Consider the following 230686-nt stretch of genomic DNA (forward strand, 5'->3'; position numbering starts at 1 on the left):
GGAACGACGAGCTCGGCCCGCTGGAAAATTTCATTCTGCCGGGTGGCTCATCACTGATTGCCCAGGCGCACATCTGCCGCAGCCTGGCACGCAGCGCCGAACGCCGCTGCCAGCACCTGAATGCGGTCGAACCTCTGGAAGGTGCCGGGCTGGCGTACATCAACAGGCTGTCGGACCTGCTGTTCGTTGCCGCCCGCCTGATTGGCAGACGGCAGGGCATTGCGGAAATACTCTGGCAACCTGCGCCCAAGCCGGTTTGACATCAAGCCGAAATAGCTGCGCGGCGCAGATGTGTGACGCGGAGCGTTCTCACGTTGAAGCGTAGGGGCTTTTGTGGGAGCGAACTTGTTCGCGAAGGCAATAGTTCAAACGATGCATTTTCAGAGAATAGACCTGCCCATTCGCGGACAAGTCCGCTCCCACGGCCTTCGGCCAGAGTCAAAAGCGGACTTGTATAGCGATGAGTGCTCTGCGTCCTCTTGTGCTACTCAAACAATCTCGTCAGGCCAGAAAGCGCGTATCCCGGCAACGCCTTGCGCGCCGCTTTCCCACGCCTGCTGGCGTTGCGCAGGACCTACGCCGCCCAACAGAAAGACCGGTTTGTTGACGCATGCGATCAACTGTGTCGCCTGCTCCCAGCCCAGCGGCTGTGTATCCGGATGGGTCAGGGTGGGCTGAACCGGTGACAGGGTGACGAAATCCACGCCCATCTGTTCTGCGAGGGCCAGTTCTTCTGCGTTATGGCAAGACGCCGCCAGCCAGCGATGCTCAGGGAACGGACGGCCTCGGCTGGCGTACTTGCGCAGTTGTTCCGCCGTCAGGTGCCAGCCAGCGGACGGAAAGTCTCCCAGCCACTCCAGAGGGCCCTTGAGCATGAGTTGCGCCTTGCCTGCGCACAGGCCCGCCGCATCGACCGCCAGATCGCGATATTTCGGGTCGTAGCCACCCGGCGCACGCAACTGAACCAGCTTGATGCCCCCGGCGATTGCTTTCTGTACGCCACGCAGCAGCTCGATGGAGTCCAGCCCGTCCGGCGTGATCAAGTAGTCAGCAGGCAAGCGCGCTGCCGCGACAATCGGCTGGTTGGCCGCCGGAAACTCGTAACCGGCAAGCTCGCGCGGCGTCACCCAGGCCAGCGGCTGACCTTCTGCACCATGCGGTTCGCCAGTGAATGCAGAAACTTCCCACACATCCAGCAGCACCTGCTTGTCCGGGTAATCATGGCAAACCTTGATCAACGGACGGGCAGCAGCCACAACGATGCCCAGCTCTTCCTGCAGTTCACGTGCAAGTGCCGCCTCGACGGTTTCGCCCGCCTCGACCTTGCCACCGGGAAATTCCCAGAGACCGCCCTGATGCTGGCTGTCTGCACGTCGGGCGATCAGGACTTTATCGTCAGCACCACGAATGACCGCGGCGGCCACATGAACTCGTTTCACGATCAGGACTCCTTCAGACCAGCCTGCTGCCAGCGCTTGAAGGCAGGCCATTGGTAGATGGTTTCGATATAGGCCAGCGCTTCGGCAGGCAACTGGACACGATAGCCACGCAGACGGATCGCCACTGGCGCAAAGAACGCATCAGCAATGCTCGGCTTACCGAATAGAAACGGACCAGTCTCGGCCGCAGCAACGCGGCACTCGGCCCACAACGCGACGATACGGTCGATGTCATTCTGGGTGTCGACCGGAATCACTTCCAGCGCCTGATCCTGACGCAGGTCCATCGGCATGTTCGAACGCAGGCTGACGAAACCGCTGTGCATCTGCGCACAAGCCGAGCGCGCCTGGGCACGGGCAGCGATATCACGCGGCCATAACTCGACGTCCGGGAAACGCTCGACCAGGTACTCGCAAATCGCCAGCGAATCAATGATCGTGCCGTGCTCGCACTGCAACGCAGGCACTTTACCGGTGGGCGAATACTTGAGAATGTTCTCGCGGGTATCAGGCTGATTGAGACGAATCACCTGATCGGTGAACGGCGCGCCGGTCATTTCCAGGACCAGCCATGGACGCAGCGACCAGGAGGAATAGCGTTTGTCGCCGATAATCAGATGCAGGCTCATGGTTCAGCTCCGTTGAGGCCGGCGCGAGAACAGGATGCCCCCGCGCTGGACGTTGAATCAGGTGCGGTATTCGGCGTTGATCTTCACGTATTCGTGAGAAAGATCAGTGGTCCAGATGGTTTCGCTGCAATCACCGCGGCCCAGCTCGATACGGATGGTGATTTCCTCTTCCGCCATGACCGCGGAGCCCTGCTCTTCAGTGTAAGTAGTCGCGCGACAGCCCTGGCTGGCGATGCAGACGCCGCCGAGGAACACGTCGATCTTGCTGACGTCGAGATCCGGCACGCCTGCACGGCCAACAGCGGCCAGGATACGGCCCCAGTTCGGGTCGGACGCGAACAGCGCGGTCTTGATCAGCGGCGAGTGAGCGACCGCGTACCCGACGTCCAGGCATTCCTGATGATTGCCACCGCCGTTGACTTCGACGGTCACGAATTTGGTCGCGCCTTCGCCGTCACGCACGATGGCCTGAGCGACTTCCATGCTCACGTCGAACACGGCCTTCTTCAAGGCCTCGAACAGCGGCCCTTTGGCCTCGGTGATTTCAGGCAGACCGGCCTGACCGGTGGCGATCAGCATGCAGCAGTCGTTGGTCGAAGTGTCGCCATCGATGGTGATGCGGTTGAAGGACTTGTTGGCACCGTCGCGGATCAGGTCCTGCAAGACGCTTTGCGACACTTTGGCGTCGGTCGCGATGTAGCCGAGCATGGTCGCCATGTTCGGACGGATCATGCCCGCCCCCTTGCTGATGCCGGTCACGGTGATGGTAACGCCATCATGAGTGAACTGACGGCTTGCGCCTTTGGGCAGGGTATCGGTGGTCATGATCCCGGTTGCCGCGGCGGCCCAGTTATCCACAGACAGATCGTCGAGCGCAGCTTGCAGCGCGCCTTCGATCTTTTCCACAGGCAACGGCTCGCCGATCACACCGGTCGAATACGGCAGCACCGCCGACGCATCGACGCCCGTCAGTTGCGCCAGCGCTTCGCAGGTACGACGCGCCGCCGCCAGACCCGGCTCGCCGGTGCCCGCGTTGGCATTGCCGGTATTGGTCAGCAGATAACGCACAGTGCCCTGCACGCGTTGTTTGGCCAGAATGACCGGCGCGGCGCAGAACGCATTCAAGGTGAATACGCCGGCAACGCTGGAGCCTTCGGCACAGCGCATAACCACGACGTCCTTGCGCCCCGGGCGCTTGATGCCGGCAGACGAAATGCCGAGTTCAAAACCGGGAACCGGGTGCAACGCAGGCAACGGACCAAGACCAACAGCCATCGGGGTGCTCCTCAAGGAGTAGGGGCGCCGTCCACATCGGTACGGCTATCAATGAAAAAACGCCGCGACGGGCAAGCCGGTCGCGGCGCAGGTATCACACAGTCAAAAGGCTTAGCTGATCTGACCGTGACAGTGCTTGAATTTCTTGCCCGAGCCACACCAGCACAGCTCGTTGCGACCCAGTTTCTGGTCGTTACGCACGGGCTCGGAAGCAACGGTTACCGGCACTTCGCCACTTTCCTCATCCGCCAATGGCTGGTCGAGACCCGGCGCCGGTGCGTGCTCGAACTGCATGCGGCTCGCCAGTTCTTCGGCTTCCCGGCGCTGACGAGCCTCTTCTTCCTCGGGATCTTCGCGACGGACCTGAACATGCGACAAGACACGGATGGTGTCGCGCTTGATCGAATCCAGCAGTTCCTGGAACAGGGTGAACGACTCGCGCTTGTATTCCTGCTTCGGGTTCTTCTGAGCGTAACCGCGCAAGTGAATACCGTGACGCAGATGATCCATGGTCGACAGGTGATCTTTCCACAGGTCGTCCAGCACGCGCAGGAGGATCTGCTTCTCGAACGAGCGCAGAGCTTCGGCGCTGGCCTGATCTTCCTTCTCGTTGTAAGCCACCAGCAGTTGCGCCATGATTTTTTCGCGCAAGCTGTCTTCGTGAAGGTGATCGTCTTCGTCCAGCCACTGCTGAATCGGCAATTGCACCGCAAAGTCGGTATTCAGCGCCGCTTCCAGACCGGCGACATTCCACTGTTCTGGCAACGATTGCGGCGGGATGTGCTGGCTGATGAGGGTGTTGAGCACCTCTTCGCGGAAGTCGGCAATCGTCTCACCAATGTTTTCAGCGGCCAATAGCGTGTTACGCATGTGATAGATCACTTTGCGCTGCTCGTTGGCGACGTCATCGTATTCGAGCAGTTGCTTGCGGATGTCGAAGTTACGACCTTCCACCTTGCGCTGCGCTTTTTCGATGGCGTTGGTCACCATGCGGTGCTCGATGGCCTCACCGGACTGCATGCCCAGCGCCTTCATGAAGTTTTTCACCCGATCAGAGGCGAAGATGCGCATCAGGCTGTCTTCGAGCGACAGGTAGAAGCGGCTGGAGCCAGCATCACCCTGACGACCGGCACGGCCGCGCAACTGGTTGTCGATACGACGCGATTCGTGACGCTCGGAAGCAATCACGTGCAAACCACCGGCCTCGATCACTTGCTGATGGCGTTTCTGCCAATCGGCCTTGATCTGGGCGATCTGCTCCGGAGTCGGGTCTTCCAGGTTGGCAACTTCAACTTCCCAGTTGCCGCCCAACAGGATGTCAGTACCACGACCGGCCATGTTGGTGGCGATGGTCAGCGCCCCCGGACGACCGGCCTGTGCAATGATCTCTGCTTCTTTTTCGTGGAACTTGGCGTTCAGAACCTTGTGCTCGATGCCTTCCTGGTTGAGCAGGCGGGACATGTGCTCGGACGTTTCGATGGTCGCCGTACCAACCAGCACCGGCCGGTTTTGCGCCAGGCAGGCCTTGATATCGGTCACGATGGCCGCGTACTTCTCTTCCGCCGTCAGGTAGACAAGGTCGTTGAAGTCTTTACGCGCCAGTGGTTTGTTCGGCGGGATGACCATTACGGCCAGATTGTAGATCTGGTGGAATTCGAACGCTTCAGTGTCGGCTGTACCGGTCATGCCGGACAGCTTGTTGTACAGACGGAAGTAATTCTGGAACGTGGTCGATGCCAGGGTCTGGCTTTCGGCCTGAATGTTCAGACCTTCCTTGGCTTCGATGGCCTGGTGCAGACCCTCGGACAGGCGACGACCCGGCATGGTGCGACCGGTGTGTTCGTCGACCAGCAGCACCTGACCGTCCGACACGATGTATTCGACGTTGCGATTGAACAGTTTGTGCGCACGCAGACCGGCATAGACGTGGGTCAGCAGGCCAAGGTTGTGCGCCGAGTACAGGCTTTCGCCCTCGGCCAGCAGGCCGACTTCGGTGAGCATTTCTTCGATGAACTGGTGACCGGCTTCGTTCAGCTCGACCTGACGCGTCTTCTCGTCAACGGTGAAATGGCCCGGCTTGGTGACTTCGCCTTCCACTTCCTCGATGTGCTGCTCGAGCTTGGGGATCAGGCGGTTGATTTCGGTGTACAGCTTGGAGCTGTCCTCGGCCTGACCGGAAATGATCAGCGGCGTACGCGCTTCGTCGATCAGAATCGAGTCGACTTCGTCGATCACGGCGAAATTGAGTTCACGCTGGAACTTGTCGTCCATGCTGAACGCCATGTTGTCGCGCAGGTAATCGAAACCGTATTCGTTGTTGGTGCCGTACGTGATGTCGGCAGCGTAAGCGGCGCGCTTCTCTTCCGGCGGCTGGAATGGCGAGACGATGCCTACGGTCAGACCGAGGAATTCGTACAGCGGGCGCATCCAGTTGGCGTCGCGGCGCGCGAGGTAGTCGTTCACAGTGACCACGTGAACGCCCTTGCCGGACAACGCATTGAGGTACACAGCCAGGGTGCCGACGAGGGTTTTACCTTCACCGGTGCGCATTTCCGCGATCTGACCTTCGTGCAGGGTCATGCCGCCAATCAACTGAACGTCGAAGTGGCGCATGCCCATGACGCGTTTGCCCGCTTCACGAGCAACGGCAAAGGCTTCAGGCAGCAATTGATCGAGGGTCTCGCCTTTGGCTATGCGGGCCTTGAACTCTTCGGTCTTGGCGCGCAATTGCTCGTCCGAAAGGGCCACCATTTGCTCTTCGAAGGCATTGACGATCTGTACCGTCTTGAGCATGCGTTTGACTTCACGCTCGTTCTTGCTTCCAAAAAGTTTTTTCAACAAAGGCGCAAACATATCGACAGGATCTTCCACACATAGGAATGGAGGGCGGCCCCGTGAGTCGCCCGTGCAGCCCAGATGGCCACATGCGAACGAGCATTCTACCCGGAAACGGTGGTGAGGAAAGTGGCGTTATTCCACGATGCTGGCACAGCGCTGTGACGGGGCAGATTTACAATGGGGCCATTTTCAAGCACTTCAACCCGGAAAACGGGGAAGTTACTCATTGATTTGCATATGAAAGCACGGAAACGCCTCAGAAAGCAGCCGTCAGAATGCTTTCTGTTAACATGTTCATCTTGTTACCAGGCAATTACCCATGGCCTTTCGTCCCCTCAATGCACGCCCCCCTGCGGTTCTGCTGCGCGAAGCCAAGCCGCTGAAGGCCATCTTTCGCCACGCCGAACGCCTGAGCCATCTGCAACGCTTGCTCGAAAGCCAGTTGCAACCGGCAGCGCGCGAGCATTGTCATGTGGCTTCGTGGCGCGAGGGCACTTTATTGCTGATCGTGACAGACGGTCACTGGGCCACGCGCCTGCGCTATCAGCAAAAGCGCCTGCACCGACAACTGATCGCCTTCGACGAATTCATCAATCTGACCCGAATCGTCTTCAAGGTCCAACCGCCGGAAGCCCCTCGCGGAGCAGCTACGCACACCATTGATCTGTCAGCAGTGGCCGCCGAAAACATCCAGGCCACGGCCGACGGCATCACAGACCCCAAGCTGCGCGCCGCACTCGAAAGACTCGCCAGTCATGCCAGGGACAGGAAATAGCGCCTGAGTGGTCCTGAGCAGACGTGCGCAAACCTCATGCCCCCCAATAAATCCAATAAAAAAAGGCTACCCGAGGGCAGCCTTTAAAGAACAAAAGGAAAGAGAGTAAAGCTTGCTTACACGGCCGCGACAGGGCGCATGTAAGAAATAGGTGCCGTACTGGCATCCTCGAAGGTCACCACTTCCCAGGCGTCTTTCTGCTCGATCAACGTGCGCAAAAGACGATTGTTCAGTGCGTGTCCTGACTTGAAGCCCCGGAACTCCCCGATCAGGCTATTGCCGAGCAGGTAGAGGTCACCGATGGCGTCCAGGATTTTGTGTTTGACGAATTCGTCCTCATACCGCAGGCCGTCTTCGTTCAATACGCCGTCCTTGTCGACCACGATGGCATTTTCCACACTGCCGCCGAGTGCGAGGTTGTGCTTGCGCAGGTACTCGATGTCACTCATGAACCCGAAGGTCCGGGCACGGCTGACTTCCTTCACGAAGGAAGTGCTGGAAAAGTCCACGCTTGCACTCTGGGTGCGGTCACGGAAGACGGGGTGATCGAAATCGATCTCGAAACTGACCTTGAAGCCTTCGAAAGGCACGAACGTAGCGCGTTTACCGCCCTCCTCCACTGTGACTTCACGCAGGATCCGGATGAATTTCTTCGGTGCGTCCTGTTCTTCCAGGCCTGCCGATTGAATCAGGAATACGAATGGGCCTGCGCTGCCGTCCATGATCGGGACTTCGGAGGCAGAGAGCTCGACGTAGGCGTTATCGATGCCAAGGCCAGCCATGGCCGAGAGCAAGTGTTCTACCGTGTCAACTTTGACATCACCATTGACCAGTGTGGTCGAAAGAGTGGTGTCGCCGACGTTTTCCGCACGCGCAGGGATCTGCACGACGGGGTCAAGGTCAGCTCGGCAAAACACAATGCCGGTATTCACAGGTGCGGGCTTGAGGGTCAGGTAAACCTTCTCCCCGGAGTGCAGGCCTACACCTGTGGCACGGATAATATTTTTCAGGGTGCGTTGTTTAATCATGGCATGGGCCGCTTCAGCGCAAGTTGCGAACTGGTATCAACAAAGGCTGGCGATGATAGCAGACCATGCCTTTGCTGAACACCAATCACCCTAATACCCCTGATACATTTCATCAATCGGCCTGACGACGCAGGAAAGCCGGGATGTCCAGGTAGTCGAGGTCATCGTTAGGGTTCATCTTTGCCGCAGCGGTCGCGCTGGCGTGAGCCTGGTTGCGCATCACGGTCGGACGATCCAGATCGCGGTAGTTGACCGACGGCGCTTCCTGACGGGACGCCTGCTGTGCAGGAGCCTGCTGGGTGGTTTGCAGCGTGTTGTCGATCACCTTGACAGGCTTCTCGATTTTCGCGCCCAGGCCGGTAGCGACCACAGTCACGTGCAACTCGTCACGCATGTCTGGATCGATAACGGTACCGACCTTGACCATGGCGTGCTCGGAAGCGAACGCTTCGATGATGCTGCCCACGTCCGAGTACTCACCCAGCGACAGGTCAGGACCGGCAGTGATGTTGACCAGGATGCCGCGAGCGCCCTGCAGGTTGACGTCTTCGAGCAGCGGGTTGCGAATGGCTGCTTCGGTCGCTTCACGTGCACGGTTCGGACCGCTGGCGCAGCCAGTGCCCATCATCGCCATGCCCATTTCGCTCATGACAGTACGAACGTCGGCGAAGTCGACGTTGATCATGCCCGGACGCTTGATGATGTCGGAGATACCGCGAACGGCACCGGCCAGTACATCGTCAGCCTTGGCGAAAGCCGACAGCAGGCTGGCGTCCTTACCGAGGATGGTCAGCAGCTTCTCGTTGGGAATGGTGATCAACGAGTCGACGCTTTCGGACAGCATGCGGATGCCTTCATCGGCGATCTGCATACGCTTGCGACCTTCGAACGGGAACGGACGGGTCACGACTGCTACCGTGAGGATGCCCATTTCCTTGGCCACTTCAGCAATGATCGGAGCAGCACCGGTACCGGTACCGCCACCCATGCCGGTGGTAATGAACACCATGTTGGTGCCTTGCAGGACTTCTGCAATGCGCTCACGGTCTTCCATGGCGGCCTGACGACCGACTTCCGGGTTGGCGCCAGCGCCAAGGCCTTTGGTCACGCCTGTGCCCAGTTGCAGGATGGTCCGCGCGCCAATGTTTTTCAGCGCTTGAGCATCGGTGTTGGCGCAGATGAATTCCACGCCTTCGATGTTGCTCTTGACCATGTGATTGACAGCGTTTCCGCCACCACCGCCTACACCGATTACTTTAATGACCGGGCTTTGCGGGACGTTGTCTACGAGTTCGAACATTTTCTCTCTCCTTCCGCTTTCTAGTTAGTTTTGCCTACTGCCTGCCGATACTGCTTTTTGTTGCCCTGAAACGTTACAACCTGAAACTTAGAAATTGCCCTGCACCCAACGCTTGATCCGCTCAAGCACCGGGGCCTTGGTTTCGTCGCTGTAGCTGCTGTTGCCGACAATCCCGGACAGCGAAATACCGTCCGACTGTTTTTGCAGCCCGTACAGCAACAGGCCTACGCCCGTTGAATAGATCGGGTTACGCACGACATCGGCGAGCCCCTTGACGCTGTGCGGCACGCCCAGGCGCACCGGCATGTGGAAGATTTCCTCGGCCAGCTCGACCGCGCCTTCCATTTTCGCCGTACCACCGGTCAGCACGATGCCGGCCGGGATGAGGTCTTCGTAGCCGCTACGACGCAGTTCGGCCTGGATCAGGGTGAACAGCTCGTCGTAACGGGGCTCGACCACTTCAGCCAGCGCCTGACGCGACAGCTCGCGAGGTGGACGGTCGCCCACGCTCGGTACTTTGATGGTTTCGCCGGCACCGGCCAGTTTGGCCAGGGCGCAGGCGTAACGAATCTTGATTTCTTCGGCGTACTGGGTGGGTGTACGCAGCGCCATGGCGATGTCGTTGGTCACCTGATCGCCGGCAATCGGGATCACCGCAGTGTGACGAATGGCGCCTTCCGTAAAGATCGCGATGTCGGTGGTGCCGCCGCCGATATCCACCAGGCAGACACCCAGCTCTTTCTCGTCATCGGTCAGTACCGAATAGGCCGAAGCCAGTTGCTCGAGAATGATGTCGTCGACTTCCAGACCGCAGCGACGCACGCATTTTTCGATGTTCTGCGCGGCGTTCACTGCGCAGGTCACCACGTGCACCTTGGCTTCCAGACGCACGCCGGACATACCCAGTGGCTCACGCACGCCTTCCTGGTTGTCGATGACGTAATCCTGCGGCAGGGTGTGCAGCACGCGCTGGTCGGCAGGAATGGCCACCGCCTGAGCAGCATCGAGCACGCGCTCCAGATCGGCAGCGCTGACTTCACGATCACGAATCGCCACGATGCCGTGCGAGTTGAGGCTGCGAATATGGCTGCCCGCAACGCCGACGAACGCCGAGTGAATCCGGCAGCCAGCCATCAGTTGCGCTTCTTCGATCGCGCGCTGGATCGACTGCACGGTCGACTCGATATTCACCACCACGCCCTTTTTCAGGCCGCGGGAGGGGTGGGTGCCGATACCCACGATTTCCAGCGAGCCATCGGCCGCGACTTCGCCTACCAGTGCCACCACCTTGGAGGTACCGATATCCAGCCCGACGATCATTTTGCCGCTTTGCACGTTTGCCATGGTCCTGCCTCTTATCAATTCTTCGCGACGGCGGGTTTTTCCGTCGTCGGCGCTGCCTGTTCGCGCCAACCGACCGCAAGGCCGTTGGAGTAACGCAGGTCGACGCGCGCGATGTTCGTGATCTGTTCTTTAAGCGTCTTGTCGTAAATCGCGATGAAGCGGCGCATTTTTTCGACAAGGTGGTCGCGTCCCAGCAACAATTCGATACCCGGGCCAGCACTACCAGCGCCTGTTGTCAGGAACCAGCTGCCACGCTCGCGCAGCTCCAGGCGTACGATGGAGAAGCCCAGCGGGCGCAACATCTGACTCAATACCTGGTACTGCTGCATCACCTGCTGCTGGGCCCGCTGCGGGCCGAACAACTGGGGAAGATGTTCATAGTTGGACAGTTCACGCGGCGTGAAAGCCTGCCCCTGGTTATTCAACAACGCCTCGTCGCCCCACCGCGCAACCGGCAGTTGCTCTTCAAGGCGAATCACCACCTGATCCGGCCAGACCCGACGCACTTCGGCGTGCGCGATCCACGGCATCTGCTCAAGCTCGGTGCGCATGGCGGCCAGATCAATCTTGAAAAAACTCGACGCCACATATGGCGCGATGCGCTGCTGCACTGCCTGCTGACTGATGTAACTCAAATCGCCCTGCACGTTGATGCGGGTGATCGGGCGATCGGCATATGGCAGCAGACGCTGAGCGCCCTCATACGTGGCGAAGCCCAGAATCACCAGCAGCACCGGCCAGAACAGGCGCTTCAGGAAACTGAAGTTGGCCTTCGGCAGGCGCGCCGACAGCGGCTCCTTGGCCACCATCCGGCTGGCACCACGCGGCACCGGCTTGTTACGGCCGGGGGCTGGTGGCTGAGGACGTGCCGAAGGGCCGCACATGCCTTACCCTCTCACCGGAACGCTGTCGGCCAGAATCGCCAACACCAGTTGCTGAAAATCCAGACCCGCAGCACGTGCCGCCATCGGCACCAGGCTGTGATCGGTCATGCCCGGTACGGTGTTCACCTCCAGCAGCCAGAATTTGCCTTGCGCGTCCTGCATCACATCCGTGCGCGCCCAGCCCGCAATGCCGATGGCGTCGCAAGCACGTGCAGCGAGTTGTTTGAGTTCCTGTTCCTGTGCATCGCCCAGCCCGCATGGAATCCGGTACTGAGTATCGGAGGCCAGGTACTTGGCGTCGTAATCATAAAAACTGTGAGGAGTGCCCAGGCCGATGGGAGGCAATACCTGGCCACGCAGAGACGCAACAGTGAACTCCGGCCCCTGAATCCACTGTTCGACCAACACTTGCGAATCGTAGGTACTGACGGTTTTCCAGGCGGCGATCAATTCGTCGACGCTGTTCACCTTGGCCATACCGATACTTGAGCCTTCATGGGCCGGTTTGACGATCAAAGGGAAGCCCAGTTCCGTCGCGTCGCAAATACAATCGCTCTCGTTTTCGAGCACAGCGTGCAAGGGGGTCGGCAGGCCCAGACTCTGCCAGACCTGCTTGGTGCGCAGCTTGTCCATGGCCAGTGCCGAAGCCAGTACGCCGCTGCCGGTGTAAGGGATTTCCAGGCACTCCAGCAGGCCCTGCATGGTGCCGTCTTCGCCACCACGCCCATGCAGAACGATAAAGGCGCGGTCGATCTTTTCGCTGACCAGCCGCTGCAGGAAATCACCGCCCACATCGATGCCGAACGCGTCCACGCCAGCGTCAACCAGCGCCTTGAGCACCGCCTGCCCCGAGTTCAGGGACACTTCCCGCTCGGCACTTTTGCCGCCGAACAGCACGGCAACGCGGCCGAAGCTTTTCGGCTCGAGTGTCGAGCACAGGGAAGACAAGGCAAGGGCTGTCATTTCAGCTTCCCTTCGGTTGACGCCACGGTAGCACCGACGAACAGCGGGCTCTTGAGCAGCTGCGGAGCAAGACCGCCGATGTCACCGGCGCCCTGGCACAGCAGAATGTCACCGGCACGCAGCAACGGCTTGACCAGCGGCGCGAGTTCAACACCGCGCTCGATGTAGATCGGGTCCAGTTGGCCACGCTGGCGGATGCTGTGGCACAGGTTGCGGCTGTCCGCACCAGGAATCGGTTCTTCACCGGCCGGGTAGACTTCCATCAGCAACAGCACGTTGGCGTCGGCCAGCACCTGTACGAAATCATCGTACAGATCACGGGTGCGACTGAACCGGTGCGGCTGGTAAACCATCACTAGACGACGATCCGGCCAGCCACCGCGTACAGCGTTGATCACAGCAGCGACTTCACGCGGATGGTGGCCGTAGTCATCGACCAGCATGACGTTGCCGCCTTCGACCGGCAGCTCGCCGTAGACCTGGAAACGCCGACCCACGCCCTGGAAGCCGGACAGGCCCTTGACGATGGCTTCATCGCTGACGCCTTCATCGGTCGCAATGGCGATGGTGGCCAGCGAGTTGAGCACGTTGTGATTGCCGGGCATGTTCACCGACACGTCCAGCGGCTCGCGGTCACGGCGCAGTACGGTAAAGAACGTCAGCATGCCGTCCTGGCGCACATTGATCGCACGCACGTCGGCTTCTTCGCTGAAGCCGTAGGTCATGGTCGGACGTTTGACCAGTGGCAGAATTTCACGCACCACCGGATCGTCGACGCACATCACTGCCAGTCCGTAGAACGGCAGGTTGTGCAGGAACTCGACGAACGTCTTCTTCAGTTTGTTGAAGTCGCCCTCGTAGGTCGCCATGTGATCGGCGTCGATATTGGTGACCACGGCGACCAGCGGTTGCAGGTGCAGGAAGCTGGCATCGCTTTCGTCAGCCTCGGCGATCAGATAACGGCTGGTGCCCAGCTGCGCATTGGTGCCGGCTGCGTTCAGCCGACCGCCAATCACAAATGTCGGGTCCAGGCCGCCGGCCGCGAACACCGAAGCGATCAGGCTGGTAGTGGTGGTCTTGCCATGCGTACCGGCAACGGCGATGCCATGGCGATAGCGCATCAGTTCGGCAAGCATTTCGGCGCGTGGCACCACCGGGATACGACGTTCCAGCGCAGTGGCGACTTCCGGGTTGGACGTGTTGATGGCGCTGGACACCACCAGTACATCGGAACCGATGGTGTTCTCGGCACGATGGCCGAGGAAAATCTGTGCGCCGAACGACTCGAGGCGCTCAGTCACGGCGGAACTCTTGAGGTCGGAACCGGAGACTTCGTAACCCAGGTTCAACAGCACTTCGGCAATGCCGCACATGCCCACGCCGCCGATACCGACAAAGTGGATGCGGCGGATACGGCGCATTTCAGGCTGCGGCATGGCGCGTTGATTCTCAACCATGGGCCACCTCCACACAGACATCGACGACGGTGTTGGTTGCATCAGGCTTGGCCAGGCGACGTGCAGTGCGGGCCATGCTGTTCAATTGTTCGGGTTGCATCAAAACCTCTTTCAGGCGTGCGGCCATCTCGGCGGCGCCAGTTGTTGCTTGTGGCATGACGAAGGCTGCGCCTTCTCGGGCCAGATAGTCGGCGTTACGCGACTGATGGTCATCAATCGCGTGGGGCAGCGGTATCAGCAACGACGGCAGACCGGCGGCGGCCAGTTCGCTGATGGTCAATGCGCCTGCGCGGCAGACCACCAGATCGGCCCAGCTATAGGCTTGGGCCATGTTCTGGATGAACGGCGCAACTTGCGCCTCGACGCCCACGTCGCGATAGCGCTCGGCGGTAACGGCGTCATGATTCTTGCCCGACTGGTGAAACACTTCGGGCAGGATGTCCTGAGGTAACTGAGCCAGCGCCTCGGGCAGTAATTTGTTGAGCGGCTCCGCGCCCAGGCTGCCGCCCAGCACCAGCAGACGTGCCTTGCGACCGGCCAGCGCCTGACGCGGAGTTTCCAGAAACAGCTCGACGCGCACCGGGTTGCCGGTGGTACGACGCTTGGCCGAGGCCGGGAACGTATTCGGGAACGCTTCGCACACGCGGCTGGCGAACAATGCCAGGCTGCGGTTGGCAGTCCCGGCGACGGCATTCTGTTCGTGGATGATCAGCGGCACGCCAGCCAGCTTCGCAGCCAGACCGCCGGGGCCGGTGACATAGCCGCCAAAGCCGACCACACAGACCGGTTTCACCTGGCGAACCACCTTGCGCGCCTGCATCAGGCTTTTCAGCAACATCAGCGGTGCCTTGAGCAGCGACAATCGGCCCTTGCCACGCAACCCGGTCGCGTTGATCAGGTGCAGCGTCAGGCCAGCCTGCGGCACCAGCTCGTTTTCGATGCCGCGCGGTGTGCCCAGCCAATGGATCTTGTAGCCACGCGCCTGGAATTCGCGCGCGCAGGCCAGCGCCGGGAACACGTGCCCGCCCGTACCGCCTGCCATGATCAGCACGTTAGCGTCCATTGTGCGTCTCCTCGGCGAAGTCGCTTTCCTGGAACTCGGCTTCTTCACTGCCCATGTTGTTGCGCGATTCCCACTCGATACGCAGCAACAGGCCAAGGCTGGCACAGCAGATCACCAGCGAGCTGCCGCCATAGCTGAGGAACGGCAGCGTCAGACCCTTGGTCGGCAACAGGCCGACGTTCACGCCGATGTTGATCAGGAACTGACCGATCCACAGGAACGACAGGCCATACGCGACATAAGCACCAAAGAACTGTTTGGTCCGCTCTGCCCACATGCCGATGTACATGCCGCGAATACTGACGAACAGAAACAGCGCGACGGTCAGCAGCGAGCCGATGACGCCCAGTTCTTCTGCAAGTACCGAGAACACGAAGTCGGTGTGCGCTTCCGGCAGGTAGAACTGTTTCTGCACGCTGTTACCCAAACCGACGCCAAACCACTCGCCGCGACCGAAAGCGATCAGCGCCTGCGTCAACTGATAACCGGAGCCAAACTGGTCAGCCCATGGATCGGTAAAGTTGGTCAGGCGCGCCATCCGGTAGGGCTGGGCCTGTACCAGCACGACCACCGAGGCAACGGCCAGCACCACCATCAGCGAGAAACGGAACAGGCCGACACCGCCGAGAAACAACATGGCAGCTGCCGAACCCATCATGACCACGGTGGCACCGAAGTCAGGCTCCATCAGCAAAAGGCCCGCCATCGGCAACAGCACGATGAAGGGCTTGAAGAAGCCCATCCAGCTTTCGCGAACTTCCTGCTGACGACGAATCAGGTAACCGGCGAGGAAGATCACCACGAAAACCTTGGCGATTTCCGAAGGCTGTACGTTGAACGCGCCGAAGCCGATCCAGCGCATCGAGCCGTTGACCTCTCGCCCGATGCCAGGCACCAGCACCATCAGCAGCAGGCCGAACGCACCCAGCAGCATCAACCAGCCCAGACGCTGCCAGGTGGCGACCGGAATCATCATGGTCACACCGCACGCGCCCAGACCGATCAACAGATAGACCAGATGGCGAGTCATCATGTACAGCGTGTTGCCCGACTGCACGGCCGCGACTTCTGACGAGGCGGACGTGATCATCACCAGGCCGAGGCCCAACAATGCCAGACAACCGACCAGCATCGGAAAATCGAGGTCGATACCGCGGCCGCTAATCAATGGCGATGGATAAGGCTTGATCACACCGAAGATCATGACAAGCACTCCACTGCCTGCGCGAACACACGTCCGCGCTCTTCATAATTCTTGAACATGTCCAGGCTGGCGCATGCGGGAGACAACAACACGGCATCGCCGCTGCGGGCCAGCTCGGCACTGCGCTCGACCGCCGCTTGCAGTGTGTCGACACGAACCAGCGGAACGGCATCGCCCAGCACCTGAGCAATCAGCTCGGCGTCGCGACCGAGCAATACGGCGGCACGGCAATGTTTCGCCACTGGCGCACGCAAACCGCTGAAGTCAGCGCCCTTGCCATCGCCACCGGCAATCAGCACCAGCTTGCCGTCGATGTCCGCGCCGAGGCCTTCGATGGCCGCCAGTGCAGCCCCCACGTTGGTGGCCTTGGAATCGTTGTAGTAATGGACGCCTTCGCGCTCGCGCAGCCATTGGCAGCGGTGCTCAAGCCCGGTGAACTCGCGCAGGCTGGCGAGCATGGCGTCGAACGGCAGACCCACCGCATGGCCCAGCGCCAGTGCCGCCAGCGCGTTGGCCTGATTGTGTGCGCCGCGCACTTTCAGCTCGCGCACCGGCATCAGGTTCTCGAACTGGAAGGCCAGGTACTTTTCGCCATTCTCTTCCCGCAGACCGAAGCCGTGGAAGTCAGGCGTGTTCAGGCCGAAGGTCCAGCACGGCAGCCCTTCGCCAATCAGCGGACGGGACAACGCATCCTGCCGATTGACCACCACCTGCCGTGCACCGCGGAAAATCCGGTGCTTGGCCAGATGGTAGGCAGGCAGGCCGCTGTAGCGGTCCATGTGGTCTTCGCTGATGTTCAGCACGGTCGCCACTTCAGCGTTGAGCTGGTCGGTGGTTTCGAGCTGAAAACTGGACAGTTCCATGACATAAAGCTCGACGTCATCGCTGAGCAGATCCAGCGCCGGCGTGCCGAGATTGCCACCCACCGCGACACGCTTGCCTGCGGCAATGGCCATTTCGCCAACCAGCGTGGTCACGGTGCTTTTCGCGTTGGAACCGGTGATGGCAATCACCGGCGCCTTCGCGTGACGGGCGAACAGTTCGATATCGCCCGACAGCTTGACGCCGCGTGCGTGGGCCTGTTGCAAGGCCGGTGTTGCCAAGGCCAGACCGGGGCTGACATACAGCTCATCGGCACGGCAGAGGAAATCCACGTCCAGTTCGCCACAACGCACTTCCACCTGCGGGTAATCGCGACGCAAGGTCGCCAGCTCAGGAGGATTCTCCCGCGTGTCGGCCACAGCAAAGGACACGCCCTGGTTCGCCAGGGAGCGAACCAGGGACATGCCGCTTTTGCCTAGACCCACGACAATGCGGAAGCGGTCGGAAGCGATCAGGGACACTCGTTCTACCTCAGTTTCAACGTGGCAAGGCCGATCAGCACGAGAATCACGGTGATGATCCAGAAACGGACGATCACGCGTGGTTCGGGCCAGCCTTTGAGTTCAAAGTGGTGGTGTATCGGCGCCATGCGAAACACCCGGCGGCCGGTGAGTTTGAAAGACGCAACCTGAATGACCACTGAAAGGGTTTCCATCACGAACACGCCGCCCATGATGAACAGGACCATTTCCTGACGCACGATCACGGCCATGGTGCCCAGCGCAGCGCCCAGTGCCAGCGCACCGACGTCACCCATGAAGACTTGTGCCGGGTAGGTGTTGAACCACAGGAACCCCAGCCCCGCACCGATCAGTGCCCCCGAGAACACAATCAGTTCACCCGCCCCCGGCACATAAGGAATCAGCAGGTATTCAGCGAATTTCACGTTACCCGACAGGTAGCAGAAGATGCCCAGCGCGCCGCCGACCATCACCGTTGGCATGATCGCCAGGCCGTCCAGGCCATCCGTCAGGTTGACCGCGTTGCTCGAACCGACGATCACGAAATAGGTCAGCACGATGAAGCCGATGCCGAGCGGGATGCGCACATCCTTGAGCATCGGCACGATCAGCGTGGTCTCGGTCGCAGACGGCGCAGTCGTATAAAGGAAGATTGCCGCGCAAAGGCCAAATACCGACTGCCAGAAATACTTCCAGCGACTCGGCAGGCCCCGGGAATTTTTTTCGATCACCTTGCGGTAGTCATCGACCCAGCCGATGGCACCGAACAGGAAGGTCACCAGCAACACCACCCAGACGTAACGGTTGCTCAGGTCGGCCCACAGCAAGGTACTGATCCCGATGGACGACAGAATCAGCGCGCCACCCATGGTCGGCGTGCCGGACTTGGACAGGTGCGACTGTGGACCGTCGTTGCGCACCGACTGACCGATCTGGCGCATCTGCAAGGTGCGGATCATCCACGGCCCCAGGCACAACGACAGTGTCAGCGCAGTAAGCACGCCAAGGATCCCGCGCAAAGACAGGTATTGAAAGACCGCGAAGCCTTTGTAGAACTGTTGTAAAAACTCGGCCAACAGCAGCAGCATCAATGTTTCTCCAGGCTAGAACCGCACAAGGCAGCCACGACGTTTTCCATCGCAGCGCTACGCGAGCCCTTGATCAGTAAAGTGGTGTCAGGGTTTTGCTCGGCACCCAGTGCCGCAATCAGCTCTGCCTGGCTGGCAAAGTGATGCGCGTGCTCGCCAAAGGCGCTCACGGCATGAGTCATCAACGGGCCGACGGCATAAAGTGCGGAAACCTTGCCAGCCGCGTAAGCGCCGACCTCGCGGTGGCCCTGCTCGGCCCAGTCGCCCAGCTCGCCGATATCACCCAGCACCAGCACGGTACGCCCGCTGAAACCGGTGAGGATATCGACAGCCGCGTTGATCGACGCCGGATTGGCGTTGTAGGTGTCGTCGATGACACGCACGCCATTGCTGGCGATCTGCGCCACAGCGCGGCCCTTGACCGGCTGCACGTTGTTCAGGCCAGCGGCGATGCCTTCCAGGCTGACGCCCAGCGCGCAGGCAGCGGCCGCTGCGGCCAAGGCATTGGCCACATTGTGCGTGCCCAGCAAATTCAGTTGTACCGGTGCGGCACCGAGCGGGCTGTTGAGCATGAACGCCGGGCAACCGCGCGCGTCACGACGCAAGTCGGTGGCATGCAGGTCGGCTGCGGGGTTGTTCAAGGCGAACGTCATGACCTTGCGCTCGCCTGCGCGCAGCTGCCAGATCGGAAATGCCTTGTCATCCAGATTCAGGACGGCTGTACCGGTGGCGTCGAGACCTTCGAGAATCTCGCCCTTGGCTTCAACGATCCTGTCCGGACCACCGAACTCGCCAACGTGGGCGGTTCCAGCATTGGTGATAATCGCAACGTGCGGCTTGGTCAGGCTCACGGTGAAGGCAATTGCGCCCACCCGCGAGGCGCCCAGCTCGATGACAGCGGCATCATGCTCGGGCGCGAGTTCGAGCAGCGTCAAGGGCACGCCGAGTTCGTTGTTCAGGTTGCCACGGGTAGCCAGCACCGTCCCCCGCGTGCGCAGGATGCTGGCGAGCATTTCCTTGACCGTGGTCTTGCCGCTGGAACCGGTCATCGCCGCAACAGGCTTGTCGACGAACGCATTGCGGTTCATCGCGCCCAGTTGCGCGAGGGCCTTGCGGGTGTCGAGCACGACCAGTTGCGGCAGGCTTGCACCCTCCACTTCGTGCTCGACCAAAGCACCGACGGCACCTTTGCCAGCGACCTGTTCCAGGTACTCATGCCCGTCGAAACGCGGCCCGGTCAGGGCGACGAACAGTTGGCCTGGCGCAATGCCACGGCTGTCGGTGCTGACGCCATGAAAACTGCAGTCGCCGCCTACCAGCCGGGCGTCGAGATGGGTCACCAGTTCGCTGAAGGTCATTGGCTTAATCATGCGCAGGCTCCCATGCAGCAAGTGCCTTGGCAGCTTCTTGCAAATCAGAAAACGGATGACGCTGGCCGGCGATTTCCTGGTAGTCCTCGTGGCCTTTGCCTGCCAGTACCACTACATCATCGGCACTGGCCGAAGCGATCAGCTCGGCGATGGCCTGACCACGACCTTCGACAAAGCGCACCTTGTCAGCAGCAACGAAGCCTGGGCGGATGTCATCGAAAATCTGCGAAGGCGGCTCGTTACGCGGGTTGTCATCGGTCACCCAGACGCCGTCGGCCAGACGCTCGACCACTTCGGCCATCAACGGACGCTTGCCGCGATCACGATCACCGCCGCAGCCGAACAGGCACAACAGCCGGCCTTTGGCATGCGGACGCAGTGCTTCCAGCACCTTTTCCAGCGCATCCGGGGTGTGCGCATAATCGACGACGACCAGCGGTTTGCTGGCGCCACCCAGACGCTGCATGCGTCCGACCGGGCCTTCAAGTTTCGGCAGCACCTTGAGAATTTCATCCAGCGCGTAATCCAGCCCCAACAGCGCGCCCACCGCAGCCAGCACGTTGCTCAGGTTGAAGCGGCCCAGCAACGCGCTGCGCAGGAAGTGCTCGCCCTGCGGCGTGACCAGCGTGGCGCGCACGCCATCGTCGTCGAACCTGGCGTCGCGGCAATACAGATAAGCAGCGCTGTCCAGCTGGCTGTAAGTGATCAGCCGCGATTCGTGCTTGAGCGTGGCCAGCTTGCGACCGAACTCGTCATCGAGGTTGATCACCCGGCAATTGAGGTTAGGCCAGGCAAACAGCTTGGCCTTGGCCGCGCCGTAGGCTTCCATGGTGCCGTGGTAATCCAGATGATCACGGGACAGATTGGTCAGCACCGCGACATCGAATGCAATGGCCGTCGCACGTCCCTGATCCAGCCCGTGGGATGAAACTTCCATGGCCACGGCACGCGCGCCGGCTTTTTTCAGGTCGGTCAACGTCGCCTGAACGGCTATCGGGTCAGGCGTGGTGTGACGGCCGCTTTGCAGCGCACCGTGGAAACCGGTGCCGAGGGTGCCCACAATGCCGCAGTGTTGACCAAGCAGGTCCAGCGCCTGGGCAACCAACTGAGTCACGCTGGTTTTACCGTTGGTGCCGGTGACACCGACCATGTTCAGGCTGCGGCTTGGGTCACCATAAAAACGCCCGGCAACATCGGACAGCTGCGCTGCCAGGCCTTTGACCGGAATAAGCGGCACATCGGTGATCGGCAGAACGCTCGACCCTTCGACTTCGTAGGCCACGGCGGCTGCACCGCGCTTCAAGGCGTCGGCAATGTGCGCGCGACCGTCGGAATTGATCCCCGGCACTGCCAGAAACAGATCCCCCGGACGCACGTTACGGCTGTCGAGTGTCAACTCGCGGATCAACGGATCGCGGTCGGTATGAGCGAAAATCTTGCTCAGATTAAAGGCCATCAACCACGCCCTCCTTTGGCTGCCGGTGCGGCATTGACTTGTTCCGGTGGCGCAAGGTTGTCTGGCGTCACGTTCATCAGACGCAACGTGCCGGACATGACCTTACTGAAGACCGGCGCCGAAACCAGACCGCCGTAGTAGCCACCCTTGCTCGGCTCGTCGATCACCACGACGATCGCGTAACGCGGGTTGCTCATCGGTCCGAAACCGGCGAACAGGGAGCGGTAGGAGTTTTCCGCATATCCTTTGGTGCCGATTGAAGTCTTGCGCGCCGTACCACTCTTGCCGCCGACGTGATAGGACGGCACACGGGCGCGGTACACGCCGCGCGGGTCCTCAATCACCTGCTGCAACATGCCTTGCAGGGTCTTGGCGGTTTTCTCGGGAATGGCCTGAGTCGACTCCGGCTCTTTATCGGTTTTCAGAATGGTCAGCGGCACGAGGCGGCCGTTGTTGGCCAGCGCGCCATAGGCATGCACCAGCTGCAATGCGGTGACCGACAGGCCGTAGCCGTAGGACAGCGTGGCGGTTTCTGCCTTGCGCCATTCGCGGTAGTTGGGCAGGTTGCCGACGCGCTCGCCAGGGAAGCCAAGACCGGTGTACTGACCGAAGCCGACACGCTGCATGGCGCGGAATATCGCTTCGCCGCCCACGTCGAACGCGACTTTACTCATACCGACGTTACTGGAGTTGATCAGGATGCCGGTCAGATCGAGGATCGGGCCTTCGGTCTTGGTCACGTCACGAATCGTGTACTTGCCGATCTGCAACGTACCCGGATACACCTCGACCTTGTCGGTCGGCTTCCAGCGACCACTGTCCAGCGCGGCCGTCATGGAAATCGGCTTCATGGTCGAGCCCGGCTCGAACACGTCGATGATCGCCCGGTTACGCATGGCGGCAGGCACCATGGTCCGACGATTGTTGGGGTTGTAAGTCGGCTGATTGACCATCGCCAGGACTTCGCCGGTCTTGACGTCCATGATCACCATGCTGCCCGCCTTCGCCTCGTTCTCGACGATGGCGTTGCGCAGTTCACGGGTGGCCAGATATTGCAGACGCAGGTCAATAGACAAAGCCAAGGTCTTTCCGGCCTTGGCATTCTTGGTTACCTGAACGTCCTTGATCAGTCGCCCTCGCCGGTCCTTGATGACCTGACGTTTGCCGGGCACGCCGGCAAGCCAGTCGTCATACGCCAACTCGACACCTTCACGACCATGGTCATCAAGGTCAGTAAAGCCGACCATGTGCGCGGTTACATCGCCTGCCGGGTAGAAGCGGCGGAATTCTTCGATGCCATAGACACCGGGCACTTTCAGATCGATGACCGACTGACCCTGTTCAGGCGTAAGACCACGAACCAGGTAGATGAATTCTTTATTGGCCTGCGAATCCAGACGCTCGGTCAGGGCCTTGAGGTCCTGGCCCAGAGCGGCGGCGAGCATCGGCCATTTAGATTTGTCCTGCTGCATTTCACGCGGGTTGGCCCACAGCGTGGTCACCGGCGTACTGACGGCCAGCGGCTCGCCGTTACGGTCGGTTATCAGACCACGGTGAGCCGGAATCGGGATGTGCCGCAGGCTGCGCGCGTCGCCCTGCTCCTTGAGGAACGTGTGGTCGACGACCTGCAGATCGACGATGCGCCAGCAAATCGCAAGCACCAGCGAAACCAGCAGCCCCACGACCACGCGGAAGCGCCACGGGTAAAGTGCGCCTTCGAGCTTCATCATGGCGCCACCATCCGCACTTCAGCAGCACTGGGAATGTGCATCTTCAGTTGTTCGGTGGCCAGGGTTTCGATGCGGCTGTGGGCAGTCCAGGTGCTCTGCTCGAGAATCAGGCGCCCCCATTCGGCCTGTGCCTTGTCGCGCACGCTCATTTCCGAATACAGCGAGTTGAGCAACTGCCGGTTCCAGTGAGCACTGTAGGAAACACCAATCGCCGAAATCAGGACGGCGACGAACAGCAGCAGCATGATGAAGCTGCCGCCTGGCAAAGGCTTGAGGAAAACCCGGTTCACCTGAGTTTCTCCGCGACGCGCATGACAGCGCTGCGCGAGCGTGGATTGGCCTTGGTTTCTGCATCGGAGGCGAATTGCGCCTTGCCGTGAATCTTGATCTTCGGTTCGAAGAGCTTGAACTGGATCGGCAGGTCACGCGGCATGTTGTCGGCTTCGCCCTTGGCGAGCTTGCGCATGAACAGTTTGACGATGCGGTCTTCAAGCGAGTGAAAGCTGATCACCACCAGACGGCCGCCGATTTCCAGCGTGTCCAGTGCGGCTTCAAGCCCGGCTTCCAGGTCACCCAGTTCGTTGTTGACGTGAATTCGCAGACCCTGGAAGGCACGCGTTGCAGGGTTTTTGCCTTTTTCCCAGGCAGGATTGGCGACCTCGAGCACTTCGGCAAGGTCGGCGGTGCGCTCGAAGGGCTGGATTTCACGGCGCTGCACGACGGCGTTGGCCATGCGCTTGGCGAAACGCTCTTCACCGTATTCCTTGAAGACGCGGGCGATTTCTTCGGCCGGTGCGGATGCGATGAATTCGGCAGCGCTGACGCCACGTGTCGGGTCCATGCGCATGTCCAGCGGGCCGTCGTTCATGAAACTGAAGCCACGCTCAGGATCATCCAGCTGCGGGGACGACACACCCAGATCCAGCAGGATGCCGCTGACTTTGCCCGCCAGGCCACGCTCCTGAACTTCCGAACCGAGTTCTGCAAAGCTGCGCTGCACAATGACAAAGCGGCCGTCTTCGGCCGCTAGCGCTTGCCCGGTGGCAATCGCTTGAGGGTCCTTGTCGAATCCCAGCAGCCGGCCGTCCGGCCCGAGATGACTGAGAATCAGACGACTGTGCCCGCCACGTCCGAACGTACCGTCCAGATAGCAGCCATCCGCGCGTACCGCGAGAGCCTCCACGGCTTCTTCAAGCAGTACGGTGATGTGGGTAAAGGCGCTATTCATAGTCACAGGATCAGGTCACGTAATTCGTCGGGCATCGCGCCAGGTTGTTGAATGGCCGCCAGGTCTGCACCAGCAAGTGCATTCCAGGCGTCCTCGTCCCACAGTTGAAACTTGTTGAGCTGGCCCACCAACATCACGCGCTTGTCGAGCTTCGCGTACTCGCGAAGACGTGGCGGCACCAGAAAACGCCCGCTGCCATCCAGCTCCAGATCGACCGCATTGCCAATCAGAAGCCGTTGCAAGCGACGGTTTTCTTCACGAAATGTCGCCAGATCCCGAAGTTTGGCTTCTATCAGTTCCCACTCGGACAGCGGGTAGAGACACAAACAGGGGTCAACGGCGTCGATGGTCACGATCATTTGCCCGGCACTGCGCGAATCCAACTCGTCACGGTACCGGCTCGGCATAGCGAGACGGCCCTTGGCATCGAGATTGATCGCGTTGGCACCACGGAACACAGGCGCATTCTCCGAATATTAGCTTTTTGCGCTAAAAAAACCCACTTCGTGCCACTTTCTGCCACTTGCGCACACTATAGGAACGCGCCCACCACACCGTCAAGGCACGGTCTTAAGGAAAACCCTTACATTTCGGAGATTTAGGAGGGGTTTCGGAGTCAGAACGGATAATTTACGAGCAATCCGACAGATAAATCCCACACGACTCAAATCGTTGCGATTCAAAGTTAATGTGATTTATGAACTGTAAGATTTTTTTGGTATTACGAAGGGGGTTTGCTGCTTAAAACGAAGAGTAAAAAAAGGTGGAGAGTCGATCTGTAAGCCGGGTTCTGTCGAGGACAGTCATTCCTCTACGACGGCCATCACTGGACGCCTTTAGCAACCTACCCGGTTCCAGCGCGGGCCACGCCTTGGAACCCTATTTGGTCTTGCTCCGAGTGGGGTTTACCTTGCCACGTACTGTTGCCAGACGTGCGGTGCGCTCTTACCGCACCTTTTCACCCTTACCGGCACCGAAGCGCTTAGGCGGTTATTTTCTGTGGCACTTTCCGTAGGCTCGCGCCTCCCAGGCGTTACCTGGCACTCCGCCCTATGGAGCCCGGACTTTCCTCCCCCCCTTGTTGCGGAACAACAAGAGGCAGCGACTGTCCGATCGACTCTCCGCCGACAAGGTTAGCGGCACACGCCATCAAGAACAAGCTTTAAAAGCGCCTGCAACCCGCATGGCGTCTCGAAAGCCCGCCTTATTCGCCCTTCTGTTTGTCCAGCGCCACCTGATAAAGCAGATTCTTGCGCACCCCGGTTATCTCGGCCGCCAAAGCAGCTGCGCGCTTGAGCGGCATCTCTTCGAGCAGCAGATCGAGCACCCTGCGCGCTTCAGCCCCCACAACATCTTCGTCCGCAGGCGGCGTCCAGCCGGATACCAGCACCACACACTCGCCGCGCTGCTGATTGCTGTCGGCTTCGACAAAAGCCCGAAGCTCACCCAAAGGCAGACCCTTGAGCGTTTCGAAAGTTTTGGTTATTTCACGCGCCAGCAAGGCATGCCGCTCGGCACCGAAGACCAGCTCCATATCCTGCAGGCATTCCAGGATTCGATGAGGCGCCTCGTAGTAGATGAGCGTGCGCGGTTCTTCCTTTACCAGCTCGAGCTTTGCCCGACGGCCAATCGCCTTCGCCGGAAGAAAGCCTTCGAAGATGAAACGATCAGAAGGCAGCCCCGCCGCAGACAAAGCGGCAATCAGAGCGCAGGCGCCCGGCACCGGAACGACCGGCACACCGGCGGCACGCGCCTGGCGAACCAGGTGATAGCCGGGATCGGAGATCAGCGGTGTGCCCGCATCGGAAATCAGCGCAACATCGTCGCCCGCCAGCAGCCGCGTGATAAACCGACTACCTTCATCACGCTCGTTATGCTCGTGGCAGGCGGCCAGCGGCGTCGATATACCGAAGTGTTGCATCAGGCGTGCTGAATGACGCGTATCTTCTGCCGCGATCAACGCGACTTCGCGCAGCACTTTCAGCGCCCGCACGCTCATATCGTCCAGATTGCCGATAGGGGTCGCCACGACATAAAGCGAGCCCGGGGTGGAATTCGAAACAACCGGAACAGTCAAAACGCAGACCTCTTGTGGTAAAGCTGGATTTTCGTGAACACGCATTGTACAGGCTGCGACCGCGCCAACGGTTCGCGCATCAGGGAAGCGGGCAAAAAAGGAATAAAAACGTGATGACGCCTAACCGAAACACGCGTCGACAGCCCCGAATTGAACGATTTGGCCGACGGATGACCCTAACGCGACCAATATCATCGCTTTACGCACCTTCGACGTCGCACCCCGGCCAGCGCTTGGGTACAATTCTCCGTTAATTCGCTCGAGTATCAGGAACATACCAATGATCGCTTGTCTGCGGCTGCTCTCTGCCCTCTGCTTCGCTGCACTTCTCGCAGCCTGCGCCAGCTCGCCCTCGTCCAGCCTTGGCGAGCTGCCGCGCACCCCTGACGCCAGCATCGAGCAACTGCTCGATCAGGCCGCCAACGCCAAGTCGCCCGAGCAAGCCGCGACGCTGCGCTTGAGCGCTGCCGATCTGGCCAGCCGCCAGAACGACGCCGGACGCGCTGCGCAGATCCTTGGTCAGGTCCAGCTCGATCAACTCAAGCCAGGCCTGCAGGTCTACGCCAGCACCCTGTCCGCCGAACTGGCAATGGGCCGCAATCAACCCAAGGCCGCGCTGACCGCCCTCAATCATCCGAGCATGCAGCGCCTGGGTGAACTGTCGGTCGAACAGCAGGTTCGCACCCACCGGGTCAAGGCGCGCGCGCTGGAAGCCGATGGTCAGATGCTGGCAGCCGTCAACGAGCGGGTCTTTGCCGGGCCGCTGTTGCAGGGCGCAGACCTCAGCGCCAACAACGATGCGATCTGGACCTTGGTCTCCGCTTTGCCGGCCGAACAGCTGCAAAGCAGCGCTACTGATGACCTGGGTGGCTGGCTGAACCTGGCTCGCTCGATCAAAGGTGCCGGTACGCTCGAGCAGCAACAGGCAGCCATCGATAATTGGAAAGCGCAAAACCCGAAACACCCCGCAGCCCTGCAACTGCCAGACGCTCTTGCCAAACTGCGCGCCCTGACCAGCGAACCGATTACCAAAATCGCCCTGCTACTGCCGCAGGACGGCCAACTGGCATCGGTTGCCAAGGCACTGCGCGAAGGCTTCATGGCGGCGCACTTCCAGGCCCAGCAAGCAGGCGAAAACCCGCCTGCCATTCAGGTCTTCGATAGCTCGCGCATCACCTCGATGGACGAATTCTATCGTCAGGCACAGGCCGCTGGCGCTCAGCTGGTCGTCGGCCCACTGGAAAAGAACCTCGTCAAACAGCTGAACAGCCGTCAGCAATTGCCGATCACTACACTGGCGCTCAACTACAGCGACACCAGCACCGAAGGCCCTGCGCAGTTGTATCAGTTCGGCCTGGCTGCAGAAGACGAAGCCCGCGAAGTGGCCCGTCGTGCCTGGGCCGACGGCAAGCGCAGCGCAGTGGCCATGGTGCCGAAAGGCGAATGGGGCGACCGCGTTCTGGATGCGTTCCGCAAAGCCTGGCAAGCCAAGGGCGGCACTTTGATCGCCGCCGAGCATGTCGATCAACCCGTAGAGCTGGCCCAGCAGGTCGCCGATCTGTTCCAGTTGCGTAACAGCGAAGGCCGTGCCCAGCGCCTGCAAAGCACTGCCGGCACTCAAGTGGCTGCGCAGCCTAGCCGTCGCCAGGACATCGACTTCATGTTCCTCGCCGCAACCCCCCAACAAGCACAGCAAATCAAACCGACCATGGTCTTCCAGTATGCGGGCGACGTACCGGTGTACGCGACTTCGCACCTGTTCACCAACAGCAATGATCACGCCCAGTACATGGACCTCAATGGCGTGCGCTTCTGCGAAACACCGTGGCTGCTCAACGCCGACGACCCGCTGCGCCAGCAAGTGACCGCCCAATGGCCGCAGGCTGCGGGCAGCCTGGGTCGCCTGTATGCGATGGGTATCGACGCTTACCGTCTGGCCCCGCGCCTCGGTCAGCTCAAGGCGATGCCTGATACGCGCATCGACGGCTTGTCCGGCAGCCTGAGCATGAACCCTGGCCGTCGTATCGAGCGTCAATTGCCATGGGCAGAGTTTGTGGACGGCAAGATCCAGCGCCTGCCGGACACCACCCCTTGACGCAACGCAGCACCCGGCAGCAAGCAGGGCGCGAGGCAGAAGCCTACGCCCTGCAGTATCTGCAACAGCAGGGGCTGCAGCTCATCGAACAAAACTGGTTATGCAAACGCGGCGAGCTTGATCTAGTCATGCTCGACGGCGATACAGTAGTATTCGTCGAAGTTCGCTATCGCCGCCATGCTGGCTGGGGTGGCGCCGTAGAAAGCGTCGATTTTCGCAAGCAGGAGAAACTCGTCACTGCCGCACAGCTTTTTCTGCAACAGGTCCCGGACTGGGCCGATCATCCCTGTCGTTTCGACGTGATCGCGATTGAAGGCACCCCCGGCACCGCCGCACCACTGAACTGGATCAGAAGTGCTTTTGACAGCTGAAGCGTATCAGGGCGAGCAGCCCGACTGCCTTCATGACTATAACCAGCCTCTGTCATCATCGATTTCGCTATTTGTTTTGCCGGCTGCACACCCTGTGTGCCGGATAGCAGCCGGGAGACCCCGGCGCATCCGTCCCGCCGCCGTACGCTCTAATTAAGGTCACATTGATGGACATGCAATCCCGAATTCGCCGGCTGTTTCAGGCCAGCATCGAAACCAAGCAACAGGCGATGGAAGTCCTTGCACCCTATATCGAGCAAGCCAGTCAGGTCATGGTCAATGCCCTGCTCAACGAAGGCAAAATGCTTTCGTGCGGCAACGGCGGATCGGCGGGCGATGCACAGCACTTCTCCTCGGAACTGCTCAACCGCTTCGAACGCGAGCGGCCGAGCCTGCCAGCCATCGCACTGACCACCGACAGCTCGACGATCACCTCGATCGCCAACGATTACAGCTACAACGAAATTTTCTCCAAACAGATTCGCGCACTGGGCCAGCCGGGCGATGTGTTGCTGGCGATTTCCACCAGCGGCAACTCGGCGAATATTATTCAGGCCATCCAGGCCGCACATGATCGCGAAATGATTGTCGTAGCATTGACGGGACGCGACGGCGGCGGCATGGCTTCACTGCTATTGCCCGAGGACGTGGAAATCCGCGTACCGGCCACTGTCACGGCACGTATACAAGAAGTCCATCTGCTGGCGATCCATTGCCTTTGCGATCTGATCGACAGCCAACTGTTCGGGAGTGAAGAATGACCCCTAATCGTCTCAGCCTACTGGTTCTGACACTGTGCCTCAGCATCACCGGATGCAGCTCGGTGATCACGGCTACTCGCGACAAGCCGATCGAAGATGATCGCGGCACGCGCACGTTCGGCAGCAAGATCGATGACTCGCTGATCGAAACCAAGGCCGCAGTCAACATCTCCAAGGCGCACCCCGATTTGGCCGAAGGCTCGCACATCGTTGTGACCAGCTACAACGGCATCGTATTGCTCGCAGGCCAGACACCGCGTGCCGACCTCAAGGCCATGGCCGAACAGGCTGCCAGCACGGTCCAGCGCGTCAAGAAGGTCAACAACGAGATCCAGGTCATGGCGCCCTCGTCGCTGCTGGCCCGCAACAACGATGCCTGGCTGACCACCAAGATCAAAAGCCAGATGATCGCCGACGCGTCGATCCCGGGCTCGCGCATCAAGGTCGTGACCGAGAACGGCATTGTATTTCTGCTGGGCCTGGTCACTCAGGACGAAGCCAACCGCGCGACCAACCTGGTACAAAGCGTCTCGGGCGTGCAGAAGATCGTCAAACTGTTCGAGTACATCGACTGACCGCCAACGGGCAGACATGAAAAAGGCGATCCGAGCAGACTGTGTGAAAACCTAGCAATCTGCGCAGCGCTCAAAGAAAATGCTCCGTATCGAAAGATACAGAGCATTTTTCGTTATGGCCTACATCCAAGGTGAGTCCCGCAGCCAGACCAGCCTATTCCCGGTCTCGCTGGAAGAGTTGATCCCCGAGGATCACCTCGTTCGTGTCATTGACCTGTACGTTGCCAGGCTCGATCTGGTGCAACTGGGCTTCGATAAAGCGATTCCAAAAAGCACGGGGCGCCCTGCTTATGATCCCGCCGATCAGCTAAAACTCTACCTCTACGGCTATTTTCAGCGGATTCGCTCATCGCGACGTCTTGAAGCCGAGTGTCAGCGCAACATCGAAGTGATGTGGCTGATCAACCGGCTCAAGCCCGACTTCAAGACCATCGCCGATTTTCGCAAGAACAATAAACCCGCCTTCATCGCGACCTGCCGTGCTTTCGTTCGGTTTTGTCGCACGGCAGGCTTGATCGCCGGTGAGTTGGTGGCCATCGACGGCAGCAAGTTTCAGGCGGTCGCATCCTCACGGCGTCATGTGAATTTGAAGCAGCTCAAGCGCCAGGAAGAAAAACTGGATAAGCGCATCGCTCAGTATCTGGCCGAGCTGGATGAGGCCGACAAGGCTGAAACCACAGATTCAATTGATCGCAGCGCAATCAAGGTAGCCCTGGCACAGCTTGAGGCTCGACAACAGGATAATCAGAGTTGCCAGGCACTGATGCGTTCGATGGGCATCGAGCAGTTCAACACCCATGAAAGCGATGCCCGAATGATGCGCACGGCCAAAGGGCCACGTGTGGCCTACAACGTGCAAACCGTCGTGGACGCCGAGCATTGCCTGATTTTGCATCATGAGGTCACCCAAGATGGCGATGACCGAAAGCAACTGGAGCCGATGGCCAAGGCCGCCAAAGCAGAGTTACAGCAAGATGATCTGACGGTCACTGCCGATGCCGGCTACTCCAATGGCAAGCAGTTTCAGGCCTGCGAGGATGCTTCGATTACGGCCTATGTACCGCCCAATCGTTCGAAAAACCCTGGCAGTCAGGAAGAGCAGCTCTTTGAGCGAAAAGACTTTATCTATGAGACCGGACACGATCGTTTCCAGTGTCCGGCAGGCAAATGGTTAACGCTAAAACAGCACAACAAAGGTGATCGGATCTATCAGGCTGAGGTCGATGACTGCGCCAACTGCGCGCTGAAAACGCAATGCACTCGAGCCCGGCGCCGTTATGTCTCACGACATGCCCATGAAGAGGCTTTCGAGCGGATGGAGCAAAGAATGCAGGCGCATCCTGAGATGATGGCCAACCGAAGATCCATCGTTGAGCACCCCTTCGGCAACCTCAAGCAATGGCTATTTGGTAATGGCCGTTTCTTGCTGCGACAACTGGAGGGTACAAAAGCTGAAATGGCCTTGGCGGTGAATGCCTATAACCTGAAACGAGCGATTAAAGTGCTCGGTGTGCGCCATCTGATGGCTTTGATGGGCTGAGCGGACATTTTTTTCGTCTGCTGCCAATACAAAAAAAACGCCCCGAACAAGTCGGGGCGTTTGCTTGGGCCTTCATCAGTGTGTTTTCACACAGTCTGCGAGGATCGCCTTTTTCATTTCAGCTGTATGTCACTTGACCACTTTCAGACTCGGCCTGCCGCTTGGGCGCGGAGGCTCGCTGTCAGGTGGCGTGTCGTCTTCGACTTCAATCTCGATCTCGTCGCCATCTTCAAGGGAGGGCTCCAGATCGAAAACCATGCCCTGCCCGTTCTCACGGGCATAAATGCCCAGAATGGCGGCAACAGGCACGTACAGGGTGTGTGGCACACCCCCGAAGCGACCTTCAAAGCTGACGGCTTCGTTATCCATATGCAGATGACGCACTGCACTGGGCGAAACATTCAGGACAATCTGTCCATCGTTGGCGAACCCCTGAGGGACCTGAACGGATGGGTACTCCGCATTGACCAGCACATGCGGGGTGCAATCGTTATCGACGATCCACTCGTAAAGAGCGCGAACAAGATAAGGGCGACTGGAGTTCATTAACGGCTCCTTAAGCCTTAGCGCATTTCACGTTCGGCAGCAGACAGACTCGCCTGAAAAGCCTCACGCGCAAATTGGCGCTCCATATAATCAAGCAACGGCTTGGCAGGCCGCGGCAATTCGATACCCAAAATCGGCAAACGCCAGAGTATGGGCAATAGACAGCAATCAACGAGACTTAGCTCGTCGCTCATGAAAAAAGCTTTTTCTGCGAACAGCGGGGAAACCCCGGCCAGACTTTCACGCAGCTCCTTGCGCGCCTGAACGCGAGCAGGTTCTTTACTGCGAGTGTCCAGAATCAGGTCCACCAGGCCGCACCAGTCCCGCTGAATCCTGTGAATCAACAGACGGCTATTGGCACGCGCTACCGGATAAACGGGCAGCAGGGGCGGATGAGGATAACGCTCATCCAGGTATTCCATCACCACTGTCGACTCGTACAACGCCAGATCACGATCAACCAGCGTGGGTACACTGCCATACGGATTCACTTCAATAAGCTGCGGCGGATGACGACCTGCCACAACCTCAATGATTTCGGCGCTGACACCTTTCTCCGCGAGCACGATGCGCACACGGTGGGAATAGTGGTCGGCGGGGTCGGAGTAACAGGCCAACCGGTTGGTCACGCCCATGGCGGTCCTCCTCGCTTGTTAAATTTATCGGACAGACGAACGAACGCGCTTCAAGGCGCCTCCGACAATGATCGCAACAGGACAGGTGTTCGTCGCGGGCGACAAGATAGCTTATTTACGCGATCTAAATTCTGCAATCTTGCGCGGGTAAGCTATGAGCTTCGCGATATGCCCAGTGACGCCGCAAAAAGACGTCCATAAAAAAAACGCCCACCCCCGTGAGGAGATGGACGTTCTTTTGAACAAAGAGCTTCGAAAAAGGAGCTTTGGAAAAAGAGCCTTGAGCAAAGCGCTTCGAACGAAAGCGAATTAACGCTTCGAGTACTGCGGACGCTTACGCGCTTTACGCAGACCGACTTTCTTACGTTCAACTTCACGAGCATCGCGAGTCACGAAGCCTGCTTTACGCAGTGCGCCACGCAGCGTCTCGTCGTACTGCATCAGAGCGCGAGTGATACCGTGGCGGATTGCGCCAGCCTGACCACTTACGCCGCCACCGATAACAGTGACGTAGATGTCGAACTTTTCAACGGTCTCGGTCAGTTCCAGCGGCTGACGAACTACCATACGGGCAGTTTCGCGACCGAAGAAATTTTCCAGAGTGCGGTTGTTGATCGAGATGTTACCAGTACCCGGACGCAGGAAAACGCGTGCGGTTGCGGTCTTGCGACGGCCAGTGCCGTAATTTTGAGTCGCCGACATAATGAACTATTCCGTTAAAACTTCAGTTCTTGGGGCTGCTGAGCAGTATGAGGGTGTACAGCGCCCGCATAGACTTTCAGCTTACGATACATGTCGCGACCCAGCGGGTTCTTAGGCAGCATGCCTTTGACCGCGGTCTCGATCACGCGCTCAGGAGCTTTGGCGATCAGCTTTTCGAAGTTGATCGACTTGATCCCGCCCGGAAAACCGGAGTGTGAGTAGTAGATCTTGTCGGTGGTCTTGGCACCAGTAACGCGGATCTGCTCGGCATTGATCACGACGATGTAGTCGCCAGTGTCAACGTGCGGAGTGTATTCCGGTTTGTGCTTGCCACGCAGACGGCTCGCGATTTCGGTGGCCAGACGACCCAGGGTCTGACCAGCAGCGTCGACGACGAACCAGTCGCGCTTAACTGTTTCCGGTTTAGCAGTAAAAGTTTTCATTCTTTATAGCCTCAGGGGCCGCCCTGAAAATTAGACGGCGGATCTTACTGAATAGTGCGTACTTTGACAAGTCAAAGGCAGCCGGAAACAGACGCTATCGGGGGCTCGGGTCAGCGCGTCCGTTATACGGCAAGATTCTTCGGCAGACGGCGCATCACTTCCACTGCAAAGAGCTGGCGGATTATACAGACTGCAAAAATAACCTCAACCGGATTTTTTGTTCACGTTCTGTTTATTGCCTGCGATGGCCCGATTAGCGGATATTTGCCCTCGAAGCACAAAGCCATCATTCACAGCGCTCGGGAATCCTGCCAAGACAGACTGGACATAATCGTCAAAAAATAAGACGATCCAGCCGTTGCTTGACCATTTACCCATATAAGAATAAAGATTATGCCGATCCAGCAAACCGCCCTTCTACGGCGCGTCAGCATTCTGACCACCGACAAAATGTTCGCTTCGACTGTCATGCAGGCCAAGGACTTTTTCCACCTGGCCAGCCTGCGTTACAGCAAGCAATTGGGCCAAGGCCTGATACCTGCTTTCGAAACCCGCCTGATCAGCCCGGACGGCCTCTCCGTCAGCAGTTTCAGCGACGTCACGCTGCCGGTGGACGGCGCACTGTGCCAAAGCGATATCATCGTCATCCCGGCGTTCTGGGATGACTTTGACATCCTCTGCCAGCGCTACCCGCAGGTCTTGCCCTGGCTGCGCGAACAACACGCCAGCGGCGCGGTGATCTGCGGCGAGGCGACCGGCGTGTACTGGCTGGCCGAAGCCGGATTGCTCGACGGCAAGGAAGCAACCACCTATTGGCGGTTCTTCGGTGCCTTTGCAGAGCGTTACCCCAACGTGCTGCTCAACCAGGAAAAACACCTGACCGACGCCGACAACGTGTATTGCGCAGGCGGCACGACCTCGGCCTGCGACCTGTACATCTATCTGATCGAGCGATTCTGCGGCGCCAACGTCGCCCAGGCCGTGGCCCGCGACATTCTCTATGAAGTGCGCCGCACGTACGCACCGGGACGAATCGGCTTTGGCGGGCAGAAACTGCATCAGGATGTGGTGATTCTGCAGATTCAGCATTGGCTGGAAGAGCACTTTGCCGACAAATTCCGCTTTGAAGACGTGGCGCGCGAGCACGGCATGAGCATTCGCAATTTCATGCGCCGCTTCCAGACCGCGACCGGCGACAAACCGCTGCATTACCTTCAACGGCTGCGGATCGAAACAGCGAAGGGATTGCTGTCGGGCACGCGCAAGAGCATCAAGACCATCAGCTATGAAGTCGGCTACGACGACGCCAGCTTCTTCGCCCGCCTGTTCCGCCAGCACACCGAGCTTTCACCCAATCAATATCGGCATCAGTTCGAGAGTCAGAGGGAGAAGCTTTGAGCTGCAAGCTGCAGGCTTTTGACTTGCGCCTTGTAGCTTGAAACTTGCAGCTGCTCTGCTACCTAGGGCCTATGCGCCCGCGACAGGAACTCGTGGGACTGCATTTCCAGCAGACGGCTCAGAGTGCGCTGGAACTCGAACATCAAGCGGCCACCGGTGTAGAGGTCCTTCAGCTCGACTTCGGCCGAGATGATCAGTTTGACGTTGCGGTCGTAGAACTCGTCGACCATGTTGATGAAGCGTCGGGCGATGTCGTCGGTGGAGACGTCCATCTGCTCGACGCCGCTGAGCAGCACAGCATGGAAGATCTTGCCCAGCTCGATGTAGTCGTTCTGGCTGCGCGGGCCGTCACACAGCTCGCGGAAGTCGAACCAGGCCACGTCATCACAGGTCCGCAACGCACGGATTTCGCGATTTTCGATCATCAGCACATCGTTTTCGATGGTTTCCGCGCAGTCCGGGGTTAGCGCCTTGAAGCTCTTGCGCATGCTTTCCTGCGCAGCTTCGTTGAGCGGGAAGTGGAACAATTCGGCCTGCTCCAGGTGACGCAGGCGGTAATCGACGCCACTGTCGACGTTGACGATCTCGGTGTTCTGCTTGATCAGCGCAATCGCCGGCAGGAAGCGCGCGCGTTGCAGGCCGTCCTTGTACAGGCCGTCCGGGACGATGTTCGAGGTCGCAACCAGCGTCACACCGTTCTTGAACAGCTCTTCCATCAGCGTGCCCAGAATCATGGCGTCCGTGATGTCGGAGACAAAGAATTCATCGAAACAGATGACCCGCGCCTCGTCGGAAAAACGCTTGGCGATAATCGTCAGCGGGTTTTTCTCGCCCTTGATGGTCTTCATCTCCTCGTGCACGCGCTTCATGAAGCGGTGGAAGTGCGTCCGGACCTTGTCCTGGAACGGCAACGCCTCGAAGAACGTATCGACCAGATACGTTTTACCGCGCCCTACTCCGCCCCAGAAATACAGGCCCTTGACCAGAGTCGGTTCTTTCTTGCCGAACAGCTTGCCCAACAGGCCGGGCTTGCTGTCGTGAGCGGCGACCAGATCGTCGTACAGGCGCTGCAAATGACGCACAGCATTTTCCTGCGCGGCATCATGGAAGAAGTCCGGGCGTTTCAGATCAGCTTGATATCGTTCTAAGGGCGTCATAATTCGTTAGCAAGGCAACAAAAACGGGTCGTCACTGTAGCGACGACCCCGGGGATTGGCAATCAGTCCTGTTGGGGAGCGAGCGCCAGCTTGAGGGTCTGGATAGCGGCGTCGCGCGCTGTGGCGTCGGCAAACACAGGGCTGTCGGCGACACACTCACCGTTCAGCCACAGCGTGAAACGATCGTCCTCGCTGCGCAGGTCCAGCTCGCCACCTTGCTGCAATTGCTTGCTGACGATGCCGGCAGCCTTGCCGTCGGCAAAGTTGCGCGACAACAGCAATTGCTCGCCATCGGCCGCCAGCAGACGTAAGCGGAAGCTACCGTCGTCTTCGCGGAAACTGACGAAACGCGCGCCTTTGGTAGCCTTCTTCTTGCCGGTATCGGCATTCTGCACAACGGTTCGGAACGAGCGCAGGCCAACGGCCTCTCGCAACTCCTCAAGGAACGGGGTAGCGACGCGGCGGGCTTTCTGGGCACCGGCGAGCAGGATGTCTTCCAGATCGGCCGGGCGCTCGATCAGGCTCAGATAGTTCTCGCGAGCCTCACTCAACTGGCCGTCCAGCAAGGTAAACAGGCGAGTCTTCGCCTCGCCCCAGCCCAGGCCCTGCAACAGTTCGGAACGGAACTCTGCGCATTGCTCCGGCGTCGAGAACGCCTGATACAGCGTGAACAGGTGAGACGTGTCCGGATCTTTGGCTTCGCCGGGCGCACGCGAGTCGGTGACGATGCGCGAGATGGCGCTCTTCATCTCTTTGGCACTGCTGAACAGCGGAATGGTGTTGTCGTAGCTTTTGGACATTTTGCGACCGTCCAGCCCTGGCAAGGTGGCGACGCTCTCTTCGATCAGCGCTTCGGGCATGACAAAGAATTCCTTGCCTTTGCCGAACAGGTGGTTGAAACGCTGGCCGATGTCACGTGCCATTTCGACGTGCTGAATCTGATCGCGACCGACCGGAACCTGATGCGCGTTGAACATCAGAATGTCGGCGGCCATCAGCACCGGGTAGCTGTAGAGGCCCATTGTGATGCCCGCATCCGGGTCTTCGCCACCTTCCACATTTTTATCGACCGATGCCTTGTAGGCATGCGCGCGATTGAGCAGGCCCTTGGCCGCAACGCAGGTGAGCAGCCAGGTCAGTTCCGGAATCTCCGGGATGTCCGACTGGCGGTAGAAGGTCACGCGATCGACGTCCAGGCCAGCCGCCAGCCAGGTAGCGGCGATTTCCAGGCGCGAGCGCTGAATGCGCAGCGGGTCATCGCATTTGATCAGGGCATGGTAGTCCGCCAGGAAGTAGAACGAATCGAAATCACTCTGGCGACTGGCAACAATGGCGGGGCGGATCGCGCCCGCGTAGTTGCCCAGATGGGGAGTGCCGGTGGTCGTGATACCGGTCAGGATACGAGTGGTCATGGCAGGTCGCTTATCTAAAGGATGCAATACGGGCTGCAATCAGTTGGGAAGTCGCGGCAGCAGCAGATCTTTCAGATCGGTCAGCTTGCCGTGAAAAAAGTGTCCGCATTCTGCCACTTTCAGCAGCTCATGGGGACGTTGCAGCGCGGCCGACCATGCATACACCGTTTCAGGATCGATCACTTCGTCGTTCTCGGGCTGAATAATCGTCAACGGACAGTTTTGTGGCAGCACGCTGTGATCCTCGAGCCGTGAGGCCGCTGCAGCAATCAGAAACAGATGCGTCAGTTTTTCACCCTGCGCTTCGAGCCTTCCACCCAGGTTTGCGGCAACATAGCCACCGAAGGAAAAGCCGAACAGCGTCATCGGCAGTTCGGGGTGTTGCGCCCGCAGCCACTGCGCCGCAGCCTGGGCATCGTCGATCTCGCCCGGCCCGGCGACCGACGTGCCGGCACTGGCACCGACGCCGCGATAATTGAAGCGCAAGGTGATCAAACCCTGGTCGCGTGCGGTACGCTGCAGCGTCGAGACGACTTTATTGAGCATCGTTCCGCCCTGGATCGGGTTAGGATGACAGATCAGCGCAACGCCTCTGGCGTCGGGCACATCCTGATACAGCGCTTCGAGCTGGCCTTCTGGGCCATCGATAAATAATGGGGTTTCACGCATGAGCAAAACAGAACTCCGTGACCTCGAAATGGGTCGACTCGTCTAGCTGATTGTCTGCGGCTTGCATATCAACGACACGTCGCGGGTATACAGCGCAGGTTCGAGCCGTTAACGTAAAGCAAAGCCGTTTATAGAGGAAGGACTCGTGGAACACTCGCTCTTAGTCTGGTTGCTGCCGACGCTCGCCCTGGTGGCCGGTGTCGTCATTGGTTTCCTGGTCGCACGTCTGCTGCCCAACACCGTTCCGAACAGCACTCAGCGCCAGCTGGATGACATTCAGGAGCGTTTCGACACCTATCAGAACGAGGTGGTCACTCACTTCAACAGCACGGCCAATCTGGTACAAAAGCTTTCGCAGAGCTATCAGGACGTTCAGGAACACCTTGCCGAGGGCGCCAACCGTCTGGCCCTCGATGAGCTGACCCGCCAACGCCTGCTGGCCGCCCTGCACCCGGAGGCCAACCATGGGCATCGCGATCATCGCGACCGCCTGACGCCACCGCGTGACACCGAAACTCCCAAGGACTACGCCCCCAAGTCGCCTAACTCGCCAGGCATGCTGGATGAGCATTACGGTTTGAAAAAGTAAGGTTTGCCGCTACGAAAAAGCCCGCCGCAGAGAGCTTCTGCGGCGGGCTTTTTTGTGGAACAAGTAAAACGGTGAAGCTAAAGGTTATACACGAGTCCTGAAACACCTGAAGAATGGCTTCTGCCCGCAGGGCGTAGGAGCTTCAGGAGGTTACGACGGCTGCGATGGGCTGCGAAGCAGTCCCAAAACAGTCCGCCTCGGTTTTGTCTGGTACACCGAGGCGGCTGGTTTTGCTGCCGGTGCCCGGCAGTTCGCGGACAAGTCCGCTCCTACACTCCATAGATCGCGGACAAGCGAAGCGTCGCCCGGTCCGCTCCTGCGCAGCGGACGCTTTGTTAGCATTTGTGTATCAGATCGCGCCGCGGCTACGCAGCAGATCCAGCACCTGTTTGACGCTTTCTTCCACGCTGAGTGTCTGCGTGTCGATCACCAGATCGGCATTCAGTGGCACGTCATAAGGGAAGGACTCGCCCGGAATGTTGTCGCCATCGGCGGCATACAGGCCTTGCGGGTCGCGTTCGCGGCAGACTGCTGGAGACGCCTGGACGTAGACGGTCAGCAGACGATCCTTGCCGATCAGCGCCTTGGCGCGCTCACGGCCTTCAGCGTCCGGCGCAACGAACGCCGCCAGGGTCAGCAGGCACGCTTCGTTGAACTGACGCGCCACGTGCGCGGCACGGCTCCAGTTCTCGGTACGCCCGGCACGGTCCTGCGGCAAGCCCTTGTTCAGGTCATGACGCAGGTTCTGGCCGTCCAGCACATAGACCGCACGGCCCATGTCGAACAACTTGCGCTCGACCGCATACGCCAGCGTGCTTTTGCCCGCGCCGGACAGGCCGCTGAACAGCACGGTGGCAGGCTGCTGACCGAAACGCTGCGCACGCTCCTCGGTAGAAACGTGAGCCCGCTCGCCGTGATGCTGCGAGCCTCCGCCGGACACCGGCCTGGCGATGATCATGCCCGCTGCAACGGTGCCATTGGTCAGGCGATCAATTACGATAAACGCGCCAGTAGTACGGTTGCTGCTGTAGCCGCCCAGCGCGATAGGCGCATCTAGGCTGACTTTGACACGACCGATCTCGTTCAACTGCAACGAGCTGGCAGGGCCTTCTTCCAGTGTGTTCACATCCACGCGATGGGTGATGCTGGCGATCGAGCCCGGTACATAGCTGGTCGCGCGTTTGATGTCGTATTTCTTGCCCGGCAACATCGGCTCTTCAGCCATCCACACCAGCATGGCGTCGAACGCATCGCTGACCTGCGGGACACTGTCGGCATGCACCAGCAGATCGCCACGGGAAATGTCGATCTCGTCTTCCATGGTCAGCGTCACCGCTTGACCCGGCCCAGCCTGCTCCAGCTCGCCCTCGAAGGTGACGATGGATTTCACGCGACTGCTTTTGCCCGAAGGCAGCACGACGACTTCATCGCCCTTGTGCACGATGCCGCTGGCCAGCGTGCCGGCGAAACCACGGAAGTTGAGGTTCGGACGGTTGACGTACTGCACCGGGAATCGCAGGTCCGTGTAATTGCGGTCATTGGCGATTTCGACGGTTTCAAGAATCTCCATCAGCGACTGACCGGTGTACCAGGGCGAACGCTCGCTCTTGTTCACCACGTTGTCGCCTTTGAGCGCCGACATGGGCACGAACGCCATCGTGGTCGGCTTGAAGGCAATGCCTTCGGCAAACTTGAGATAATCGGCCTTGATCGACTCGAACACGCTTTCATCAAAACCGTTGAGGTCCATCTTGTTGATGGCGACAACGATGTGCTTGATACCCAGCAGCGAGGCGATGTAGCTGTGACGACGGGTCTGGGTCTGCACGCCGTAACGCGCATCCACCAGAATGATCGCCAGGTCACAGGTCGACGCGCCGGTGGCCATATTGCGGGTGTACTGCTCGTGGCCCGGTGTGTCCGCGATGATGAACTTGCGCTTGGCCGTGGAGAAATAGCGATAGGCGACATCGATCGTGATGCCCTGCTCGCGCTCGGCCTGCAGTCCGTCTACCAGCAACGCCAGATCGACGTCATCGCCGGTGGTGCCGGAATTCTTCGAGTCACGGGTAATGGCTTCGAGGTGATCTTCGTAGATCATCTTCGAATCATGCAGCAAACGCCCGATCAGCGTGCTCTTGCCGTCATCGACGTTGCCACAGGTGAGAAAGCGCAGCATTTCCTTGCGTTCGTGCTGGCCCAGATAGGCGAGGATGTCCTCGCTGATCAAATCAGATTGATGCGACATGTGACACCCCTTAGAAATAACCCTGACGTTTCTTTTCTTCCATCGAGCCGGCACCGTCGTGGTCGATGACCCGGCCCTGGCGTTCGGAAGTTCGCGTCAGCAGCATTTCCTGAATGATGTCGGTCAGGCTGGTCGCGTCAGACTCCACCGCGCCGGTCAGCGGGTAGCAGCCGAGGGTGCGGAAGCGGACCTTTTTCTTGACGATGCGCGATTTCTCTTCATCGGTGAGATGTTCGAGGATGCGGTCGTCGTCGATCATGATCAGCGTGCCGTTCCTCTCGATCACGTCGCGTTCTGCGGCGAAATACAACGGTACGATCGGGATGCCTTCCAGGTAGATGTATTGCCAGATATCCAGTTCGGTCCAGTTGGACAGCGGGAACACGCGGATCGACTCGCCCTTGTTGACGTTGCCGTTATACACATTCCACAGCTCGGGACGCTGGTTCTTCGGGTCCCAGCGGTGCTTGCTGTCGCGGAACGAATACACGCGCTCCTTGGCCCGGGACTTCTCTTCGTCGCGTCGGGCGCCGCCGAACGCAGCATCGAAACCATGCTTGTCCAAGGCCTGCTTCAGGCCCTCGGTCTTCATGATGTCGGTGTGTTTGGCGCTGCCGTGGGTGAACGGATTGATATTCTGCGCCACGCCATCGGGGTTGATGTGGGTGATCAGGTCCAGCCCCAGATCCTTGACCATCTGGTCGCGAAAGCGATACATCTCCTGGAATTTCCAGCGAGTATCGACATGCATGACCGGGAATGGCAGTTTTCCGGGAAAGAATGCCTTGCGCGCCAAATGCAGCATCACGGCCGAATCCTTGCCGATCGAGCACAGCATCACGGGGTTATCGAACTCGGCGGCGACCTCACGGATGATGTGGATGCTTTCCGCCTCCAGCTGTTTCAGATGCGTCAGTTTGTCAACCATGGCTACTCACGTTCGTTATGGACCGGGGAAAACCCGGGGCGGCCTGCGGGCCGTTTTCGAGCCGGTGACTTTAACATGCGTGATATCGCTAATCAGCGATGCATCTAGATCGAAACGATCTATGCATATACCACGCTGTTTGATCCGTCAGATCGGGTTCGGGCAATCGATGAAGATGTGATCCAGCGCAAAACGCCGCGCCAGATAATCACCCAGCGCCTGAACACCATAGCGCTCGGTGGCATGATGACCGGCGGCGATGAAGCTGATGTCGTTTTCCCGGGCACTGTGGAACGTCTGCTCTGACGCCTCGCCGCTGAGAAACAGATCGACGCCTTCCAGCACAGCCTGATCGATGTAACCCTGCCCGCCTCCGGTGCACCAGCCGACACGGCGAATCATCTGGCTGCCTTCGATCAATAGTGGTTCACGCCCCAGCGCGTCCTGAACGCGACGCGCAAAATCACGCGGGGTCATAGCTTCGGACAGCGACCCGATCAACCCGACGACGCGCGAATTCTCCGGGTCCAGCGGCCCTTCGACGGTGATGTCGAGCTGACGGGCCAGTTGCACGTTATTGCCGACCTCCGGATGCACATCCAGTGGCAAATGATAGGCCAGCAGGCTGATGTCGTGCTTGAGCAAGGTTTTCAGACGGCGCTGCTTCATGCCCGCCACGCAGGGGTTTTCGCCCTTCCAGAAGTAGCCATGATGGACCAGGATCAGATCGGCCTGAGCCTCGACGGCAGCGTCCAGCAGCGCCTGGCTGGCCGTCACGCCGCTGACAATGCGCATGACCTGCGGACGCCCTTCGACCTGCAAGCCATTGGGGCAGTAATCCTGAATCCGCGCACTGTTCAGGTAACGGTCGGCTTCTTCAACCAGGGTGCTCAGGGCAACAGCCATAAAAGACTCCTAAATATGCAGTTCAGAGCTGCGTTGTACTCGTATAATGCCCGCCATTATGGCGCACCCTCGGCCTATTTTTCTGCGCCCGCAACCATCAGGATCCGTTCAATGCTCAAAGCACTGCGTTTTTTCGGCTGGCCACTGCTGGCTGGCGTGCTGATCGCCCTGCTGATCATTCAGCGCTACCCGCAGTGGGTCGGTTTGCCGAGCCTGGATGTCAATCTGCAGCAGGCACCGCAAACGACAACGGTCATTCAAGGCCCGACTTCGTATGCCGACGCAGTCGTCGCCGCTGCGCCTGCGGTGGTCAACCTCTACACCACCAAGATGGTCAACAAGGGCAACAATCCGCTTTTCGAAGACCCTCAGTTTCGACGCTTCTTCGGCGATAACACGCCCAAGCAGAAACGTATGGAATCCAGCCTCGGCTCTGGCGTGATGATGAGCCCTGAAGGCTACATCCTGACCAATAACCACGTGACCACCGGTGCCGACCAGATCGTGGTGGCGCTCAAGGATGGCCGCGAAACCATCGCCAGAGTCATCGGCAACGACCCGGAAACCGACCTGGCCGTGTTGAAGATCGACCTGAAAAACCTGCCGGCCATCACCATTGCGCGCTCTGACAGCATTCGCATCGGCGACGTTGCGCTGGCCATCGGCAACCCGTTCGGGGTCGGCCAGACCGTGACGATGGGCATCATCAGTGCGACCGGGCGCAATCAACTGGGGCTCAACACCTACGAAGACTTCATCCAGACCGACGCGGCCATCAACCCCGGCAACTCCGGCGGTGCGCTGGTGGATGCCAGCGGCAACCTGATCGGCATCAATACTGCGATCTTCTCCAAGTCAGGCGGCTCTCAAGGGATCGGCTTTGCCATTCCGACCAAACTGGCGATGGACGTCATGAAGTCGATCATCGAGCACGGTCAGGTGATTCGTGGCTGGCTGGGCATTGAAGTGCAACCGTTGACCCCGGAACTGGCTCAGTCTTTCGGCCTGAAAGATCGTCCGGGCATCGTGGTGGCCGGTATTTTCCGCGATGGACCGGCGCAGAAAGCCGGGCTGCAACTGGGTGATGTGATCCTGAGCATCAATGGCGAACCCGCCGGTGACGGCCGCCGCTCGATGAATCAGGTCGCGCGCACCAAACCCAAGGACAAGATCGCCATCGATGTGATGCGTAACGGCAAGGAAATGCGCCTCAGCGCAGAAGTGGGCCTGCGTCCACCGCCTGCGTCGACACCGGTTGCTGCGCCGGAGTGATGGGCCAGTACCTTAAACCAGGTCTGTGACGCAGAGCGTCACGAAAGGTATTGCCACGCCGGAGCGTGCGAAACGATGGGGATCTTGAAACCCCATCATGCCCATGCTCCGCGTGGGCATGCCGCTCTGGACGCTCTGCGTCCGATCTTGAGTGGCAGCGCAGGGCCAGCCCGTTTTCGGGCTGACCGATCCGCTTTCAGATGTCGCTCAACCCTTCCAGCAACGCCTCATGCTGTTCCGGCGTGCCAATGCTGATGCGCAGGAACTGAGCGATGCGCTGTTGCGTGAAGTGGCGGACGATGACGCCCTGTTCGCGCAGCTTCGCAGCCAGGGCGGCGGCGTCATGTTGCGGATGGCGGGCGAAGATGAAGTTGGCGGCCGAGGGCAACACTTCAAAGCCTTTGCCCTGCAATTGCCCGATCAGCGTCTCGCGACTTTCGATGACCTTGTTGCGCGTCGACTCGAAGTGCTCGCGGTCTTCAAAAGCTGCGGCACCACCTACGTTGGCCATGCGATCCAGCGGATAGGAATTGAAGCTGTTCTTGACCCGCTCCAGCGCCTCGATCAGGTCCGGATGCCCGACCGCCAGCCCGACTCGCAATCCGGCCAGTGAGCGTGACTTGGACAGGGTCTGGGTGACCAGCAGGTTCGGATAACGGTCCACCAGCGTGATCGCAGTTTCGCCACCGAAGTCAATGTAGGCCTCGTCAACCACGACCACCGAATCCGGGCTAGCCTTGATGATCTGCTCCACCGCCTCAAGCCCCAGCAAGCAGCCAGTCGGCGCATTCGGGTTAGGGAAGATGATCCCGGCATTCGGCCTGGCGTAATCTTCGGCGCGAATCTGGAACTGCTCGTCCAGAGGGACTGTTTCGTAATCGATGCCATACAGGCCGCAATACACCGGGTAAAAGCTGTAGCTGATGTCCGGGAACAGCAGCGGCGCGTCGTGCTGAAACAAGGCGTGGAAGATGTGCGCCAGCACTTCATCGGAGCCGTTGCCGAGAAACACCTGATTGGGCTGCACGCTGTAATAACCGGCCACCGCGTGCTTGAGCAGGTCACTGTTGGGATCGGGATACAAACGCAGATCGTCGCTCAGCGCGGCACGCATGGCCTCGACAGCCTTGGGCGACGGACCGTAGGGATTCTCGTTGGTGTTGAGCTTGACCAGCTTGGTCAGCTTCGGCTGTTCGCCCGGCACGTACGGCACCAGACCACTGACGAAGGGGCTCCAGAATTTACTCATTATTTGCCGTCCTCAAGATTGCCAGCTTTCCAGTCGAGATCAGTGATGCGGTATTCGGCGCTGCGGGCGTGGCCGCTCAAGGATTCGCCACGGGCCAGCACCGAAGCGGTCTTGCCCAGCTCGGAAGCACCCTGCGGTGAGCAATAAATGATCGACGAACGCTTCTGAAAATCGTAAACGCCCAACGGCGAAGAAAAGCGCGCCGTACCGGAAGTCGGCAAAACATGGTTAGGGCCGGCACAGTAGTCGCCCAGCGCTTCCGACGTGTGACGCCCCATGAAGATCGCGCCCGCGTGACGTATCTGCGGCAGCCACGTTTCAGGATCGGCAACCGACAACTCGAGATGCTCGGGCGCAATGCGGTTGGCCACGTCGATCGCCTGGGCCATGTCCGCCACCTTGATCAGCGCGCCACGGCCGTTGATCGAGGTTTCGACAATCGCCGCTCGCTCCATGGTCGGCAGCAAGCGAGTGATGCTGGCTGCGACCTTGTCGAGAAATTCGGCATCCGGGCTGACCAGAATAGCTTGGGCATCTTCATCGTGTTCAGCCTGGGAAAACAGGTCCATTGCGATCCAGTCCGGATCGGTCTGACCGTCGCACACCACCAGAATCTCGGAAGGACCGGCAATCATGTCGATGCCCACCTGACCGAATACATGGCGCTTGGCCGTGGCGACATAGATGTTGCCGGGGCCTACGACCTTGTCGACTTTGGGCACGCTTTCCGTGCCGTAAGCCAGGGCCGCAACCGCTTGCGCGCCGCCGATGGTGAACACCCGGTCAACACCGGCAATGCACGCGGCAGCCAATACCAATTCGTTGATCTCGCCACGCGGCGTTGGCACGACCATGACCACTTCCGTCACACCGGCAACTTTCGCCGGGATGGCGTTCATCAAGACTGAAGACGGGTAAGAAGCTTTACCGCCAGGCACATACAGGCCTGCACGGTCCAGCGGCGTGACTTTCTGACCCAGCACCGTGCCGTCCGCTTCGGTGTAGCTCCAGGAGTCCTGCTTCTGCTTCTCGTGGTAGCTGCGCACCCGCTCGGCGGCTTTTTCCAATGTCTCGCGCTGGACCGGCGTGATACGCGTCAACGCCAGCTCCAGACGCTCGCGAGGCAGGATCAGGTCGGCCATCGAGGCAACCTGCAGGCCATCGAACTTCTGGGTGAACTCGACCAAGGCTGCATCGCCACGCTCACGTACGGCCTTGATAATGTCGAGCACAAGCTGATTGACCGAGTCGTCAGACACACTTTCCCAGCTCAGCAGATGATCCAGATGTCGTGCGAAATCCGGGTCAGTAGCGTCGAGTCGGCGAATTGCGGTGGGCGTGGTCATAGCGGGGCCTCAATAATTGGCGGATGCTCAGGAGCCTAAAGCTACCAAGCTATCCGCGCAGGCACCTGAGAAATTTGGCTATGACACGGATAGCTGGACGCAACTCAACGTTGCGTGAAGGGGTCAGCCGCGGTGTCGCGACTCCACTGCTTTGCGCAGGGTGTCGATCAGTGCCTGAATGCGTGCATGCTGCATCTTCATGGAAGCCTTGTTCACCACCAGGCGCGAGCTGATGTGTGCGATCAGCTCCTGAGGCTCGAGACCGTTGGCACGCAAGGTGTTGCCGGTGTCGACCACGTCGATGATCTTGTCCGCCAGTCCGATCAGCGGAGCCAGCTCCATGGAGCCGTAAAGCTTGATGATATCGACCTGACGGCCCTGCTCGGCGTAATAACGCTTGGCAACATTGACAAACTTGGTAGCGACGCGCAGACGCCCCTTGGGCTCGACGGCGCCGATTGCACCGGCAGTCATGAGCTTGCACCTGGCAATCTGCAGATCCAGCGGCTCGTACAGACCCTGGCCAGTGTATTCCATCAGCACATCCTTGCCGGCGACACCGAGGTCGGCCGCACCATGCTCGACGTAGGTCGGCACGTCGGTAGCGCGCACGATCAGCAGACGCACGTCAGGCTGGGTCGTGGGGATGATGAGCTTGCGGCTCTTGTCCGGATTCTCGGTCGGCACGATGCCTGCTTCGGCGAGAAGCGGCAGGGTGTCATCAAGAATACGGCCCTTGGACAGTGCGATGGTCAACATGGGAAACGTCAGTCCTTATCAGGAAACTTTTGTCATGACGCAAACGGCGCCCGACAACCCTCCGGCCTGGCAGGCCCGAGGTGGAACGAATCAGAAATCACACCCGCGACAGTACAGATAGCCCCGACGCCAGCGGCATCGGAGCCACGCGCTACTAGCCCGGAACACGGCGGATCTTGGCGCCCAGCATTTGCAGCTTCTCTTCTATGCACTCGTAGCCACGGTCTATGTGGTAGATACGATCGATCAACGTGTCGCCCTGTGCGACCAGCGCAGAGATCACCAGACTGGCCGACGCACGCAGGTCGGTCGCCATGACTGGTGCGCCCTTGAGCACTTCAGTCCCGGTCACGATTGCAGTGTTGCCTTCGACCTGAATCTGCGCGCCCATGCGGTGCATTTCGTACACGTGCATGAAACGGTTCTCGAAGATGGTCTCGATGACCGCACCGGTGCCTTCGGCAATGGCGTTGAGCGAGATGAACTGCGCCTGCATGTCGGTCGGGAACGCCGGGTATGGCGCGGTCCGCACGTTGACAGCCTTGGGACGCTTGCCGTGCATGTTCAGCTCGATCCAGTCTTCGCCGGTCGTGACTTCGGCACCGGCTTCCTGAAGCTTGAGCAGCACCGCTTCGAGAATGGTCGGATCGGTGTCCTTGACCCTGACGCGACCGCCAGTAACAGCTGCCGCCACCAGATAGGTGCCGGTCTCGATGCGGTCAGGCATGACCTTGTAAGTGGCCGGCCCCAGACGCTTGACGCCATCGATGGTGATGGTGTCGGTGCCTGCACCGTGGATTTTCGCACCCATGGCGATCAGGAAGTTGGCCAGGTCGACCACCTCAGGCTCGCGCGCGGCGTTTTGCAGCACGCTGCGACCGTTGGCCAGGCTGGCCGCCATCATGATGTTTTCAGTACCGGTCACACTGACGGTGTCGAAGAAGAAGTTCGCACCACGCAAACCGCCCTCAGGCGCCTTGGCTTTGATATAACCGCCTTCGACGTCTATGATCGCGCCCATGGCTTCGAGGCCACGAATGTGCAGGTCGACCGGACGCGAACCAATGGCGCAACCACCCGGCAGCGCCACTTCGGCCTCACCGAAGCGGGCGACCATGGGCCCCAGAACCAGAATCGACGCACGCATGGTTTTCACCAGTTCGTACGGCGCGACCAGTGTCTTGATGGTACGCGCATCGATTTCGACGCTGAGTTTCTCGTCGATCACCGGCTCGATACCCATGCGACCGAACAGCTCGATCATCGTGGTGATGTCGTGCAGGTGCGGCAGGTTCTGAACGGTAACCGGGCCGTCAGCCAGCAAGGTCGCGGCAAGGATCGGCAAGGCAGAGTTCTTTGCCCCGGAAATGCGAATTTCGCCATCAAGACGAACGCCGCCGGTAATAATCAATTTGTCCATTAGAGTCTCGACACCAATTGGCTCAGGTACGCTCGGCCCACGCAGCGCGGCTGAAAAATTTCATGGTCACCGCGTGGATGCTGCCATCGGCAATCCAGGGGTTCAGATGGGTGTAAATCTGTTGCTGACGCTTGACGGGGCTCAGGCTGGCCAGCTCGTCACTGATAATGTTCAGCTGGAAGTTGCAGCCTTCGCCTTCGACTTCCACCTTGATTTCCGGCAGCTTTCCTTCAAGGAAGCTCTTCACTTCTACAGCCTGCATGCTTAACCTCGATCGGCGCTGTACGCGCGCGGGTCGGCCATCATACAAAAAAGCCCATGTTATGCGAAGCCCAACGAGTGGGCCCGTACAAAAGGGCTTTCAGGATAACGCCTGTCAATGAATGTTCAATAGCTCGGTCAGACCGGAGACACGGGCTATTTCACGCATGTCGTGGGGCAGCGAGCGCACAGTGAGCGACTTGCCGGCATCCCGGGCATCGCGCATGAACGCCAGCACCAGCGCAAGGCCCACGCTGCTGGACTTGTCGACCTCCGAACAGTCCAGCGTCAACTCGGTCAGATCACCGGACTTAATCAGTGCCGCACCCTGCTTGCGCAGTTGCGGCCCGCTGCGAAAATCCAGCACGCCGATCAGTTTGAGCTCACCGGGCCCGGCGAGACGGACGGCAGACTCGGTCATTGCGCGGGCTTCTGCGCAGCGTCTACGGTCGACTTGGTCTTCGCGACCTCGCCAGCCCAGTTGTTGATCGTGGTATCCAGGTTATTGCCGTTGCGCTGCATGGCATCCGCGAATTGATCACGGAACAGCTTGCCGATGTTGATACCGTTGATGACAACGTTACGTACCTTCCACTCGCCATCCAGCTTTACCAGCGTGTAGGAAACCGGATAAACAGCGCCATTGGTGCCCTTGACCTGCATATCAACGCTGGTGCGATCGTCACCTTCGTCCTTGGCCGGTGCCACGGTGATGCCCTGGTTGTTGAATTCGAGCAAGGCATTGCCGTAGAACTGCATCAGGCTGCGCTTGAAGTTTTCTTCGAAACGCTTGACCTGCTCAGGTGTCGCCTTGCGGGAATACTTGACGGTCATGATGCTTTTGGAAATGCCATCCGCGTCCACAACCGGACCGACAATGCGGTTCAGCGCATCGTAGAACGCGCTCGGATTGGACTTGTATTGCTCACGGTTGGTCGCCAGATCACTCAGTAATTCCTTGGTGGTACGTTCCACCAGATCATGAGCCGAGGGGGTCGCCGCGGCATTCGCCAGCATGGGCAGAGTGGCCAGCAATACCAGCAGACCACGGCGCAGAATAGAGATCATTTGTAGCTCCTCACTTAGCGTCTTTACTTACAGTATTGAGCAGGAATTTGCCGATCAGGTCTTCAAGCACGAGCGACGACTGCGTGTCATGGATGGTGCCGCCATCCTTGAGCATCTTGTCATCGCCACCCACACTGAGACCGATGTATTTTTCGCCCAGCAAGCCGGCAGTCAGAATCGACGCCGTTGAGTCGGAAGGCAGGTTGTCGACCTTTTTCTGAATCTCCAGCGTGACACGACCTGTAAAGGTATCGCGATCCAGATCGATCGCGGTCACCTTGCCGATGGTCACGCCCGCCATGCTGACCTTGGCTCTGACAGTCAAACCGGCAAGATTGTCGAAGTAGGCATAAAGTTTATAGGTGTCGGTGCTCGCACTTGTGCTCAGACCACTGACTCGCAGGGCCAGCAGGAGCAGAGCCAGTATCCCGGCGAGCAGGAACAAGCCGACTCCGGTTTCGATGGCACGGTTTTGCATCAGAAATCTCCAAACATCAAGGCGGTCAGAATAAAGTCCAGTCCCAGCACGGCCAACGAGGCGTACACGACAGTCTTGGTTGTCGCGCGACTGATCCCCTCGGAAGTAGGATCGCAGTCATACCCCTGAAAAACGGCAATCCACGTCACAACGAAAGCAAATACGACGCTTTTGATCACCCCATTGAGCACATCGTTCGTGAAAGAAACGCTGTTCTGCATGTTCGACCAGAAAGAGCCGTCATAGACTCCCAGCCAATCGATCGCCACCCAGGACGCGCCCCAGATGCCGACCACGCTGAAAATCATCGCCAGAATCGGCAGCGAAATAAAGCCCGCCCACAAACGCGGCGCAACGATGTATTTGAGCGGATCGACGCCAATCATCTCGAGGCTCGACAACTGCTCGGTGGATTTCATATTGCCGATCTCGGCGGTCAGCGCAGAACCTGCGCGCCCGGCGAACAGCAAGGCAGTCACCACCGGGCCCAATTCACGCAGCAGGGTCAACGCCACCATCTGACCGACGGCCTGCTCGGACCCGTACTTGGCCAAAATGCTGAAACCCTGCAAGGCCAGCACCATGCCGATGAAGATGCCCGACACCACGATGATGACCAGCGACATGACGCCAACGGAATACAGCTGCTTGACCAGCAACTGAAAACTGCTGCCGGCGCCGCCGCGACCCAGCAGGGCGTGCACCAAGAACAGGCCTGAGCGCCCCAGAACAGCAACGATATCAATGGCCGAGCGCCCCAGCAGGGCAACGCGGTCCATCAGTGACTTCTTGCGCATCAGCGCTTCCCCAATAGATCTTCGCGAAAATCCGGCGCCGGATAGTGAAACGGCACAGGGCCGTCGGGCTCGCCGGTCATGAATTGACGAATGCGTGGATTGTCCGAAGACATCAGCTCCTGAGGCGTACCCTGCCCCAGCACCTGCCCGTCGCCCACAACGTATAGATAGTCGGCAATGCTCGCCGTCTCGCTGAGGTCGTGAGACACCACGATGCTGGTGATACCCAGCGCGTCGTTGAGCAGCCGGATCAGACGCACCAGCACCCCCATCGCAATCGGATCCTGGCCGACGAAGGGCTCGTCGTACATCAGAATCTGCGGGTCGAGCGCAATGGCACGCGCCAGCGCAACACGGCGCTTCATGCCACCCGACAGTTCATCCGGCATCAGTTCGACCGCACCACGCAGGCCGACGGCCTGGAGCTTGAGCAGAACGATGTCGCGGATCATCTCTTCCGGCAGCTCAGTGTGCACGCGCAACGGAAAGGCGACGTTTTCGAAGACGTCCAGGTCGGTAAACAGCGCGCCGCTCTGAAACAGAACGCCCATCTGCTTGCGCGCGTCAAACAGATCGCTGCGCGACAGCTCCGGCAGGTTCTGGCCATTGACCCACACCTGGCCTTCGCTCGGACGCAACTGGGCGCCCATCAAACGCAGCAAGGTCGTCTTGCCACAGCCCGATGGCCCCATGATTCCGGTGACCTTGCCCCGCGGAATACGAATATCGACATTATTGAAAATACTGCGCGCACCGCGTTTGAAAGACACACCTTTCAACTCGACCGCATAGGCGTCATCGGAACTCATCTAAACTCCTTGCGATACAGCCTCCGCCCACAGCCGCCGGTTCTTGGAGGCAAGACAGGCCATGCAGGCGGGCCGAACCAGCCGCGAACTATATCACCGCAGTCACCCGCCCCCAAGAAGAGAACCGCTCGGTTCAGGTATCCGCCGAATTATTCTGTACCACAATGTTATGACTACAAGCTTGATACAGACCCGCAAGCGCGTAGGAAATTCGTTTAAAAACCACACAATGACGATCAGACGTGAGGGAATCGTTCATTACCGCTATAATCGCCGCCTTTCAACCGGCTGACTCTTCCCAGACATGACTCGATCCAGTGACCTGATTCAAGCGGCGCGACGCACCATTCGTCTTGAGATAGAAGCCATACAAGGCTTGCTTGAACGCCTCGACGGCGATTTTGTGCGCGCCTGCGAGATGATTCTGGCCAGCCAGGGCCGGGTCGTCGTGGTCGGCATGGGCAAGTCCGGGCATGTCGGCAACAAGATTGCCGCCACACTGGCAAGCACCGGGACCACCTCGTTTTTCGTGCATCCGGCCGAAGCCAGCCATGGCGACATGGGCATGATCACGCGCGACGACATTATTCTCGCCCTGTCCAACTCCGGCACGACCAATGAAATCGTAACCCTGCTGCCGCTGATCAAACGTCTTGGCATCAAGATGATCAGCCTGACCGGCAACCCGGACTCGGTGTTGGCCAAGGCCGCAGACGTCAACCTCAACGTCCACGTCGCACACGAAGCCTGCCCGCTCAATCTGGCGCCGACTTCTTCGACGACAGCCGCCCTGGTCATGGGCGACGCACTGGCCGTGGCGCTGCTCGAAGCGCGTGGCTTTACGGCCGAAGACTTCGCATTTTCGCATCCGGGCGGGGCGCTGGGCCGACGCCTGCTGCTGAAAGTCGAGAATGTCATGCACTCCGGCGATGCGCTGCCTAGCGTACAGCGCGGCACCCTGCTGCGCGACGCACTGCTGGAAATGACCCGCAAGGGCCTGGGCATGACCGCCATTATCGAAGCCGACGGCAAGCTCGCCGGTATCTTCACCGACGGCGACTTGCGTCGGACTCTGGATCGCCCTTTCGACATCCGCCAGACCACCATCGATGAGGTCATGACCCATCACGGCAAAACCGCCCACGCAGAAATGCTCGCGGCCGAAGCGCTGAAAATCATGGAAGACAACAAAATAGGCGCGCTGGTTGTCGTGGATCAGGATGACCGGCCGGTGGGTGCGTTCAATCTGCAGGATCTCCTGCGTGCAGGCGTCATGTAATGGAAACCAGAACGATGAACCCGGAACTCATGCAACGCGGCAAGGCCATCAAACTGGCGGTTTTCGATGTCGATGGCGTCCTGACTGACGGCCGCCTGTTCTTTCTGGAAGACGGCAGCGAGATCAAGACATTCAACACGCTGGACGGGCAAGGCATAAAAATGCTGATAGCTTCCGGCGTGACGACCGCCATTATCAGCGGTCGCAAGACTGCAATCGTCGAGCGCCGGGCAAAGAGCCTGGGCATCGCACACCTTTTTCAAGGCCGCGAAGATAAACTGGTCGTACTGGACCAATTGCTGGCAGAGTTGAAACTTGATTACGAACAAGTCGCCTATCTGGGTGACGATCTGCCAGACTTGCCGGTCATCCGGCGTGTCGGCCTGGGCATGGCAGTGGCCAATGCGGCAGGCTTTGTCCGCGAGCATGCACACGGAATAACCAAGGCGCGAGGCGGCGAAGGCGCGGCGCGCGAATTCTGCGAACTGATCCTGAGTGCGCAAGGCAACCTTGAAGCGGCTCACTCCGCCTATTTATAGAAGCCATTATGTTCACTAAAAAAATTCGGAAGTTCCTGCTTCTCGGGGTACTGGCACTGCTGCTGGCAGCCGTCGGTTACTGGAATATCAGCCCGGAAAGTTTTATGGATCAGCCTGACGGAACGGTTGACGACACCGCCATCGACTACTATGCGATCAATACGCGCAGTGTGCAGTACCTGCCGGACGGCACGCTTCAATACGACATGACCGCCGACAAAGTCGAGCACGTAAAGGCCACGGACGTGAGCTTGCTGACCACCCCCAACCTGAACATGTACCGGGGCGGCGCGTTCCCGTGGCATGTACAGAGTAAAAGGGGCGAAGTTTCATCCGCGGGGGATCAGGTCGAGTTGATGGATTCCGTTCGCGTCGAACGCACCGATGAAAAACAACGCACGACCATTATCACCAGCAGTCGCATGACCGTATTCCCTCAGAAGGAATATGCGGAGACCGACCAAGACGTTAGAATCGACGGCGCGGGCGGTGTCACTACGGCCAAGGGAATGAAAGCGTATTTGAAAGACAGCAGGATGGACCTGCTATCCAACGTAAGAGGACAGTATGAGGCTCGTTAAAACTCTTCCTTTATTGCTCGGCTTGGGCGCAGCACTGGGAAGCGCGAGCGCCTGGTCCCTGCCAACCGACCGCGATCAGCCGATCCACATTCAGTCTGACGACGCTCAGCTCGATGACAAGAAAGGCGTTGCTACCTACCGGGGCAATGTCGTCATCACGCAAGGTTCGATGAAAGTCACCGGCAACACCGTGACGATCACGCGTAATGCCCAAGGCGAAGTGGATGTGTTCACGTCCGTTGGCAATCTGGCTTACTACGAGCAGAAGCCCGCCCCGGACAAACCGATCGTGCAAGCCTATGCCGTCACGATCCAGTATTACGCCGGGCAGGACCGTATCGTTCTGATCGACAAGGCCAAGGTCATTAACGACGGCAACACGTCGGAAGGCGAGAAAATCGTCTACGACACCGTCAGACAGGTGGTCACGGCCGGCCGGGCCAGCGGTGGCACCAAGCTGACGACCCCACGGCCGCGTATCGACATGGTCATCCAGCCGAAGAAGAAAACCGATCAACCGCAGAAGGCCCCGTAAATGGCAACGCTCAAAGCCCAGCATCTGGCTAAAAGCTACAAGAGCCGACAAGTCGTGCGCGATGTGAGTATCTCCATCGAAAGCGGGCAGATCGTAGGCTTGCTGGGCCCCAACGGCGCCGGCAAGACCACGTGCTTCTACATGATCGTGGGCCTGGTCCAGGCAGATCAGGGCCGCGTGCTGATTGACGATCTGGATGTCAGCCACCAGCCCATGCACGGGCGTGCACGCGCGGGTATCGGCTACCTGCCACAGGAAGCCTCGATCTTCCGCAAGCTGTCAGTGTCCGACAACATCATGGCGATCCTCGAGACCCGCAAGGAACTCGATGCCGGAGCCCGTCGCAAGGAGCTCGAAAGCTTGTTGCAGGAGTTCCACATCACGCATATTCGCGACAACCTGGGCATGAGCCTGTCAGGTGGCGAACGTCGCCGTGTGGAAATCGCCCGCGCCCTGGCCACCTCGCCAAAATTCATCCTGCTGGACGAACCGTTCGCAGGCGTGGACCCGATCTCGGTGGGCGATATCAAGCAGATCATCCACCACCTGAAAGCCAAGGGCATCGGCGTGCTGATCACCGATCATAACGTCCGTGAAACCCTCGATATCTGTGAAACCGCTTACATCGTCAACGATGGACAGCTGATCGCAGAAGGCGATTCGGAAACCATTCTGGCCAATCAGCTGGTGAAAGAAGTGTACCTCGGCCACGAGTTCCGGCTCTGATCAAGCGCTTTTGGCACGCCCCGGCTAATTGATGCCCCTGTAGCGTATTGACAAGATTTTATTTGTCATAACGCTCTAGGCAAAGCCGTAGGTTTCAGGCATATAATTTGCTTAATGATGGCGCCCCGGCGCCTGTAGTAGATGGCGCACGTGCGTCAGCGAATAAGGTGTTTAGCCCCTGCCATGAAACCATCGCTAGTCTTGAGAATGGGCCAGCAGCTGACGATGACGCCGCAGCTGCAACAGGCAATCCGTTTACTTCAGTTGTCCACTCTGGACCTCCAGCAGGAGATTCAGGAGGCGCTGGAGTCCAACCCTATGCTCGAACGGCAGGAAGAAGGCGACGATTTCGACAACTCCGATCCGCTTGCCGACAACATCGAACAAAAGCCCAACCCCGACGTTCAGGAACCGACCTATCAGGAAGCCGCCCCCACGGTGGACAACCTGGAAGACGGCGAATGGGGCGAGCGCATTCCAAACGAACTGCCCGTCGACACCGCCTGGGAAGATGTCTACCAGACCAGCGCCAGCAGCATGCCCAGCAGCGATGATGACGAGTGGGACTTCACCACCCGCACTTCCGTCGGCGAAAGCCTGCAGAGCCATTTGCTGTGGCAACTGAACGTGGCGCCGATGTCCGACAAGGATCGGCTGGTTGCAGTGACACTGATCGACTGCATCAACAATCAGGGCTATCTGGACGAAACGCTGGAAGAGATTCTCGAGTCCTTCGACCCGGAACTGGACGTCGAACTCGACGAGATCGAAGCGGTACTGCACCGTATCCAGCAATTCGAACCTGCCGGCATCGGCGCGCGCAACCTGAGCGAATGCCTGCTCTTGCAATTGCGCCAGCTGCCCGCGAAAACACCCTGGCTGACAGAAGCACAACGCCTGGTGACCGAGTACATCGACCTGCTGGGCAGTCGTGATTACGCCCAACTGATGCGGCGCATGAAGATCAAGGAAGATGAGCTGCGTCAGGTCATCGAACTGGTCCAGAGCCTCAACCCGCGTCCTGGTTCGCAAATCGAGTCCACAGAAGCCGAATACGTCATTCCTGACGTGATCGTGCGCAAGGACAACGAACGCTGGCTGGTCGAACTCAATCAGGAGTCGGTACCGCGCCTGCGCGTCAACCCGCAATACGCTGGATTCGTGCGTCGCGCCGATACCAGCGCCGACAACACCTTCATGCGCAACCAGTTGCAGGAAGCCCGCTGGTTCATCAAGAGCCTGCAAAGTCGCAACGAAACTCTGATGAAGGTCGCTACCCAAATCGTCGAGCATCAGCGCGGTTTTCTCGAGTATGGCGACGAGGCCATGAAGCCACTCGTCCTGCACGACATCGCCGAGGCAGTGGGCATGCACGAGTCGACCATCTCGCGCGTCACGACGCAAAAGTTCATGCACACCCCACGGGGTATTTACGAGCTGAAATACTTCTTTTCAAGCCACGTAAGCACCTCCGAGGGCGGCGAATGCTCGTCCACGGCCATTCGCGCAATCATCAAAAAACTGGTTGCAGCGGAAAATCAGAAAAAGCCGTTGAGTGATAGCAAGATCGCTGGTTTACTGGAGGCACAAGGCATTCAAGTAGCCCGTCGCACAGTCGCCAAGTACCGCGAATCATTAGGGATAGCGCCTTCCAGTGAGCGTAAGCGACTGATGTGATGCAGGCCGAGCCACAGCGTTCCAGTGGCAGGCGCCATGCCTGTCTCTTTATGCATTGGCAAAGGAGAAAGCTGTATGCAAGTCAACATCAGTGGACACCAACTGGAAGTGACCAAACCCCTTCGCGACTATGTCGAGCTCAAGCTCAAGAAGCTCGAAGGGCATTTTGACAAGATTACGAACGTGCAGGTCACGATGGCGGTCGAGAAGCTCAGGCAGAAGATCGAAGCCACCCTGCACATACCCGGTGGCGAGGTCGTTGCCAATGCTGAACATGATGACATGTATGCTGCAATCGACCTGCTCACCGACAAGCTCGACCGACAATTGCTCAAGCATAAGGAAAAGCAGCAAAGCATCCTCAAAGGTGCGGCCGCTCGCTAACGCCATTTAAATGATCCGATTTGAAAATATCCTGACCCCCGGCCGTTCACTCGTGAACGTGCCGGGACGCAGCAAGAAGAGCGTACTCGAAGCAATCGCCAACCTGATCGGTCATGAAGTACCGAACATGGATTCGGACACTGTCTTCGCAAGCCTCGTTGCCCGCGAAAAGCTGGGATCGACTGGCTTCGGCAACGGGATTGCCATCCCGCACTGTCGCCTCAAAGGCTGCGGCGAACCCGTCAGTGCGGTCATTCACCTCGCCACCCCTATCGACTTCGACGCCATCGACGGTGCGCCGGTCGACCTGCTTTTCGTATTGCTGGTCCCGGACGCCGCCACCGATGCTCACCTGGAACTGCTTCGCCAGATTGCCAGCATGCTTGATCGCGCCGATGTGCGTGAGCGCCTGCGCAGCGCCAAAAGCGGTGAGGCACTCTATCAAGTGGTGCTGGACGTGCAGAAAGGCCACTGACCATGCGCATGATCATCGTCAGCGGCCGCTCCGGCTCGGGTAAAAGCACAGCACTGGATGTACTGGAAGACAGCGGTTTCTATTGCGTCGACAACCTTCCTGCCGGCCTGCTGCCAGAGCTGGCAGAACGCGCACTGATCAATACCGAGCTTGCAGAACCGCTGCTGGCGGTGTCGATCGATGCACGCAATCTGCCAAGCCATCTGACCCGTTTCCCGCAAATGCTGGATGAAGTGCGCTCACGCAACATTCAGTGTGATGTGCTCTATCTGGATGCAGACGAAGCAACGCTGCTCAAGCGTTTCTCGGAAACCCGGCGTCGCCACCCGTTGAGCACGTCGGATCGTTCGCTGGCCGAGGCCATACGCGACGAGACCACACTGCTCGGCCCGATCATCGATCTGGCCGACCTCAACATCAACACCACTCACCTGAATCTCTACCAGCTGCGCGACGCACTGAAATTGCGCCTGCTCAACAAGCCCGAGCCGGGCACCGCGTTTCTGCTCGAGTCGTTCGGTTTCAAGCGCGGCATGCCGGTCGATGCCGACCTGGTATTCGATGTGCGCTGCCTGCCCAATCCCTACTGGAAGCCGGAGCTGCGCGATCACTCAGGTCTTGAGCAGCCAGTGATCGATTACCTGTCTGTGCAGCCCGACGTTGAAGAGATGTTTCAGGACATTTTCTCGTATTTGAACAAATGGCTGCCACGATTCGCGGCCAGTAACCGTTCTTACGTTACCATTGCCATCGGTTGCACGGGCGGGCACCACCGCTCCGTCTACCTGACAGAACGCTTGGGTCAGGTATTGCAACAATCACTCAAGAACGTTCAGGTCCGCCACCGGGACCTTAGCTGAAAGGATTTACACTGCGATGCCCGCTCGTCAAATCACCATCATCAACAAACTGGGCCTGCACGCCCGCGCTGCCGCCAAGTTCGTCGGTGTCGCCGGCAAGTTTCCCTGCCAGATCCGCGTCGGCCGCGCGCCGGAAAGCATGGTCGATGGCAAAAGCATCATGGCCGTGATGATGCTGGCCGCGGGCAAAGGCACCGAGCTCCATCTGCACACCGAAGGTGAATTCGAGCAGGAAGCCCTGGACGGGTTGGTCGAGCTGATCAACAACAGGTTTGATGAGGGCGAGTAGATTTGGCTGACTTGTCAGAAAACAAAAAACCGCCTGATACAGGCGGTTTTTTTATAGTCTCAAACTCTTTTGGGCTCAGATATCTGTCGTAGCGTGCCTTCTTTGAAAGCCTTACTAAGGGAATGCATTATTTCACTGATGGATTCTGCCTTACGACGCTGAAGCTCCTTGAGCTCAGGCTTTACGGTAGCCATACCAATAATCTCCTGAGGTAAGGTGAATTGCATGCAGGCCTAACTGACCTGTCACGATCCTATCAGCAATTCTGCCGTACCACAAATTCAGCCTCTCCACGCGGACAGCATCGTCAGCGCCCGGAATAAAATACAGTTCATCTGCCAGAACAGTCTCCGACATAAAAGCTTGTGTCACTTTCGCAAGTCGCTGAGGAATGCGATGACGGATTGCATGCTTGAACAGAGCCAACGCCTCAATAGGCGCATACTCCCTGCCGCTGCACCATTGCGTAGCCGACGCAAACTTCATCAGATAAGCATTCTCGCTGACCTCACGATCAGCATCGGTCATTACCATTTTGCGGGCCGTGGCGTAGGTAGACTGGTTCAGAACTATCGGATGATACAGCGCAATGAAGGGGTGAGATTCACATAGGAAAGGAATTGCGGTGTTACCGTCCGGAGCCAGAAAAGAGCCTCCGATGGGGTAGCACTGGTCATCAAGCCCTGAAAACATTTCCAGGACGAAATCCGTATCCATTATGTGCTCCGTCCCAATATCGGCCAGAAGAATAACAGATCTTCTCATTCATGAATTTGAGCACACACGGAGACATTCCCTAAAATTCAAAAACAACGTAACCAATTGCAATATATAAATAATTACAATTTTTAGTCATTGATTCCTTTACCTCCTACACAGCGAGAAATTCTTCAAACTTCCGCCTGCAACGAATCTTCGACTCGCACGCAGCACTCGAGAACAATCGCGCGTCACTTCCAACACCAGACAGACAGCCAACACACCCCCCGCTCTGCCAGCAACGCCATGCCCGCCAACAGCAGCACGGTTCCTACAACCTTGCGGAGCATCCGTACGCCAGTGGCCGTGAGTATTTCTGAACGCATGGATGCCCTTGGTTGTTGTCGAGGGAATCAGGCCAGAGCGGCCTGATAGCGTCGGGAAACTTCCTGCCAGTTGATCACGTTGTAAAACGCATTGATGTACTCGGGGCGGCGGTTCTGGTAGCGCAGGTAGTACGCGTGCTCCCAGACGTCCAGACCCAGTATTGGCGTGTTGCCATTCATCAACGGGCTGTCCTGGTTACCGCTGCTTTCGACCACGAGTTTTTTGTCAGGGGTGACGCTCAGCTAGGCCCAGCCACTGCCGAAACGCGTCAGCGCAGCTTTGGTGAACGCTTCTTTGAAGCTGTCAAAGCCACCCAGTTGCTCGTCGATTGCAGCAGCGATCGCGCCTTCAGGCACACCGCCACCGCCTGGCACCATGACTTCCCAGAACAGCGAATGGTTGGCGTGGCCGCCCCCCTGATTGATCACCGCCGGCCGCAGATTTTCAGGCAGTTGCTTGACGCTGGCGACGAGCTTTTCGACAGACCAGTCGGCGAATTCAGTACCGTCGACCGCTGCGTTGAGGTTGGTGATGTAGGTCTGGTGATGCTTGGTGTAGTGGATTTCCATGGTTTGCGCATCGATGTGCGGCTCAAGCGCATCGTAGGCGTAAGGCAGTGCTGGCAAGGTATGAGACATTCAATGTGCTCCGTAGAAAAGTCCGGTTTGAGTCGCTGAAGTGCGCTGCAGCGATGCACGCGTGTGCTCGCTGCTGCTGTTCAGCAATCGATGGGTACGCGGGTACTCGCCATGCTCGCTGATAAAACTCAACAGCTCGGCGTAGGTTTTGCTGCTATGGCGCAAGGCTGCTTCACGCAGGGCGGGAGGCAGGCGCTGGCTCTGCATGGTCTGCAACAGGTGTTGATGAATGGCGCACAGGTACTCGGCGCTTTCCTCCGGCTGCCCAAGGCTGAGGTGCAGGTCCGCCAGGTTGTGATGAGAGATCACACACGCCGCGACGGCTTCGTCCACGTCCGGCCACCGCTCGAACAGCACCTGCGCCAAGGCCAGCGCCTGAAGGTACAGCTCACGGGCTTCGACCCACTCACCGAGACTGAAACAGCGATTGGCCTGTTCAATGGTGCGTTTCCAATGCTGCATGACATACCTCCAGAGGCGCAGGCTGGCCGGATCAACTGATGCCGACGGCAACAGCACACCTTCAAATGATATTCATTATTAAATGAGATTTTGACTCAACACAAGCGCGTTGATGAGATTGATTCTTGAGGAAGGGATGATGCAAGGCTGCAAATGCTGGCGATCGCTCTTGAGCACGGCGCTAAACGCAGTAGATATGTGACACGAAATGTCGAGAACCGCGTGCCAACGCTAACGAAGCACTGGCACGCGTTCAGTCAGGTGCGGGGCTGACGATCCAGGCTGATCAGCTCCCAGCCACCATCATGCGCTCGATCAACACCGAACCTGTGCGGATGTTGCTGCGCAGCTCGAGATCACTGCCGACGGCGACGATCTGTTTGAACATGTCGCGCATGTTCCCGGCAATAGTGACTTCCTGAACCGGAAACTGAATTTCGCCGTTTTCGACCCAGAACCCTGCGGCGCCACGCGAATAATCACCGGTCACCATGTTCAGGCCGCTGCCCATCAGCTCGGTGACCAGCAAGCCCCGGCCCATGCGCCGGATCAGCGCGTCCTGATCTTCAGAACCATGGGTGACGAACAGGTTATGCACACCGCCTGCATTGGCGGTGCTCGGCATGCCCAGCTTGCGGCCGGAATAGGTGCTCAGCACATAGGAAACCAGGTCGCCTTTATCGACGAATGGCTTGGCATAAGTTGCCAGGCCGTCGCTGTCGAACGCGGAGCTGCCCATGGCGTGCATCAGGTGTGGACGCTCGTCGATGGTCATCCACTCGGGGAACAACCGCTGGCCGAGCGTTCCTTCAAGGAATGAAGACTTGCGATACAGGTTGCCACCGGAAATGGCGCCGAGAAAACTGCCGAACAAGCCGCCGGCCAGTTCAGCGGCAAACAACACCGGCACTTCGCAGGTCGGCACCGGGCGCGCGCCCAGACGGCTCGCTGCCCGCTGCGCAGCCTTGCGGCCAATGCTTTCGGCATCGGCCAGCAACGGGCCCTTACGGTTGACGTCATACCAGTAGTCGCGCTGCATCTGGCCTTCGCCTTCGGCGATCATCACGCAACTCAGGCTGTGCCGGGTCGACGCATAGCCGTCGATGAAACCATTGCTGTTGCCGTACACACGGCAGCCCTGATGGGTATTGAGGGTGGTGCCATCGGCATTCTTGATCCGGCTGTCGGCTGCGAACGCTGCCGCCTCGCAGATCAACGCTTTCTCGATGGCCTGCTCGGGCGTGATGTCCCAGGCATGATAGAGATCGAAATCCATGGTCTCTTTAGCCATCAGCGCCGCATCGGCCAGCCCGGAGCTTTCATCCTCGGACGTGTGCTCGGCAATCGCCAGTGCAGCGGCAACCGTTTCACGAATGGCATCGGCGCCCGTGGCCGACGTACTGGCCGAGCCTTTGCGCTGACCGACGTACAACGTGATGCCGAAACCCTGATCGCGGTTGAACTCGACGGTTTCGACTTCACGCTGACGGACCGATGTCGACAGCCCCTGGTCCACCGACACCGCGACTTCGCAGGCGCTGGCACCCTGACGCCGGGCTTCGGCGATGATCTGCTCGACCTGTTCCTGCAGTTCGGGCAAGGCTTGTGGGCCGACGCTTTGGGTTGCACTCATGACTTTCTCCATCAAATTCTTCTTTCAGCACAGGCCGAATACCGACCGGGCCGGACAAGCGGCCCACGACTGGTTATCATGGCGGCGTTTCTTTGCGGACTGCCCCCATGGTTGATTCTTACGACGACTCCCTCGACGGGGAGAAAAGCAAAACCCAGGTCAAACGAGAGCTGCATGCTCTGGTCGACCTCGGCGAGCGACTGACAACACTCAAAGCCGATGTGCTGGCCAAGCTGCCGCTGACCGACGCTTTGCGCAAGGCCCTGGCCGAAGCGCCCAAGCACACGGCGAACATCGCGCGAAAGCGGCATATTCTGTTCATCGGCAAGCTGATGCGCGATCAGGACCAGGAAGCCATTCTGGTGTTGCTTGACCAACTCGATGCCTCCACTCGCCAATACAATGAACGTTTCCACAATCTGGAGCGCTGGCGTGATCGCCTGATTGCGGGCGATGACGCCGACCTCGAGAAATTCGTGGTCGAATACCCCGATGCCGACCGTCAGCAGCTGCGTTCGCTGATCCGTCAGGCGCAACACGAAGTTGCACGCAACAAACCGCCGGCCACCAGCCGCAAAATCTTCAAATACATCCGTGAGCTGGACGAACTTCAACGCGGTCTGCGTTGATTTCGCCCTCGGGGCCGGCAGCAGAGGCAGCCGGCCCCGACTCACATTCAGCTACCGGTGCCACCCACGGTGATCGCGTCGATTTTCAGCGTAGGCTGACCCACACCGACCGGCAGCGACTGGCCATCTTTACCGCACGTACCGACGCCGCTGTCCAGCGACAGATCGTTACCCACCATCGACACCCTGCTCATGGCTTCCGGCCCGTTACCGATCAAGGTCGCGCCTTTGACCGGCGCGGTGATCTTGCCGTCTTCGATCAGATAGGCCTCACTGGTTGAAAACACGAACTTGCCGCTGGTGATATCCACCTGGCCACCGCCCAGATTGGCGCAGTAGATGCCGCGCTTCACTGAGGCGATGATTTCCTGCGGATCGCTCTGCCCGCCCAGCATGTAGGTGTTGGTCATGCGCGGCATCGGCAGGTGGGCATAGGACTCGCGACGGCCGTTGCCGGTACGTGCCACGCCCATCAGGCGCGCATTGAGCTTGTCCTGCATGTAGCCCTTAAGCACGCCATTCTCGATCAGCGTGGTGCATTCGGTCGGTGTGCCCTCGTCATCGACACTCAGCGAGCCACGACGCCCCGCCAAGGTGCCGTCGTCGACGATGGTGCAGAGTTTCGACGCAACCATCTCGCCCATGCGCCCGCTGTAGGCCGAACTGCCCTTGCGGTTGAAGTCGCCCTCAAGGCCGTGACCCACTGCTTCGTGCAGCAGCACGCCAGACCAGCCAGAGCCAAGTACTACCGGCAAGGTGCCTGCCGGGGCGGGAATCGCTTCCAGGTTAACCAGCGCCTGACGCAGGGCCTCACGGGCATAGCCCATGGCGCGATCGTCGGTCAGGAAATAACGGTAGTCGGTACGCCCGCCGCCGCCATGCCCGCCCCGCTCGCGACGGCCATTCTGCTCGACGATGACACTGACATTGAAGCGCACCAGCGGGCGCACATCGGCGGCAAGGCTGCCATCCGCGGCGGCCACCAGAATGCGCTCCCAGACGCCGGCCATGCTCACCGAAACCTGCTGGATACGCGAGTCCAGCGCACGCGTCGCAACGTCGATGCGCTTGAGCAACTCGACCTTCTCGGCGCGGCTCAACACTTCCAGCGGGTTATCCGGGGCGTACAACTGCGCCACGTCCTGCGAGGTGAAAGCCTGCACGCGACCATTCTGGCCAGCGCGGGAGATGGAACGCGCGGCCTGCGCGGCGGTGCGCAGTGCCTCGGCGGTGATCGCGTTGCTGTAGGCGAAACCGGTCTTCTCGCCTGACTGAGCGCGTACGCCCACGCCTTGGTCGAGATTGAAACTGCCTTCCTTGACGATGCCGTCTTCGAGCGACCAGGACTCGGAGATCATCCCCTGAAAATACAGGTCAGCCGCGTCGATACCGGGGCCGGCAAGCTCGCCGAGCACCGATTGCAGGTTGTCGAGGCTCAGGCCACCGGGTGCCAGAAGGTGTTCGCTGACTGAGGACAGATCACTCATATTCACTCCGAAGCAGGCCGCATGGCGTCCTGCGAAAAAAAGCGCCGGTGACTGGACACCGGCATCCGCGCCCGTATGGACGCCTGTTCTTCACTGTCTCGTGTGCCCGGCAACACGGCTTCACCCTGTGCCTGCTGAGCCAGTATGCGGCCCCATGGATCAACGATGGCCGCGTGCCCGTAAGTCTCGCGCGGCCCCGGATGGACCCCGCCCTGTGCCGCCGCCAGCACATAACACTGGGTTTCGATGGCCCGCGCCCGGATCAGAATGTCCCAGTGCGCAGCCCCTGTCACCGCCGTGAAGGCTGACGGTGCGGTAATCAATTCAGCCCCCGCTTCACGCAGGGCCGTATACAGTTCCGGGAAGCGCAGGTCGTAACAGACCGTGAGCCCCAGACGCCCGACCGGGGTATCAGCCACCACGATGTGATTGCCGTGAGCATAGTCGTCAGATTCGCGGTAGCGGCCCCGATTGTCCGCGACATCCACATCGAACAGGTGCAGCTTGTCGTAACGCGCCACCTGCTCGCCGTGTTCATCGATCAGCAACGAACACGCCGTCACCTTGCCATCGGGCCGATCATTGGGCGGCAGTGGCAGGGTTCCGGCAACTATCCATAACTTGAGGTCGCGAGCGGCCAGTTTCAACCACGGCAGAATCGGTCCATGCCCTTGCGCTTCGGCGCGGCCGATGTCAGCCACGTCACGGCGGCCTATTGCGACGAAGTTTTCAGGCAGCACCGCCAACCGGGCACCGCCCTCGGCGGCCTGCTCCAGCAAGGCCCGCGCCCTGGCCAGATTGGCTTCGATGTCGCTCTGGCTGACCATTTGAATCACGGCAAAAGACATGGCGACCCGCTGTTTGATGTCATGGCCACCACTGTACCCCATGCAGCGCTACTGAGGCTTTTCAAATGGTTTGTCGAACGTGATCTTCGGTTCTTTCCACGGTCCTTCGACCTTGTATTGCACGCTGGCAAAACGGGCAACCCGGTCGCCCAGCAGCTTGTCGACCAGAAACAGGGCGCCACCAATGGCCGGCGCGCCGACGATCAGCGCCGCAATCGGCAAGTTGTTGGTCACCGGCAAGGTCACCAGCAGCTTGGCATCCACGCGATCGCTGACCATGTCCAGTGTGCCATTGAGCTCAAGATTGCTGGACGGCCCGGTCAGGGTGATCGGCTTGCGAGTCACATAGACGCCGTCGCTGGCCACCAGCAGCCCTTTGACCCGATCGTAGCTGAGGCCCTTGCCGAGCAGGTCCGAGAAGTCCAGACGCAGACGACGGCCGATGGAGTTTAAATTCAGCAAACCGAACACGCGCAGCGCCTGGGCACCGCCCTCGACTTCCACGAACTGGCCGCGATTCAACGTGGCATCGAGACTGCCGGAGTAGCGCTTGAGCCCGACCCAAGCAGGTGAACCCGGCCAGCGCCCATCGACATTCAGCTCGAAATTTTCACTGGTCACGGTCGGTGCAAAACTCCAGGCCTTAAGCACATCCGCCAGGTTCTTGCCTTCCAGATGGCCCTTGAACCAACTGCTGCTCGCCCCCGGCGCACCTTCCCAGGCACCCTCGCCTTCAAGCTGGATGCCTTTGAGCCCCAGACTCATGTCAGACATGCGCATTCCGGTCGGCGTAGAGCGAATCTTCAGCGCCCACGGTCCCAACAGTTGATCCCCCTGAAACAGCTGGGAAATCTTGATGTCCAGCGCCGGAATCTTGCGCGGATCCACGTCTGCCAGCGGATCAGGCGCATTTTCGACCACTGTGGCTTTCGGGTCGGGCGCAGGCAGGCGCACATACAACATGTTGATGCCAATCGGCGCGGACTTGGCGTCCGGAAGCAGCGCAGTGCCCTTGGCCAGCGCGCTGTCCAGCGACAGAGCCCAGGCGGCGGCGTTACGCTGCAATTGAACACGCACATCATCCAGCATGGTGCCCATCGCCGTCAGCTTGCCGATCTGCAGGTCCACGCTGTTGAGCAATTGTTTGGCGCTGCCGCCCGGATCGCCGCCGGCATAACGCCCGGCAAGCTCCTGCCAGGGCGCGATGTCCAGCTCGGACAGCTCGCCACGAATTCGCAAGCCCTTGGCGTCCGGGACGATGGCGCCGCCACGGCCCAGGTACAGCTCGCCACGGCCGTCTGCAAACTTGCCACCGGGTGCGGCGAACGCAAAGTTGGCGAGGTTATCGTACGCAGCGCCCAGTCGACGTTCCAGGCCCTGCAACGTCATACGGAATTCGCTCGGGCGCTCCACGTCGGCGGGTTTGCCGAACGGCGCAGGCAGGTCGATTGCCACGCCCTTGAGCGTGGAATTGATCACCAGCGGGCTGTCTTTGCTGTCCAGCGTCAGTTGCAATTGATACGGCAGATCGCCGGACACCGGCAACGGCTGGGTGACGCTCAGCCAGTCAGTCAGTTTTTTCACCGTGACTTGGCCGTTCGCCACAATGCGCGTCACGTTGGCACTGGGCGTGCCTTCTGCCGAGATTTCCGCGGTCACCGGGTTATCGAAGGCCTGTGCCTTGATGCCCTTGCCGCTCAAGCCGCTGGCGCTGTCGAAGCGAAAGTCGCCCTTGAGCCGGGTCAGTTCCAGCACCGGGTCGGCCAGCCTCAGACGCGCGTTGTCAGTGCTGAAATCGACCACAACCTTCGGCTCCACACCTTTGGCCAGCGGGATATCCAGTTTGAGTTTGCCGTTCAGCGGCCCCTCGCCCTGCCACCCGGCAAAGGTGCTGCCGGTACCGATGGGCGCTTGCTGAAGAATTTTCAGGCCATCGCCCAGGCTTCCGGCAAAGCTGCCATCGACCAGCAAGTGACTGTCCTGACCTGCCGGGACGTGGGGAATATTGACCAGCACGTTGCTGACTTTGGTGTCGAGCAGTTGCCCCTTGCTGGCCTTGACCCGCACGCCGCTGTTTTCAACGTAGACCTTGCCATCGACGCCGGTCAGCGACGGCCAGCCCGGCTGAAACGCCAGCGTCGCGTTGCTGACATCGAAAAACAGGCTGATGACCCGCGCAGTGTCAGGCGAATTCTTGTTCAGCGAACCTTGATACTGGAAAAACCCCTGCTTGACCGCGCCACTTACCACGGCAGTACGCAGCCAGTGATCGAGTTCGGGGCTGAGGGCAGTCGGCAGGTATTTGCTGGTGTAGCGGCCATCGCCATCGACCATGCCGACCCGCAGGTCCATGTAGTCTTCCTGATCATGACTGAGGTGGATCTTGATCAGGAAATCCGCAGCGATCTTGCCTTCATCGCCTAGCACTTTGATGTACGGCGCGATGAGGGTGAAGGCTTGATCGTCCAGCTTCCAGGTCAGGCGGGCATTGGCTTTCTGATAGCGCCACGGTTTGGCGAAAATCGGGTCCAGATGCAGCATGAAATCGTCGGTATCGAGCCGCAATTCGCCCTGCCCCAGATCGCCGCTGATCGCACCGCTGACATTTCCGGCTGCCGGCGCGCCGTGATAGGCGTTGAAGCCCACCTTGTCGAGATTGGCGGCAAAACCGAGCCGCTTGTCACCGGTCGCTTGCGGACGGTAATCGAGCAATACATTGCGCAGCCCACCCGTGACCTTGAGACCGTCGACGACGGCCATCGCCTTGTCCGGCAAGGGTGCAAGGGAGTCGATCACGGGCGTGAGCGGCGTCAGGTCGAGGCGGTCGGCCTGCACGTGCCAGAGCTCTTCGCTGTCGGGTGTTGCGGCCGTTTGCGTCAGTTGCAGACGACTTTCCCAGCGTTTGCTGGCAAGGTCCATCGCCAGCGAATCCAGTGTGAGCTGGAAACCGGTTTCAGTCCGGGCGAACCAGGCGTTGAGCGCCAGATTGTCTACCGTGGTCGGCTTACGGGCGGCGTAGACACCTTTGATTTTCGGTGCATTGAGGCGCGCGGTTGCGCTCTGCAGGGTACCCTTGCCCCAGCTCATCCACACTTCGCCACCGGCTTGCAGCGTCGACAGCGTCCATTCGCGGGTGAGGCTTTTGGGCAGCCATTTGCCCCAATCGCTTTGAGGCAGGCTGGCGTAGACATCCGCCTCGCCCTCTTTCCAGCGGCTGGCCTGCACGCGGGAACGCATGTTCAGCGCCAGCGGCTGGCCGTCCGGCAGGGTCACGCGCGCATCCAGACGCTGGTGGTAACTGCCCGTGGTCAGGCTGACGTTGACGTACGTCAGGGTCAGCGGCGCGGCGTCGAACGGTTGCACCGTCACCTGGCTGTCGAGCAGCGACAGGTGCGCCACCCTTTGCATCTGATTCAATATTTGCTCGGGGTTGAACGGGCTATCGTCACGTATCGGCAGGCCTTGAACTGCCCAGCTACCGTCCTCACCCTGTTTGAGAATGAACTGCAGGCCGTCGACTTCCAGATGATCAATACGCACTTCACGCGCCAGCAGGCTTGCCCAGAGATCGGGGACGACCCGCACGCGATCCAGACGCAAGGCGCTGGAGCCCTCGCCGACCATCACGTCATGGGCCAGCACAACCGGGGAGAACCTGTTCCAGCTGCCTTCCAGGCGGCCAATGCTCAGTGGCATGCCCAGCGCAGTGCTGGCACGGCTTTCGACATCGACACGGTATTCCGCCACCAGAGGCGTCAGTTGACGGCCGAGGCTGACATACAGCGCCGCCAGTATCAGAATCAGCGCGCAAATGCTCAGCCCCCAGCGCGTCAGGGTTGCAACGATGCGAGGAAGACGCCCCATCTCAGGATGTCCTCCGCTGCGAGATGCAAAAACCGGATTCAGCGAACAGCTTTCGGCTCGGGTCGGCAGGTGCAGTCAGGTTCAGGTTGTGCTCGTTCGCCACGCATCATTCTCAATAGACGGCATACCTGCCAGAAACCCGTCGGGCGCCAGTCGTTTACATTTCCCTGCGGCCAGCAATCTCAGAGCAGGACCACGTCGTATTGTTCCTGCGAGTACATGGTTTCTACCTGAAAACGGATGGTTCGTCCGATAAAGCTCTCCAGTTCCGCCACATTGCCCGACTCTTCATCGAGCAGCCTGTCGACCACGCGCTGATTGGCCAGCACCCGATAGCCGACAGCCTGATAGGCCCTGGCTTCGCGCAGAATCTCGCGGAAGATTTCGTAACAAATGGTCTCGGGGGTTTTCAGCTTGCCGCGTCCCGCGCAGCAATGGCAAGGCTCGCAGAGCACTTGCTCAAGGCTTTCGCGGGTGCGCTTGCGCGTCATCTGTACCAGCCCCAGCTCGGTGATGCCAATGATGTTGGTCTTGGCGTGATCGCGTTCCAGCTGTTTTTCCAGGGTACGCAGCACCTGACGCTGATGCTCGCCGTCTTCCATGTCGATGAAATCGATGATGATGATGCCGCCCAGATTACGCAGGCGCAGCTGGCGGGCAATCGCGGTCGCCGCTTCCAGATTGGTCTTGAAGATGGTCTCTTCCAGATTCCGGTGGCCGACGAACGCCCCGGTGTTCACATCGATGGTGCTCATGGCCTCGGCCGGGTCGATGACCAGATAGCCGCCAGACTTGAGCGGCACTTTGCGCTCGAGGGCTTTCTGGATTTCGTCTTCGACGCCGTACAGGTCGAAAATCGGTCGCTCGCCAGGGTAATGCTCGAGCCGGTCGGCAATTTCAGGCATCAGTTCGGCGACAAACTGGGTGGTTTTCTGGAAGGTTTCCCGTGAATCGATACGGATCTTCTCGATGCGCGGGCTGACCAGGTCGCGCAAGGTGCGCAGCGCCAGGCCGAGATCTTCGTAAATGACAGTGGGCGGGCTGACGGTCTTGATCTGTTCGCCGATCTGGTCCCAGAGCCTGCGCAGGTAGCGGATGTCCATGAGAATTTCATCGGCACCGGCGCCTTCGGCAGCGGTGCGCAAAATGAAGCCCCCGGCCTCTTTGATGCCTTCCAGCGCCACGCAATCGCTGACCACTTTCTTGAGCCGCTCGCGCTCGGCTTCATCCTCGATCTTCAGGGAAATGCCCACGTGCGCAGTGCGCGGCATGTACACCAGATAACGCGACGGGATCGACAGTTGCGTGGTCAGTCGGGCGCCTTTGCTGCCGATCGGGTCCTTGGTGACCTGAACCACCAGACTTTGCCCGTCATGCACCAGCGACGCGATGCTCTCGACCGCAGGCCCTTCACGCATGGAGATTTCCGAGGCGTGAATGAACGCTGCGCGGTCCAGACCGATGTCGATGAACGCCGCCTGCATGCCGGGCAGCACCCGCACGACCTTGCCCTTGTAGATATTGCCGACGATGCCGCGACGCTGGGTGCGCTCGACATGCACCTCTTGCAGCACACCGTTTTCGACCACTGCGACCCGCGATTCCATCGGGGTGATGTTGATCAGAATCTCTTCACTCATGACTTGTCACCTTCCAGGCGTTGCCAGCAGGGTATGCCGAAACGGCCGAGCAATTCTGCGGTTTCACACAGAGGCAGACCAACCACCCCAGAATAGCTGCCCTGCAGGTCTTCGACGAAAATCGCCGCCAAACCTTGAATGGCATAGCCGCCCGCTTTGTCGGCAGGCTCGCCGCTGGCCCAATAGGCCTGCGCCTCATGCAGCTTAATCTCGCGGAAGCGAACGCGGCTCGTCACCACACAGGTTTCGCTGCGCTGCCGATCGATAAGCGCAACGGCCGTCATGACGTCGTGTTCGCGCCCCGACAAGGCCGTCAACATGCTCAGCGCATCGGCTTCATCGACCGGCTTGCCGAGAATTCGCCCGTCCAGCACCACAGCAGTGTCCGCGCCCAGCACGCAGCCCTGCTGATCAGCCTGCACCAACGACAGGCCCGCCTGAGCCTTGCCCAGCGCAAGACGCTCGACATAGGCGGCCGGGGTTTCATGGTCGAAAGGGGTTTCATCGATCTGCGCGCTCAATACGGCGAAGGGCACGCCGATCTGAGTCAGAAGTTCGCGACGGCGCGGTGAGCCGGAAGCCAGATAAAGCGAGGGCATAAGGACATCTCCGTGTCGGTGACGGTGAACGCGCAAGCCCTCTCAGGGTGCAGCGCCCACCTTGCGCTTAATTGATTTTCAAACGTTTGCGCAATCCACGCAGACCGTAACTGACCCAAGGCCACAGCAACGCACTGACCAGCGCGGGTAACACCAGCGCCAGAGTCGGCTGACGGTTGCCGGTCAGGGCACTGAGCCACAGTTGCGCAAGCTGCGCCAGACCGAAGACCACCAGCAACACCAGACATTGCTGCCACATCGGGAACATGCGCAGGCGCTGTTGCAGGGACATCACCAGAAAGGTAATCAGGCTGAGGATCAACGCGTTCTGACCGAGCAGCGTGCCGTACAGCACATCTTCCATCAGGCCCAGAACCCAGGCGGTGGTCATGCCGTACTTGTGTGGCAATGCCAGCACCCAGAAGGTCAGCAGCAGGGCCAGCCACAAGGGGCGAAAGATTTCCATGAATTGCGGCAACGGCGAAACGCTCAGCAACAGGCCGATTGCAAAGGTCAGCCAGACTACCCAGCCATTGCGCCCGGAGACATGACTAACCATCGATTGGCTCCCGAGCAGTAGAAGGTGTGGAAGCAGGCGGCTGCGACGCGGCGGGACGGGACGCTGGACGAGCCGGTTTGGCCGGCGGGGCAGCAGGTGCGGCAGGTGCTGGCGTCGTCGCCTGAGCAGCGGGCTTATGGATGATCGCAGCGCCCGGAAACATCGGGATTGTCGCTTGCGGCCACATCGGGAATGCCGGTGTCGGCGGCGGCAACGTGGCCATCACGGTGGGCTCGATGCCCTTTTCAATTGATTCCTGCGCCTGCGCGGCATCGGCGGCACGCTCTTCCGGGGAGCGACCATCGGAGAACACCAGCAGCAGATAACGGCTGCGATTCAGCGCAGCCGTCGGCACAGCGCGGACAATGGCGAATGGCTGACCGGAATCGTGGATGACTTCCTTGACCGTCGCCACCGGATAACCGGCCGGGAAACGCTGACCTAGACCGGAGCTGACCAGCAGATCACCTTCCTTGATGTCCGCCGTATCTGCCACATGGCGAAGTTCCAGACGCTCCGGGTTACCGGTGCCGCTGGCGATAGCACGCAGGCCGTTGCGATTCACCTGAACCGGAATGCTGTGCGTGGTATCCGTCAGCAACAGGACGCGCGAGGTGTAGGGCATCAGTTCGACGACCTGACCCATCAGGCCACGGGCATCGAGTACCGGCTGCCCCAGTACAACGCCGTCACGCTCGCCTTTGTTAATGATGATTCGATGAGTGAAGGGGTTCGGGTCCATGCCGATCAGCTCGGCGACCTCGACTTTTTCATTGACCAGCGCCGAAGAGTTCAGCAACTCGCGCAGCCGAACGTTCTGCTCGGTCAGGGCCGCCAGTTTTTGCAGGCGGCCTTGCAGGAGCAAGGCTTCGGTCTTGAGCTTTTCGTTCTCGGCGATCAGTTCTGTACGACTGCCGAACTGGCTGGCAACGCCTTGATACAAACGTTGTGGCAGATCGACAATCCAGTAGGACTGCATGAGCACCATGGACATCTGACTGCGCACGGGCTTGAGGATCGTAAAGCGGGCGTCGACAACCATCAACGCAACCGACAGAACGGCCAGCACCAGCAGACGTACGCCCAGCGACGGGCCTTTTGCGAAGAGCGGTTTAATAGGCCGCTCCTACGGGGCATGCGATCACGGGATCGAGCTTCAATGGGCTGTTATTCATGCGCTATGGAACCGGCCTAGACAAATGAAAGAGATAGGCAGCCTGTTTCGGCGTCAGCCTGACGCATACAGGTAGCACATACGCTACCTGCATACAAAAGACTCCGTGAACGGCACCCCGGCGATTTACTCGCTGGAGAGCAGATCCATGGTGTGCTTATCCATCATTTCCAGCGCACGGCCACCGCCACGCGCGACGCAGGTCAGCGGGTCTTCGGCAACGATCACCGGCAGACCGGTTTCCTGAGCCAGCAGCTTGTCCAGATCACGCAGCAACGCGCCACCACCGGTCAGCACCAGACCACGCTCGGCGATGTCCGAAGCGAGTTCCGGCGGCGATTGCTCCAGAGCGCTCTTGACCGCCTGAACGATGGTCGCCAGCGACTCCTGAAGCGCCTCGAGCACTTCGTTGGAGTTCAGGGTGAACGCACGTGGCACGCCTTCCGCCAGGTTACGGCCACGAACGTCGACTTCGCGCACTTCGCCGCCCGGGTAGGCGGTGCCGATTTCCTGCTTGATGCGCTCGGCAGTGGACTCACCGATCAGGCTGCCGTAGTTACGACGCACGTAGGTGATGATCGCTTCGTCGAAACGGTCGCCGCCCACTCGCACGGATTCAGCGTAGACAATGCCGTTCAGGGAGATCAGCGCGATCTCGGTGGTGCCGCCGCCGATGTCGACAACCATCGAACCGCGAGCTTCTTCCACCGGCAGACCGGCACCGATCGCTGCGGCCATTGGCTCTTCGATCAGGAAGACTTCGCGCGCACCTGCGCCCAAGGCCGACTCGCGAATCGCGCGACGCTCAACCTGAGTGGATTTGCACGGAACGCAGATCAGCACGCGAGGGCTGGGCTGCAGAAAGCTGTTTTCGTGGACCTTGTTGATAAAGTACTGCAACATTTTTTCGCAGACGCTGAAATCGGCAATAACGCCGTCTTTCATGGGACGAATGGCTGCAATGTTGCCTGGAGTACGGCCCAGCATGCGCTTGGCTTCGGTACCGACAGCTACGACACTCTTCTGGTTGCCGTGAGTACGAATGGCAACGACAGAGGGTTCATTCAGGACGATACCGCGCTCACGCACGTAAATAAGGGTGTTGGCAGTGCCCAGGTCGATGGATAGATCACTGGAAAACATGCCACGCAGTTTCTTGAACATGGGAAAGGGACCCTAGGGAACGCGTGGTAAAAAAGTGCGGCAAACTCTAACAACGACAGGGATTTTGGGCAAGGAGCCAATATGCTAAATTGGCGGTTTTCCGAACACCACCCTCGACGTTAGCGGCTTGAGACAGCAATAACGCGATAGTGTTCCGCAATTGGCAACAATGCAAATCCGTCAGCATTCCACTGGAGAAACCCCATGGCGCTTGAACGCTCCGACGTGGAAAAGATCGCTCATCTGGCTCGACTGGGCCTTAGTGACGCCGATATCCCGCGTACTACCGAAGCACTGAACAGCATTCTGGGTCTGGTCGACCAGATGCAGGCGGTCGACACCGCAGGCATCGAACCCCTGGCTCACCCGCTGGAAGCGACCCAGCGCCTGCGCGAAGACGCCGTTACCGAACGAAATCGCCGCGATACTTACCAAGCCATCGCACCTGCGGTCCAGGACGGTCTGTATCTGGTTCCGAAAGTCATCGAGTAAGGGAAAGCGCCTGCATGCATCAAATGACTCTGGCCGAGATCGCTCGCGGACTCGCCGATAAAAAGTTCTCTTCTGAAGAGCTGGCCCGTGTCCTGCTGTCGCGCATCGCACAGCTCGATCCGCAGCTCAACAGCTTCATCAGCCTCACCGAAGACCTGGCCATCACTCAGGCCCAGGCGGCAGACGCACGCCGCGCCGCCGGTGAAAACGGCCCGCTGCTCGGCGCCCCGCTGGCGCACAAGGACCTGTTCTGCACGCAGGGCATCCGTACCAGCTGCGGCTCGCTGATGCTCGACAATTTCAAGGCGCCCTACGACGCCACCGTCGTGTCGCGGCTGGCCTCGGCGGGGACCGTCACACTGGGCAAGACCAACATGGACGAATTCGCCATGGGGTCGGCCAACGAATCCAGCCATTACGGCGCGGTAAAAAACCCGTGGAACCTCGAATGCGTGCCAGGCGGCTCTTCCGGCGGTTCGGCTGCGGCAGTCGCTGCCCGCCTGCTGCCCGCCGCAACCGGTACTGACACCGGCGGCTCGATTCGCCAACCTGCAGCGCTGACCAACCTCACTGGCCTCAAGCCGACTTATGGCCGCGTCTCGCGCTGGGGCATGATTGCCTACGCGTCCAGCCTCGATCAGGCCGGTCCCATGGCGCGCACCGCTGAAGACTGTGCCCTGCTGCTGCAAGGCATGGCCGGTTTCGATCCGCAGGATTCCACCAGCATCGACGAGCCGGTCCCGGACTATTCCGCCAGCCTCAATACCTCGCTCAAGGGCCTGCGTATCGGCGTGCCGAAAGAATATTTCAGCGCCGGCCTCGATCCGCGCATCGCGCAGCTGGTGCATGAAAGCGTCAAAGAGCTGGAAAAGCTCGGTGCAGTCGTCAAGGAAGTCAGCCTGCCAAACCTGCAACACGCCATCCCGGCCTATTACGTCATCGCACCGGCAGAGGCATCGTCCAACCTGTCACGCTTCGACGGCGTGCGCTTCGGCTACCGCTGCGAAGACCCGAAAGACCTGACTGACCTGTACAAGCGCTCACGCGCCGAGGGCTTTGGCCCGGAAGTTCAGCGACGCATCATGGTCGGCGCCTACGCGCTGTCGGCAGGCTACTACGACGCCTATTACTTGCAGGCACAGAAAATCCGTCGCCTGATCAAGAACGATTTCATGAGCGCATTCGCCGACGTCGACGTGATTCTCGGCCCGACCACGCCCAACCCGGCGTGGAAAATCGGCGCCAAGACCCACGACCCGATTGCCGAATACCTGGAAGACTTCTACACCATCACCGCCAACCTGGCGGGTCTGCCGGGCTTGTCCATGCCAGCGGGCTTTGTCGAGGGCCTGCCGGTCGGCGTGCAATTGCTCGCCCCGTATTTTCAGGAAGGCCGTCTCTTGAATGTGGCGCATCAGTATCAGCAAGTCACCGACTGGCACACTCGCGCACCTGAAGGCTTCTGAGGAGAAACACATGCAATGGGAAGTCGTCATCGGGCTGGAGATTCATACCCAGCTTTCGACCCAATCAAAGATTTTTTCCGGTAGCGCCACCACGTTCGGCTCCGAACCCAACACACAGGCCAGCCTGGTCGATCTGGGCATGCCGGGCGTGTTGCCGGTGCTGAACAAGGAAGCCGTGCGCATGGCCGTCAAGTTCGGCCTGGCGGTGGATGCCGAAATCGGTCAGCACAACGTGTTTGCCCGCAAGAACTACTTTTACCCTGACCTGCCCAAGGGTTATCAGATCAGCCAGATGGAATTGCCGATTGTTGGCAAAGGCCATCTGGACATCACCCTGGAAGACGGCACGGTCAAGCGCATCGGCATCACCCGCGCGCACCTGGAAGAAGACGCAGGCAAGAGCCTGCACGAAGACTTCCAGGGCATGACCGGCATCGACCTGAACCGCGCCGGCACGCCGCTGCTGGAGATCGTTTCCGAGCCGGACATGCGCAGCGCCAAGGAAGCCGTGGCCTACGTCAAAGCCATCCACGCGATTGTCCGTTACCTGGGCATCTGCGACGGCAACATGGCCGAAGGCTCGCTGCGCTGCGACTGCAACGTGTCGATTCGCCCTAAAGGTCAGGTCGAGTTCGGGACCCGCTGCGAGATCAAGAACGTCAACTCGTTCCGCTTCATCGAGAAGGCGATCAACAGCGAGATACAGCGCCAGATCGACCTGATCGAAGACGGCGGCAAGGTTATCCAGCAGACGCGTCTGTACGACCCGAACACCAACGAAACCCGTGCCATGCGCAGCAAGGAGGAAGCCAACGACTACCGTTACTTCCCCGATCCTGACCTGTTGCCGGTAATCATCGAGGATTCGTTCCTCGAAGAAACCCGCGCCACGCTGCCGGAACTGCCGCCGCAGAAACGCGAACGCTTCCAGAGCCAGTTTGGCCTGTCGACCTACGACGCCAGTGTGCTGGCTTCAAGCCGCGAGCAGGCCGACTATTTCGAAAAAGTGGTCAGCATCAGCGGCGATGCCAAGCTGGCGGCCAACTGGGTCATGGTCGAACTGGGCAGCCTGTTGAACAAGCAGGGTGTCGAGATCGAGCAATCGCCGGTCAGCGCCGAGCAACTGGGCGGCATGCTCAAGCGCATCACTGACAACACCATCTCGGGCAAGATCGCGAAAATGGTCTTCGAGGCGATGGCCAATGGTGAAGGCAGTGCCGATGAAGTCATCGAGAAACGCGGCCTGAAGCAGGTGACCGACAGCGGTGCCATCGAATCGATGCTCGACGAAGTGCTGGCGGCCAATGCAGAACAGGTCGAACAGTATCGGGCCGCTGATGAAATCAAGCGCGGCAAGATGTTCGGCTTCTTCGTCGGCCAGGCCATGAAAGCCTCCAAAGGCAAAGCTAACCCGCAGCAGGTCAATGAACTGCTGAAGGCCAAGCTGGAGGGTTGATCGCCCTATTAACAATAGCTTCCAAGCTCTGGACTAGGCGTTATATGCATGTCCAACGAACCCGGGAAATAGGGCATGCAGGCTTCTGCCCGCAGGGCGTGGGAGCGAACTTGTTCGCGAAGACGGTGGTTCAAACGATAAACTTTCGGAGGATGTACCGGCCCTTTCGCGAACAAGTTCGCTCCCACGGCCTTCGGCCAGAATCAAAAACAGACTTGTGTATGACTCTAAGTGCGCGCTGCGACACAACGCTGTGAGCCAACGCGGAGCATTTACACGAGAGTCAACCACAGCTCATCCGGCACTCAGGAACCAACCCCCATGCGCCGACTTCTTGTTGCCAGCAGCCTGCTGACCTTGCTGGCTGGCTGCGCAAATCACATCATCGACCCTCACGGTTATGATGAGACCGGCACCGCCGCCTATTACGGCGCTCGCCATCATGGCAATCGCACCGCCAGCGGCGAATCCTTCAATCAAAATGCCCTGACCGCTGCCCACCGGCAATTGCCTTTCGGGACGCGGGTCAAGGTGACCAACCTCGACAATCAACGCACGGTCGTCGTGCGTATCAACGACCGAGGGCCGCACACGCGTGGCCGATTGATCGATGTCTCTCGCGAAGCAGCCGAACAACTGGGTATGCTGCGCAGCGGCACTGCGCCCGTTCGCGTTCAGGCCCTCGACTAAGGACACTCGGTATTCTCCAGCTATCGGCCCTGCCCGCTCCCGCCCTCATTCAAATGTTCGGCGGCTTTCTTCTGCTGCTGATCGGGGCGGAGTTGTCGGTGCGCGCCGCGGTGCACCTGGCCGCGATCTTCAAGGTCAGACCGTTGATCATCGGCCTGACTGTCGTGGCGATGGGCACCAGCGCTCCGCAAATGGCCGTCAGCTTGCAAGCTGCCTTCTCGGACAACACCGACATCGCGGTGGGCAGCGTCATCGGCGGTAACATCTTCAACGTGCTGGTGATCCTTGGCCTGTGCGCCTTGATCATTCCGTTGCGGGTGGCGCGACAAGTGCTGCACATCGACATACCGTTGATGATCGGCGCCTGCCTGCTGGCCATCGGCCTGTCGTGGAACGGCGAGTTCAGCACGTTCGACGGCATTGTGCTGCTAGCCGGGTTGCTGGTCTGCCTGTTCATCATCGTACGCCAGGGCGGTCATGGTCCGCGCCACGGCCAGGCCGACATCACGGACAAGCCCCGCACCCTTACGCGCATGCTCATGCTCGCCGCCGGCTTGCTGATGCTGACCGCTGGCGGGCATCTGCTGGTCAATGCCTCGGTAGTGATCGCCCTCCATCTGGGGCTTTCCGAGCGTATTATCGGCCTGACCGTGATCGCTATCGGCACCTCGCTGCCCGCACTGATGGCCTCGTTGATCGCCGCACTGCGTGGCGAACGCGACATCGCGGTCGGTAACGTGATCGGCAGCAACCTGTTCAACCTGCTCGGTGTACTCGGCGTGACCGCGCTGGTGGCGCCCATGCCGCTGACGATCTCGCCCAATGCGCTGGTTTTCGATCTGCCGGTGATGCTGGGCGTGGCATTGCTGTGCGTACCACTGTTTTATTCCGGCTACCGGATAGACCGCATCGAAGGCTTGCTGCTGCTGGCGTTGTACCTGACCTACGGCTTGCATATCGTGTCGATCAGCACCGGCATGGCATTGGCTGAAAGGCTCGAAGGCTGGATGCTCACGCTGGTTCTGCCGCTATTGAGCAGCATCGTCGCCTGGGGCACTGTTCGCGCGTGGCGGCGCCAGCACTGATTTCAATCCGTAGTGATCAGAGGAGAAACGCCATGACCGACCACACGATCAGCGAAGGCGAACAGATTCGTCGCCAGGTGATGGGCGATGTCTACGTCGACCGTGCGCTGGGCAACGCGACCGATTTCAGCCAGCCCTTGCAGGATTTCGTCAACGAGCACGCGTGGGGCAGCGTCTGGAGTCGTGAGGGTTTGCCGCTGAAAACCCGCAGCCTGATTACCCTGGCCACCCTCACCGCCCTTAAATGCCCGCAAGAACTGAAAGGCCATGTGCGGGGCGCGCTGAACAACGGTTGCACCGTCGAAGAAATTCGTGAAGCGCTGCTGCACTGCGCGGTATACGCCGGCGTGCCTGCGGCCATCGATGCATTTCGTGCGGCTCAGGAAGTGATCGACAGCTACGTGAAACCGGACTAGATCCAGCCACCCCATTGCAGAATGAAAATGCCCACATTGGTGGTGACTGCGGCGGCCAGCGTGGTGATCACGATGATTGCCGCCGCCAGTTCGTAATTGCCGTCCGCCGTGCGCGCCATGATGTAGCTGGCGGCGGCGGTCGGGCTGCCGAAATACAGAAACAGAATCCCCAGCTCCGCACCGCGAAAACCGACCAGCCAGGCGGCCAGCGTGCAAAGCACTGGCAACGCGACCATTTTCATGACGCTGGCACTGACGGCCAGCTTGCCGCTCTTGCGCAAGGACGCCAGCGACAGCGTGCCGCCAATGCAGATCAGCGCCAACGGCAGGGTCATCTGTGCCAGATAGCTGCCGGACGTCTCCAGCCATTTGGGCAAACCGATGCTGAAATACGCGAAGGGCGAGGCCACGATCACACTGATGATCAGCGGGTTGGCCAGCACACTCTTGAAAATGCTCCACGGGTCGGACTTAATCACCGGGCTGTAGACCGCCAGCACCACTGTTGAGAGCGTGTTATAGAACACGATGACCAGCGCCGCGAGAATGGCACCCAGCGAAATGCCGTAAGAGCCATACATGCTGGCCGCCAGTGCCAGGCCGATCACGCCGTTATTGCCGCGAAACGCACCCTGAACGTAGATTCCCCGCTCTGCATACGGGCAGCGCCCCACGGCCCAGAGCCAGGCCAACGCGAAACTAAGCAGTGTCGCCACGCTGAAGAAAATCAGCAGCTTCGGCTGCAATGCGCTGCGCAGATCGGCGTGAATGATGCCCAGAAACAGCAGCGCGGGCATGGTGACGTTGAACACCAGCCCCGAGGCCGCCACGATGAACCCGTCGTTGATCGCGCCGATGCGCCTGAGCAACACGCCCAGGAACAGCATGGCGAACACCGGGGCGGTGATGTTCAGGGTTTCGAGAAAGATAGCCAACATGCAACGCACCCGATCCATCATTAGGTGGCTCATGATAAGCCACCCATGCCGGGCATGTTGCAAGGATTTTCAGGAAAGCCTGCGAAGCGTCAGCCCCTTGCCTGTCAGACGATTCGACTGACCTCTTTCACCGGCTGCAAGGTGCGCTCAAACACCGACACGCCGTCCAGATCGCGCAGAGCGACTGTCATCTCACCGCTTTGCCCATCGATATTCACTTCGCCGAAGAACTGATAACCCGCAAACGGCGAGGTGTTCTGCGCAGGCGGCGCTTTCTGGAACACCAGCTCGGGGCCAAACGTCTTGTCCAGCACGTTGGGGCCATAACTACCCGCATTCAGCGGCCCGGCTACAAATTCCCAGAACGGATCGAAATCCTGAAACACCGCCCGATCCGGCTGATAGTGGTGCGCAGCGCAGTAATACACATCGGCGGTCAGCCACACGCAATCGCGGATTTTCTGCTCCCGCAGATACCCCAGCAACTCGGCAACCTCCAGTTCACGCCCCAGCGCCGGACCATCATTACCATTGGCGATGGCCTCCCAACGCGCAACACCGGGGCTCACCTCGCCATCCGGCACGCCCAAACCAATGGGCATGTCGGCGGCGATCACTTTCCACTGCGCGCGCGACCCGTTGAGCTCGCGCTTGAGCCAGTCCAGCTGTTCGCGGCCCATGAAGGCAGTGGTCGGACCCGGCTTGTCGGCAAGATTGGCATCGTTGCCGTCGCGATAACTGCGCATATCGAGGACGAACACCTCGAGCATCGGCCCATAGGGAATCTTGCGATAAATGCGCCCGCCGTTGTCCGCTGCCTGCAAGCGCAGCGGCGCGTACTCCAAATACGCCTGGCGTGCGCGGGTGGACAGCAACTGGATGTCCTTGACCTTGTAGCGGTCATCGAGCTGCTTGCTCGGCGACCAGTTGTTGGTCACCTCGTGGTCATCCCACTGCCAGATCTGCGGCACTTCGGCGCTGAAACGGCGCAGGTTTTCATCCATCAGGTTGTAGCGGTAATTGCCGCGGTATTCGTCGAGCGTCTCGGCCACCTTGCTTTTCGCCTCGGTGGTGATGTTGCGCCAGATCCGCCCGCCTTCGGTAGTGAGCTGCTACGGCACCGGGCTGTCGGCGTAAATGGTGTCGCCGCTGTGGATAAAGAAGTCCGGCAGGCGCAGGCGCATGGCTTCGTAAATACGCATGCCGCCGATGTCGGGGTTGATACCGTAACCTTGCCCGACCGTATCGCCGCTCCAGACAAAGCGGATGTTCCGACGCTCTTGCGGCGTGCTGCGCAAATGACCGAACCAGGGTTCGCTGGCGACACCGCTCTGGGCATCCTCGAACGAAACACGGTAGAAAATCGCCTGATCGACCGGCAATCCGCTCAGCTCGACGCGCGCCGTGAAGTCAGTGCGCTGGTCCGCCAGCGCCGAAACCACACGTCGCGGCTGGGTGAACATACTGCGCGTGTCCCACTCGACCACCATGCGCGAAGGCCGGTCGCTGCGGCTCCAGACGATCGCCTTGTCGCCGAATACATCGCCGGACTGGACACCGTCGGTCATTTTCGGACGGTCCTGCACCGAGGCGATAACCGCCGGCGCAACACCCGGTAACAGCAGACCGGCCCCCACGGCTCCGACGGCCTGGATGACACGGCGACGCTTGAGATCGAACTGGCTCACGATTATCCCCTCGCTGAAAGGCAAAACAGCAACCTAGCAGGACAATGTTGGCGCTGTGTGACAGCGCTGCCGGTTATTCAGCGGACCAGGAAGACTCAAAAACCGTGCACAGCCGGTAACTGCTAAACTCCCGCGCCTTTATTCCAGCCCGAGACGCTTTGCATGTCTTCCTTGAATCAGGCGCTCAGCGTCGCCCTCGATAACCGTGAATCGCTGCTTGCCGAGCTGCATCGGCAAGGCACCGACTGCTATCGCCTGTTTCATGGCAGCCAAGAAGGCGCCAGCGGCCTGACCATCGACCGCTATGGCCCGCAATTGCTGGTGCAGAGTTTTCACACCCGCCTGGAGCGCGATGCGCTGCTGGAACTGCATGCGCAGGTCAACGTGCGCCTGTGTCTGGAGACGCTGCTGGTCTACAACGACCGCTCGCAAGGCAACTCGCGGGTAGATCGCCAGGACGCTATTTACAAGGCCGACGAAGCGGCCCTGGCCGACCATGTCGGTCACGAGTGGGGGCTTAATTATCGGGTGCGCGGGCGACATGCCGGGCAGGACCCGCTGCTGTTTCTCGACCTGCGCAACACGCGCGGCTGGGTCAAGCAGCACAGTGCGGGCAAGAGCGTGCTGAACCTGTTCGCCTATACCTGCGGCGTCGGTCTCAGCGCCGCAGCCGGTGGCGCGAGCGAAGTCTGCAATCTGGATTTTGCCGAGGGCAACCTGGCCGTGGGCCGCGAAAACGGTGCGCTCAATCCGCAACTGCCGGCCATGCAATTCATCCAGTCAGACTACTTCCCGGCCATCCGCCAACTCGCCGGCCTGCCGGTCGCCGCCCGCCGCAGCCAGAAGCTGCCCAGCCATGTAAAGCTCGATCAACGTCAATACGACCTGGTTCTACTCGACCCACCCGCCTGGGCAAAAAGCGCGTTCGGCACCGTCGATCTGTTGCGCGATTATCAGAGCCTGCTCAAGCCTGCACTGCTGACCACGGCAGACGATGGCATGCTGATCTGCTGCAATAATCTGGCAAAGGTCAGCATGCAGGACTGGCGCGAGCAGGTCCTGCGTTGCGCCAGCAAGGCGGGTCGGCCGGTACGCGACTGGCAAATGATGCAACCCGCCGCAGACTTCCCGTCGAAGGACGGCCAACCGCCGTTGAAAACCCTGATTCTGCAACTCTGATCAGCCGGGTCCATCGAGCGGCCTGATCAGCCGCTGACTTACATGATGAAAATTCCTACACACCGGAGCGGCATCGCCTTAGGAACCGAACAGGCATGCCATACTCCAAGGACCTCCAAAAGAGAGAGACGTCGCTGCCCATGTCCAGAGGATTGAAATACACACTTGGCTCCGTGCTGGCTGTGCTCGTGCTCTACAGCCTGTTGGGGTTTTTCATCCTCCCCGGCGTCGCTCTGCGAATCGCCAATCAACAACTCGCCAACTACTCGACCGTGCCGGCCAAACTGGAACGCTTGGAGTTCAACCCCTACACCCTGGAACTGACCCTCTGGGGCCTGAACATCGGCACTCCCGGCAAAGAACAGATCGCGTTCGAAAAACTCTACGCCAATCTGCAGATCGACAGCCTCTGGACCCGTGCGGTGCATTTGCAGCGCGTCGAGCTGATCAAGCCTAAGACCGAGCTGTTGTTCGACAAGCAAGGCAAGCTCAACCTGGCGCAATTGTTCAAGCTGCCTGCCAGTGAGCCGACCGCGGACGAGCCGCCGAGCAAGCCGTTTCCGCTGCGCATCGGCGAGATCAAGCTGGCTGACGGTTACGTGCATTTCCAGGACATGCGCCCCAGCGCGCCGATCGAATTTCTCTACGACGCCCTGAATTTCGAACTTAAGAACCTTAGCACCCTGCCCGAAGACAATGCCGACATGACGCTGGTCGCAGCGGGCCCCGACGGAGGCCAGATCGACTGGGTGGGCCGCATCAGCCTGGTGCCCATCGCCTCCGAGGGCACGCTGAAAGTCACCGATGGCAAGATGAAACTGTGGTGGCCCTATGTGCGGGATGCGTTGCCGCTTGCGCTTGAGGATGGCGTGCTCAATTTCAGCACCGCTTACAAACTCAATCTGGCCAAGGAAACCGAACTCCAGTTGACCAACCTGTCGGCCAGCGTCGCGCCCTTTGCCTTGAACACGCCTGACGGACGCCCGATGGTGCGCCTGCAACGCCTGGAGGTGAGCGAAACGTCGGTTGATCTGGCGAAGCAGCGGGTGACGGTGGGCAAGATTCGCAGCCAGAAGCTGGAGACCTGGGCTGCACGCGAAAGCGACGGGCAACTGGACTGGCAGAAGCTGTTTGCCCCTCAACCGGGCAAGCCTGCAGCACCGCAAAAACCGGCGGTGGACGACAAGGCCGCAGAGCCGGCCCCCGCCACTGCCAACGATCAACCCGCACCACCAGGCAAGCCTTGGCAGGTGCTGCTACGCGATGTGCAACTGCGTAACTACACGGTCCATCTGGCGGATCGCGTCCCCAAGGAACCCGTGGCGCTGGATATCGGCCCGCTGAACGTCGACATCCAGAATTTCGACAGCCTGAATGCATCACCTTTTACCCTCAAGCTCGACACCGGGCTGGGTAAACAGGGCACTTTGACCGCCGCTGGCGACGTGAATCTGAACCCGGTCAGCGCGCGTTTGAACGTGACAACCCGTGACATCGATTTGCGGGTTGCTCAGGCTTATATCAGCCCGTTCATTCTGCTCGAGCTGCGCAGCGGGATGTTGGGCAGCGACCTGGCAGTCAATCTGAAGAGCACCGAGCCGCTGGCATTCAGCGTCACCGGCAAGGCGCAGGTCAGCCAGCTGCACACGCTCGATACCGTCAAACAGCGCGACTTTCTCAAATGGCAGCAGCTGGAGCTGGAAGGGCTGGACTACCAGCACGGCACCGGGCTCTCGATTGCCAAGGTCAACATGAGCCAGCCGTATGCCCGCTTCATGATCAACGAGGACCGCACCACCAACGTCGATGACCTGCTGATTCCGCAACCGGATGACAAAAGCGCGGCGAAGCCGAAAACAGCCAGCGCGCAGCCCAAGGCCAAAAAAGACAACCCGTTGGCAATCTACGTCGGCGAAGTGAACATCAAGAACGGCTCGGCCAACTTTGCCGACATGACCCTGACGCCCAACTTCGCAACGGCCGTGCAGCAACTCAACGGTCGCATTGGCACCATCGACAACCGCAAGGCCACTCCGGCCCCGGTCGATATCGAAGGCAAGGTCGACCGTTATGCGCCGGTGACCATCAAAGGCAGCCTCAACCCGTTCGACCCGATGGCCAGCCTCGACATCACCACCAGCTTCAAACGTGTCGAACTCACCAACCTGACGCCCTACTCCGGCAAGTTCGCAGGCTTCCGGATTCGCAAGGGCCGGCTCAACCTCGACCTGCATTATCTGATTACCAAAGGCCAGCTCAAAGCCCAGAACAAGGTGTTGATCGAGCAATTACAACTGGGTGAGCGGGTCGATAGCCCCGATGCGCTGGACCTGCCTATCCGGCTGGCCGTGGCACTGCTCAAAGACACGCAGGGGCGGATCTCCCTTGAGCTGCCTATCGAAGGCGACCTTAACAACCCGCAGTTCAGTGTGATGCCGATTGTCTGGCAAACGCTGCGCAATCTGGTGCTGCGCGCGGCACAGGCGCCGTTCAAGATGCTCGGCAGCCTGGTGGCTGGCGGAAGCTCTGAAGACCTCGGCAGCGTGAGCTTCGCGCCGGGTAGCAGCGAATTGTCGGTCGAGACCCAAAACGCGCTGGACAAGCTCTCGGCCGCTCTCAAGGCGCGTCCCGACCTGAAGCTGGAGATCGAAGGCACCAGCGCTGCCAGCAGTGACGGCCCGCTGCTCGCACAACAACGACTGGAGCGTGAATACCAGTACACGTACTACAAGATTCTCCAGCGCCGTGGCGACAAGGTCCCGGCCAAGGCTGGCCTGATAGAGGTCCCGGACGCTGAAAAAGCGCCGATGCTGGAGGGCATCTACCGCACGCGTCTGAAACAGCAACCGCCCGCGGAATGGACGAGTCTGAGCAAGGAACAACGTGCCAGCCAGATGCGTGCTGCGGTACTCAAGTTCTGGAGCGGCAACGAGGTATTGCTGCGTGAACTGGGTCAGAGCAGGGCCAGCAGCATCAAGGACTATCTGGTGGACAAGGGCAAGCTGGAAGACGCGCGTGTGTACTTCATCGACGCCCGCCTGGGTCAGGCCCAGCCGGATGGTAAAGTCGTCAGCCCTCTGCACCTGGACAGTGAGTGAATCCGTTGTCACACATGCGAATCAAGATACTGGTCAGCGTGACCCTGGCCACTATGCTCGGGGCAACAGTTTTACCCGCTCAGGCGGCGTCGACCCTGCGTTGCGGCAGCCAGTTGATCAGCACCGGCGACCGGGCATTCGAGGTCCAGCAGAAATGTGGTGAGCCGGTCAGTCAGGAGGTGATCGGCACCAAGGAGAGCTTCAGTAATGACTATCGCCAGTCCGAAACCGTCAGGATCGAAGAATGGATCTACGGCCCTGACAACGGCATGTATCAGTATCTGCACTTCGAGGGCGGACGTTTGGTCAGGATCGACAGCAAACGCCGCCGCTGACGCTTACGTCATCGCCGTTCCAGCACCATAGAAAAGGCCCCGACTCTTCAGTCGGGGCCTTTAATGACTACATGTCCCGTCCTGAATAAGGTTTACACCTTCTGACCTTTCCTCAGGAGGACTCAATGAATTCGGGCAAAAGGCGCAGCCAGCGCGATTACACGCTAGCCTTTAAATTATCGGTCGTAGATCAGGTTGAAAAAGGCGAGTTGAGTTATAAAGAAGCCCAGCGACGCTATGGCATCCAAGGCCGGTCGACGGTGCTGGTCTGGTTACGAAAGCACGGTCGACAGGATTGGAGCCAAGGCGCATCAATTCGAGAGCCGAGGAACAGGTCCATGACCGAGCCAACACTCCCGCCGACACCTGAGCAGCGGATTAAAGAGCTTGAAGAACAGCTGGTGCTGAGCAATCAGAAGGCCCAGTTCTTTGAAGCTGTCGTGAACGTCTTGAAAAATGACTACGGTGTTTCCATCGTAAAAAAGCGACCCGGCAAGTCCTCTCGCAAGGGCAAATCCAAGACCTGAGCATTACCAGGGCTTGCCTGTTCATGGGTATTTCGCGTCAAGCGTATTACAAGCGTAATCGCGCTTTTGACGCGAAGGTCCGCCAAGACCAAGAGGTGGTGGACTTCGTCCTGGAAAAGCGGCGTCGCCAGCCCAGGCTGGGAACGCGCAAGCTGCACTACTTGATGAGCGTCGAAGCTCCTGCGTCGTTGTGCGTGGGTAGAGACCGTCTGTTTACCATCCTTCGTGATGCGCGCGAGCTGGTTCCGCGCAAACGGGCTTATCACAAGACCACTCATAGTCATCATCGCTTTCGCCGCCACCCCAACCTGCTCAAAGCAGGTCCTGAACAAGTCGTGGCCAATGGACCCGAACAGGTCTGGGTTGCAGACATCACCTATCTGCCTACACAGGAAAGCGTGGCCTATGTGAGCCTTGTGACAGATGCGTACTCACGCAAGATCGTTGGTCATCATGTGCATGAAAGCCTGCATACCCAGTCGGTGATAAAGGCACTGGAAAAAGCGGTAGGAGAGCGAAAAACCGATCAGATGCTGATTCATCATTCAGATCGCGGTGCCCAGTACTGTTCCGACCTCTATCAGCGGCTGCATACCAGGCATGAAATCCGGTGCTCGATGACTGATGGTTATGACTGTTACCAGAACGCTATGGCCGAGCGAATAAACGGAATTTTGAAGACCGAGTTTCTACTCCATCGGCCTAAAGACTTGGCAGATGCAGTGAAAATGGTGGATGAATCGGTGCAGATCTACAATGGGGAGCGACCACACTTATCCCTGAAATACAAAACGCCCGATGCGGTGCATCGGGCGTTTTTGAGCGTGAAACAGGTGTAAACCTATTTCAGGACTAGACAACATCCTTGTAGCCTCGCATGAACCTTCCATCAATCAATGACTGCGGGTGTTCATGGACAGCGTTCGATTACTCGGCTTTCAGGCCAGCAGCCGATACGTCTTTGACGCCTTTGATTTTCTTGGTGATCGCGACAGCAGTGTTTTTCTGCGCTTCAGTCACTTTTACCATGGAGGACAGGGAAACCACGCCTTTGTTGGTTTCAACCTTGATGTCCGAACCAGGAATTCCTTTTTCAGTCAGCAGATCAGCTTTGACTTTGGTGGTGATCCAGGTGTCAGAGGTATCTTCTTTGACTTCTTGAGTCGTGGTGTTAGCTGCCAGAACCATAGGCGCTTGGGCCGAAGTCTGAGCGAATGCAGCGTTAGCCATGGTCAGCGTCAGGGCAGTTGCAGTAGCGGCAGCGATAGCGAACTTCTTCATACGATAACTCCTGTTTTTCTCAAAAACTGCGCCAGATAACTGGCTGCAGGGGTTAACAGTTATATCGCAATCGCTGTGCCAGATTCATGAAGCCTGAAAAACCCTTTAAAATCATAGAGTTATGTTTTCAGTTATTTTACGGAATCGTGCAGACTGCCCGGTCATCGCCGTTCTGGCTTGCAAGATGCACGTATGCGTCCGACCTTTTCTGCGCCACAGACGTAACCTGCTAATTGCGCTCATAAAAAAAGGACTCCGAAGAGTCCTTTTTCAACGGCTGATCCGATCGATCAGACGCCGGATACTTTCGCAGCCGCCACGTCTTTGATCGACAGCTTGATACGGCCGCGGTTGTCCACGTCCAGTACCAGTACTTCGACTTCCTGACCTTCTTTCAGGATATCGGTCACTTTCTCTACGCGAGCGTCGCTCAGCATCGAGATGTGAACCAGACCGTCCTTGCCCGGCAGAATGTTGACGAATGCGCCGAAATCGACGATGCGCTCAACCTTACCGACATAGATCTTGCCGATTTCTGCTTCTGCGGTAATGCCCAGAACACGCTGACGCGCTGCTTCAGCCGCTTCCTTGGATTCGCCGAAGATCTTGATCGAGCCGTCGTCTTCGATATCGATCGACGCCTTGGTCTCTTCACAGATTGCACGGATGGTTGCGCCACCCTTGCCGATCACGTCACGGATCTTGTCGGTATCGATCTTCATCGCGATCATGGTCGGAGCATTGGCCGACAGTTCGTTACGCGACTGACCGATGATCTGGTTCATCTGACCGAGGATGTTCAGGCGAGCTTCCAGGGCCTGGCCCAGAGCGATCTCCATGATTTCTTCGGTGATGCCCTTGATCTTGATGTCCATCTGCAGCGCGGTCACACCTTTAGAGGTGCCGGCTACTTTGAAGTCCATGTCGCCCAGGTGATCTTCGTCACCCAGGATGTCAGTCAGAATGGCGAATTTCTCGCCTTCCTTGACCAGACCCATGGCGATACCGGCAACCGGTGCCTTCATCGGAACGCCCGCATCCATCAGTGCCAGGGAAGCACCGCAGACCGACGCCATGGAGCTGGAGCCGTTGGACTCGGTGATTTCCGAAACGACACGGATGGTGTAAGGGAACACGTCAGCGCCCGGCAGCATGGCCTGCACGCTGCGACGAGCCAGACGACCGTGACCGATTTCACGACGACCTGCGCCGCCCATGCGACCACACTCGCCCACCGAGAACGGAGGGAAGTTGTAGTGCAGCATGAAGGGGTCTTTTTTCTCGCCTTCAAGGGTGTCGAGCAGCTGTGCGTCACGAGCAGTACCCAGCGTGGCCACAACCAGCGCCTGAGTTTCGCCACGGGTGAACAGTGCCGAACCGTGAGTCTTCGGCAAAACGCCGACTTCAATGTTCAGTGGGCGGACAGTGCGGGTATCACGACCATCGATACGCGGCGTGCCGTTGACGATGTTTTCGCGAACGGTGCGGTATTCGATTTCACCGAAAGCGGCTTTGACTTCGCTGGCAGACGGGCTGCCGTCTTCGACAGCGAGTTTGGCAACGACCTGATCTTTCAGCTCGCCCAGACGCGCATAGCGGTCGGCCTTGACGGTGATGGTGTAAGCCTGGGAGATCGCGTCGCCGAACTCGGCACGGATAGCGCCCAGCAGTGCGGTCGCTTCAGGCTTTGGCTGCCAGTCCCAGGTAGGTTTGGCAGCTTCGGCGGCCAGTTCCTTGATGGCGTTGATCACGACCTGGAATTCGTCATGAGCGAACAGTACAGCGCCCAGCATCTGGTCTTCGGTCAGTTCTTTGGCTTCCGACTCAACCATCAGAACAGCTTCGGAAGTACCGGCTACGACCATGTCCAGGCTCGAAGCCTGCAGTTGCTCGTAAGTCGGGTTCAACAGGTAGCCGGTGCTTTCGTGGAAAGCAACGCGCGCAGCGCCGACCGGACCGTCGAACGGAATGCCGGAGATCGCCAGGGCAGCCGAGGTACCGATCATCGCAGCGATGTCCGGATCGATTTTCTTGCTGGTGGACACGACGGTGCAGACAACCTGCACTTCGTTCATGAAGCCTTCTGGAAACAGTGGACGGATCGGACGGTCGATCAGTCGCGAGGTCAGGGTTTCTTTCTCGGAAGGACGGCCTTCACGCTTGAAGAAACCACCGGGGATCTTGCCGGCAGCGTAGGTTTTTTCCTGATAGTGCACGGACAGAGGGAAGAAGCCTTTGCCAGCGTCAGCCTGTTTGGCGCCGACCACAGTCACAAGTACGCTGACGTCGTCGTCAACGGTGACCAATACTGCACCAGAGGCTTGACGGGCGATACGGCCTGTCTCGAGGGTTACGGTCGATTGACCGAACTGAAACTTTTTGATTACCGGGTTCACGGTTTCCTACCTTTCTTTGTGGCTCTTGGGGAACTGGTTTCTTGCGAATTCTTGGGCAGCGTGGGGAATCGGCCCCTTCCACAGCCCAGATAAAACTTGAGGCTGGGAGCCTGCCAGATCCACCGTGAAAACCCGACGGATCGTGACAGACAACCAACCTCTAGCAACGTCGTTATTAGCGACGCAGACCCAGACGACCGATCAGGGCGCTGTAACGGCTAACGTCCTTACCTTTCAGGTAATCCAGCAGCTTGCGGCGCTGGTTTACCATACGGATCAGACCACGACGGGAGTGGTGGTCTTTACCGTTGGCCTTGAAGTGGCCTTGCAGTTTGTTGATGTTGGCGGTCAGCAGTGCAACTTGCACTTCTGGCGAACCCGTATCACCAACAGCTTGCTGGTAGTCGGTTACGATCTGAGCTTTTTCTTCAACGCTGAGTGCCATGTGGGCAATCCTTATTTCAGGGAAGCGCTTCCGGAGAAACGTTTCCAACAGGCCGAGGACGAAACCTCGTATTAAAAAATGAGATATGACCGTGCCTGTTGACAGCCATCCTCGTTCCACCCCGCGTGCAGGCTAGCCTGCCAACGGACTGGTTCCGGTCACTCTGACCGAATCAATCGACGCGGCGCAACGCGCCCGTCTTCACTGACTTCACCGATACCGATGAAGCGACCTTCATGATCCTGCACCCGTACCATGCCGAATTTCGGCGCGTCCGGCGCGCGCACTGGCTGACCATGCAACCAGTAGAACGAACTGTGCTCGGAAAACTTCAGCAGCGGCCAGTCCAGCAAGCCACTGTCCGAGGGCATCAGGAAGCGGTCAACCGCCTCGTTTCCGCCGTCGGCATGCACTTGCTCCAGCTCTTCCAGCGTCACCGTCTGAGCCAGCGTGAAAGGTCCGGCTTGGGTACGGCGCAGTTCTGCGACGTAAGCACCACAACCGAGCTTTTCACCAATATCCTCGACCAGCGTCCGGATATAGGTGCCTTTGCTGCAATCCACCGACAAGCGCGCTGTCTCGCCTTCGCAAGCAAGTAATTCCAGGCGCGTAATAGTAACAGAACGGGGCTCGCGCTCCACTACTTCCCCAGCACGCGCCAGCTTGTAAAGTGGCTGGCCGTCACGCTTGAGCGCGGAGTACATGGGAGGTATCTGACTGATTTGCCCACGAAAATCCGGCAGAACCGCTTCGATATCGTCGCGACCAACGGTCACTGGACGCGTGAGCAAAACATCACCTTCGGAGTCGGCCGTGGTGGTGGTCTTGCCCAGTTGCGCCAAGGTCTCGTAGGACTTGTCCGAATCGAGCAGGTATTGCGAGAACTTGGTCGCCTCGCCAAAGCACAACGGCAAAACGCCAGTGGCCAGAGGGTCGAGGCTGCCCGTGTGCCCGGCTTTCTCGGCATTGAGCAGCCAGCGAACCTTTTGCAGCGCGGCGTTGGAAGTGAAGCCCAGTGGCTTGTCGAGCAGGATGATCCCGCTGACATTGCGGCGTATACGCTTGACCTGAGCCACCCTTTACTCCTCGGTACTTTCAGGCTTTGCATCCGGCGATGCGGAACCGTCCTGATGCTGACTGTCCTGCGCCACGGCGCGCTCGATCAGTGCCGAGAGGTGCGCACCCCGCACGACGCTTTCATCGTAGTGGAAGTGCAGTTGAGGCACGCTGCGCAGTTTCATTTCGCGGGCCAGTTGCATGCGCAGGAAACCTGCAGCAGCGTTGAGCACCTTGATGGTTTGCGCGATATCTTCCGCGTTGTCCTGGCCCATGACGGTCATGAAAATCTTGGCATGACCCACGTCACGGCTGACGTCTACGGCGGTGATGGTGACCAGACCCACACGGGGGTCCTTGATTTCGCGGCGGATCAGTTGTGCCAGCTCGCGCTGCATCTGATCGCCGATACGCTGGGTACGGCTGTATTCTTTTGCCATTTTGTTACCTGTTACTGATCCGGGACCAAACCCTGACAGTCTGAAAGCGGCAAACGCCCGGCCTGACAATTGCCAGACCGGGCGTTGCGTTTAGAGCCCACGGGGAAAGCAGAGCATTTGCATGCGGCGCTCCCACCATGGCTCCTGAAGCTCGCGATTTAGAGGCTGCGAGCCACTTGGACCTTCTCGAAGACTTCGATCTTGTCACCAACCTTGACGTCGTTGTAGCTCTTGACGCCGATACCGCATTCCATGCCGGCACGTACTTCGGCAGCGTCGTCCTTGAAGCGGCGCAGGGATTCCAGCTCGCCTTCAAAGATAACGATGTCTTCGCGCAGAACACGAATCGGACGGTTACGGTAGACAGTGCCTTCCAGAACCATACAGCCTGCGATCGCGCCGAATTTAGGCGAACGGAACACATCGCGGACTTCGGCAATACCCAGGATATTCTCCCGGACGTCGCTGCCAAGCATACCGGTGAGGGCTTTCTTGACGTCTTCGATGATGTCGTAGATCACGTTGTAGTAACGCATATCCAGACCTTCCTGCTCGACGATCTTGCGAGCGCCGGCATCGGCACGCACGTTGAAGCCGAACAGTACAGCGTTGGAAGCCAGCGCCAGGTTAGCGTCGCTCTCGGTGATACCACCGACACCGCCACCGACCACACGCACTTGCACTTCGTCGTTACCCAGGCCGTTCAAGGCGCCGTTCAACGCTTCGAGGGAGCCACGAACGTCAGATTTGAGGACGATGTTGAGCGTCTTCTTCTCTGCCTGACCCATGTTCTCGAAGATGTTTTCCAGCTTGCCTGCGTGAGCACGGGCCAGTTTGACTTCGCGGAACTTGCCTTGACGGAACAGAGCCACTTCACGGGCTTTCTTCTCGTCCGACAGCACGCTCATCTCGTCGCCAGCGTCCGGGGTACCGTCCAGGCCGAGAATCTCGACCGGAATGGAAGGACCCGCTTCTTTGACCGGCTTGCCGTTCTCGTCAAGCATGGCGCGGATGCGGCCGAAGTTCGAACCGACCAGCACCATGTCGCCCTGACGCAGCGTACCGTCCTGAACCAGAACAGTAGCAACCGGACCACGGCCCTTGTCCAGACGGGACTCGACGACAACACCACGGCCAGGAGCCGATGGAGTGGCTTTGAGTTCCAGAACTTCGGCTTGCAGCAGAACAGCTTCCAGCAATTCGTCGACGCCGGTACCCATTTTCGCGGAGACCGAAACGAAAGGTGTATCACCGCCCCACTCTTCGGACGTCACGCCATGGACCGACAGCTCGCTGCGAATACGATCGAGGTCAGCACCAGGCTTGTCGATCTTGTTCACAGCGACGACCAGCGGCACGCCAGCAGCAACAGCATGCTGAACCGCTTCGATGGTCTGCGGCATCACGCCGTCATCGGCAGCGACTACCAGAATCACGATGTCGGTCGCCTTGGCACCACGCGCACGCATTGCGGTAAACGCGGCGTGACCCGGGGTGTCGAGGAAGGTGACCATACCGCGTTCGGTTTCTACGTGATAGGCACCGATGTGCTGCGTGATACCACCGGCTTCGCCAGCAGCTACCTTGGCACGACGAATGTAGTCGAGCAGGGAAGTCTTGCCGTGGTCGACGTGGCCCATTACGGTCACAACCGGCGCACGGGAGAACGACTCACCTTCGAATTTCAGCGATTCGGCCAGGGAATCTTCCAGGGCGTTATCGCTGACCAGCGTGACCTTGTGGCCCAGCTCTTCGGCGATCAACTGGGCAGTTTCCTGATCCAGTACCTGGTTGATGGTCACCGGGGTGCCCATCTTGAACATGAACTTGATGACTTCAGCAGCCTTGACCGACATCTGTGCCGACAACTCGCCGACAGTGATGGTCTCGCCAATGGCAACGTCACGAATCACAGGACCGGTAGGGCTCTGGAAGCCGTGTGCGTTACGCTTCTTCAGCTTGCCTTTGCCACGACCACCACGACGGAAGCTATCGCTTTCTTCGTCGGTAGTGCGAGGGGCAACGCGAGGGGCCGGAGCCTTCTCTTTGACCGAAGCGCGATGCGGAGCGTTTTTACGCTCGCCGTCACCGCCACGGGCATTGCGATCATCGGCACGAGGCTTGTCAGGGCGACGTTGTTCGTCACGCTTGCGAGCGTCGGCCGATGGCGCAGCGCTGGCAGGTGCCGGAGCAGCGGCGGCTTGTGCTTCACGCACAGGCTCGGCGGCAGCAACTGGCTGCGCAGGCGCCGAAGCATCCTGAGCGGCAGCCGGCTGGCTGGTTGCATCTGCTTCGGTACGACGCTTGGCTTCTTCTTCAGCCTTTTGACGAGCGGCATTTTCTACCGCACGGCGTTCGTCCATCTCGCGCTTGCGCTCGGCTTCGATTTCTTCCGGGCTACGCTGCACAAATACTTTCTTCTTGCGCACTTCAACGCTGATGCTTTTGCTGCCAGCAACGCGCAGGGTGCTGGTGGTCTTGCGCTGCAAGGTAATCTTGCGAGGCTCTTCCACCTTGGCCTTGTGACCACTTTTCAGGTGCGTCAACAGGGCTTGCTTTTCGTTATCGGTCACAACTTGCTCGGCGGCGGTGTGCGGCAGACCTGCCTCACGCATCTGCTGTAACAGGCGCTCTACCGGTGTGTCGACCACTTTGGCCAGTTCTTTCACCGTGACTTGCGTCATGCACTTCTCTCCTCAGGCCGCTCTTACTTACTCGAACCAATGGGCTCGGGCGGCCATGATCAACTTGCCGGCACGATCATCGTCAATGCCGTCGATGTCGAGCAGATCGTCTATAGACTGCTCGGCCAGGTCTTCGCGGGTAATTACGCCGCGCACCGCCAGTTCCATCGCCAAATCCTTGTCCATACCCTCAAGCGAGAGCAGGTCTTCGGCCGGATGGGCGTCTGCCAGCTTTTCCTCTGTAGCGATGGCTTTGGTCAACAAACGATCCTTGGCACGAGCGCGAAGCTCGTTGACGATATCTTCGTCAAAGCCGTCGATGTTGAGCATTTCTTCCAACGGTACGTAGGCAATCTCTTCCAGGCTGGTAAAGCCTTCATCAACCAGTACCTGTGCCAGTTCTTCATCGACTTCGAGCTCTTCGATGAAGTTGCGCAGGATGTCACCGGTTTCAGCTTGCTGCTTGGCCTGGATGTCCGATTCGGTCATTACGTTCAGGGTCCAGCCAGTCAACTGGCTTGCCAGACGAACGTTCTGACCGCCACGACCAATCGCCTGGGCCAGGTTGTCCGCGCCAACGGCGATATCCATTGCATGCGCATCTTCATCTACGATGATTGCCGCTACTTCTGCAGGGGACATTGCATTGATCACGAACTGCGCCGGGTTATCGTCCCAGAGCACGATATCCACACGCTCGCCACCCAGCTCGCCGGAAACAGCCTGAACGCGCGAACCGCGCATGCCGATACAGGCACCTTGCGGATCGATTCGTTTGTCCTTGGAGCGAACAGCGATTTTTGCACGTGAACCCGGGTCACGAGAGGCAGCCATCACCTCGATGAGACCTTCGGCAATTTCCGGCACTTCGATGCGGAAAAGCTCGATCAGCATCTCTGGCGCAGTACGCGACAGAATCAGCTGAGGGCCACGATTTTCAGTGCGAATTTCCTTGAGCAAAGCACGCATGCGGACACCAACACGGAAAGTTTCCCGGGAAATGATGTCTTCACGCGCCAGCAATGCCTCGGCATTGTTACCCAGGTCGACGATGACATTGTCACGCGTAACCTTTTTAACAGTACCAGAAATGATTTCACCCAGGCGCTCGCGGTAAGCGTCGACGACCTGTGCGCGCTCGGCTTCACGAACTTTCTGCACGATGACTTGCTTGGCAGTCTGTGCAGCGATACGACCAAATTCGATGGAGTCGATTTTTTCTTCGATCAGATCGCCAGCAACGGCACCCGGCTTTTTGGCCTGGGCCTGATCAACGGCCAGCTCGTAAGCCGGATCGTCCAGATCTTCGTCCTCGACAACTGTCCAGCGACGGAAAGTCTCGTAATTACCTGTTTGGCGGTTGATCTCTACACGGAGTTCAACTTCATCTTCAAAACGTTTTTTGGTGGCCGTGGCCAGAGCCAGTTCCAGCGCTTCAAAAATCACACTAGCCGGAACGCCCTTTTCATTGGACACCGACTCAACAACCAGCAGTACTTCTTTGCTCATCGTACGCCTCGCCTTTCGCAAGCCATTGGATCCGCGGGATCCGCAGTAACCGGCACGTCTCAGTCAAACGTGGGAATAATGTTGGCCTTGTCGATCAAGTCGATCGGCAACAGAAATTCATGGTCTTCAACCTGCACCACGACATCCTGCTCCTCCACCCCGCGGAGAAGGCCTTGAAAGTTGCGTCGGCCTTCAAAGGGCGAGCGCAGCTTTATTTTCACTTGTTCCCCGGCGTACGAAGCAAACTGCTCAATGGTGAACAGCGGGCGCTCCATGCCAGGAGAAGATACTTCAAGGGTGTACTCGGTGCTGATTGGATCTTCTACGTCCAACACACCGCTGATCTGGCGACTGACGATTGCGCAGTCGTCGACCAGAACACCACCTTCCTTGTCGATATAAATGCGCAGCACCGAATGCTTGCCCTGGGAACTGAAATCGATCCCCCAGCATTGATAGCCTAGGGCCACGACCACCGGGGCCAACAAGTCCTGCAACTGTTCTAGCTTGCTCGACACCTGAACCCCCTCGTGCATGCTTTAAAAATAAAAAAATGGGCAAAAGCCCATCCCTGAAAACGCCGCTGAACATCGACGTCATGTACTGTCCAGCTAACAAAAAGCCCCTTAAAAGGGGCTCCGCTAAAACTGGTTGCGGGGGCTGGATTTGAACCAACGACCTTCGGGTTATGAGCCCGACGAGCTACCAAACTGCTCCACCCCGCGACAAAGCTGGGGCGGAAGTATACGACCGATCCATTGCTGGGTCAATCCAACATCCACCTACAAGAAAGCCCGCTAATGCGGGCTTCCTTGTTAATTGGTACCGAGAAGGGGACTCGAACCCCTACACCCATTGGGCACAACCACCTCAAGGTTGCGTGTCTACCAATTCCACCACCTCGGCATTACAACTCTTTGGCGATCTCGCAAAAAACATCGCCGAATTCTTTTTTACTTTTGCCCTGAAGCTGGAGGTACGTCAGCAGGAACAACTGCTGGCTTTTGCGCTTCGAGCACCGGCACATCATCTGCCGCCGGTTTTTGCTTCACTTCCAATACCGCTGGATCTGGCAAACCTACTTGAGTCAGCTGTTGAGCTTTCTCTTTAGCAAAGTAACCTAACCCCAAGCTGGTTATGAAAAAACATGCGGCGAGTATAGCAGTAAACTTACTGAGAAAGGTAGAGGTTCCTTGACCTCCGAAGACAGTATTTGATGCACCTACTCCGAAAGACGCACCTGCGTCGGCACCTTTACCCTGCTGCAGCAATACCAGAGCAACAACGCCCAGCGCGCCCATCAGATGAAAAACAATTACGACTGTTTCCAGCATTTTCTCAGTTTCCCGCGGCGCGACAGATCGCACCGAACTCATCTGCATTCAGGGACGCTCCACCAATGAGCCCCCCATCGATATCCGGCATGCTGAATAGCTCGACCGCATTGGCCGCCTTCACGCTGCCGCCATAGAGAAGTCGCACGCCTTGTGCGACTTCGGCATTCTCTTTCGCCAGTTGCGCACGAATGGCTGCGTGCACTTCCTGCGCATCTTGAGGCGAAGCGGTCAGTCCGGTACCAATGGCCCAGACTGGCTCGTAGGCAATTACTGCATTGACCAGTGCGTCGATGCCGAACTCGGCGATCACGCTGTCAAGCTGACGCCCGACAACCTCAAGCGTTTGCCCTGCCTTGCGCTCCTCAAGCGTCTCGCCTACGCAAAGCACTGGCGTGAGACCGCTTGCCTGGATCGCTGCAAACTTCTTGTTGAGCACATCATCCTGCTCGCCGATCAACTGGCGGCGCTCGGAGTGCCCGACCAGAACCAGCTTGCAACCTGCATCGGCCAACTGACTGGATGCAACTTCACCGGTCAGTGCACCTTGTGCTGCCTGTATGGCTGCATCCTGCGCACCTGTGATGATCGACGTCCCCTGAAGGCCTTCGACCACCTGATTGATAAACAGACTCGCAGGCATCACGGCAACATCGACGTTGCCCGGCAACACTTGCTTGCCCAGCCCCTCGATCAGCTCAGCGACGCTGGCGCGGGTACCGTGCATTTTCCAGTTACCAGCTACCATTGGGCGGCGCATGCTACACCTCGTGGGTCAAAGTGGGCGCAGATGTTACCCAACACTTTCGACACTGGCAAGCCGAAATCAGGCGCAAACTTCAGCAACCAGTTTTGCGAGCTCGTCGGCATAGCCGCGGACCTGCGCTTCGTCTTCACCTTCGACCATCACGCGCACCAGCGGCTCGGTGCCGGACTTGCGCAGCAGGACCCTGCCACGACCCGCCATCTGCTCGGTGACACGTGCACAGGCGTCCTGCACCGCCGGGTGCGAAACCGGGTCGACACTCGAACCTTCGAAACGCACGTTGATCAGGATCTGCGGGCACTTGCGCAGCTTAAGACGCGCCTCGGCCAGGCTGATGCCACTGCGACGAAGGGCCAGTATGACCTGCAAAGAAGCGATGATCGCATCGCCTGTCGTGGCATGCTGGAAGCACACAATGTGCCCCGAGTTCTCGCCACCGATCTGCCAATTGCGCTCAAGCAGCTCGGCAATGACATACCGGTCACCGACATTCGCGCGCACGAACGGAATATTCTGTTCCGCGAGGGCAAGCTCAAGGCCGAGATTGCTCATCAGCGTCCCGACCACGCCACCCTGCAAGCGGCCACGCTCGTGCAGATCGCGAGCAATGATGTAGAGCAGCTCATCGCCATCCACGACGGTGCCGGTGTGGTCAACCATCAGTACGCGGTCGCCATCGCCATCGAAGCCGATGCCCATGTCAGCGTTTTGCGCGACCACCGCGGCCTGCAGCGCTTCCATGTGCGTGGAACCACAGTCCTTGTTAATGTTGAGCCCGTCAGGCTGCGCAGAAAGCACCACGACCTGGGCACCCAGCTCACGAAATACATTGGGCGCAACCTTGTAAGTGGCACCGTGCGCGCAGTCGATAACCACCTTGAGGCCGGCGAAGTCGGTGCTGGTCGGAACACTACTCTTGCAGAATTCGATGTATCGACCCGCCGCATCGTTGATGCGCGAGACTTTGCCGAGATTTTCGGACTCGGCCACGGTCATCGGGGCGTCGAGCAATTCCTCGATCATCATTTCAATCTCGTCCGGCAATTTGGTGCCTTGGCCCGAGAAGAACTTGATGCCGTTGTCGTAATGCGGGTTGTGCGACGCACTGATGACGATGCCCGCTTCGGCGTGGAAGGTGCGCGTCAGGTAAGCAATGGCGGGAGTCGGCATCGGTCCGAGCAACAGAACATCGGCACCGGCTGCAGACAGACCGGCCTCAAGTGCGGATTCAAACATGTAACCGGAAATACGCGTGTCCTTGCCAACGAGAATCCGGCACGCGCCCATCTTGCGAAACGCCATGCCCGCAGCCCAGCCCAGCTTGAGCATGAACTCGGGAGTGATCGGGAACTGCCCTACACGACCACGAATGCCGTCGGTTCCGAAATATTTTCTGGTACTCATGGATGCCCCACTCTTGTTATTCAGCTGCTTCGACAGCTGCGATCATGCGCACCACGTCAGCCGTTTCGGCGACATCGTGCACACGTAGAATTTTTGCCCCTTTGGTCATCGCCAATGCAGCGAGCGCCAGGCCGCCAAAGAGGCGCTGGTCGACCGGACGGTTCAACACCGCGCCGATCATGCTCTTGCGCGACACCCCCACCAGAAGTGGCTGACCCAGCGCATGCAGCACGTCCAGGTGGCGGAACAGGCTCAGATTGTGCGCCAGAGTCTTGGCGAAACCAAAACCCGGATCGAGGATTATCTGGTGACGGGCAATGCCGGCAGCCACACATTGCTGCATGCGCTCAAGCAGGAAGGCACTGACCTCCCCCACCAGATCCTGATAATGCGGATCATCCTGCATGGTGCCTGGCTCACCCAGCATATGCATGAGGCAAACCGGCAGGCCAGTGCTTGCAGCTGCCTCAAGCGCACCAAGGCGCTGCAGTGAGCGCACGTCGTTGATGATTCCCGCGCCGAGCGCAGCCGTCTCCAGCATGACCTCAGGCGTGGACGTATCAACCGAGATGATAACGTTGAGCTCACGCGCAATGATCTCGACGATCGGTGCGACTCGCTCGACCTCTTCCAGAGCAGAGACCGGACGCGCGCCTGGACGCGTGGACTCGCCACCGACATCGATCAGCGTCGCACCCGCCCGCACCATAGACTCGGCATGCCGCAACGCCTCATCGAGCTGACTGTAGCGACCACCGTCCGAAAATGAGTCAGGGGTTGCATTGAGAATACCCATGACGTGCGTATGGGCCAAATCAAGAACCCGGTTGCCGCAAGGCAACCGGGTCGGGTACAGCGCAGAAGTCATGTCAGACCTTAATGCTCAGCGGCAGGACCGCCGATTGGCGTTTCCGGACGAGGGTCAGGCGTGATCGGCGTACCGTTGGTACCCGAACCACCGCCCCAGTCGCGCGGCTCACGTGGCGGACGTCCCGTCATGATGTCGTCGATCTGATCGGCATCGATGGTCTCGTACTTCATCAGTGCATCGGCCATCGCTTCAAGCTTGTCACGGTTGTCCGTCAGCAGTTGCTTGGCGGTACCGTAGCAGTGATCGATGATGCTACGCACTTCAGAGTCGATAAGCTTGGCGGTATCACCAGAAACACTGGAGTTCTGACTGCCGCCGCGACCCAGATAGCCCGCATCTTCGTCTTCGGAGTACATCAACGGGCCAAGCTTTTCAGACAAGCCCCATTTGGTCACCATGTTCCGGGCGATCTGACTGGCACGCATGATGTCGTTGGACGCACCTGTCGTGACACAATCAAAGCCCAGCGTCATTTCTTCAGCGATACGACCGCCGTACAGCGAGCAGATCTGGCTGATCAGCGCCCGCTTGGACAGGCTGTAACGATCTTCTTCCGGCAGGAACATGGTCACACCCAAGGCACGGCCACGAGGAATGATCGACACCTTGTAGACCGGATCGTGCTCAGGCACCAAGCGACCGACGATGGCGTGACCCGCCTCGTGGTAAGCCGTGTTGCGTTTTTCTTTGTCGGACATGACCATCGATTTGCGCTCGGCACCCATCATGATCTTGTCTTTGGCCAGTTCGAATTCTTTCATCTCGACAACACGCTTGCCGGAGCGAGCAGCGAACAGCGACGCTTCGTTGACCAGATTGGCCAGATCAGCACCGGAGAAACCCGGCGTACCGCGAGCAATAACGCCTGGATTGACGTCTTCGCCCATTGGCACTTTGCGCATGTGAACCTTGAGAATCTGCTCACGACCACGGATGTCCGGCAGACCTACTACCACCTGACGGTCGAAACGACCCGGGCGCAGCAACGCAGGGTCCAGAACGTCCGGACGGTTGGTCGCAGCGATGACGATGATGCCGTCATTCATTTCGAAGCCATCCATCTCAACCAGCAACTGGTTGAGAGTCTGCTCACGCTCATCGTGACCACCGCCCATGCCAGCGCCGCGATGGCGACCGACCGCATCGATTTCGTCGATGAAGATGATGCACGGCGCGTGCTTTTTGGCCTGTTCGAACATGTCACGGACGCGGCTCGCACCGACACCCACGAACATCTCGACGAAATCGGAACCGGAGATGGTGAAGAACGGCACTTTCGCTTCGCCGGCAATGGCTTTGGCAATCAGCGTCTTGCCCGTACCCGGTGGGCCGACCATCAACACGCCGCGAGGAATCCGGCCACCCAGGCGCTGGAACTTGCCCGGATCGCGCAGGAACTCGACCAGTTCGCCCACTTCTTCCTTGGCCTCGTCACACCCGGCAACGTCTGCCAGGGTCGTCTTGACCTGATCTTCGGACAGCAGACGCGCCTTGCTCTTGCCAAAGCTCATCGGGCCGCCTTTGCCGCCCGCCCCGCCCTGCATTTGACGCATGAAGAACATGAAGACAGCGATGATCACCAGAATCGGGAAGCTGGCCACCAGCAACTGGGTCCAGATGCTCTGCTGCTCAGGCTGCTTGCCTTCGATCACGACGTTGTTGCTGACCAGATCGCCGATCAGACCGTTGTCCGGGATGTTCGGGCGGATGGTCTTGAAGGTGTCGCCGTCGCTGCGCTTGCCCGTGATGACATAGCCGTCAACAGAAACCTTCTCGACCTTGCCATCCTTCACTTGCTGGATGAACTCGGAATAGTTGAGGTTCTGCGGCTCGTTCGGGCTGGAGAAGTTGTTCATCACCGTCACCAGGACAGCCGCGATGATCAACCACAGGATCAAATTCTTTGCCATATCGTTCAATTAGCTACCCTCTGAAGCAAGCTCCACGCAGCAAGCGTGCCTCGCATGATATTCACCGGCCTAACTTACTACAGAACCTACAGATGCGGCAGACACCGTCTGTAACCCTTTGTGAAACTTTGACACCATAATGTTCGTTCATGCTGCATCGGCAACGCTATTTGAAAAAAGCTATCGCGCCTTATCAAAAACGCTCGATGCTGGCCGCACCATCGATTCCGCGAAAGCCACGCGCCAGCAGGTATTGCTCACGCGAACGGTCGCGCGACGACGAAGGCTTGCGCATCTGCACCTTGTCGAACAGCTTGCGAATATCCTTGTGGTAGACATCGAAGCCTTCACCCTGGAAGACCTTGATCAGAAAATCGCCACCGGGACGCAGTACCCGACCGGCAAGATCGAGCGCCAATTCACAGAGAAACATTGCACGCGGCATGTCTACAGCGCTCAATCCACTCATATTGGGGGCCATATCGGAAATCACAAGGTCTACCTGCGTATTACCGACCGCTTCCAGGATCTGCTCCAGAATGGCATCTTCGGTGAAATCGCCTTGAATAAAGGTTACGTCAGGGATGCTGTCCATCTCGAGGATGTCAGAAGCAATCAAACGCCCTTGCCCGCCAATCAGACGACTGGTCACCTGCGACCAGCCGCCTGGCGCGGCGCCAAGGTCGATCACGGTCATGCCCGGACGGATAATCTTGTCCTTCTCCTGAATCTCGAGAAGCTTGTAGCTGGCACGTGAACGGTAGCCGTCCTTCTGTGCCATTTTGACGTACTTGTCGTCGAAGTGTTCTTTGAGCCAGTTATGGCTTGTCTTGGAACGGGCCACAGGGCACCTCAAAAATAAACGAGTCGTGATTAACTGGGCGGTCCCGGACTCGCTCGGGTAAACTGGCCGCCGCTTTTTAAAAGATCAGACGCAGAGGTCAGATTATGCCGCTCACTCCAGAGCAGAAGAAACAGTACAAGTCCATTGGCCACCATCTGAAACCGGTATTGATCGTGGCGGACAATGGTTTGACTGAAGGTGTGCTTGCAGAACTTGAACGCGCATTGAGCGATCACGAGCTGATCAAGATCAAACTCAACATCCTCGACCGCGAAAGCCGTCTGGGTGCCGTTGCAGAATTGTGCAAGGCTGGCTCAGCCGACCTTGTACAGGTCATCGGCAAAATGGCGTTGATCTATCGCAAGAACCCAAAGGTAAACAAGCAACTGTCCAACGTCCACCGCGCACACGGATAAAATACACGCCAGGGCCGCTTCGTGCGTGCCCTGACGCGTTTTACCGCTGAAAGCGCCCGCCGAAGCGGGCACTCGCATCAGATATGACGCACTTCGATGATTTCGTATTCGATGACGCCACTCGGCGTTTTCACCACAACGACGTCACCTTCTTCCTTGGCAATCAAGGCGCGAGCAATGGGCGAGCCCACTGAAATCTTGCCCTTCTTGATATCCGCCTCGTCCTCCCCCACGATCTGATAGGTCACGCGCTCATCGGTTTCGACGTTGGCGATCTCGACCGTTGTACCGAAAATCACCTTTCCGGTCGGCTCGATGGTGGTGACATCGATCACCACGGCGTTCTGCATACGGCCTTCGATATCACGAATACGCGCTTCGACCATGCCCTGCTGCTCGCGGGCAGCATGGTATTCGGCGTTTTCCTTGAGGTCGCCCAGCTCGCGCGCGGTACCGATGTCCTGGCTCAACTTGGGACGCACGACCTTGGTCAGGTGTGCCAGTTCTTCTTCCAGGGCACGAGCGCCCTGGACTGTCATAGGGTATTTGATCATGCCTTTAATCCTGCATGGAGATCCTGCAAGCGACGCACGGTCTTCTCTGGACCGAACTTGAGCGCTTCACAAATCGCTTCGCCTGCTGCGATGGTAGTGGTGCAGTAAATCTTGTGCTGCAAGGCATTGCGACGGATGGAGTAAGAGTCCGCGATCGACTGGCGACCTTCGGTGGTGTTGATGATCAGGGTGACTTCATCATTCTTGATCATGTCGACCACATGCGGACGACCTTCGGTTACCTTGTTGACGCGACGCACCTTCAGGCCGGCCGCCTCGATCAGCTTGGCTGTGCCTGCTGTCGCAACAATCTGGAAGCCCAGGTCGATCAGGTCGCGAGCAACGCCCGCCACCAGCGGCTTGTCATCGTCACGTACGCTGATGAACGCAGTACCGCCGGTCGGCAGCACTTCGCTGGCACCCATCTGGGCTTTGGCGAACGCCTCACCGAAGGTATCGCCCACGCCCATCACTTCGCCGGTCGACTTCATTTCCGGGCCAAGGATCGGGTCAACGCCAGGGAATTTGGCGAACGGGAACACCGCTTCTTTCACGCTGTAGAAATTCGGGATGATTTCCTTGGTGAAGTTCAGCTCTTTCAGGGTTTTGCCGGCCATCACGCGCGCAGCGATCATGGCCAGGGAAACACCGATGCACTTGGACACGAACGGTACGGTACGCGAGGCACGCGGGTTCACTTCGATGACGTAGATATCTTCGCCCTGAAGTGCCAACTGTACGTTCATGAGGCCGACGACACCCAGCTCCAAGGCCATTTTCTTGACCTGTTCGCGCATCTCGTCCTGGATATGCGCCGGCAGCGAGTACGGCGGCAGCGAGCACGCGGAGTCACCGGAGTGAACGCCCGCCTGTTCGATGTGCTGCATGATCGCGCCGATCACCACGTCAGTACCGTCGCAGACCGCATCGACGTCCATTTCGATGGCGCAGTTGAGGAAATGATCCAGCAGCACCGGGCTGTCGTTGGAGACCTGAACCGCTTCACGCAGGTAACGCTTGAGTTCGTCTTCCTGATAGACGATCTCCATCGCACGACCGCCCAACACGTAGGACGGGCGCACCACCAGCGGATAACCGATCTTCGCAGCCGCACGAATCGCTTCGTCTTCGCTGCGCACGGTGGCGTTGGGCGGCTGACGCAGGTTCAGACGCTCGACCATGTGCTGGAAGCGCTCGCGGTCTTCTGCACGGTCAATGGCATCAGGGCTAGTGCCGATAATCGGCACACCGGCGGCTTCAAGGGCACGCGCCAGCTTCAATGGCGTCTGGCCACCGTACTGGACGATCACGCCTTTCGGTTTCTCGACGCGCACGATTTCCAGCACGTCTTCCAGCGTTACAGGCTCGAAGTACAGACGGTCAGAGGTGTCGTAGTCGGTGGAAACGGTTTCCGGGTTGCAGTTGACCATGATGGTCTCGTAACCGTCTTCACGCAGCGCCAGTGCAGCGTGTACGCAGCAGTAGTCGAACTCGATACCCTGGCCGATACGGTTCGGGCCGCCGCCGAGGATCATGATCTTGTCGCGCGTCGAAGGGTTGGCTTCGCACTCTTCCTCGTAGGTCGAATACAGGTACGCGGTGTCGGTTGCGAATTCGGCGGCGCACGTGTCGACGCGCTTGTAGACCGGGAACACTTCCAGCTTGTGACGGTGCGTGCGCAGGTTTTTCTCGGTCACGCCCAGCAGCTTGGCCAGACGCGCATCGGAGAAGCCCTTGCGCTTGAGACGGAACATCAGGTCGCGATCGATCGCCGACAGCCCCAGGGTCTTGACCTTCTCTTCGTCCTTGACCAGATCTTCGATCTGCACCAGGAACCAAGGGTCGATCATGTTCATCGCGAAAATGTCTTCAACCGACATGCCCGCGCGGAATGCGTCAGCGACGTACCAGATACGCTCGGCACCCGGCACGGTTAGCTCGCGCTTGAGAGTGCTCATGCTGTCCGGATGGCTCAGATCAAGCTTCGGATCAAGACCGCAAACGCCAACCTCCAGACCGCGCAGGGCTTTCTGCAGCGATTCCTGGAACGTGCGGCCGATGGCCATGACTTCACCGACAGACTTCATCTGCGTGGTCAGGCGAGCATCGGCTTTGGAGAACTTCTCGAAAGCGAAGCGCGGCAGCTTGGTGACGACGTAGTCGATGGACGGCTCGAAAGACGCCGGGGTCTTGCCACCAGTGATCTCGTTGGACAGTTCGTCGAGGGTGTAACCGACGGCCAGCTTGGCAGCGACCCGGGCAATCGGAAAGCCGGTGGCCTTGGAAGCCAGCGCCGAGGAACGCGACACGCGCGGGTTCATCTCGATCACAACCATACGGCCGGTGTCCGGGCAGATGCCGAACTGAACGTTGGAGCCGCCGGTTTCGACGCCGATTTCGCGCAGTACCGCCAGCGAGGCGTTACGCAGAATCTGGTATTCCTTGTCGGTCAGGGTCTGTGCCGGCGCAACGGTGATCGAGTCACCGGTGTGCACGCCCATCGGGTCGAAGTTTTCGATGGAACAGACGATGATGCAGTTGTCCTTTTTATCGCGGACAACTTCCATTTCGTATTCTTTCCAGCCGATAAGCGATTCGTCGATCAGCAGTTCCTTGGTCGGCGACAGGTCCAGACCACGGGCGCAGATTTCTTCGAACTCTTCACGGTTGTACGCGATACCGCCACCGGTGCCGCCCATGGTGAACGAAGGACGAATGATGCACGGGAAGCCGAGCTTCTCGAGAACCGCGTTGGCCTCTTCCATGCTGTGCGCGATGCCGGAGCGCGGACAGGCCAGGCCGATGGACTTCATGGCCTTGTCGAAACGCGAGCGGTCTTCGGCCTTGTCGATGGTGTCGGCGTTGGCACCGATCATCTCGACGCCGAACTTCTCCAGAACGCCTTCGCGCTCCAGGTCCAGTGCGCAGTTCAGCGCAGTCTGGCCGCCCATGGTCGGCAACAAGGCATCCGGACGCTCTTTTTCGATGATCTTGGCAACGGTCTGCCACTTGATCGGCTCGATGTACGTGGCGTCGGCCATGGCCGGGTCGGTCATGATGGTGGCCGGGTTGGAGTTCACCAGGATGACGCGGTAGCCCTCTTCGCGCAGAGCCTTGCAGGCCTGGGCGCCGGAGTAGTCGAATTCACAGGCCTGGCCGATCACGATGGGGCCGGCGCCGAGAATCAGGATGCTTTTTATGTCTGTACGTTTTGGCATGGGTGGTCACTCAAATCCGCAGGTTCAGTCGGCAAGCCGTCTTGAACGTTTATCTGAGGTGGCCTGGGCGGCAGCGACCGGACACTGGGTCCGGGGCCGCCCTGGGCACCTGCGTATTACAGTCTCAAGGCAACCGGTCAGCGGCGCTTGGCCATGGCGTCGATAAAGCGATCGAACAGAGGCGAAACATCGTTCGGGCCCGGGCTCGCCTCAGGGTGACCCTGGAAGCTGAACGCGCTCTTGTCGGTCAGCTCGATACCCTGCAGGGTGCCGTCGAACAGCGACTTGTGGATGGCGCGGACGTTGCCCGGCAGAGTCGCTTCGTCCACCGCAAAACCGTGGTTCTGGCTGGTGATCATGACGACGCCGGTGTCCAGATCCTGAACGGGGTGGTTTGCGCCATGGTGACCATGACCCATTTTCACGGTCTTGGCCCCCGCAGCCAGCGCGAGGAGTTGGTGACCGAGGCAGATGCCGAACACCGGCACTTCGGTTTCCAGCACCTCCTTGATCGCCTTGATGGCGTAGTCGCACGGCTCTGGGTCGCCTGGGCCGTTGGACAGGAAAACGCCATCCGGCTTGTAGGCAAGCACCTCATTGGCAGGCGTTTGCGCAGGCACGACAGTCACTCGGCATCCGCGCTCGACCAGCATGCGCAGGATGTTGACTTTGACGCCGTAGTCGTAAGCAACAACGTGATACGGCAGCTCGGACGCGGCAATTTCAGGATGGCTGTCGGTCTTCAGGTTCCACACGCTGTGGCGCCACTCGTAAGTGTCTTTGGTGCTGACTTCCTTGGCCAGGTCCATGCCCTTGAGGCCCGGAAAGCCGCGAGCAGCGGCAATGGCTGCCTCTTCGGAAATGTTGTCGCCGGCCATGATGCAGCCGTTCTGGGCGCCTTTCTCACGCAGGATGCGGGTCAGGCGACGCGTGTCGATGCCGGCAATGGCAACGACGTTGTTGGCTTTCAGGTAATCACCGAGGGACAGCTTGTTACGCCAGTTGCTGGCGACCAGTGGCAGGTCACGAATGACCAGGCCGGCGGACCAGACGCGATCAGACTCGGCGTCTTCAGGCGTAGTACCGGTGTTGCCGATATGCGGGTAAGTCAGAGTAACGATCTGCTGGGCGTAGGAAGGATCGGTAAGAATTTCCTGATAGCCTGTCATTGCGGTGTTGAACACCACCTCACCAACGGTCTGACCGTCGGCTCCAATGGCTTCGCCGCGAAAAATGCTGCCATCAGCAAGGGCGAGTATGGCTGGCTTAGTCAAGAAGACCTCCCGTAAATAAAACCTGAAAGGGCGATCGCAGGCTGCAAAAAAGCGGAATGACGTAGTTACGTCACCCCGCTTTCTTATGGAATCATCTGCGCGCTTTTAGTGGACACACTAAAGCTGTAGCTTACAGAAAAGGCCCATTTTGGTCTACCACCAATGAGCCTGAAAAGCGGGAAAATGCGACACGGCCTTGAAAGGCCCTGCACAAGATCAATGCAGACCCAGCACCTCCTGCATGTCGTAAAGCCCGGGCGCCTTGCCGTCGAGCCACATTGCAGCGCGGACCGCGCCTTTGGCGAAGGTCATGCGACTGGATGCCTTGTGAGTGATCTCGACCCGCTCACCGTCTGCAGCAAACAGCACGGTATGGTCACCGACCACGTCGCCCGCACGAATCGTCGCAAACCCGATGGTCTCGCGATCACGCGCGCCGGTCTGACCTTCACGACCATAAACGGCGACCTTTTCCAGATCACGACCCAGCGCATTGGCGACCACTTCACCCATGCGCAAGGCGGTTCCGGACGGCGCATCAACCTTGTGCCGGTGATGCGCCTCGATGATTTCGATATCGACCTCATCGCCCAGAACGCGCGCCGCCGTGTCGAGCAGCTTCAGGCAGAGGTTCACACCGACGCTGAAATTGGCGGCAAACACGATCGGAATGTCTTTGCCCGCTTCAACCAGCCGCTGCTTCTCTTCCGCGCTGAAACCTGTGGTGCCGATAATCATGGCCTTGCCTGCCTTGCGGCAGAACGCCAGATTTTTCAGGGTCACTGACGGGTGGGTGAAGTCGATCAGCACATCGAACTCATCCGCCACTTTTGCCAGATCACCCGACAACGGCACACCGATACGACCCAATGCCGCCAACTCACCGGCATCGGCCCCGACCAGCGTACTGTCGGGGCGATCAACAGCAGCGGTCAGCCCGGCGCCCGGCGCCTGCTGAACCGCTTCGATCAAGGTTTTGCCCATGCGCCCGGCGGCGCCTACTACAGCAATACGTCGCATGCCCTGCTCCTGTTGATAACCTTACAGATCGCCGAAGAAACGCTTCACACCCTCGAACCAGCCGCTGGCCTTGGGAGAGTGAGATTCGTCGTCTTCAAGCGATGTGCGGAACTCTTCAAGCAGTTCACGTTGACGCTTGCTCAGGTTGACCGGCGTCTCGACCGCAACGCGGCACATCAAGTCGCCCGCACCACCGCCACGCACCGGAGCCACGCCCTTGCCACGCAAGCGGAACTGCTTGCCGGTCTGGGTGCCCTCTGGAATTTTCAGCTTGACGCGACCATCGAGCGTCGGCACTTCAAGCTCGCCGCCCAGCGCTGCATCGGTAAAGCTGATCGGCACTTCGCAATAAAGGTGCTTGCCGTCGCGCTGAAAGATGGCGTGTTCACGGACACTGATCACGACATACAGATCGCCGGTCGGCCCGCCCTGCACACCCGCCTCACCTTCGCCCGACAGGCGAATGCGATCGCCGGTATCAACACCTGGCGGCACTTTGACGGCGTGCGTCTTGTACTCTTCGACACGGCCTTCGCCATGGCACGAATCGCACGGATCGGAAATGATCTTGCCCTGACCATGGCAACGCGGGCAGGTTTGCTGCACAGAGAAGAAACCCTGCTGCATACGCACCTGACCGATACCGCCACACGTCGGGCACGTCACCGGAGACGAGCCTTTCTTGGCGCCACTGCCGTCGCAAGGTTTGCAGTTGACCAGCGTCGGAACACGGATATTCACGGATGTGCCGCGAACCGCTTCTTCCAGATTCAGCTCCAGCGTGTAGCGCAGATCGCTGCCGCGCTGAGCGCCGCCACGACCACCGCCACCACCGCGGCCACCACCGAAGAAGTCGCTGAATACGTCACCGAAGATATCGGAGAAGTTGGCGCCACCGGCACCGCCGCCAAAACCACCGCCGCCACCCATGCTCGGGTCGACACCGGCGTGGCCGTACTGGTCGTAAGCAGCGCGTTTGCTGGCGTCGGACAGTACTTCGTAGGCCTCATTGGCCTCTTTGAACAACCCTTCAGACTCTTTGTCATCAGGGTTACGGTCGGGGTGATGCTTCATCGCCAGACGACGGTAGGCCTTTTTCAGGTCCGCCTCGCTGGAGCCTCGCTCCACGCCCAATACTTCGTAGTAATCACGCTTAGCCATAATTCTTCCGCACTCTTGAGGACGTTCGGCGCACTCTCCTGAGCCTTGCCAAACTCGTTGAGCCCCCTACAGGCCCGGACCCAACTCACGTCGATTCAACGATCCTGGTCTTCGTTCAACAGCCAGATCTGACTGACCGAGAAAGCGGCAGAATGATTCGCCACGCAGGAGCGTCGCGATCTTGCCACGTGGCTTGCGGAGCAAATCCGCACGCCGGAATTTTTGCTTGTTCCAGACACGCCAACGCGGGAGCAAGCTCCCGCGCGGCGACATCCTACCAGCCACCGCTCTAAAGAGGTCAACCGGCTTTCAAGTGAGCCTGCGCTTACTTGTTGTCTTTCACTTCTTCAAACTCGGCGTCGACCACGTCGTCAGCCTTGTTTTCGTCAGCAGGCTTGCCCGCCGCGGCTGCTTCAGGGTTCTCGGCCTGCTCGGCGTACATTTTCTGAGCGATTGGCGCGGAAACCTTCGACAGCTCCTCGACCTTGGCTTCGATAGCCGCCTTGTCGTCACCCTTGATGGCAGCTTCCAGAGCAACCAGCGCAGCGTCGACCGCAGTCTTTTCTTCAGCAGTGACCTTGTCACCCGCGTCCGCGATCATCTTGCGAGTCGAGTGGACCAGCGCGTCACCTTGGTTACGGGCAGAGGCCAGCTCTTCGAACTTGCGATCTTCTTCGGAGTTGACTTCAGCATCACGAACCATCTGCTGAATTTCTTCCTCGGACAGACCGGAGTTGGCCTTGATCACAATGGACTGCTGCTTGCCGGTCGCCTTGTCTTTCGCGCCAACGTGCAGGATGCCGTTTGCATCGATGTCGAAGGTCACTTCGATCTGCGGCACGCCACGTGGAGCAGGTGGAATCTCGGCCAGATCGAACTTGCCCAGCGACTTGTTCTGCGCCGCTTGCTTACGCTCACCTTGCAGCACGTGAATGGTCACAGCGCTCTGGTTATCATCGGCCGTCGAGAACACCTGGGATTTCTTGGTAGGAATCGTAGTGTTTTTCTCGATCAGCGCAGTCATCACGCCGCCCATGGTTTCGATACCCAGCGTCAGCGGGCTGACGTCGAGCAGAAGAACATCTTTGACATCACCTGCCAGAACCGCGCCCTGAATAGCAGCACCCATGGCAACCGCTTCGTCCGGGTTGACGTCTTTACGTGCTTCTTTACCGAAGAACTCGGTCACCAGCTTCTGCACCAGCGGCATACGAGTCTGACCACCGACCAGAATCACGTCGTTGATCTTGCTACGGTCGATACCAGCATCTTTAAGCGCCATTTCGCACGGTGCGATGGTTCGCTGAACCAGGTCTTCAACCAGCGATTCGAGCTTGGAACGCGAGATTTTGACGACCAAGTGCTTCGGACCGGAAGCGTCTGCTGTGATGTACGGCAGGTTGACTTCGGTCTGAGTGCTGGACGACAGCTCGATCTTGGCTTTCTCGGCAGCTTCTTTCAGACGCTGCATCGCCAGCGGGTCGCCTTTGAGGTTCATGCCGCTTTCTTTCTTGAATTCGTCGACGAAATAATCGATCAGACGAATGTCGAAGTCCTCACCGCCGAGGAAGGTGTCGCCGTTGGTTGCCAGCACTTCGAACTGGTGCTCGCCATCGACTTCAGCGATCTCGATAACCGAGACGTCGAACGTACCGCCACCCAGGTCATACACGATGACGGTGTGATCGCCCTTGGCCTTGTCCATGCCGTAAGCCAGAGCGGCTGCGGTCGGTTCGTTGATGATGCGCTTGACGTCCAGACCGGCGATACGGCCAGCGTCCTTGGTTGCCTGACGCTGACTGTCGTTGAAGTAGGCCGGAACGGTGATCACCGCTTCGGTCACAGCTTCACCGAGGTAGTCTTCGGCAGTCTTCTTCATCTTTTTCAGAATTTCAGCGGAAATCTGAGGAGGTGCCATTTTCTGGCCATTCACTTCAACCCAGGCATCACCGTTGTCAGCCTTGACGATCTTGTAAGGGACCATCTGGATGTCTTTCTGAACGACTTGCTCGTCGAACTTGCGGCCGATCAGACGCTTTACTGCGTACAGCGTGTTGTGCGGGTTGGTGACCGCCTGGCGCTTGGCGGATTGACCGACCAGAATTTCGCCATCATTGGCATACGCGATGATCGAAGGCGTGGTGCGGGTGCCTTCGGCGTTTTCAATAACCTTGACGTTGCCGTTTTCCAGAATGGAGACGCAGGAGTTGGTGGTCCCCAGGTCGATACCGATAATTCTGCCCATCTTGACTCTCCCGAAACTTGCAAAATTTGAATGTGGTTGCCGCACGTGCATTTACAACGTGCGGTAGCTCTTAAACGCTTGACCTTTAAATGGGGGCCTCACAGCTTATTTCAAGCCTGCTCGTCAATTGACGGCGTTGCAGGCGATGGTGCCTTGCTGACCACGACCATGGCCGGGCGCAACAGACGACCATTGAGCTGATAACCCTTCTGAAACACCTTGAGCACCGTGTTGGGCTCTACATCTGCACTTTCCTGCATGGCCATTGCCTGGTGCTGATCGGCACTGAACGGCTGACCATGCGGATCAATGGCTTCGAGCTGATAACGCTTGAGGGTGTCCTGGAACATCTTCAAGGTCAGTTCGATGCCTTCGCGCATCGGGCGAATGCTCTCGTCGTCCGGATTGGACAGATCGAGCCCTCGCTCCAGACTGTCGATGATCGGCAACAGATCACCGGCAAATTTTTCCAGCGCAAACTTGTGAGCCTTTTCAACATCCTGTTCTGCGCGGCGGCGGACATTCTGCAGATCCGCAGCCACTCGAAGGGATTGGTCCTGCGCGGCAGCCAGTTGCTCTTCGAGCACCTGCACGCGGGTTGTCAATTCTTCACCCGTACCTGCCTCGGCAGCCTGATCCTGAGCCTGCGCATCCAGATTCTGTTCGTCAGCCATATGTGTTCTCCTCTAAAAACGTCCGCGATCCCGACTCGCGCTTCTGCCCACCTATATGGGAGCGGATTTTTCCGGTTCAAGGGGCTCATGTGATCGAGATACGCATTCCCTGACAAAAAATCCGGATTCGAGCCATGAAGAAACTCGCACTCCGCTACGAGAGCGACTAAAAAACAGTCAGGACCAACCAAAACGAGCTAAGGCAGGGCATTGTCAGCAGCAAATAAAACACTGTATAAATAACCAGACAATCAGCCCGGGAGCCGCTCAATGCTGGTGCACCTTTCCGTACATAACTACGCCATCGTCGAACACCTTGATCTTGAACTGGATCGGGGCATGAGCGTCATCACCGGCGAAACCGGCGCTGGCAAGTCGATCATGCTCGACGCTCTGGGGCTGACACTCGGCGACCGGGCCGACAGCGGCGTGGTCAGGCCGGGGGCTGACAAGGCGGATATCCTCGCCACCTTCGATCTGGGCGATATTCCCGAGGCCGAGGCCTGGCTGAAAGAGCGCGACCTGGACAATGACGGCCCGTGCATTCTGCGCCGCGTGATCACCGCCGAAGGTCGTTCGCGCTCTTACATCAACGGCTCGCCCTGCCCCCAGGGTGATCTGAAAGCACTGGGCGAATTGCTCATTGATATCCACAGCCAGCATGAACACCAGTCGCTGCTCAAGACCGATACCCACCGACGCCTGCTGGACGAATACGCGGGCGCGACCGACCTCGCGCGACAAGTGCACCTCGCCGCCCAGCGCTGGCGTCAGACGCGGCAAGAGCTGGAGCGCCTGTCCAACTCCGGCGACGAGCAGCGTGCACGCCATCAGTTGCTCAGCTACCAGCTCGAAGAACTGGAAAGCCTGAGCCTGGGCGAGAACGAGCTGGAGCAGCTCGAGCAGGAACACAAGGACCTGACCAATGCCGAAAGCCTGCTGAGCATTTGCCGCCAGGTCGTCGAGCAATGCAGCGAAAGTGATTCCGGCAATGTACTCAACGCCCTGACCGCCAGCCTGCACCGTCTCGGCAGCGTCGATCATTCGCCCTCCGCGCTGAGCGAAGCCACAGACCTGCTGTCCAGTGCGCAGATTCAGGTAGAAGAAGCGGTCGGTGAGCTGAACCGCTTTCTGGACCACTTCAATGCCGACCCGGCGAGGCTGCAGCAGCTCGAAGAACGGCTGGACGCCATCTACACCCTGGCGCGCAAGCATCGTATTCAGCCGGGCGAAGTGGCGACCCTGCAACAAAAGCTGCTGGATGAAATCGAGACGCTGAACGCCAACGACGAATCCATCGAGCGTTTACAGCACGAGGTTCAGGCATTCGCGCGCCACTATCAGGAAAAGGCCCGTGAACTGAGCGACCTGCGCAGTGCATCGGCCACCAGACTGGCCAGCGCCGTCGAACAGGAAATCCATCGCTTGGGCATGCCGGGCGGACGCTTCCAGATCGAGCTGAAACCCAACGCGAGCGCCGACCCCCTTCCTCATGGCCTGGAACAGGTAGAACTGCTGGTCAGCGCGAACCCCGGGCAGCCCTTGAAAGCACTGGCGAAAGTTGCATCGGGCGGCGAACTGTCGCGCATCAGCCTGGCGATTCAGGTCATCACTGCCCAGACGTCACGCGTGCCAACCCTGGTATTCGACGAGGTCGACGTGGGCATCGGCGGGCCGACGGCTGAAATTGTGGGCCAGTTGCTGCGCCGACTGGGCGAGCGCGGCCAGGTCATGACCGTGACGCACTTGCCGCAGGTTGCAGCGCAAGGCCATCAGCACTTGTTCGTGCACAAGGTCAGGGATAACGATGCAACCCGCACGGCAGTGTCGAAGCTCACCAAGACCGAGCGCATAGAAGAAGTAGCGCGGATGCTCGGCGGCATCGATCTGACCAAGGAATCGCTGGCTCACGCCAAAAAAATGGTCGTAACGGCTAAAAGCTGAGCAATAGAAAGCACAAAGGCGACCCCAGGTCGCCTTTGTCGCCAAGTGTTACGCCCTTTTGTTACGGACGTAGAGCACCAGATTGTGGTCGACCAGATCAAAGCCGTGTCTTTCGACGATCGCTTTTTGAAGCTTCTCGATTTCTTCGTCGAAGAATTCGATCACCTCGCCTGATTCCACGTTGACCATGTGGTCGTGGTGGCCGCCATCAGCCAGCTCGAACACAGCATGACCACCATCAAAATTGTGGCGAACCACTAATCCAGCGGCTTCAAACTGGGTCAGGACACGGTAGACCGTGGCCAGGCCGACATCCTCGCTAGCCTCCATGAGAGCCTTGTAAACATCCTCGGCACTCATGTGGCGCTGCTCGGCAGAATCGAGCATTTGGAGTATTTTGACCCTAGGCAGAGTCACCTTGAGTCCTGCTTTACGTAGTTCGCTATTTTCAACCATGGTCAGCTTTCTCGCAGACGCTGCTTCGCAGCTTCTCTTAATGCAGGTATGATCGGGGTTTACGTTGTCCCAGCCAAGATAGTGGAAGTCGCCCACCGATGCAAAACACCAAGCTCTTGCTAACCAGTTTCACCTTCGTGGGACTGCTCGCACTCGCCGGTTGTTCATTCCCCGGGGTTTACAAAATCGACATCCAGCAGGGTAATGTCGTCACGCAGGACATGATAGACCAGTTGCGCCCCGGAATGACCCGGCGGCAAGTACGGTTTATCATGGGAAATCCCCTGCTGACCGACACATTCCATGCCGATCGTTGGGATTACCTGTATAGCCTGCAGCCAGGTGGCGGTGAACGCCAGCAAGAGCGCGTCAGCCTGATATTCAACGGCAATGACCAGCTCGTCAGCCTGTCCGGTGACTTCATGCCAGGCGTCAGCCGCGACGAAGCCATTCTCGGCAAAGGCACTGACGGCACCGCTCCGGCAGAGGCTCAGCCTCAGCAGAAGCCAGAAGAGCCCGCCAAACCAGGCTCGCTGCTGGATACTATCCAGAAAGACGTCGACAGCGTCGAGACCGTACCGGTCCCGACTCAAGAGCCTCTGGACACCAACACCCGGTAGTCCTGCAGACGCTCAGCAAAAAGCCCGGCACGCCGGGCTTTTTTGTGCATGTCATTCAGCCAGTGTTCAGCCGGGCAGCGTCCTTTTCTCACGCGCTTTGGCGGCGCGTAGACGCCTGATTTCCATCGGGTCGGCCAGCAAGGGGCGGTAGATTTCGATTCGCTCACCCGCCTCCACTACTCGCACAGCAGGATCAGCGACCACCTTGCCGAAAATACCTACAGGGCATTGCGCCAGATCCAGCTCGGGAAACTCCCGATCCATGCCACTGAGCGCCAACGCCGTACGTACCGAAGAGCCTGTCGGCACATCGACTGTCAGCAATACCTGACGCTGAACCGTGGCATACACCACTTCTATCTGAATCAAAGCCTCAGCCATGCAGCTCTTTCGCGCGCTGACAGAACGCATCCACCAGTGTATTAGCCGCCTGATTGAACAACGGCCCCAAGGTGGCGCGAACAATCGTCCCGGCGTAATCGAAAGACAGATCAAGGCTGATCTTGCAGGCTTTTTCACCCAGCGGCTTGAAAGTCCAGACGCCGTGAAACTGCTCGAACGGCCCTTCGACCAGGCCCATCACAATCGATTCGCCGGGCACCAGCGTGTTGCGCGTCATGAATTTCTGACTCAGACCGCCCTTGGCGATCTCCAGGCTGGCGCGCATTTGCGACTCGCTGGCGTCAAGCACCGTTGCCGAAGAGCACCACGGCAGAAACTCGGGATAACGAGCCACGTCATTGACCAGGTCATAAAGGAAACCGGCCGGATACGGCAGTAAAGCAGAGCGTTGTATGTGCGTAGTCATGTGAGCGTCATTTCCAGAGCTGAGCGGCAAACACCACAAGAATGCCGAGCGGCGCCACGTAGCGCATCAAAAAGAAGGTCAGGTTGAAGAGCAGCGGGCTGCGAATCGACAATTCATCGCGCACCGCCTCACGGCCCATCACCCAGCCTGCGAATACCACAAAACACAATCCACCCAGCGGCAACATGATCCGCGAAGTGAAGAAATCGATGACTCCAAAGAAGTCCAGGCCATTCGATGCACCCCACTGATAGAGGTGGAATACGCCCCCATCGTTCACGAAGAACTTGGCTTTCTGCCAGATATTGAACGAAAACACCGTTCCCAAGCCCACGAACCAGCAGGTAAAGGCCAGCCAGAACGTTACCCAGGCGCGGCGAATACGGGTGCGCTCGACCAGATAGGCAACCATCGGCTCGAGCAACGAAATCGCCGAACTCCAGGCCGCCACAGCCACCAGTACGAAAAAGACGACGCCCATCAACTGACCGAACGCCACGTTGCCGAATGCATAAGGCAATGTTACGAACATCAGCCCCGGCCCTTCACTCGGGTTCAGACCTGCGGCAAAAACAATGGGGAATAACGCCAGCCCCGCCAGCAGCGAAACGAACGTATCGAGCAATGCGATGCCGACCACCGTTGTGCTGATCGATGCGCTTTTGGTCATGTACGCGCCATACACCATGATCGAGCCGACGCCCACGCTCAACGAAAAGAACGCATGCCCCATCGCCGGCAGCAAGCCATCCAGCACCTTGTCGGGATTGAAGTCGAACATGAAATGCACGCCTTCCATAAAATGCCCGGTGGTCAGGCTATAGCCCAACAACGCCAGCATCAGCAGGAACAGCATCGGCATCATGATGCGCAGACTTTTCTCCAGCCCAGCCTCGACACCTTTGCCGATCACCACCGCAGACAGCAGCATGAAGAGGGTATGCCAGAGGATCAGGCGCCACGGATCGGCGATGACTGCGCCGAAATAGGCACCCACCTGATCCGGCGAGACGCCCTGAAAGTCGCCCCGCCCCATGTCGATAAGGTAATCCAGCGACCAGCCGCCCACCACGCTATAGAAGGAGAGAATCAGCAGCGCGGTGATCATCCCGGCGAAAGCGCCCCAGGACCAACGCGCCGAATGCCCCGCCTCGACCGCCAGGGTCTTGAGCGCATTCGCCGGACTGAGCCGCGAACGGCGCCCGATCAGTGTCTCGGCGATCATGACCGGAACGCCGATCAAGGCAATACACGCCAGAAAAACCAGCACAAACGCTCCGCCGCCATAGGCACCGACCATGTACGGGAATTTCCAGATACTGCCCAGCCCCACGGCAGAGCCGGTGGCAGCCAGGATGAACACCCAGCGACTTGCCCAGCTACCGTGGACCGAAACCTTGTCCGTCGACATTATTGAAACGCCCAGCCAAAAAAGATCGCGCATTGTCCGGGATTCAACCTTTGTGCTCAAGCACACGCTTTCCCGTAGCCGACATTGATGCAACTCCCTATAATGCGCCCCCTATGGCTAAGCTCAAGAAACACCCTACAGGGACCATCGCGCAAAACAAGAAAGCGCGTCACGATTACTTCATCGAACACAAGTTCGAGGCCGGTCTGGTCCTGTCTGGCTGGGAAGTAAAAAGCCTGCGTGCCACCAAGGTACAGCTGGTCGACAGTTACGTGCTGCTCAAGGATGGCGAGGCATGGTTGATGGGTTGCCACATCACGCCTCTCAAGACCGCCAGCACGCACGTCATCGCTGACCCGACACGCACCCGTAAACTGCTGCTGAACCAGCGCGAGCTCGAAAAGCTCACCTCCTCGGTTCAACAGAAAGGCTATGCCTGCGTGGCCCTTTCCCTTTACTGGAAGCAGCACTTGATCAAGTGCGAAATTGCTCTGGGCAAAGGCAAAAAGGAATACGACAAGCGCCACACGGAACGCGAACGCGATTCGGACCGTGAGCTGCAACGCGCCGTTCGCTCCAAGGGCAAGGACGACTAGCCTTGCCCGGCGTCAAATGCCTCGCTACAGGCATTTGACGCCACTACCCCGCTTTCCCCCTTCCTCTGCGCATGATCACAGCCTGAACGCGAAGATCGCCCCATTTTGGTGCCGTGACCGCCCAATGTGGCTTTTTCGCATGAGCCGGAAAAAAAATAGAACGCCTGCGTTACAACACAGTCAATCCTTTAGGCCCCAACACTCAACGGGCTTTCAAAACCCTCGGGCGACGGTGTCAAAGACCGGCCACACCGAGTCCACAGGTTATAAGGAGAGACACATGAAGCGTACCGCCCTCACTGGATTGTTCCTCAGCGCTGCCCTGTTGGCTTCGCCTGTTTTCGCCGCCGATGATTTGTGTGCTGCCAACATCAAGACAATCGAAAACGCTCAGGTCTCCTCCGGCACCAACCTGAGCCCTGAAAACAAAACCATGCTCGAAACCACTGAGAAAAACGCCAAAGCAGCACAAGCGCAGAACGACGAGAAAAAATGCGTCGAGATCACCACCAAGGTGATCACCTCGCTGAAAAACACCGGTTCGGGCAGCGAAGGCAACAAATAATCCACCTTGATCAGGTCCGCCAGCAACGGCTGACCTGATCCATCGCAGCAAACGGGTCGACGTGGCACGCCAATCGGCGTACACTCCGCCCCAGCGATTGCGAAAGCAGTCTCGGGGCCGATTTGGATTCGACGCCGGTGATGAAACTTTAGGTGCATGCCGAGTTGGTAACAGAACTCGTAAATCCACTGTTGCAACTTTCTATAGTTGCCAATGACGAAACCTACGGGGAAACAGCTCTCGCCGCGTAAGCGGTGCTTGCCTTCCTTCTGGTAGCTTCGGCTCCAGCAATCATCAGGGGATGCCTGTAAACCCGAAATGATTGTCATATAGAACAGGATCGTCGCCTAGTACGTTGCGGACGAAGCGACTAAAACTTACGCAACTCGCCCAAAGCACCCTGCCCGTCGGGTCGCTGAGGGTTAACTTAATAGACACGGCTAAGCATGTAGTACCGACAGCGGAGTACTGGCGGACGGGGGTTCAAATCCCCCCGGCTCCACCACCTTTACATCTAAAGACGTCCAAGGACGTCTTTTTTTATGCCTGAAATCCAGTAAATACAAGAGCTTAGAGTCCACGAACGTCCTTCAGCGTTCGTGGCCATCTATGATTTCGTGTATTCCAAGTGGTATTCCAAGCCCTCACCTGCTATTTTTTGGAATACATAAACAGCACTGGAATACACCATGGGGGCCCAAGCCACTCGCCTTTCGGACGTAAAAGTCAAAGCCGCGAAGCCGAAGGAAAAGGATTACATACTCACAGACGGCAACGGCCTTCAAATGCGAGTGAGAATCAATGGATCTAAGCTCTGGAATTTCAACTACATCCAGCCGGTGACGAAAAAGCGGATAAACATGGGATTGGGCGCCTTTCCAGAGGTCAGCCTGGCGCTAGCCCGCAAGCGAACCGTTGAAGCACGAGAGCTCGTTGCCCAGGGACTGGACCCCAAAGAGAAACGCGATGCGGAGCGTTATGCGAAAAAAGCAGCCACAGCAGACTGTGTGAAAACACACTGATGAAGGCCCAAGCAAACGCCCCGACTTGTTCGGGGCGTTTTTTTTGTATTGGCAGCAGACGAAAAAAATGTCCGCTCAGCCCATCAAAGCCATCAGATGGCGCACACCGAGCACTTTAATCGCTCGTTTCAGGTTATAGGCATTCACCGCCAAGGCCATTTCAGCTTTTGTACCCTCCAGTTGTCGCAGCAAGAAACGGCCATTACCAAATAGCCATTGCTTGAGGTTGCCGAAGGGGTGCTCAACGATGGATCTTCGGTTGGCCATCATCTCAGGATGCGCCTGCATTCTTTGCTCCATCCGCTCGAAAGCCTCTTCATGGGCATGTCGTGAGACATAACGGCGCCGGGCTCGAGTGCATTGCGTTTTCAGCGCGCAGTTGGCGCAGTCATCGACCTCAGCCTGATAGATCCGATCACCTTTGTTGTGCTGTTTTAGCGTTAACCATTTGCCTGCCGGACACTGGAAACGATCGTGTCCGGTCTCATAGATAAAGTCTTTTCGCTCAAAGAGCTGCTCTTCCTGACTGCCAGGGTTTTTCGAACGATTGGGCGGTACATAGGCCGTAATCGAAGCATCCTCGCAGGCCTGAAACTGCTTGCCATTGGAGTAGCCGGCATCGGCAGTGACCGTCAGATCATCTTGCTGTAACTCTGCTTTGGCGGCCTTGGCCATCGGCTCCAGTTGCTTTCGGTCATCGCCATCTTGGGTGACCTCATGATGCAAAATCAGGCAATGCTCGGCGTCCACGACGGTTTGCACGTTGTAGGCCACACGTGGCCCTTTGGCCGTGCGCATCATTCGGGCATCGCTTTCATGGGTGTTGAACTGCTCGATGCCCATCGAACGCATCAGTGCCTGGCAACTCTGATTATCCTGTTGTCGAGCCTCAAGCTGTGCCAGGGCTACCTTGATTGCGCTGCGATCAATTGAATCTGTGGTTTCAGCCTTGTCGGCCTCATCCAGCTCGGCCAGATACTGAGCGATGCGCTTATCCAGTTTTTCTTCCTGGCGCTTGAGCTGCTTCAAATTCACATGACGCCGTGAGGATGCGACCGCCTGAAACTTGCTGCCGTCGATGGCCACCAACTCACCGGCGATCAAGCCTGCCGTGCGACAAAACCGAACGAAAGCACGGCAGGTCGCGATGAAGGCGGGTTTATTGTTCTTGCGAAAATCGGCGATGGTCTTGAAGTCGGGCTTGAGCCGGTTGATCAGCCACATCACTTCGATGTTGCGCTGACACTCGGCTTCAAGACGTCGCGATGAGCGAATCCGCTGAAAATAGCCGTAGAGGTAGAGTTTTAGCTGATCGGCGGGATCATAAGCAGGGCGCCCCGTGCTTTTTGGAATCGCTTTATCGAAGCCCAGTTGCACCAGATCGAGCCTGGCAACGTACAGGTCAATGACACGAACGAGGTGATCCTCGGGGATCAACTCTTCCAGCGAGACCGGGAATAGGCTGGTCTGGCTGCGGGACTCACCTTGGATGTAGGCCATAACGAAAAATGCTCTGTATCTTTCGATACGGAGCATTTTCTTTGAGCGCTGCGCAGATTGCTAGGTTTTCACACAGTCTGACAGAGCACACTTTCGAGAACGTAGCTACTGCGTGGTTCGACCTGAAGAAGGACTCAGTCACTCCGGCTTACGCTGAAGATATTTGGCGCTCCCTCAAGCTGCACGTCTTCTCGGACCTGGGCACTACCCCAATCTCCGCTATCACTGCCCCTAAGGTCATAACTTTGCTTCGCCCAATTGAAGCAAAAGGCAACCTCGAAACCGTTAAACGTTTGACTCAACGACTCAACGAGATCTTGACCTATGGCGTTAACTCGGGATTAATTCATTCGAATCCGCTGAGTGGAATCCGCTCAGTCTTCAAAAAGCCCAAAAAAACAAATATGGCGGCCCTTGCACCCGATGAACTCAAAGAGCTAAGGAGGCGCTGATTTATTCGATTTTTCGTCCCTGCAACGCTCTGGAGGCCTTGATTTATCTGGGGGCAACAGCTGGGTTTTAGAATAAATCAGCGTCTCCCTAATGGTAACAATTGCCAACGCCAGCATAAAAAGAACTACGCGCTGCCTGATCGAGTGGCAGCTTCATACAATGACCCGGCCAGCCGAAGCTGCAACGTCCCGCTGGGCTGATATCGATTTCGAAAAAAAGATCTGGACGATTCCGGCTGAGCGTATGAAGAAACGTCGGATACACATCATTCCCCTGACTGACCAAGCTTTGGCAATCTTGGAAGCGATCAAGCCCTACAGTGGACATCGGGAATACGTGTTCCCTGCAGACCGTAACCCCCGCACGCATTGCAACAGCCAGACAGCCAACATGGCGCTGAAACGTATGGGGTTCGAAGGGCGCCTGGTGAGTCATGGCATGCGTTCGATGGCGAGTACCATCCTCAATGAACACGCTTGGGACCCTGAATTGATTGAGGTGGCGCTCGCACACGTTGACAAAGACGAAGTGCGGAGTGCCTACAACCGAGCCGACTATATTGAGCGTAGACGTCCAATGATGGCTTGGTGGAGCGAGCACATCTACAGTGCGGCAACCGGCAACCTTTCAGTTTCAGCAGCCAATGAAAATAGGGACCGTAAAGTCGTTTCGATTCGTTGAGGCTAGTGTGCTGTCTCAAAAATAAATTCCCTATAAGATCGTCTATGCTTGCTCGTGGATTACACCGTTGGAGGCGAAGAAATGAGCGCCCAAGATATTGCTCTGAGTCCTGAACAACACGCCGAGCTGAGTCGGCGCACACGATCAGCCACCATCAGTCAGCGTGACGGACGCCGCGCCAGGGTCATCCTGCTAGCTGCTCAAGGTTGTTCTCGGGTTGAAATCGCACGCCTGGTTGGATTCTCTCTGCGATCGGTCACTCTTTGGTGTCAGCGCTTTCAAGAGCAGGGGCTAGACGGTTTGATCGATAAGCCTGGGCGAGGACGTAAGTCATTCTTGCCGCCAGAAGCCTTGGCCCGAGTGCTTGAGCAAGTGGTCCAACCCCGTATTGGCCAGCCTCGCTGGAGCTGTCGAAGTATGGCGAGGGTCGCTGGTGTTTCTCCGGCCAGCGTCCAGCGCATATGGGCTGCCAATGACATAAAGCCGCACTTGGCTCGTACGTTCAAGCTGTCCAACGATCCCAACTTCGAAGAGAAATTCTGGGACGTCATCGGGTTGTATCTGGACCCGCCAGACAAAGCACTGGTGCTCTGCTGTGATGAAAAAAGCCAGGTTCAGGCCTTGGAGCGCACTCAGCCGGGACTACCTTTGGGCATCGGTCATATCCGTACGCAATCGCACGATTATCTTCGCCATGGCACGGTTACCCTGTTCACGGCGCTCGATTACCTCGAAGGGCGGTTGATCAGCGCTATAGAACGCCAACACCGGCATCAAGAGTGGTTGGACTTTCTCAAGAAAATCAATCGAGAAACGCCCAAGCACCTTCAGTTGCACCTGATCGTCGACAACTACGCCACGCATAAACATCCGAAAGTGAAAGCCTGGCTCGAAAAGCACAAGCGCTTCCATATGCATTTCACCCCGACCTCAAGTTCGTGGATGAACATGGTTGAGCGTTTCTTTCGCGACATTACGGTGTACCTGCGCGACGGCAGTTTCAGCTCGGTTCGCGAGCTGGAAAGCTCGATCACTACATTTCTGGCACTACGAAATGCACAGCCGACTCGCTACGTTTGGAACGCCAAAGGAGAAGATATCTTGAACAAGATACAACGAGCCCGAGCGACAATGAACACTCAGGCTTGAGAGAAGTTAATTTTGAGACAGCACACTAGAACCGGTGGCGAGCAGGAGTCTGGGAGATGGGACGCGTGCAGCGCTATCGGATCTTCATAACTTGGCGGCCGTCTCAACATTTGATGTGATTTTTGCATACATCTTCGCGAGAAATGGCTCGACGATGAGCTCCGCCTGAGCCCAATGGTCTTCCCTGAGCATCGAGTACGGCACATCTAGATGGATCTCTTTATCAAACGGAAAGTCTGTTTCTGTCTCTAATCCAACGATTAATTGCATGTCATCTGGTAACTCTTTTGCAATGAACTGAAGCACCGCCGGCAAGTTGATGTCGTCTTGAGCCTGCTGGTTCGGCGAGTCGATCACTACAGGCACGTCGAAAGTCCCGGTTATACCCTGGCACGTTTGCCAAAGTGCGGCGTAGTAAGCCAAAATTGATCGAGGGCCTCCGCTTCCTGATAGATCTGGACGTCCAGCAAGCTTCATCTTCGATGCGTCTGTTGGGGGGAGTTGCAAGGCAACACGCCCAGACACGTAGTGGGATCTGAAATTCTCCAATATCGCCCGAGTCCTTTTCGGGGCACGGAGTAACTTCATTTTTTCATCTAGAGCATCTACGGCACACACCGCATTATCGATCGCGCCTTGCAGAAGCTTACGCTCGACTTCGAACGCCGCGACTGCGCTTTCCGCCCCAATACTTTCAACGACATCCCGAAACTTTAGGTCTCCTTTGCGGGTAGACAGAAGCTTAGGGAGGCGCTGATTTATTCGATTTTTCGTCCCTGCAACGCTCTGGAGGCCTTGATTTATCTGGGGGCAACAGCTGGGTTTTAGAATAAATCAGCGTCTCCTTAGAGGGTGTAGACAAAATCATGTAGTGAGTCGGCGCGCGAGTATTCGAGCCTCGGCCAACCAAACCCATGCCTCGCTTACCGCAAAAAGGCGATCATGATGCATGATCAGTCGCCGAGCTCTCTCATTCCAGGCATGAGTTCGCTCCACTACCCATCGCTTGGGCATGACCACAAATCCAGTCTGAACAGGCTCCACGGAAAATAGATCGCCTTGTTCAGAGTGCCATTGCCCTGTTCTTCTGTTATTCGGGCCACGGATCACTTGAACATCGATAGCGTGCAGTTGATGGGTGCGCTGTGCCCATTTTCCTGCGTACGCACTATCAACAAAAAGCGTGCTCAGTGACGGATATTTTTCCTTCGAGTACGCCACCGCATCATCCGCCGCGTCACGATCCTGCACGCTTGCAGCACTGATACTGACAGCCAGCAGCAGGCCCAATGTATCGACAATCAGACTTCGTTTACGCCCCTTCACTTTTTTGCCTGCGTCGTAGCCGCTGTCACCGCCTTGAGGAGAACTGCGGGTCGACTGTGAATCCAGGATCGCTGCTGACGGGCTGTCAGCGCGTTCTTCCCGCTCACGCCATTGAGCTCGCAAGCGATCATGCATTTGCTCGAACTTGCCTTGAGCGCTCCACCGGCGGAACGTTTTGTAGACATTGTCCCAATGAGGAAAATCGCGGGGTAGCATTCGCCATGAGCACCCCGTGCGTACGACATAGCAACAGGCTTCCAGCAACGTGCGCCGAGAGTGAAGCGGTGGCACTCCTCGTCCGCCCTGGCTTTCAAACAGGTCGGCGACCAGTGCCCACTCGGTATCTGTCAAGCAACTCGGATATAGCTGCTCCGGCAGTTGGCGGCGGTGGGTTTCATTGTAGCCATAGGCTTTATTAGGTTCAGGTGACTGAAAACTTCCCTTGGCCCGCTGCTTTACACGCGTAATCCCTGCCATTTTCAACGCTCTTGCAAAGGTGTCGGGATGCGCAGTGATACCGGTTTCGGCGAAGAATACGAGCGCCAATTCGGCCTGGCTGGAATAGGGCTGTGCATGAGCGAGTTTCACCAGCACGGGATAGTGCTCGGCGGCAATCGAGCGAGGACGTCCGGTTTTAGGCATGGCTTGAGGGCTATTCAGACAAGGGAGTGAAAGTTTAATTTATTTTGTCTACACCCTCTAAGGACCACCTGTGATCGTATACGCTGCGACCAAACAGCAGTTTCTCAAAGACAGCGATAACGACGACATTGAAGAAGTGATTCTCAGGCATTTCAAAGAAGCCACTGGAAAGAAGGTTGGCGCTTCGGAAATCAAATCCTGGCAGGGATCATTGACTTACATGGCGAGGGTTCTAAGGGACGACGGCCTACCCAGCGACGCAGGTTTGGCCATCGAACTGCATATCCCCCAGTCATCGAAACGCATCGATTTTTTACTGACCGGCCGCGATGAGCATCAAGCCAAAAATGCGGTGTTGATTGAGCTAAAGCAGTGGAGCAAGGCCATCGCGACGTCAAAGGATGCCATCGTAAAAACGGCATTGGGCGGCAGCCAAGTTGAGACGATTCATCCCTCTTATCAGGTTTGGTCGTACGCCGCGCTGCTGGAGGGCTTTAACGAAGCCGTCTACGACAAAAGCATCGAGGTTCGTCCCTGTGCCTATTTGCATAACTATGTCAGTGACGGCGTCATAAATTCTGCTCACTACGAACCCTATACCAGCAAAGCACCGTTGTTCCTGAAAGGCCCTGCAGAGCTCGAAAAACTGAGAAGCTTCCTGAAGAAACACATCGTTCACGGCGATAACAAAGAGGTACTTTACGAGCTTTCGAACGGAAAAATCCGCCCCTCCAAAGCCTTGTCTGAAGCCCTGAGTGGCCTAATGAAAGGCAAGCCTGAGTTCATATTGATCGATGATCAAAAGGCAATTTTCGAGTCCGCTCTCGCGGCAGCGAGCCAAGCGACTATCGATGCACCTAAGGTATTGATTATTGAGGGTGGTCCGGGTACCGGAAAGACGGTATTGGCAATTAACTTATTGGTAAGGCTAACCGCCTTGAGCCTGTTGAGTAAATATGTGTCAAAAAATGCCGCCCCACGCAAAGTATACGAAAGTAAGTTGATAGGCACCGTAAAGCGAACCCATTTCTCTAATTTCTTTTCCGGTTCGGGTGCATTTATTGATACCGAATCTAATACGTATGATGCGCTGATCGTCGATGAGGCTCATCGGCTCAATGAAAAAAGCGGCTTGTACGGAAACCTTGGAGAAAACCAAATCAAGGAGCTGATCGACTCAGCGAAATGCTCCATCTTCTTTATCGACGAAGACCAGCGCGTGACCCTGAGCGACATCGGTAGCAAGCAGGCGATCCGCGCCTTTGCCAACGCCAAAGGCGCAACCGTGGAAGAGTACGTACTGTCATCCCAGTTCCGTTGCAGTGGCTCTGACGGCTACGTTGCATGGTTGGACAACGTATTGGAGATTCGCCCAACGGCCCACCCCCTACTCGACACCAGCGACTATGAGTTCAAGGTGTTCGATTCGCCTCAAGCCATGCATGCCGCTATCGAGCAGAAAAATCACGGCAACAAGGCTCGCGTTGTTGCGGGGTACTGCTGGCCTTGGCTCAGCAAAAAAGACCCCAAGGCTTCAGATATTGTTATCGGCGACGACTACGCACGCCAATGGAATCTGGATCAGGACGGTAGCCTATGGATTATCGCTGAAAACTCAATCGAACAGGTGGGGTGCATCCATACCTGTCAGGGTCTTGAGGTGGATTACATAGGAGTGATCATCGGGCCGGATCTGGTAGTGCGGAACGGGCAAGTGGTGACATCGCCACATGACCGAGATAAGCATGACAAGTCGATTCGAGGTTGGAAAAAGTTGATGAAGGAGCAACCTGCCCTGGCGCAACAGGAAACAGACCTGATAATTAAAAACACCTATCGAACGTTGATGACCCGTGGAATGAAGGGCTGCTTTCTGTACTGCACCGACCCAGAGACCGCACAGTACTTTGCCGGTAGGCTTGCCGGAGACAGTCACGACTGACGATCTATAAAAACCGTGGGCAAGCATGGTGACTGTCGTTAAATCTGAAGACGTTCAAGAAGAAACGCCTCGGCAGGTCGGGGCGTTTTCTTCGGTATCCCAAACTGCGCTTACTCCCCACACCCACCAACCCCCGGCACCCGCCCCCGCCAAGGCCTCACCCGCTCCAACTGCCCAGCCAACCCCAGCAACACCCCCTCCTCCCCAAACCGCCCAGCAAAATGCGCCCCCATCGGCAGCCCCGCCGCACTCCAAACCAACGGCACCGACATCGCCGGCTGACCACTCGCGTTGAACAGCGCCGCAAAAGGCGAATACCGATGCGAGCGCTCGATCATGTCCTCAAGGCTCAGGCTCATGTCCGGCACCACAAGCTCGCCAATGCGCGCTGGCTCGCGTGTCAGTACTGGCGAGAGGATCACGTCGTAATCCTGCATGAACGTTGCCAGTTGGCGACCCAGGGCGTGTATCCATTCGACGGCGGCTGTGTATTGCGCGCCGCTGACGTTGCCTTTGTCGCGCAGGATGATGCGTGTGCGGGCTTCCAGTTCGGCGTCCTGCACGTCAAAACCGCGCATGCGTCCCAGCATGTCGACGTGGTTGCGGGTGTTGGCGCCGATGATGGTGAAGACGTGGTCGAGGAATTCCGGCAAGACGATTGGCAGGCTGACCGGTTCGATGCGGTGCCCGAGTGACTCGCACAATTGCGCGGCCTCGCGCACGGCGGCCAGGCTCTCCGGTGAGGTTGGCCAGGTGCCTGATTGTTCGATGAGCGCGATGCGCAGGGTGCCGGGGTCGCGTTGGGCGGCGCTGGCGTAAGACTGGCTCTGAACCGGGCCTGCGTAAGGCTCGCCAAGGTCCATGCCGGCCGTGGCGTCGAGCAGGGCTGCGCTGTCGCGTACGGTCAGGGTGATGGCGTGCGCGGTGCTCAAACCAGCCCAGCCCTCGCCGACCATCGGGCCGGACGGCATCAGGCCACGGCTGGGTTTGAAGCCGAATACGCCGCAGCAGGACGCCGGCACTCTCAATGAGCCACCGCCGTCGTTGCCGTGGGCGAAGGGCACTACCCGCGCTGCGACGAGTGCGGCAGCTCCGCCGCTTGAACCTCCGGCGCTGTACTCGAGGTTCCACGGGTTGCGGGTCGCGCCGAAGCGTGTGGACTCGGTGGAATACGACGTGCCGAATTCCGGTGCAGTGGTGGTCCCGGCAAGCACGCAACCGGCACGCCTCAGGCGGCTGACCACTTCAGCTTCAAAAGGGGCGCGAAACTCGCCCATAGCTAGGGAGCCATTGCTCATCCGTGCGCCGTGGACCGGGGTGAACAGGTCTTTGATGAGCGTCGGTACGCCCGCGAAAACGCCTTGGCTTTTTGCCGCGTCCAGTGCCGCGCTACGGGCCGAGTCGTACAGTCGCTCGGCAACGGCGTTGAGCTGCGGTTCGACGTGCTCGATGCGCTGAATCACCGCCTCAAGCAGATCGATCGGCTGGACCTCGCCGCGCCGGACCCATTCGGCCAGGCCGGTCGCATCTTCATCGTTCAACAAGTTCTGAATGTCTTTCATATGAAGGTTCCTGATAATTGGAAAAGATCGTCTGTCTCGTAACCGCTCTAAAAACTGTGGCCCACCCGTAACGCCACGGTGTAACCCTCGGAGCGGTTGCGCGCGCCGAATTCCTTATAGAGGTGAAACCACGCCGCTGGCATGCCGGGCGTGAAGTAGCTGATCGCGGGACCGGCTGCTAGCACTCGGGCGCGGTTGCCGGTGTCTAGCCCAGGCGCATCGTCATCGGAGAATTGCCGGTAATAGAACCCGCCCAGCCCCAGCGTGAAAGGCCCTGCGTGCTGGCCCACGGCAAACTCGTGACGGTATTCGACGCCGTTCTTGTAGTCCGTCGCCGGGTTGCGGGTGTTGAAGTCCGTCTGAAAACTGCTGGACACCTCAAAGCCGCTGTCGGTGATGTAGGTCGCGTTGACGGTGGGCGAAAACGTCCAGTGATTCACCCCCGGCGAGATCAGCCGATTTTTGTCGTAGTCGCCGGTGGGGGCCTGAACCTGCATCCGCGCGTTCACGAACAGGTTGGGGGAAAGATCCCATTGCAGTATGAGCGGCGATACTGAAATGTCGGCCATCCTGAACGGGTCCGCCTTCAGGTCCAGCGGGCCGCGAGGCGTCTGAACCCGGAACGAGGCATCCATCTGGAAGAACGGCACCGCCACGCTGTAGCCATAGCGCGCGCCCAGTATTCTGTAATCGGTCATGCGAAAGTACGCAGCACCGATGGACAGAACGTCCAGTGAAAAATTGTTGTCCAGCGCGCGGCCGTGGCGGTCTTTCTGCACATTGGCCGAGTAGAACGCCACGCGCATCCCCAGCGTACCGACCGGGGTCGACGCTGGCAGCATGCCAGCACCAAAATCGTACTCACCGAAAGACGTGGTGGGTGCGCCGTTTTCGGTTGCCTGAACCGTAGCACCAAGGCTCATCAGGCCGAGCGTCAAGAAGGTGAAGCGTCTGATATTGGAATTATTGTTATGACTCATCGCATGCCCCTGACCACAAAGGTGGTGGGGTCATGCTATTGAGCCATGCTGTGTGCCGTTATCCGTTTTCAGCAAAGATGTGTGCGCTGTAACGTCTGCGACGGCGTTTCTCCGAACAGCGTCCGGTAGTCACTGGAAAAACGGCTCAGGTGCCAGAAACCCCAGCGCGCGGCGACCGTCTGCACGAGTTCGGCCCGGCTGCTTTCACGCAACTCGCGCCTCGCTGCATTGAGGCGCAACGTGCGCAGAAAAGCCACAGGATTGATGCCCAGCGTCTCCTGAAAACAGTACTGAAGTTTGCGACGACTGGTGCCGATGTGGTTGCACACATCGAGGATCGACAGCGGTTCGTCCAGATGCGCCAAGGCATAATCGCGTGCCCGATCCACCATTCTCTTGCGCGCGGTGGGATTGAGCGGCGGTGCCTGATCAGGCGCCACCAGTTCCAGCACCTGCAACATCACAGCATCCCGAATGCCACGCCGGATCGAATCGTACTCAAGCTTTTGCAGGCACGCCTGCTCGCCATTCAACAGGTTATCGAACAGCGCCGTGAACCTCGTGCGGACGGTCGGATCGGCCAAACGGTAACACTTGGGAAGATCGGTAATTTCGAAACGACTGCCCTGACGTTCCAGCGCATGAGCCAGGGCACCCTCTTCGATCGCCACCCCCAGGGCGTCCAGTTGCAGCGGCGTGCTCAATTCCGGAAGATTCTCGCCGTGCGCGACGATCAGGCTGGGCTCATGGAGTGTGTGCCCTGCGCAGAACGCCGGACCGTTGGCACTCAAGGGCAACGCAAAAACAATCGCGCCCTTCCAGGCCATGCCGCTCTTGATCAAGGCCTGATTAGAGCGGTCGCGGACAAACTGCAGCCAGTCCGAACGGAACTCCGTCAGCTCGCCTGCAAAGCCACCGGGCGTCAATTGATCGTAACGAACCTGCCAGCCGCCAAGATTGCGACCGTGCTCGTCGATGTCGCAGGTTTGAAAACGCTGCAAATGAGGTCGTGGTGCAGCCTCATTCGGGACAGTGTCTATTGCCACATTATTGTTGTTCATCAGCCTTGCCCTAAGGAGGCGCTGCAAAAATAGCCAACTGTCCCCACCCTTGGCACACTAAGTTCCTTCAACAGCCTCCCTCTCCGTGAGCGTTACGCGCGTGCAGAAGACCTTCTCCGAACTCGAATATACCGGCAAGAAAAAGCAGACTCGCCGAGATCGCTTCCTGGCTGACCTTGAACAGTTGGTGCCCTGGGCCCTGCTGGAGGCGCAAGTGGCGCCGTTTTATAGCAACACCGCAGGCAAGCGCGGACGCCCTGCGATAGGGGTGTCGCGCATGTTGCGCATGTACGTCGTGCAGCAGTGTTTCGGTTTCTCCGATGAAGGTTGCGAAGATGCCGTCTACGACAGCCAGGCCATCCGCGGTTTTATGAGTATCGACCTGGGTCGCGAGTCTGCACCGGATGCCACCACCTTGCTGCGTTTTCGCCGCTTGCTGGAAGTCCATCAGCTAACCCGGCTGCTGTTTGAAACGATTAACCAGCATCTGGCCAGCCGGGGGCTGCTGCTCAAGGAAGGCACTATCGTCGACGCTACTCTGATCGCCGCGCCGCCCTCGGTCAAGAACCGAGAAGGCAAGCGTGATCCTGAGATGCATCAGGCCAGGAAAGGCAATCAATGGCACTTTGGGATGAAGGCCCACATTGGTGTAGACGCCACGTCGGGGCTGGTGCACAGCGTAGTAGGGACGGCCGCTAACGTGGCGGATGTCACCCAGGTTGGCCAGTTGCTTCACGGTGACGAAACCTATGTTTCGGGTGACGCTGGATACACCGGTGCGGCCAAGCGACCGGAGCATGCTGAACGGGACGTTATCTGGTCGATTGCAGAACGGCCAAGCAGTTACAAGCAGCACGGCGAAGGCAGCGTGCTGTATCGGGTCAAGCGCAAAATTGAATATGCCAAGGCGCAACTGCGTGCCAAGGTCGAGCACCCCTTCCAGGTAATCAAGGTGCGCTTCAATCATCGCAAGGTTCGCTACCGTGGGCTGGAAAAGAATACAGCGCAGTTGTTCAGTTTGTTTGGGTTGGCCAATCTGATGCTGGCCAAGCGGTATTTACAACAGACGGCAGGATAAATCCGTCTGAAAGGCGGGACTGGCCCGCCTTTCAGCAAAATGAGGGCAGAAATCTGCTCGAGAAACGTAAAATAAGGCCGGCAGGTTGAAAAAAACCGGCTTGGAAATGGGGACGGTGCGAACGGGTTAATTGTTCAGCGTCTCCCTAAGACGTTTCAAGGTCACAAGATCAACTGAACGCAAGTTTCATTCCGGTGGCGCAGGGTCTGGAAGATTTGTACCGAAAACGGTCAGGTCATTCCCCTTTTTAGAGTCACGGCCCGTCAAATAGTAGAGAAAGACGCCTTAAGGCGTCTTTCTTAAACCGTACGCACAATCCCCACCTACCTCAAGCAACCGCCCCCATCAACAACCGTCCGCCGTTATAAGGCTGACGCAGCCCCGCACTCTCCATCCGCGGCAACACGTCTTCCAGAAACTCATCCAGCCCACTTTTATAGTCCAGCCAGGTCAGGCAGATGCCATCAATACCCAGGTCGCTATAACGCTGGAATTGTTCGGCGATCATTTCGGCAGTGCCCACCAGCGGGACGCCTGCGAAGCCGGCCTTGAAGTGAAAGCGGAAGCGTTCGGCGTCTTCGGTGTTGGCGAACATGCCGCTCTGGATGCCGATTTCCGAGGTGACGTTATCCAGCGCGACATCATCGCCATGCTGGTTGGCGTAGTAGTCGAGGTAGCGCTCGGCTTCTTCAAGGCTGTCTTTTTGCACCACATAGGAATACACCCAGATCTGGATCTCACGACCGTATTCCAGACGCGCCAGGTCGCGGTAAGCCTTGATCTGCGCGCGGATGGTGTCGTCGCCATCTTCGTGCTTGAGGATCAGGAATGCCGCGTCGCAATGTTCGGCGCAAAACCGGCGGCCGCGTTCGGAGCCGCCGGCGTTCATCAGGAATGGCTGGTTGAGCGGCTTAGGCTGGGCGAAGCCTTGGGCGATGTCAAAAAAGTCGCCTTTGAAATCAAAGTTGCCCGGTGCGCTCCACGCCTGGCGTGCGATGTTCAGCCATTCATCGGCGTGGTCGTAGCGACGGTCATGCGCCAGCTGCACGCCGCCGTTGAACATGCCCATTTCCTGGCCGTACCAGCCGCAGATCATGTTCAGGCCGAAGCGGCCACCGCTGATATGGTCGATGGTCGCGGCCTGTTTGGCGGCGAACAAGGGATGCACGGTGGACAGGTGTGAGGTGGTGAACAGGGCAATCTGCTCGGTCACCGATGCCAGCCCCGCTGCCCAGGTGTAAGTTTCGAACGACACGCCCATCGGGTCGCTCGCTCCGCCCCAACCGCGCCAGCGGCCTACCGGCAGCAGTAATTCAAGGCCGGCCTGATCGGCTTTTTTTGCGACTTCCAGGTTACCGCTCCAATCACTGGCTTGCAGCCGTTCGGGGACGGTGGTCAGGGTGCACCCGCCTTCGATGTTCAAAGCGAACACGCCCAGTTTGATTTTATTGGCACTGCTGCGCATCGGGTTGGACTTGGGTTTAACCAGGTGGTTTGAAGTCATCTTCTCATTCCTTGATCAAAGGGCGTGACACACCGTCTGCGCATCACGCATACATAGCTCGCAAGTAACCGCTCAGGCGGCACTCAAGGTGTGAAGTGCTGGAAGCGCTGGCCCGAACAGGCCAGTGCTTGCTGGATGGGATACATGGAACCGTATGATTTACATCGGCATGGTCAAAGGGAGCGGTAACTTTGTTGTTTTTGTTATTACAAAAGATACTGAAGTTTCAGCACCCACTTGTAAACTCCCTGTCATCGCGCACCACAGTTAAAAAATTCACCGTGTATCGATCTGACATCAAGCGTGTATGCTGAATAAATCACGGTCAGTCAGTTGCCATTTGCGCACTTGCCTTCGGCGAATCTGCACTGAAGAACAGCACTTTGACCACGATCACCAGTAAGGCCAGCGCGGCAAACAGCAAGCCACTGTAAAGCGTGCCCTGCAAACCCATGCGCGCGAGGAACCAGCCGCCGGTGGTCGAGCCGATCGTGACCCCCAGGTTGATAAACGAGATATAGATGCCCGTGGCGAACTCCGGCGCTTCCGGTGCTTCGGAGGTCAGCCAGATCTGCGTGACGATCAGGCCACTGGTATGCGTCGCGCCCCAGACCACCACAATCACTATCATCGTCATGAGTGACGGCCCGGCGAACATGAACAGCAACCCGTAGGCGCAGGCCAGCAGAATCGGATGCAGGATCGTGGTCCTGACCATGTTCTGCCCGATCAGCTTGCCGGCGTACAGGTTGCCTGCGACGCCGCCGATACCGAAAATCACCAGCAGGATGCTGATCATTTGCGCACTCATGCCCGCTTCTTTGGCCAGGTACTCGGCCGAGTAGCTGTATACGGAAAACATCGCGGCAAAGATCAGCGTGGCGGCGGTGATGTTCAGCCAGAGCGGGAATTTGCGCAAAATCGCCAGCTGCTCTCCGTACGATATCCGGTTTTTGTCGGGCGCGTCCGGCAGCTTGGCGATGATCCCCAGGCCGGCGATGCAGTTGACCGCCGCGCAGAACAGAAACGAGGTTTCATAGGAGAACTGCGCCGCAATCAACGTGGTCAACGGCACGCCCAGCACCATGCCCATGCTGGTCCCGACAAATGCCTTGGAAGCCGCGCGTGTGGACTCCTGCGGCGGGTACAGCGAGATGGCCGCGACAAACGCCAGCGAGAAATACACCGGGTGAAACAATGCCGGGATGATCCGCAACGCCATCAGTGATTCGAAGCTCGGCGCATACGCCGACAGCACGCTGGTCACGGCAAAAATGAACAACGCCAGGGTCAGCATTTTTTTGCGATTGAAGCGCGACAGCAGCAGCACCATGACCGGCCCGAACACCGCGATGACCAGCGCAAACAAGCCCACCAGCAAGCCCGCCTGGGACGCGGTGATGGAGAAGCGTTCGATGATCACCGGCAGGATGCCGACCACGCCGAACTCGATGGTGTACACCCCGAACAGACCCAGCGCCAGGAAGTAAATAGGATGGAATAGCTTCATGTGTCGGCCCCTACGGTGACGACCACTTTGCCAAACTGATCGCCCGCTTCCAGGTAACGGTGCGCCTCGACGATTTGCTCGAAGGGGAAGGTCTTGGCGATGACCGGCCGCAATGTACCCGCTTCAAGCCCCGCCACCACATAGGCCTTGGCAGCCTCCAGCAGCGCCGGCCGCGAGCTGATTTCATGCAGCAGGTAACCACGCAACGTCAGGCTTTTGCCGAGCACCTTGAACAGCGGAAACGGTGCGGGTTCCGGACTGAGCGCGCCGTACACCAGCACGATGCCACCGACCGAGGCGACCTCCACCAGGCGCTCCAGGAACGGTCCGCCGACCGGATCGAAAATCACCCGCGTGCCGACGCCCTCTGTAATCTTCTCGATCTGCTGAACGAAATCCTCATCTTCGCTGGCCACGGCATAGGCTGCGCCTGCCTCCAGCAATTGTGCGCATTTGGTCCGGGTACGGCTGACGGCAATCGGGATGGCGCCCACCTGATTGGCGATCTGGATCGCCGCCAGCCCGACGCTGCTGGACGCCGCAGTGATCAGGACAAACTCGCCCGCCTGCAACTGCGCGACATGCACCAACGCGCCCCAGGCCGTGACGTACTGCATCCACACGGCCGCAGCTTCGACAAACGACAGGGTGCTCGGATGCCTGACCAGCATCGCGGCCGGCACCACGGCCAGTTCGGCGTAGGTGCCCCACGTAGCGATGGAACTGGGGGGAATCAGGCTGACGATATCGCCCGGAGCGAACAGACCCACGTTGGCGCCCACCGACTCGACAATGCCCGCCGCCTCGTAACCCAGGCGCGACGGGAACGCGGCCTCCTCAAGGTACTGGCCGCCACGAAACATCGCCTCCGCGCGGTTGAGCCCGATGGCTTTGACGGCGATAGTGACTTCTCCAGCCCCCGGCTCAGCTACATCGATGTCATCGATCGTGAGGACTTCAGGGCCACCATATTGATTGAATCGTACGACGCGGGTCATGTTCTGCCTCCTTGAATGTATCGATTGCCGGTCACTGTAGAGCGAGCGCGACGTGTGAAAAAACAGGCTATCGTTCCGTTCTTAACGGACAGGTGTGTCCGCAATGCCGGGCGGAAATCCGGGCGTTCGCGCACGTTCACCTCGCGTCGCGAGCAGCCGCAGCGCGACATAGAACACCGGCGTAAGCAACAGCCCGAACAGGGTGACCCCCAGCATGCCGAAGAACACGGCAATGCCCATGGCGTAGCGCATTTCCGCGCCGGCACCGGTGGACAGCACCAGCGGCACCACGCCCATGATGAAAGCGATAGACGTCATCAGGATCGGGCGCAGGCGCAACTGGCTGGCCTCGATGGCAGACTGCACAATGCTGCGGCCCTGGTGTTCCAGCTCGCGGGCGAACTCGACGATCAGGATCGCGTTTTTGCTCGCCAGCCCGACCAGCACCATGAGGCCGATCTGGGTAAAGATGTTGTTGTCGCCCCCGGTGAGCCAGACCCCGAGCAACGCGGACATGATGCCCATCGGCACAATCAGCAGGATGGCCACTGGCAACAGCAGGCTTTCGTACAGGGCAGCCAGCACCAGATACACCAGCAGGATGCAGATCAGCAGGATCCACAGAGTGGAATCGCCGGAAATGATCTGTTGGTAGGTCAACTCGGTCCATTCGAACTTGATGCCTTTGGGCAGCGTGGCCGCAGCGATACGCTCCACCGCCGCCTGAGCCTGGCCCGACGAATACCCTGGCGCCGGGCCGCCGTTGAGGTCGGCGGAGGTATAGCCGTTGTAGCGCACCACCATCTCGGGCCCATAAGTGGGTTTGACCTGCACCAGGCTGGCGAGCGGCACCATGCTGCCGTCGGCGTTACGCGTCTTCAGTTGCGCGATGTCATCGGCATGGGCGCGAAAAGGCGCGTCGGCCTGCACCCGTACCTGATACACGCGGCCCAGCAGGTTGAAATCATTGACGTAGAGCGAGCCCAGGTAAATCTGCAACGTGTCGAAGACATCGGTCATGGCAACCTTCGACTGCTTGGCCTTGATCCGGTCGAGATCGACCTTCAACTGCGGCACATCGATCTGATAGCTGGAAAAGCTCGCCGCCAGTTCAGGTGCCTGCGCCGCTTCCTTGAGAAAAGCGCGCACGGCGTCATTGAGCGCTTCGAAACCCAGCGCGCCGCGATCTTCGAACTGCAACTTGAACCCGCCAAGGGTGCCGAGCCCCAATACCGGTGGGGGCGGGAACACGCCGGTGAAGGCCTCCTTGATGCCGGCAAACTGTTGGTTCAGCGACGCGGCGATATCGGTCGCGCTCATCTGCGCACCCTGTCGGCTGGCAAACGGTTCGAGAATCACAAAGATGATGCCCGCACTCGATGAGTTCATCAGGCCGTTGACCGACATTCCGGGGAATTCCAGGGTGTGCGCAACGCCCGGTTGCTTGAGCGCAATGTCGTTCATGCGCTGGATGACCTGCTCGGTGCGATCCAGCGAAGCCCCGCTGGGCAACTGCGCCAGGCCGACGAGAAACTCTTTGTCCTGGGCCGGTACAAACCCGCCGGGCAGCGCATTGCCGAGCCAGGCCGTGAACCCCAGCAATACCGCATACAGCCCCAGCGTCATGCCTTTGCGCTGGATGACCCGGCGCAGCTTGCTGCCGTAAGCGTGCTCGCCTCGTGCCGAGAGTCGGTTGAAGCCGTTGAACAATGGCCCCAGCACCCGATCCAGAATCCGGCTCAGCCGGTCCTTCGGGGCGTCGTGGGGTTTGAGCAGCAATGCACACAACGCCGGCGACAAGGTCAGGGAGTTGAACGCCGAGAGAATGGTCGAGATGGCGATGGTCAGCGCGAATTGCTGGTAGAACTGCCCTGTCAACCCGGGCATGAACGCCAATGGCACGAACACACTGGCGAGGGTCAGGGTAATGGCGATGATCGGCTTGCTGACTTCGTCCATCGCCTTGTACGTCGCCGCCTTCGGGCTCGCCCCGAGGGCGATGTTGCGCTCGACGTTTTCCACCACCACGATGGCATCATCGACGACGATACCAATGGCCAGCACCATACCGAACAGCGACAAGGCGTTAATTGAAAAGCCACAGGCCAGCATCAACGACAGCGTGCCGATAATCGACACCGGCATAGCCAGCAGCGGAATGATCGAGGCGCGCCAGGTCTGCAGGAACAGAATCACCACCAGCACCACCAACAGCGTCGATTCGAGCAGCGTGTGGATCACCGCGACAATGCTCGATCGCACGAACCGGGTCGGGTCGAAGACAATCGTGTAATCGACCCCGCCGGGCATGTCCTGCCTGGCCTGCTGCATGATTGCCCGCGCCTGATCGGAGATCGCCAGCGCGTTGCCACCTGCCATCTGAAAGATGCCGAAGCCCACCGCAGGCTTGCCATCCACCAGCGAGCGCAGCCCGTAATCGGAGGCCGCCAGTTCCACGCGGGCCACATCACGCAAGAAGGTCACGGCGCCAGCGTCCGAGCTCTTGAGGATGATGTCGCCGAACTCCTGCTCTGATTTCAATCGGCCCTGAGTGTTGACCGACAACTGCTGAGCCACGCTGGTGCGCATGGGCTGACCACCGATCACTCCGGCGGCGACCTGCACGTTCTGCTCACGAATGGCGGCCACCACGTCGCTGGCGCTCAAGCCGCGTTGCGCGACTTTTTCCGGGTCCAGCCAGATACGCATCGCGTAATCACCGCCGCCCCAGATCCGCACCTCGCCGACACCGGGAATACGCTCCAGCTGATTCTTGATGTTGAGGATGCCGTAATTGCGCAGGTAAGTGGCGTTGTACTGGTCGTCGGGCGAGACCAGATGAATCGCCAGTGTCTGGGTCGACGATGACTTCATCGTCACCACGCCCAGGCGCCGCACATCCTCCGGCAACCGTGGCAAGGCCTGGGACACCCGGTTCTGCACCAGTTGCTGGGCCTTGTCCGGGTCGGTGCCGACCTTGAACGTGACACTGAGGGTCAGGTTGCCGTCGCTGTTGGCCTGGGACTGCATGTACAGCATGCCCTCGACCCCGTTGATCTGCTCCTCCAGCGGCGCCGCCACAGTCTGCGCGACCACAGCCGGGTTGGCGCCCGGGTATTGCGCATTAACCACAATCAGTGGCGGCACGACGTCGGGGTATTCCGAGACCGACAGGCGGAACAGCGAGACGATTCCGGCCAGCAGAATCAGGGTCGACAAGGCACCGGCAAAAACAGGTCGGTCGATGAAGAAACGTGAAAAGCTCATGGGCTTGTCCCCGCATCCGCCCGCTGTTCAAGTAACGGTCTGACCGTGTCGCCGGGCCTGGCGCGGTGCAGGCCGTTGATCACCACACGCTCGCCAGGTGCCAGGCCGGCGTCGATGATGCGCAAGTCGCCGACCAGGTTGCCGGGACTCACGTGCCGGTATTCGACCTGATCATGCTCGGTCACCACCAGCACGAATTTCTTGTCCTGATCAGTACCGACAGCGTTGTCATTGATCAGCACCGCAGGGCGCGCAGGCCCGCCGCCGAGCTTGATGCGCGCCAGCATGCCCGGCCTCAACAGGCCGTCGGCATTGTCGAAGCTGGCACGCACGCGCAATGTTGCCGACTGCAGATCAAGCTGGTTATCCAGCGAGGCCAGCTTGCCGCCACGCGAATAATCCGTTTCATTGGACAGCCCCAGCATCACCGGTACGTCGTCGGCTTTCGACAGATCGTGGTTGAGGTAGCGCAGGAAGGTTGGCTCGTCGACATCGAACGCGGCGTAGATTGGCGACAGCGAAACCAGCGTACTCAAGGGCGCGGCGTTCTCTCCGGCGCTGACGATATTGCCGGCCGTTACCAAAGCCTGTGACATGCGCCCGCTGACCGGCGCACTGATGCGCGTGTGCGCCAGGTTCAGACGGGCATCGTCAAGCACCGCCTGGGCATGCCGCACATTGGCCACGGCTTCGCTGGCGGCGTTTTGTTTCTCGTCCACATCGCGCAGGGCGATGGCGTTGAAACTGACCAGCCGTTGGGCGCGCCCAAGGTCGGTGGCGGTATAAAGGCCGCGTGACTTCGCGGCGGCGAGGCTGGCCTGAGCCTGGTCGACAGCGGCGGCATAGGGCCGCGGGTCAATTTCAAACAGCAGGTCGCCTTGCTTGACCACGGCGCCATCTTTGAAGTGCACCGCCACAATTGTTCCGGAGACCAGCGGCCGAATCACCACCTTCTCGACCGCCTCAAGGCGTCCGGTGTAGCTTTGCCAGTCGGTTACCGACTGCGACAGCGCCATGGCAACGTCCACTTCGGCCGCCACCGGCGCAGCCTCGGCCTGCACCGTGGCCCCAGCCCCGCCGCGCACGACCAGCACAGCGATGACGAGGGCGCAGGCCAGGCCGGCCACGAGCATGTATGCGCCGACCGGGCGCTTGGGTTTGATCGATTGCATGTCACAACTTCCTTGTCGATAAGTGAATCACAACGCCGTTTCCGGCGTGACCAGCCTGCCCGCAGCCTTGGGTTTGCCGTTGCGACCCCAGCGCTGCATGACCGGGCGCTCGACAAAGTGGAACAGCAACCAGCCGCCGAGGATCGACAAGCCCAGAGTCGCCACCAGAATCAGCGTCGCCGTGACGTTGTCGAACAACCGCCCGCCCAGTAACTGCCTGGCCAAGGTCATGATCAGCAGGTGAATCATGTAGAAACCGAAGGAAATCTCCCCCAGCCAGACCATCCAGCGGCGGTTGAGCAGGCCGTCATGGCCCCTCAAATCTGCTGCGGCAATCGCTGTGATCAAGGCGGCGATCGGGACCAGGGTCACCAGCGTCAGGCTGTACAGAAACGGTGCCCACATGGCCGCGACGTAGCTGACGGCCACCAGTGCACAAGCCCATGGCACGCTCAGGTTGATCCAGCGCCCGGCCATGAGAATTCGCGCCATCAGCATGCCCAGTACGAATTCGAACATGCGCACGGGAGGGAAGTAGTAAGCCCACCACCACTGGCTCAGGGAGATCGGGTATTCCTTGATAAAGGGCGTGGCCGGCGCCAGGTGCTGAATCGCGAACTGCGTCAGGGCCAGGCCCGCGACCATCGCCCAAGCCCAGAACCACAGGTGTTTCTCGGCGATTCGCCAGATCCCTTTGAGCGCCAGAGGGAACAGCAGGTAGAAGAACAGCTCGCAGCACAACGACCACGAGGGGCCGTTGACGCTGAGGAAGGTCTCCATCTGCGGCACCCAGGAATGGATCAACAGCAGGTTGGGTAACCAGATCGCGACACTGGCAGCAGGTACGGCGAACAGCAGCATCGCCAGCGCCCACGTGACGAGATGGTTGGGGTAGATCTTCAGCAACCGGCGCTTCCAGAAGCCGACCAGACTGTCGCCCTTGCGCGCCGACCAGGTGATCACAAAACCGCTGAGAACGAAGAAAAACGACACCCCGAACCAGCCACCACCGCTGAAGGTTCGCTGGAAAACCTCGATGACGCCGCTGTCGGCATAAGGGTTGAAACCGATGATGCGCGTCAGTGAGGCATGAAACATAAAGACCATCGCGGCGGCGAAAAACCGAATGCCGGTCAGCGAGTCCAGTTTGCTGTGCGCATGCGAATGATAGAACGCTGCTTTATTCATTACCCGATCCCCAAACAGTCATGGCATGCCGGCCGACGCCGCAGCGTCGGGGCTTGCTCCTTGTCAAAAAAAACCACGACAATCGTTAACGGCGCTGGCTGCTAATGCAGCCAATGGTGCGAGGGGCTAAAGGCCCTAGGGGGTACGGCTGATGAGTTCGTTGTTGTCAGCGGCGCGCCAGATACGCCGCCTTTATTTCATGTTGCTAGAAGGCCCCGCTGGTTACTGGCCGTAGACGGCGTTGCACAAATCCACGGTGAACTGGCCAAACATGCCTTCAAAGGCGGTATTGGTGAAGGCCACCACGGTCAGTTGTTCTGCCGGATCGACAAACCAGGAGTGACCGTAGGCGCCGCCCAGGCGCCAGGTGCCGACCGATTCGACGGTTTGCGCGGCCTCCGGATCCTTGAGCACGGTGAAGCCCAGGCCGAAGCCGCGTCCTGGCCAGTTGGCCAGTTCCAGGCTGCCGGTCTGGCTGGTGCCCATTTCGTCGACCAACGTCTTGGGCAATAGCGGCGCCCCGCCTCTGCGCAGGGTTTCGAGCAGTGTCAGAAACTCGCCCGCCGTGCCCACCATTCCCGAACCGCCGGAAGGATAGGCCTTGGTGTCCAGCGCCCGCGAAGGTGCCAAGCGGATACCCGCGGTGCCTTCAAATACCGGCGCCACTTCCAGCTCGCGCATGCGGCGTGGTTGCGGATCATCGTTCATGTAGGCCGGCACCAGGCGCTCGGCAGCGGTAGTACCGAAGCTCAACTCACGAAGCCCCAAAGGCTGGGCGATCAATTCGTCTATCGCTGCCTCCAGCGTGGTGCCGGTAACGGCCGCGATCACCCCGCCCAACACGTCCGTGGCAATCGAGTAGCCCCAGTCGCTGCCAGGCGTGTAAAGCAGCGGTGCTTTGCTCAGGCGTTGCAGGTTTTCTTCCAGGGTCAGGTCATTGTGATCCAGGCCATCCGACACCCCTTCGGCCAGATAAGGACCGCCCTGATCGCTTTCGAGAAACGCGTAGCCCAGCCCGGCAGTATGGCTGAGCAACTGGCGCACGGTGATCGGTGCTGGCTGGCCGTCGGCGAGGGTTGGCGTGAAATAGGGCAGCCAGTGGCTGACCACATCATCCAGCCCGAGTCTGCCCTGAGCGATCAGCGCCAGCGCTGCCACCGAAGTGATCGGCTTGGAAACCGAAGACAGCCGAAACAAAGCGTCCTCACGCATCGGCAGCTCGGCCTCGCGGTCAGCCAAGCCGGCGGCGCGGTGATAAATCAGCTCGCCACCCTGCGCCACCAGCACCACCGCGCCCACCAGACGTTGATCACTCAGGGTCTGCTTGAGCACCGCATCGATCCGCGCGCCCAAAAGTGCGGGCTCGAACGTGCGAACGGGCTGTAACTGTCGAAATGGTTCTTTGACGGACATGGTTGACCCCAAGAGTGTGATGGCTGTAACTGCTGGACTCGATGGTAGAGGCGCACACGTCCGGGAAACAGAGGTTGGAATTCCGAGGTCCACGGACTGTTCTGTCCGCAATCAAAGCAGTGAAGCGATGCGTCTGGCGCAAGTGTTTCGCCGACTTGGCGCACTCCTGAATACCGATCGATATACATCCCCGCCGCCGATACCAGGGTCCCTGCCAAAATATCCCTATCACCCATCAACGTTCTTTCTATTAGAAATATCCGGCAGGAAGGCTAATCTAGGGATGCGCTGGCGGAGGCCGCGTGGTTTCGCCTGATAAGGAGACAAGAATGAGCTCAAGCTTACTGCGCACGTTGTGGGCTGGCCGCGAAGCAATCTGATTGACGCTTCGCGGCGTACTGATAGAGTCGGCCGATCCCTGATCGAGCGGCCGGTATGAACCCTGTGCTACTGAGTTCTTCATCGCGGTCCGGGCTCCGAGAGCGGATTTAACGGCCGGATGGAATGACAAAAAGGTGTATCAAGCATGTCAACTGAATCGAAGTGTCCTTTCAACCACGCCGCCGGCGGCGGCACCACCAATCGTGACTGGTGGCCCAAGCAGCTGAATCTGAAGATTCTGCATCAGCATTCCTCGCTGTCGGACCCGATGGGCGAGAGTTTTGACTACGCCAAAGAGTTCAAGAGCCTTGATTTCGAAGCGGTCAAACAGGACCTGCGCGATGTCATGACTCAGTCGCAGGACTGGTGGCCGGCCGACTTCGGTCATTACGGTCCGCTGTTCATTCGTATGGCCTGGCACAGCGCCGGGACCTACCGCACCGGTGACGGCCGTGGCGGCGCCGGTGCCGGCCAGCAGCGCTTTGCGCCGCTCAACAGCTGGCCTGACAACGTCAGCCTCGACAAGGCCCGCCGCCTGATCTGGCCGGTCAAGCAGAAGTACGGCCGCAAGATTTCCTGGGCTGACCTGATCGTGCTCACCGGCAACGTTGCGCTGGAGTCGATGGGCTTCAAGACCTTCGGTTTTTCCGGTGGTCGCCCTGATGTCTGGGAACCGGAGGAAGACGTTTACTGGGGGTCCGAAACCACCTGGCTGGGTGGCGAAGAGCGCTACGGCGCGCAGAAGAAAATGCAGCAGCCCGGCGACGGCACGCTGGTGGCCGAGCCAGAGAATCACGCCAACGAAGAAAGCCGCACCGCCAGTGGCGAACGTAATCTGGAAAACCCGCTCGCCGCCGTGCAGATGGGCCTGATCTACGTAAACCCGGAAGGCCCGGAAGGTGTTCCCGACCCGGTGGCATCGGCGAAGGATATTCGTGAAACCTTCGGCCGCATGGCCATGAATGACGAAGAGACCGTGGCGCTGATCGCCGGTGGTCACGCATTCGGCAAGACACACGGTGCAGGCCCGGCCGACAACGTCGGTCCGGAGCCGGAAGCCGCGGGCCTTGAGCAACAAGGCTTTGGCTGGAGCAACACCTTCGGCACCGGCAAAGGTGCCGATACCATCACCAGCGGCGTGGAAGTGACATGGACCTCGACGCCAACCAAGTGGAGCAACGAGTACCTCGAAAACCTCTTTGCCTTCGATTGGGAACTGACCAAGAGCCCGGCGGGCGCACATCAGTGGACACCGAAAAATGGCGCTGGCGCCGGCAAGATTCCGGATGCCCACGACCCGAGCAAACGCCATGCACCGAGCATGCTGACGTCTGACCTGGCGCTGCGTTTCGATCCGGCTTACGAGCAGATCTCGCGCCGCTTCCTGGCCAACCCCGAGCAACTGGCTGACGCCTTTGCCCGCGCCTGGTTCAAGCTGACTCACCGTGACATGGGCCCGCTCGCCCGCTACCTCGGCCCGGAAATGCCAGCCGAGGAGTTGCTGTGGCAAGACCCGATTCCAGACGTCGATCATGCGCTGGTGGATGATCAGGATGTGGCCGCGCTCAAAGCGAAGATTCTCGCTTCGGGCCTGTCGGTCTCGCAACTGGTGTCGACTGCATGGGCAGCTGCTTCTACTTTCCGCGGCTCCGACAAGCGCGGCGGTGCCAACGGTGGACGCCTGCGTCTTGCACCGCAGAAGGACTGGGCCGTCAATCAGCCTGCGCAGTTGGCGAACGTATTGAATACGCTGGAAGGTATTCAGAACGAGTTCAACGCTGCGCAGTCAGGCGGCAAGAAGATTTCCCTGGCAGATCTGATCGTCCTGGCCGGCAGTGCAGGCGTCGAGCAAGCGGCTAAAAACGCCGGGCAACAGGTCACGGTTCCGTTCACGCCGGGTCGCGCCGACGCGTCGCAGGAACAGACCGATGTCGAGTCGTTCAGCTTCCTTGAACCGATTGCCGATGGTTTCCGTAACTATCAGAAAGGCCATTACAAGGTGTCGGCCGAATCGCTGCTGGTCGACAAGGCACAACTGCTGACGCTGACAGCACCGGAAATGACGGTACTGCTGGGCGGCATGCGGGTCTTGAACACCAACGTCGGGCACAGCAAACAAGGCGTGTTCACGCACCAGCCGGAAGCGCTGACCAACGATTTCTTCAAGAACCTGCTGGACATGGGCGTCGAGTGGAAAGCGACTTCGGGTGCCAACGACACCTTCGAAGCACGTGACCGCAAGACCGGCGAAGTGAAATGGACCGGCTCTCGGGTCGATCTGGTCTTCGGCTCACACGCGCAACTGCGTGCGATCTCCGAGGTTTACGGCAGCGCGGATGCGAACGAGAAGTTCGTCAAAGACTTCGTGGCCGCCTGGACCAAAGTGATGAACCTCGACCGCTTCGACCTCGCCTGATGGCTGGGTGATGGACCGAGTGTAAAAAACGCCTCCCTTGTCAGACTGTGTGAAAACCTAGCAATCTGCGCAGCGCTCAAAGAAAATGCTCCGTATCGAAAGATACAGAGCATTTTTCGTTATGGCCTACATCCAAGGTGAGTCCCGCAGCCAGACCAGCCTATTCCCGGTCTCGCTGGAAGAGTTGATCCCCGAGGATCACCTCGTTCGTGTCATTGACCTGTACGTTGCCAGGCTCGATCTGGTGCAACTGGGCTTCGATAAAGCGATTCCAAAAAGCACGGGGCGCCCTGCTTATGATCCCGCCGATCAGCTAAAACTCTACCTCTACGGCTATTTTCAGCGGATTCGCTCATCGCGACGTCTTGAAGCCGAGTGTCAGCGCAACATCGAAGTGATGTGGCTGATCAACCGGCTCAAGCCCGACTTCAAGACCATCGCCGATTTTCGCAAGAACAATAAACCCGCCTTCATCGCGACCTGCCGTGCTTTCGTTCGGTTTTGTCGCACGGCAGGCTTGATCGCCGGTGAGTTGGTGGCCATCGACGGCAGCAAGTTTCAGGCGGTCGCATCCTCACGGCGTCATGTGAATTTGAAGCAGCTCAAGCGCCAGGAAGAAAAACTGGATAAGCGCATCGCTCAGTATCTGGCCGAGCTGGATGAGGCCGACAAGGCTGAAACCACAGATTCAATTGATCGCAGCGCAATCAAGGTAGCCCTGGCACAGCTTGAGGCTCGACAACAGGATAATCAGAGTTGCCAGGCACTGATGCGTTCGATGGGCATCGAGCAGTTCAACACCCATGAAAGCGATGCCCGAATGATGCGCACGGCCAAAGGGCCACGTGTGGCCTACAACGTGCAAACCGTCGTGGACGCCGAGCATTGCCTGATTTTGCATCATGAGGTCACCCAAGATGGCGATGACCGAAAGCAACTGGAGCCGATGGCCAAGGCCGCCAAAGCAGAGTTACAGCAAGATGATCTGACGGTCACTGCCGATGCCGGCTACTCCAATGGCAAGCAGTTTCAGGCCTGCGAGGATGCTTCGATTACGGCCTATGTACCGCCCAATCGTTCGAAAAACCCTGGCAGTCAGGAAGAGCAGCTCTTTGAGCGAAAAGACTTTATCTATGAGACCGGACACGATCGTTTCCAGTGTCCGGCAGGCAAATGGTTAACGCTAAAACAGCACAACAAAGGTGATCGGATCTATCAGGCTGAGGTCGATGACTGCGCCAACTGCGCGCTGAAAACGCAATGCACTCGAGCCCGGCGCCGTTATGTCTCACGACATGCCCATGAAGAGGCTTTCGAGCGGATGGAGCAAAGAATGCAGGCGCATCCTGAGATGATGGCCAACCGAAGATCCATCGTTGAGCACCCCTTCGGCAACCTCAAGCAATGGCTATTTGGTAATGGCCGTTTCTTGCTGCGACAACTGGAGGGTACAAAAGCTGAAATGGCCTTGGCGGTGAATGCCTATAACCTGAAACGAGCGATTAAAGTGCTCGGTGTGCGCCATCTGATGGCTTTGATGGGCTGAGCGGACATTTTTTTCGTCTGCTGCCAATACAAAAAAAACGCCCCGAACAAGTCGGGGCGTTTGCTTGGGCCTTCATCAGTGTGTTTTCACACAGTCTGGCGGGCCTCTTTTTTCATGCATCACATTTATGCGGCGCAGCCACTGTGCGCCTGCCCCCGGCTTGGCTACACTGCGCCATCTTCAATCACTCAGCGGGTAGTCATGATTCGCCTATTAATGTGGGTCGCGTTGATCGCGGCGGTGATCTGGTTCGTCAAGCGCCTGATCAATCCTCCCAAGCCAAAGCCCCGCCCGCAGCCCCCGGAAATCGATGCGGCGCCAATGGTCCGCTGCGCCCATTGTGGCGTTCACTCTCCTCGTGATCGTGCGTTGAGTCAGGGCCAGCTCTGGTATTGCAGCGAGGCCCACCGGCTGGAAGGCCCAGCGGCACGTGACCGCTGAGACGCCCCACCTTGCCAGCCCACAGGCGCAACGAATTCTGCGGCTGTATCACCTTTATCGCCTGACCATCGGCGTCGTCCTGGTCCTGTTGATCTCCAGTAGCCTGGAAACCGAACTGTTGCAGCTGGCCAACCCGAACCTGTTCCGCTCGGGTTGCTGGCTGTACCTGGTGTTCAACATTCTGGTCGTGGTGTTTCTCGAGCGCCCTACCCGTCAGTCACACCTGTTCAGCCTGGCGATGGTCGACGCGATCATGCTGTCCGGCCTGTTCTATGCGGCAGGCGGCCCGTCCAGCGGCATCGGCAACCTGCTGATCGCCTCGGTCGCCATCAGTAACGTACTGCTACGCGGCCGTATCGGCTTGTTGATCGCCGCCGTATCTGCCATCGGCATCATTTACCTGACGTTCTACATCAGCTTCGGCACGCCTTCAGTCTCCAACGACTACGTGCAGGCAGGTTCGCTGGGGGCGCTGTGCTTCGCCGCTTCGCCGCTGCGTTGCTGGTGCAGGCGTTGACCGCGCGCATGCAGACCAGCGAAGTGCTTGCCGAACAGCGCGCAGCGGACGTCGACAGCCTGGAAGAACTCAACGCGCTGATTCTTCAACGCATGCGCACCGGCATTCTGGTACTGGACGCTCGACGTCAGGTGCTGCTGGCCAATCAGGGCGCGCTGGCTTTGCTGGGCCACGAACGGCTGGTCGGTCAGGTGATCGACGCTTACTCGCCGCAGTTGGTCGATCGCCTGCGCCAATGGCTGATCAATCCGATCATGCAGCCACGCAGCATCAGTACGTCGGCCATCGGCCCGGAGTTGCAACCGAGTTTCGTCGCACTCAATCGGGGCGATCAGCGCCAAACGCTGATTTTTCTCGAAGATCTGTCGCAAATCGCCAATCAGGCGCAACAGCTCAAGCTCGCCGCACTGGGCCGTCTGACCGCAGGCATCGCCCATGAAATACGCAACCCGCTGGGTGCCGTGAGCCACGCTGCGCAGTTGCTCAACGAATCGGAAGCACTCAGCGCGCCGGATCGGCGTCTGGGGCAGATCATTCACGATCAGTCGCAGCGCATTGACCGGGTGATTGAAAACGTCTTGCAGCTCTCTCGGCGACGTGAGGCGCAACCCGATCTGCTGGACCTGAAAGTCTGGCTGGACGCATTTGTCGCCGACTTTCGCGATACCGCCCTGCCCAACCAGTTGCTGCACGTGGAGATCCAAGCCGGCACACTCACCACGCGCATGGACGCCGAACAGTTGACACAAGTGGTGACCAATCTGGTGCAGAACGGCCTGCGCTACAGCAACCAGAATCACTCCTTGGCGCAGGTCTGGCTGAAACTCCATCATGACCGGAAAAGCGACCTGCCCATTCTCGAAGTGCTGGACGACGGGCCAGGCGTCAGCGAACAGCACCTGAGCAAGATTTTCGAACCCTTTTTCACGACTGAAAGCAAAGGCACCGGTCTGAGGCTATACCTTTCCCGTGAGTTGTGCGAAAGCAATCAGGCGCATCTGGAATATGCATCCCGGCCAGGCGGCGGCAGTTGTTTGCGCATTACCTTCGCCCACCCGTTCAAAACGAGCTGAGCATGAGCCAACGGCAAAAAATCCTGATAGTCGACGATGAGCCGGATATTCGAGAACTCCTGGAAATCACCCTGGGGCGCATGAAGCTCGACACACGCAGCGCCCGCAATGTCGCCGAGGCGCATGAATGGCTGGCGCGCGAGCCGTTCGATATGTGTCTGACCGACATGCGCCTGCCTGACGGCAACGGCCTTGAACTGGTGCAACACATCCAGCACGGTTATCCGCAAGTGCCGGTGGCAATGATCACCGCGCATGGCAACCTGGACACCGCGATTCATGCGCTAAAAGCCGGGGCCTTCGATTTCGTGACCAAGCCGGTTGACCTTAACCGTCTGCGCGAGCTGGTCAACAGCGCGCTGAGCCTGCCCTCCAGCGTGCAACCGGTGCGCAGCATCGACAGCCGCCTGCTCGGCGATTCGCCCCCGATGCGCACGTTGCGTACCCAGATCGGCAAGCTGGCGCGCAGTCAGGCGCCGATCTACATCAGCGGTGAATCCGGCAGCGGCAAAGAACTGGTGGCGCGCTTGATCCACGAGCAGGGGCCGCGGAGTGAAAAGCCGTTCGTGCCAGTCAATTGCGGGGCGATTCCTTCCGAATTGATGGAAAGCGAGTTCTTCGGCCATCGCAAAGGCAGCTTCAGTGGCGCCCATGAAGACAAGCCGGGCCTGTTTCAGGCGGCGCATAACGGAACGTTGTTTCTTGATGAGGTCGCCGATCTGCCGCTGGCCATGCAGGTAAAACTGCTGCGGGCGATTCAGGAAAAATCTATTCGCAGCATCGGCGGTCAGCAGGAACAGGTGGTCGACGTGCGCATTCTCTGCGCCACCCACAAGGACCTCAGCGCCGAAGTGGCCGCCGGGCGTTTCCGTCAGGATTTGTATTACCGGTTGAACGTGATCGAACTGCGCGTCCCTTCATTGCGCGAGCGCCGTGAGGATATCGACCAACTGGCCGCCAGCGTTCTGCAGCGTCTGGCGGGCAAGGATGCGCAACCGGTTGCGCGTTTGCATGCACAGGCACTGGAAACCCTGAAAAACTATCGCTTCCCCGGCAACGTGCGCGAACTGGAAAACATGCTGGAACGCGCTTACACCCTCTGCGAAAACGACGAAATCCACGCCAGCGACCTGCGTCTGGCCGAATGCTCCAGCACGCAGAAACACCACGGCGCAAACCTGGCCGATATCGACAATCTGGAAGATTACCTGGAAAGCATCGAGCGCAAACTGATCCTGCAAGCCCTCGAAGAAACCCGCTGGAACCGCACCGCCGCCGCAGAACGGCTCAGCTTGTCGTTCAGATCGTTGCGCTATCGGTTGAAAAAGCTGGGGCTGGATTGACGCCACGGGTGACTATCGTGCCGGCGCTCTGCGCTCATCTTTATACGCAAGTTCGTGGGAGCGAACTTGTTCGCGAAGACCGTACTTCAAGCGATGCATTTTCGGAGAATGTACCGCCCCTTTCGCGGACAAGTCCGCTCCCACCAGAATCAAAGGCGGACGTGCTTAGTACGATGAGCGCTGGAGCGTGAGTAACGATAATCTCGACTATCGTGCGACGCTCCGCGTCGGCATGCCGTTCTGGACGCTCTGCGTCCGATCCTCTTGGGTGAAGCAAGCGTTGAGGCCACAATAACCGTGACCCTATCCCGCAAAAGTCACTTATTGTCCGTTTACCCCAATGCCAGTAAGCTCCACCGCATGAACAAATCACTCAGCAATCCCGCAGCAAGCCGTGGCCCGGTCGACCATGAAATTCGTGATCAGATCATGATTGCCGCCACCGAGCACTTCAGCCAGTACGGTTATGGCAAGACCACCGTGTCCGATCTCGCCAGGGCAATCGGTTTTTCCAAGGCGTATATCTACAAGTTTTTCGAGTCCAAGCAGGCCATCGGCGAGATGATCTGCGCCAACTGCCTGCGCGAAATCGAGGCTGAGGTCCGGACAGCGGTCAACGACGCGGGCAGCCCTCCTGAAAAGCTGCGACGCATGTTCAAATCAGTCGTTGAAGCCAGCATTCGTCTGTTTTCACAGGACCGCAAGCTGTACGAGATTGCCACATCGGCAGCGACCGAACGCTGGCAGGCGACGTTGATTTACGAGGAACACCTCAAAACCATGCTCCAGGACATTCTGCAGGAGGGTCGGCAGAGCGGCGACTTCGAGCGCAAGACGCCCCTTGATGAAACCGTCATGGCGATCTATCTGGTAATGCGTCCTTACATCAACCCGCTGCTTCTGCAACACGGCTTCGATCATACCGACGAGGGACCGAGTCAGTTATCCAGCCTGGTGCTGCGCAGCCTGTCGCCGTGAAAAACAATTCGCTGTGACCATTGACTAATTTAGTCACTAGAATCAAAGTGCAGTCATCGATCACTGCACGTTGAGATTCCCATGCTCCGGCACCGCCTCGCCCTGCTCACTTTCGCCTGTGCTCTACCGGTCGTGCTGACCGCCTGCAGCGAGAAAACGCAATCGGACCCACGCACCGAATCGCCATTGGTGCGTGTTGCGATCCTCAAAGAAGCCAGCATGGCACCTCGCGCCTTCACTGGAACAGTGGCGGCGCGCGTGCAAAGCGACCTGGGTTTTCGGGTTGCCGGCAAGGTACTGGAACGCTTCGTCGACGCCGGACAACCCGTCAAACGCGGCCAGCCGCTGATGCGCATCGATCCTGCCGACTTGAAACTGGCTGCCCAGGCGCAGCGCGAAGCGGTGACCGCTGCCAGAGCACAGGCAAAGCAGACAGCGGATGAAGAGCTGCGCTATCGCAACCTGCGCAGCAGCGGCGCGATATCGGCTTCGAACTACGACCAGATCAAAGCCGCAGCCGATTCGGCCAAAGCTCGCCTCAGCGCCGCCGAAGCGCAGGCGGAAGTCGCTGTCAATGCGACCCGTTACGCAGACCTCGTGGCAGATGCCGACGGTATCGTCATGGAAACTCTCGCCGAACCCGGCCAGGTGGTGAGCGCCGGGCAAGTGGTGGTACGCGTCGCCCATGCCGGGCCTCGTGAAGCGGTCGTTCAGCTCCCGGAAAACCTTCGCCCGCGCATAGGCTCCACCGCCCAGGCCACGCTGTTCGGCAACCAGAACCTTGACGCGACAACGCGGCTGCGACAGCTGTCGGACGTTGCGGACCGCCAGACCCGCACCTTTGAAGCGCGTTATGTGCTGGAGGGCGAGATGGCAAATGCGCCGCTGGGCACCACCATCACCGTGAAGATACCCAGTGCAGACGCGGTCGAACAGAACGTGTTGCAGGTGCCGATCAGTGCCCTGTATGACGCGGGCAAAGGGCCAGGCATCTGGGCAATCAAGGGCGATCCGACACAGGTTTACTGGACGCCAGTGACCGTCCGGCACCTTGATGACGAGTACGCCCGAATCAGCACGCCACTCAGACCCGGCGCGCCAATCGTCGCCCTCGGTGCGCACCTGCTGCATGAAGCCCAGCCAGTACGAGTGAGCGCTCCAGCAGCGGTCAGCGTGGCAGAGAGCGTGCAGCCATGAGTGGCGATCGTTTCAACCTATCGGCGCTGGCCGTGCGCGAGCGCTCGATTACGCTGTTTCTGATCTGCCTGATTTCACTGGCCGGCATCACTGCGTTTTTCAAACTGGGTCGCGCGGAAGACCCGGCCTTCACGGTCAAGGTGATGACCGTGGTGTCGGTCTGGCCGGGCGCGACCGCGCAGGAGATGCAGGACCAGGTCGCGGAAAAGATCGAAAAGCGCCTTCAGGAACTGCGCTGGTACGACCGCACCGAAACCTACACACGACCAGGCATGGCGTTCACGACCCTGACCCTGCTCGACAGCACACCGCCCTCGCAAGTCCCGGATGAGTTTTACCAGGCGCGCAAAAAAATCAGTGACGAGGCGATGACACTTCCGTCCGGGGTTATCGGGCCGATGGTCAACGACGAATATTCCGACGTCACTTTTGCGCTGTTCGCACTCAAGGCCAAAGGCGAGCCGCAGCGCGTGCTGGTGCGGGACGCCGAAACCCTGCGCCAACGCTTGCTGCATGTGTCAGGCGTGAAGAAGGTCAATATCGTAGGCGAGCAGCCCGAACGGATTTACGTCGAGTTTTCCCACGAGCGACTGGCCACGCTGGGGATCAGCCCCCAAGACGTGTTCACCGCATTGAATAACCAGAATGCTTTGACGGCCGCAGGTTCGGTCGAAACCCATGGTCCGCAGGTGTTCATCCGCCTGGACGGGGCGTTCGATGAGTTGCAGAAGATTCGCGCCACGGTCAAACGCGGTTACGAAGATCCGGCGACCTTCATTATTCGCAGCGGCGGTGAACCCGCGTTGCTGCTGGGCATCGTCATGCGCGACGGCTGGAACGGGCTGGACCTGGGCACGGCGCTGGACCAAGAAGTCGGCGCGATCAACGCCGAACTGCCACTGGGCATGAGCCTGAACAAAGTCACCGATCAGGCCGTCAACATCAGCTCATCGGTCGACGAGTTCATGATCAAATTCTTCGTCGCCCTGCTGGTGGTCATGCTGGTGTGCTTCATCAGCATGGGCTGGCGGGTTGGCGTGGTGGTCGCCGCCGCGGTGCCGCTGACCCTGGCGATGGTCTTCGTGATCATGGCCATGAGCGGCAAGAACTTTGACCGCATCACCTTGGGCTCGCTGATCCTGGCCCTCGGGCTGCTGGTCGACGACGCGATCATCGCCATCGAAATGATGGTGGTGAAGATGGAAGAAGGCTACGACCGCATCGCCGCATCTGCCTACGCCTGGAGCCACACGGCCGCGCCCATGCTGTCCGGCACGCTGGTTACTGCCGTCGGCTTCATGCCCAACGGCTTCGCGCGCTCCACTGCGGGGGAATACACCAGCAACATGTTCTGGATCGTGGGCATCGCGTTGATTGCCTCGTGGGTGGTCGCCGTGTTTTTCACGCCGTACCTGGGCGTGAAACTGCTGCCTGAGGTGAAGCAGGTCGAAGGCGGGCATGCAGCGCTTTACGACACACCACGCTACAACCGTTTTCGCCGGATTCTGGCCCGGGTCATCGCTGGCAAATGGCTGGTCGCCGGGTCAGTCATCGGGCTTTTTGTGCTGGCCGTGCTGGGCATGGGGCTGGTCAAGAAACAGTTTTTCCCGGTGTCTGATCGCCCGGAAGTGCTGGTCGAAGTGCAGATGCCTTACGGCACCTCCATCGCGCAAACCAGTGCCGCCGCCACAAAAGTGGAAAACTGGCTGGCCGAGCAGCCTGAAGCCAGCATCGTCACCGCTTACATCGGCCAGGGCGCGCCGCGCTTCTACATGGCGATGGGCCCGGAATTGCCTGACCCTTCATTTGCCAAGATCGTGGTCCGCACTGACAGCGAGGAACAACGCGACACGCTGAAACACCGGTTGAGCCAGGCGATTTCCGAGGGCTTGGCGGCCGAGGCGCGGGTGCGTGTCACGCAACTGGTGTTCGGCCCCTATTCGCCGTTCCCGGTTGCGTACCGTGTCACCGGGCATGACCCGGACATGCTGCGCCACATTGCCTCGCAGGTGCAACAGATCATGACTGCCAGCCCGATGATGCGCACGGTCAACACAGACTGGGGCACGCGCACGCCAACCCTGCATTTCACCCTGCAACAGGACCGCATGCAGGCCATCGGCCTGAGTTCCAGCCAGGTCGCGCAACAATTGCAATTTCTTCTGACGGGTCTGCCGGTGACGGCGGTGCGCGAGGACATTCGCACGGTGCAGGTGATCGCTCGCTCGGCCGGCGACACGCGCCTCGATCCGGCGAAAATCATGGACTTCACCCTCGCCGGTGCCGACGGACAGCGCATTCCGCTGTCGCAAGTGGGCAGTGTCGATGTACGCATGGAAGAGCCGGTGATGCGCCGGCGTGACCGCGTACCGACTATCACGGTGCGCGGTGACATCGCCGACGGCCTGCAACCACCCGATGTGTCGACCGCGATCACCCGGCAACTACAGCCCGTCATCGACAAGTTGCCCAGCGGTTACCGGATCGAGCAGGCGGGCTCAATCGAAGAGTCCGGCAAGGCGATGGACGCCATGTTGCCGCTGTTCCCCATCATGCTGGCGATTACGCTGATTATCATCATTCTGCAGGTGCGTTCGATATCGGCCATGGTCATGGTATTCCTGACCAGCCCGCTGGGGCTCATCGGCGTGGTGCCTACGCTGATTCTGTTTCAGCAGCCGTTCGGCATCAACGCGCTGGTCGGGCTGATTGCACTGTCCGGCATTCTGATGCGCAACACGCTGATTCTGATCGGCCAGATCCACCATAACGAACAAGAAGGGCTCGATCCGTTTCAAGCGGTGGTCGAGGCGACCGTGCAGCGCGCCCGGCCTGTGATACTGACGGCGCTGGCGGCCATTCTGGCGTTCATCCCGCTGACCCATTCGGTATTCTGGGGCACGCTCGCCTACACACTGATCGGCGGCACCTTCGCCGGCACAGTGCTGACCCTGGTGTTCCTGCCAGCGATGTATTCGATCTGGTTCAAAATCAGGCCAGATGGCAGCGACCGGGCTGCAAAGGTGCAACCTGCATGAATACGGTCAAACATGCAGCCGACCTGCCGGAGCATACGGCGTTGGGTCAATGATCGGCGCGCGATTCAACAGCAAGTCGGTGAGCAACTGGCATGACGCGGGGGCCAGCACCAGGCCGTTGCGGTAGTGACCGCAGTTGAGCCACAGTCCGTCGAAACCGGCGAGCGGGCCGATGAAGGGAATGCCCTCGGGAGAACCTGGGCGCAACCCTGCCCACTGGGCGATGGGTTCGGCGCTGGCCAGTTGAGGGAGCAATTCGATGGCCGACGCTTTCAGACTTTCCAGCGCTGCCTGCGTGGTGGTCTTGTCGAACCTTTCGTGTTCCAGCGTGCTGCCGATCAGGATGTGCCCGTCACGACGCGGGATCGCGTAGCGTCCTTTCGCCAGGACCATACTCGACAGAAAATCCGATGCGCACTTGTAGAGGATCATCTGCCCTTTCACCGGTTCGACTGGCAGGTCCAGACCGAGGGTCTTGAGCAGTTCGCCGCTCCAGGCGCCAGCGGTGAGAATTACCCGGTCACCGGTTATCACGCCTGATGACGTGTTCACGCCTGAAACCCTGTGGCCCTCACGCACAAAGCCGCTGACTTCGCACTGCTCGCGAATCTCGACAGTGGGCATCGCCAGCAACGCAGCCTTGAGCGATTTGACCAGCCGGGGGTTGCGCACATTGGCCACGTTGGCCATGTAGATCGCCCGAGCATACCCTTCACCCAGCGCCGGCACGGCGTCATGCACAGCCGAGATATCGACGCTGCTCAGTGACCGCTTCTCGCGGGCAGCCCACTCCAGCGCGGCGCTTTCATCATCAAGGTCGAGCCAGTACAGGCCGGTGGTATGAACTTCGGGGTCGACACCGGTTTGCGCATATAAACGCTCGCCAAGGTGCGGATAGAAGTCCTGCGACCAGTGCGCCAGCGCGGTGACCGCCGGGCTGTAGCGCCACGGGTAAAGCGGCGACACAATTCCGCCACCGGCCCAGGAAGACTCTTGCCCGACGTCGGAGCGATCAAGCACGACGACGTTGACCTGTTCAGAGGCGAGATTGAAGGCGGTCAGCAGACCGATTACTCCACCGCCGACGATGACTACTTTTTGCTTGGACATCTTGGTCTCAGAACCTTGGTCTCAGAACAAAGAAACGGCTTCAGCGGCCCCAACAGTCTTTGGCCGTGACGCCACCGGTGGTCCCAGTGTTGGTGCGCGCACCGGTGCTTGTAATCACGAAGCTGCCGCACTTGTCGCCCGCCATCATTGTGCCTGCGATGGGGTCTGCGGTCAGGGTGAAGTCAGTGGCGTTGAGGGCCGGAGTGATTTTGTAGTAGGTATTGCCAGCAGCCACACCTTTGTAAGCCGCGTAGCCTCCATTCTGCGAATAAAAACGCTCCAGCGCCTGCGTCTGCTCAGACAGCAGGCTGGCAATGGCCGAACGCTGCGTACGCTTCACATACTCGGTGTAGCTGGGGTACGCGACGGCGGCCAGAATACCGACAATCGCCACAACGATCATGAGTTCGATCAATGTAAAGCCCCTGGATATCGTTCGCATGATTCGTTTCCCTATTGGATTTGTCGCCACATGACGCGCTGGAAGGCAGTAGGCTCTCTGTAATTAAAGATATTTCCTTTGCTGTCCGTTATGTAGGTCACGGCATTGGAAGACGAAGAGACAACCGACGCCAGGCTTGGAATGCCCGCACCGAAACCGATGCCGGACACCAGCAGATCGCTGGCGTTGATTTCACCATCGCCGTTGGTGTCGATAAAGCGGTAAGTCAGCATCTTGCCCGTTGCCGGATCCAGCTGAAACGTGCGACCGGTGCCTGTGCTTTCACAAGGATCGGTGGAGGTTACCGCTGCTGTAGCGAACGCAATTCGCCCCCGGATGAATTGTGCAGGAAAGATGATTCGTTCACCTATCAAGGGGTCAACTGTAGAGAGCGGCAAATACCAGCCTTTCTTACTGGCCCAGTCCACGGTGTTCGACGAGGTGGTAGAAAAGGAGCCTCCCGTCGCATCGATGCTGGCGACAACTTGCTGAGCCTGCAAATTATTTTCCACAATGCCACCTACTCCGTTATCAGCATCCCAGATGGCATAGAAATCCTGTAACGCGTTGGTCTGCTTGTCGGCCGTCTCAAGAAACTTTCCGGTCCCAAAATAGATGATCTTTCCATTAAGCGGATGATCGAACATCACGGGCTGCACGGTAATCGGCTGGCCCGCACCTCGTGGCGCAGTGAACAGCGGCGAACCGTTGAAGGCCACCTTCCAGCCGCTGGGATCCGTCGAGCTCAGGTCAAACTTCCACATGCGCCCTTTCAAGTCGCCTGCGTAGGCTGCCTGCAGTACATTGCGCGAGTTCACGCGCAACTTTACCGAGGACAGCCCGTTGTCCGTTTCGCTACCGATAACTGGAGTCGGAATTTCAGCGATCACGGCTCCCGTCGAGGCATTCAGCACAAAAAGAGACGCCCTTCCGGTAAAGCTCCCGTAGCCATTACCGACCACAACGACGCCAACGCCGTTATCCATTCGGGCTGCCTCGGGCCTGGAATAGCTGTACCCCAGATTATTGAATCTGTTGTTGGTGTCAGAAGTGTCTGGCGCTTTGACTTCCCAGAGAGCGCCCACGCTATTGGTTGTGCCCTCGAACAGCCTGATAGCAAAGAACGCCTTGCCGCCTGCACCCAAGCCGCTCGCAGCGACGGTGCGCCATGTAGCGTTGCTGCCGTTCTGAGTATCGAATACCGCTATCTGCCCATCGACTGTAAATTTATGCACCGCCGTTCCGTAGTTGCTCGCGGCAATAGTCGCCAGCGAACTCAATGCCGTCGACGGCATATAGGCGTACGTGCGCTGGCCCGTCGCGGGCGTGATCACGTTAAAGAAACCGTCGTTGGCGTTGACCAGCAGGCTTGAGTTCATTTTGCTGGCTTTGGTAACCAGATAATCAGAATACGACGTGCCGGTGCCGTAATCGGTAGACGTTCTTTCCGACGGGCTGGTGACCACAAGATTGGTATTGATCAGGTCGCCCAGCAACCGCGTGCGAGTTCGTAACGCTGTATTTGCAGTGCCTTTGGCCCAGGCGATCATTTGCGTACCGTTTACGCCATTAGGCAGCGTCGCGGTGAAGGCAGTTTGCTGGGCAGGAGACAGGGCGGTGAAATTCAGCGCAATGGTCGCAGACGATAACGTGTTCCAGGTTTCGTAGGTCGGCGCGGGGGTAGAGTTCGCCAATATCGTTGTGTCCGTAGACCAGGCAACTGTACCCGCATCCCCGGTGACGGGGTCCACGTTGAAAGCATCGACAGTACCGTGCCAGTCCGTCGGGTCATACAGCGTCCGAAAAAAAAGTGTACCTGTGCTCAAATAAGGAGAACTTGCTGACGCACCGCCGCCCGATCCAGTCCTGGCATAAATATCACTTAACGCAAGGTTCAGCGCGGTGTTCAAACCGGCACTGTCGTTGGTCTGGAAATACTTGCCATGCCCATGATTATCGTCTGCTGTATCAATCAGCATTTGGTTCGCCGCTGTGAAACCAATGGTGTACGTACTCAGGTTTTGCTTGGTGAAACCCGCGTTATCCCAACTTTTCCGGGTCAGATCACCGCCCGCATTAACGGCGTCTCTACGCAAGTCAATGTCATAGGCGAACTTGGCCAGATCGTCCAGATACAGCCTGTCGCCTTCGCCATCACCAAAAAGGTCATTACCGTCGTTGGCCGCATTGAGATCCCAGTTGGGTAGCGAGCGGGTGGTATCCAGAACATCGTCAGGGTCGTTGGTCGGAAAGGTCCGATCGTAGGTCGGCAAGCCATCAGTGACCACAACGCCGTAGTTTTTCTGGCAACGGTATTGAATCGGACTCACATAATTAGAACCGCCTTGATAGAACGGTGCAATGCCACGGAAATAGCGCGTGATCTCATAGTAGGTTTCAGCCAGGGGGGTGTTGGCTGTCGGGTTCAGATTGGCAATGGCCTGCCTCAGGGCGTTGATATTGGCAGTGGCCTGCGCCTGAGTAACGCCGTTGGGCTGGTATACGGTCGCGGCCACCGGTGACAGGTCGGTGACCACTCTTGCGATCCTGCCGCCAGGGCCGAGGTCGACGTTATTCGGCTCGTTGAACGTGGCGAGTCCGATCCTGAGCGACGTGTTGTTGGTCACCAGCGTGGTCGCTACAGTTTTCGCGACATTCATGCGGAAATCGTTAGGGATGACACCGTTGAGGTAACTGCGAACTCCGAAGAAATTGGGCCCGACCTGATCGATCAAGTAAGACAGGTAATTGGCCGTGTAGCGCGTCAGCCCGCCTCCAGCAGGATCCGGCAAGGCAAGGCAAAACTGAATGTTATCGCGAAACACCGGACGGCCGCCAAACGGGCACCGCAACGACAACGTGATGATATTGGTACCGTTTATATCGCCCAGCGATAGCGTTTCATCCCCCGAGATGGTGCTCACGAATGGGCAAAATACAGTTATCAGACCGCTTAAGCACTGCGTTGAAAAGTAACTGATATCCGACCGTTTAATCGTTGGATCAAACCCCGACGCCCAGATGATGTTGTACATGCTCCCGGAGTTGTCCACGAGCAACATCAAATTGGGCGGTACTGCCGATGCACTGAGCAGTGGCGCCTGCGCGGGAGTGAATGCATACACCGGCGTCGTCAGGTACAGCGCCAATAATGCGCCGTAGAAATACCTGAACAGCCGCTTAGCAGTTGACATACATACTCTCCAGCACTGTGCGCGGGGCGGTCTGACTGGAAACGGGAGCAACGGCTGTAATCCGATAAAGCGTCACGGTACTTGTACCTGAACAGACGGAAGGCAGCTTGATCGGCGTTATCGTATTGCCCAGATTCTGAATAGCGTATACGCCCCCTCCCTCTACCGCCACCCAGGTTACACCGGCACTGCCTGGGCCTTTGCCTTGTACCGCATTGAAGTCGGTAGGTGGCGCGCAATTGACCAGGGAATTACACACTTCCATTGAGAAGCCAACGTTTTTGATTGCGGACTCACCGATACGCAACGCCGCTTCAGCCATCTGGAAGGATTGGTTACGAACCATGACTCTGCCCGCCATCTTTTCCTGCAACGTGGCGTTTTGCATCGACGAAATACCCAGCAGCGTCAACAGCAGCAGAAACACCAGACTCACCAGCAACACCATGCCGCGCTGCTTTGCGGGAAAGGTCCGGGTCATATTAAGGCGCACGGTCTTGTTCATGTTTGGCCCGTTCAAAAGCGGTTACGCAAGTAGGCGACGACACTGTACCGCTGGTCCTGAACGCGCCCGTCCGGATCCCGTAGCGTCAAGAGGATGCGAACACTGCGTATATCGCCAGAGTTGGCGGTGGTAATGGTCTGGGTGTACGTCATCGGGTTGCCCGCCATACCAAAAAAGAGCTCAAGCCCGGACACGTTCTGCAGCAGCGGTTCAGACTTCCCTGCCGTGGTGGCCTGAATATTCAAGGCTGTGCCATTCAGTGTGTAAACCAGTTGCCGCAAAGGAAAAGCGGTTTGCCCGGCAGCCGGGGCCCGCGTGCCGGCGTATAACTGAGTGGTCATTTTGCAATCCGAAATGACTGTCCAGGTCGGCGACCCTCCAGTGGTGCCGATATCTGCGGTTACCAGCGTCAGTCTATTGTTCGCGTTATCCCAGAGGATCGGATTATCCAGTGCCGCTGCGGGCCAGGTGATTGCTGGCGAAACGGGCATATAGTCTTTGAAACTCAGGCAGCCATACATCCCGGTCATCCTGATTTCCTGCACCAGCTTGCTCAACAGAAAACGGGCATCTTCCTGCATGCGCGCGGCAGCGTTCTGGCTCTGAAATGTGCATCTGGAGGCGGTGAAAATCTGGATGATACCCAAGCTCACGACCAGCCCCAGTACCAGCGCCACCATGATTTCAACCAGCCCGAAGCCTCTGGAAAATTTGTTCATGGGGTGAGCCCGATGCGCGAGGCCAGAACGAAGCTCCGGGGTGGCGGAGTGCCCGTCGCGCCTCCTGTTGCCTGATTGCTCGCACCGGCGGCGCGGGTGTCGCTCCAGCCAATGGTAATGGTCACTAACGTAAAATCGCTGATCACAATGCTGGCCGTGCCGCTGGCGCCTGCAAAATTAGTGATATTGGTCTTGAAATCAAACAGATCCTGCACCCTGGCATCGTTCAGGTTGGCAGCTTGCGCGGCATCCAGATTCGCCAACGCATAGGACGCCAGCACATTCTTGGTACCGTTGGCACTCGCATTGCCATCAACATTGGCGCGTATGCGGTCCATCATGTCGTAGGCAATGAAGCTGGCCTGGCTGCTCATGGTCGAGCTGTCGGTGTATTTGAGCGCGTTGAGCTGAATGGCGGCGGCTCCCAGCAAGCCAATGGCAAGGATCAAGACCGAGACCAGTACCTCGATCAGGGTCATGCCGGTCTGGCGATGTCGGGTTCTATACAGCATCAGCAGCTTCCACCAAGGACGATCCGTCCGGTCAGACAGATATTGACGGTTTTGGTCGTGCTGCCCCGGGTGTAGGTCATGATGACCGCCGAAGCCGGGGCAATAAGTCCCCCAAGGTTGTTGAAATCAAGTGCTGCTGCATTAGGGGCCGTCACCAACGCTGCCCCGCTGCTCATTGCAGCCACAGTACGAAGTGCTTTCTTGTTGGCATCAGAAGCAAGATACACCTGCAACTCACTGGTCCATGCCGTCCCGCTGGTCGGCGCAATGCGCACCGTCACTCCCCTGTTTATCGCCTCAAGTCGTGCATAGTTGAGCGCGCGCTGCAAATCGCTGACTTCGGTATCGGCCTTGTTGCTCTGGATGGAACTGGTGAAATTCGGGATAGCGATAGCCGCCAGGATACCCACCAGGGACACAGTGACTAACAATTCGATGAGGCTGAATCCCTTGGCTATATGACGCATTGAGTGTCTCCTAGACGTTACGACTATAAGGCAGCAACGCCGCAGGAAAATCCATAGCGTGACGTACGGTTGTTTTGCGACGACGAACGCCCGCAGGGTTCTGAAACGGCGTTTTCCAGGGAGGAAAGCAGATGAAGCATGCAGGGTTCACACTGGTCGAATTACTCATCGTGGTTGCACTGATCGCCATTCTCGCCAACATCGCCACACCTTCTTTCAAGGAACTCATCGAATCCAATCGGGGACTCGCGACGGCTCAAGAGCTGGCCAGTGGCATCCGTTCAGCCAGAGTCGCCGCGATCACGCGCAATCAGATCGTGACGATCCATGCCATCGAGCAAGACTGGAGCAATGGCTGGCGGATCATACTCGACGCAGATGGCAAAGGGCCGGATGAAAACGATACGTTATTGATAGAACGCGCGAATGGCGGCAAGACACGCGTGGTCGGCAACCAGAAAGTTGCAGGGCACCTGAGCTTCAACGGTCTGGGCAACTTGCGCAACAGAACCAATGGCACGCTGCACGTATGTGCCAGCGATCAGCCGGCCAGCAACTACCGGGTGATCGTCGCGCCGGCTGGACGGGTCAGGATCGAAGACACAAAACAGGAAGCAGCCCTGTGTGGCTGAGCGGGATCAGAGCAGCGACTTGACCCGCAGCTCCTTGGGCATCGAGAACGTGATGTTCTCTTCACGGCCCGCCAGTTCATCTGCGCCAGTCGCACCCCAGGCGTGCAATTGCTGGATGACACCCCGCACCAGCACTTCCGGAGCCGATGCACCCGCGGTGATGCCGATATGCTGCACGCCGTCGAACCAGCTTTGCTGCATGTCCTCGGCACCATCGATCAGGTACGCCGGGGTGGCCATGCGTTCAGCCAGCTCGCGCAGGCGGTTGGAGTTGGAGCTGTTCGGGCTGCCCACCACCAGCACCACGTCGCACTCGTCGGCCAGTTGCTTGACGGCGTCCTGACGGTTTTGCGTGGCGTAGCAGATGTCGTCTTTGCGCGGCCCGCCAATCGCCGGGAAACGCTGGCGCAAGGCATCGATAACACGGCTGGTGTCGTCCATCGACAGCGTGGTCTGGGTCACGAACGCCAGCGAGTCCGGGTTGCGCACCTGCAGCGTCGCCACGTCGTCTTCATCCTCGACCAGATAGATCGCGCCGCCATTGGCGGCGTCATACTGGCCCATGGTGCCTTCGACTTCCGGGTGACCGGCGTGGCCGATCAGGATGCACTCGCGACCATCACGGCTGTAGCGGGCGACCTCGATATGCACTTTGGTGACCAGCGGGCAGGTGGCATCGAAGACTTTCAGGCCACGACCGGCAGCCTCGGTGCGCACGGCCTGGGAAACGCCGTGGGCACTGAAAATAACGATGACGTCGTCAGGCACCTGGTCCAGCTCTTCGACGAAGATCGCGCCGCGAGAGCGCAGGTCTTCGACGACAAATTTGTTGTGTACCACTTCATGTCGCACGTAGATCGGCGGACCAAACACTTCCAGAGCGCGATTGACGATTTCGATCGCGCGGTCCACACCGGCACAAAAGCCGCGGGGGTTGGCGAGTTTGATTTGCATGCTGTGCCTCATGTGTGGAGCAGCCCGGCCGAAGCCGGGCTTGATGGCGGAGATCAGGAAGCCAGAATCGCCTTCACGTCGAAGATTTCCACTTCGAAGCTCAGGGTCTTGCCCGCCAGCGGGTGGTTGAAGTCGATGGTGACCTGCTCGTCATCGAATGCTTTCACCACGCCGGGTAACTCGGTGTTGGCCGCGTCATTGAAGATCACCAGCAACCCTTCGGACAGTTCCATACCCACGAACTGCGAGCGTGGCATGATCTGCACGTTTTGTGGGTTGGGCTGACCAAAGGCGTTTTCCGGCGGAATCTGTACGGTTTTTCTGTCACCCGCCTTGAAACCGAAAATCGCCGCTTCGAAGCCGGGCAGCAGATTGCCGTCGCCGACCTTGAACGTGGCCGGAGCCTTTTCGAAGGTGCTGTCGACGGTGTCACCGTTTTCCAGACGCAGGGCAAAGTGCAAAGTGACCTGGGTGTTCTGGCTTATGCGCAGTTCGCCTGCCGAGCCTTGGGTCGACGTCTGTTCAGTCATTGACGGTCTCTCCGGTTTTCTTGCTCTTGAACATGTCCAGCGCCAGCATGATCGCGCCGACGGTGATTGCACTGTCGGCGACGTTAAAGGCCGGGAAGTACCAGCGGTTCTGCCAGTGGACCAGAATGAAGTCGATCACATGCCCCAACACCACGCGGTCGTACAGGTTGCCCAGCGCGCCGCCCAGCACCAGCGCCAGCGCGATGGCCAGCCAGGTGTCATCGCGACCAAGACGCTTGAGCCAGACCACCAGCACCGCACTGACCACAATCGCGATCAGGGCGAACAGCCAACGCTGCCATCCGGCACCGTCCGCCAGAAAACTGAAGGCTGCCCCAGTGTTGTAAGCCAGGGTCCAACTGAAGTAGTCCGGGATCACGATAATCTGCTGATAGAGGCTCAGCGAGTTCTCGAAGTAATACTTGCTGACCTGGTCGACAACCACAATCAGCACGGTCAACCACAGCCAGGCAAGACGGCCGAACGAGGCGTTAGGCAACGATGTGTCAGGCATAGTGACGCACCTCGCCCGCACCGCTGATGTTGTCTACGCAACGGCCGCAGATTTCCGGATGCTCAGGGTTCACGCCGACATCCTCGCGGTGATGCCAGCAACGGGCACACTTGGCGTGGCTAGACTTGACCACTTCCAGCTTCAGACCCGCGACTTCGGTGACCACCGCATCCGCCGGAGCCGATACGAACGGTGCCACGCTGGCGGTCGAGGTGATCAACACGAAGCGCAGCTCGTTGCTCAGTTTCGACAGATCAGCGACCAGCGAATCTTCTGCGTACAGGGTCACTTCGGCCTGCAGATTGCCACCGATGGCCTTGGCCGCGCGCAGGTTTTCCATTTCCTTGTTGACCGAGGTCTTCACCGCCATGATCCGCTCCCAGTAAGCGCGGTCCATGTCGAAGTCGGCCGGCATTTCGCTCAGGCCGTCGTACCAGGTGTTGAGCATCACCGATTCGTTGCGCTCGCCCGGCAGGAACTGCCACAGCTCGTCGGCGGTGAACGCCAGGATCGGCGCGATCCAGCGCACCAGCGCTTCGGAGATATGGAACAGCGCGGTCTGGCAGGAGCGACGCGCGGTGCTGTCGGCAGCCGTGGTGTATTGGCGATCCTTGATGATGTCCAGATAGAAGCCACCCAGCTCCTGCACGCAGAAGTTGTGGATCTTCGAATACACATTCCAGAAGCGGTATTCGCCGTAATGCTCTTGCAGCTCGCGTTGTAATAGCAGCGTGCGGTCCACGGCCCAGCGATCCAGCGCGAGCATTTCTTCGGCTGGCAGGATGTCGGTCGCCGGGTTGAAGCCCGACAGGTTCGAGAGCAGGAAGCGTGCAGTGTTGCGGATACGACGATAGGCATCGGCGCTGCGCTGCAGGATCTGATCGGAAACTGCCATTTCGCCCGAATAGTCAGTCGCCGAGACCCACAGGCGCATGATGTCCGCGCCCAGCGAATCGTTGACCTTCTGCGGCGCGACCACGTTGTTCAGCGATTTGGACATCTTGCGGCCGTTCTCGTCGACCACAAAGCCGTGGGTCAGCAGTTCGCGATACGGTGCGTGGTCGTCCAACATGCAGCCGGTCAGCAGTGACGAGTGGAACCAGCCGCGGTGCTGGTCGGAACCTTCCAGGTACAGGTCGGCACGCGGGCCGGTGTCGTGGCCCATCGGGTGCGAGCCGCGCAATACGTGCCAGTGCGTGGTGCCGGAGTCGAACCAGACGTCCAGTGTGTCGGAGATCTTGTCGTACTTGGCAGCCTCGTCACCCAGCAATTCGCTGGCGTCCAGCTTGAACCAGGCTTCAATGCCCTCTTTCTCGACACGCAGAGCCACTTCTTCCATCAGCTCGACGGTGCGTGGGTGCAGGTCGCCGCTTTCCTTGTGCAGGAAGAACGGAATCGGCACGCCCCAGTTGCGTTGACGCGAGATGCACCAGTCCGGGCGGTTGGCGATCATCGAATGCAGGCGCGCCTGGCCCCAGGCCGGTACGAACTCGGTGTCTTCGATGGCCTTGACCGCGCGCTTGCGCAGGGTTTCGCCGCTTTCAGGCTGCTTGTCCATGCCGACGAACCACTGCGCGGTGGCGCGGTAGATCAAGGGCGACTTGTGGCGCCAGCAATGCATGTAGCTGTGGCTGATGGTTTCGGTGTCCATCAGGCTGCCGACTTCGACCAGCTTGTCGATGATGTTCTGGTTGGCCTTGAAGATGAACTGGCCACCGAAGAACTCCAGCGACTCGACATACACGCCGTTGCTCTGCACCGGGCTGATGATGTCGTCGTTGCTCAGGCCGTATTGCTTGCAGATTGTGAAGTCGTCCACGCCATAGGCAGGCGAGCAGTGAACAATACCGGTGCCCGCACCCAGCTCGACGTATTCGGCCAGGTAGATCGGCGACAGGCGATCGTAGAACGGATGGCGGAAATTGATCAGTTCCAGCGCCTGACCGGTGGTGGTCGCAACGACCGTGCCTTCCAGTTTGTAACGGGCCAGACAGCTTTCAACCAGCTCGGAGGCCAGCACCAGCAGTTTGTCGCCGACATCAACCAGCGAGTATTCGAACTCGGGATGGACGTTCAGCGCCTGGTTGGCGGGGATAGTCCACGGCGTGGTGGTCCAGATGACGATGGACGCAGGCTTGCCCAGCGACGGCAGACCGAAGGCTGCGGCCAGCTTCGCCTCGTCGGCAATCGGGAACGCCACATCGATGGTCGAGGATTTCTTGTCCTGGTATTCGACTTCAGCTTCAGCCAATGCCGAACCGCAATCGAAGCACCAGTTGACCGGCTTCAGACCCTTGAAGACGAAACCGCCCTTGACCATTTCGGCCAGCGCACGGATTTCTCCGGCTTCATTGGCGAAGTTCATGGTCAGGTACGGATTGCTCCAGTCGCCCAGCACACCCAGACGGATGAACTCAGACTTCTGGCCTTCGATTTGCTCGGCCGCATAGGCGCGGCACAGCTCGCGCGTGCGATCGGCGGAGAGGTTCTTGCCGTGGGTCACTTCGACCTTGTGCTCGATCGGCAGACCATGGCAGTCCCATCCCGGCACATAAGGGGCATCAAAGCCCGCCAGGGTCTTGGAACGCAGGATCATGTCCTTGAGAATCTTGTTGACCGCATGACCGATGTGAATAGTGCCGTTGGCATACGGAGGACCGTCGTGCAGGACGAACTTGGGACGATCCTTGCCAATCTCGCGCAGCTTCTGGTACAGGCCAATGCTGTCCCAGCGCTGCAGAGTTTGCGGCTCGCGCTGGGGCAGGCCGGCCTTCATAGGGAAGGCGGTGTCCGGAAGGTTTAGCGTGGCTTTATAATCAGTCATTTCAGGCTCTTGTTTAGCGGTTAGCCATGCCAATGGGCACGGGCGGCGGCGACGTCCGCATTGATCGCCGTCTTGAGCGCCTCCAGTGAGGCGAAACGCTGCTCATCACGCAGCTTGTGGTGGAAAGCCACCGTTAAACGCCGACCGTAAAGATCGCCGGCAAAATCCAGAAGATGCACTTCAAGGTGGGCACTGCCATCACCTGCCACGGTCGGGCGCACGCCGATGTTGGCGACTCCCGGCCAGGCCTTGCCGTCGATGTCCATGCTGACCAGATAAACCCCGCTCAACGGCACACGACGACGCTTGAGTTGCACGTTGGCGGTGGGCGTACCCAGTTGCCGCGCCAGCTTCTGGCCATGTAACACCCGCCCGGTAATCAGGAACGGACGCCCCAGCATACGCTCGGCCAGGGCAAAGTCCGCTGCAGCCAGGGCTTTACGCACTTTGGTGCTGCTGACCCGGATGCCATCGATTTCAACGGTCTGCGCCGCTTCTACGGTAAAACCATACGTCGTGCCGGCCTGCTGCAGAAAATCGAAATCACCGACCCGGTCGTAGCCAAAACGAAAGTCATCGCCCACTTCAAGGTGCTGCACGCCGAGCCCGTCGATCAGTACCGTCTCGACGAAGCTGGCGGCGCTGAGTTTGCAGAGGCGCTGATTGAAGGACAGACACAATACCCGGTCGACGCCCTCCGCACCCAGCAGTTCAAGCTTGTCGCGCAAACGCGCCAGACGTGCCGGCGCCGTCTCCGGGGCAAAGAACTCGCGCGGCTGCGGTTCGAAAATCACCACGCAGCTGGGCAACCCCAATTCGACGGCACGCTCGCGCAAACGCGCCAGGATAGCCTGGTGGCCGCGGTGAACACCGTCGAAATTGCCAATCGTGGCGACGCAGCCCCGATGTTCGGGGCGCAGGTTGTGAAGGCCTCTAACCAGCTGCATAACGCACTTCTTGCTCATAAAGTGGCCGATTATAACCACACACGGCCGTGGACGACAGGCAACACGCCAAGACCGGACGCCGGTTAGTGGCGCGCAACGAAAAAAACCGACAGCCAACCGCTGTGCAGCGCCCTACATGACCGCTTTGCGGGCAAAATCCCTGAGCCGGAAGCCGAGCAACAGAAGCATTGCAAAATAGGTCACCACGCCCGCGGCCACCAACGCACCGAGCCGCACAAAACGTTCCAGCATTTGCCCCTCACCCCACGCCGGCATGAAATGCATCAGCCCCAGCAGCACAGCCGACATCACCGCGACGGCAATCATCAGCTTGAACAGAAACTTCGTCCAGCCAGGCTGCGGCTGAAACAACTGCTGCTTGCGCAGCTGCCAGAACAGCAGCCCGGCATTGATGCATGCCCCCACGCTGATGGCCAGCGCCAGACCGGCATGCTGCAACGGCACTATGAACACAAGGTTCAACAGTTGAGTCACTATGAGGGTGAAGATCGCGATTTTCACCGGGGTGCGGATATTTTGTTGCGCATAAAAGCCGGGCGCCAGCACCTTGATCAGGATGATCCCCAGCAAACCAACCGAATAGGCGACCAGCGCACGCTGAGTCATGGCCGAGTCCAGCGCATCGAACTTGCCGTACTGAAACAGCGAAACGGTCAACGGCTCGGCGAGTAACCCCAGCGCCAGCGTGCAGGGCAGAACCAGCACGAAGCACAGGCGCAGACCCCAGTCGAGAATTCGCGAATACTCCTGACGATCCCGTTGCGCGTAGGTTTTGGACAGGATCGGCAACAGAATCGTGCCCAGTGCAACGCCCAGCACCCCGGACGGCAATTCCATCAGGCGGTCGGCGTAATACATCCACGACACCGAACCGGCGACGAGGAACGAGGCAAATATGGTGTTGATGATCAGCGAAATCTGGCTGACCGAAACGCCCAGGATGGCGGGCAGCATCTGTTTCATCACTCGCCAGACGCCGGCATCGCGCAGATTGAGACGCGGCAGCACCAGCATGCCGATCTTTTTCAGGTGCGGCAGTTGATAAAGTAACTGTAACAGGCCGCCAACCAGCACTGCCCAGCCGAGCGCCATGACCGGTGGGTCGAAGTACGGCGTCAGGAACAGCGCGAAAAAGATCATGCTGACGTTGAGCAGGGTCGGCACGAACGCGGGCACCGAGAAACGGTTCCAGGTGTTGAGGATCGCCCCGGCCATCGAAGACAGCGAGATCAGCAATATATAAGGAAAGGTCACGCGTAGCAGATCGGAGGTCAGGGCGAATTTCTCCGGCGTATCGACAAAGCCGGGCGCGGTCGCCCAGATCACCCAGGGCGCGAAAATCACCCCCAGCAGCGTGACCAGCGCCAGCGCCAGCGTCAGCAACCCGGTTACGTAAGCGACAAACGTGCGGGTCGCCTCCTCGCCTTGCTGGCTTTTGTATTCAGCCAGAATCGGCACGAAGGCCTGGGAAAAAGCCCCTTCAGCAAAGATTCGGCGCAGCAGGTTGGGCAGTTTGAAGGCAATAAAGAACGCATCCGTTGCCATTCCGGCGCCAAAAGTGCGTGCAATGATGGTGTCACGGATGAAGCCCAACACCCGGGAAACCATGGTGATAGAGCTGACGGCGGCAAGTGACTTGAGTAGATTCATGGAAAGAGTTATGCGCCTCGGCAAAGGATGGGCGATTAAGCCAGCCATATATGCGATACTTCGCGCCGCAAAAACGCCCGAAGCAAAGGCCGCGAGTTTACAGGTCGCAGGCCGGAAATAAATCCTCCGGTCAAATGTAGCAACCACTCAGCGGAACACCTTAACTGCCCTTGACAAGACTTCAACTCATCGGCATGATTCGCGGCCTATTTTGTTTGCTATTTCACAAAGTCTTTCGAGGAGCTCGACGGTGGCCAACACACCTTCCGCCAAAAAACGTGCAAAACAGGCTGAGAAGCGTCGCAGCCACAACGCCAGCCTGCGTTCCATGGTTCGTACCTACATCAAGAATGTGGTAAAAGCCATTGACGCAAAAGACGCAGAAAAAGCGCAAGCCGCTTATGTTCTGGCAGTGCCTGTTATCGACCGTATGGCCGATAAAGGCATCATCCACAAGAACAAAGCTGCTCGCCATAAAGGTCGTCTGAACGGTCACATCAAGGCCCTGAGCCTTGCTGCTGCAGCCTAAGCGATCCGCTTGTTAAAAAACCGACCTCAGCAGACTGTGTGAAAACACACTGATGAAGGCCCAAGCAAACGCCCCGACTTGTTCGGGGCGTTTTTTTTGTATTGGCAGCAGACGAAAAAAATGTCCGCTCAGCCCATCAAAGCCATCAGATGGCGCACACCGAGCACTTTAATCGCTCGTTTCAGGTTATAGGCATTCACCGCCAAGGCCATTTCAGCTTTTGTACCCTCCAGTTGTCGCAGCAAGAAACGGCCATTACCAAATAGCCATTGCTTGAGGTTGCCGAAGGGGTGCTCAACGATGGATCTTCGGTTGGCCATCATCTCAGGATGCGCCTGCATTCTTTGCTCCATCCGCTCGAAAGCCTCTTCATGGGCATGTCGTGAGACATAACGGCGCCGGGCTCGAGTGCATTGCGTTTTCAGCGCGCAGTTGGCGCAGTCATCGACCTCAGCCTGATAGATCCGATCACCTTTGTTGTGCTGTTTTAGCGTTAACCATTTGCCTGCCGGACACTGGAAACGATCGTGTCCGGTCTCATAGATAAAGTCTTTTCGCTCAAAGAGCTGCTCTTCCTGACTGCCAGGGTTTTTCGAACGATTGGGCGGTACATAGGCCGTAATCGAAGCATCCTCGCAGGCCTGAAACTGCTTGCCATTGGAGTAGCCGGCATCGGCAGTGACCGTCAGATCATCTTGCTGTAACTCTGCTTTGGCGGCCTTGGCCATCGGCTCCAGTTGCTTTCGGTCATCGCCATCTTGGGTGACCTCATGATGCAAAATCAGGCAATGCTCGGCGTCCACGACGGTTTGCACGTTGTAGGCCACACGTGGCCCTTTGGCCGTGCGCATCATTCGGGCATCGCTTTCATGGGTGTTGAACTGCTCGATGCCCATCGAACGCATCAGTGCCTGGCAACTCTGATTATCCTGTTGTCGAGCCTCAAGCTGTGCCAGGGCTACCTTGATTGCGCTGCGATCAATTGAATCTGTGGTTTCAGCCTTGTCGGCCTCATCCAGCTCGGCCAGATACTGAGCGATGCGCTTATCCAGTTTTTCTTCCTGGCGCTTGAGCTGCTTCAAATTCACATGACGCCGTGAGGATGCGACCGCCTGAAACTTGCTGCCGTCGATGGCCACCAACTCACCGGCGATCAAGCCTGCCGTGCGACAAAACCGAACGAAAGCACGGCAGGTCGCGATGAAGGCGGGTTTATTGTTCTTGCGAAAATCGGCGATGGTCTTGAAGTCGGGCTTGAGCCGGTTGATCAGCCACATCACTTCGATGTTGCGCTGACACTCGGCTTCAAGACGTCGCGATGAGCGAATCCGCTGAAAATAGCCGTAGAGGTAGAGTTTTAGCTGATCGGCGGGATCATAAGCAGGGCGCCCCGTGCTTTTTGGAATCGCTTTATCGAAGCCCAGTTGCACCAGATCGAGCCTGGCAACGTACAGGTCAATGACACGAACGAGGTGATCCTCGGGGATCAACTCTTCCAGCGAGACCGGGAATAGGCTGGTCTGGCTGCGGGACTCACCTTGGATGTAGGCCATAACGAAAAATGCTCTGTATCTTTCGATACGGAGCATTTTCTTTGAGCGCTGCGCAGATTGCTAGGTTTTCACACAGTCTGTCAGGGTCGGTTTTTTATTGCCTGCGGGAAAGCAGAGCAGGCGCCGTCCGAACACCTTTCGCCCAACACAAAACGCGGCGCTGCCAAGAGGGCGTGGGAGATTCAGGAGGTTACGAGGCTGCGAAGCGGCCTTTACGGCTGTGCCTGATGTACCGCATGCACAGGCTTTGCTGCCGGTTCCCGACAGTTCGCGGACAAGTCCGCTCCCACATTTATTGAGCCCAACACAGTGGGCTTCTGCCCGGAGGGCGTGGGAGCGGACCGGGCGACGCTTCGCTTGTTCGCGATGGGCTGCGAAGCGACCCTGAAGCCGCGCCTGATGTACCGCATGCACAGGCTTTGCTGCCGGTTCCCGGCAGTTCGCGGACAAGTCCGCTCCTACAGAAACCTATAGATCGCGTACAAGCGAGGCGTCGCCCAATCAAAAACCAGCCCATCAAGGCGCAGGCGCGGTTGTCCATGGCAGGATCGGGATCGCGGTCACGGCATTTTGCGGACTGCCTTCGATGACGCGGTCGCTGTAGACCAGGTACACCAGTGTATTGCGCTTCTTGTCGAAGAAACGCACCACCTGAATGGTCTTGAAGACCAGCGAAGTGCGCTCCTTGAAGACCTCATCACCATCCTTGAGGTTTTCCTTGAAGCGGATAACGCCAACCTGGCGGCAGGCGATGGACGCCTCGGCACGATCCTCAGCCAGCCCCAGACCACCCTTCACCCCACCAGTCTTGGCGCGCGACAGGTAGCACGTTACACCCTCGACCTTGGGATCATCGAACGCCTCGACGACGATCCGGTCGTTAGGCCCTACCATCTTGAACACTGTCGATACCTGACCGATTTCTTCCGCAGAGACCAGCACAGGCACCAGCAACAAAGCAGCCAACACACCTTGTGTGACGCGCATCGATTATTCCTTTTATTTAGCCGAACTCACCAACCTGAACCCGGCAGCGACCCAACCCGGCAATCTGCATCAGACGAGAATCAGGTTATCCCGATGAATCAACTCCGGCTCGGCCATGTAGCCTAGCTCACGAACAATCGCTTCGGATGAGTGACCAATGATTTTCTGCGCTTCGATGGCACTGTAGTTACTCAGACCACGGGCGATTTCCCGACCATCCGGTGCCACACACACCACCATCTCGCCACGCCGAAAACTGCCCTGAACCAGCTTGACGCCCACCGGCAGCAGGCTTTTATGATCTTTCGCCAGCGCCGACACCGCTCCATCGTCGAGCACCAGCGTACCGCGAGTCTGCAGATGACCGGCCAGCCATTGCTTGCGGGCCGCGAGCATTTCGCGCTCGGGAGACAGCAAGGTACCCAACCGCTCGCCACCCTTGAGGCGCGCCAGCACGCGCTCGATGCGCCCGCCGACGATCACCGTATGCGCACCGGAGCGCGCAGCCAGACGCGCAGCACGCAGCTTGGTCTGCATGCCGCCACGCCCCAGCGCACCGCCCGTGCCGCCCGCCACTGCATCCAGCGCCGGATCATCGGCACGCGCCTCGTAAATCAGCTGCGCCTCCGGGTTATTGCGCGGGTCCGCGTCGAACATACCGTCGCGATCGGTCAGGATGACCAGCAGATCAGCCTCGACCAGATTAGCGACCAGCGCCGCCAGCGTGTCGTTGTCGCCAAAGCGGATTTCATCGGTGACCACGGTGTCATTTTCGTTGATGACCGGCACCACCCCAAGCTCGACCAGCGTGCGCAGGGTACTGCGGGCGTTCAGGTAGCGCTTGCGATCAGAAAGGTCGTCATGGGTCAGCAGGATCTGCGCGGTATGCCGGCCATGCTCGGCAAAGCTCGACTCCCACGCCTGCACCAGGCCCATCTGGCCGATGGCAGCAGCAGCCTGAAGCTCGTGCATCGCACTGGGTCGCGCCGTCCAACCAAGGCGACTCATGCCCGCAGCCACCGCTCCGGAAGAAACCAGCACCAGCTCGACGCCTGCTTCATGCAGCGCCACCATCTGCTCAACCCACACACCCATGGCGTTGCGATCCAGCCCCTTGCCATCTGCGGTCAGCAGGGCACTGCCGATTTTCACAACCCAGCGCTGGGCACCCGTCACTTTGCTGCGCATCTTCTTCCAACCTTAGCCAGAGGGTTTTCAAATTCGGGACACAAAAACGCCGCTGACAATCGTAGCGGCGTTCAAGTTTACTTCAAGCGATCAGTCACGGACGTAAATGATTTCCGGACCGTCTTCATCTTCAACGTCTTCTTCATCCCAGTCATCGTCGCCGATGTCGTGCACGCTCTTCACGCCACTGCGGCGCAGGGCACGCTGATCGTCCAGCGCCTGCAACTGCGCCCGCGCCTCGTCTTCGATGCGCTGATCCAGTTCAGCCAGCTCTTCGGCATAACCAGGCTCTTCGGCGATACGCAGACTGCGCTCTTCCAGGTAACGCATGATGTCGCGCGTCAGCTGCTCGGTACCTTCTTTGGCAATGGCAGAGATCACGTAGACCGGGCCGGTCCATTCCAGGCGATCGACGATCTCCTGCTTGCGCGCTTCCTGCTCTTCTTCAAGAATCTGGTCGCACTTGTTCAGCACCAGCCAGCGATCACGCTCTGCCAGTGACGGGCTGAATTTTTCCAGCTCGCGAACGATTACTTCGGCAGCATCCGGCGCACTGGTTTCATCCAGCGGCGCCATATCGACGAGATGCAGCAACAGACGCGTACGCGCCAAGTGCTTGAGGAAGCGAATCCCCAGGCCCGCGCCGTCAGAAGCACCCTCGATCAGGCCGGGAATGTCGGCCACGACAAAGCTCTTCCAGCGATCGACGCTGACCACACCCAGGTTCGGCACCAACGTGGTGAACGGATAGTCAGCCACTTTCGGCTTGGCGGCCGACACCGAACGAATGAATGTGCTTTTACCGGCGTTCGGCAGACCCAGCAGGCCGACGTCCGCCAGCACTTTCAGCTCCAGCTTGAGATCACGCTGATCGCCCGGCTTGCCTGGCGTGGTCTGACGCGGAGCGCGGTTGGTGCTGGATTTGAAGCGAGTGTTACCCAGACCGTGCCAGCCGCCCTGAGCAACCATCAGGCGCTGACCGTCTTTGGTCAGGTCGCCGATGATTTCCTGGGTGGTCGCATCGATGATGGTGGTCCCGACCGGCACGCGCAGCACCAGCTCTTCACCCTTACGACCGGTGCAATCGGCGCTGCCGCCATTGGAACCGCGCTCAGCATCAAAGTGACGGGTATAACGGTAGTCGACCAGCGTGTTGAGGTTGACGTCAGCGACCATGAAGACCGAACCGCCATCACCACCGTCACCGCCGTTAGGACCACCGTTTTCAATGAATTTTTCGCGACGGAAGCTCATGCAACCGTTGCCGCCGTCGCCGGCTTTTACTCGAATAGATACTTCATCTACAAATTTCATAACGCACGCCTCCCGCCACAGGGACGAGCAGAACCACATAAATTACATAAGACTCTTGCAAAAATGAGCGTTGCGATACCGATCAGAAACCAGCGACCCTAAGGGTCAACATCACAACAGCCCGCACAAACAGTTTTGCAAGAGACTCACCTGCCTCTCTACCTCTACAAACAAAAAAGCCCCGTCGCAAGACAGGGCTTTTAAGCAACTGCGTGATTACGCTGCGGAGACTTCAGTCTTCGGAACGATGCTCACGTAGCGGCGACCGAAGGCGCCCTTGACCTGGAACTTGATCACGCCTTCCACTTTCGCGAACAGGGTGTGATCTTTACCCATGCCAACGCCGTAGCCGGCGTGGAACTGGGTGCCGCGCTGACGCACGATGATGTTGCCAGGGATGATAGCCTGGCCGCCATACATCTTCACGCCAAGGCGTTTGGCTTCTGAGTCGCGCCCGTTACGGGTACTACCACCAGCTTTTTTGTGAGCCATGAGTCAATTCTCCAAATGAGGATTAGGCTGAATTAAGCCTGAATACCTGTAATTTTGATCTCGGTGTACCACTGGCGGTGGCCCATACGCTTCATGTGGTGCTTACGACGACGGAACTTGATGATACGAACCTTATCGTGACGACCTTGCGAAACCACTTCAGCCACAACGGTAGCGCCAGCAACAACCGGAGCACCGATATTGACGTCGTCGCCATTGCCAACCAGCAGAACGCGGTCAAACGTGACGGATTCGCCAGTAGCGATTTCCAGTTTTTCAATTTTCAGGTATTCACCTGGGGCGACTTTGTACTGCTTGCCACCGGTAACAATTACTGCGTACATGGTATTTCTCCGAAAATCCTGCTCACCCAGCTCTTTATAAGAAGAGTATTGGCTGGCATGGCTGCATTGGGCTGGAACGGCCCGTTTGCATTGCGTAAGGCAGGTGCTGCCCAGGAAAGTTAGGGTGCGCGATTGTACGCAAGGCAATCATGGGTTGCAAGAGGCGGGTCGTCATACCTTGACACGCTCTACCCCGCAACCTAGCATGCGGCGCAACCTATCCGGAGCACGTGTCGCTGATGCAACCCCAAGCCTTCTACCGCGCGGTGGCGGACGACTTTAGTGCCGTTGACCTTATCATCAAAAAGCAACTGACGTCGCGCGTGCCGCTGGTCTCGAAAATCGGCGATTACATCACGTCGGCTGGCGGCAAGCGCCTGCGCCCGCTGCTGGTGCTGTTGTGTGGCAAGGCTCTGGGCCGTGAGGGCGATGATGTTCGCCTGCTCGCCGCCACCATCGAATTCCTGCACACCGCAACGCTGCTGCACGACGATGTCGTCGACATGTCCGGCATGCGTCGCGGGCGGTCTACCGCCAACGCACTGTGGGGCAATGCACCCAGCGTGCTGGTGGGCGACTTCCTTTATTCCCGCTCGTTCGAAATGATGGTCGAACTGGGCTCGATGGAAGTCATGCGGATTCTGTCCAAGGCGACCCGTGTGATTGCCGAGGGTGAAGTCCTGCAACTGTCCAAGATCCGCGATGCCAGCACCACCGAAGAAACCTACATGGAAGTGATTCGCGGCAAGACAGCCATGCTGTTCGAGGCCTCGACCCACAGCGCCGCCGCCCTGTGCAACGCCTCAGATGCGCAAACTGAAGCACTGCGCACCTTCGGTGATCACCTGGGTGTGGCCTTCCAGTTGGTCGATGATCTGCTCGATTACCTGGGTGATGCCGAAACACTGGGCAAGAACGTCGGTGATGACCTGGCCGAAGGCAAGCCTACACTGCCGTTGATTTACACCATGCGCGAAGGCAGCCCGGAGCAGGCCGTACTGGTGCGGCAGGCGATCCAGAAAGGCGGCTTGGAAGATCTGGAAAGCATCCGCAATGCCGTGGAAAGCGCCGGAGCTCTGGATTACACCGCACGCCTGGCCCGCGATTACGCAGCCCGCGCCATCGCTTGCCTGGACGCCCTGCCGCCCAGCGAGTACCGCGATGCACTGGTCGAGCTGAGTGAATTCGCGGTCGCCCGCACCCACTGACAGCCGACTGCAAGCGAAAATCCCGTCCCGCGTGACGGGCTTTTTCTTGCCCTCGATTCACTGACCTGGATCAACCACTCGACGCAAAATGAGAATTAATCTCAATAGTGCCTTGCTATTATCTCGATAAGAATTATTCTCATCTGACCAAACGCAGGAGATGAGACATGACTTATTTGATCGATGCATGGCTGGACCGCCCTCACCCTTACCTGAGAATTCTGCACCGCGAGACCGGTGAGGTATGTGCCGTTCTGGAAGAGGAAGCGCTGGAGGAGTTGCGTGATCAGGGCGATCTGGACTTTTACAGCCTGAGTTCCAGCGAGCCACTGGTGCTCAAGGAGATGGTGCGCAATCTGTTTCTGTTCTGTTATGCACGGGCGTTGCGCCCGATGGGTGAGTTGCACTGAGCATGGCGCATCAGCACAACCCCGCCGCTGAACGAATCAGCCGATTCGTTCAGCGATCTTCTGTATCGAACAGGCCGATTACAGAACGTCCAGCAGTTCCACGTCGAACACCAGCACGCTGTGCGGTGCGATGCTGCCGACGCCCTGAGCGCCATAAGCCAGCTCGCTCGGTACGTACAGACGCCATTTGCTGCCAGCGTTCATCAATTGCAGTGCTTCGGTCCAGCCAGCGATCACGCCGCTGACCGGAAATTCGGCCGGTTCGCCACGGTCGTAGGAGCTGTCGAACACGTTGCCGTCGATCAAGGTGCCGTGATAATGAACGCGGACCTGATCTTCACGGGTCGGCTTGGCGCCTTCGCCAGCGGTCAGCACTTCGAATTGAAGACCCGACGCCAGCGTGGTCACGCCTTCGCGCTTGGCGTTTTCAGCCAGGTAAGCCTTGCCGGCGCCAGCCGCCTGCTCAGCCTTGGCAGCTGCTTCGGCCTGCATGATTTCGCGGATGACCTTGAAGCTGGCGGACATTTCTTCTTGACCGACACGGCTTGGCTGACCGCCAAAGGCGTCGCGCAGACCTGCCACGATGGCTTCCAGATCGACACCCGGTGGCGGGTTGTCGCGCAGCTGATCGCCCAGTTGACGGCCGATGCCGTAGCTGACGCGGGTTTCGTCGGTGGACAGATTGACTTCGGACATGACACTGCTCCGCATAGGGGCGCACAGTCGATGAGCGCGTGATGCCTGACGGCTATCACCTCACGCTGATACACCCCGGACCAAAAGGCCGAGCAGCCTAGCACAACAGACCGGAAACGTCCTAAAGCAGCAATGGGCGGCTTCCGGCCGTCAGGACCATGAGGAATGAAAGGAGATCGGCATGCGCATCTCGGAACGGTCATTGACCGGCATCCCGCACAACTCGTCATGTACCACGCAGTGCACCAGATAAAACGGTACCGGCGGCAGCTCCTTGAGCAGGTCCCGCGCGTGCTCGACCGAACGCAGGTGCAAGGTCTTGCCCGCCTGATCCTTGAGCATCACCGAGGTGCCGTCCATGCGCACATCCAGCAGATAAATGCCGCCTTCCATGGAGATCAGGTTCAGCTCGTCGACGCGCCCGGCCTGGGCATGCGCGGTCAATTCCTGATAATTCATGATCGAACCTCCTGCGCTACACGTTAAGCATCGGAACCGATGTTTTACCGCATCACCGCACAACATGCCAGAAGCCGGGCCCGCCTTGCGGAACCTGACAAGCCATCACAAAGCGAACAACCATGAGGCGGTTCAGGCCTCAATGCTCATGCTTGGTCAGTTTGTCCAGATAGCCCATTGCGAATGCCGAGATCACGAAGGTCATGTGAATGATCACGTACCACATCAAGTACTCGGTCTTGATGTTGGTGGCGTCCATGAACACCCGCAGCAGATGGATCGAGGAAATCGCCACAATCGACGCGGCGACTTTCATCTTCAGCGAAGACGAATCCATGGTGCCCAGCCAGTTGAGCTTTTCCTTGTCGTCATCGATGTCCAGTTGCGACACGAAGTTCTCGTAGCCGGAAATCATCACCATCACCAGCAGCCCCCCCACCAGCGCCATGTCGATCAACGACAGCAGCACCAGAATCAGATCGGCTTCGGCCAGCGAGAAGATGTTGGGGATGACGTGAAAGACTTCCTGAAAGAATTTGAGACACAACGCCAACAGGCCAAGGGAAAGACCGAAATAGATCGGCGCCAGCAGCCAGCGCGATGCGTACATGGCATTTTCAAAAAAACGTTCCATTGAGACTCGCAAGGTGTTTTGAAAGGACGGGCGAGTATATCAGCGGGAAGGCGCAGCTCTGGGTATGCGACAAAATATCGCACGCGAGGCATCAGGCAGCCGGGTTATGAATGACTAGAACGGCGAGGAGCGCTGAAAAGACGCCATGCCGCTGTCGATACGCCGCAGCTCGGCTTGCATGTGCAGGGTCCAGATCGAAATGTCGTCTGCGCATCGATAGCCGTGCAATGCCAGGCTTTCGGTAATCGAGGTCAACATCGACTGCGCAGCAGGCTGACCATTGAACGGCCCCTGCGACTTGATGGCAGATGGCTGCTCGTCCGCCATGCCAGCGGCAAACAGCAACATCCAGCGATTGCTGTCACAAGGAAGAGGCCGAATGACACATTCGATACGGGTCATCAGCCCCATGCATTCTCGGGTAAGGCAAAGGCTACGCTGCATGATGCGCTCCTGATCGGCAAAAGCTCCCGACTTCTCTCGAAGCAGAGTGCGCGCCAATCCTCAAGGACACGGCGGTTACCGTCAAGACTAGAGGAAAACGGCCACCCGCGAAACGTCCCTGATGAACGGGCCCGGGCAGCCTGGCAGCCCCCCGGTCCGATTCAGGCGCTCGTCAGAGTTTCAGTTCAGGCTGCAACTGCGCAGGCTCTTTTTCCAGTTCTTCCTTGAGGTCTTCGTCGCTGAGCATTTCCGCGATGTCCCGCAGGCGCTCTACGACACGCGCGTTGACGCTGCCTTCAGGGAATTCGCCGTTCTCGTCCGGCGCACCGGCGGGCTCACCGACCAGCAGGCCCAAGGCTTCGTCGGCCTGGCGAACCGCGTAGATATGGAACTGCCCGTCGCGCACTGCCTGCACAACCCGCTCATCGAGCATCAGCGTCGTGACGTTGGCGTGCGGGATGATCGCGCCCTGCTCGCCCGTCAGCCCGCGCGCTTCGCAGAGCCGGAAGAAGCCCTCGATCTTTTCGTTGACCCCGCCCACCGCCTGCACTTCGCCGAACTGGTTGATCGAGCCGGTGATCGCGAAGCATTGCTTGAGCGGCGTGCGTGACAGCGCCGAGATCAACGTGCAGGCCTCACCGAGCGAAGCGCTGTCGCCGTCGACGTAACCGTAGGACTGCTCGAGCGCGATGCTCGCGGAAATCGCAAGCGGGAATTCCTGGGCGTAGCGGCTGCCCAGATAACCGGTAAGGATCATCACACCCTTGGAGTGAATCGGCTGACCGAGGTTGACTTCCCGTTCGATGTCAACGATGCCGCTGCCACCGGGATAAACGGTGGCGGAAATCCGCGCCGGAACGCCGAAGGCCGAATCACCCACCTCCAGAACCGTCAGGCCATTGCACTTGCCGACCGCAGCGCCATCGGTGTCGATCAGGATCACGCCCGCCATCATGTCATCGAGAATCCGCGCCGAGACGCGCCCGGTGCGCGTGGCCTTGGCTTTCAGTGCGCGCTCGATATGCCCGGCGTCGGTCTGGTGGTCATTGGCCAGTTGCCGGATGAAGTCCGCTTCGCTGACCAGTTGAAACAAATCACCGATACGCGCCGACAGACGGCCCTGGTGCTCCGCCAGCCGTGCACTGTAGGTCGCCAGTCGGGCCACTGCGTCGGCCGTCAGCGGCGCCATGCCTTCCTCGGACGTCCGGGTTTTCAGCAACTGGGCGAACTGCTCCAGGGTTTCGTCGACCATCGGAATTTCTTCGTCGAAGTCGACCAACACACGAAACATTTCCTGAACGTCAGGATCGAGGTCTTGCAGCGTGTAATACAGCGAGCGCGAACCGATGATGACGATCTTGACGCTCCACGGGATGACCTGCGGCGTCAGCGAGACCGTCGCCACGCGGCCCAGCTCGCCCAATGGCGACTCCATTTTCAGCTTGCGCGATTGCAGCGTGCGCTTGAGCGCATCCCACACGAACGGTTCGCCGAGCATTTTCTCCGCTTCCAGAATCAGGAAGCCGCCATTGGCACGGTGCAAGGCGCCGGGGCGCAACTGCCGATAAGTGGTGTAAAGCGCACCCTGATCGGTGCTGTATTCGATGCGGCCGAACAGATTGTCGTACGTCGGGTGCTGCTCGAACACCACCGGTGCACCGCCGTCGTGGGTGTGTCCCACGACCAGACTGGGGCTGTACTGCTCTTCCAGCAACTTGCGCGCCTGGGCGTCGGTCTTCGCGTCATCGACCAGTTGCTCGACCACGGTCTTGAGCAGATACACCTGCATGGCTTGCAGATACGCGCAGACAGCGGCGTTTTCGGCGTACTTCTCCGACAGCGGCGCGAGCAACGGCTGCAGGGTCAGGGTGATGGTTTCTTCGTTCAGTTGGCGCAGTTGATTGCTCGACTCGCGTTTCCACTGCGGCAGGCTGGCCAGCTCTTCGTTGAGGCGCTCCTCAAGGGCGGAAATATCGTCGTGAAAACGCTCGCGGTCCGCCTCGGGCAGCTGCGAAAACTCGGCTTCGTCCAGCGCCTTGCCGTCAGCCATCGGCGTGAAGGCGATATTGGAACTGTCGCGATACAGCGCAATGTCCTTCTCCAGCGACAAACGCTCGATCACATCCAGAGCGCGGTCGTAGCGCTGATTGAAGGCGCGGTCGATGGAGCTTTTCTTCTGCTGGTAAGACGGATGCTCGAACACGGCCGGAAACGTCAGCAGCAGGTTGTCGATCAGGCCGTTGATGTCGGCCATGAAAGCCTGCGCGCTGCCCGGCGGCAATTCCAGCGCCTTGGGCTCGCGCGGCTCATCGAAATTGTTGACATAGACCCAGTCGGACGGCGTCTGCATCCGCTTGGCTTCGGCCTTGAGATAACGTTTGACGAACGAAAAACGGCCGGTGCCGGGCTCGCCCATGACGAACACGTTGTAACCGGGACGCGGCATGGCCACGCCGAACTGCAAGGCCTCGACGGCGCGCTCCTGGCCGAGTACGCCGCGAAAGGGTTCGAGATCGTTGGTGGTCGAAAAGCTGAACTGTTCAGCGGAAAACGGACGGGTCAGCGCATGTGGCGCCAGGCGTAGGTTGGCTGCGACAGAATCGGGCATCAGTAATCCTTACATCAGGCGGGGCAGATGTCGGCATTCTGGCGCTCGCCGCACGCGACTTGCAAGGCAGGAAAAGCCTGAATGATTTTTAACGTCTTGAACGCTGCCGACAACACCTGCTAAAACATAAGGGCAGGTAACAATCTGCGACACATGACGGAACCCTTGGAAGCCGTATAGGCTCCAAATGGCACAGGTGGTCACCGAATGACCAGCTGTCTTGATGTAGATACTCAAGAAACTCGACCCTTGGCTGAACTAAAAAGAGAAAAAGCTATGAAACGGATTCTTCTTGGTACGCTCTTCGCCGCTGTATCCATCAACGCTATGGCTCAAGCGCCAGGTGGTCCTGACTGCGGTTGGGGCAACATGCTGTTTGAAGGTCAACGCGGTACTCCCGCTCACTTCCTGGCTTCCACCACCAACGGCACTTCGGGCAACGCCACCTTCGGCATGACCTCGGGCACCAACGGCTGTTCGACCAACAGCGCACTGACCTACGGCGGTAAATCCTGGCTTGCCATGAACGGCATGATGGATGAACTCTCCAAGGACATGGCAATGGGTCAGGGCGAAGCACTGACGACCTACGCCGTGGTACTGGGCGTTGCGCCGGAAGATCGCCAGCACTTCGCGGCCGTCACTCATGAACACTTCTCGCAGATTTTCAGCAAGGCCGACGCCACCGCTGAAGACGTTCACACCAACACCGTCAACGTTCTGAAAAACGATCCGACCCTGGCCAAATACGCTACCCAGGCTTAATGTCGTTCGCCCGCCCTTTCTTCGCAAAGGGCGGGACCCTTTCTGATTTCTCCTGACTAGTTGCCCTCTATGCTCAAACGTCTTGTATTGCTGGCACTGTTTGTCTGTGCCCCCTTGTCTGCGGCTCCCCGTCTGAGCCCTGACCGTTTGCAGCAATTGGCCAATGAGCCGTTCTGGATTTCACTGGGCCACTACGAGGCCGGCAAGCTCGGCGGCTGGCGCAGTTACGTAACCGACCCCAAATTCTTTCTCGCTGCCGACGGTGCCCATGACCCGAAGGCCGAGCTGAGCGCGACACTGGCCGCTCTTTATGCGCCAGTGACCAACGAACAGACCCACGCCCAATGCGTGTACCCGGCGCGCACCCGCTGGCTGCGTGAGCAGTTGCAACTGACTGACCTGCCGACCCCGGACTGCAAGGAATTCAAGGCCTGGTACAAGGACGTGGCCCCGGACAGCACCGTGCTGATCTTCCCGGCGGCCTACCTCAACAGCCCGTCCTCGATGTTCGGCCATACGCTGCTGCGCATCGACCCGGCCAGCGCCAAAACCAACAACACCACGCTGCTGAGTTACGCCATCAACTTCGGTGCCTATATCGAAGGCATGGACAACAGCATTCTGTATGCCTGGAAAGGCCTGGCGGGCGGCTATCCCGGGCTGTTTGCACTGGTGCCCTACCAGGAAAAGCTTTCTGAATACCGCAGCCTGGAAAACCGCGACCTGTGGGAATACCGCCTGAACCTGACCCCGGAAGAAACCGGGCGCATGGTCGAACACGTCTGGGAGCTGAAACAGATTCGCTTCAGCTACTTCTTCTTCGATGAAAACTGCTCTTACCGCTTGCTGGAGCTGTTGCAAGTCGCGCGGCCCGGGCTGCGCCTGACCGAACAGTTCGGACTGACCGCGATTCCGACCGACACCGTCAAAGCCATCAAGGCTGCCGGGCTGGTGGAGAAGATCGACTATCGCCCGTCACGCGAGCGCGAACTGCTCAGCCGTGCCGCGCCTCTCGATGCCGACGAGCAACAGTGGGTCTTGAAGGTCAGCGCCGATCAACAGCAGTTGCAGGACAGCCAGTATCTGGCCTTGCCGAAAGAACGCCGAGCACTGATTCAGGACGCGGCCTACCGCCTGGAGCGTTACCGCGCCAACGGGCTGGAGCGGGATGCCCAGCGCTCGCAACGCAGCTTCGAATTGTTGCAGGCGATCAACCAGAATCCACCGCCGCAACTCGACATTCCGCGCCCCGGTCTGCCGGAAGAAGGGCATGAATCGCGCACCTGGCAACTGGGCGCCGGCACACGCGGCGACCGGGCGTTCGCCGAATACGGCCTGCGCATGGCTTATCACGACCTGAACGACAACGCTTATGGCTTCCCCCTGGGCGCGCAGATCGAGATTCTGCAGCTCAAGGTGCGGCAATACGAAGGCAACGACTGGCAGGTTCAGCAACTGGACCTGGCTACCATCCGTTCGTTGACACCACGGACCGAACTGCTCAAACCCTGGTCATGGCAAGTCACCGGCGGGCTTGAACGGGTACTCGGCAAGCATGGCGACGAAAACCTCGTCAGTCATGTGAACGGCGGCGGCGGTGCAACCTGGCAATTGGCTGACGAGGTGCTGGGCTTTGCGCTGGGCACAGTGCGTATCGAGCACAACAACGATTTCGCCGAGTTTGTCTCCCCTGCCGCCGGTTTCAATACCGGCGTGCTCTGGCGCAACCCACTGGGCAATCTCAGCCTGGAAGCCAAGGGCGACTATTTCACCAACGGCGAAGTGCGCCGCAGCCTCAGCCTCAATCAGCAGTGGGAGTTGTCCCGCAACCTCGGCCTGCGCTTGAGTGCCCAGCGTGAATTCAGCCAGATGAGCTCGCCGCAGAACGAAGTGATGCTTGAGGTGAAGTGGTATCACTATTGATTGAATGTCTGGAAAACGCTCTCATCGGACCTCATCCGATGAAAGCACGATGACATCACACATTCCCTACGTCGCTTTTACAAATAACTCACATATTTGCTTCTAGACTCCTCGTACAAGAAGAGGAAACCATCATGAAGCGGTATTGGCTGTTGTTGTCGCTGGCCATTGTGCTGGCGGGTTGTCAGTCCACCCGTGACCAGATGCTGGCCGAGGGTTATCCACCGGGTTTTGCCGACGGCTATCAGGATGGCTGTGGCAGTGGTCGGGAAGCAGCAGGCGCCAGCACCGGGCTTTTCAAGAAGAACGTGCCCCGCTACCTGAAGGAAAAGCTCTACGCCGAAGGCTGGACCGATGGCTTTCGTCAGTGCCAGGCCGCCCAGAACAATCGTGACCGCTTTGACCCCGGGCAGATTTTCAGTGACCGTGATCGCGACTGGGAACGGGAAAAAACCCGTAGCGCCGCCAAGGCTTACCGCCCGAACTGACGCGCAGGCCCGTGGCGAATTCGACGAAACCAATGATGTCCTTTCGTGGCCCAACGCCTATTAGGGAGGACACTTCATGAGTCGCGCATTCGTAAACGAGGACAACGCCGCCGCTGATGCCGAACAGCCGATAGAACGGCTGGTCAGCGAGCAGACCAATTACGTCACGGCCCGCGGCCTGGAACTGTTGCAAGAGCAGGTGAGCAATCTACAAGCTCAGCACAGTGCGCAAAGCGCCTTGGGTGACGATGCCGACAAACAGCGCCTGGCCGACCTTGAACGCGATCTGCGCTATTTCAACCAGCGCCTGCACAGCGCGCAGGTAGTCGCTCCGGCCGCCTCGACCGAGAAAGTACAAATTGGCAGTTGGGTCACGTTTGCAGATGAAGACGACAACCGCCAGCGCGTGCATCTGGTCGGTGAGGATCAGGCCGATGCCGCCAAAGGGCTTATCAACTGGGGCTCGCCACTGGGCCGCGCCTTGATTGGCGCACAGAAAGGCGACGAAGTGGTGTGGCAACGTCCGGCGGGAGATTTGTCGATTGAAGTGCTGCTGATCGAAACCGAGGAGTGATCGGTCAGCGACAGCGCTGCTCCCGGTCAGGAGCAGCGCATGCCTGAACGCTGATCAGGCCAGCTTTTTGTGACGGACGCGGTGCGGCTGAGCAGCCGCTTCGCCCAGACGTTTTTTACGGTCAGCTTCGTACTCGGTGTAGTTACCTTCGAAGAAGATCGCCTGCGAGTCGTCTTCGTAAGCCAGGATGTGCGTCGCCACACGGTCAAGGAACCACCGATCGTGGGAGATCACAATCGCCGCGCCCGGGAAGTCCAGCAGCGCTTCCTCCAGCGAACGCAGGGTTTCAACGTCGAGGTCGTTGGACGGTTCGTCGAGCAGCAGGACGTTGCCGCCCTCTTTCAACGTCAGCGCCAGGTGCAGACGACCGCGCTCACCACCGGACAAGTCCTTGACGAACTTCTGCTGATCGCCGCCCTTGAAGTTGAAACGACCGACGTAGGTACGCGACGGGATTTCGTAGTTGCCGATGCGGATCACATCGGAACCGTCGGAAACTGCCTGGAACACCGACTTGCTGCCATCCAGATCGTCACGGCTCTGATCGACGCAGGCCAGCTGCACGGTTTCGCCGACTTCAATGGTGCCCGAATCCGGCTGTTCCTTGCCCATCAACATGCGGAACAGGGTCGATTTACCGGCACCGTTACCACCGATCACGCCAACGATGGCGCCTTTAGGCATGGAGAACGACAGATTGTCGATCAACACACGGTCGCCGTACCCCTTGGTGACGTTCTTGAACTCGATAACCTTGTCACCCAGGCGCGGACCGGCGGGGATGTAGATCTCGTTGGTCTCGCTGCGCTTCTGGAATTCCTGCGATTGCATTTCTTCGAAGCGTTGCAGACGGGCCTTGGATTTGGACTGACGCGCCTTGGCGCCCTTGCGGACCCACTCCAGCTCGTCTTTCATGGCCTTTTCATGGGCCGTCTGCTGCTTGGATTCCTGGGCCAGACGATCGGACTTGGCCTCCAGCCAGCCAGAATAGTTACCCTCGTAAGGAATGCCTGCGCCGCGGTCGAGCTCCAGAATCCAGCCCGCCACGTTATCCAGGAAGTAACGGTCGTGCGTGATCGCGACCACAGTGCCCGGGAAATCGTGCAGAAAGTGCTCCAGCCAGGCGACGGAGTCGGCGTCCAGGTGGTTGGTCGGTTCGTCGAGCAAGAGCATGTCCGGTGCTGACAGCAGCAGGCGGCACAGCGCCACACGGCGTTTTTCACCGCCGGACAACACCGAAACCTTTGCGTCCCAGGCAGGCAGGCGCAGTGCATCGGCCGCCACTTCCAGTTGACGCTCCAGGTTATGCCCGTCGCTGGCTTGCAGGATCGACTCCAGCTTGGCCTGCTCGGCCGCCAGCTTGTCGAAATCGGCATCCGGCTCGGCGTATTCGGCGTAGACCTGATCGAGGCGCGCCTGTGCGTCCTTGATCACGCTGACCGCTTCTTCAACCACTTCGCGAACCGTCTTGTTCGGATCAAGTTGTGGCTCTTGCGGCAGATAACCCACATTGAGTTCCGGCATAGGACGCGCTTCGCCGTCGAACTCGGTATCGACACCCGCCATGATCTTCAGCAGCGTGGATTTACCCGAACCGTTGAGGCCCAGCACGCCGATCTTGGCGCCCGGGAAGAAGGACAGAGAGATATTTTTCAGAATTTCCCGCTTCGGCGGCACAACTTTGCTCAGCCGATGCATGGTGTAGACGTATTGAGCCATGGAATGAAAACCTAGCGTCTGTGATGAGGACCGATCTGGAACGCGAGCTTAAAGCTCCGGCCGAAAAAAAGCTTTTATTTGTCCTTGAGACTTGCCGCAGCACCGTTCCGCGCCTTGAATAACTCCAGGCATAAACAGATTGGGGCAGTGCAGACAAATATAAAGCCGGGTCGTTAGTGCAAAAAGTGGAGTCACTCATGCTGGAGTCGGTGGATACCACACGTTGCGCAAAGCTACCCGAATGCAGCCCGCAGGGCAAACGATACGGCCCCACGGGGCTGGCACTACGCCACAACTAAAGGCATGCTAGCCGCCCTCCGGGTGACCGGCTATGTTGTTTAAAGTATTACGGCTTCAGTTCAGCATTCAGGATCACCGATTTGCCTACTTCAACGCGTCTGTCGTCAACGAGTGTCGCTGCAAACAGTACGGGCAGGCCTCTGCGCGGGTCGGTGAAAGGTGCACTGGCGGCGCTGGTATTGCTGATGCTGGCCTTGCTGCTGTGGCAATTGATCGAGCAGTTCCATCAGACTCAGGACCGCCAGCGGCAACGCAGCGTCGAGTACAGCGTTCAGCTCTCCGACCGGATCAGTCTGAACATGGCGCTCAAGGCGCAGATCGCCATGAACCTGCTGGATGAGGCTCAGTCGTCCGGCGAGCAACTGGAACAACCTGAAACGCTCGCGGCCCTGCGCACGACCTTCCCCGCACTGCGCAGCGCCGCCCGCCTCAACCCGGCAGGCAACGTGGTCAGCGACAGCGCTGAAGCCTCCCGCGACGGAGAGTTTTTACGGCGCAGCCTTAAACAGGCGCTGGGCCGCCCGTATTTCTACACCAGCACCGATGATGGCACTCAGGTCTACCTGCTGGTTCGCGTGGGAACGGGCAGCAGCGAAGATTACTGGGCGTTGCGCCTGTCTCCGGACGCGCTCAAAGACCTGTTCAGCCTGCCCGCTCACGATGTTCAACACCTGTGGCGCGTGGAGCAGCGCAAGACCCAACGGGTGATCGTGCGCGAGACGCTGCCCGCCGATGACGCCGACAGCGGTCTGGCCGAAACCATTCTGCTCCAGCCCCTGGCCAACAGTGACTGGCAACTGCGTGGCCTGTTCGATACCTACAAAACCCGCAAGGCGCTGCTCGGGCCGTTGATCGGCAAGTGCCTGATCGGACTGCTATTGTCGATTCTGCCCTTGATTGCCCTGGTCAGCCTGCGCACCCGGCAACGACAGATGCAGCAAAGCCGCCGCCGCTATCGGGATATTTTCGAAGGCGCAGGCGTTGCGATCTGCGTTCTGGACATGTCCGGCCTGCCGGAGCAACTGGACATCCTGCAGCTGAAGACCAGCGATGACCTGGATCGACTGGTCAGGAATCAACCCGCAGCACTGAAAAGACTGTTGCAGCAACTGCAGATCACCGAAGTCAACGAAGTGGCGCTGGGCCTGCTGAATCTCGAATCCGGCGAGCGGGCGTGGCAAAAGCTGATCGAGGGTGAGTCGCGCGCACGCCCCGGTATCGGTGTTCAATTGATTCAGGCGGTGCTCAACAAGCAGCCGCGCCTGGAACTGGAAATCTGCCTCTCCCAGCCAGGCGATCAGGATCAGCACCTGTGGCTGGTCATGCGCCTGCCCGAAGTGCGCAGCGACTTCGATGCCGTGATCCTCAGTATCGGCGACATCACCAGCCGCAAACAGATCGAGCTGTCTCTACAGGACCGTGAAAGCTTCTGGTCCGATGTGCTGCGCACGGTGCCGGATCACCTGTACGTTCAGGACGTGCTCAGTCAGCGCATGATCTACAGCAACCACCATTTCGGCCACACACTGGGCTACAGCAAGCCAGAGCTGAAAGCGATGGGCGAGTTTTTCTGGGAAGTCCTGCTGCACCCGGAGGATGCCAAGAGTTATCAGGACATGCGTCTGCGCCAGCGCCACTACGGCCACAATGAGCTGTTGCAAAGCGTGCTGCGCTTTCGCGACCGGGAAAACAACTGGCGTTGCTTCGACATTCGCGAACAGGCCCTGGCCTGGGACGCCGAACACCGGGTGACGAGGATCATCGGCATTGCCAAGGACATCACCGATCAGGTTGCGTCCAGCCAGTCATTGCGGGACAGCGAACAGCGTTATCGCATGCTTGCCGAAAGCATCAGCGACGTGATCTTTTCCACGGACAATCAACTGCGCCCCAATTATGTCAGCCCTTCGGTGGAGAGCATTCTGGGTTACAGCCCCGACTGGATTCTCGAGAACGGCTGGGCCGGTGCCATCGCCACGCAACAGCAACTGAGCGGTTTCTACGCGCTCATGAGCCGCATTCACAAGGTCCTGAAAAAGCCCAAAGACCTGGCCAGTCTGCGCAGCGAAGTCACCACCCGACTGTTTCTGTTCGACTGCCTGCGCGCCGACGTCCGCAAGATTCCGGTCGAGCTGCGAGTAGTACTGGTCTGGGATGAATACGACAATTTCGAGGGGATCCTCGGCGTCGGCCGGGACATCAGCCAGCAGCGACGGGCGGAAAAAGACCTGCGCATGGCCGCCACGGTATTCGAGCACTCGACCTCGGCGATTCTGATTACCGACCCGGCCGGTTACATCGTGCGAGCCAACGAGGCCTTCACCCGGGTCAGCGGCTATGAAGTCGCTCAGGTGGTCGACCAGTTGCCGAGCATGCTCACAGTGGAAGCCGAACAGGAAGCGCACCTGCGTTACATCATCCGGCAATTGAGCGGGCGAGGCACCTGGGAAGGCGAGGTCCGGCTCAAGCGCCGCAATGGCGAGCACTATCCTGCCTGGGTCGGCATCACGGCGGTGGTCGATGACGAAGGTGATCTGGCGAGTTACGTGTGCTTCTTCACCGACATCAGCGAGCGCAAAGCCAGCGAGGATCGCATTCATCGCCTCGCCTACTTCGACGCGTTGACGCACCAGCCCAATCGCACGCTGTTCCAGGATCGCCTGTACTCAGCGCTGCAACAGGCCGAGCGTCAGCAAGCCTGGGTGGGGCTGATGTTTCTGGATCTGGATCGTTTCAAACCGATCAATGACTCACTGGGACATGCTGCAGGCGACCGCATGCTTCAGGAAATGGCTACGCGCCTGCTCGCCTGTGTCGATGTCAATGACACGGTGGCGCGCATGGGTGGCGACGAGTTCACTCTGCTGCTGCAACAGGGCAGCACCCGTGAAGAAGCGCTGAATCGCGCGATCCACGTGGCCGAGCGGATTCTGACCAGTCTGGTGACGCCGTTCGTGCTGGAGGGCCGCGAGTTTTTCGTCACCGCCAGCATCGGCATCGCCCTCAGCCCGCAGGACGGCAAAGAGCTGAGCCAGTTGATGAAGAACGCCGATACGGCGATGTATCACGCCAAGGAATGCGGCAAGAACAACTTCCAGTTCTATCAGGCGGACATGAACGCCACCGCGCTGGAACGTCTGGAGCTGGAAAGCGACCTGCGTCATGCCCTTGAACAGCAGGAGTTCACCCTTTACTACCAGCCGCAGTTCAGTGGCGACGGCAAGCGCCTGACCGGTGCCGAAGCGCTGCTGCGCTGGCGTCACCCGCGACGCGGGCTGGTCCCGCCCAACGAGTTCATCCCGGTGCTTGAAGAGCTCGGCCTGGTGGTGGAAGTGGGCGACTGGGTGCTGACTGAAGCCTGTCGTCAGCTGAAACACTGGCATCAGCACAAAGTGCGCGTGCCGAAAGTGTCGGTCAACATCTCGGCCAGGCAATTCTCGGACGGCCAGTTGGGCAAACGTATCGCCACGATCCTGGAGCAAACGGGACTGTCGCCCGCCTGCCTTGAGCTGGAACTGACCGAAAGCATCCTGATGCGCGAGGTCAACGAAGCGATGCAGATCCTCGACGGCCTGAAAAACCTCGGGTTGAGCATTGCCGTGGATGACTTCGGCACCGGCTACTCATCGCTGAACTACCTCAAACAGTTCCCGATCGATGTGCTGAAGATCGACCGCACCTTCGTCGACGGGTTGCCCTCCGGCGAGCAGGACGCCCAGATTGCCCGCGCCATTATCGCCATGGCGCACAGCCTGAACCTGTCGGTCATCGCCGAGGGCGTGGAAACCCACGAGCAACTGGAATTTCTCCGCGAACACGACTGCGACGAGGTCCAGGGCTACCTCTTCGGCCGCCCGATGCCCCCCAAACAATTCGAAGCGCAATTCAGCAACGACGCATTGTTTATGCTGGATTGAGGCGGCGGTGAGCCTCAAGCCTCAAGCCTCAAGAACCGATCACATTCCAGACTTTGGCTTGTGGCTTGCAGCTTGCCCCTCAAACCCAATCTGCGCCCGACGGCGATGTTTCCCCGCCAGTCGTTTGCGCGGCAACAGGCGTCGGGTGCGATCCGGTTATATACCGGAAGCTTCCATAGAGGCTCGCCACCATTTGCCCGCCTGCGGCCCTTCCGGGAACGGCCGCCTGCAGCGCGCCGACTGCGCCACCCAGCCGCGATGTGCTGACGTAATTCCCGGCCCAGGAGGCTGCCGCTTTGCCAGCCTGGTGTGCCGCCTTGCCCTTTTCGGTCATGTAGCTCAAGCCCTTGCCGGCAGCCGAGCCTGCCACCTCACCGACCATGCCGGGCAATGTGAGGTTGGCGGCGGTCAGCACTGCCGCACCGGCGGCATAGCCTTTCAACCCTTTGTCGAGGAAGTTCCAGGCCTTGTTGACCCCCAGAAACCCCGTCATCACCAGGTTCAGCCCGACGATTTCCTTGAAGACCTGAACCGCCTTCTGCATGTCGACGTCAGGGTTTATCGCCATTTTGAGCATTTCCGAAGCGCACCACACGCCGTCCGCTGCGTAGTCGGCTTTACCAACCATGCTTTTCATCAGCTTCACCAGCGCAGCACCGATCCCTGCAGTCAGCGCAACCAGGCCCATTTTGGGGTAGAAATCCGCGTCCGCCTTGCGCTCGGTCTCAGGCAATGCCTGGCCTGTGCGCATGGCCTCGCCTGCTTCAAAAGCAGCCTTGAACTCACTGCTCTTGGTGCTCAGGTACGTCAGGCTCGAGTTCATGATGTCGGTAATGCTGTTGTCTTGCTTGTAAGCTTCGGTCGCGACTTTCATCTGCTGAGCGAAATGCTCACTGACGTTGAAGTGATTGACCACTGCACTGTGGCCCTCCTCGGAAATGTCGGCATCCCCCGGGTCCTGCCTGGAGAGCTTGCTTTTCGCGAGCTTGAAGGCCGACGCTATCGACTCCCGGTTGAACACTGCCAGCGTGGCGGCGCCGGACGTCACGGCGGTTGCGATGCCGAAACCGACCTGCTCCAGCAGCTTTTCGTTCTTGGCAAAGGTGGGCTGCGCCACGATGGCGTTGGCCAGCACCGTGACGAAATAGCGGTTGAGCCCATGGTCGATGTTGGTTCGGGTGTTGGTCAGCTCGTTCATCATCAGGCCGGCCATGAACACCGCATTCTTGGTGAAGTGTGCAACCAGCGATGAACTGTAGGAATTGTCCTTGCTGACGAACGCCACTGCCAGGGGCAACGGCGCCAGGGCCAGCAGCATCGCCGGACTCGCGGCAACGCGGCTCATGAACGAGGCGCCGTTCTTGAGTGTCGTCAGCTCGGTGTTCATGCTCTTGTTGAGGCTGAGCAATTCGTCGCGCACGTGAGGCGGGAGCCCCGACCGGTTCAGGACCTCGGGCAAACGTTCGTTATGCGCGTGCCAGGCCTCGAGCTGCCCTTGGCTGTTGGCATCGATGATCGCGTCAAGCATTTCCCGCTCTGTTTTGCTCAGCGCAGACGACGGTTTATCCAGCAGCGGCTTCAGCCCCTCGGACGTCGTGCTCGTCGCCTTGGGCAGGCTTTCAAGATCGGCCAGTTGCTCGTCGGTCAACACCAGCGAACCATCGGCCAGGGCCAGACGAAACTTTTCGTCGAACCCCATGCCACCCTGCGCCTCGATATCGCCCTCGCGGGCAGGAGGCAGCTCGGTATTGCTGACAATCGTGCGCTGCTCGTCAGTGAGCTGAATCGCATGCCTGTTCAGAAATGCGTGCATCTGCGCGGGCGAAAGGTGCGGTGCCGGAGTACGCAACAAGGCCAGCAGTTTTTTGTCGTCCATGGGCGCAACCGCTCCGTAGGCATCGAACTTGCGCACCAGCTTGCCGCCCGCCTTGAGCAACGCCTGGCTCCGCGTCAGCGCGGGCTCGACGCTTTCACGACTGTGTACCGGGCTTTCCCCGGCCTCGCTGACGATCTCTTCCGAGCCTTTCAAAAGAGCGTTTTTGCGCAACTTTGTCAGCAACTCACCCGCCGCGTCCTCAAGAGAGCGCAAATCTTTCTGGGTGGGCATATCCGGGCAATGCTCGATCAAAGCCGCCAGGATGGCTGGCAGCTTCTTCAGCGCCTCAAGCGTGTCGGCCTGCGCGCGGAGCAGACCGGTCGTTTCCCCGGCAGGATCACTCAGGCTTACGTTTAGCGCCGCCGTGCTATCCCTGGCCGTGCGAATGAAATGGCCTAACGATTCGTAAGGTGCCTGCCCGTCAAGCTTCTCGGCCAGCACCTTTGTATCAAGCTGAGTCAATGCCAGCAGATCCGCAACACCTCGTGTTTGAGTGTGCGACGTGCCGGTCAACATCGCGAGAGACTGATGCAGCCGCGCCGTCTTCAGTGCTTCGCAGGCCTGGGACAGAGGTGCATGGGACGCATCAGATGCAGGCGTATCCGCCAACTGGCGCGTGCAACGATCAAGCACGCCTTTCAACACATGCTGGTGTTCTTCGGTGGCCAGCAGATTCGAGCCCTGCTCGGTCATCGCGGCAGCGGCGAGCTCTTTGCCCAGCAGGGCAAGCTCGGGACCAGACGGATTCTCTTTCGCCAGCTCGCGCTGAAGATTGTTCAGCAAGTGCACCGCATCCTGCGACGGCGCGGTAGACGTGCGCCCGAATGCCTCAGACAGTTCAGCTTTGGTGATAAACGCCCTGGTGCGGAGCTGCTGCGGCGATTGCTCGAGGCTGCTTGCAGCATCGCAAGCCGGGTTAGAGGCACCTGGCAAGGATGAATGAGAGGAGCGCGTGATCGGAGATGGCATCATGGCTTTTTCCCTACGGTCGGTGGTTCCGATAATCAAAGGTCGGGGCTGAGTGGCGCTCGGTCCGGAACGGTTCCCGATGACAGGGGAAAAATCGACGCACGACCGTTCGGCGGTCTGTGGCGGAGGGTCAAGAAATGTATGCCTGCGCGATATTGATCTGCGTCTCAGCCTCTGGAGACACCCGCGTGAGCCCCATCGCTACTCAAGATGATTCCCTTTCATATGCCAGATAAAACCCGATGGGGTAGAATACCCGCCTTTTCCGCCATGCCCCTTTGAGGACTGCCATGTTCAGCCGTGATTTGACTATCGCCAAGTACGACGCCGATCTGTTTGCCGCCATGGAGCAAGAAGCTCTGCGTCAGGAAGAACACATCGAGCTGATTGCCTCGGAAAACTACACCAGTCCGGCCGTCATGGAAGCTCAAGGCTCGGTCCTGACCAACAAGTACGCTGAAGGCTACCCAGGCAAGCGCTACTACGGCGGCTGCGAGTACGTCGACGTTGTCGAGCAACTGGCTATCGACCGTGCCAAGGAACTGTTCGGTGCGGATTACGCCAACGTCCAGCCGCACGCTGGCTCGCAGGCCAACTCGGCGGTTTACCTGGCTCTGCTGCAAGGCGGCGACACCATTCTGGGCATGAGCCTGGCCCACGGCGGTCACTTGACCCACGGTGCCAGCGTTTCGTCCTCGGGCAAGCTGTACAATGCCGTTCAGTACGGCATCGACGGCAACGGCATGATCGACTACGACGAAGTCGAGCGTCTGGCCGTCGAGCACAAACCGAAAATGATCGTTGCCGGTTTCTCTGCTTACTCGCAGATCCTCGACTTCCAGCGCTTTCGTGATATTGCCGACAAGGTCGGTGCCTACCTGTTCGTCGACATGGCTCACGTTGCCGGTCTGGTTGCAGCAGGTGTCTACCCGAACCCGGTGCCGTTCGCTGACGTCGTGACCACCACCACGCACAAAACCCTGCGCGGCCCGCGTGGCGGCCTGATCCTGGCGCGCGCCAACCCGGAAATCGAGAAGAAGCTGAATTCTGCGGTATTCCCTGGCTCCCAGGGCGGTCCGCTGGAGCACGTCATCGCGGCCAAGGCGATCTGCTTCAAGGAAGCGCTGCAGCCTGAGTTCAAGGTCTACCAGCAACAAGTGGTCAAGAATGCCAAGGCGATGGCCGGCGTGTTCATCGAGCGCGGTTTCGACGTGGTGTCCGGCGGTACTGAAAACCACCTGTTCCTGCTTTCGCTGATCAAGCAGGACATCTCCGGTAAAGACGCCGACGCCGCTCTGGGTCGCGCCTTCATCACCGTCAACAAGAACTCCGTACCCAACGACCCACGCTCCCCGTTCGTTACCTCCGGCCTGCGCTTCGGCACCCCGGCAGTGACCACTCGCGGCTTCAAGGAAGCAGAGTGCAAGGAACTGGCTGGCTGGATCTGCGACATCCTGGCTGACCTGAACAACGAAGCCGTGATCGACGCGGTGCGTGAGAAGGTCAAAGCCATCTGCGCGAAGCTGCCGGTTTACGGCGCGTGATGAGCATCGTCTAAACGCAGTAACGAAAAGCCCCGGTTCGTGAGAATCGGGGCTTTTTGCTGCGCGTCATAAGCGTGAATAAGCGCTCACGCGCCGCTGACCCGCTCAGGCACAGACTTTTTCGAACCCCGCCCGGATCTTCTCTTCCGGCAGCTCATCGGCAATGAACACGATCACGCTTTCGCGCGGCTCGCCTTCTGCCCACTCAGTATCCCAGTCGAAGCCGTACAGTTTGAGCACGCCCTGAAACACCATCTTGCGCGGCTCGTCTTCGATGTTGAGCACGCCCTTGTAGCGCAGCAGTTGTTTGCCGTGGTCTTCGAGCAGTTCGTTCATGAACTCGCTGAGACGGTCCAGGTTCAGCGGTTTTTCGCTGCGCAGCACCAGGCTGGTGATGCGGTCGCTGGATTGGCCGGCAGGTGCCAACGGGCGCAGGGTCATGCCGCCTCCGAGGTCGGCGTTGAGGTTGAAGCCGCGCACGTCGAGCAGTTCGGCCAGATCGATCTTGCCGTGATCGACCGTGCGAATCGCGGCGCGGCGGTTGATACGGGTCAGGCGTTCGCTGAGCGCATCGAAAGCTGCGTCGTCGACCAGATCACGCTTGCTGACCAGCAACCGGTCGGCAAAACCGATCTGCGCCTGGGCGATGGTCTGGGTCAGGTGGGTATCGGCGTGGGCGGCGTCAACCAGGGTGATGATGCCGTCGAGAATGTAACGCTCGCGCAGCTCTTCATCGATGAAGAAGGTCTGCGCGACGGGTGCCGGGTCCGCCAGGCCGGTGCACTCGATCACCAGCCGGTCGAAAGCGATTTCGCCACAGTCCAGACGCTCCAGCAGCAGGTAAAGCGCTTTGGTCAGGTCGATGTGAATGGTGCAGCACACGCAGCCGTTGGACAGGGTCATGATCTGCACCGGGTCGGTGCCGAGCAACTGGCTGTCGATACCGGCATCGCTGAATTCGTTTTCGATCACGGCGATTTTCAGGCCGTGCTCGGCCTTGAGCAGGTGACGCAGCAAGGTGGTTTTGCCTGCGCCCAGAAAACCGGTGAGCACGGTCACGGGGATGGGTTGCAACTCAGTCATAAGGCTCCTGGCGTGATGCATTCAGCTGAAATGAAAACGCGCCTCAGGTGATGGCCTGCGGCGCGTCGGGTCAAACAATAACGCAGATCAGAGGATCAGCAGCACTTCGGCCCGCCCTTGCCGCCGTAACGCGCCTCTTGCCGCTCCCGAAAGAACTGCTCGTAGGTCATCATCGGCTTGTCCGGATGAGTGTTCTGCATGTGCTCGACGTAAGTGTCGTAGTCGGGCATGCCCACCATCAGGCGCGCGGCCTGACCGAGGTATTTGCCGAGGCGACTCAGGTCATTGAACATGGGCAAATCCTCTGTGGATAACCATCATCACACCTGCGACGCGGGCGGCATGGCCTGATAGGGAGCTTCCTTGTCGGTGCGCGCCTTGGTGCTCCAGGCCGCGCGGCCAACCTTGATGGCATAGAACAGGATGCTGAACACCACGAACAGAAACAACACGGTCAACCCGGCGTTGGTGTAGGCGTTGAAAATCACGTGCTGCATCTGATCCATGGTCTTGGCCGGGGCCAGAATCTGGCCGGCATCCGCGGCGGCGCTGTATTTCTTGGCCAGGGCCAGGAAGCCGACTGCAGGGTTGGCGTCGAACAGTTTGATCAGGCCCGCCGTCACCGTGCAGATCAACAGCCAGACGGCAGGCAGCATGGTCACCCACACATAGCGCTGACGCTTCATCTTGATCAGCACTACGCTGGCCAGCATCAGGGCGATACCGGCAAGCATCTGGTTGGAGATACCAAACAGCGGCCACAAAGTGTTGATCCCGCCCAATGGGTCGATCACGCCCTGATACAGCAGATAACCCCACAGCGCCACGCAGCCACCGGTGCCGATGGCGTTGGCTGTCCAGGACTCGGTGCGCTTCAGGGCTGGAACGAAGCTACCCAGCAAGTCCTGCAGCATGAAGCGGCCGGCACGCGTACCGGCATCAACGGCCGTCAGAATGAACAGCGCTTCAAACAGAATCGCAAAGTGATACCAGAACGCCATGGTGTTTTCGCCGGGCAGCGCCTGGTGCAGGTTCTGCGCGATACCCACCGCCAGCGTCGGCGCACCACCGGCACGGGCCAGAATGGTGTTTTCACCGATGTCTTTGGCGACCGCCGTCAATTGCTCCGGCGTGATGATAAAGCCCCAGCTGGAAACCGTTTGCGCAACCGTCACCACGTCGCTGCCGACCACCGCAGCCGGGCTGTTCATGGCGAAGTACACGCCCGGCTCGATCACCGAAGCGGCGACCATCGCCATGATGGCCACGAACGACTCCATCAGCATGCCGCCGTAACCGATGTAACGGGCGTTCTTTTCGTTATCCAGCAACTTGGGCGTGGTGCCCGAGGAAATCAGAGCATGGAACCCCGATACGGCGCCGCACGCGATGGTAATGAACAGGAACGGGAACAGGGCGCCCTTCCAGACCGGGCCAGTGCCGTTGGTGAACTGGGTCAGGGCCGGCATTTTCAGCTCGGGTGCCAGCACCAGAATGCCGATTGCCAGTGCCAGAATGGTGCCGATTTTCAGGAAGGTCGACAGGTAGTCACGCGGTGCAAGTAGCAGCCAGACCGGCAGCATTGCGGCTACAAAGCCGTAGCCCACCAGCATCCAGGTGATCTGGATGCCAGTAAAGGTGAACATCGGCCCCCAGGTCGGATCAGCCGCAACCACGCCGCCGACCCAGATAGAACCCAGCAACAGAATCACGCCGACGATGGAGATTTCACCAATGCGGCCCGGACGGATGTAGCGCATGTAAATGCCCATGAACATCGCAATCGGGATCGTTGCCATGACCGTGAACATGCCCCACGGGCTTTCGGCCAGGGCCTTGACCACGATCAACGCCAGCACCGCGAGAATGATGATCATGATCAGGAAGCAGCCGAACAGGGCGATGGTGCCAGGAATACGGCCCATCTCCTCGCGAACCATGTCGCCCAGCGAGCGACCGTTGCGGCGCGTGGACAGGAACAGAATCATGAAGTCCTGCACCGCACCGGCCAGTACCACACCGGCAATCAGCCAGAGCGTACCGGGCAGATAGCCCATTTGCGCAGCCAGAACCGGACCGACCAGCGGGCCAGCGCCGGCAATGGCAGCGAAGTGGTGACCGAACAGGATGTGCTTGTTGGTCGGCACGTAGTCCAGACCGTCATTGTTGACCACCGCCGGTGTCGCGCGCAGCGGATCGAGCTGCATGACGTGAGTGGCGATGAAAAGACTGTAGTAACGATAAGCAACCAGATAAATAGCCACCGCAGCGACCACTATCCACAAGGCGTTGATCGCCTCTCCGCGACGCAAGGCCACGACCCCAAGAGCACATGCTCCGACAATTGCAACGATGAGCCATGGAACATGGCGCATCAGGCTATTATTATTTTTCATTTTATTATTCCAGCAGAGTTGACTAGAAGGCTAGCAGTGCGAGTTTAGCGCCGCTTCAGCGAAAGACCACCCCCAACCATGGTCTAGGTCGAAATTTGATCAATTGCGGCAGATACCCGGCATAGAGGGCTGGAATAGTGCCTGGAGATGGTTCCCGGATCACAAAACGCTCATCTGGAACTGTTCTGTAAGAGTTTTCAGGTCTATCGTGCATGAACATCAACACTGATCAGAAAACAACCTGCCCGCTGATGCCTGCAGCGACTGACAAGAGAGCTACTCGATGACCGACTCACACGAAGATCGACGTCGTTTCAAACGCATTGCCTTCGACGCCAAGACCCAGCTCAAGCAAGGCGAGCAACACTGGAACGTGACACTGGTCGATCTGTCTTTGAAAGGCATGCTGATCGAGCGACCCGAGCCATGGACCGGCGATCCGGAGCAACCGTTTGACGTCGATATCATTCTCAGTAATGACACGCACGTAAAAATGGATGTCGCTATCACCCACGATAACAATCGGCAACTCGGGTTTGTCTGCCGGCACATCAGCTTGGACTCGATCAGCCACCTCAAGCGGCTGGTCGAGCTGAACCTGGGCGATCAGGCCGAGCTGGACCGTGAGCTGGCGGCGCTGATCGAACTCTAGAATCGAGCTGCATTATTCGAACAGGGCGTCGAGTGCCTGCTCCAGCCGCGTGACGGCGATGATCTGCAAGCCGGGAGGCGCTTCTTTCGGCGCGTTGCCTTTGGGCACGATGCCTCGCTTGAAGCCATGCTTGGCGGCTTCCTTGAGGCGCTCCTGACCGCTCGGCACCGGCCGCACTTCGCCAGACAGCCCGACTTCGCCGAACACTAGCAAGTCATGCGGCAGCGGGCGATTGCGCAGGCTGGACATGACAGCGGCCATCAACGCCAGATCCGACGCAGTTTCCAGCACTTTCACGCCGCCGACCACGTTGAGAAAAACGTCCTGATCGTGGGTCGGAATGCCACCGTGTCGGTGCAATACCGCCAGCAGCATCGCCAGTCGATTCTGATCCAGCCCCAAGGTTACCCGGCGCGGGTTGGACATGTGGCTGTCATCCACCAGCGCCTGAACTTCCACCAGCATCGGACGCGTGCCTTCCCAAGTGGCCATGACCACGCTGCCGGGTACTTCTTCCTGCGCGCGGGTCAGGAAAATCGCCGACGGGTTGGAGACTTCCTTCAAGCCCTTGTCGGTCATGCCGAACACGCCCAGTTCGTTGACTGCGCCGAAACGGTTTTTCACTGCCCGCAGCAAGCGCAGACGCCCATCCGACTCGCCTTCGAAATACAGCACAGTGTCGACCATGTGTTCCAGCACGCGAGGACCGGCCAGCGCGCCTTCCTTGGTGACGTGACCGACCAGAAAGATCGCCGTACCGCTCTGTTTCGCGTAACGCACCAGCAAGGCGGCACTTTCGCGAACCTGCGACACGCCGCCCGGTGCGGATTGCAATTGCTCGGTAAAGATCGTCTGGATCGAGTCGATCACCATCACCTTGGGCTTCTCGACCTTGGCCGTGGCGATGATGGTTTCGATGCAGGTTTCGGTCATGACGCGCAGCTTGTCCTGCGGCAGGCCCAGACGCCGAGCGCGCATGGCGACCTGCTGTTGGGATTCTTCGCCAGTAACATACAGCGCCGGCATGCGCTGGGCGATGTTGCAGAGGGTCTGCAACAGAATCGTCGACTTGCCGATACCGGGGTCGCCGCCGATCAACACCACCGAGCCGTCCACCAGACCGCCACCGAGCACGCGATCCAGCTCGGCGGAGTTAGTGGAAAAACGCGGGATCTCTTCGACGCTGACTTCCGCCAGGGTTCTGATCTGTGCCTGCGAGCCGGTCCAGCCGGTACGTCCGCTGGGCGGCGCGGCGGCACCGCTTTCAATCATGGTTTCGACCAGTGTGTTCCAGGCACCGCAATCGGCACACTGGCCCGCCCACTTGGGAAATGTCGCGCCGCACTCGGTGCAGCCGTACAAGCGTTTGGCCTTGGCCATGACAACCCCAGTCGTAAAAAACACCCATGATAACGCAGGTTGCAGCGCCTGCTACCCCGCTCGACGAAGCACGGCTTTTGAAAACCGGATAAAACTTACGCAGACGGCTCCGGTCGATTGAACGTAGCGCGGGCGGCCCTGGCGCGTCTGGGCTACACTCACTCGGATCAAATTTATCTGTTACAAGGAATTACCCATGAGCGTGCTTACGGAATTCAAGGCATTCGCGGTCAAAGGTAACGTGGTCGATATGGCCGTCGGTATCATCATTGGCGCGGCATTCGGAAAAATCGTTTCTTCGTTCGTCGGCGACGTCGTCATGCCACCGCTGGGCTTGTTGATCGGCGGTGTGGACTTCAGCGACCTCGCGGTCACCCTGCGCCCCGCGCAAGGCACGGCACCTGCGGTGCTGCTGGCTTACGGCAAGTTCATCCAGACGGTTATCGACTTCATCATCGTGGCATTCGCCATCTTCATGGGCGTCAAGGCCATCAACCGCCTGAAGCGCGAAGAAGCCAAAGCCCCTACCCTGCCGCCAACGCCGTCCAAGCAGGAAGTGTTGCTGAGCGAGATCCGCGACCTGCTCAAGGAACAGAACCAACCGGCAGCGCCTATTACTGTGGACCCTGCTCGCACGTTTTGATTGAGGGCCTGAAAGACGGGCTTCTGCCCGCAGAGCGACGCTTCGCTTGTCCGCGAAGAGGGCTTTACATCCGCAGAATATTTATCGCCTGCAGTGAAGCATTCGCGGACAAGTCCGCTCCCACATTCATTCCGATGGACCGTGGATAAGTCATCCGACAGTTCGCGAACAAGCGCAGCGTCGCCCGGTCCGCTCCGGATTCTGGCTTAAAGCCGTGGGAGCGACTTCCGGCCTGCTTCTGCCGTGACACTCCCCTACCAATACGTTTCCACCGCCACTTGCCCTGGTTTGCGTGACAGGCTCAAGCGCATGTCGCGCTGTTTGAGCAATGCCCGCGTGTCGTCGATCATCTGCGGATTGCCGCACAGCATCACCCGCGAATGCTCAGGCGTCAGCGCCATACCGGCAGCTCGTTCAAGCGCGCCGTTTTCGATCAGTTGCGTGATTCGCCCATTCAGCGCGCCCGGATGTTGCTCGCGGGTGACGGTCGGCAGGAACAGGAACTTGTGCGCGTATTCAGCCAGATAGTCTCGCTGCATTAGTTCGCTGATCAGTGGCTGATAGGCCAGCTCGCAGGAGTCACGCACGCTGTACACCAGAATCACCCGCTCGAATTTCTCCCAGACTTCGAAATCCTGAAGAATCGAGAGGAACGGCGCGACGCCTGTGCCTGTGGATAACAACCAGAGATCGCGGCCGTCGACAAAACGGTCCAGCGTCAGATAACCGAACGCCTGCTTCTCGACCATCAGGCTGTCGCCTTCGCGCAGACGGCTCAGTTCGCTGGTGAATTCGCCACCCGGCACCACGATGGAAAAGAACTCCAGAAACTCGTCGTGAGGTGACGACACCATCGAATAGGCGCGCCAAACGGTCGTGCCATCAGCCTTGGTCACACCGAGTCGGGCGAACTGCCCTGCCCGAAATCGAAAACCGGGATCACGCGTGGTGCGCAGGGTGAACAGATTGGGGGTCAACGGCGTGACGCGTTGCAGTGTCTGCCGTGTGAACTTGTCTTCGCTGACGGTCATGGTGCGCCTCGGACTCCTGAACATGAAAAGCAGACCGCCAGTGTCCCGCAAAGCACGCTCGATAAACACCGGCTGTTTGTGTTGACTTGCCACGGCCCCCGACCTGCATGCACAGAAAATGCGTGTTCCCGTTAGAGCATTTAGTTCTTGAAACCTGCAACAACCGTATGCATGCACTGCCGCGCATTGCGTCAAGCGCTCTGTTTCACGGTTTTCAGCCTGAGCGTACCGGACGCGAAAAAAAGTGCCATCAGCCCATCCGTCAGCCCGGGTTTGCGGGCCATGAATGGCCCCTAGACTGGAAAAACATACAGCAGGGTATCGCTGTCAAGGGGACGGAGGCTTCATGAAAACCATGGAAATCAATTTTTTACAGCCCTCGCCAGCCAAACACCTGACACAGAGAGAAATAGAAGTCCTCAAGTGGTCCGCTGAAGGTAAAACGGCTGGCGACATCGCAATCATTCTTTGCCTCAAGGAGCGCACTATTCACTTCCACATTGCCAGCGCCATTCAAAAAATGGGGGTGTGCAACAAGACTGCCGCAGCCGTACAGGCGGCGTTAAGCGGGATGTTCTGATAAAGCCCGCAGTCAAACTGCAATCATGCAGATATCCAACGGAAAACGACGTAAAATCGACCGCGTCATCGAGCCTGCCAGTCGTCGGGCTCGTTGGCCCTCCTTCGATTGCACAGAGTTCTCCCGCCAATGCCCCTGCTCATCAGTCCCTTCGCTGAACTTGATCTCATTCGCCAGCCCGAGCAACAGGATGAACCGCTCCAGGCATTCGATGCCGCTGACGAATACCTGCTCAATCATGTCGCAGAGAGCGGTCTGACCCTGCAAAGCCGTGTGCTGGTGCTCAACGACAGTTTTGGCGCGCTGGCGGCGAGTCTGGCCCGTCATGCGTCAGTGGTCAGCAGCAGTGACTCGTTTCTGGCAGCGCAAGGGCTGGAGAAAAATCTGGCACGCAACGGCATGAGCTATGACGCCGTACCACTGATCCCGGCCAGCGAGCCATTGACCGGGCCCTTCGACTGGGTGCTGATTCGGGTGCCCAAGACACTGGCGCTGCTGGAAGAACAACTGATCCGCCTGCAAGGCCAACTGGCGCCCGGCGCTCGCGTAGTGGCGGCGGCCATGGTCAAGCACCTGCCACGCTCGGCGGGTGATTTGCTGGAAGAATACGTAGGGCCGGTGCAGGCTTCGCTGGCAGTGAAAAAGGCGCGCCTGCTGTTCGTGACACCAGAGACCAAAGCGCTGCGCGCTTCACCCTACCCGACCCGCTATACGCTGGATGAGCCCGCCATCGAACTGCTCAATCACGCCAACGTGTTCTGCCGCGACGGGCTGGATATCGGCACTCGGGCGTTCCTGCCGTTTCTGCCCGAAAACCTCGGCACGGCGCGGGTCGCGGATTTGGGTTGCGGCAATGGCGTGCTGGCGATTGCCAGTGCGCTGGACAATCCGCAGGCGCATTACACGCTGGTGGACGAGTCGTTCATGGCCGTGCAGTCGGCTGCCGAGAACTGGCGGGCAGCCTTCGGTGAGCGCGATGCGGTGATTCGCGCGGCAGACGGGCTGGAAGGCCAGGAGCCTGACTCGCTGGACGTTGTACTGTGCAACCCGCCGTTTCACCAGCAGCAGGTGGTTGGCGATTTCCTCGCCTGGCGGATGTTCCTTCAGGCGCGCGCCGCGCTGGTCACCGGTGGCGCGCTGTATATCGTCGGCAATCGCCACCTGGGTTATCACACCAAACTGTCGCGCCTGTTCCGGGGCGTCGAGCAGGTCGCGGCCACCCCTAAATTCGTGATCCTCAAAGCCCGCAAATAGGCCCCGCAGCGGGCAAAAAAAGACCCTCTTGCCACACTGGGCGGCAAGAGGGTCGCTAAACGTGTCCGCAGACACGAACGGGAATTCAGTGCTTCAGGATCAGTGCGTCGTCAGGCCCGCAGCGCTCATGAACATGCGCATCAGGCTGGCGACGATGAACAGCGCAAACACGCTGCCCGCCCAGATCCCGACCAGCCACGCCAGCCGTTGCCAGAGCGGCTTGCTCAGCGCCGGATCCGGGTCGTGCAGGGAATTTTTACCAGACATCGTCATTCTCCTCGGTTCTGACTAGTGATAACCGTCTTCGGCCGTCACCTTGCCGCGGAACACGTAGTAGCTCCAGAAGGTGTAGCCCAGGATGAACGGAATGATGAACAGCGTGCCGACCAGCATGAAACCCTGGCTCTGCGGCGGTGCCGCTGCCTGCCAGATCGAGACTGCAGGCGGGATGATGTTCGGCCACAGGCTGATGCCCAGCCCGCTGTAACCCAGAAAGATCAGCAGCAGGGTCAGCAGGAATGGCGTGTAATGAGCATTGCGCGCCACGGCCTTGAACAACCCGTACATGGTCACCAGCACCAGAATCGGCACCGGCATGAACCAGAACAGGTTCGGCATGCTGAACCAGCGATGCGCGATGTCTGCGTGGGCCAGCGGCGTCCACAGGCTGACCACCGCCATGACCGCCAGTACCGCCAGCGCCAGAGGACGCGCCAGGTCATGCATCGCCTTCTGCAACGGGCCTTCGGTTTTCATGATCAGCCAGGTGCAGCCCAGCAGTGCGTAGGCAACGATCAGGGCCAGACCGCAGAACATCGGGAACGGCGAGAGCCAGTCCAGCGAGCCGCCTGCAAACTGGCGATCGACCACGGGAATGCCTTCGATGTAAGCCCCCAGCGCCACGCCTTGAAAGAAGGTCGCCGTCAGTGAACCGCCGATGAAGGCCTTGTCCCACCAATGACGCTTCAGTTCGGTCGCTTTGAAGCGGAACTCGAATGCCACGCCGCGAAAGATCAGGCCCATGAGCATGAACATCAGCGGCAGATACAGCGCCGACAACACCACCGAGTAGGCCAGCGGAAACGCGCCGAACAGCGCAGCGCCGCCCAGTACCAGCCAGGTTTCGTTGCCGTCCCAGACCGGCGCAACGGTGTTCATCATCACATCGCGGTCGTGACTTTCTTTCATAAACGGGAAGAGAATCCCGATGCCCAGATCGAAGCCGTCCATCACGACGTACATCATGATGCCAAAGACAATGATGATGGCCCAGATCAGCGGAAGATCGATACCCATGGCTTAATTCCCCTTGCCGAGACGGTCAAGATTGTCGCCATCTTCTTCGCCTTCAACAGCGGCGGAGAGCGGACGGGCCGGTGTGCGTTTCTGGCCGGGACCACCATGAGGTACATGCTCGACGTAGGCTTTCGGCCCTTTGCGGACCAGCCGCATCATGTAGCCAAGGCCTGTACCGAACAGCACGAAGTAGACGACCACGAACAGCACCAGGGTGATGCTCATCTGCGCCACGCTGTGCCCGGACGAAGCATCGGCAGTGCGCATCAGGCCGTACACGACCCACGGCTGACGACCGATTTCCGTGGTGAACCAGCCTGCGAGGATCGCGATCAGGCCAGAAGGCCCCATCCAAAGTGCCAGATACAGGAACGGACGCGAGTTATACAGCGTGCCGCGTTTGCGCAGCCAGAGGCTCCACAGGCCGGTAAAGATCATCAGCATGCCGAGGGCGACCATCACCCGGAACGACCAGAACACGATCAGCGAATTCGGGCGGTCCTCAGGTTTGAATTCCTTGAGCGCTGGCACTTGTTTGTCGAGGCTGTGGGTCAGGATAAGGCTGCCCAGGTACGGAATTTCCACCGCGTACTTGGTGCGTTCTTCCTTCATGTCAGGGATGCCGAACAGGATCAGCGGGGTCGGCTCGTCGCCAATGTTCTCCCAGTGACCTTCGATAGCGGCGATTTTTGCGGGCTGATGCTTGAGCGTGTTCAGGCCGTGGAAGTCACCGACCACTGCCTGAATCGGCGCCACCAGCAGGGCCATCCACATGGCCATCGAGAGCATTTTGCGCACGGCCGGTGTGTCACGACCACGCAACAGGTGCCAGGCCGCCGACGAGCCGACGAAGAATGCCGTCGCAACGAATGCAGCAATCGCCATGTGCGTTAGGCGGTACGGGAACGACGGGTTGAAGACCACCGCGAACCAGTCAGTCGGGATTACCCGGCCATCGATGATTTCAAAACCTTGCGGGGTCTGCATCCAACTGTTGGACGACAGAATCCAGAAGGTCGAAATAAGCGTGCCGATGGCAACCATCACCGTGGAGAAGAAGTGCAGGTTACGGCCCACGCGATTCCAGCCAAACAGCATCACGCCAAGGAAGCCGGCTTCGAGGAAGAACGCGGTCAGCACCTCGTAGGTCAGCAACGGACCGGTGACGGCACCGGCAAAATCAGAGAAGCGGCTCCAGTTGGTGCCGAATTGATAGGCCATGACCAGCCCGGACACCACGCCCATGCCGAAGTTGACGGCAAAGATCTTGGACCAGAAGTGATACAGGTCACGGTAGACGTCGTCGCGGGTCTTCAGCCACAGCCCTTCGAGCACAGCCAGGTAACTTGCCAGACCGATGGTGATGGCAGGAAACAGGATGTGGAACGAAATCGTGAATGCGAACTGAATTCGGGCGAGATCGATAGCCTCTAAACCGAACATAGGATGTTCCTCTCTCAGATGAAACCTGCTGCCGGCAACAAACCAACAGCGATTGCCCCCACGGTAATGAGTGCTCTGTTTCTTTTTATGCAGCGTTTTCAGTGGAAAAAACGCTGGTCGACCCGTCGTTGTCTGAATGAAGTCATGACATAGATCAGTCGACCATGAAAGAGTAGTCCTGTTCACCCCGTTGAGCCGTGTGGTCTATTGTCGCGTGGCGGGATGTCTCACCTTAGCCTGCGGATCGAAGAGGCTGGTGCATCTCTCCTGATCAGTCAGTCTGTCTGTCTTCGCGAGCAAGCGAAGCGTCGCCCGGCTCGCTCCCACAAAGGCAACGTGCCCGCGTGTGGGAGTGAGCTTGCTCACGAAGAGGCCGGCGCAAACGCTGAATATCTACTGATCAGTCAATCTGTCTTCGCGAGCAATCTCGCTCCCACAGAGGCAACGTGCCCGCGTGTGGGAGTAAGCTTGCTCACGAAGAGGCCGGTGCAAACGCTGAATATCTACTGATCAGTCAGTCTGTCTTCGCGAGTGATCTCGCTCCCACAGAGGCAACGTGCCCGCGTGTGGGAGTGAGCTTGCTCACGAAGAGGCCGGTGCAAACGCTGAATATCTACTGATCAGTCAGTCTGTCTTCGCGAGCAAGCTCGCTCCCACAGAGGCCTCCTGTCGTAATTGCCGGAGCCCTGCTACAACAACTTATCCAGCGTGATCGGAAACTCGCGTATCCGTTTGCCCGTCGCGTGATAGATCGCGTTGGCGATCGCCGCAGGCACACCGACGATGCCGATCTCGCCGACGCCTTTGGAGCCCAGCGCGTTGACGATCTCGTCATGCTCTTCGACAAACAGCACGTCAATCTCACCAATGTCCGCGTTCACCGGAATATGGTACTCGGCCAGACTATGGTTCATCGGACGGCCCAGATCATGATCAAGCATCGCTTCTTCGTGCAATGCCATGCCCATGCCCCAGACAACGCCACCGAGAATCTGGCTGCGTGCCATCTTCGGGTTGACCACCCGGCCCGCCGCCACGGCGCTGACCACACGGTTGACCTTGACGGTGCCCAGGTCCTCGTCGACCAGCACTTCGACAAACACGGCCGAATGAGTCGCCGCCGCATAGGCTTCACGCTTCTTGTCCGGTTCGGCATCGACCTGCACTTCAATCACGCCGCTGGCCTGCGACGCCGCCAGCTCCGCCATCGACAGCGCCTGATCGCCCAGATACAGCTTGCCCGATTCAAACCGAACGTCATCCGGCGTGACCGATGCAAACTGCGGGTGCAGCCCTTTCGCCACTTCCAGCACCTGACGCTGCAAGGCCTGACAGGCCTGCTGCACCGCCGTACCGACTGAAGACACCGTGAACGAGCCACCCTGCAGCGGCGCGGTCGGCAGCGAAGAATCGCCCAGCAGGAACGTAACGTTCTGCACATCGATCCCCGAAGATTCAGCCGCGATCTGCGTCATGACCGTGTAAGTGCCGGTGCCGATATCGGTCGTGGCACTGCTGACCACCAGCGAGCCATCCGCTTGCAGACGCGCCTTGGCGCTGGCTTTCATCTGCATGGCTTCCCAGACACCGCCCGCCATGCCCCAGCCGACCAGCTGGCGACCCTGGCGCATGCTGCGCGGCTCGGGGTTGCGGCGCTCCCAGCCGAAACGCTCGGCGCCCTGGGTGTAGCATTCGCGCAGTTCCTTGCTGGAATACGGCTTGTCTTCGTTACCGTTGCGCTCAGCGTAATTGGTCAGGCGCAGACGCACCGGGTCGATAGCCAGCGCGCAGGCCAGTTCGTCCATGGCGCATTCCAGGCCGATCATGCCCAACGCCGCGCCCGGCGCACGCATGTCCAGCGGCGTGAAAACGTCCAGCGGCACCAGCTTGTAGGTCAGTTGCACGTTGTCGCACTTATAGAGCATGCCGCTCCATTCCACGACGTGCTCGCTGAAGTCCTCGAAACGCGAGGTCTGACCGATGGCTTCATGGCCCACAGCCAGTAATCGACCATTGGCCGCAGCGCCCAGACGCAGACGCTGAACCGTGCGCGGGCGATAGCCAAAGGTGAACATCTGCTGACGGGTCAAGGTCAGGCGCACCGAACGCTTGAGGTGCAGCGCAGCCATCACCGCCAGCGGCAGTTGGTACTGCGGACGCAGGCCCGAACCGAACGCGCCGCCAACAAAGGCGGCCAGCACACGGATCTTGTCCTTCTCCAGGCCGAAGACCTTGTGCAGGTAGTCCTGACAGTTCTGCGTGCCCTGCGTTTTGTCATGAATCTGCAAGCTGCCGTCGGCCTGGTAGAGGACGGTCGACGCATGCGGCTCCATCGGGTTGTGGTATTCGCTGGGCGTGCTGTAGGTCACGTCGACACTCAGCGCTGAACTGGCCAACTCACCTGCGAAGTTGCCACGCGGCGGCGGCAGTTCAGCAGGTGCATCGTTGGCCTTGTCGAGCATGGCCTGCAGGTCGGTCTGGTGATCCTGCTGCTCGTATTCGATACGTACCAGCGAGCCCGCATGCCGGGCCAGTTCCAGCGTGCCAGCCACAACCAGCGCCAGCGGCTGACCGCTGTACAGAACTTTATCGTTGTACAGCGGGCGGAACGGCGAGCCGTCGGCCGAATCAGCGTCGTCATAATTCTCGTCGTAGCTGGCCAGCGACGGGCGATTGGTGTGATCGAGCACCGCGACAACGCCCGGCACTTTCATCGCTTCGCTGATATCGATACTGATCACGCGACCGCTGGCGATGGTGCTGGAGACCACGCTGCCATGCAGCAAACCCTCTTCAGGGTATTCACCGGCGTAACGCGCGCCGCCAGTCACTTTCAGTCGGCCGTCAACGCGGTCCACGAGTTTGCCCATTGGCGAAAATGGCTGGTTCATTGGGCGCTCCCTCCCGTTGCGGCATCGCTCAGGGCGCGAATGATCGCGCGGCGGGCCAGTCTGACTTTGAAACCGTTGTGCGCAAGCGGCTGCGCGTCTTCCAGCATGGCGTCGGCCACGGCGGCGAAGTTTTCACGAGTGACCGGTTTGCCGATCAGCAGGCTCTCGACCGCCTTGTCACGCCACGGTTTGTGCGCAACGCCGCCCAAGGCCAGGCGCACGTCGCGTATCACGCCATTATCGAGGTCGAGCGCCGCCGCGACCGAGACCAGCGCGAACGCATAGGACTGGCGATCACGAACCTTCAGATAAGCGCTGTTGCTGGCGAAACGTGCCGCAGGCAGTTCAACGGCGGTAATCAGCTCGTCATCAGCCAGCTGGTTATCACGCTCTGGTGCGTCACCGGGCAGGCGGTGGAAATCCGCGAACTCGATGGTCCGCTTGCCGGCGCGCCCTTCTACATGCACCACGGCCTCGAGCGCCGCCAATGCTACGCACATGTCCGACGGGTGCGTCGCGACGCAGTCGTCGCTGGCACCGAGGATCGCGTGGATGCGGTTGAGGCCTTCACGCGCCGGGCAGCCCGTGCCCGGTTCGCGCTTGTTGCAGGGCACACCAGTGTCGTAGAAATAGTAGCAACGGGTGCGCTGCAACAGATTGCCACCGGTACTGGCCATGTTGCGCAATTGCGGCGAAGCACCCGCCAGCACGGCCTTGCTCAATAATGGGTAGTTCTGTTCGATCAGCGGGTGATACGCCAGGTCGGCATTGCTGACCAGCGCACCGATCATCAGCCCGCCCGACGCGGTCTTGCTGACGTCGCGCAACGGCAGGCCGGTGATATCGATCAGGTGCTCGGGTCGCGCGACGTTTTCCTTCATCAGGTCCAGCAGGTTGGTGCCGCCGGCGATGAATCGTGTGGCCGGACCGCTCAGGTTGACGGCGGCGCTGACGTCGGTCGGCTTGCTGTAGGTAAACGGATTCACGAGTTCACCTCCTGCTTGGGCGCGGCATTGTGGAACTGCGGCAGCGCTTCTTCGACGGCAGCGAGGATGTTGCTGTACGCACCGCAGCGGCACAGGTTGCCGCTCATCAGTTCCTGAATCTCGGCGCGCGTGCTGGCACGGCCTTCATTGGCGAGCCCGACGGCCGAACAGATCTGGCCTGGCGTGCAATAGCCGCACTGGAACGCGTCATGCTTGATAAACGCCTGCTGCATCGGGTGCAGTTGTTCGCCATCGGCCAGGCCTTCGATCGTGGTCAGCTCGGCGCCGTCACACATGATCGCCAGCGTCAGGCAGGCATTGATGCGCGTACCCTCACGCAGCACGGTGCAAGCCCCGCACTGGCCGTGGTCGCAGCCTTTCTTGGTGCCGACCAGGTCGAGCTGATCACGCAGCAGGTCCAGCAGGGTGGTCCAAGGCAGCACGTCCAGTTGCCGGCGCTGCCCATTGAGGGTCAAAGAAATCGCGTGGGTCGCGAAATCTTGGGGGTTCGGGGTCGTTGCACTCATGGAAACCTCACGGTAGGCGTTCACTTAGCGCACTTTTATGCGTCTTGAGGGTGGGACTTCGTGAGGTTTGCAACGTTCAGGCTTAATTGACGAGCGTGTTTATCGTCGAAAGGCCGTCATCCACAGGCAGCCATCCCGGCACGCTGCTGGTATGATGCGCGGCTTTTTCCGACCCGCAAAAATCCAACGGGCTGCCGTGCAGTCTGTGCTTTGCTGTTGGAGTCGATCATTCACGACGCGCCCAGCGTCACGGAGAGCCAGACATGCTGGAAAGGCTGTTTCAACTCAAAGCACACAACACCAACGTGCGGACCGAGATACTTGCGGGCGTCACGACTTTCCTGGCGATGGCCTACATCCTGTTCGTCAACCCGAGCATCCTTGGCGAAACCGGCATGGACAAGGGCGCCGTGTTCGTCGCCACCTGCCTGGCAGCGGCCATCGGCTCGACCGTGATGGGCCTGATCGCCAACTACCCGATTGCCCTGGCACCGGGCATGGGCCTGAACGCCTTCTTTACCTACACCGTTGTGCTGCACATGGGCCATAGCTGGCAGGTGGCGCTGGGTGCGGTATTCATTTCGGCGGTGATGTTCTTCATTCTGTCGATCTTCCGGATTCGCGAATGGATCATCAACAGCATTCCCCTGCCCCTGCGCTCGGCGATTGCCGCCGGTATCGGCCTGTTTCTGGCGCTGATCGCCCAGCATAACGCCGGCATCGTGGTTGCCAACCCGGCCACAGTCATCGGCATGGGCGACCTCAAGCAGCCTGGCCCGGTACTGGCCACGCTGGGCTTCTTTCTGATCGTCGCGCTGGACCACCTCAAAGTGCGCGGCGCGGTGCTGATCGGCATTCTGGCCGTGACACTGGTGTCCATCGCGCTGGGCTTCACGCCGTTCGGCGGCGTGGTATCGATGCCACCGTCGCTGGCACCGACCTTCATGCAGCTGGACATCATGGGCGCGCTGGACGTCGGCCTGGTCAGCATCATCTTCGCCTTCCTGTTTGTGGATATTTTCGACAACTCCGGCACGTTGATCGGCGTCGCCAAACGCGCCGGGCTGATGGGCAAGGACGGGCACATGCCGAAAATGGGCCGTGCACTGATTGCCGACAGTACCGCAGCAATGGCCGGTTCCCTGCTGGGCACCTCGACCACCACCAGCTACATCGAATCGGCTGCGGGCGTGAGTGCCGGTGGCCGTACCGGCCTGACCGCTGTGGTCGTCGCCGTGCTGTTTCTGCTGGCACTGTTTTTCGCGCCGCTGGCCAGCAGCGTGCCAGCCTTCGCCACCGCACCTGCGCTGCTGTTCGTCGCGGTGCTGATGGCTTCCGGCCTGGCCGAGATCGACTGGGACGACATCACTGTGGCCGCACCGGTGGTGATCACCGCGCTGGCGATGCCGTTCACCTATTCCATCGCCAACGGCATCGCCTTTGGCTTCATTTCCTGGACAGCGATCAAGCTGCTGTCGGGGCGCTGGCGCGAGCTGAATTCGGCGCTGGTGATCCTGTCGATCCTGTTCGTGATCAAGCTGGGCTGGTTCAACGCATGAGTGTTCCCTTCGACCCTGCGAGCTACGACCGTCAGCTCGAAGAAAAAACAGTCCGCCTGCGTGAGCTGCTGGCGCCGTTCGATGCGCCCGAGCCGCAAGTGTTCGACTCGCCGCGCGAGCATTACCGGCTGCGCGCCGAGTTTAGTCTGTGGCGCGAAGACCAGAAGCGCTATTACGCGATGTTCGCGCCGGGCGACAACCGCACGCCGATCCTGCTCGAAGGCCTGCCGATTGCCAGTGAGCGCATCAACGCACTGATGCCGGTACTGCGCGAGCGCTGGGAAGCCAGCCCGACGCTGAACCACAAGCTGTTTCAGGTGGACTTTCTGACCACCCTGGCAGGCGATGCGATGATCACCATGTGCTATCACCGTCCGCTGGACGATGCATGGCAGGCGGAAGCCGAGGCGCTGGCGCAAGCGCTGGACGTCAGCCTGATCGGTCGCTCCAAAGGCCAGAAGCTGGTGATCGGCCATGATTACGTGACCGAAAAGCTCGACGTGGCTGGCCGCACGTTCAGCTATCGCCAGCCCGAAGGCGCATTCACTCAGCCTAACGGCACCGTGAACGGCAAGATGCTCAACTGGGCTTACGACGCACTGGGCGAGCGGCAAGACGACTTGCTGGAGCTGTATTGCGGCAATGGCAACTTCACCCTGCCGCTGGCGACCCGCGTGCGCAAGGTGCTGGCGACTGAAATCAGCAAGACCTCGGTGAATGCCGCGCTGAGCAATCTGGATGACAATGGCGTGAATAACGTCACGCTGGTGCGCCTGTCGGCAGAAGAGCTGACCGAGGCGCTGAACGAAGTGCGTCCCTTCCGCCGCCTGCAGGGCGTGGACCTGAAAAGCTATGAGTTTGGCAGCGTCTTCGTCGACCCGCCCCGCGCCGGCATGGACCCGGACACCTGCGAACTGACCCGCCGCTTCGAGCGCATTCTGTACATCTCCTGCAACCCGGAAACCCTGGCCGCCAACATCGCCCAACTGCACGACACACACCGGGTCGAGCGCTGCGCCCTGTTCGACCAGTTCCCGTATACACACCATATGGAATCGGGCGTGTTGCTGGTCAGGCGCTGAGGCTTATCACTATCGTGCGACGCTCCGCGTCGCGTGCCCTTCTGGACGCTCCGCGTCCGATCTTGAATCTGCAGCGCAGATCTGTGACGCGGAGCGTCATCCAAGGCATTCCTACGCTGGAGCGTGAGGAACGATAGGTTTCTGGGCTGAAGCGTGCGGAACGAAAGCCTTACCGTTCGTACCCTCCTGCGAAACTGTCAGTTTATTTATTAGCTTCCTATCGATCCACTGAGGTATAAATCGACACCCGATTTACACGTCCGATGGGATCCGATCTTGAGCTCTGAGTCCTCCGCTGCTTCTGCCCCGGTCAAGCTGTCCCGCCAGCCTGGTTTCGTCAGTTTCATCCTGTCGCGTCTGATGGCGGTGTTTGCCATGCAGATTCAGGCGGTGGTGGTTGCCTGGCAGGTTTACGACATGACCCGCGAGCCGATGGCGCTGGCCTATGTGGGGCTTGCTCAGTTCATCCCGATGTTGCTGCTGTTGATGCCTGCCGGGGACCTGATCGACCGGTACAACCGCAAGGTCATCCTGATGCTCAGTTGGGGCGTGCAGGCGGTGTGTGGCGTCATTCTGCTGGTCTTCTCGGCGCTCGAACTGCAAGACTTGCGGCTGATCTACGGCGCGCTGATGCTCTATGGCTGCGCCCGCGCCTTCACCGGCCCGGCGCTGCAAAGCCTGCTGCCGCAGATCGTCCCGCGTGAGCAACTGCCTTCGGCGATTGCCACCAACAGCGTCATCATGCGCTGCTCGACGGTCGGCGGCCCGTTGATCGGCGGTTATCTGTATTGGCTGGGCGGCGCAGAACTGACGTATTCGGTGTGCGTCGCAGCATTCATCGCCGGCATTCTGCTGCTGGCACCGGTCGCAACGCCGTTTGCCGGCAAGCCGGTGGAGCCGGGTTCGAATGCCTGGGGCCGATTCACGGCGGGCATCGCCTTCATCCGCTCTCGGCCGATCATTTTAGGCACCATCTCGCTGGACCTGTTTGCCGTGCTGCTGGGCGGCGTGGTCGCGTTGCTGCCGATCTACGCCCATTAAGTGCTGCACCTCGGACCGCAAGGGCTGGGTATGTTGCGCGCGTCAATGAGCCTGGGCGAACTGGGCGTCGGCATTTACCTGAGCATTCGTCCGCTGGAGCGCAATGTCGGGATGACCATGTTTCTCGCCGTGGCCCTGTTCGGCGTGGCGAACCTGGTGTTCGCCTTGTCGAGCCTGTTCTGGCTGTCGTGCCTGGCACTGCTGGTCGCAGGCGCAGCAGACATGGTCAGCGTTTTCATCCGCTCGGCGCTGGTACAGTTTTCGACCCCGGACAACATGCGCGGCCGGGTCAACGCAGTGAACATGCTGTTTATCGGCTCCTCCAACGAACTGGGCGAATTTCGGGCGGGCACCAGCGCGTCGCTGGTCGGTGCAATCCCGGCGGCAATCCTTGGCGGCGTCTGCACGCTGGGGGTGGTTGGCGCGTGGATGACAGGCTTCAAATCGCTGCGCCAGGTCGACCGATTTGCCGACGCCTCGCCGCAGGAAGAACAGGCGGCGCGACCTGCTCGACAAGCCCCGGCCCAGTCCGCGAAACAGGCCTGATCGAAGCCGGACGGATGAAAACCGGACCAGAGCAATACGGGCAGAACCAAACGGCCCGTCACACCTCTATACTGTCGCATTCTGCACAACGCTGCTCGGATCGCCGCACTGGCCAGACCTGTATCAGCAGCGATACTTATTGCAAGACACCAAGAGGGATCCGACATGCTCTGGAAAAAAGGCCGACGTAGCGACAACGTAGTCGATGCTCGCGATGGCGGCAGCGGTGGGGGCGGCGGCGGCATGCGCATCGGCGGCAAGGGCCTGGGCATCGGCGGTATCGTGATCATCGTCGCGATCGGCCTGCTGACCGGCCAGGACCCGATGCAGATCCTTGGCCAATTGACCGGCCAGAGCACCGAGCAAACCGCGCCACCCAGCGCGCAAACGCGCGAAGCGCCGCCTGCCAATGATCAGCAGGCCGAGTTTGTACGCAGTATTCTGGGCGACACCGAAGACACCTGGCGCGCAGTGTTCGCGCAAAGCGGCCGTGAGTACAAGGACCCGACGCTGGTGCTGTTCAGTGGTCAGGTGAATTCCGCCTGCGGTCGTGCCACCTCGGCAACCGGTCCGTTCTACTGCCCGGCTGACCAGCGGGTTTATCTGGACATGGACTTCTTCCGGGAAATGTCCCAGCGCTTTTCCGCCGCCGGAGACTTCGCCCAGGCTTACGTGATTGCGCACGAAGTCGGGCACCACGTGCAGACGTTGCTGGGCATTTCCGCCAAGGTCGACAAAGCGCGTCAGGCCGGGCAGAAAATGGAAGGCAGCAACGGCTTACTGGTGCGCCAGGAGTTGCAGGCCGACTGCTTTGCGGGTGTTTGGGCCTACAACGCACAAAATCGTTTGAACTGGCTTGAGCCGGGTGATATTGAAGAAGCATTGAACGCGGCGAACGCTATCGGCGATGATCGCCTGCAGCAGCAAAGCAGTGGTCGAGTCGCTCCGGACTCCTTCACGCACGGCACGTCTGCACAGCGCGTGCGCTGGTTCAAGGCCGGCTTCGCCGAAGGCCAAATCAATCAATGCGACACGTTCGCCGCCAAGAGTCTCTGAGCACATGATTAAACCGCTTCTGGTCCTGTTGTTAAGCACTGCCTTCGTGAGCCTCGGGGCGCATGCCGAGGATCAAGCGGTGAATTCAATCAGCCCGGATCGTCTGGCGATCAACGGCGCCGAAGCGACGCTCGGGCTGAGCCAGGAGTGGGTGCACCCCAAGCCGAAGATCGAGCGTGTGGTGATCGTGCTGCACGGTCGCCTGCGCAACGCGCAAACATACCTGCGCAGCATCGAACGTGCGGCCAACCAGTCCAAAGAGCGCAGCAAGACCCTGCTGATTGCCCCGCAGTTTCTGGATGAGAAAGACATTGTCGCCCACCATTTGCCGGAGTCGATCCTGCGCTGGCGTCAGAACAGCTGGATGGAAGGCGCGACCGCCAGCGGCCCCAAGCCGGTCAGCTCGTTTCTGGTGCTGGACCACATCCTCAAACGCCTGAGCGACAGCAAGCTGTTCCCTAACCTGAAAGAAATCGTCATTGCCGGGCATTCCGGTGGGGCACAGGTGGTGCAGCGCTACGCAATGATCGGCGGCAAGGAAGATGCCCTGCTGCTGCGCGAGGGGGTGAAGCTGCGTTACGTGATTGCCAACCCGTCGTCGTATGCCTATTTCGACGACGAACGGCCTGAGCCGGTGACCGCCCAGAGCTGCCCCGACTTCGACGAATGGAAATACGGCCTGAACAAGATGCCGTTCTACTCGGGCAAGGAAAAGCCGGTCGACATCGAAAAGAACTACCTGAAGCGTGACATCACCTACCTGCTGGGCGAACTGGACACCGACCGCAATCACCCGGCGCTGGACAAGACCTGCGCGGCCGAAGCACAGGGCGCGTATCGCCTGATTCGCGGGCAGAATTATTTCAACTACCTGCAGAAACGCCATCCGGAGGGGTTGAACCAGCACCTGGTGATCGTGCCGAAAGTCGGCCACAACGGTGACGGGATCTTTACCTCGCCTGAAGGTCAGGCGGTGTTATTCAAGTCGTTTTGAGTAGTTGACCTTCGAGCCAACGCTCCGCGTAGGCCCCCTTCGCGAACAAGCGAAGCGTCGCCCGGTCCGCTCCCACGGCCTCGGCCAGAATCAAAAGCGGAAACGCTGGGAGTTGGGACTGGCATTGGCACAAAAGTTGGATCAGCCCAACATCCCGCGCAGCGCTGTGCAATCCACGGCATGCCAGTCGGTCAGTTCCGGCCAGGGGTTTTCTGGCAGGTTGACGAGGATGGTTTTCGCCCCTGCCGCGCGGCCGCAGCTGAGGTCGTGCAGGTAGTCACCGATCATGACCATTCGTTGCGGCTCGACGTCCCAGGCGCTTGCCAGCTTCAACAAGCCGGCCGGGTCGGGTTTGGGCGTCGCTTCGTCACGGCCCAGCACATCCTTGGCGGCAAAACACTCCGCCAGGCCGATGGCTTCCAGCGTGATATAGGCGAGTTCGCGGGCGTTGCGGGTCAGTATGCCCAATCGATAACCACGCCCTGCCAGCTCTCGAACCAGTTCGACCGCGCCATCGGCAGGCTGCGAGCCCAACGCCAGCGCTCGCTCATGCTCCAGCAGCCAGGCGTGTTTGGCGGCTGACTCGTGCGCAGGCAAGGCGGCAAGATGGCCCAGAATGTCGTCGTCCTGCGGGATACCCAGCGCTCGCTTGATCGCCGGAAAATCATGGACCGGGACGGTCAGCGTGCCGTCCATGTCGAATACCCAGTGCCTGATGCTGTCGAGTGTCATGCCCAATCCTTACGATGACGAATCAGCCCTTCCTGACTGACCGATGCGACCAGTTGCCCGGCGCGGTTGAAGACACTGCCGCGCGAAAAACCGCGGGAATTGCCTGCCCATGGACTGTCCATGGCATACAACAGCCAGTCGTCGGTGCGCAGATCGTTGTGGAACCACAGCGAATGATCAAGGCTGGCGACCTGCATGTCGCGCTGCCAGACCGTCTTGCCGTGCGGCCGCAACGAGGTGGTCAGCAGGTTGAAGTCGGAAGCGTAGGCCAGCATGTAGCGGTGCAGCGCCTGTATATCGGGCAAGTTGCCATCGGCGCGAAACCACACGTACTTCACCGGCTCGCCAGGTTTGGGGTCATAGGGGTCGTCGGCGGTGACCGGGCGGAATTGAATCGGTTTGGGGCGCAGAAACTTGTCGTGCGCCGATTCGGGAATCAGGTGCGCCCGACTGGTCAGCAGCTCAAGCTCCGACGGCAGGTTCTCAGGCCCGACAATCTGCGGCATCGTGGTTTGATGCTCGAAGCCCTCTTCGTCGTACTGGAAGGACGCGCTACAGGTAAATATCGGCTTGCCCTTCTGAATCGCCGTCACGCGACGGGTGCTGAAACTGCCACCGTCACGCACCCGGTCAACCTGGTAGACCACAGGTAGATACGCATCACCGGGGCGCAGAAAATAGCCGTGCAGCGAGTGCACGTGTCGGGTGTCCTCGACCGTCTGGCTGGCAGCGGACAGCGACTGGCCCAGTACCTGACCACCGAATAGCTGACGGAAACCCAGGTCCTGACTGCGGCCGCGAAACAGGTTTTCTTCAATGGCTTCCAGCGTCAGCAGCGCAACCAGATCATCCAGCACTTGACTCATCATCACTCCTCGCGCATGTCGGCGCTGAACCCGCAAACAGCAGCGGCCGATATGATGTGTGGCGAGCCCCGAGGCCCGCACTCGTGGAGGGAATGATACAGATTTAAGATGGCGGGCTTAATCCTGTTTGCAATTCAATCAGGGCTCTGCGTATTGAGCCACTGCTCGCGGCTGATCCGGTACAGCACATGCGGTTTGAGCGGGTGGCCATCCGGCAGGTCGGGATGCTCGAAGTTATCGGACTCGTCATGCTGCATACCAATCGCCTGCATGACTTTCTGCGACGGCTGATTGTTGAACGCTGTGAACGAAACGATCTCTTCCAGCTTCAGACGCTCGAAACCACAGCCCAGCGCGGTCCAGGCTGCCTCGCTGGCAAACCCCAGGCCCCAATGCTCACGCGCCAGTCGCCAGCCGATTTCGATGGCCGGCGTGAAAGGCGCCTTGAAACCCACCACGTGCAGGCCGGTAAAACCAATGAACTCGCCCGTATCCTTGCGCTCCAGCGCCCAAAAGCCAAACCCCAGTTCAGCGAAGTGCCCGCGCAAGCGGCCGATCATGGCCGCGCTTTCCAGACGGCTCAGGGGTGCCGGAAAATAGCGCATGACCTGCGGGTCGGTGCACATGGCGGCGAACACGGGCAAGTCGTCGTCAAGCCACTGCCGCATCAGCAGTCGGGCACTATCAAGCTTGAGTATCGGTTCCATCGATTTCCCCGTGTTACAAGACTATTCAGACGTCAGTGTGAGCGTAGCGCTGCCAGCTATTTGCCAGACAACTGGGCGGCCGCGTGCAGAACTGGCACTATCGACCTTCGATCTTCGAACGGACGCCCAATGTCCCTGCCACTCATTTACCACGACGACTACAGCCCGGCGTTTCCAGCGGACCATCGTTTCCCCATGGACAAGTTTCGCCTGTTACGTGACTACTTGGTCGACAGCGGGCTGACCCGCGACGTTCAATTAATACGTCCCGAGTTATGCCCGACGGACATTCTGGCGCTGGCCCACGACCCTTCCTACATAGGTCGCTACCTCAGTGGCGACTTATCACGCGAAGACCAGCGCCGCCTCGGCTTGCCCTGGAGCGAAGCGCTCGCGCGACGTACCGTCCGCGCCGTAGGCGGCTCGCTGCTGACCGCCGAAAAGGCCCTGACGCACGGCCTGGCCTGTCATCTGGCGGGCGGCACCCATCATGCGCACTACGACTATCCGGCCGGTTTCTGCATTTTCAATGACCTGGCCGTGATCAGTCATTACCTGCTGCAAAGCGGCCGTGTACATAAAATATTGATCTTCGATTGTGACGTCCATCAGGGCGATGGTACGGCGCGCATTCTGGCGGATACGGAGGATGCGATTACTGTCTCGCTGCACTGTGAAAAGAACTTCCCGGCCCGTAAGGCCCAAAGCGACTGGGACATCCCGCTGCCGATGGGCATGGGCGACGTCGGGTACCTCAACGTTGTCGACGACCTGCTCAATTACCTGCTGCCGTTCTACAAACCGGATCTGGTGCTGTACGACGCTGGCGTCGACGTGCACAAGGACGATGCCCTTGGTTATCTGCAACTGTCTGACCAAGGCGTGGCCAATCGCGACGAAGCGGTGTTGCGTCATTGCCTGGGCCGCGATATTCCGGTCATGGGCGTGATCGGCGGCGGGTACAGCAAAGACCGTCAGGCGCTGGCCAGACGCCACGGAATTCTGCATCACAGTGCGCAGAAGGTATGGAACGACATGGGCTTGTAGCGGCGCTGCACCTGAGTGCACACCTGAAAACGGCCCTCGGGTAGAATGCCCCACCTTTCTGCTATCCATACGTTGCTGACCATGACCGACCTCACCTCCCCTGCCAGCCAATCCGTTGCCGTCATCGGAGGTGGCCCTGCGGGATTGATGGCGGCAGAAGTGCTGAGTCAGGCCGGGGTCAAGGTCGATCTGTATGACGGCATGCCGTCGGTAGGGCGCAAGTTTCTGCTGGCCGGCGTTGGTGGCATGAACATTACCCACTCCGAGCCCTACCCTGCTTTTCTTGGGCGTTATGCTGAGCGATCGCCGATGATCGCTCCCATCTTGCGAAAGTTTGATGCTGACGCGTTGTGCCGGTGGATTCATGAGCTGGGCATCACGACATTTGTCGGCAGTTCTGGCCGGGTGTTCCCTACTGACATGAAAGCCGCGCCACTGTTGCGCGCCTGGCTCAAGCGGCTGCGTGATGCGGGCGTGGTTGTCCACACCCGGCATCGCTGGCTCGGCTGGAATGCCGATGGCAGCTTGCGCATCGCCCACGCCGACGGCGAACTGGCGCTCAACCCCGCAGCGACCTTGCTGGCGCTGGGCGGTGCCAGCTGGGCTCGACTGGGGTCCGATGGGGCCTGGCGGCCGTGGCTGCAAGCGAAGCAGATAGACGTTGCCCCCTTACAGGCCGCCAATTGTGGTTTTGAAGTGACCGCCTGGAGCGACGTGCTGCGCGCCAAATTTGCCGGCGCGCCACTGAAGAATATCGCCATGGGCCTGCACGGCCAGACGCTGCGCCTTGGCGAATGCGTGCTAACCGAGACCGGCGTGGAGGGCAGTCTGGTTTATGCACTGTCGGCGCAGATTCGTGAACGGATCAATCTTGATGGCTCGGCCGTTGTGCAGATTGATCTGCTACCGGGTAAAACGCTGAGCGACGTACAGAAAGCCCTGAGCAAACCACGTGGCTCGCGCTCGATGTCCAAACACCTGCACAGCCAATTGGGGCTGGACGGTGCGAAGGCAGCGCTCTTGCGCGAACTGGCGCCTCGTGAAGCATTTGCCGATGCGCTTTCGTTGAGCGAAGCCATCAAAGCGTTGCCACTGACCCTGATCAAACCGCGCCCCATCGATGAGGCCATCAGCACTGCGGGCGGCGTGACCTTCGAAGCCATGGACGAGCGCCTGATGCTCAGGCAATTGCCCGGCGTGTTCTGCGCAGGCGAAATGCTCGACTGGGAAGCCCCAACCGGCGGTTACCTGCTCACCGCCTGCTTCGCCAGTGGCCGCGCAGCGGGGTTGGGGATGGTTGAGTGGCTGAACTCACTCGCCCGCGCCGAGGCGTGAGGCCCAAGACCACTATCGGCCATGCCCGTGCCTTTGATAATCGTTCACATGCTCCGCGCTCATCGTTATACCCAAAACCGCTTTGGATTCTGGCCGGAGGATGTGGGAGTGGACTTGTCCACGAAAGGGCCGATACATTCTCCGAAAATGCGCAATGCGTCTCAAGGCTTCTTCTTGCGCGGCCCGGTGTTGAAGACTGGCACTTTGCGCACCGGCTTGACCACCGGCGTGGGCTCGGACTCGCCGCTGTCGACCCATTTACCCAGATTGCGCTTGCTCCCCGAGACCTTGGGCTTTTTCGGTTTCTTGGGCTTTTTCAGGATCTGGCCGCTGGCATCAGTGCTCGGCACGCGGTGCTCCGGCTCGAAATCATGTTCTTCCCTGCGCTCCAGGGTCTGCCGGGTCAGTACTTCAATCGCCGACAGCAGCTCGACCTCATCGGCACACACCAGCGAAATAGCCTCGCCGGTCAGGCCCGCACGTCCGGTCCGGCCGATACGGTGGATGTAATCCTCGGCCACGATCGGCAGATCCAGATTGACCACCGTCGGCAGGTCATCGATATCCAGACCACGCGCCGCCACGTCGGTGGCAACCAGAATCTTCACTTCATTGCTCTTGAAGCGGTCCAGCGCGCGCTGACGGGTGGCCTGCGGTTTGTCGCCATGAATGCCGTCGGCGTTCAGGCCCAGCCCCTGCAAACGGTCCACCAGTTGATCGACGCCAACACGAGTCTTGGCAAATACCAGTACTTGGCCCCAGCGATGCTTCTTCATCAGATGAATGAACAGATCCGCCTTGCGCTTCTTGTCCACGGTCACGACCCATTGCTTCACCGAAGACGCCGCGACATTGTGCGGGCTGACTTCGATGGTCAGCGGGTCATTGAGCATT

At 59.1% G+C, this 230686-nt stretch carries 198 protein-coding genes, 2 tRNA genes, 2 other RNA genes and 7 pseudogenes (2 of these 209 only partly in view); 72 read left to right on the forward strand and 137 right to left on the reverse strand.

The genetic code is table 11. The features are described from left to right. Positions 1 to 260 carry the end of a cob(I)yrinic acid a,c-diamide adenosyltransferase gene (locus BLT55_RS16480; protein ID WP_055000146.1) on the forward strand. The gene continues 319 nt to the left of window position 1, outside the view, so the window shows 260 of its 579 coding nt (coding positions 320-579); its start codon lies off the left edge, out of view; it ends in the stop codon at positions 258 to 260. Positions 261 to 488: 228 nt separating this feature from the next. Here BLT55_RS16480 and BLT55_RS16485 read toward each other — a convergent pair whose 3' ends face one another. The 4 genes from BLT55_RS16485 to secA form a co-directional block, all read right to left on the reverse strand. Further along, positions 489 to 1439 carry a Nudix family hydrolase gene (locus BLT55_RS16485; protein ID WP_055000145.1) on the reverse strand — a complete coding sequence of 317 codons (951 nt, stop codon included), beginning with the start codon at positions 1437 to 1439 and terminating at the stop codon, positions 489 to 491. A gap of 2 nt (positions 1440 to 1441) precedes the next feature. Continuing rightward, a complete protein-coding gene (locus BLT55_RS16490; RefSeq protein WP_055000144.1) occupies positions 1442 to 2068 on the reverse strand; it encodes a glutathione S-transferase family protein in 627 nt (208 codons plus the stop codon). A 57-nt stretch (positions 2069 to 2125) separates the two neighbouring features. After that, positions 2126 to 3343, reverse strand: coding sequence for a bifunctional glutamate N-acetyltransferase/amino-acid acetyltransferase ArgJ (gene argJ, locus BLT55_RS16495; protein WP_055000143.1), 1218 nt, complete (start codon positions 3341 to 3343; stop codon positions 2126 to 2128). A gap of 111 nt (positions 3344 to 3454) precedes the next feature. Beyond that, a complete protein-coding gene (gene secA, locus BLT55_RS16500; RefSeq protein WP_007248939.1) occupies positions 3455 to 6196 on the reverse strand; it encodes a preprotein translocase subunit SecA in 2742 nt (913 codons plus the stop codon). Positions 6197 to 6500: 304 nt separating this feature from the next. Here secA and BLT55_RS16505 point away from each other — a divergent pair, with 304 nt between their 5' ends. After that, positions 6501 to 6956, forward strand: coding sequence for a DUF721 domain-containing protein (locus BLT55_RS16505; protein WP_055000142.1), 456 nt, complete (start codon positions 6501 to 6503; stop codon positions 6954 to 6956). 116 nt (positions 6957 to 7072) lie between these two features. Here BLT55_RS16505 and lpxC read toward each other — a convergent pair whose 3' ends face one another. From lpxC to rsmI, 18 genes are all read right to left on the reverse strand, one after another. Beyond that, a complete protein-coding gene (gene lpxC, locus BLT55_RS16510; protein ID WP_002555040.1) occupies positions 7073 to 7984 on the reverse strand; it encodes a UDP-3-O-acyl-N-acetylglucosamine deacetylase in 912 nt (303 codons plus the stop codon). Positions 7985 to 8096: 112 nt separating this feature from the next. Next, on the reverse strand, positions 8097 to 9284 hold the full coding sequence (ftsZ, locus tag BLT55_RS16515) for a cell division protein FtsZ (protein ID WP_007248943.1): 1188 nt from the start codon (positions 9282 to 9284) through the stop codon (positions 8097 to 8099). Between the two features lie 87 nt (positions 9285 to 9371). After that, positions 9372 to 10628 carry a cell division protein FtsA gene (gene ftsA, locus BLT55_RS16520; RefSeq protein WP_003377649.1) on the reverse strand — a complete coding sequence of 419 codons (1257 nt, stop codon included), beginning with the start codon at positions 10626 to 10628 and terminating at the stop codon, positions 9372 to 9374. 14 nt (positions 10629 to 10642) lie between these two features. Next, a complete protein-coding gene (locus tag BLT55_RS16525; protein WP_055000141.1) occupies positions 10643 to 11512 on the reverse strand; it encodes a cell division protein FtsQ/DivIB in 870 nt (289 codons plus the stop codon). Positions 11513 to 11515: 3 nt separating this feature from the next. Beyond that, positions 11516 to 12475 (reverse strand): D-alanine--D-alanine ligase, encoded by a 960-nt coding sequence (locus BLT55_RS16530; RefSeq protein ID WP_055000140.1) that lies wholly within the window; start codon positions 12473 to 12475, stop codon positions 11516 to 11518. After that, positions 12472 to 13932: a UDP-N-acetylmuramate--L-alanine ligase gene (murC, locus tag BLT55_RS16535; RefSeq protein ID WP_055000139.1), complete on the reverse strand. Its 1461-nt coding sequence runs from the start codon at positions 13930 to 13932 to the stop codon at positions 12472 to 12474. The genes BLT55_RS16530 and murC overlap by 4 nt, the downstream gene beginning before the upstream one ends. Further along, on the reverse strand, positions 13925 to 14995 hold the full coding sequence (gene murG, locus BLT55_RS16540) for an undecaprenyldiphospho-muramoylpentapeptide beta-N-acetylglucosaminyltransferase (protein ID WP_055000138.1): 1071 nt from the start codon (positions 14993 to 14995) through the stop codon (positions 13925 to 13927). The genes murC and murG overlap by 8 nt, the downstream gene beginning before the upstream one ends. Further along, entirely contained in the window at positions 14985 to 16199 is a 1215-nt protein-coding gene (ftsW, locus tag BLT55_RS16545; RefSeq protein ID WP_055000137.1) for a putative lipid II flippase FtsW, read from the reverse strand. The genes murG and ftsW overlap by 11 nt, the downstream gene beginning before the upstream one ends. After that, positions 16196 to 17542, reverse strand: coding sequence for a UDP-N-acetylmuramoyl-L-alanine--D-glutamate ligase (gene murD / locus BLT55_RS16550; protein ID WP_055000136.1), 1347 nt, complete (start codon positions 17540 to 17542; stop codon positions 16196 to 16198). The genes ftsW and murD overlap by 4 nt, the downstream gene beginning before the upstream one ends. A gap of 5 nt (positions 17543 to 17547) precedes the next feature. Next, positions 17548 to 18630 (reverse strand): phospho-N-acetylmuramoyl-pentapeptide-transferase, encoded by a 1083-nt coding sequence (gene mraY, locus BLT55_RS16555; protein WP_003313553.1) that lies wholly within the window; start codon positions 18628 to 18630, stop codon positions 17548 to 17550. Continuing rightward, a complete protein-coding gene (locus BLT55_RS16560) occupies positions 18630 to 20000 on the reverse strand; it encodes a UDP-N-acetylmuramoyl-tripeptide--D-alanyl-D-alanine ligase (protein ID WP_055000135.1) in 1371 nt (456 codons plus the stop codon). The genes mraY and BLT55_RS16560 overlap by 1 nt, the downstream gene beginning before the upstream one ends. Further along, entirely contained in the window at positions 19993 to 21456 is a 1464-nt protein-coding gene (locus BLT55_RS16565) for a UDP-N-acetylmuramoyl-L-alanyl-D-glutamate--2,6-diaminopimelate ligase (RefSeq protein ID WP_007248954.1), read from the reverse strand. Before BLT55_RS16565 ends, BLT55_RS16560 begins: the two co-directional genes overlap by 8 nt. Continuing rightward, entirely contained in the window at positions 21456 to 23183 is a 1728-nt protein-coding gene (locus BLT55_RS16570) for a peptidoglycan D,D-transpeptidase FtsI family protein (protein WP_162491528.1), read from the reverse strand. The genes BLT55_RS16565 and BLT55_RS16570 overlap by 1 nt, the downstream gene beginning before the upstream one ends. Beyond that, positions 23183 to 23476, reverse strand: coding sequence for a cell division protein FtsL (gene ftsL / locus BLT55_RS16575; protein WP_055000307.1), 294 nt, complete (start codon positions 23474 to 23476; stop codon positions 23183 to 23185). Before ftsL ends, BLT55_RS16570 begins: the two co-directional genes overlap by 1 nt. Next, complete coding sequence (rsmH, locus tag BLT55_RS16580) at positions 23473 to 24414, reverse strand: 16S rRNA (cytosine(1402)-N(4))-methyltransferase RsmH (RefSeq protein ID WP_074800660.1); 942 nt, start codon at positions 24412 to 24414, stop codon at positions 23473 to 23475. Before rsmH ends, ftsL begins: the two co-directional genes overlap by 4 nt. A 2-nt stretch (positions 24415 to 24416) precedes the next feature. Continuing rightward, positions 24417 to 24872, reverse strand: a complete 456-nt coding sequence (gene mraZ / locus BLT55_RS16585) for a division/cell wall cluster transcriptional repressor MraZ (protein WP_055000305.1) — start codon at positions 24870 to 24872, stop codon at positions 24417 to 24419. Between the two features lie 305 nt (positions 24873 to 25177). Further along, an RNA gene (rnpB, locus tag BLT55_RS16590) (RNase P RNA component class A) lies at positions 25178 to 25535 on the reverse strand. A gap of 83 nt (positions 25536 to 25618) precedes the next feature. Further along, positions 25619 to 26491, reverse strand: coding sequence for a 16S rRNA (cytidine(1402)-2'-O)-methyltransferase (gene rsmI, locus BLT55_RS16595; protein ID WP_055000304.1), 873 nt, complete (start codon positions 26489 to 26491; stop codon positions 25619 to 25621). A 280-nt stretch (positions 26492 to 26771) separates the two neighbouring features. Between rsmI and BLT55_RS16600 the strand changes: the two genes are divergently transcribed. From BLT55_RS16600 to BLT55_RS16620, 5 genes are all read left to right on the forward strand, one after another. Beyond that, a complete protein-coding gene (locus tag BLT55_RS16600) occupies positions 26772 to 28586 on the forward strand; it encodes a penicillin-binding protein activator (RefSeq protein WP_055000303.1) in 1815 nt (604 codons plus the stop codon). Then, positions 28583 to 28957 carry a YraN family protein gene (locus BLT55_RS16605; protein ID WP_007248961.1) on the forward strand — a complete coding sequence of 125 codons (375 nt, stop codon included), beginning with the start codon at positions 28583 to 28585 and terminating at the stop codon, positions 28955 to 28957. The genes BLT55_RS16600 and BLT55_RS16605 overlap by 4 nt, the downstream gene beginning before the upstream one ends. Positions 28958 to 29124: 167 nt before the next feature. Next, on the forward strand, positions 29125 to 29718 hold the full coding sequence (locus BLT55_RS16610) for a phosphoheptose isomerase (RefSeq protein ID WP_054084773.1): 594 nt from the start codon (positions 29125 to 29127) through the stop codon (positions 29716 to 29718). After that, the gene (locus tag BLT55_RS16615) at positions 29715 to 30293 is read left to right on the forward strand and encodes a BON domain-containing protein (protein ID WP_054084774.1); all 579 of its coding nucleotides are present in this window, start codon (positions 29715 to 29717) and stop codon (positions 30291 to 30293) included. The genes BLT55_RS16610 and BLT55_RS16615 overlap by 4 nt, the downstream gene beginning before the upstream one ends. Before the next feature lie 115 nt (positions 30294 to 30408). Next, positions 30409 to 31833: an IS1182-like element ISPsy6 family transposase gene (locus BLT55_RS16620; protein ID WP_055001182.1), complete on the forward strand. Its 1425-nt coding sequence runs from the start codon at positions 30409 to 30411 to the stop codon at positions 31831 to 31833. Between the two features lie 129 nt (positions 31834 to 31962). Here BLT55_RS16620 and BLT55_RS16625 read toward each other — a convergent pair whose 3' ends face one another. From BLT55_RS16625 to rplM, 4 genes are all read right to left on the reverse strand, one after another. Next, the gene (locus BLT55_RS16625; protein WP_054998747.1) at positions 31963 to 32379 is read right to left on the reverse strand and encodes a ClpXP protease specificity-enhancing factor; all 417 of its coding nucleotides are present in this window, start codon (positions 32377 to 32379) and stop codon (positions 31963 to 31965) included. 17 nt (positions 32380 to 32396) lie between these two features. After that, entirely contained in the window at positions 32397 to 33014 is a 618-nt protein-coding gene (locus BLT55_RS16630) for a glutathione S-transferase N-terminal domain-containing protein (protein WP_007248965.1), read from the reverse strand. Positions 33015 to 33323: 309 nt separating this feature from the next. Continuing rightward, the gene (gene rpsI / locus BLT55_RS16635) at positions 33324 to 33716 is read right to left on the reverse strand and encodes a 30S ribosomal protein S9 (RefSeq protein WP_003216038.1); all 393 of its coding nucleotides are present in this window, start codon (positions 33714 to 33716) and stop codon (positions 33324 to 33326) included. Between the two features lie 14 nt (positions 33717 to 33730). Further along, positions 33731 to 34159 carry a 50S ribosomal protein L13 gene (gene rplM / locus BLT55_RS16640; protein ID WP_002555065.1) on the reverse strand — a complete coding sequence of 143 codons (429 nt, stop codon included), beginning with the start codon at positions 34157 to 34159 and terminating at the stop codon, positions 33731 to 33733. 492 nt (positions 34160 to 34651) lie between these two features. Here rplM and BLT55_RS16645 point away from each other — a divergent pair, with 492 nt between their 5' ends. After that, the gene (locus tag BLT55_RS16645) at positions 34652 to 35557 is read left to right on the forward strand and encodes a GlxA family transcriptional regulator (protein WP_162234927.1); all 906 of its coding nucleotides are present in this window, start codon (positions 34652 to 34654) and stop codon (positions 35555 to 35557) included. 62 nt (positions 35558 to 35619) lie between these two features. Here the strand turns inward: BLT55_RS16645 and zapE are convergent, their stop codons facing one another. The 3 genes from zapE to BLT55_RS16660 form a co-directional block, all read right to left on the reverse strand. Beyond that, on the reverse strand, positions 35620 to 36714 hold the full coding sequence (gene zapE, locus BLT55_RS16650; protein WP_054998745.1) for a cell division protein ZapE: 1095 nt from the start codon (positions 36712 to 36714) through the stop codon (positions 35620 to 35622). 62 nt (positions 36715 to 36776) lie between these two features. Further along, on the reverse strand, positions 36777 to 38126 hold the full coding sequence (locus tag BLT55_RS16655; RefSeq protein ID WP_054998744.1) for a tryptophan--tRNA ligase: 1350 nt from the start codon (positions 38124 to 38126) through the stop codon (positions 36777 to 36779). A 39-nt stretch (positions 38127 to 38165) separates the two neighbouring features. Continuing rightward, positions 38166 to 38795, reverse strand: coding sequence for an alpha/beta hydrolase (locus tag BLT55_RS16660; RefSeq protein ID WP_054998743.1), 630 nt, complete (start codon positions 38793 to 38795; stop codon positions 38166 to 38168). A 145-nt stretch (positions 38796 to 38940) separates the two neighbouring features. Here BLT55_RS16660 and BLT55_RS16665 point away from each other — a divergent pair, with 145 nt between their 5' ends. Beyond that, a complete protein-coding gene (locus BLT55_RS16665; protein WP_007248971.1) occupies positions 38941 to 39384 on the forward strand; it encodes a Z-ring associated ZapG family protein in 444 nt (147 codons plus the stop codon). Between the two features lie 349 nt (positions 39385 to 39733). Here BLT55_RS16665 and cysN read toward each other — a convergent pair whose 3' ends face one another. The 3 genes from cysN to BLT55_RS16680 all read right to left on the reverse strand — a co-directional run bounded on the left by cysN (position 39734) and on the right by BLT55_RS16680 (position 43466). Then, on the reverse strand, positions 39734 to 41632 hold the full coding sequence (gene cysN / locus BLT55_RS16670) for a sulfate adenylyltransferase subunit CysN (protein WP_054998657.1): 1899 nt from the start codon (positions 41630 to 41632) through the stop codon (positions 39734 to 39736). Between the two features lie 10 nt (positions 41633 to 41642). Continuing rightward, positions 41643 to 42560 carry a sulfate adenylyltransferase subunit CysD gene (cysD, locus tag BLT55_RS16675; protein WP_054998658.1) on the reverse strand — a complete coding sequence of 306 codons (918 nt, stop codon included), beginning with the start codon at positions 42558 to 42560 and terminating at the stop codon, positions 41643 to 41645. 147 nt (positions 42561 to 42707) lie between these two features. Then, the gene (locus BLT55_RS16680; RefSeq protein ID WP_054998659.1) at positions 42708 to 43466 is read right to left on the reverse strand and encodes a Nif3-like dinuclear metal center hexameric protein; all 759 of its coding nucleotides are present in this window, start codon (positions 43464 to 43466) and stop codon (positions 42708 to 42710) included. Positions 43467 to 43577: 111 nt separating this feature from the next. On the opposite strand from BLT55_RS16680, the gene algW reads away from it, so the two are divergent. After that, complete coding sequence (gene algW, locus BLT55_RS16685; RefSeq protein ID WP_054998660.1) at positions 43578 to 44738, forward strand: Do family serine endopeptidase AlgW; 1161 nt, start codon at positions 43578 to 43580, stop codon at positions 44736 to 44738. Positions 44739 to 44934: 196 nt separating this feature from the next. Here the strand turns inward: algW and hisC are convergent, their stop codons facing one another. The 10 genes from hisC to BLT55_RS16740 form a co-directional block, all read right to left on the reverse strand. Beyond that, the gene (gene hisC / locus BLT55_RS16690; protein WP_054998661.1) at positions 44935 to 45987 is read right to left on the reverse strand and encodes a histidinol-phosphate transaminase; all 1053 of its coding nucleotides are present in this window, start codon (positions 45985 to 45987) and stop codon (positions 44935 to 44937) included. After that, positions 45987 to 47333 carry a histidinol dehydrogenase gene (gene hisD / locus BLT55_RS16695; protein ID WP_054998662.1) on the reverse strand — a complete coding sequence of 449 codons (1347 nt, stop codon included), beginning with the start codon at positions 47331 to 47333 and terminating at the stop codon, positions 45987 to 45989. Before hisD ends, hisC begins: the two co-directional genes overlap by 1 nt. 123 nt (positions 47334 to 47456) lie before the next feature. Then, a complete protein-coding gene (hisG, locus tag BLT55_RS16700; RefSeq protein WP_007248978.1) occupies positions 47457 to 48092 on the reverse strand; it encodes an ATP phosphoribosyltransferase in 636 nt (211 codons plus the stop codon). Positions 48093 to 48246: 154 nt separating this feature from the next. After that, a complete protein-coding gene (gene murA, locus BLT55_RS16710; RefSeq protein ID WP_054998663.1) occupies positions 48247 to 49512 on the reverse strand; it encodes a UDP-N-acetylglucosamine 1-carboxyvinyltransferase in 1266 nt (421 codons plus the stop codon). A gap of 22 nt (positions 49513 to 49534) precedes the next feature. Beyond that, a complete protein-coding gene (locus BLT55_RS16715; RefSeq protein ID WP_054998664.1) occupies positions 49535 to 49774 on the reverse strand; it encodes a BolA family protein in 240 nt (79 codons plus the stop codon). Between the two features lie 114 nt (positions 49775 to 49888). Next, the gene (locus BLT55_RS16720; RefSeq protein WP_054998665.1) at positions 49889 to 50194 is read right to left on the reverse strand and encodes an STAS domain-containing protein; all 306 of its coding nucleotides are present in this window, start codon (positions 50192 to 50194) and stop codon (positions 49889 to 49891) included. Further along, a complete protein-coding gene (locus tag BLT55_RS16725) occupies positions 50191 to 50841 on the reverse strand; it encodes an MlaC/ttg2D family ABC transporter substrate-binding protein (RefSeq protein WP_007248982.1) in 651 nt (216 codons plus the stop codon). The genes BLT55_RS16720 and BLT55_RS16725 overlap by 4 nt, the downstream gene beginning before the upstream one ends. A 10-nt stretch (positions 50842 to 50851) precedes the next feature. Next, positions 50852 to 51319, reverse strand: coding sequence for an outer membrane lipid asymmetry maintenance protein MlaD (gene mlaD, locus BLT55_RS16730; protein WP_007248983.1), 468 nt, complete (start codon positions 51317 to 51319; stop codon positions 50852 to 50854). Beyond that, positions 51319 to 52116 carry a lipid asymmetry maintenance ABC transporter permease subunit MlaE gene (mlaE, locus tag BLT55_RS16735; RefSeq protein WP_007248984.1) on the reverse strand — a complete coding sequence of 266 codons (798 nt, stop codon included), beginning with the start codon at positions 52114 to 52116 and terminating at the stop codon, positions 51319 to 51321. The genes mlaD and mlaE overlap by 1 nt, the downstream gene beginning before the upstream one ends. Continuing rightward, the gene (locus tag BLT55_RS16740) at positions 52116 to 52925 is read right to left on the reverse strand and encodes an ATP-binding cassette domain-containing protein (protein WP_007248985.1); all 810 of its coding nucleotides are present in this window, start codon (positions 52923 to 52925) and stop codon (positions 52116 to 52118) included. Before BLT55_RS16740 ends, mlaE begins: the two co-directional genes overlap by 1 nt. Positions 52926 to 53229: 304 nt before the next feature. On the opposite strand from BLT55_RS16740, the gene BLT55_RS16745 reads away from it, so the two are divergent. The 10 genes from BLT55_RS16745 (at position 53230) to BLT55_RS16790 (ending at position 60270) form a co-directional block, all read left to right on the forward strand. Then, a complete protein-coding gene (locus BLT55_RS16745; protein WP_054998666.1) occupies positions 53230 to 54204 on the forward strand; it encodes a KpsF/GutQ family sugar-phosphate isomerase in 975 nt (324 codons plus the stop codon). 14 nt (positions 54205 to 54218) lie between these two features. After that, complete coding sequence (locus tag BLT55_RS16750) at positions 54219 to 54743, forward strand: KdsC family phosphatase (RefSeq protein ID WP_007248987.1); 525 nt, start codon at positions 54219 to 54221, stop codon at positions 54741 to 54743. 8 nt (positions 54744 to 54751) lie between these two features. Then, entirely contained in the window at positions 54752 to 55324 is a 573-nt protein-coding gene (gene lptC / locus BLT55_RS16755; RefSeq protein ID WP_007248988.1) for an LPS export ABC transporter periplasmic protein LptC, read from the forward strand. Then, entirely contained in the window at positions 55311 to 55859 is a 549-nt protein-coding gene (lptA, locus tag BLT55_RS16760; protein WP_042912547.1) for a lipopolysaccharide transport periplasmic protein LptA, read from the forward strand. The genes lptC and lptA overlap by 14 nt, the downstream gene beginning before the upstream one ends. After that, the gene (gene lptB, locus BLT55_RS16765) at positions 55860 to 56585 is read left to right on the forward strand and encodes an LPS export ABC transporter ATP-binding protein (RefSeq protein ID WP_007248990.1); all 726 of its coding nucleotides are present in this window, start codon (positions 55860 to 55862) and stop codon (positions 56583 to 56585) included. Between the two features lie 183 nt (positions 56586 to 56768). Then, positions 56769 to 58262: an RNA polymerase factor sigma-54 gene (locus BLT55_RS16770; RefSeq protein ID WP_054998667.1), complete on the forward strand. Its 1494-nt coding sequence runs from the start codon at positions 56769 to 56771 to the stop codon at positions 58260 to 58262. Positions 58263 to 58337: 75 nt separating this feature from the next. After that, a complete protein-coding gene (gene hpf / locus BLT55_RS16775; protein ID WP_054998668.1) occupies positions 58338 to 58646 on the forward strand; it encodes a ribosome hibernation-promoting factor, HPF/YfiA family in 309 nt (102 codons plus the stop codon). A 10-nt stretch (positions 58647 to 58656) separates the two neighbouring features. Further along, positions 58657 to 59121, forward strand: coding sequence for a PTS IIA-like nitrogen regulatory protein PtsN (gene ptsN / locus BLT55_RS16780; RefSeq protein WP_007248993.1), 465 nt, complete (start codon positions 58657 to 58659; stop codon positions 59119 to 59121). 2 nt (positions 59122 to 59123) lie between these two features. After that, on the forward strand, positions 59124 to 59981 hold the full coding sequence (gene rapZ / locus BLT55_RS16785; RefSeq protein WP_054998669.1) for an RNase adapter RapZ: 858 nt from the start codon (positions 59124 to 59126) through the stop codon (positions 59979 to 59981). A gap of 16 nt (positions 59982 to 59997) precedes the next feature. Then, positions 59998 to 60270 carry an HPr family phosphocarrier protein gene (locus tag BLT55_RS16790; RefSeq protein ID WP_007248995.1) on the forward strand — a complete coding sequence of 91 codons (273 nt, stop codon included), beginning with the start codon at positions 59998 to 60000 and terminating at the stop codon, positions 60268 to 60270. A 174-nt stretch (positions 60271 to 60444) separates the two neighbouring features. Here the strand turns inward: BLT55_RS16790 and BLT55_RS16795 are convergent, their stop codons facing one another. The 4 genes and pseudogenes from BLT55_RS16795 to pmbA all read right to left on the reverse strand — a co-directional run bounded on the left by BLT55_RS16795 (position 60445) and on the right by pmbA (position 64089). Next, positions 60445 to 60987 carry a hypothetical protein gene (locus BLT55_RS16795; RefSeq protein WP_054998670.1) on the reverse strand — a complete coding sequence of 181 codons (543 nt, stop codon included), beginning with the start codon at positions 60985 to 60987 and terminating at the stop codon, positions 60445 to 60447. Between the two features lie 395 nt (positions 60988 to 61382). Beyond that, positions 61383 to 61994 (reverse strand): annotated as a pseudogene (locus BLT55_RS16800) (superoxide dismutase). Next, complete coding sequence (locus tag BLT55_RS16805; RefSeq protein WP_007248999.1) at positions 61995 to 62456, reverse strand: tetratricopeptide repeat protein; 462 nt, start codon at positions 62454 to 62456, stop codon at positions 61995 to 61997. Positions 62457 to 62742: 286 nt separating this feature from the next. Continuing rightward, the gene (pmbA, locus tag BLT55_RS16810) at positions 62743 to 64089 is read right to left on the reverse strand and encodes a metalloprotease PmbA (RefSeq protein WP_054998683.1); all 1347 of its coding nucleotides are present in this window, start codon (positions 64087 to 64089) and stop codon (positions 62743 to 62745) included. 107 nt (positions 64090 to 64196) lie between these two features. On the opposite strand from pmbA, the gene yjgA reads away from it, so the two are divergent. Continuing rightward, complete coding sequence (gene yjgA / locus BLT55_RS16815; protein WP_003364101.1) at positions 64197 to 64718, forward strand: ribosome biogenesis factor YjgA; 522 nt, start codon at positions 64197 to 64199, stop codon at positions 64716 to 64718. A gap of 47 nt (positions 64719 to 64765) precedes the next feature. Here yjgA and tldD read toward each other — a convergent pair whose 3' ends face one another. From tldD to mreB, 8 genes are all read right to left on the reverse strand, one after another. Continuing rightward, positions 64766 to 66205: a metalloprotease TldD gene (tldD, locus tag BLT55_RS16820; RefSeq protein WP_054998671.1), complete on the reverse strand. Its 1440-nt coding sequence runs from the start codon at positions 66203 to 66205 to the stop codon at positions 64766 to 64768. A 2-nt stretch (positions 66206 to 66207) separates the two neighbouring features. Beyond that, positions 66208 to 67053: a carbon-nitrogen hydrolase family protein gene (locus tag BLT55_RS16825; protein ID WP_007249002.1), complete on the reverse strand. Its 846-nt coding sequence runs from the start codon at positions 67051 to 67053 to the stop codon at positions 66208 to 66210. Positions 67054 to 67101: 48 nt separating this feature from the next. Then, entirely contained in the window at positions 67102 to 70917 is a 3816-nt protein-coding gene (locus BLT55_RS16830; protein WP_054998672.1) for a YhdP family protein, read from the reverse strand. A 182-nt stretch (positions 70918 to 71099) separates the two neighbouring features. Beyond that, positions 71100 to 72557, reverse strand: a complete 1458-nt coding sequence (rng, locus tag BLT55_RS16835) for a ribonuclease G (RefSeq protein WP_003313606.1) — start codon at positions 72555 to 72557, stop codon at positions 71100 to 71102. Then, a complete protein-coding gene (locus BLT55_RS16840) occupies positions 72554 to 73156 on the reverse strand; it encodes a Maf family protein (protein ID WP_054998673.1) in 603 nt (200 codons plus the stop codon). The genes rng and BLT55_RS16840 overlap by 4 nt, the downstream gene beginning before the upstream one ends. 67 nt (positions 73157 to 73223) lie before the next feature. After that, the gene (gene mreD / locus BLT55_RS16845; protein ID WP_007249005.1) at positions 73224 to 73715 is read right to left on the reverse strand and encodes a rod shape-determining protein MreD; all 492 of its coding nucleotides are present in this window, start codon (positions 73713 to 73715) and stop codon (positions 73224 to 73226) included. Then, positions 73708 to 74784, reverse strand: a complete 1077-nt coding sequence (gene mreC, locus BLT55_RS16850) for a rod shape-determining protein MreC (RefSeq protein ID WP_054998674.1) — start codon at positions 74782 to 74784, stop codon at positions 73708 to 73710. Before mreC ends, mreD begins: the two co-directional genes overlap by 8 nt. A gap of 231 nt (positions 74785 to 75015) precedes the next feature. After that, a complete protein-coding gene (gene mreB, locus BLT55_RS16855; RefSeq protein ID WP_007249007.1) occupies positions 75016 to 76053 on the reverse strand; it encodes a rod shape-determining protein MreB in 1038 nt (345 codons plus the stop codon). Positions 76054 to 76257: 204 nt separating this feature from the next. Here mreB and gatC point away from each other — a divergent pair, with 204 nt between their 5' ends. The 6 genes from gatC to BLT55_RS16885 all read left to right on the forward strand — a co-directional run bounded on the left by gatC (position 76258) and on the right by BLT55_RS16885 (position 81658). After that, positions 76258 to 76545, forward strand: a complete 288-nt coding sequence (gene gatC / locus BLT55_RS16860; RefSeq protein ID WP_054998675.1) for an Asp-tRNA(Asn)/Glu-tRNA(Gln) amidotransferase subunit GatC — start codon at positions 76258 to 76260, stop codon at positions 76543 to 76545. A gap of 14 nt (positions 76546 to 76559) precedes the next feature. Continuing rightward, positions 76560 to 78011: an Asp-tRNA(Asn)/Glu-tRNA(Gln) amidotransferase subunit GatA gene (gene gatA / locus BLT55_RS16865; protein ID WP_054998676.1), complete on the forward strand. Its 1452-nt coding sequence runs from the start codon at positions 76560 to 76562 to the stop codon at positions 78009 to 78011. Between the two features lie 10 nt (positions 78012 to 78021). Continuing rightward, entirely contained in the window at positions 78022 to 79467 is a 1446-nt protein-coding gene (gene gatB / locus BLT55_RS16870; RefSeq protein WP_007249009.1) for an Asp-tRNA(Asn)/Glu-tRNA(Gln) amidotransferase subunit GatB, read from the forward strand. A 321-nt stretch (positions 79468 to 79788) separates the two neighbouring features. Next, positions 79789 to 80157, forward strand: a complete 369-nt coding sequence (locus tag BLT55_RS16875; RefSeq protein WP_054998677.1) for a septal ring lytic transglycosylase RlpA family protein — start codon at positions 79789 to 79791, stop codon at positions 80155 to 80157. A 53-nt stretch (positions 80158 to 80210) separates the two neighbouring features. Further along, positions 80211 to 81242: a calcium/sodium antiporter gene (locus BLT55_RS16880; RefSeq protein WP_054998678.1), complete on the forward strand. Its 1032-nt coding sequence runs from the start codon at positions 80211 to 80213 to the stop codon at positions 81240 to 81242. A gap of 32 nt (positions 81243 to 81274) precedes the next feature. Beyond that, on the forward strand, positions 81275 to 81658 hold the full coding sequence (locus BLT55_RS16885; protein ID WP_054998679.1) for a carboxymuconolactone decarboxylase family protein: 384 nt from the start codon (positions 81275 to 81277) through the stop codon (positions 81656 to 81658). Here the strand turns inward: BLT55_RS16885 and BLT55_RS16890 are convergent. Both BLT55_RS16890 and BLT55_RS16895 read right to left on the reverse strand, forming a co-directional pair. Continuing rightward, positions 81655 to 82596: an AEC family transporter gene (locus BLT55_RS16890; protein ID WP_054998684.1), complete on the reverse strand. Its 942-nt coding sequence runs from the start codon at positions 82594 to 82596 to the stop codon at positions 81655 to 81657. The two genes, BLT55_RS16885 and BLT55_RS16890, sit on opposite strands and share 4 nt — an antisense overlap. A gap of 104 nt (positions 82597 to 82700) precedes the next feature. Next, positions 82701 to 84284: pseudogene (locus BLT55_RS16895) on the reverse strand (alkaline phosphatase D family protein). Between the two features lie 162 nt (positions 84285 to 84446). Between BLT55_RS16895 and BLT55_RS16900 the strand changes: the two are divergent. From BLT55_RS16900 to BLT55_RS16920, 4 genes are all read left to right on the forward strand, one after another. After that, positions 84447 to 85463, forward strand: a complete 1017-nt coding sequence (locus BLT55_RS16900; RefSeq protein WP_054998680.1) for a class I SAM-dependent rRNA methyltransferase — start codon at positions 84447 to 84449, stop codon at positions 85461 to 85463. A 140-nt stretch (positions 85464 to 85603) separates the two neighbouring features. After that, positions 85604 to 88561, forward strand: coding sequence for a DUF748 domain-containing protein (locus BLT55_RS16905; protein ID WP_054998681.1), 2958 nt, complete (start codon positions 85604 to 85606; stop codon positions 88559 to 88561). A gap of 14 nt (positions 88562 to 88575) precedes the next feature. After that, positions 88576 to 88896: a DUF2845 domain-containing protein gene (locus BLT55_RS16910; protein WP_375233497.1), complete on the forward strand. Its 321-nt coding sequence runs from the start codon at positions 88576 to 88578 to the stop codon at positions 88894 to 88896. Positions 88897 to 89021: 125 nt separating this feature from the next. Continuing rightward, a protein-coding gene (locus tag BLT55_RS16920) for an IS3 family transposase (RefSeq protein WP_167359962.1) occupies positions 89022 to 90262 on the forward strand; the annotation gives its coding sequence in 2 pieces (ribosomal slippage) (positions 89022 to 89373 and positions 89373 to 90262; 1242 coding nt in all). Positions 90263 to 90350: 88 nt separating this feature from the next. Here BLT55_RS16920 and BLT55_RS16925 read toward each other — a convergent pair. The 16 genes from BLT55_RS16925 to rlmE all read right to left on the reverse strand — a co-directional run bounded on the left by BLT55_RS16925 (position 90351) and on the right by rlmE (position 106363). Beyond that, complete coding sequence (locus BLT55_RS16925) at positions 90351 to 90704, reverse strand: BON domain-containing protein (RefSeq protein ID WP_002555119.1); 354 nt, start codon at positions 90702 to 90704, stop codon at positions 90351 to 90353. A 290-nt stretch (positions 90705 to 90994) separates the two neighbouring features. After that, the gene (gene pnp / locus BLT55_RS16930; RefSeq protein ID WP_055001434.1) at positions 90995 to 93100 is read right to left on the reverse strand and encodes a polyribonucleotide nucleotidyltransferase; all 2106 of its coding nucleotides are present in this window, start codon (positions 93098 to 93100) and stop codon (positions 90995 to 90997) included. Between the two features lie 175 nt (positions 93101 to 93275). Continuing rightward, positions 93276 to 93545 (reverse strand): 30S ribosomal protein S15, encoded by a 270-nt coding sequence (gene rpsO / locus BLT55_RS16940; RefSeq protein WP_002555121.1) that lies wholly within the window; start codon positions 93543 to 93545, stop codon positions 93276 to 93278. Between the two features lie 158 nt (positions 93546 to 93703). Continuing rightward, positions 93704 to 94621, reverse strand: a complete 918-nt coding sequence (gene truB, locus BLT55_RS16945) for a tRNA pseudouridine(55) synthase TruB (protein WP_007249020.1) — start codon at positions 94619 to 94621, stop codon at positions 93704 to 93706. Between the two features lie 3 nt (positions 94622 to 94624). Beyond that, positions 94625 to 95041, reverse strand: a complete 417-nt coding sequence (gene rbfA, locus BLT55_RS16950; protein WP_007249021.1) for a 30S ribosome-binding factor RbfA — start codon at positions 95039 to 95041, stop codon at positions 94625 to 94627. Positions 95042 to 95199: 158 nt separating this feature from the next. Then, the gene (gene infB, locus BLT55_RS16955) at positions 95200 to 97725 is read right to left on the reverse strand and encodes a translation initiation factor IF-2 (protein ID WP_055001433.1); all 2526 of its coding nucleotides are present in this window, start codon (positions 97723 to 97725) and stop codon (positions 95200 to 95202) included. A gap of 27 nt (positions 97726 to 97752) precedes the next feature. Then, positions 97753 to 99234, reverse strand: coding sequence for a transcription termination factor NusA (nusA, locus tag BLT55_RS16960; RefSeq protein WP_007249023.1), 1482 nt, complete (start codon positions 99232 to 99234; stop codon positions 97753 to 97755). 59 nt (positions 99235 to 99293) lie between these two features. After that, positions 99294 to 99752, reverse strand: a complete 459-nt coding sequence (gene rimP / locus BLT55_RS16965) for a ribosome maturation factor RimP (RefSeq protein ID WP_005888991.1) — start codon at positions 99750 to 99752, stop codon at positions 99294 to 99296. Positions 99753 to 99882: 130 nt separating this feature from the next. Beyond that, a tRNA-Met gene (locus BLT55_RS16970) sits at positions 99883 to 99959 on the reverse strand. Between the two features lie 95 nt (positions 99960 to 100054). Continuing rightward, positions 100055 to 100140: transfer RNA gene (locus BLT55_RS16975), tRNA-Leu, on the reverse strand. Positions 100141 to 100187: 47 nt separating this feature from the next. Then, positions 100188 to 100568 (reverse strand): preprotein translocase subunit SecG, encoded by a 381-nt coding sequence (secG, locus tag BLT55_RS16980; protein WP_074800684.1) that lies wholly within the window; start codon positions 100566 to 100568, stop codon positions 100188 to 100190. A gap of 4 nt (positions 100569 to 100572) precedes the next feature. Beyond that, entirely contained in the window at positions 100573 to 101328 is a 756-nt protein-coding gene (gene tpiA, locus BLT55_RS16985) for a triose-phosphate isomerase (RefSeq protein WP_055001432.1), read from the reverse strand. 66 nt (positions 101329 to 101394) lie between these two features. Next, complete coding sequence (gene glmM / locus BLT55_RS16990) at positions 101395 to 102738, reverse strand: phosphoglucosamine mutase (RefSeq protein WP_055001431.1); 1344 nt, start codon at positions 102736 to 102738, stop codon at positions 101395 to 101397. A 16-nt stretch (positions 102739 to 102754) separates the two neighbouring features. Continuing rightward, positions 102755 to 103606 carry a dihydropteroate synthase gene (gene folP, locus BLT55_RS16995; RefSeq protein ID WP_055001430.1) on the reverse strand — a complete coding sequence of 284 codons (852 nt, stop codon included), beginning with the start codon at positions 103604 to 103606 and terminating at the stop codon, positions 102755 to 102757. Between the two features lie 8 nt (positions 103607 to 103614). Beyond that, positions 103615 to 105519 carry an ATP-dependent zinc metalloprotease FtsH gene (ftsH, locus tag BLT55_RS17000; protein ID WP_055001429.1) on the reverse strand — a complete coding sequence of 635 codons (1905 nt, stop codon included), beginning with the start codon at positions 105517 to 105519 and terminating at the stop codon, positions 103615 to 103617. Positions 105520 to 105712: 193 nt separating this feature from the next. Then, positions 105713 to 106363: a 23S rRNA (uridine(2552)-2'-O)-methyltransferase RlmE gene (gene rlmE, locus BLT55_RS17005; protein WP_005888982.1), complete on the reverse strand. Its 651-nt coding sequence runs from the start codon at positions 106361 to 106363 to the stop codon at positions 105713 to 105715. Positions 106364 to 106467: 104 nt separating this feature from the next. Between rlmE and BLT55_RS17010 the strand changes: the two genes are divergently transcribed. Further along, positions 106468 to 106779: a YhbY family RNA-binding protein gene (locus BLT55_RS17010; protein ID WP_002555133.1), complete on the forward strand. Its 312-nt coding sequence runs from the start codon at positions 106468 to 106470 to the stop codon at positions 106777 to 106779. 77 nt (positions 106780 to 106856) lie between these two features. On the opposite strand, the gene greA is transcribed toward BLT55_RS17010, so the two are convergent. From greA to grpE, 7 genes are all read right to left on the reverse strand, one after another. Further along, positions 106857 to 107333 carry a transcription elongation factor GreA gene (gene greA / locus BLT55_RS17015; RefSeq protein WP_007249031.1) on the reverse strand — a complete coding sequence of 159 codons (477 nt, stop codon included), beginning with the start codon at positions 107331 to 107333 and terminating at the stop codon, positions 106857 to 106859. Continuing rightward, positions 107330 to 110551, reverse strand: coding sequence for a carbamoyl-phosphate synthase large subunit (gene carB, locus BLT55_RS17020; protein ID WP_007249032.1), 3222 nt, complete (start codon positions 110549 to 110551; stop codon positions 107330 to 107332). The genes greA and carB overlap by 4 nt, the downstream gene beginning before the upstream one ends. A gap of 137 nt (positions 110552 to 110688) precedes the next feature. Beyond that, complete coding sequence (carA, locus tag BLT55_RS17025; RefSeq protein WP_007249033.1) at positions 110689 to 111825, reverse strand: glutamine-hydrolyzing carbamoyl-phosphate synthase small subunit; 1137 nt, start codon at positions 111823 to 111825, stop codon at positions 110689 to 110691. 216 nt (positions 111826 to 112041) lie between these two features. Next, complete coding sequence (gene dapB / locus BLT55_RS17030) at positions 112042 to 112845, reverse strand: 4-hydroxy-tetrahydrodipicolinate reductase (RefSeq protein ID WP_055000361.1); 804 nt, start codon at positions 112843 to 112845, stop codon at positions 112042 to 112044. 21 nt (positions 112846 to 112866) lie between these two features. Further along, entirely contained in the window at positions 112867 to 114006 is a 1140-nt protein-coding gene (dnaJ, locus tag BLT55_RS17035) for a molecular chaperone DnaJ (protein ID WP_055000362.1), read from the reverse strand. A 325-nt stretch (positions 114007 to 114331) separates the two neighbouring features. Then, on the reverse strand, positions 114332 to 116251 hold the full coding sequence (gene dnaK / locus BLT55_RS17040; protein WP_055000363.1) for a molecular chaperone DnaK: 1920 nt from the start codon (positions 116249 to 116251) through the stop codon (positions 114332 to 114334). 110 nt (positions 116252 to 116361) lie between these two features. Then, positions 116362 to 116925: a nucleotide exchange factor GrpE gene (gene grpE, locus BLT55_RS17045; protein WP_007249037.1), complete on the reverse strand. Its 564-nt coding sequence runs from the start codon at positions 116923 to 116925 to the stop codon at positions 116362 to 116364. 270 nt (positions 116926 to 117195) lie between these two features. On the opposite strand from grpE, the gene recN reads away from it, so the two are divergent. Then, positions 117196 to 118869 (forward strand): DNA repair protein RecN, encoded by a 1674-nt coding sequence (recN, locus tag BLT55_RS17050; protein ID WP_055000364.1) that lies wholly within the window; start codon positions 117196 to 117198, stop codon positions 118867 to 118869. 48 nt (positions 118870 to 118917) lie between these two features. On the opposite strand, the gene fur is transcribed toward recN, so the two are convergent. Beyond that, positions 118918 to 119325 (reverse strand): ferric iron uptake transcriptional regulator, encoded by a 408-nt coding sequence (gene fur, locus BLT55_RS17055; protein WP_007249039.1) that lies wholly within the window; start codon positions 119323 to 119325, stop codon positions 118918 to 118920. A gap of 98 nt (positions 119326 to 119423) precedes the next feature. Between fur and BLT55_RS17060 the strand changes: the two genes are divergently transcribed. Next, on the forward strand, positions 119424 to 119945 hold the full coding sequence (locus BLT55_RS17060; protein ID WP_054084830.1) for an outer membrane protein assembly factor BamE: 522 nt from the start codon (positions 119424 to 119426) through the stop codon (positions 119943 to 119945). A gap of 66 nt (positions 119946 to 120011) precedes the next feature. On the opposite strand, the gene BLT55_RS17065 is transcribed toward BLT55_RS17060, so the two are convergent. Genes BLT55_RS17065 through BLT55_RS17075 form a run of 3 tightly spaced genes read right to left on the reverse strand, consistent with a single transcriptional unit; the run spans position 120012 to position 122164 of the window. Beyond that, on the reverse strand, positions 120012 to 120326 hold the full coding sequence (locus BLT55_RS17065; RefSeq protein ID WP_007249041.1) for an RnfH family protein: 315 nt from the start codon (positions 120324 to 120326) through the stop codon (positions 120012 to 120014). After that, a complete protein-coding gene (locus BLT55_RS17070; RefSeq protein WP_055000365.1) occupies positions 120319 to 120753 on the reverse strand; it encodes a type II toxin-antitoxin system RatA family toxin in 435 nt (144 codons plus the stop codon). Before BLT55_RS17070 ends, BLT55_RS17065 begins: the two co-directional genes overlap by 8 nt. 7 nt (positions 120754 to 120760) lie before the next feature. Further along, entirely contained in the window at positions 120761 to 122164 is a 1404-nt protein-coding gene (locus BLT55_RS17075; RefSeq protein ID WP_055000366.1) for a sodium-dependent transporter, read from the reverse strand. 113 nt (positions 122165 to 122277) lie between these two features. Here BLT55_RS17075 and smpB point away from each other — a divergent pair, with 113 nt between their 5' ends. The 4 genes and pseudogenes from smpB to BLT55_RS17095 all read left to right on the forward strand — a co-directional run. After that, positions 122278 to 122760, forward strand: coding sequence for an SsrA-binding protein SmpB (gene smpB / locus BLT55_RS17080; RefSeq protein WP_007249043.1), 483 nt, complete (start codon positions 122278 to 122280; stop codon positions 122758 to 122760). Positions 122761 to 123040: 280 nt separating this feature from the next. Further along, positions 123041 to 123325, forward strand: a complete 285-nt coding sequence (locus tag BLT55_RS17085) for a hypothetical protein (protein WP_007249044.1) — start codon at positions 123041 to 123043, stop codon at positions 123323 to 123325. Positions 123326 to 123438: 113 nt separating this feature from the next. Then, positions 123439 to 123830: a transfer-messenger RNA gene (ssrA, locus tag BLT55_RS17090) on the forward strand. A gap of 184 nt (positions 123831 to 124014) precedes the next feature. Beyond that, a pseudogene (locus BLT55_RS17095) lies at positions 124015 to 124323 on the forward strand (integrase arm-type DNA-binding domain-containing protein); the annotation flags it as partial. Between the two features lie 99 nt (positions 124324 to 124422). Here BLT55_RS17095 and BLT55_RS17100 read toward each other — a convergent pair. Beyond that, positions 124423 to 125847: an IS1182-like element ISPsy6 family transposase gene (locus BLT55_RS17100; protein WP_055001182.1), complete on the reverse strand. Its 1425-nt coding sequence runs from the start codon at positions 125845 to 125847 to the stop codon at positions 124423 to 124425. Positions 125848 to 125927: 80 nt separating this feature from the next. On the opposite strand from BLT55_RS17100, the pseudogene BLT55_RS17105 reads away from it, so the two are divergent. The 3 genes and pseudogenes from BLT55_RS17105 to BLT55_RS17115 all read left to right on the forward strand — a co-directional run. After that, positions 125928 to 126287: pseudogene (locus tag BLT55_RS17105) on the forward strand (tyrosine-type recombinase/integrase); the annotation flags it as partial. 103 nt (positions 126288 to 126390) lie between these two features. Then, positions 126391 to 126981 (forward strand): annotated as a pseudogene (locus BLT55_RS17110) (tyrosine-type recombinase/integrase); the annotation flags it as partial. An 81-nt stretch (positions 126982 to 127062) separates the two neighbouring features. Next, complete coding sequence (locus BLT55_RS17115) at positions 127063 to 128130, forward strand: IS630 family transposase (protein WP_074800687.1); 1068 nt, start codon at positions 127063 to 127065, stop codon at positions 128128 to 128130. 84 nt (positions 128131 to 128214) lie between these two features. On the opposite strand, the gene BLT55_RS33735 is transcribed toward BLT55_RS17115, so the two are convergent. Together BLT55_RS33735 and BLT55_RS17125 are read right to left on the reverse strand one after the other, a co-directional pair. Continuing rightward, positions 128215 to 128496 carry a hypothetical protein gene (locus BLT55_RS33735; protein ID WP_190934547.1) on the reverse strand — a complete coding sequence of 94 codons (282 nt, stop codon included), beginning with the start codon at positions 128494 to 128496 and terminating at the stop codon, positions 128215 to 128217. 498 nt (positions 128497 to 128994) lie between these two features. Next, positions 128995 to 130098 carry an IS5-like element ISPsy19 family transposase gene (locus BLT55_RS17125; RefSeq protein WP_074800690.1) on the reverse strand — a complete coding sequence of 368 codons (1104 nt, stop codon included), beginning with the start codon at positions 130096 to 130098 and terminating at the stop codon, positions 128995 to 128997. 70 nt (positions 130099 to 130168) lie between these two features. On the opposite strand from BLT55_RS17125, the gene BLT55_RS17130 reads away from it, so the two are divergent. Beyond that, positions 130169 to 132040: a DUF2075 domain-containing protein gene (locus BLT55_RS17130; protein ID WP_054998817.1), complete on the forward strand. Its 1872-nt coding sequence runs from the start codon at positions 130169 to 130171 to the stop codon at positions 132038 to 132040. Positions 132041 to 132150: 110 nt separating this feature from the next. On the opposite strand, the gene BLT55_RS17135 is transcribed toward BLT55_RS17130, so the two are convergent. The 3 genes from BLT55_RS17135 to BLT55_RS17145 form a co-directional block, all read right to left on the reverse strand. Further along, entirely contained in the window at positions 132151 to 133602 is a 1452-nt protein-coding gene (locus BLT55_RS17135) for an amidase (RefSeq protein WP_074800693.1), read from the reverse strand. A gap of 47 nt (positions 133603 to 133649) precedes the next feature. Continuing rightward, entirely contained in the window at positions 133650 to 134582 is a 933-nt protein-coding gene (locus tag BLT55_RS17140; protein ID WP_054998992.1) for a SphA family protein, read from the reverse strand. Between the two features lie 68 nt (positions 134583 to 134650). Further along, positions 134651 to 135643: a helix-turn-helix domain-containing protein gene (locus tag BLT55_RS17145; RefSeq protein ID WP_054998991.1), complete on the reverse strand. Its 993-nt coding sequence runs from the start codon at positions 135641 to 135643 to the stop codon at positions 134651 to 134653. Positions 135644 to 135743: 100 nt separating this feature from the next. Here BLT55_RS17145 and BLT55_RS17150 point away from each other — a divergent pair, with 100 nt between their 5' ends. Continuing rightward, the gene (locus tag BLT55_RS17150; RefSeq protein WP_074799822.1) at positions 135744 to 136721 is read left to right on the forward strand and encodes an IS5 family transposase; all 978 of its coding nucleotides are present in this window, start codon (positions 135744 to 135746) and stop codon (positions 136719 to 136721) included. Between the two features lie 328 nt (positions 136722 to 137049). Here the strand turns inward: BLT55_RS17150 and BLT55_RS17155 are convergent, their stop codons facing one another. From BLT55_RS17155 to BLT55_RS17185, 7 genes are all read right to left on the reverse strand, one after another. Continuing rightward, on the reverse strand, positions 137050 to 138225 hold the full coding sequence (locus BLT55_RS17155) for an LLM class flavin-dependent oxidoreductase (RefSeq protein ID WP_054999644.1): 1176 nt from the start codon (positions 138223 to 138225) through the stop codon (positions 137050 to 137052). A 325-nt stretch (positions 138226 to 138550) separates the two neighbouring features. After that, a complete protein-coding gene (locus BLT55_RS17160) occupies positions 138551 to 139735 on the reverse strand; it encodes an MFS transporter (RefSeq protein ID WP_054999643.1) in 1185 nt (394 codons plus the stop codon). Beyond that, entirely contained in the window at positions 139732 to 140733 is a 1002-nt protein-coding gene (locus BLT55_RS17165; RefSeq protein ID WP_054999642.1) for a zinc-dependent alcohol dehydrogenase family protein, read from the reverse strand. Before BLT55_RS17165 ends, BLT55_RS17160 begins: the two co-directional genes overlap by 4 nt. Positions 140734 to 140814: 81 nt before the next feature. After that, positions 140815 to 144000, reverse strand: a complete 3186-nt coding sequence (locus BLT55_RS17170; RefSeq protein ID WP_054999641.1) for an efflux RND transporter permease subunit — start codon at positions 143998 to 144000, stop codon at positions 140815 to 140817. Beyond that, complete coding sequence (locus BLT55_RS17175; RefSeq protein WP_174518607.1) at positions 143997 to 145172, reverse strand: efflux RND transporter periplasmic adaptor subunit; 1176 nt, start codon at positions 145170 to 145172, stop codon at positions 143997 to 143999. The genes BLT55_RS17170 and BLT55_RS17175 overlap by 4 nt, the downstream gene beginning before the upstream one ends. 27 nt (positions 145173 to 145199) lie before the next feature. After that, positions 145200 to 146360: an acyltransferase family protein gene (locus BLT55_RS17180; RefSeq protein WP_054999640.1), complete on the reverse strand. Its 1161-nt coding sequence runs from the start codon at positions 146358 to 146360 to the stop codon at positions 145200 to 145202. Positions 146361 to 146582: 222 nt separating this feature from the next. After that, the gene (locus BLT55_RS17185) at positions 146583 to 147773 is read right to left on the reverse strand and encodes a serine hydrolase domain-containing protein (protein WP_083379498.1); all 1191 of its coding nucleotides are present in this window, start codon (positions 147771 to 147773) and stop codon (positions 146583 to 146585) included. A 526-nt stretch (positions 147774 to 148299) separates the two neighbouring features. On the opposite strand from BLT55_RS17185, the gene katG reads away from it, so the two are divergent. The 8 genes and pseudogenes from katG to BLT55_RS17225 all read left to right on the forward strand — a co-directional run bounded on the left by katG (position 148300) and on the right by BLT55_RS17225 (position 160703). After that, complete coding sequence (gene katG, locus BLT55_RS17190) at positions 148300 to 150570, forward strand: catalase/peroxidase HPI (protein ID WP_074800696.1); 2271 nt, start codon at positions 148300 to 148302, stop codon at positions 150568 to 150570. Positions 150571 to 150691: 121 nt separating this feature from the next. After that, entirely contained in the window at positions 150692 to 152116 is a 1425-nt protein-coding gene (locus BLT55_RS17195) for an IS1182-like element ISPsy6 family transposase (RefSeq protein WP_055001182.1), read from the forward strand. A 201-nt stretch (positions 152117 to 152317) separates the two neighbouring features. Then, positions 152318 to 152557: a PP0621 family protein gene (locus BLT55_RS17200; RefSeq protein ID WP_054998717.1), complete on the forward strand. Its 240-nt coding sequence runs from the start codon at positions 152318 to 152320 to the stop codon at positions 152555 to 152557. Next, a pseudogene (locus BLT55_RS17205) lies at positions 152547 to 154147 on the forward strand (sensor histidine kinase). Before BLT55_RS17200 ends, BLT55_RS17205 begins: the two are co-directional and overlap by 11 nt. Positions 154148 to 154149: 2 nt before the next feature. After that, positions 154150 to 155490 carry a sigma-54-dependent transcriptional regulator gene (locus tag BLT55_RS17210; RefSeq protein WP_054998702.1) on the forward strand — a complete coding sequence of 447 codons (1341 nt, stop codon included), beginning with the start codon at positions 154150 to 154152 and terminating at the stop codon, positions 155488 to 155490. A 360-nt stretch (positions 155491 to 155850) separates the two neighbouring features. Beyond that, positions 155851 to 156468 carry a TetR/AcrR family transcriptional regulator gene (locus BLT55_RS17215; protein WP_054998703.1) on the forward strand — a complete coding sequence of 206 codons (618 nt, stop codon included), beginning with the start codon at positions 155851 to 155853 and terminating at the stop codon, positions 156466 to 156468. An 81-nt stretch (positions 156469 to 156549) separates the two neighbouring features. Continuing rightward, positions 156550 to 157665 (forward strand): efflux RND transporter periplasmic adaptor subunit, encoded by a 1116-nt coding sequence (locus tag BLT55_RS17220; protein WP_054998704.1) that lies wholly within the window; start codon positions 156550 to 156552, stop codon positions 157663 to 157665. Next, on the forward strand, positions 157662 to 160703 hold the full coding sequence (locus BLT55_RS17225) for an efflux RND transporter permease subunit (RefSeq protein ID WP_054998705.1): 3042 nt from the start codon (positions 157662 to 157664) through the stop codon (positions 160701 to 160703). The genes BLT55_RS17220 and BLT55_RS17225 overlap by 4 nt, the downstream gene beginning before the upstream one ends. 6 nt (positions 160704 to 160709) lie before the next feature. Here the strand turns inward: BLT55_RS17225 and thiO are convergent, their stop codons facing one another. From thiO to BLT55_RS17260, 7 genes are read right to left on the reverse strand one after another with little or no spacing between them, the layout of a single operon-like run. Continuing rightward, complete coding sequence (thiO, locus tag BLT55_RS17230) at positions 160710 to 161813, reverse strand: glycine oxidase ThiO (protein ID WP_054998706.1); 1104 nt, start codon at positions 161811 to 161813, stop codon at positions 160710 to 160712. A 40-nt stretch (positions 161814 to 161853) separates the two neighbouring features. Further along, on the reverse strand, positions 161854 to 162255 hold the full coding sequence (locus tag BLT55_RS17235) for a type IV pilin protein (protein WP_054998707.1): 402 nt from the start codon (positions 162253 to 162255) through the stop codon (positions 161854 to 161856). Between the two features lie 11 nt (positions 162256 to 162266). After that, positions 162267 to 165449 (reverse strand): pilus assembly protein, encoded by a 3183-nt coding sequence (locus BLT55_RS17240; RefSeq protein ID WP_054998708.1) that lies wholly within the window; start codon positions 165447 to 165449, stop codon positions 162267 to 162269. Continuing rightward, the gene (locus BLT55_RS17245) at positions 165436 to 165954 is read right to left on the reverse strand and encodes a pilus assembly PilX family protein (protein ID WP_054998709.1); all 519 of its coding nucleotides are present in this window, start codon (positions 165952 to 165954) and stop codon (positions 165436 to 165438) included. Before BLT55_RS17245 ends, BLT55_RS17240 begins: the two co-directional genes overlap by 14 nt. Positions 165955 to 165965: 11 nt before the next feature. Then, complete coding sequence (locus BLT55_RS17250; RefSeq protein ID WP_054998710.1) at positions 165966 to 166673, reverse strand: PilW family protein; 708 nt, start codon at positions 166671 to 166673, stop codon at positions 165966 to 165968. After that, positions 166670 to 167185, reverse strand: a complete 516-nt coding sequence (gene pilV, locus BLT55_RS17255; RefSeq protein WP_054998711.1) for a type IV pilus modification protein PilV — start codon at positions 167183 to 167185, stop codon at positions 166670 to 166672. Before pilV ends, BLT55_RS17250 begins: the two co-directional genes overlap by 4 nt. Beyond that, on the reverse strand, positions 167185 to 167652 hold the full coding sequence (locus tag BLT55_RS17260; RefSeq protein ID WP_007253462.1) for a GspH/FimT family pseudopilin: 468 nt from the start codon (positions 167650 to 167652) through the stop codon (positions 167185 to 167187). The genes pilV and BLT55_RS17260 overlap by 1 nt, the downstream gene beginning before the upstream one ends. A 131-nt stretch (positions 167653 to 167783) precedes the next feature. Between BLT55_RS17260 and BLT55_RS17265 the strand changes: the two genes are divergently transcribed. Continuing rightward, complete coding sequence (locus tag BLT55_RS17265; protein WP_054998712.1) at positions 167784 to 168284, forward strand: GspH/FimT family pseudopilin; 501 nt, start codon at positions 167784 to 167786, stop codon at positions 168282 to 168284. Positions 168285 to 168290: 6 nt separating this feature from the next. Here BLT55_RS17265 and ispH read toward each other — a convergent pair whose 3' ends face one another. The 6 genes from ispH to murJ all read right to left on the reverse strand — a co-directional run bounded on the left by ispH (position 168291) and on the right by murJ (position 175724). Next, a complete protein-coding gene (ispH, locus tag BLT55_RS17270; RefSeq protein ID WP_007252426.1) occupies positions 168291 to 169238 on the reverse strand; it encodes a 4-hydroxy-3-methylbut-2-enyl diphosphate reductase in 948 nt (315 codons plus the stop codon). Between the two features lie 53 nt (positions 169239 to 169291). Further along, positions 169292 to 169768 carry an FKBP-type peptidyl-prolyl cis-trans isomerase gene (locus tag BLT55_RS17275; RefSeq protein ID WP_054998713.1) on the reverse strand — a complete coding sequence of 159 codons (477 nt, stop codon included), beginning with the start codon at positions 169766 to 169768 and terminating at the stop codon, positions 169292 to 169294. Next, positions 169761 to 170282 carry a signal peptidase II gene (lspA, locus tag BLT55_RS17280; RefSeq protein WP_042914119.1) on the reverse strand — a complete coding sequence of 174 codons (522 nt, stop codon included), beginning with the start codon at positions 170280 to 170282 and terminating at the stop codon, positions 169761 to 169763. Before lspA ends, BLT55_RS17275 begins: the two co-directional genes overlap by 8 nt. Further along, a complete protein-coding gene (gene ileS, locus BLT55_RS17285) occupies positions 170275 to 173106 on the reverse strand; it encodes an isoleucine--tRNA ligase (RefSeq protein WP_054998714.1) in 2832 nt (943 codons plus the stop codon). The genes lspA and ileS overlap by 8 nt, the downstream gene beginning before the upstream one ends. Positions 173107 to 173126: 20 nt before the next feature. Further along, complete coding sequence (gene ribF / locus BLT55_RS17290; RefSeq protein ID WP_054998715.1) at positions 173127 to 174053, reverse strand: bifunctional riboflavin kinase/FAD synthetase; 927 nt, start codon at positions 174051 to 174053, stop codon at positions 173127 to 173129. 132 nt (positions 174054 to 174185) lie between these two features. Continuing rightward, complete coding sequence (murJ, locus tag BLT55_RS17295) at positions 174186 to 175724, reverse strand: murein biosynthesis integral membrane protein MurJ (protein ID WP_054998716.1); 1539 nt, start codon at positions 175722 to 175724, stop codon at positions 174186 to 174188. Positions 175725 to 175974: 250 nt separating this feature from the next. Here murJ and rpsT point away from each other — a divergent pair, with 250 nt between their 5' ends. Further along, on the forward strand, positions 175975 to 176253 hold the full coding sequence (gene rpsT, locus BLT55_RS17300; protein ID WP_003344603.1) for a 30S ribosomal protein S20: 279 nt from the start codon (positions 175975 to 175977) through the stop codon (positions 176251 to 176253). 128 nt (positions 176254 to 176381) lie between these two features. On the opposite strand, the gene BLT55_RS17305 is transcribed toward rpsT, so the two are convergent. The 6 genes from BLT55_RS17305 to rplU all read right to left on the reverse strand — a co-directional run bounded on the left by BLT55_RS17305 (position 176382) and on the right by rplU (position 182131). Then, complete coding sequence (locus BLT55_RS17305; protein WP_055001182.1) at positions 176382 to 177806, reverse strand: IS1182-like element ISPsy6 family transposase; 1425 nt, start codon at positions 177804 to 177806, stop codon at positions 176382 to 176384. Between the two features lie 516 nt (positions 177807 to 178322). Beyond that, entirely contained in the window at positions 178323 to 178793 is a 471-nt protein-coding gene (locus BLT55_RS17310) for a CreA family protein (protein ID WP_054999854.1), read from the reverse strand. Between the two features lie 69 nt (positions 178794 to 178862). Next, positions 178863 to 179981, reverse strand: coding sequence for a glutamate 5-kinase (gene proB / locus BLT55_RS17315; RefSeq protein ID WP_007252434.1), 1119 nt, complete (start codon positions 179979 to 179981; stop codon positions 178863 to 178865). A 90-nt stretch (positions 179982 to 180071) separates the two neighbouring features. Next, on the reverse strand, positions 180072 to 181295 hold the full coding sequence (gene cgtA, locus BLT55_RS17320) for an Obg family GTPase CgtA (RefSeq protein ID WP_054079936.1): 1224 nt from the start codon (positions 181293 to 181295) through the stop codon (positions 180072 to 180074). A 216-nt stretch (positions 181296 to 181511) separates the two neighbouring features. Further along, on the reverse strand, positions 181512 to 181787 hold the full coding sequence (rpmA, locus tag BLT55_RS17325) for a 50S ribosomal protein L27 (RefSeq protein WP_002551972.1): 276 nt from the start codon (positions 181785 to 181787) through the stop codon (positions 181512 to 181514). 32 nt (positions 181788 to 181819) lie between these two features. Beyond that, positions 181820 to 182131, reverse strand: a complete 312-nt coding sequence (gene rplU, locus BLT55_RS17330; RefSeq protein ID WP_002551971.1) for a 50S ribosomal protein L21 — start codon at positions 182129 to 182131, stop codon at positions 181820 to 181822. Between the two features lie 239 nt (positions 182132 to 182370). Here rplU and BLT55_RS17335 point away from each other — a divergent pair, with 239 nt between their 5' ends. Further along, complete coding sequence (locus tag BLT55_RS17335; protein WP_054999853.1) at positions 182371 to 183339, forward strand: polyprenyl synthetase family protein; 969 nt, start codon at positions 182371 to 182373, stop codon at positions 183337 to 183339. A gap of 167 nt (positions 183340 to 183506) precedes the next feature. After that, positions 183507 to 183749 carry a PA4570 family protein gene (locus BLT55_RS17340; protein WP_007252438.1) on the forward strand — a complete coding sequence of 81 codons (243 nt, stop codon included), beginning with the start codon at positions 183507 to 183509 and terminating at the stop codon, positions 183747 to 183749. Positions 183750 to 183827: 78 nt separating this feature from the next. On the opposite strand, the gene bamJ is transcribed toward BLT55_RS17340, so the two are convergent. The 5 genes from bamJ to BLT55_RS17365 form a co-directional block, all read right to left on the reverse strand. Then, complete coding sequence (gene bamJ, locus BLT55_RS17345) at positions 183828 to 184445, reverse strand: BamJ family beta-barrel-assembly machinery protein (RefSeq protein WP_024647414.1); 618 nt, start codon at positions 184443 to 184445, stop codon at positions 183828 to 183830. Positions 184446 to 184595: 150 nt separating this feature from the next. After that, positions 184596 to 184904 (reverse strand): DUF6482 family protein, encoded by a 309-nt coding sequence (locus tag BLT55_RS17350; protein ID WP_007252440.1) that lies wholly within the window; start codon positions 184902 to 184904, stop codon positions 184596 to 184598. A gap of 139 nt (positions 184905 to 185043) precedes the next feature. Beyond that, positions 185044 to 185538: a TIGR00645 family protein gene (locus BLT55_RS17355; RefSeq protein ID WP_007252441.1), complete on the reverse strand. Its 495-nt coding sequence runs from the start codon at positions 185536 to 185538 to the stop codon at positions 185044 to 185046. 114 nt (positions 185539 to 185652) lie between these two features. Next, entirely contained in the window at positions 185653 to 185982 is a 330-nt protein-coding gene (locus BLT55_RS17360; protein ID WP_042914123.1) for a PA4575 family protein, read from the reverse strand. Positions 185983 to 186154: 172 nt separating this feature from the next. Beyond that, positions 186155 to 188590, reverse strand: a complete 2436-nt coding sequence (locus tag BLT55_RS17365) for a Lon protease family protein (protein ID WP_054999852.1) — start codon at positions 188588 to 188590, stop codon at positions 186155 to 186157. Positions 188591 to 188866: 276 nt separating this feature from the next. Between BLT55_RS17365 and BLT55_RS17370 the strand changes: the two genes are divergently transcribed. The 4 genes from BLT55_RS17370 to BLT55_RS17385 all read left to right on the forward strand — a co-directional run bounded on the left by BLT55_RS17370 (position 188867) and on the right by BLT55_RS17385 (position 192340). Further along, complete coding sequence (locus BLT55_RS17370; RefSeq protein WP_007252444.1) at positions 188867 to 189355, forward strand: DUF3015 domain-containing protein; 489 nt, start codon at positions 188867 to 188869, stop codon at positions 189353 to 189355. A 69-nt stretch (positions 189356 to 189424) separates the two neighbouring features. Beyond that, positions 189425 to 191278 (forward strand): Lnb N-terminal periplasmic domain-containing protein, encoded by a 1854-nt coding sequence (locus tag BLT55_RS17375; protein WP_054999851.1) that lies wholly within the window; start codon positions 189425 to 189427, stop codon positions 191276 to 191278. Positions 191279 to 191412: 134 nt separating this feature from the next. Beyond that, a complete protein-coding gene (locus BLT55_RS17380; protein ID WP_007252446.1) occupies positions 191413 to 191766 on the forward strand; it encodes a lipoprotein in 354 nt (117 codons plus the stop codon). Between the two features lie 76 nt (positions 191767 to 191842). Next, a complete protein-coding gene (locus BLT55_RS17385; protein WP_054999850.1) occupies positions 191843 to 192340 on the forward strand; it encodes a GreA/GreB family elongation factor in 498 nt (165 codons plus the stop codon). 54 nt (positions 192341 to 192394) lie between these two features. On the opposite strand, the gene ettA is transcribed toward BLT55_RS17385, so the two are convergent. Further along, on the reverse strand, positions 192395 to 194059 hold the full coding sequence (ettA, locus tag BLT55_RS17390; protein ID WP_054999849.1) for an energy-dependent translational throttle protein EttA: 1665 nt from the start codon (positions 194057 to 194059) through the stop codon (positions 192395 to 192397). Positions 194060 to 194439: 380 nt separating this feature from the next. Here ettA and BLT55_RS17395 point away from each other — a divergent pair, with 380 nt between their 5' ends. Beyond that, complete coding sequence (locus BLT55_RS17395; protein ID WP_074800700.1) at positions 194440 to 198276, forward strand: bifunctional diguanylate cyclase/phosphodiesterase; 3837 nt, start codon at positions 194440 to 194442, stop codon at positions 198274 to 198276. Between the two features lie 79 nt (positions 198277 to 198355). Here the strand turns inward: BLT55_RS17395 and BLT55_RS17400 are convergent, their stop codons facing one another. Then, positions 198356 to 201121 carry a HopW family type III effector protein gene (locus BLT55_RS17400; protein ID WP_054999855.1) on the reverse strand — a complete coding sequence of 922 codons (2766 nt, stop codon included), beginning with the start codon at positions 201119 to 201121 and terminating at the stop codon, positions 198356 to 198358. Positions 201122 to 201411: 290 nt separating this feature from the next. On the opposite strand from BLT55_RS17400, the gene glyA reads away from it, so the two are divergent. After that, positions 201412 to 202665, forward strand: coding sequence for a serine hydroxymethyltransferase (gene glyA, locus BLT55_RS17405; protein WP_054079930.1), 1254 nt, complete (start codon positions 201412 to 201414; stop codon positions 202663 to 202665). 105 nt (positions 202666 to 202770) lie between these two features. On the opposite strand, the gene yjiA is transcribed toward glyA, so the two are convergent. The 3 genes from yjiA to BLT55_RS17420 form a co-directional block, all read right to left on the reverse strand. Beyond that, entirely contained in the window at positions 202771 to 203748 is a 978-nt protein-coding gene (gene yjiA, locus BLT55_RS17410; RefSeq protein WP_054999848.1) for a GTPase, read from the reverse strand. 95 nt (positions 203749 to 203843) lie between these two features. Further along, positions 203844 to 204041: a YbdD/YjiX family protein gene (locus BLT55_RS17415; protein WP_002555232.1), complete on the reverse strand. Its 198-nt coding sequence runs from the start codon at positions 204039 to 204041 to the stop codon at positions 203844 to 203846. 27 nt (positions 204042 to 204068) lie between these two features. Continuing rightward, complete coding sequence (locus BLT55_RS17420) at positions 204069 to 206144, reverse strand: carbon starvation CstA family protein (protein WP_054999847.1); 2076 nt, start codon at positions 206142 to 206144, stop codon at positions 204069 to 204071. Between the two features lie 283 nt (positions 206145 to 206427). Here BLT55_RS17420 and BLT55_RS17425 point away from each other — a divergent pair, with 283 nt between their 5' ends. After that, the gene (locus BLT55_RS17425; protein WP_007252474.1) at positions 206428 to 206796 is read left to right on the forward strand and encodes a PilZ domain-containing protein; all 369 of its coding nucleotides are present in this window, start codon (positions 206428 to 206430) and stop codon (positions 206794 to 206796) included. 12 nt (positions 206797 to 206808) lie between these two features. Here BLT55_RS17425 and radA read toward each other — a convergent pair whose 3' ends face one another. Beyond that, positions 206809 to 208176 (reverse strand): DNA repair protein RadA, encoded by a 1368-nt coding sequence (gene radA / locus BLT55_RS17430; RefSeq protein ID WP_054999846.1) that lies wholly within the window; start codon positions 208174 to 208176, stop codon positions 206809 to 206811. Positions 208177 to 208372: 196 nt separating this feature from the next. Here radA and mscL point away from each other — a divergent pair, with 196 nt between their 5' ends. Then, positions 208373 to 208819 (forward strand): large-conductance mechanosensitive channel protein MscL, encoded by a 447-nt coding sequence (mscL, locus tag BLT55_RS17435; RefSeq protein WP_007252475.1) that lies wholly within the window; start codon positions 208373 to 208375, stop codon positions 208817 to 208819. Between the two features lie 254 nt (positions 208820 to 209073). Here the strand turns inward: mscL and BLT55_RS17440 are convergent, their stop codons facing one another. Then, positions 209074 to 209850, reverse strand: coding sequence for a ferredoxin--NADP reductase (locus tag BLT55_RS17440; protein ID WP_054999845.1), 777 nt, complete (start codon positions 209848 to 209850; stop codon positions 209074 to 209076). A 346-nt stretch (positions 209851 to 210196) separates the two neighbouring features. Between BLT55_RS17440 and BLT55_RS17450 the strand changes: the two genes are divergently transcribed. Together BLT55_RS17450 and BLT55_RS17455 are read left to right on the forward strand one after the other, a co-directional pair. Then, positions 210197 to 210430 (forward strand): helix-turn-helix domain-containing protein, encoded by a 234-nt coding sequence (locus BLT55_RS17450; protein ID WP_007252477.1) that lies wholly within the window; start codon positions 210197 to 210199, stop codon positions 210428 to 210430. 129 nt (positions 210431 to 210559) lie between these two features. Then, a complete protein-coding gene (locus tag BLT55_RS17455) occupies positions 210560 to 211684 on the forward strand; it encodes a methyltransferase (protein WP_054999844.1) in 1125 nt (374 codons plus the stop codon). Positions 211685 to 211783: 99 nt separating this feature from the next. On the opposite strand, the gene BLT55_RS17460 is transcribed toward BLT55_RS17455, so the two are convergent. The 6 genes from BLT55_RS17460 to BLT55_RS17485 all read right to left on the reverse strand — a co-directional run bounded on the left by BLT55_RS17460 (position 211784) and on the right by BLT55_RS17485 (position 218827). Beyond that, positions 211784 to 211951 (reverse strand): DUF2474 domain-containing protein, encoded by a 168-nt coding sequence (locus BLT55_RS17460; RefSeq protein WP_007252479.1) that lies wholly within the window; start codon positions 211949 to 211951, stop codon positions 211784 to 211786. 21 nt (positions 211952 to 211972) lie between these two features. Further along, on the reverse strand, positions 211973 to 212980 hold the full coding sequence (gene cydB, locus BLT55_RS17465) for a cytochrome d ubiquinol oxidase subunit II (protein ID WP_007252480.1): 1008 nt from the start codon (positions 212978 to 212980) through the stop codon (positions 211973 to 211975). A 3-nt stretch (positions 212981 to 212983) separates the two neighbouring features. Next, positions 212984 to 214423, reverse strand: a complete 1440-nt coding sequence (locus BLT55_RS17470) for a cytochrome ubiquinol oxidase subunit I (protein ID WP_007252481.1) — start codon at positions 214421 to 214423, stop codon at positions 212984 to 212986. 689 nt (positions 214424 to 215112) lie between these two features. Next, positions 215113 to 217314: a xanthine dehydrogenase family protein molybdopterin-binding subunit gene (locus tag BLT55_RS17475; RefSeq protein ID WP_054999843.1), complete on the reverse strand. Its 2202-nt coding sequence runs from the start codon at positions 217312 to 217314 to the stop codon at positions 215113 to 215115. Continuing rightward, a complete protein-coding gene (locus BLT55_RS17480; RefSeq protein WP_054999842.1) occupies positions 217311 to 218300 on the reverse strand; it encodes an FAD binding domain-containing protein in 990 nt (329 codons plus the stop codon). Before BLT55_RS17480 ends, BLT55_RS17475 begins: the two co-directional genes overlap by 4 nt. Further along, the gene (locus BLT55_RS17485) at positions 218297 to 218827 is read right to left on the reverse strand and encodes a (2Fe-2S)-binding protein (protein ID WP_054999841.1); all 531 of its coding nucleotides are present in this window, start codon (positions 218825 to 218827) and stop codon (positions 218297 to 218299) included. The genes BLT55_RS17480 and BLT55_RS17485 overlap by 4 nt, the downstream gene beginning before the upstream one ends. Positions 218828 to 219090: 263 nt before the next feature. Here BLT55_RS17485 and BLT55_RS17490 point away from each other — a divergent pair, with 263 nt between their 5' ends. From BLT55_RS17490 to BLT55_RS17510, 5 genes and pseudogenes are all read left to right on the forward strand, one after another. Then, positions 219091 to 220386 carry an NCS2 family permease gene (locus BLT55_RS17490; protein ID WP_054999840.1) on the forward strand — a complete coding sequence of 432 codons (1296 nt, stop codon included), beginning with the start codon at positions 219091 to 219093 and terminating at the stop codon, positions 220384 to 220386. Then, a complete protein-coding gene (trmA, locus tag BLT55_RS17495) occupies positions 220383 to 221468 on the forward strand; it encodes a tRNA (uridine(54)-C5)-methyltransferase TrmA (RefSeq protein ID WP_054999839.1) in 1086 nt (361 codons plus the stop codon). The genes BLT55_RS17490 and trmA overlap by 4 nt, the downstream gene beginning before the upstream one ends. Positions 221469 to 221744: 276 nt before the next feature. Beyond that, positions 221745 to 223055 (forward strand): annotated as a pseudogene (locus tag BLT55_RS17500) (MFS transporter). Positions 223056 to 223220: 165 nt separating this feature from the next. Then, positions 223221 to 224111 carry a KPN_02809 family neutral zinc metallopeptidase gene (gene ypfJ / locus BLT55_RS17505; protein WP_054999838.1) on the forward strand — a complete coding sequence of 297 codons (891 nt, stop codon included), beginning with the start codon at positions 223221 to 223223 and terminating at the stop codon, positions 224109 to 224111. Between the two features lie 4 nt (positions 224112 to 224115). Next, entirely contained in the window at positions 224116 to 225105 is a 990-nt protein-coding gene (locus BLT55_RS17510; protein WP_054999837.1) for a hypothetical protein, read from the forward strand. Positions 225106 to 225246: 141 nt separating this feature from the next. On the opposite strand, the gene BLT55_RS17515 is transcribed toward BLT55_RS17510, so the two are convergent. The 3 genes from BLT55_RS17515 to BLT55_RS17525 form a co-directional block, all read right to left on the reverse strand. Then, a complete protein-coding gene (locus tag BLT55_RS17515; protein WP_054999836.1) occupies positions 225247 to 225837 on the reverse strand; it encodes an HAD family hydrolase in 591 nt (196 codons plus the stop codon). Next, a complete protein-coding gene (gene tesB / locus BLT55_RS17520) occupies positions 225834 to 226703 on the reverse strand; it encodes an acyl-CoA thioesterase II (RefSeq protein WP_007252490.1) in 870 nt (289 codons plus the stop codon). Before tesB ends, BLT55_RS17515 begins: the two co-directional genes overlap by 4 nt. A 134-nt stretch (positions 226704 to 226837) precedes the next feature. Further along, positions 226838 to 227410, reverse strand: coding sequence for a GNAT family N-acetyltransferase (locus tag BLT55_RS17525; RefSeq protein ID WP_054999835.1), 573 nt, complete (start codon positions 227408 to 227410; stop codon positions 226838 to 226840). Between the two features lie 129 nt (positions 227411 to 227539). On the opposite strand from BLT55_RS17525, the gene BLT55_RS17530 reads away from it, so the two are divergent. Together BLT55_RS17530 and BLT55_RS17535 are read left to right on the forward strand one after the other, a co-directional pair. Then, positions 227540 to 228457 (forward strand): histone deacetylase family protein, encoded by a 918-nt coding sequence (locus BLT55_RS17530; protein WP_054999834.1) that lies wholly within the window; start codon positions 227540 to 227542, stop codon positions 228455 to 228457. Positions 228458 to 228538: 81 nt separating this feature from the next. Beyond that, the gene (locus BLT55_RS17535) at positions 228539 to 229792 is read left to right on the forward strand and encodes a TIGR03862 family flavoprotein (protein WP_174518612.1); all 1254 of its coding nucleotides are present in this window, start codon (positions 228539 to 228541) and stop codon (positions 229790 to 229792) included. A 161-nt stretch (positions 229793 to 229953) separates the two neighbouring features. Here the strand turns inward: BLT55_RS17535 and rhlE1 are convergent, their stop codons facing one another. Beyond that, positions 229954 to 230686, reverse strand: the 3' portion of a protein-coding gene (gene rhlE1 / locus BLT55_RS17540) for an RNA helicase RhlE1 (RefSeq protein WP_054999832.1). Its footprint extends 596 nt past the window's final position; only the last 733 of its 1329 coding nucleotides appear in the window; its start codon lies beyond the right edge, outside the window — the gene reads right to left on this strand; its stop codon occupies positions 229954 to 229956.

Source organism: Pseudomonas cannabina (assembly GCF_900100365.1).
Lineage (GTDB): Bacteria > Pseudomonadota > Gammaproteobacteria > Pseudomonadales > Pseudomonadaceae > Aquipseudomonas > Aquipseudomonas cannabina.

Excerpts from the sequence above, each read along its gene's own strand:
- hisD (WP_054998662.1), bottom strand. The coding sequence starts at position 47,333 with ATGACCACGCCCACCGCAATTCGCCGACTCGACGCTACTGACCCGGAT.
- BLT55_RS17460 (WP_007252479.1), bottom strand. The coding sequence starts at position 211,951 with ATGTCTGGTAAAAATTCCCTGCACGACCCGGATCCGGCGCTGAGCAAG.
- hisG (WP_007248978.1), bottom strand. The coding sequence starts at position 48,092 with ATGTTGACCATCGCACTGTCCAAGGGCCGTATTCTTGATGACACCCTG.
- murC (WP_055000139.1), bottom strand. The coding sequence starts at position 13,932 with ATGGTTGAGAATCAACGCGCCATGCCGCAGCCTGAAATGCGCCGTATC.
- BLT55_RS17145 (WP_054998991.1), bottom strand. The coding sequence starts at position 135,643 with ATGAACAACAATAATGTGGCAATAGACACTGTCCCGAATGAGGCTGCA.
- BLT55_RS17060 (WP_054084830.1), top strand. The coding sequence starts at position 119,424 with ATGCAAAACACCAAGCTCTTGCTAACCAGTTTCACCTTCGTGGGACTG.
- hpf (WP_054998668.1), top strand. The coding sequence starts at position 58,338 with ATGCAAGTCAACATCAGTGGACACCAACTGGAAGTGACCAAACCCCTT.
- rsmH (WP_074800660.1), bottom strand. The coding sequence starts at position 24,414 with ATGAATAGCGCCTTTACCCACATCACCGTACTGCTTGAAGAAGCCGTG.
- BLT55_RS17310 (WP_054999854.1), bottom strand. The coding sequence starts at position 178,793 with ATGCGCGTCACACAAGGTGTGTTGGCTGCTTTGTTGCTGGTGCCTGTG.
- fur (WP_007249039.1), bottom strand. The coding sequence starts at position 119,325 with ATGGTTGAAAATAGCGAACTACGTAAAGCAGGACTCAAGGTGACTCTG.
- yjiA (WP_054999848.1), bottom strand. The coding sequence starts at position 203,748 with ATGACTGAGTTGCAACCCATCCCCGTGACCGTGCTCACCGGTTTTCTG.
- BLT55_RS16505 (WP_055000142.1), top strand. The coding sequence starts at position 6,501 with ATGGCCTTTCGTCCCCTCAATGCACGCCCCCCTGCGGTTCTGCTGCGC.
- BLT55_RS17365 (WP_054999852.1), bottom strand. The coding sequence starts at position 188,590 with ATGCCCGATTCTGTCGCAGCCAACCTACGCCTGGCGCCACATGCGCTG.
- BLT55_RS17420 (WP_054999847.1), bottom strand. The coding sequence starts at position 206,144 with ATGAAAAATAATAATAGCCTGATGCGCCATGTTCCATGGCTCATCGTT.
- ypfJ (WP_054999838.1), top strand. The coding sequence starts at position 223,221 with ATGCTCTGGAAAAAAGGCCGACGTAGCGACAACGTAGTCGATGCTCGC.
- ptsN (WP_007248993.1), top strand. The coding sequence starts at position 58,657 with ATGATCCGATTTGAAAATATCCTGACCCCCGGCCGTTCACTCGTGAAC.
- BLT55_RS16655 (WP_054998744.1), bottom strand. The coding sequence starts at position 38,126 with ATGACCACTCGTATCCTGACCGGTATCACGACCACCGGCACTCCCCAT.
- BLT55_RS17135 (WP_074800693.1), bottom strand. The coding sequence starts at position 133,602 with ATGAAAGACATTCAGAACTTGTTGAACGATGAAGATGCGACCGGCCTG.
- BLT55_RS17305 (WP_055001182.1), bottom strand. The coding sequence starts at position 177,806 with ATGGCCTACATCCAAGGTGAGTCCCGCAGCCAGACCAGCCTATTCCCG.
- mlaE (WP_007248984.1), bottom strand. The coding sequence starts at position 52,116 with ATGCGCAAGAAGTCACTGATGGACCGCGTTGCCCTGCTGGGGCGCTCG.
- BLT55_RS16610 (WP_054084773.1), top strand. The coding sequence starts at position 29,125 with ATGGACATGCAATCCCGAATTCGCCGGCTGTTTCAGGCCAGCATCGAA.
- infB (WP_055001433.1), bottom strand. The coding sequence starts at position 97,725 with ATGACGCAAGTCACGGTGAAAGAACTGGCCAAAGTGGTCGACACACCG.
- murJ (WP_054998716.1), bottom strand. The coding sequence starts at position 175,724 with ATGAATCTACTCAAGTCACTTGCCGCCGTCAGCTCTATCACCATGGTT.
- pmbA (WP_054998683.1), bottom strand. The coding sequence starts at position 64,089 with ATGAGTGCAACCCAAAGCGTCGGCCCACAAGCCTTGCCCGAACTGCAG.
- BLT55_RS17375 (WP_054999851.1), top strand. The coding sequence starts at position 189,425 with ATGCTCAAACGTCTTGTATTGCTGGCACTGTTTGTCTGTGCCCCCTTG.
- BLT55_RS17400 (WP_054999855.1), bottom strand. The coding sequence starts at position 201,121 with ATGCCATCTCCGATCACGCGCTCCTCTCATTCATCCTTGCCAGGTGCC.
- BLT55_RS17225 (WP_054998705.1), top strand. The coding sequence starts at position 157,662 with ATGAGTGGCGATCGTTTCAACCTATCGGCGCTGGCCGTGCGCGAGCGC.
- BLT55_RS16680 (WP_054998659.1), bottom strand. The coding sequence starts at position 43,466 with ATGGCTGTTGCCCTGAGCACCCTGGTTGAAGAAGCCGACCGTTACCTG.
- BLT55_RS17360 (WP_042914123.1), bottom strand. The coding sequence starts at position 185,982 with ATGCAGCGTAGCCTTTGCCTTACCCGAGAATGCATGGGGCTGATGACC.
- BLT55_RS17075 (WP_055000366.1), bottom strand. The coding sequence starts at position 122,164 with ATGTCGACGGACAAGGTTTCGGTCCACGGTAGCTGGGCAAGTCGCTGG.
- BLT55_RS16830 (WP_054998672.1), bottom strand. The coding sequence starts at position 70,917 with ATGGGGCGTCTTCCTCGCATCGTTGCAACCCTGACGCGCTGGGGGCTG.
- BLT55_RS17185 (WP_083379498.1), bottom strand. The coding sequence starts at position 147,773 with ATGTCCGTCAAAGAACCATTTCGACAGTTACAGCCCGTTCGCACGTTC.
- BLT55_RS17455 (WP_054999844.1), top strand. The coding sequence starts at position 210,560 with ATGCCCCTGCTCATCAGTCCCTTCGCTGAACTTGATCTCATTCGCCAG.
- rplM (WP_002555065.1), bottom strand. The coding sequence starts at position 34,159 with ATGAAAACTTTTACTGCTAAACCGGAAACAGTTAAGCGCGACTGGTTC.
- BLT55_RS16825 (WP_007249002.1), bottom strand. The coding sequence starts at position 67,053 with ATGTCTTTTGCCGTGATTCAAATGGTCAGCCAGAGCGACATCGAAGCC.
- BLT55_RS16630 (WP_007248965.1), bottom strand. The coding sequence starts at position 33,014 with ATGGGCGTGACCAACCGGTTGGCCTGTTACTCCGACCCCGCCGACCAC.
- BLT55_RS17260 (WP_007253462.1), bottom strand. The coding sequence starts at position 167,652 with ATGCGTCATATAGCCAAGGGATTCAGCCTCATCGAATTGTTAGTCACT.
- murG (WP_055000138.1), bottom strand. The coding sequence starts at position 14,995 with ATGGACGCTAACGTGCTGATCATGGCAGGCGGTACGGGCGGGCACGTG.
- lptC (WP_007248988.1), top strand. The coding sequence starts at position 54,752 with ATGTTCACTAAAAAAATTCGGAAGTTCCTGCTTCTCGGGGTACTGGCA.
- BLT55_RS17425 (WP_007252474.1), top strand. The coding sequence starts at position 206,428 with ATGACCGACTCACACGAAGATCGACGTCGTTTCAAACGCATTGCCTTC.
- BLT55_RS16530 (WP_055000140.1), bottom strand. The coding sequence starts at position 12,475 with ATGACAGCCCTTGCCTTGTCTTCCCTGTGCTCGACACTCGAGCCGAAA.
- BLT55_RS17170 (WP_054999641.1), bottom strand. The coding sequence starts at position 144,000 with ATGAGCTTTTCACGTTTCTTCATCGACCGACCTGTTTTTGCCGGTGCC.
- BLT55_RS17220 (WP_054998704.1), top strand. The coding sequence starts at position 156,550 with ATGCTCCGGCACCGCCTCGCCCTGCTCACTTTCGCCTGTGCTCTACCG.
- smpB (WP_007249043.1), top strand. The coding sequence starts at position 122,278 with ATGGCTAAGCTCAAGAAACACCCTACAGGGACCATCGCGCAAAACAAG.
- tldD (WP_054998671.1), bottom strand. The coding sequence starts at position 66,205 with ATGAGTGATCTGTCCTCAGTCAGCGAACACCTTCTGGCACCCGGTGGC.
- dnaJ (WP_055000362.1), bottom strand. The coding sequence starts at position 114,006 with ATGGCTAAGCGTGATTACTACGAAGTATTGGGCGTGGAGCGAGGCTCC.
- BLT55_RS17155 (WP_054999644.1), bottom strand. The coding sequence starts at position 138,225 with ATGACTTCAAACCACCTGGTTAAACCCAAGTCCAACCCGATGCGCAGC.
- rpmA (WP_002551972.1), bottom strand. The coding sequence starts at position 181,787 with ATGGCTCACAAAAAAGCTGGTGGTAGTACCCGTAACGGGCGCGACTCA.
- BLT55_RS17370 (WP_007252444.1), top strand. The coding sequence starts at position 188,867 with ATGAAACGGATTCTTCTTGGTACGCTCTTCGCCGCTGTATCCATCAAC.
- BLT55_RS17070 (WP_055000365.1), bottom strand. The coding sequence starts at position 120,753 with ATGACTACGCACATACAACGCTCTGCTTTACTGCCGTATCCGGCCGGT.
- glmM (WP_055001431.1), bottom strand. The coding sequence starts at position 102,738 with ATGAGTACCAGAAAATATTTCGGAACCGACGGCATTCGTGGTCGTGTA.
- BLT55_RS16795 (WP_054998670.1), bottom strand. The coding sequence starts at position 60,987 with ATGGATACGGATTTCGTCCTGGAAATGTTTTCAGGGCTTGATGACCAG.
- mreB (WP_007249007.1), bottom strand. The coding sequence starts at position 76,053 with ATGTTCAAGAAACTGCGTGGCATGTTTTCCAGTGATCTATCCATCGAC.
- BLT55_RS17440 (WP_054999845.1), bottom strand. The coding sequence starts at position 209,850 with ATGACCGTCAGCGAAGACAAGTTCACACGGCAGACACTGCAACGCGTC.
- gatC (WP_054998675.1), top strand. The coding sequence starts at position 76,258 with ATGGCGCTTGAACGCTCCGACGTGGAAAAGATCGCTCATCTGGCTCGA.
- BLT55_RS16525 (WP_055000141.1), bottom strand. The coding sequence starts at position 11,512 with ATGTGCGGCCCTTCGGCACGTCCTCAGCCACCAGCCCCCGGCCGTAAC.
- BLT55_RS16910 (WP_375233497.1), top strand. The coding sequence starts at position 88,576 with ATGCGAATCAAGATACTGGTCAGCGTGACCCTGGCCACTATGCTCGGG.
- BLT55_RS16715 (WP_054998664.1), bottom strand. The coding sequence starts at position 49,774 with ATGCAGGCTGTAGAAGTGAAGAGCTTCCTTGAAGGAAAGCTGCCGGAA.
- BLT55_RS17525 (WP_054999835.1), bottom strand. The coding sequence starts at position 227,410 with ATGGAACCGATACTCAAGCTTGATAGTGCCCGACTGCTGATGCGGCAG.
- proB (WP_007252434.1), bottom strand. The coding sequence starts at position 179,981 with ATGCGCAGCAAAGTGACGGGTGCCCAGCGCTGGGTTGTGAAAATCGGC.
- cydB (WP_007252480.1), bottom strand. The coding sequence starts at position 212,980 with ATGGGTATCGATCTTCCGCTGATCTGGGCCATCATCATTGTCTTTGGC.
- nusA (WP_007249023.1), bottom strand. The coding sequence starts at position 99,234 with ATGAGCAAAGAAGTACTGCTGGTTGTTGAGTCGGTGTCCAATGAAAAG.
- BLT55_RS17085 (WP_007249044.1), top strand. The coding sequence starts at position 123,041 with ATGAAGCGTACCGCCCTCACTGGATTGTTCCTCAGCGCTGCCCTGTTG.
- ftsW (WP_055000137.1), bottom strand. The coding sequence starts at position 16,199 with ATGATCTTCGGTGTGATCAAGCCTTATCCATCGCCATTGATTAGCGGC.
- BLT55_RS17115 (WP_074800687.1), top strand. The coding sequence starts at position 127,063 with ATGAGCGCCCAAGATATTGCTCTGAGTCCTGAACAACACGCCGAGCTG.
- BLT55_RS17485 (WP_054999841.1), bottom strand. The coding sequence starts at position 218,827 with ATGAGTGCAACGACCCCGAACCCCCAAGATTTCGCGACCCACGCGATT.
- BLT55_RS17515 (WP_054999836.1), bottom strand. The coding sequence starts at position 225,837 with ATGACACTCGACAGCATCAGGCACTGGGTATTCGACATGGACGGCACG.
- mreD (WP_007249005.1), bottom strand. The coding sequence starts at position 73,715 with ATGGTTAGTCATGTCTCCGGGCGCAATGGCTGGGTAGTCTGGCTGACC.
- BLT55_RS17510 (WP_054999837.1), top strand. The coding sequence starts at position 224,116 with ATGATTAAACCGCTTCTGGTCCTGTTGTTAAGCACTGCCTTCGTGAGC.
- BLT55_RS17450 (WP_007252477.1), top strand. The coding sequence starts at position 210,197 with ATGAAAACCATGGAAATCAATTTTTTACAGCCCTCGCCAGCCAAACAC.
- tesB (WP_007252490.1), bottom strand. The coding sequence starts at position 226,703 with ATGAGTCAAGTGCTGGATGATCTGGTTGCGCTGCTGACGCTGGAAGCC.
- BLT55_RS17415 (WP_002555232.1), bottom strand. The coding sequence starts at position 204,041 with ATGTTCAATGACCTGAGTCGCCTCGGCAAATACCTCGGTCAGGCCGCG.
- bamJ (WP_024647414.1), bottom strand. The coding sequence starts at position 184,445 with ATGTCCGAAGTCAATCTGTCCACCGACGAAACCCGCGTCAGCTACGGC.
- folP (WP_055001430.1), bottom strand. The coding sequence starts at position 103,606 with ATGACTTCTGCGCTGTACCCGACCCGGTTGCCTTGCGGCAACCGGGTT.
- rapZ (WP_054998669.1), top strand. The coding sequence starts at position 59,124 with ATGCGCATGATCATCGTCAGCGGCCGCTCCGGCTCGGGTAAAAGCACA.
- lpxC (WP_002555040.1), bottom strand. The coding sequence starts at position 7,984 with ATGATTAAACAACGCACCCTGAAAAATATTATCCGTGCCACAGGTGTA.
- BLT55_RS17355 (WP_007252441.1), bottom strand. The coding sequence starts at position 185,538 with ATGGAACGTTTTTTTGAAAATGCCATGTACGCATCGCGCTGGCTGCTG.
- ftsZ (WP_007248943.1), bottom strand. The coding sequence starts at position 9,284 with ATGTTCGAACTCGTAGACAACGTCCCGCAAAGCCCGGTCATTAAAGTA.
- BLT55_RS17245 (WP_054998709.1), bottom strand. The coding sequence starts at position 165,954 with ATGAACAAGACCGTGCGCCTTAATATGACCCGGACCTTTCCCGCAAAG.
- BLT55_RS17180 (WP_054999640.1), bottom strand. The coding sequence starts at position 146,360 with ATGAATAAAGCAGCGTTCTATCATTCGCATGCGCACAGCAAACTGGAC.
- ftsA (WP_003377649.1), bottom strand. The coding sequence starts at position 10,628 with ATGGCAAACGTGCAAAGCGGCAAAATGATCGTCGGGCTGGATATCGGT.
- glyA (WP_054079930.1), top strand. The coding sequence starts at position 201,412 with ATGTTCAGCCGTGATTTGACTATCGCCAAGTACGACGCCGATCTGTTT.
- thiO (WP_054998706.1), bottom strand. The coding sequence starts at position 161,813 with ATGTCCAAGCAAAAAGTAGTCATCGTCGGCGGTGGAGTAATCGGTCTG.
- BLT55_RS16840 (WP_054998673.1), bottom strand. The coding sequence starts at position 73,156 with ATGCCCTCGCTTTATCTGGCTTCCGGCTCACCGCGCCGTCGCGAACTT.
- BLT55_RS17010 (WP_002555133.1), top strand. The coding sequence starts at position 106,468 with ATGCCGCTCACTCCAGAGCAGAAGAAACAGTACAAGTCCATTGGCCAC.
- BLT55_RS17265 (WP_054998712.1), top strand. The coding sequence starts at position 167,784 with ATGAAGCATGCAGGGTTCACACTGGTCGAATTACTCATCGTGGTTGCA.
- ileS (WP_054998714.1), bottom strand. The coding sequence starts at position 173,106 with ATGACTGATTATAAAGCCACGCTAAACCTTCCGGACACCGCCTTCCCT.
- BLT55_RS16880 (WP_054998678.1), top strand. The coding sequence starts at position 80,211 with ATGTTCGGCGGCTTTCTTCTGCTGCTGATCGGGGCGGAGTTGTCGGTG.
- BLT55_RS17240 (WP_054998708.1), bottom strand. The coding sequence starts at position 165,449 with ATGTCAACTGCTAAGCGGCTGTTCAGGTATTTCTACGGCGCATTATTG.
- mraY (WP_003313553.1), bottom strand. The coding sequence starts at position 18,630 with ATGCTGCTGCTGTTGGCCGAGTTTTTACAACAGTTCTACAAAGGCTTC.
- BLT55_RS17530 (WP_054999834.1), top strand. The coding sequence starts at position 227,540 with ATGTCCCTGCCACTCATTTACCACGACGACTACAGCCCGGCGTTTCCA.
- BLT55_RS17380 (WP_007252446.1), top strand. The coding sequence starts at position 191,413 with ATGAAGCGGTATTGGCTGTTGTTGTCGCTGGCCATTGTGCTGGCGGGT.
- BLT55_RS16885 (WP_054998679.1), top strand. The coding sequence starts at position 81,275 with ATGACCGACCACACGATCAGCGAAGGCGAACAGATTCGTCGCCAGGTG.
- carB (WP_007249032.1), bottom strand. The coding sequence starts at position 110,551 with ATGCCAAAACGTACAGACATAAAAAGCATCCTGATTCTCGGCGCCGGC.
- rpsO (WP_002555121.1), bottom strand. The coding sequence starts at position 93,545 with ATGGCACTCAGCGTTGAAGAAAAAGCTCAGATCGTAACCGACTACCAG.
- BLT55_RS17215 (WP_054998703.1), top strand. The coding sequence starts at position 155,851 with ATGAACAAATCACTCAGCAATCCCGCAGCAAGCCGTGGCCCGGTCGAC.
- lptA (WP_042912547.1), top strand. The coding sequence starts at position 55,311 with ATGAGGCTCGTTAAAACTCTTCCTTTATTGCTCGGCTTGGGCGCAGCA.
- gatB (WP_007249009.1), top strand. The coding sequence starts at position 78,022 with ATGCAATGGGAAGTCGTCATCGGGCTGGAGATTCATACCCAGCTTTCG.
- BLT55_RS17475 (WP_054999843.1), bottom strand. The coding sequence starts at position 217,314 with ATGAACCAGCCATTTTCGCCAATGGGCAAACTCGTGGACCGCGTTGAC.
- greA (WP_007249031.1), bottom strand. The coding sequence starts at position 107,333 with ATGATCAAATACCCTATGACAGTCCAGGGCGCTCGTGCCCTGGAAGAA.
- ettA (WP_054999849.1), bottom strand. The coding sequence starts at position 194,059 with ATGGCTCAATACGTCTACACCATGCATCGGCTGAGCAAAGTTGTGCCG.
- cysN (WP_054998657.1), bottom strand. The coding sequence starts at position 41,632 with ATGTCGCATCAATCTGATTTGATCAGCGAGGACATCCTCGCCTATCTG.
- BLT55_RS17235 (WP_054998707.1), bottom strand. The coding sequence starts at position 162,255 with ATGCGAACGATATCCAGGGGCTTTACATTGATCGAACTCATGATCGTT.
- secG (WP_074800684.1), bottom strand. The coding sequence starts at position 100,568 with ATGCTGGAAACAGTCGTAATTGTTTTTCATCTGATGGGCGCGCTGGGC.
- hisC (WP_054998661.1), bottom strand. The coding sequence starts at position 45,987 with ATGAGTAAATTCTGGAGCCCCTTCGTCAGTGGTCTGGTGCCGTACGTG.
- cysD (WP_054998658.1), bottom strand. The coding sequence starts at position 42,560 with ATGGTTGACAAACTGACGCATCTGAAACAGCTGGAGGCGGAAAGCATC.
- BLT55_RS17200 (WP_054998717.1), top strand. The coding sequence starts at position 152,318 with ATGATTCGCCTATTAATGTGGGTCGCGTTGATCGCGGCGGTGATCTGG.
- rplU (WP_002551971.1), bottom strand. The coding sequence starts at position 182,131 with ATGTACGCAGTAATTGTTACCGGTGGCAAGCAGTACAAAGTCGCCCCA.
- BLT55_RS17125 (WP_074800690.1), bottom strand. The coding sequence starts at position 130,098 with ATGCCTAAAACCGGACGTCCTCGCTCGATTGCCGCCGAGCACTATCCC.
- cgtA (WP_054079936.1), bottom strand. The coding sequence starts at position 181,295 with ATGAAATTTGTAGATGAAGTATCTATTCGAGTAAAAGCCGGCGACGGC.
- BLT55_RS16615 (WP_054084774.1), top strand. The coding sequence starts at position 29,715 with ATGACCCCTAATCGTCTCAGCCTACTGGTTCTGACACTGTGCCTCAGC.
- murA (WP_054998663.1), bottom strand. The coding sequence starts at position 49,512 with ATGGACAAATTGATTATTACCGGCGGCGTTCGTCTTGATGGCGAAATT.
- dapB (WP_055000361.1), bottom strand. The coding sequence starts at position 112,845 with ATGCGACGTATTGCTGTAGTAGGCGCCGCCGGGCGCATGGGCAAAACC.
- BLT55_RS17195 (WP_055001182.1), top strand. The coding sequence starts at position 150,692 with ATGGCCTACATCCAAGGTGAGTCCCGCAGCCAGACCAGCCTATTCCCG.
- rbfA (WP_007249021.1), bottom strand. The coding sequence starts at position 95,041 with ATGGCAAAAGAATACAGCCGTACCCAGCGTATCGGCGATCAGATGCAG.
- recN (WP_055000364.1), top strand. The coding sequence starts at position 117,196 with ATGCTGGTGCACCTTTCCGTACATAACTACGCCATCGTCGAACACCTT.
- BLT55_RS16620 (WP_055001182.1), top strand. The coding sequence starts at position 30,409 with ATGGCCTACATCCAAGGTGAGTCCCGCAGCCAGACCAGCCTATTCCCG.
- lspA (WP_042914119.1), bottom strand. The coding sequence starts at position 170,282 with ATGCCTGACACATCGTTGCCTAACGCCTCGTTCGGCCGTCTTGCCTGG.
- BLT55_RS16725 (WP_007248982.1), bottom strand. The coding sequence starts at position 50,841 with ATGATCTCTATTCTGCGCCGTGGTCTGCTGGTATTGCTGGCCACTCTG.
- argJ (WP_055000143.1), bottom strand. The coding sequence starts at position 3,343 with ATGGCTGTTGGTCTTGGTCCGTTGCCTGCGTTGCACCCGGTTCCCGGT.
- BLT55_RS17160 (WP_054999643.1), bottom strand. The coding sequence starts at position 139,735 with ATGAAGCTATTCCATCCTATTTACTTCCTGGCGCTGGGTCTGTTCGGG.
- BLT55_RS16905 (WP_054998681.1), top strand. The coding sequence starts at position 85,604 with ATGTCCAGAGGATTGAAATACACACTTGGCTCCGTGCTGGCTGTGCTC.
- rng (WP_003313606.1), bottom strand. The coding sequence starts at position 72,557 with ATGAGTGAAGAGATTCTGATCAACATCACCCCGATGGAATCGCGGGTC.
- BLT55_RS17250 (WP_054998710.1), bottom strand. The coding sequence starts at position 166,673 with ATGAACAAATTTTCCAGAGGCTTCGGGCTGGTTGAAATCATGGTGGCG.
- BLT55_RS17140 (WP_054998992.1), bottom strand. The coding sequence starts at position 134,582 with ATGAGTCATAACAATAATTCCAATATCAGACGCTTCACCTTCTTGACG.
- algW (WP_054998660.1), top strand. The coding sequence starts at position 43,578 with ATGCTCAAAGCACTGCGTTTTTTCGGCTGGCCACTGCTGGCTGGCGTG.
- BLT55_RS16745 (WP_054998666.1), top strand. The coding sequence starts at position 53,230 with ATGACTCGATCCAGTGACCTGATTCAAGCGGCGCGACGCACCATTCGT.
- radA (WP_054999846.1), bottom strand. The coding sequence starts at position 208,176 with ATGGCCAAGGCCAAACGCTTGTACGGCTGCACCGAGTGCGGCGCGACA.
- dnaK (WP_055000363.1), bottom strand. The coding sequence starts at position 116,251 with ATGGGCAGAATTATCGGTATCGACCTGGGGACCACCAACTCCTGCGTC.
- rpsI (WP_003216038.1), bottom strand. The coding sequence starts at position 33,716 with ATGTCGGCGACTCAAAATTACGGCACTGGCCGTCGCAAGACCGCAACC.
- katG (WP_074800696.1), top strand. The coding sequence starts at position 148,300 with ATGTCAACTGAATCGAAGTGTCCTTTCAACCACGCCGCCGGCGGCGGC.
- BLT55_RS17490 (WP_054999840.1), top strand. The coding sequence starts at position 219,091 with ATGCTGGAAAGGCTGTTTCAACTCAAAGCACACAACACCAACGTGCGG.
- BLT55_RS16740 (WP_007248985.1), bottom strand. The coding sequence starts at position 52,925 with ATGAGTTCCGATGACGCCTATGCGGTCGAGTTGAAAGGTGTGTCTTTC.
- BLT55_RS16570 (WP_162491528.1), bottom strand. The coding sequence starts at position 23,183 with ATGAAGCTCGAAGGCGCACTTTACCCGTGGCGCTTCCGCGTGGTCGTG.
- BLT55_RS16560 (WP_055000135.1), bottom strand. The coding sequence starts at position 20,000 with ATGATTAAGCCAATGACCTTCAGCGAACTGGTGACCCATCTCGACGCC.
- BLT55_RS17385 (WP_054999850.1), top strand. The coding sequence starts at position 191,843 with ATGAGTCGCGCATTCGTAAACGAGGACAACGCCGCCGCTGATGCCGAA.
- BLT55_RS16625 (WP_054998747.1), bottom strand. The coding sequence starts at position 32,379 with ATGAACTCCAGTCGCCCTTATCTTGTTCGCGCTCTTTACGAGTGGATC.
- mlaD (WP_007248983.1), bottom strand. The coding sequence starts at position 51,319 with ATGCAAAACCGTGCCATCGAAACCGGAGTCGGCTTGTTCCTGCTCGCC.
- BLT55_RS17535 (WP_174518612.1), top strand. The coding sequence starts at position 228,539 with ATGACCGACCTCACCTCCCCTGCCAGCCAATCCGTTGCCGTCATCGGA.
- mscL (WP_007252475.1), top strand. The coding sequence starts at position 208,373 with ATGAGCGTGCTTACGGAATTCAAGGCATTCGCGGTCAAAGGTAACGTG.
- BLT55_RS16750 (WP_007248987.1), top strand. The coding sequence starts at position 54,219 with ATGAACCCGGAACTCATGCAACGCGGCAAGGCCATCAAACTGGCGGTT.
- BLT55_RS17065 (WP_007249041.1), bottom strand. The coding sequence starts at position 120,326 with ATGGCTGAGGCTTTGATTCAGATAGAAGTGGTGTATGCCACGGTTCAG.
- trmA (WP_054999839.1), top strand. The coding sequence starts at position 220,383 with ATGAGTGTTCCCTTCGACCCTGCGAGCTACGACCGTCAGCTCGAAGAA.
- BLT55_RS17165 (WP_054999642.1), bottom strand. The coding sequence starts at position 140,733 with ATGACCCGCGTCGTACGATTCAATCAATATGGTGGCCCTGAAGTCCTC.
- BLT55_RS16925 (WP_002555119.1), bottom strand. The coding sequence starts at position 90,704 with ATGAAGAAGTTCGCTATCGCTGCCGCTACTGCAACTGCCCTGACGCTG.
- BLT55_RS16770 (WP_054998667.1), top strand. The coding sequence starts at position 56,769 with ATGAAACCATCGCTAGTCTTGAGAATGGGCCAGCAGCTGACGATGACG.
- BLT55_RS16600 (WP_055000303.1), top strand. The coding sequence starts at position 26,772 with ATGATCGCTTGTCTGCGGCTGCTCTCTGCCCTCTGCTTCGCTGCACTT.
- BLT55_RS16890 (WP_054998684.1), bottom strand. The coding sequence starts at position 82,596 with ATGTTGGCTATCTTTCTCGAAACCCTGAACATCACCGCCCCGGTGTTC.
- BLT55_RS17100 (WP_055001182.1), bottom strand. The coding sequence starts at position 125,847 with ATGGCCTACATCCAAGGTGAGTCCCGCAGCCAGACCAGCCTATTCCCG.
- BLT55_RS16875 (WP_054998677.1), top strand. The coding sequence starts at position 79,789 with ATGCGCCGACTTCTTGTTGCCAGCAGCCTGCTGACCTTGCTGGCTGGC.
- BLT55_RS17340 (WP_007252438.1), top strand. The coding sequence starts at position 183,507 with ATGACTTATTTGATCGATGCATGGCTGGACCGCCCTCACCCTTACCTG.
- zapE (WP_054998745.1), bottom strand. The coding sequence starts at position 36,714 with ATGACGCCCTTAGAACGATATCAAGCTGATCTGAAACGCCCGGACTTC.
- BLT55_RS16565 (WP_007248954.1), bottom strand. The coding sequence starts at position 21,456 with ATGGCCTTTAATCTGAGCAAGATTTTCGCTCATACCGACCGCGATCCG.
- ribF (WP_054998715.1), bottom strand. The coding sequence starts at position 174,053 with ATGCAGCTGGTTAGAGGCCTTCACAACCTGCGCCCCGAACATCGGGGC.
- BLT55_RS17275 (WP_054998713.1), bottom strand. The coding sequence starts at position 169,768 with ATGACTGAACAGACGTCGACCCAAGGCTCGGCAGGCGAACTGCGCATA.
- yjgA (WP_003364101.1), top strand. The coding sequence starts at position 64,197 with ATGGTTGATTCTTACGACGACTCCCTCGACGGGGAGAAAAGCAAAACC.
- secA (WP_007248939.1), bottom strand. The coding sequence starts at position 6,196 with ATGTTTGCGCCTTTGTTGAAAAAACTTTTTGGAAGCAAGAACGAGCGT.
- BLT55_RS16720 (WP_054998665.1), bottom strand. The coding sequence starts at position 50,194 with ATGACCGAGTCTGCCGTCCGTCTCGCCGGGCCCGGTGAGCTCAAACTG.
- BLT55_RS16660 (WP_054998743.1), bottom strand. The coding sequence starts at position 38,795 with ATGCGTGAAACCCCATTATTTATCGATGGCCCAGAAGGCCAGCTCGAA.
- tpiA (WP_055001432.1), bottom strand. The coding sequence starts at position 101,328 with ATGCGCCGCCCAATGGTAGCTGGTAACTGGAAAATGCACGGTACCCGC.
- BLT55_RS16490 (WP_055000144.1), bottom strand. The coding sequence starts at position 2,068 with ATGAGCCTGCATCTGATTATCGGCGACAAACGCTATTCCTCCTGGTCG.
- grpE (WP_007249037.1), bottom strand. The coding sequence starts at position 116,925 with ATGGCTGACGAACAGAATCTGGATGCGCAGGCTCAGGATCAGGCTGCC.
- BLT55_RS17210 (WP_054998702.1), top strand. The coding sequence starts at position 154,150 with ATGAGCCAACGGCAAAAAATCCTGATAGTCGACGATGAGCCGGATATT.
- ftsH (WP_055001429.1), bottom strand. The coding sequence starts at position 105,519 with ATGGCAAAGAATTTGATCCTGTGGTTGATCATCGCGGCTGTCCTGGTG.
- gatA (WP_054998676.1), top strand. The coding sequence starts at position 76,560 with ATGCATCAAATGACTCTGGCCGAGATCGCTCGCGGACTCGCCGATAAA.
- ispH (WP_007252426.1), bottom strand. The coding sequence starts at position 169,238 with ATGCAAATCAAACTCGCCAACCCCCGCGGCTTTTGTGCCGGTGTGGAC.
- BLT55_RS17175 (WP_174518607.1), bottom strand. The coding sequence starts at position 145,172 with ATGCAATCGATCAAACCCAAGCGCCCGGTCGGCGCATACATGCTCGTG.
- lptB (WP_007248990.1), top strand. The coding sequence starts at position 55,860 with ATGGCAACGCTCAAAGCCCAGCATCTGGCTAAAAGCTACAAGAGCCGA.
- BLT55_RS16900 (WP_054998680.1), top strand. The coding sequence starts at position 84,447 with ATGTCTTCCTTGAATCAGGCGCTCAGCGTCGCCCTCGATAACCGTGAA.
- pilV (WP_054998711.1), bottom strand. The coding sequence starts at position 167,185 with ATGCTGTATAGAACCCGACATCGCCAGACCGGCATGACCCTGATCGAG.
- BLT55_RS16805 (WP_007248999.1), bottom strand. The coding sequence starts at position 62,456 with ATGCAGCATTGGAAACGCACCATTGAACAGGCCAATCGCTGTTTCAGT.
- BLT55_RS16790 (WP_007248995.1), top strand. The coding sequence starts at position 59,998 with ATGCCCGCTCGTCAAATCACCATCATCAACAAACTGGGCCTGCACGCC.
- BLT55_RS17470 (WP_007252481.1), bottom strand. The coding sequence starts at position 214,423 with ATGTTCGGTTTAGAGGCTATCGATCTCGCCCGAATTCAGTTCGCATTC.
- BLT55_RS17350 (WP_007252440.1), bottom strand. The coding sequence starts at position 184,904 with ATGAATTATCAGGAATTGACCGCGCATGCCCAGGCCGGGCGCGTCGAC.
- BLT55_RS17335 (WP_054999853.1), top strand. The coding sequence starts at position 182,371 with ATGCAACCCCAAGCCTTCTACCGCGCGGTGGCGGACGACTTTAGTGCC.